Annotated in this window: 238 protein-coding genes, 3 tRNA genes and 1 pseudogene (2 of these 242 only partly in view); 149 read left to right on the top strand and 93 right to left on the bottom strand. The window is 69.3% G+C overall.

All coding sequences use genetic code 11. The annotated features are described in order from the left end of the window. From HNR40_RS04045 to lipB, 3 genes are all read left to right on the top strand, one after another. Window positions 1–464, top strand: the 3' portion of a protein-coding gene (locus tag HNR40_RS04045; protein ID WP_184958428.1) for an HAD domain-containing protein. It extends 43 nt beyond the left edge of the window; only the last 464 of its 507 coding nucleotides appear in the window; its start codon lies off the left edge, out of view; its stop codon occupies window positions 462–464. Window positions 465–527: 63 nt separating this feature from the next. Then, entirely contained in the window at window positions 528–716 is a 189-nt protein-coding gene (locus HNR40_RS04040) for a PspC domain-containing protein (RefSeq protein WP_184958427.1), read from the top strand. A 1-nt stretch (window position 717) separates the two neighbouring features. After that, a complete protein-coding gene (lipB, locus tag HNR40_RS04035; protein WP_184958426.1) occupies window positions 718–1356 on the top strand; it encodes a lipoyl(octanoyl) transferase LipB in 639 nt (212 codons plus the stop codon). On the opposite strand, the gene HNR40_RS04030 is transcribed toward lipB, so the two are convergent. After that, window positions 1353–2879 carry an amino acid permease gene (locus tag HNR40_RS04030; protein ID WP_184958425.1) on the bottom strand — a complete coding sequence of 509 codons (1527 nt, stop codon included), beginning with the start codon at window positions 2877–2879 and terminating at the stop codon, window positions 1353–1355. The genes lipB and HNR40_RS04030 overlap by 4 nt on opposite strands. A 632-nt stretch (window positions 2880–3511) precedes the next feature. Continuing rightward, window positions 3512–4036 (bottom strand): hypothetical protein, encoded by a 525-nt coding sequence (locus HNR40_RS04025; protein WP_184958424.1) that lies wholly within the window; start codon window positions 4034–4036, stop codon window positions 3512–3514. 57 nt (window positions 4037–4093) lie between these two features. Here HNR40_RS04025 and HNR40_RS04020 point away from each other — a divergent pair, with 57 nt between their 5' ends. Then, window positions 4094–4636 (top strand): P-loop nucleotide/nucleoside kinase family protein, encoded by a 543-nt coding sequence (locus tag HNR40_RS04020; protein ID WP_184958423.1) that lies wholly within the window; start codon window positions 4094–4096, stop codon window positions 4634–4636. Here HNR40_RS04020 and HNR40_RS04015 read toward each other — a convergent pair. From HNR40_RS04015 to HNR40_RS04005, 3 genes are all read right to left on the bottom strand, one after another. Next, on the bottom strand, window positions 4629–5168 hold the full coding sequence (locus HNR40_RS04015; RefSeq protein ID WP_184958422.1) for a type 1 glutamine amidotransferase domain-containing protein: 540 nt from the start codon (window positions 5166–5168) through the stop codon (window positions 4629–4631). The genes HNR40_RS04020 and HNR40_RS04015 overlap by 8 nt on opposite strands. Beyond that, window positions 5131–5748, bottom strand: a complete 618-nt coding sequence (locus tag HNR40_RS04010) for a Pr6Pr family membrane protein (RefSeq protein WP_184958421.1) — start codon at window positions 5746–5748, stop codon at window positions 5131–5133. The genes HNR40_RS04015 and HNR40_RS04010 overlap by 38 nt, the downstream gene beginning before the upstream one ends. 141 nt (window positions 5749–5889) lie before the next feature. Then, the gene (locus HNR40_RS04005; RefSeq protein WP_184958420.1) at window positions 5890–6258 is read right to left on the bottom strand and encodes a ribosomal maturation YjgA family protein; all 369 of its coding nucleotides are present in this window, start codon (window positions 6256–6258) and stop codon (window positions 5890–5892) included. A 57-nt stretch (window positions 6259–6315) separates the two neighbouring features. On the opposite strand from HNR40_RS04005, the gene HNR40_RS04000 reads away from it, so the two are divergent. From HNR40_RS04000 to HNR40_RS03975, 6 genes are all read left to right on the top strand, one after another. Further along, window positions 6316–7950: an ABC-F family ATP-binding cassette domain-containing protein gene (locus HNR40_RS04000; RefSeq protein ID WP_184958419.1), complete on the top strand. Its 1635-nt coding sequence runs from the start codon at window positions 6316–6318 to the stop codon at window positions 7948–7950. A 113-nt stretch (window positions 7951–8063) separates the two neighbouring features. After that, window positions 8064–9878: an ABC transporter substrate-binding protein gene (locus tag HNR40_RS03995; protein ID WP_184958418.1), complete on the top strand. Its 1815-nt coding sequence runs from the start codon at window positions 8064–8066 to the stop codon at window positions 9876–9878. Then, complete coding sequence (locus HNR40_RS03990) at window positions 9875–10930, top strand: ABC transporter permease (RefSeq protein WP_184958417.1); 1056 nt, start codon at window positions 9875–9877, stop codon at window positions 10928–10930. Before HNR40_RS03995 ends, HNR40_RS03990 begins: the two co-directional genes overlap by 4 nt. Beyond that, a complete protein-coding gene (locus tag HNR40_RS03985) occupies window positions 10927–11799 on the top strand; it encodes an ABC transporter permease (protein WP_184958416.1) in 873 nt (290 codons plus the stop codon). The genes HNR40_RS03990 and HNR40_RS03985 overlap by 4 nt, the downstream gene beginning before the upstream one ends. Then, window positions 11796–12761, top strand: coding sequence for an ABC transporter ATP-binding protein (locus HNR40_RS03980; RefSeq protein ID WP_184958415.1), 966 nt, complete (start codon window positions 11796–11798; stop codon window positions 12759–12761). Before HNR40_RS03985 ends, HNR40_RS03980 begins: the two co-directional genes overlap by 4 nt. Then, the gene (locus HNR40_RS03975) at window positions 12758–13762 is read left to right on the top strand and encodes an ABC transporter ATP-binding protein (RefSeq protein WP_184958414.1); all 1005 of its coding nucleotides are present in this window, start codon (window positions 12758–12760) and stop codon (window positions 13760–13762) included. The genes HNR40_RS03980 and HNR40_RS03975 overlap by 4 nt, the downstream gene beginning before the upstream one ends. Here the strand turns inward: HNR40_RS03975 and HNR40_RS03970 are convergent, their stop codons facing one another. From HNR40_RS03970 to HNR40_RS03960, 3 genes are all read right to left on the bottom strand, one after another. Next, complete coding sequence (locus HNR40_RS03970; protein WP_184958413.1) at window positions 13763–13945, bottom strand: hypothetical protein; 183 nt, start codon at window positions 13943–13945, stop codon at window positions 13763–13765. A gap of 75 nt (window positions 13946–14020) precedes the next feature. After that, window positions 14021–14839: an NAD(P)H-binding protein gene (locus HNR40_RS03965; protein WP_184958412.1), complete on the bottom strand. Its 819-nt coding sequence runs from the start codon at window positions 14837–14839 to the stop codon at window positions 14021–14023. 65 nt (window positions 14840–14904) lie between these two features. Beyond that, window positions 14905–16038: an FAD-dependent monooxygenase gene (locus HNR40_RS03960; RefSeq protein WP_184958411.1), complete on the bottom strand. Its 1134-nt coding sequence runs from the start codon at window positions 16036–16038 to the stop codon at window positions 14905–14907. Window positions 16039–16098: 60 nt separating this feature from the next. On the opposite strand from HNR40_RS03960, the gene HNR40_RS03955 reads away from it, so the two are divergent. Next, entirely contained in the window at window positions 16099–16665 is a 567-nt protein-coding gene (locus HNR40_RS03955) for a TetR/AcrR family transcriptional regulator (RefSeq protein ID WP_184958410.1), read from the top strand. Here the strand turns inward: HNR40_RS03955 and HNR40_RS03950 are convergent. From HNR40_RS03950 to HNR40_RS03940, 3 genes are read right to left on the bottom strand one after another with little or no spacing between them, the layout of a single operon-like run. Then, window positions 16662–17297: a maleylpyruvate isomerase N-terminal domain-containing protein gene (locus HNR40_RS03950; protein ID WP_184958409.1), complete on the bottom strand. Its 636-nt coding sequence runs from the start codon at window positions 17295–17297 to the stop codon at window positions 16662–16664. The genes HNR40_RS03955 and HNR40_RS03950 overlap by 4 nt on opposite strands. A 20-nt stretch (window positions 17298–17317) precedes the next feature. Then, on the bottom strand, window positions 17318–17632 hold the full coding sequence (locus tag HNR40_RS03945; RefSeq protein ID WP_184958408.1) for a DMT family transporter: 315 nt from the start codon (window positions 17630–17632) through the stop codon (window positions 17318–17320). After that, window positions 17629–18255, bottom strand: a complete 627-nt coding sequence (locus tag HNR40_RS03940; RefSeq protein ID WP_184958407.1) for an FMN-dependent NADH-azoreductase — start codon at window positions 18253–18255, stop codon at window positions 17629–17631. The genes HNR40_RS03945 and HNR40_RS03940 overlap by 4 nt, the downstream gene beginning before the upstream one ends. Window positions 18256–18325: 70 nt before the next feature. Between HNR40_RS03940 and HNR40_RS03935 the strand changes: the two genes are divergently transcribed. Then, complete coding sequence (locus tag HNR40_RS03935) at window positions 18326–18871, top strand: TetR/AcrR family transcriptional regulator (RefSeq protein WP_184958406.1); 546 nt, start codon at window positions 18326–18328, stop codon at window positions 18869–18871. Here the strand turns inward: HNR40_RS03935 and HNR40_RS03930 are convergent. Next, the gene (locus HNR40_RS03930; RefSeq protein WP_184958405.1) at window positions 18868–19578 is read right to left on the bottom strand and encodes a nucleotidyltransferase domain-containing protein; all 711 of its coding nucleotides are present in this window, start codon (window positions 19576–19578) and stop codon (window positions 18868–18870) included. The genes HNR40_RS03935 and HNR40_RS03930 overlap by 4 nt on opposite strands. A gap of 1 nt (window position 19579) precedes the next feature. Beyond that, on the bottom strand, window positions 19580–20515 hold the full coding sequence (locus HNR40_RS03925) for a ribose-phosphate diphosphokinase (protein WP_184958404.1): 936 nt from the start codon (window positions 20513–20515) through the stop codon (window positions 19580–19582). Between the two features lie 68 nt (window positions 20516–20583). Between HNR40_RS03925 and HNR40_RS03920 the strand changes: the two genes are divergently transcribed. Further along, window positions 20584–21615 carry an AI-2E family transporter gene (locus tag HNR40_RS03920; RefSeq protein WP_184958403.1) on the top strand — a complete coding sequence of 344 codons (1032 nt, stop codon included), beginning with the start codon at window positions 20584–20586 and terminating at the stop codon, window positions 21613–21615. On the opposite strand, the gene HNR40_RS03915 is transcribed toward HNR40_RS03920, so the two are convergent. The 4 genes from HNR40_RS03915 to HNR40_RS03900 all read right to left on the bottom strand — a co-directional run bounded on the left by HNR40_RS03915 (window position 21599) and on the right by HNR40_RS03900 (window position 24334). Beyond that, window positions 21599–22021: an ester cyclase gene (locus HNR40_RS03915; protein ID WP_184958402.1), complete on the bottom strand. Its 423-nt coding sequence runs from the start codon at window positions 22019–22021 to the stop codon at window positions 21599–21601. The two genes, HNR40_RS03920 and HNR40_RS03915, sit on opposite strands and share 17 nt — an antisense overlap. Window positions 22022–22091: 70 nt before the next feature. Beyond that, the gene (locus tag HNR40_RS03910) at window positions 22092–22373 is read right to left on the bottom strand and encodes a GNAT family N-acetyltransferase (protein ID WP_184958401.1); all 282 of its coding nucleotides are present in this window, start codon (window positions 22371–22373) and stop codon (window positions 22092–22094) included. Between the two features lie 19 nt (window positions 22374–22392). Then, a complete protein-coding gene (locus HNR40_RS03905; protein WP_312896172.1) occupies window positions 22393–23037 on the bottom strand; it encodes an HAD family hydrolase in 645 nt (214 codons plus the stop codon). Between the two features lie 4 nt (window positions 23038–23041). After that, window positions 23042–24334 (bottom strand): alpha/beta hydrolase family protein, encoded by a 1293-nt coding sequence (locus HNR40_RS03900; protein ID WP_184958399.1) that lies wholly within the window; start codon window positions 24332–24334, stop codon window positions 23042–23044. A gap of 144 nt (window positions 24335–24478) precedes the next feature. Between HNR40_RS03900 and HNR40_RS03895 the strand changes: the two genes are divergently transcribed. Beyond that, on the top strand, window positions 24479–25588 hold the full coding sequence (locus tag HNR40_RS03895) for a sensor histidine kinase (protein WP_184958398.1): 1110 nt from the start codon (window positions 24479–24481) through the stop codon (window positions 25586–25588). Beyond that, window positions 25585–26253 carry a response regulator gene (locus HNR40_RS03890; RefSeq protein WP_184958396.1) on the top strand — a complete coding sequence of 223 codons (669 nt, stop codon included), beginning with the start codon at window positions 25585–25587 and terminating at the stop codon, window positions 26251–26253. Before HNR40_RS03895 ends, HNR40_RS03890 begins: the two co-directional genes overlap by 4 nt. Here HNR40_RS03890 and HNR40_RS03885 read toward each other — a convergent pair. Then, window positions 26239–26643 (bottom strand): DUF2000 family protein, encoded by a 405-nt coding sequence (locus tag HNR40_RS03885; protein ID WP_184958395.1) that lies wholly within the window; start codon window positions 26641–26643, stop codon window positions 26239–26241. The genes HNR40_RS03890 and HNR40_RS03885 overlap by 15 nt on opposite strands. A gap of 35 nt (window positions 26644–26678) precedes the next feature. Here HNR40_RS03885 and HNR40_RS03880 point away from each other — a divergent pair, with 35 nt between their 5' ends. The 3 genes from HNR40_RS03880 to HNR40_RS56065 all read left to right on the top strand — a co-directional run bounded on the left by HNR40_RS03880 (window position 26679) and on the right by HNR40_RS56065 (window position 32643). Further along, window positions 26679–27515, top strand: a complete 837-nt coding sequence (locus tag HNR40_RS03880) for an AraC family transcriptional regulator (RefSeq protein ID WP_246508326.1) — start codon at window positions 26679–26681, stop codon at window positions 27513–27515. Between the two features lie 193 nt (window positions 27516–27708). Next, on the top strand, window positions 27709–29082 hold the full coding sequence (locus tag HNR40_RS03875; protein WP_184958393.1) for a carbohydrate-binding protein: 1374 nt from the start codon (window positions 27709–27711) through the stop codon (window positions 29080–29082). 270 nt (window positions 29083–29352) lie between these two features. Continuing rightward, complete coding sequence (locus HNR40_RS56065) at window positions 29353–32643, top strand: S8 family serine peptidase (protein WP_312896171.1); 3291 nt, start codon at window positions 29353–29355, stop codon at window positions 32641–32643. A 12-nt stretch (window positions 32644–32655) separates the two neighbouring features. On the opposite strand, the gene HNR40_RS03865 is transcribed toward HNR40_RS56065, so the two are convergent. After that, window positions 32656–32889 (bottom strand): hypothetical protein, encoded by a 234-nt coding sequence (locus HNR40_RS03865; protein WP_184958389.1) that lies wholly within the window; start codon window positions 32887–32889, stop codon window positions 32656–32658. A 92-nt stretch (window positions 32890–32981) separates the two neighbouring features. Between HNR40_RS03865 and HNR40_RS03860 the strand changes: the two genes are divergently transcribed. Together HNR40_RS03860 and HNR40_RS03855 are read left to right on the top strand one after the other, a co-directional pair. Continuing rightward, entirely contained in the window at window positions 32982–33362 is a 381-nt protein-coding gene (locus tag HNR40_RS03860; RefSeq protein WP_184958388.1) for an SgcJ/EcaC family oxidoreductase, read from the top strand. A 263-nt stretch (window positions 33363–33625) separates the two neighbouring features. Then, entirely contained in the window at window positions 33626–33826 is a 201-nt protein-coding gene (locus tag HNR40_RS03855) for a DUF397 domain-containing protein (RefSeq protein WP_312896170.1), read from the top strand. 20 nt (window positions 33827–33846) lie between these two features. Here the strand turns inward: HNR40_RS03855 and HNR40_RS03850 are convergent, their stop codons facing one another. Beyond that, a complete protein-coding gene (locus HNR40_RS03850) occupies window positions 33847–34260 on the bottom strand; it encodes an HAD family hydrolase (protein ID WP_184958384.1) in 414 nt (137 codons plus the stop codon). 172 nt (window positions 34261–34432) lie between these two features. Here HNR40_RS03850 and HNR40_RS03845 point away from each other — a divergent pair, with 172 nt between their 5' ends. After that, on the top strand, window positions 34433–34804 hold the full coding sequence (locus HNR40_RS03845) for a hypothetical protein (RefSeq protein ID WP_221339909.1): 372 nt from the start codon (window positions 34433–34435) through the stop codon (window positions 34802–34804). 125 nt (window positions 34805–34929) lie between these two features. Here HNR40_RS03845 and HNR40_RS03840 read toward each other — a convergent pair whose 3' ends face one another. Further along, window positions 34930–36063, bottom strand: coding sequence for an acyl-CoA dehydrogenase family protein (locus tag HNR40_RS03840; RefSeq protein WP_184958382.1), 1134 nt, complete (start codon window positions 36061–36063; stop codon window positions 34930–34932). A 16-nt stretch (window positions 36064–36079) separates the two neighbouring features. Continuing rightward, complete coding sequence (locus tag HNR40_RS03835; protein WP_184958380.1) at window positions 36080–39304, bottom strand: indolepyruvate ferredoxin oxidoreductase family protein; 3225 nt, start codon at window positions 39302–39304, stop codon at window positions 36080–36082. A gap of 121 nt (window positions 39305–39425) precedes the next feature. Between HNR40_RS03835 and HNR40_RS03830 the strand changes: the two genes are divergently transcribed. After that, complete coding sequence (locus HNR40_RS03830) at window positions 39426–39890, top strand: Lrp/AsnC family transcriptional regulator (RefSeq protein ID WP_184958378.1); 465 nt, start codon at window positions 39426–39428, stop codon at window positions 39888–39890. On the opposite strand, the gene HNR40_RS03825 is transcribed toward HNR40_RS03830, so the two are convergent. Next, complete coding sequence (locus HNR40_RS03825) at window positions 39887–41305, bottom strand: WGR domain-containing protein (RefSeq protein WP_184958376.1); 1419 nt, start codon at window positions 41303–41305, stop codon at window positions 39887–39889. The genes HNR40_RS03830 and HNR40_RS03825 overlap by 4 nt on opposite strands. A gap of 303 nt (window positions 41306–41608) precedes the next feature. Here HNR40_RS03825 and HNR40_RS03820 point away from each other — a divergent pair, with 303 nt between their 5' ends. Beyond that, a complete protein-coding gene (locus HNR40_RS03820; protein WP_184958374.1) occupies window positions 41609–42655 on the top strand; it encodes a YaaC family protein in 1047 nt (348 codons plus the stop codon). Here HNR40_RS03820 and HNR40_RS03815 read toward each other — a convergent pair. Beyond that, a complete protein-coding gene (locus HNR40_RS03815; protein ID WP_246508324.1) occupies window positions 42652–43101 on the bottom strand; it encodes a GNAT family N-acetyltransferase in 450 nt (149 codons plus the stop codon). The two genes, HNR40_RS03820 and HNR40_RS03815, sit on opposite strands and share 4 nt — an antisense overlap. Next, window positions 43091–43591, bottom strand: coding sequence for a GNAT family N-acetyltransferase (locus tag HNR40_RS03810; RefSeq protein ID WP_184958372.1), 501 nt, complete (start codon window positions 43589–43591; stop codon window positions 43091–43093). Before HNR40_RS03810 ends, HNR40_RS03815 begins: the two co-directional genes overlap by 11 nt. A gap of 17 nt (window positions 43592–43608) precedes the next feature. Between HNR40_RS03810 and HNR40_RS03805 the strand changes: the two genes are divergently transcribed. Beyond that, a complete protein-coding gene (locus HNR40_RS03805; RefSeq protein ID WP_184958371.1) occupies window positions 43609–44112 on the top strand; it encodes a DEAD/DEAH box helicase family protein in 504 nt (167 codons plus the stop codon). On the opposite strand, the gene HNR40_RS03800 is transcribed toward HNR40_RS03805, so the two are convergent. Together HNR40_RS03800 and HNR40_RS03795 are read right to left on the bottom strand one after the other, a co-directional pair. Further along, complete coding sequence (locus tag HNR40_RS03800) at window positions 44109–45044, bottom strand: ornithine cyclodeaminase family protein (protein WP_184958369.1); 936 nt, start codon at window positions 45042–45044, stop codon at window positions 44109–44111. The genes HNR40_RS03805 and HNR40_RS03800 overlap by 4 nt on opposite strands. 5 nt (window positions 45045–45049) lie before the next feature. Then, entirely contained in the window at window positions 45050–45559 is a 510-nt protein-coding gene (locus tag HNR40_RS03795) for a DinB family protein (protein WP_184958367.1), read from the bottom strand. Window positions 45560–45655: 96 nt separating this feature from the next. On the opposite strand from HNR40_RS03795, the gene HNR40_RS03790 reads away from it, so the two are divergent. After that, complete coding sequence (locus tag HNR40_RS03790) at window positions 45656–47002, top strand: TRAP transporter large permease subunit (RefSeq protein WP_184958365.1); 1347 nt, start codon at window positions 45656–45658, stop codon at window positions 47000–47002. Window positions 47003–47014: 12 nt separating this feature from the next. Continuing rightward, complete coding sequence (locus HNR40_RS03785) at window positions 47015–47248, top strand: hypothetical protein (RefSeq protein WP_184958363.1); 234 nt, start codon at window positions 47015–47017, stop codon at window positions 47246–47248. On the opposite strand, the gene HNR40_RS03780 is transcribed toward HNR40_RS03785, so the two are convergent. Continuing rightward, window positions 47245–47928, bottom strand: coding sequence for a GntR family transcriptional regulator (locus HNR40_RS03780; protein WP_184958361.1), 684 nt, complete (start codon window positions 47926–47928; stop codon window positions 47245–47247). The two genes, HNR40_RS03785 and HNR40_RS03780, sit on opposite strands and share 4 nt — an antisense overlap. A gap of 88 nt (window positions 47929–48016) precedes the next feature. Between HNR40_RS03780 and HNR40_RS03775 the strand changes: the two genes are divergently transcribed. From HNR40_RS03775 to HNR40_RS03755, 5 genes are read left to right on the top strand one after another with little or no spacing between them, the layout of a single operon-like run. Then, window positions 48017–48961, top strand: coding sequence for a phosphoglycerate dehydrogenase (locus HNR40_RS03775; protein WP_221339908.1), 945 nt, complete (start codon window positions 48017–48019; stop codon window positions 48959–48961). 1 nt (window position 48962) lies between these two features. Continuing rightward, window positions 48963–49709, top strand: a complete 747-nt coding sequence (locus HNR40_RS03770; RefSeq protein ID WP_184958357.1) for a hydroxypyruvate isomerase family protein — start codon at window positions 48963–48965, stop codon at window positions 49707–49709. Then, entirely contained in the window at window positions 49706–50335 is a 630-nt protein-coding gene (locus HNR40_RS03765) for a hypothetical protein (RefSeq protein WP_184958356.1), read from the top strand. Before HNR40_RS03770 ends, HNR40_RS03765 begins: the two co-directional genes overlap by 4 nt. Next, a complete protein-coding gene (otnK, locus tag HNR40_RS57050) occupies window positions 50332–51642 on the top strand; it encodes a 3-oxo-tetronate kinase (protein ID WP_184958354.1) in 1311 nt (436 codons plus the stop codon). Before HNR40_RS03765 ends, otnK begins: the two co-directional genes overlap by 4 nt. Further along, a complete protein-coding gene (locus HNR40_RS03755) occupies window positions 51639–52313 on the top strand; it encodes a substrate-binding domain-containing protein (RefSeq protein ID WP_184958352.1) in 675 nt (224 codons plus the stop codon). Before otnK ends, HNR40_RS03755 begins: the two co-directional genes overlap by 4 nt. 4 nt (window positions 52314–52317) lie before the next feature. On the opposite strand, the gene HNR40_RS03750 is transcribed toward HNR40_RS03755, so the two are convergent. Next, entirely contained in the window at window positions 52318–53226 is a 909-nt protein-coding gene (locus HNR40_RS03750) for a hypothetical protein (protein WP_184958350.1), read from the bottom strand. 47 nt (window positions 53227–53273) lie between these two features. Next, the gene (locus HNR40_RS03745) at window positions 53274–56804 is read right to left on the bottom strand and encodes a galactose-binding domain-containing protein (protein ID WP_184958348.1); all 3531 of its coding nucleotides are present in this window, start codon (window positions 56802–56804) and stop codon (window positions 53274–53276) included. Between the two features lie 472 nt (window positions 56805–57276). Here HNR40_RS03745 and HNR40_RS03740 point away from each other — a divergent pair, with 472 nt between their 5' ends. Then, on the top strand, window positions 57277–57762 hold the full coding sequence (locus tag HNR40_RS03740; RefSeq protein WP_312896169.1) for a hypothetical protein: 486 nt from the start codon (window positions 57277–57279) through the stop codon (window positions 57760–57762). 1 nt (window position 57763) lies between these two features. Here the strand turns inward: HNR40_RS03740 and HNR40_RS03735 are convergent, their stop codons facing one another. Together HNR40_RS03735 and HNR40_RS03730 are read right to left on the bottom strand one after the other, a co-directional pair. Beyond that, a complete protein-coding gene (locus HNR40_RS03735; protein ID WP_246508322.1) occupies window positions 57764–57916 on the bottom strand; it encodes a hypothetical protein in 153 nt (50 codons plus the stop codon). A 399-nt stretch (window positions 57917–58315) separates the two neighbouring features. Continuing rightward, entirely contained in the window at window positions 58316–58597 is a 282-nt protein-coding gene (locus tag HNR40_RS03730) for a hypothetical protein (protein ID WP_184958343.1), read from the bottom strand. Window positions 58598–58660: 63 nt separating this feature from the next. Here HNR40_RS03730 and HNR40_RS03725 point away from each other — a divergent pair, with 63 nt between their 5' ends. From HNR40_RS03725 to HNR40_RS03710, 4 genes are all read left to right on the top strand, one after another. Then, a complete protein-coding gene (locus HNR40_RS03725; RefSeq protein WP_184958341.1) occupies window positions 58661–59500 on the top strand; it encodes an LLM class F420-dependent oxidoreductase in 840 nt (279 codons plus the stop codon). A 35-nt stretch (window positions 59501–59535) separates the two neighbouring features. Then, on the top strand, window positions 59536–60222 hold the full coding sequence (locus HNR40_RS03720) for a hypothetical protein (protein ID WP_184958339.1): 687 nt from the start codon (window positions 59536–59538) through the stop codon (window positions 60220–60222). Window positions 60223–60243: 21 nt separating this feature from the next. Next, window positions 60244–61038: an SDR family NAD(P)-dependent oxidoreductase gene (locus tag HNR40_RS03715; RefSeq protein WP_184958338.1), complete on the top strand. Its 795-nt coding sequence runs from the start codon at window positions 60244–60246 to the stop codon at window positions 61036–61038. A gap of 209 nt (window positions 61039–61247) precedes the next feature. Continuing rightward, window positions 61248–61643 (top strand): hypothetical protein, encoded by a 396-nt coding sequence (locus HNR40_RS03710; RefSeq protein WP_184958336.1) that lies wholly within the window; start codon window positions 61248–61250, stop codon window positions 61641–61643. Here HNR40_RS03710 and HNR40_RS03705 read toward each other — a convergent pair whose 3' ends face one another. Beyond that, entirely contained in the window at window positions 61644–64454 is a 2811-nt protein-coding gene (locus HNR40_RS03705) for an AfsR/SARP family transcriptional regulator (protein ID WP_184958334.1), read from the bottom strand. Window positions 64455–64778: 324 nt separating this feature from the next. Between HNR40_RS03705 and HNR40_RS03700 the strand changes: the two genes are divergently transcribed. Beyond that, window positions 64779–64934, top strand: a complete 156-nt coding sequence (locus HNR40_RS03700; protein WP_184958333.1) for a hypothetical protein — start codon at window positions 64779–64781, stop codon at window positions 64932–64934. A 262-nt stretch (window positions 64935–65196) separates the two neighbouring features. On the opposite strand, the gene HNR40_RS58165 is transcribed toward HNR40_RS03700, so the two are convergent. The 3 genes and pseudogenes from HNR40_RS58165 to HNR40_RS54165 all read right to left on the bottom strand — a co-directional run. Continuing rightward, window positions 65197–65589: a WapI family immunity protein gene (locus HNR40_RS58165; RefSeq protein ID WP_512699307.1), complete on the bottom strand. Its 393-nt coding sequence runs from the start codon at window positions 65587–65589 to the stop codon at window positions 65197–65199. A 133-nt stretch (window positions 65590–65722) separates the two neighbouring features. After that, complete coding sequence (locus tag HNR40_RS54170; protein WP_246508749.1) at window positions 65723–65980, bottom strand: hypothetical protein; 258 nt, start codon at window positions 65978–65980, stop codon at window positions 65723–65725. A 262-nt stretch (window positions 65981–66242) separates the two neighbouring features. Then, window positions 66243–66368 (bottom strand): annotated as a pseudogene (locus HNR40_RS54165) (hypothetical protein); the annotation flags it as partial. A 305-nt stretch (window positions 66369–66673) separates the two neighbouring features. Between HNR40_RS54165 and HNR40_RS03685 the strand changes: the two are divergent. Beyond that, entirely contained in the window at window positions 66674–66934 is a 261-nt protein-coding gene (locus tag HNR40_RS03685) for a hypothetical protein (RefSeq protein WP_184958327.1), read from the top strand. Between the two features lie 1016 nt (window positions 66935–67950). On the opposite strand, the gene HNR40_RS03680 is transcribed toward HNR40_RS03685, so the two are convergent. After that, window positions 67951–68418, bottom strand: coding sequence for a hypothetical protein (locus tag HNR40_RS03680; RefSeq protein ID WP_184958325.1), 468 nt, complete (start codon window positions 68416–68418; stop codon window positions 67951–67953). A 998-nt stretch (window positions 68419–69416) separates the two neighbouring features. Then, a tRNA-Gly gene (locus HNR40_RS03675) sits at window positions 69417–69490 on the bottom strand. Window positions 69491–69582: 92 nt separating this feature from the next. Here HNR40_RS03675 and dcd point away from each other — a divergent pair. Then, entirely contained in the window at window positions 69583–70158 is a 576-nt protein-coding gene (gene dcd / locus HNR40_RS03670; RefSeq protein ID WP_184958323.1) for a dCTP deaminase, read from the top strand. Here the strand turns inward: dcd and HNR40_RS03665 are convergent. Beyond that, entirely contained in the window at window positions 70130–71359 is a 1230-nt protein-coding gene (locus HNR40_RS03665; protein WP_184958321.1) for an MFS transporter, read from the bottom strand. The two genes, dcd and HNR40_RS03665, sit on opposite strands and share 29 nt — an antisense overlap. Before the next feature lie 198 nt (window positions 71360–71557). Here HNR40_RS03665 and HNR40_RS03660 point away from each other — a divergent pair, with 198 nt between their 5' ends. Both HNR40_RS03660 and HNR40_RS03655 read left to right on the top strand, forming a co-directional pair. Next, a complete protein-coding gene (locus HNR40_RS03660; RefSeq protein WP_184958320.1) occupies window positions 71558–72175 on the top strand; it encodes a DUF47 domain-containing protein in 618 nt (205 codons plus the stop codon). After that, window positions 72176–73180 carry an inorganic phosphate transporter gene (locus HNR40_RS03655; RefSeq protein ID WP_184958318.1) on the top strand — a complete coding sequence of 335 codons (1005 nt, stop codon included), beginning with the start codon at window positions 72176–72178 and terminating at the stop codon, window positions 73178–73180. Here the strand turns inward: HNR40_RS03655 and mshD are convergent. After that, window positions 73113–74078, bottom strand: a complete 966-nt coding sequence (mshD, locus tag HNR40_RS03650; RefSeq protein ID WP_184958316.1) for a mycothiol synthase — start codon at window positions 74076–74078, stop codon at window positions 73113–73115. The genes HNR40_RS03655 and mshD overlap by 68 nt on opposite strands. 108 nt (window positions 74079–74186) lie before the next feature. On the opposite strand from mshD, the gene HNR40_RS03645 reads away from it, so the two are divergent. Beyond that, the gene (locus HNR40_RS03645; RefSeq protein WP_184958314.1) at window positions 74187–75971 is read left to right on the top strand and encodes a bifunctional metallophosphatase/5'-nucleotidase; all 1785 of its coding nucleotides are present in this window, start codon (window positions 74187–74189) and stop codon (window positions 75969–75971) included. Window positions 75972–76472: 501 nt separating this feature from the next. Further along, window positions 76473–76988: a GNAT family N-acetyltransferase gene (locus tag HNR40_RS03640; protein WP_221339906.1), complete on the top strand. Its 516-nt coding sequence runs from the start codon at window positions 76473–76475 to the stop codon at window positions 76986–76988. 50 nt (window positions 76989–77038) lie between these two features. On the opposite strand, the gene HNR40_RS03635 is transcribed toward HNR40_RS03640, so the two are convergent. Together HNR40_RS03635 and HNR40_RS56045 are read right to left on the bottom strand one after the other, a co-directional pair. Further along, window positions 77039–77239, bottom strand: coding sequence for a hypothetical protein (locus HNR40_RS03635; RefSeq protein WP_184958312.1), 201 nt, complete (start codon window positions 77237–77239; stop codon window positions 77039–77041). Between the two features lie 977 nt (window positions 77240–78216). Further along, window positions 78217–78342, bottom strand: coding sequence for a hypothetical protein (locus tag HNR40_RS56045; RefSeq protein WP_281395036.1), 126 nt, complete (start codon window positions 78340–78342; stop codon window positions 78217–78219). A gap of 253 nt (window positions 78343–78595) precedes the next feature. Here HNR40_RS56045 and HNR40_RS03630 point away from each other — a divergent pair, with 253 nt between their 5' ends. The 3 genes from HNR40_RS03630 to HNR40_RS03620 all read left to right on the top strand — a co-directional run bounded on the left by HNR40_RS03630 (window position 78596) and on the right by HNR40_RS03620 (window position 81301). Next, a complete protein-coding gene (locus HNR40_RS03630) occupies window positions 78596–79330 on the top strand; it encodes an SDR family NAD(P)-dependent oxidoreductase (RefSeq protein WP_184958310.1) in 735 nt (244 codons plus the stop codon). Between the two features lie 187 nt (window positions 79331–79517). Further along, window positions 79518–79985, top strand: a complete 468-nt coding sequence (locus tag HNR40_RS03625; RefSeq protein WP_184958308.1) for an SRPBCC family protein — start codon at window positions 79518–79520, stop codon at window positions 79983–79985. A gap of 893 nt (window positions 79986–80878) precedes the next feature. Next, window positions 80879–81301, top strand: coding sequence for a hypothetical protein (locus HNR40_RS03620; RefSeq protein WP_184958306.1), 423 nt, complete (start codon window positions 80879–80881; stop codon window positions 81299–81301). Here the strand turns inward: HNR40_RS03620 and HNR40_RS03615 are convergent. Beyond that, complete coding sequence (locus HNR40_RS03615; protein WP_184958304.1) at window positions 81284–81979, bottom strand: winged helix-turn-helix transcriptional regulator; 696 nt, start codon at window positions 81977–81979, stop codon at window positions 81284–81286. The two genes, HNR40_RS03620 and HNR40_RS03615, sit on opposite strands and share 18 nt — an antisense overlap. A 167-nt stretch (window positions 81980–82146) precedes the next feature. Here HNR40_RS03615 and HNR40_RS03610 point away from each other — a divergent pair, with 167 nt between their 5' ends. The 11 genes from HNR40_RS03610 to HNR40_RS03565 all read left to right on the top strand — a co-directional run bounded on the left by HNR40_RS03610 (window position 82147) and on the right by HNR40_RS03565 (window position 88381). Continuing rightward, the gene (locus tag HNR40_RS03610) at window positions 82147–82398 is read left to right on the top strand and encodes a MoaD/ThiS family protein (RefSeq protein WP_184958302.1); all 252 of its coding nucleotides are present in this window, start codon (window positions 82147–82149) and stop codon (window positions 82396–82398) included. Window positions 82399–82459: 61 nt separating this feature from the next. After that, window positions 82460–83125, top strand: coding sequence for an LmeA family phospholipid-binding protein (locus HNR40_RS03605; protein WP_184958300.1), 666 nt, complete (start codon window positions 82460–82462; stop codon window positions 83123–83125). A gap of 181 nt (window positions 83126–83306) precedes the next feature. After that, entirely contained in the window at window positions 83307–83819 is a 513-nt protein-coding gene (locus HNR40_RS03600) for a sigma-70 family RNA polymerase sigma factor (protein WP_157254790.1), read from the top strand. A 2-nt stretch (window positions 83820–83821) separates the two neighbouring features. Beyond that, window positions 83822–84634: an anti-sigma factor family protein gene (locus HNR40_RS03595; RefSeq protein ID WP_246508546.1), complete on the top strand. Its 813-nt coding sequence runs from the start codon at window positions 83822–83824 to the stop codon at window positions 84632–84634. Window positions 84635–84752: 118 nt separating this feature from the next. Continuing rightward, window positions 84753–85109 (top strand): TlpA family protein disulfide reductase, encoded by a 357-nt coding sequence (locus tag HNR40_RS03590; RefSeq protein ID WP_246508544.1) that lies wholly within the window; start codon window positions 84753–84755, stop codon window positions 85107–85109. 3 nt (window positions 85110–85112) lie between these two features. Then, the gene (locus tag HNR40_RS57790) at window positions 85113–85226 is read left to right on the top strand and encodes a putative leader peptide (protein WP_376773436.1); all 114 of its coding nucleotides are present in this window, start codon (window positions 85113–85115) and stop codon (window positions 85224–85226) included. Window positions 85227–85285: 59 nt separating this feature from the next. Continuing rightward, complete coding sequence (locus tag HNR40_RS03585; RefSeq protein ID WP_184958294.1) at window positions 85286–85699, top strand: DUF4395 domain-containing protein; 414 nt, start codon at window positions 85286–85288, stop codon at window positions 85697–85699. Further along, complete coding sequence (locus tag HNR40_RS03580) at window positions 85696–86535, top strand: sulfurtransferase (protein WP_184958292.1); 840 nt, start codon at window positions 85696–85698, stop codon at window positions 86533–86535. Before HNR40_RS03585 ends, HNR40_RS03580 begins: the two co-directional genes overlap by 4 nt. Next, window positions 86535–86840, top strand: a complete 306-nt coding sequence (locus HNR40_RS03575; RefSeq protein ID WP_184958290.1) for a DUF1416 domain-containing protein — start codon at window positions 86535–86537, stop codon at window positions 86838–86840. The genes HNR40_RS03580 and HNR40_RS03575 overlap by 1 nt, the downstream gene beginning before the upstream one ends. Before the next feature lie 261 nt (window positions 86841–87101). Further along, the gene (locus HNR40_RS03570; protein WP_184958288.1) at window positions 87102–87653 is read left to right on the top strand and encodes an RNA polymerase sigma factor; all 552 of its coding nucleotides are present in this window, start codon (window positions 87102–87104) and stop codon (window positions 87651–87653) included. After that, complete coding sequence (locus HNR40_RS03565; RefSeq protein WP_184958286.1) at window positions 87650–88381, top strand: methylated-DNA--[protein]-cysteine S-methyltransferase; 732 nt, start codon at window positions 87650–87652, stop codon at window positions 88379–88381. The genes HNR40_RS03570 and HNR40_RS03565 overlap by 4 nt, the downstream gene beginning before the upstream one ends. Here the strand turns inward: HNR40_RS03565 and HNR40_RS03560 are convergent. Further along, window positions 88348–88911 (bottom strand): helix-turn-helix domain-containing protein, encoded by a 564-nt coding sequence (locus HNR40_RS03560; protein ID WP_184958284.1) that lies wholly within the window; start codon window positions 88909–88911, stop codon window positions 88348–88350. The two genes, HNR40_RS03565 and HNR40_RS03560, sit on opposite strands and share 34 nt — an antisense overlap. A gap of 47 nt (window positions 88912–88958) precedes the next feature. Between HNR40_RS03560 and HNR40_RS03555 the strand changes: the two genes are divergently transcribed. Continuing rightward, on the top strand, window positions 88959–90143 hold the full coding sequence (locus tag HNR40_RS03555; RefSeq protein WP_184958282.1) for a benzoate/H(+) symporter BenE family transporter: 1185 nt from the start codon (window positions 88959–88961) through the stop codon (window positions 90141–90143). On the opposite strand, the gene HNR40_RS03550 is transcribed toward HNR40_RS03555, so the two are convergent. After that, the gene (locus HNR40_RS03550) at window positions 90098–90466 is read right to left on the bottom strand and encodes a tetratricopeptide repeat protein (RefSeq protein ID WP_246508320.1); all 369 of its coding nucleotides are present in this window, start codon (window positions 90464–90466) and stop codon (window positions 90098–90100) included. The genes HNR40_RS03555 and HNR40_RS03550 overlap by 46 nt on opposite strands. A gap of 81 nt (window positions 90467–90547) precedes the next feature. Between HNR40_RS03550 and HNR40_RS03545 the strand changes: the two genes are divergently transcribed. Continuing rightward, a complete protein-coding gene (locus HNR40_RS03545) occupies window positions 90548–91867 on the top strand; it encodes a hypothetical protein (RefSeq protein WP_184958278.1) in 1320 nt (439 codons plus the stop codon). Here the strand turns inward: HNR40_RS03545 and HNR40_RS03540 are convergent. From HNR40_RS03540 to HNR40_RS03530, 3 genes are read right to left on the bottom strand one after another with little or no spacing between them, the layout of a single operon-like run. Further along, entirely contained in the window at window positions 91857–92723 is an 867-nt protein-coding gene (locus HNR40_RS03540; RefSeq protein ID WP_184958276.1) for a hypothetical protein, read from the bottom strand. The two genes, HNR40_RS03545 and HNR40_RS03540, sit on opposite strands and share 11 nt — an antisense overlap. Window positions 92724–92726: 3 nt before the next feature. Next, window positions 92727–93365, bottom strand: coding sequence for a hypothetical protein (locus HNR40_RS03535; protein ID WP_184958274.1), 639 nt, complete (start codon window positions 93363–93365; stop codon window positions 92727–92729). Next, window positions 93362–94024, bottom strand: a complete 663-nt coding sequence (locus HNR40_RS03530; protein ID WP_184958272.1) for a hypothetical protein — start codon at window positions 94022–94024, stop codon at window positions 93362–93364. Before HNR40_RS03530 ends, HNR40_RS03535 begins: the two co-directional genes overlap by 4 nt. Window positions 94025–94194: 170 nt before the next feature. Here HNR40_RS03530 and HNR40_RS03525 point away from each other — a divergent pair, with 170 nt between their 5' ends. From HNR40_RS03525 to HNR40_RS03495, 7 genes are all read left to right on the top strand, one after another. Further along, window positions 94195–96144 (top strand): hypothetical protein, encoded by a 1950-nt coding sequence (locus HNR40_RS03525; protein ID WP_184958270.1) that lies wholly within the window; start codon window positions 94195–94197, stop codon window positions 96142–96144. Between the two features lie 169 nt (window positions 96145–96313). Then, window positions 96314–99148 carry an ATP-binding protein gene (locus HNR40_RS03520; protein ID WP_312896168.1) on the top strand — a complete coding sequence of 945 codons (2835 nt, stop codon included), beginning with the start codon at window positions 96314–96316 and terminating at the stop codon, window positions 99146–99148. 10 nt (window positions 99149–99158) lie between these two features. Beyond that, window positions 99159–99752 carry a thermonuclease family protein gene (locus HNR40_RS03515; RefSeq protein WP_184958266.1) on the top strand — a complete coding sequence of 198 codons (594 nt, stop codon included), beginning with the start codon at window positions 99159–99161 and terminating at the stop codon, window positions 99750–99752. A gap of 15 nt (window positions 99753–99767) precedes the next feature. Continuing rightward, a complete protein-coding gene (locus HNR40_RS03510; RefSeq protein ID WP_184958264.1) occupies window positions 99768–100997 on the top strand; it encodes a MurT ligase domain-containing protein in 1230 nt (409 codons plus the stop codon). Next, window positions 100987–101700, top strand: coding sequence for a type 1 glutamine amidotransferase (locus HNR40_RS03505; protein ID WP_184958262.1), 714 nt, complete (start codon window positions 100987–100989; stop codon window positions 101698–101700). The genes HNR40_RS03510 and HNR40_RS03505 overlap by 11 nt, the downstream gene beginning before the upstream one ends. Continuing rightward, on the top strand, window positions 101697–102188 hold the full coding sequence (locus tag HNR40_RS03500) for a HEAT repeat domain-containing protein (protein WP_184958260.1): 492 nt from the start codon (window positions 101697–101699) through the stop codon (window positions 102186–102188). The genes HNR40_RS03505 and HNR40_RS03500 overlap by 4 nt, the downstream gene beginning before the upstream one ends. 15 nt (window positions 102189–102203) lie before the next feature. Then, window positions 102204–103358 carry a hypothetical protein gene (locus tag HNR40_RS03495; RefSeq protein WP_184958257.1) on the top strand — a complete coding sequence of 385 codons (1155 nt, stop codon included), beginning with the start codon at window positions 102204–102206 and terminating at the stop codon, window positions 103356–103358. Here the strand turns inward: HNR40_RS03495 and HNR40_RS03490 are convergent. Beyond that, on the bottom strand, window positions 103352–103714 hold the full coding sequence (locus HNR40_RS03490; RefSeq protein ID WP_184958256.1) for a DsrE family protein: 363 nt from the start codon (window positions 103712–103714) through the stop codon (window positions 103352–103354). The genes HNR40_RS03495 and HNR40_RS03490 overlap by 7 nt on opposite strands. Before the next feature lie 112 nt (window positions 103715–103826). On the opposite strand from HNR40_RS03490, the gene HNR40_RS03485 reads away from it, so the two are divergent. The 4 genes from HNR40_RS03485 (at window position 103827) to ygfZ (ending at window position 106264) form a co-directional block, all read left to right on the top strand. Beyond that, window positions 103827–104315, top strand: coding sequence for a heme-binding beta-barrel domain-containing protein (locus HNR40_RS03485; protein WP_184958255.1), 489 nt, complete (start codon window positions 103827–103829; stop codon window positions 104313–104315). Window positions 104316–104321: 6 nt separating this feature from the next. After that, entirely contained in the window at window positions 104322–104618 is a 297-nt protein-coding gene (locus HNR40_RS03480) for a DUF2470 domain-containing protein (RefSeq protein ID WP_184958253.1), read from the top strand. Between the two features lie 283 nt (window positions 104619–104901). Further along, window positions 104902–105315, top strand: coding sequence for a Fur family transcriptional regulator (locus HNR40_RS03475; protein WP_184958251.1), 414 nt, complete (start codon window positions 104902–104904; stop codon window positions 105313–105315). 10 nt (window positions 105316–105325) lie between these two features. After that, window positions 105326–106264 (top strand): CAF17-like 4Fe-4S cluster assembly/insertion protein YgfZ, encoded by a 939-nt coding sequence (gene ygfZ, locus HNR40_RS03470; RefSeq protein WP_184958249.1) that lies wholly within the window; start codon window positions 105326–105328, stop codon window positions 106262–106264. Between the two features lie 67 nt (window positions 106265–106331). Here ygfZ and HNR40_RS03465 read toward each other — a convergent pair whose 3' ends face one another. Further along, complete coding sequence (locus HNR40_RS03465) at window positions 106332–106745, bottom strand: hypothetical protein (RefSeq protein WP_184958247.1); 414 nt, start codon at window positions 106743–106745, stop codon at window positions 106332–106334. 76 nt (window positions 106746–106821) lie between these two features. Further along, window positions 106822–107247: a D-aminoacyl-tRNA deacylase gene (dtd, locus tag HNR40_RS03460; RefSeq protein WP_184958245.1), complete on the bottom strand. Its 426-nt coding sequence runs from the start codon at window positions 107245–107247 to the stop codon at window positions 106822–106824. A gap of 62 nt (window positions 107248–107309) precedes the next feature. Between dtd and HNR40_RS03455 the strand changes: the two genes are divergently transcribed. Continuing rightward, on the top strand, window positions 107310–108209 hold the full coding sequence (locus HNR40_RS03455; protein ID WP_312896167.1) for an asparaginase: 900 nt from the start codon (window positions 107310–107312) through the stop codon (window positions 108207–108209). A gap of 9 nt (window positions 108210–108218) precedes the next feature. Here the strand turns inward: HNR40_RS03455 and HNR40_RS03450 are convergent, their stop codons facing one another. Together HNR40_RS03450 and HNR40_RS03445 are read right to left on the bottom strand one after the other, a co-directional pair. Further along, the gene (locus HNR40_RS03450; RefSeq protein ID WP_312896166.1) at window positions 108219–108800 is read right to left on the bottom strand and encodes an ankyrin repeat domain-containing protein; all 582 of its coding nucleotides are present in this window, start codon (window positions 108798–108800) and stop codon (window positions 108219–108221) included. Window positions 108801–109030: 230 nt separating this feature from the next. Further along, window positions 109031–109537: a GlcG/HbpS family heme-binding protein gene (locus HNR40_RS03445; protein ID WP_184958239.1), complete on the bottom strand. Its 507-nt coding sequence runs from the start codon at window positions 109535–109537 to the stop codon at window positions 109031–109033. 178 nt (window positions 109538–109715) lie between these two features. Between HNR40_RS03445 and HNR40_RS03440 the strand changes: the two genes are divergently transcribed. Next, the gene (locus HNR40_RS03440) at window positions 109716–110756 is read left to right on the top strand and encodes a sensor histidine kinase (RefSeq protein ID WP_184958237.1); all 1041 of its coding nucleotides are present in this window, start codon (window positions 109716–109718) and stop codon (window positions 110754–110756) included. Further along, window positions 110753–111373, top strand: coding sequence for a response regulator (locus tag HNR40_RS03435; protein WP_184958235.1), 621 nt, complete (start codon window positions 110753–110755; stop codon window positions 111371–111373). The genes HNR40_RS03440 and HNR40_RS03435 overlap by 4 nt, the downstream gene beginning before the upstream one ends. On the opposite strand, the gene HNR40_RS03430 is transcribed toward HNR40_RS03435, so the two are convergent. Genes HNR40_RS03430 through HNR40_RS03420 form a run of 3 tightly spaced genes read right to left on the bottom strand, consistent with a single transcriptional unit; the run spans window position 111368 to window position 115006 of the window. Next, window positions 111368–112462, bottom strand: a complete 1095-nt coding sequence (locus HNR40_RS03430) for a serine hydrolase domain-containing protein (RefSeq protein WP_184958233.1) — start codon at window positions 112460–112462, stop codon at window positions 111368–111370. The genes HNR40_RS03435 and HNR40_RS03430 overlap by 6 nt on opposite strands. After that, window positions 112455–113399 (bottom strand): RNA polymerase subunit sigma-70, encoded by a 945-nt coding sequence (locus HNR40_RS03425; protein ID WP_312896165.1) that lies wholly within the window; start codon window positions 113397–113399, stop codon window positions 112455–112457. Before HNR40_RS03425 ends, HNR40_RS03430 begins: the two co-directional genes overlap by 8 nt. Beyond that, window positions 113396–115006, bottom strand: coding sequence for a DUF2207 domain-containing protein (locus HNR40_RS03420; protein ID WP_184958229.1), 1611 nt, complete (start codon window positions 115004–115006; stop codon window positions 113396–113398). The genes HNR40_RS03425 and HNR40_RS03420 overlap by 4 nt, the downstream gene beginning before the upstream one ends. 60 nt (window positions 115007–115066) lie before the next feature. On the opposite strand from HNR40_RS03420, the gene ligD reads away from it, so the two are divergent. Next, window positions 115067–115972: a non-homologous end-joining DNA ligase gene (gene ligD / locus HNR40_RS03415; protein ID WP_184958227.1), complete on the top strand. Its 906-nt coding sequence runs from the start codon at window positions 115067–115069 to the stop codon at window positions 115970–115972. On the opposite strand, the gene HNR40_RS03410 is transcribed toward ligD, so the two are convergent. Then, window positions 115962–117044, bottom strand: a complete 1083-nt coding sequence (locus HNR40_RS03410) for an FAD-dependent monooxygenase (RefSeq protein WP_312896164.1) — start codon at window positions 117042–117044, stop codon at window positions 115962–115964. The genes ligD and HNR40_RS03410 overlap by 11 nt on opposite strands. Before the next feature lie 112 nt (window positions 117045–117156). Between HNR40_RS03410 and HNR40_RS03405 the strand changes: the two genes are divergently transcribed. After that, on the top strand, window positions 117157–118062 hold the full coding sequence (locus HNR40_RS03405) for a TetR/AcrR family transcriptional regulator (RefSeq protein WP_184958225.1): 906 nt from the start codon (window positions 117157–117159) through the stop codon (window positions 118060–118062). A gap of 71 nt (window positions 118063–118133) precedes the next feature. On the opposite strand, the gene HNR40_RS03400 is transcribed toward HNR40_RS03405, so the two are convergent. Continuing rightward, window positions 118134–118868 carry an alanyl-tRNA editing protein gene (locus tag HNR40_RS03400; protein WP_184958223.1) on the bottom strand — a complete coding sequence of 245 codons (735 nt, stop codon included), beginning with the start codon at window positions 118866–118868 and terminating at the stop codon, window positions 118134–118136. 42 nt (window positions 118869–118910) lie between these two features. Between HNR40_RS03400 and HNR40_RS03395 the strand changes: the two genes are divergently transcribed. Continuing rightward, a complete protein-coding gene (locus tag HNR40_RS03395; protein ID WP_184958221.1) occupies window positions 118911–119600 on the top strand; it encodes an SGNH/GDSL hydrolase family protein in 690 nt (229 codons plus the stop codon). Here the strand turns inward: HNR40_RS03395 and HNR40_RS03390 are convergent. The 5 genes from HNR40_RS03390 to HNR40_RS03370 form a co-directional block, all read right to left on the bottom strand. Continuing rightward, window positions 119585–119953 carry a DUF2516 family protein gene (locus tag HNR40_RS03390; protein ID WP_184958219.1) on the bottom strand — a complete coding sequence of 123 codons (369 nt, stop codon included), beginning with the start codon at window positions 119951–119953 and terminating at the stop codon, window positions 119585–119587. The genes HNR40_RS03395 and HNR40_RS03390 overlap by 16 nt on opposite strands. 110 nt (window positions 119954–120063) lie before the next feature. Further along, window positions 120064–120483 (bottom strand): Tim44 domain-containing protein, encoded by a 420-nt coding sequence (locus HNR40_RS03385; RefSeq protein ID WP_184958217.1) that lies wholly within the window; start codon window positions 120481–120483, stop codon window positions 120064–120066. A gap of 3 nt (window positions 120484–120486) precedes the next feature. Next, complete coding sequence (locus HNR40_RS03380; RefSeq protein WP_184958215.1) at window positions 120487–120978, bottom strand: helix-turn-helix domain-containing protein; 492 nt, start codon at window positions 120976–120978, stop codon at window positions 120487–120489. A gap of 59 nt (window positions 120979–121037) precedes the next feature. After that, entirely contained in the window at window positions 121038–121946 is a 909-nt protein-coding gene (locus tag HNR40_RS03375) for a M56 family metallopeptidase (RefSeq protein ID WP_184958213.1), read from the bottom strand. Continuing rightward, window positions 121943–122299 (bottom strand): BlaI/MecI/CopY family transcriptional regulator, encoded by a 357-nt coding sequence (locus tag HNR40_RS03370; RefSeq protein WP_312896163.1) that lies wholly within the window; start codon window positions 122297–122299, stop codon window positions 121943–121945. Before HNR40_RS03370 ends, HNR40_RS03375 begins: the two co-directional genes overlap by 4 nt. A 54-nt stretch (window positions 122300–122353) precedes the next feature. Between HNR40_RS03370 and HNR40_RS03365 the strand changes: the two genes are divergently transcribed. After that, window positions 122354–122878 carry an O-acetyl-ADP-ribose deacetylase gene (locus HNR40_RS03365; protein WP_184958211.1) on the top strand — a complete coding sequence of 175 codons (525 nt, stop codon included), beginning with the start codon at window positions 122354–122356 and terminating at the stop codon, window positions 122876–122878. Window positions 122879–122917: 39 nt separating this feature from the next. Here the strand turns inward: HNR40_RS03365 and HNR40_RS03360 are convergent, their stop codons facing one another. Both HNR40_RS03360 and HNR40_RS03355 read right to left on the bottom strand, forming a co-directional pair. After that, a complete protein-coding gene (locus HNR40_RS03360) occupies window positions 122918–123703 on the bottom strand; it encodes an O-methyltransferase (protein ID WP_184958209.1) in 786 nt (261 codons plus the stop codon). Beyond that, complete coding sequence (locus HNR40_RS03355; RefSeq protein ID WP_184958207.1) at window positions 123696–124439, bottom strand: SDR family NAD(P)-dependent oxidoreductase; 744 nt, start codon at window positions 124437–124439, stop codon at window positions 123696–123698. Before HNR40_RS03355 ends, HNR40_RS03360 begins: the two co-directional genes overlap by 8 nt. Before the next feature lie 649 nt (window positions 124440–125088). Between HNR40_RS03355 and mshA the strand changes: the two genes are divergently transcribed. The 3 genes from mshA (at window position 125089) to HNR40_RS03340 (ending at window position 127701) form a co-directional block, all read left to right on the top strand. Further along, window positions 125089–126372, top strand: a complete 1284-nt coding sequence (gene mshA, locus HNR40_RS03350; RefSeq protein WP_184958205.1) for a D-inositol-3-phosphate glycosyltransferase — start codon at window positions 125089–125091, stop codon at window positions 126370–126372. Window positions 126373–126467: 95 nt separating this feature from the next. Continuing rightward, a complete protein-coding gene (locus HNR40_RS03345; protein ID WP_376773432.1) occupies window positions 126468–126953 on the top strand; it encodes a type III secretion system chaperone family protein in 486 nt (161 codons plus the stop codon). Between the two features lie 10 nt (window positions 126954–126963). Further along, entirely contained in the window at window positions 126964–127701 is a 738-nt protein-coding gene (locus HNR40_RS03340) for a phosphoglyceromutase (protein ID WP_184958201.1), read from the top strand. A gap of 50 nt (window positions 127702–127751) precedes the next feature. Here HNR40_RS03340 and phoU read toward each other — a convergent pair whose 3' ends face one another. Continuing rightward, window positions 127752–128396, bottom strand: a complete 645-nt coding sequence (gene phoU, locus HNR40_RS03335) for a phosphate signaling complex protein PhoU (RefSeq protein WP_184958199.1) — start codon at window positions 128394–128396, stop codon at window positions 127752–127754. Window positions 128397–128519: 123 nt separating this feature from the next. Between phoU and HNR40_RS03330 the strand changes: the two genes are divergently transcribed. Beyond that, on the top strand, window positions 128520–129698 hold the full coding sequence (locus HNR40_RS03330; protein ID WP_246508319.1) for a sensor histidine kinase: 1179 nt from the start codon (window positions 128520–128522) through the stop codon (window positions 129696–129698). Continuing rightward, window positions 129695–130387 (top strand): response regulator, encoded by a 693-nt coding sequence (locus tag HNR40_RS03325; protein WP_184958198.1) that lies wholly within the window; start codon window positions 129695–129697, stop codon window positions 130385–130387. Before HNR40_RS03330 ends, HNR40_RS03325 begins: the two co-directional genes overlap by 4 nt. A 76-nt stretch (window positions 130388–130463) precedes the next feature. Here the strand turns inward: HNR40_RS03325 and HNR40_RS03320 are convergent, their stop codons facing one another. Beyond that, window positions 130464–131036 (bottom strand): copper chaperone PCu(A)C, encoded by a 573-nt coding sequence (locus tag HNR40_RS03320; RefSeq protein WP_312896162.1) that lies wholly within the window; start codon window positions 131034–131036, stop codon window positions 130464–130466. Window positions 131037–131278: 242 nt separating this feature from the next. Here HNR40_RS03320 and HNR40_RS03315 point away from each other — a divergent pair, with 242 nt between their 5' ends. From HNR40_RS03315 to HNR40_RS03300, 4 genes are all read left to right on the top strand, one after another. After that, window positions 131279–131761, top strand: a complete 483-nt coding sequence (locus HNR40_RS03315) for a CarD family transcriptional regulator (RefSeq protein ID WP_030451583.1) — start codon at window positions 131279–131281, stop codon at window positions 131759–131761. Window positions 131762–131778: 17 nt separating this feature from the next. Continuing rightward, complete coding sequence (gene ispF, locus HNR40_RS03310) at window positions 131779–132240, top strand: 2-C-methyl-D-erythritol 2,4-cyclodiphosphate synthase (RefSeq protein WP_184958197.1); 462 nt, start codon at window positions 131779–131781, stop codon at window positions 132238–132240. Window positions 132241–132425: 185 nt separating this feature from the next. Further along, a complete protein-coding gene (locus HNR40_RS03305) occupies window positions 132426–132713 on the top strand; it encodes a GlsB/YeaQ/YmgE family stress response membrane protein (RefSeq protein WP_184958196.1) in 288 nt (95 codons plus the stop codon). Between the two features lie 73 nt (window positions 132714–132786). Beyond that, on the top strand, window positions 132787–133068 hold the full coding sequence (locus HNR40_RS03300) for a GlsB/YeaQ/YmgE family stress response membrane protein (RefSeq protein WP_184958194.1): 282 nt from the start codon (window positions 132787–132789) through the stop codon (window positions 133066–133068). Here HNR40_RS03300 and HNR40_RS03295 read toward each other — a convergent pair. Both HNR40_RS03295 and HNR40_RS03290 read right to left on the bottom strand, forming a co-directional pair. Then, a complete protein-coding gene (locus tag HNR40_RS03295; RefSeq protein ID WP_221340036.1) occupies window positions 133065–134243 on the bottom strand; it encodes a fumarylacetoacetate hydrolase family protein in 1179 nt (392 codons plus the stop codon). The two genes, HNR40_RS03300 and HNR40_RS03295, sit on opposite strands and share 4 nt — an antisense overlap. 63 nt (window positions 134244–134306) lie before the next feature. After that, window positions 134307–135149, bottom strand: coding sequence for a DUF2637 domain-containing protein (locus tag HNR40_RS03290; protein ID WP_184958190.1), 843 nt, complete (start codon window positions 135147–135149; stop codon window positions 134307–134309). Between the two features lie 55 nt (window positions 135150–135204). Between HNR40_RS03290 and HNR40_RS03285 the strand changes: the two genes are divergently transcribed. The 5 genes from HNR40_RS03285 to HNR40_RS03265 all read left to right on the top strand — a co-directional run bounded on the left by HNR40_RS03285 (window position 135205) and on the right by HNR40_RS03265 (window position 138891). Next, the gene (locus HNR40_RS03285; protein WP_184958188.1) at window positions 135205–135591 is read left to right on the top strand and encodes a PPOX class F420-dependent oxidoreductase; all 387 of its coding nucleotides are present in this window, start codon (window positions 135205–135207) and stop codon (window positions 135589–135591) included. Window positions 135592–135633: 42 nt separating this feature from the next. Beyond that, window positions 135634–137025, top strand: coding sequence for a cysteine--tRNA ligase (cysS, locus tag HNR40_RS03280; RefSeq protein ID WP_184958186.1), 1392 nt, complete (start codon window positions 135634–135636; stop codon window positions 137023–137025). Between the two features lie 23 nt (window positions 137026–137048). Continuing rightward, on the top strand, window positions 137049–138008 hold the full coding sequence (gene rlmB / locus HNR40_RS03275) for a 23S rRNA (guanosine(2251)-2'-O)-methyltransferase RlmB (protein WP_184958184.1): 960 nt from the start codon (window positions 137049–137051) through the stop codon (window positions 138006–138008). 21 nt (window positions 138009–138029) lie between these two features. Beyond that, window positions 138030–138102: transfer RNA gene (locus tag HNR40_RS03270), tRNA-Thr, on the top strand. A 129-nt stretch (window positions 138103–138231) separates the two neighbouring features. Further along, complete coding sequence (locus HNR40_RS03265; RefSeq protein ID WP_184958182.1) at window positions 138232–138891, top strand: DUF6461 domain-containing protein; 660 nt, start codon at window positions 138232–138234, stop codon at window positions 138889–138891. A 29-nt stretch (window positions 138892–138920) separates the two neighbouring features. Here the strand turns inward: HNR40_RS03265 and HNR40_RS57785 are convergent, their stop codons facing one another. Further along, window positions 138921–139256, bottom strand: coding sequence for a tyrosine-type recombinase/integrase (locus tag HNR40_RS57785; RefSeq protein ID WP_221339903.1), 336 nt, complete (start codon window positions 139254–139256; stop codon window positions 138921–138923). Window positions 139257–140297: 1041 nt separating this feature from the next. On the opposite strand from HNR40_RS57785, the gene HNR40_RS03255 reads away from it, so the two are divergent. Further along, on the top strand, window positions 140298–140987 hold the full coding sequence (locus HNR40_RS03255) for a GNAT family N-acetyltransferase (RefSeq protein ID WP_312896234.1): 690 nt from the start codon (window positions 140298–140300) through the stop codon (window positions 140985–140987). A 1318-nt stretch (window positions 140988–142305) separates the two neighbouring features. Here the strand turns inward: HNR40_RS03255 and HNR40_RS03250 are convergent. The 3 genes from HNR40_RS03250 to HNR40_RS03240 form a co-directional block, all read right to left on the bottom strand. After that, window positions 142306–143901: a GMC oxidoreductase gene (locus HNR40_RS03250; RefSeq protein ID WP_184958180.1), complete on the bottom strand. Its 1596-nt coding sequence runs from the start codon at window positions 143899–143901 to the stop codon at window positions 142306–142308. Between the two features lie 298 nt (window positions 143902–144199). Beyond that, a complete protein-coding gene (locus HNR40_RS03245; protein WP_184958178.1) occupies window positions 144200–144697 on the bottom strand; it encodes a carboxymuconolactone decarboxylase family protein in 498 nt (165 codons plus the stop codon). 60 nt (window positions 144698–144757) lie between these two features. Beyond that, a complete protein-coding gene (locus tag HNR40_RS03240; protein ID WP_184958176.1) occupies window positions 144758–145819 on the bottom strand; it encodes an NAD(P)H-dependent amine dehydrogenase family protein in 1062 nt (353 codons plus the stop codon). Window positions 145820–145886: 67 nt separating this feature from the next. Here HNR40_RS03240 and HNR40_RS03235 point away from each other — a divergent pair, with 67 nt between their 5' ends. Further along, entirely contained in the window at window positions 145887–146249 is a 363-nt protein-coding gene (locus HNR40_RS03235; RefSeq protein ID WP_184958175.1) for a MerR family transcriptional regulator, read from the top strand. A 517-nt stretch (window positions 146250–146766) separates the two neighbouring features. Then, entirely contained in the window at window positions 146767–147408 is a 642-nt protein-coding gene (locus HNR40_RS03230; RefSeq protein ID WP_184958174.1) for a CHRD domain-containing protein, read from the top strand. A gap of 345 nt (window positions 147409–147753) precedes the next feature. Here HNR40_RS03230 and HNR40_RS57780 read toward each other — a convergent pair whose 3' ends face one another. Both HNR40_RS57780 and HNR40_RS03220 read right to left on the bottom strand, forming a co-directional pair. Further along, window positions 147754–148122 carry a ClpX C4-type zinc finger protein gene (locus HNR40_RS57780; protein WP_184958173.1) on the bottom strand — a complete coding sequence of 123 codons (369 nt, stop codon included), beginning with the start codon at window positions 148120–148122 and terminating at the stop codon, window positions 147754–147756. A 17-nt stretch (window positions 148123–148139) separates the two neighbouring features. Beyond that, complete coding sequence (locus HNR40_RS03220) at window positions 148140–148478, bottom strand: hypothetical protein (RefSeq protein ID WP_184958171.1); 339 nt, start codon at window positions 148476–148478, stop codon at window positions 148140–148142. A 312-nt stretch (window positions 148479–148790) separates the two neighbouring features. On the opposite strand from HNR40_RS03220, the gene HNR40_RS03215 reads away from it, so the two are divergent. The 4 genes from HNR40_RS03215 (at window position 148791) to HNR40_RS03200 (ending at window position 153199) form a co-directional block, all read left to right on the top strand. Then, on the top strand, window positions 148791–150611 hold the full coding sequence (locus tag HNR40_RS03215; RefSeq protein WP_184958169.1) for a glycosyltransferase family 2 protein: 1821 nt from the start codon (window positions 148791–148793) through the stop codon (window positions 150609–150611). Between the two features lie 75 nt (window positions 150612–150686). Then, the gene (locus HNR40_RS57040; protein WP_184958167.1) at window positions 150687–151697 is read left to right on the top strand and encodes an energy-coupling factor ABC transporter permease; all 1011 of its coding nucleotides are present in this window, start codon (window positions 150687–150689) and stop codon (window positions 151695–151697) included. 3 nt (window positions 151698–151700) lie between these two features. Continuing rightward, window positions 151701–152459 carry a cobalt ECF transporter T component CbiQ gene (cbiQ, locus tag HNR40_RS03205; RefSeq protein ID WP_184958165.1) on the top strand — a complete coding sequence of 253 codons (759 nt, stop codon included), beginning with the start codon at window positions 151701–151703 and terminating at the stop codon, window positions 152457–152459. Beyond that, on the top strand, window positions 152456–153199 hold the full coding sequence (locus HNR40_RS03200; protein ID WP_184958162.1) for an energy-coupling factor ABC transporter ATP-binding protein: 744 nt from the start codon (window positions 152456–152458) through the stop codon (window positions 153197–153199). The genes cbiQ and HNR40_RS03200 overlap by 4 nt, the downstream gene beginning before the upstream one ends. Here HNR40_RS03200 and HNR40_RS03195 read toward each other — a convergent pair. Further along, window positions 153177–154193 carry a potassium channel family protein gene (locus HNR40_RS03195; protein ID WP_221339902.1) on the bottom strand — a complete coding sequence of 339 codons (1017 nt, stop codon included), beginning with the start codon at window positions 154191–154193 and terminating at the stop codon, window positions 153177–153179. The two genes, HNR40_RS03200 and HNR40_RS03195, sit on opposite strands and share 23 nt — an antisense overlap. 77 nt (window positions 154194–154270) lie before the next feature. Here HNR40_RS03195 and HNR40_RS03190 point away from each other — a divergent pair, with 77 nt between their 5' ends. The 4 genes from HNR40_RS03190 to HNR40_RS03175 all read left to right on the top strand — a co-directional run bounded on the left by HNR40_RS03190 (window position 154271) and on the right by HNR40_RS03175 (window position 156935). Then, window positions 154271–154609 carry an STAS domain-containing protein gene (locus HNR40_RS03190; protein ID WP_184958158.1) on the top strand — a complete coding sequence of 113 codons (339 nt, stop codon included), beginning with the start codon at window positions 154271–154273 and terminating at the stop codon, window positions 154607–154609. Window positions 154610–154668: 59 nt separating this feature from the next. After that, window positions 154669–155442 (top strand): SDR family oxidoreductase, encoded by a 774-nt coding sequence (locus HNR40_RS03185; RefSeq protein WP_184958156.1) that lies wholly within the window; start codon window positions 154669–154671, stop codon window positions 155440–155442. A gap of 6 nt (window positions 155443–155448) precedes the next feature. Then, the gene (locus tag HNR40_RS03180; protein WP_184958154.1) at window positions 155449–156216 is read left to right on the top strand and encodes a crotonase/enoyl-CoA hydratase family protein; all 768 of its coding nucleotides are present in this window, start codon (window positions 155449–155451) and stop codon (window positions 156214–156216) included. A 110-nt stretch (window positions 156217–156326) separates the two neighbouring features. Beyond that, window positions 156327–156935, top strand: a complete 609-nt coding sequence (locus HNR40_RS03175) for a rhomboid family intramembrane serine protease (protein WP_184958152.1) — start codon at window positions 156327–156329, stop codon at window positions 156933–156935. Here HNR40_RS03175 and HNR40_RS03170 read toward each other — a convergent pair. Next, window positions 156932–157492 carry a TIGR00645 family protein gene (locus HNR40_RS03170; protein ID WP_184958150.1) on the bottom strand — a complete coding sequence of 187 codons (561 nt, stop codon included), beginning with the start codon at window positions 157490–157492 and terminating at the stop codon, window positions 156932–156934. The genes HNR40_RS03175 and HNR40_RS03170 overlap by 4 nt on opposite strands. A gap of 140 nt (window positions 157493–157632) precedes the next feature. Here HNR40_RS03170 and HNR40_RS03165 point away from each other — a divergent pair, with 140 nt between their 5' ends. Next, complete coding sequence (locus HNR40_RS03165) at window positions 157633–158010, top strand: BlaI/MecI/CopY family transcriptional regulator (RefSeq protein WP_312896161.1); 378 nt, start codon at window positions 157633–157635, stop codon at window positions 158008–158010. Here the strand turns inward: HNR40_RS03165 and serC are convergent. Together serC and HNR40_RS03155 are read right to left on the bottom strand one after the other, a co-directional pair. Then, on the bottom strand, window positions 157989–159098 hold the full coding sequence (gene serC / locus HNR40_RS03160) for a phosphoserine transaminase (protein ID WP_184958146.1): 1110 nt from the start codon (window positions 159096–159098) through the stop codon (window positions 157989–157991). The two genes, HNR40_RS03165 and serC, sit on opposite strands and share 22 nt — an antisense overlap. Before the next feature lie 122 nt (window positions 159099–159220). Next, the gene (locus HNR40_RS03155; protein WP_184958144.1) at window positions 159221–160327 is read right to left on the bottom strand and encodes a citrate synthase 2; all 1107 of its coding nucleotides are present in this window, start codon (window positions 160325–160327) and stop codon (window positions 159221–159223) included. Between the two features lie 154 nt (window positions 160328–160481). Here HNR40_RS03155 and pdxH point away from each other — a divergent pair, with 154 nt between their 5' ends. From pdxH to HNR40_RS03120, 7 genes are all read left to right on the top strand, one after another. Continuing rightward, on the top strand, window positions 160482–161123 hold the full coding sequence (gene pdxH / locus HNR40_RS03150) for a pyridoxamine 5'-phosphate oxidase (protein ID WP_184958142.1): 642 nt from the start codon (window positions 160482–160484) through the stop codon (window positions 161121–161123). Between the two features lie 10 nt (window positions 161124–161133). Next, window positions 161134–162375: an MFS transporter gene (locus tag HNR40_RS03145; protein ID WP_184958141.1), complete on the top strand. Its 1242-nt coding sequence runs from the start codon at window positions 161134–161136 to the stop codon at window positions 162373–162375. 144 nt (window positions 162376–162519) lie between these two features. After that, window positions 162520–163224, top strand: coding sequence for an iron-dependent transcriptional repressor DtxR (locus HNR40_RS03140; RefSeq protein ID WP_184958140.1), 705 nt, complete (start codon window positions 162520–162522; stop codon window positions 163222–163224). Window positions 163225–163347: 123 nt separating this feature from the next. After that, on the top strand, window positions 163348–165567 hold the full coding sequence (locus HNR40_RS03135) for an ATP-binding SpoIIE family protein phosphatase (RefSeq protein WP_184958139.1): 2220 nt from the start codon (window positions 163348–163350) through the stop codon (window positions 165565–165567). Window positions 165568–165584: 17 nt separating this feature from the next. Beyond that, window positions 165585–166355: an alpha/beta fold hydrolase gene (locus HNR40_RS03130; RefSeq protein ID WP_184958138.1), complete on the top strand. Its 771-nt coding sequence runs from the start codon at window positions 165585–165587 to the stop codon at window positions 166353–166355. A gap of 94 nt (window positions 166356–166449) precedes the next feature. After that, the gene (locus HNR40_RS03125) at window positions 166450–168234 is read left to right on the top strand and encodes a hypothetical protein (protein ID WP_184958137.1); all 1785 of its coding nucleotides are present in this window, start codon (window positions 166450–166452) and stop codon (window positions 168232–168234) included. After that, the gene (locus HNR40_RS03120; protein WP_184958136.1) at window positions 168218–169654 is read left to right on the top strand and encodes a type 1 periplasmic-binding domain-containing protein; all 1437 of its coding nucleotides are present in this window, start codon (window positions 168218–168220) and stop codon (window positions 169652–169654) included. The genes HNR40_RS03125 and HNR40_RS03120 overlap by 17 nt, the downstream gene beginning before the upstream one ends. On the opposite strand, the gene HNR40_RS03115 is transcribed toward HNR40_RS03120, so the two are convergent. Both HNR40_RS03115 and HNR40_RS03110 read right to left on the bottom strand, forming a co-directional pair. Further along, entirely contained in the window at window positions 169620–169781 is a 162-nt protein-coding gene (locus tag HNR40_RS03115; protein ID WP_184958134.1) for a hypothetical protein, read from the bottom strand. The genes HNR40_RS03120 and HNR40_RS03115 overlap by 35 nt on opposite strands. Before the next feature lie 26 nt (window positions 169782–169807). Then, window positions 169808–170953, bottom strand: a complete 1146-nt coding sequence (locus HNR40_RS03110; RefSeq protein ID WP_184958132.1) for an acyl-CoA dehydrogenase family protein — start codon at window positions 170951–170953, stop codon at window positions 169808–169810. 113 nt (window positions 170954–171066) lie between these two features. On the opposite strand from HNR40_RS03110, the gene HNR40_RS03105 reads away from it, so the two are divergent. Further along, window positions 171067–173673 (top strand): AAA family ATPase, encoded by a 2607-nt coding sequence (locus tag HNR40_RS03105; RefSeq protein ID WP_184958131.1) that lies wholly within the window; start codon window positions 171067–171069, stop codon window positions 173671–173673. Here HNR40_RS03105 and HNR40_RS03100 read toward each other — a convergent pair. Continuing rightward, complete coding sequence (locus HNR40_RS03100) at window positions 173670–174638, bottom strand: nuclear transport factor 2 family protein (protein ID WP_184958130.1); 969 nt, start codon at window positions 174636–174638, stop codon at window positions 173670–173672. The genes HNR40_RS03105 and HNR40_RS03100 overlap by 4 nt on opposite strands. Before the next feature lie 205 nt (window positions 174639–174843). Between HNR40_RS03100 and HNR40_RS03095 the strand changes: the two genes are divergently transcribed. From HNR40_RS03095 to HNR40_RS03065, 7 genes are all read left to right on the top strand, one after another. Then, window positions 174844–176178, top strand: coding sequence for a hypothetical protein (locus HNR40_RS03095; protein WP_184958129.1), 1335 nt, complete (start codon window positions 174844–174846; stop codon window positions 176176–176178). Beyond that, window positions 176178–176981, top strand: coding sequence for a class F sortase (locus tag HNR40_RS03090; protein WP_184958128.1), 804 nt, complete (start codon window positions 176178–176180; stop codon window positions 176979–176981). The genes HNR40_RS03095 and HNR40_RS03090 overlap by 1 nt, the downstream gene beginning before the upstream one ends. A gap of 131 nt (window positions 176982–177112) precedes the next feature. Then, window positions 177113–178015, top strand: coding sequence for a hypothetical protein (locus HNR40_RS03085; protein WP_184958127.1), 903 nt, complete (start codon window positions 177113–177115; stop codon window positions 178013–178015). 44 nt (window positions 178016–178059) lie between these two features. Then, window positions 178060–178740 carry a class F sortase gene (locus HNR40_RS03080; protein ID WP_246508316.1) on the top strand — a complete coding sequence of 227 codons (681 nt, stop codon included), beginning with the start codon at window positions 178060–178062 and terminating at the stop codon, window positions 178738–178740. Between the two features lie 10 nt (window positions 178741–178750). Beyond that, on the top strand, window positions 178751–179407 hold the full coding sequence (locus tag HNR40_RS03075; protein ID WP_184958126.1) for a hypothetical protein: 657 nt from the start codon (window positions 178751–178753) through the stop codon (window positions 179405–179407). A gap of 61 nt (window positions 179408–179468) precedes the next feature. Further along, complete coding sequence (locus tag HNR40_RS03070) at window positions 179469–180614, top strand: acetyl-CoA C-acetyltransferase (protein WP_184958125.1); 1146 nt, start codon at window positions 179469–179471, stop codon at window positions 180612–180614. A gap of 123 nt (window positions 180615–180737) precedes the next feature. Next, window positions 180738–181913 carry a tyrosinase family protein gene (locus tag HNR40_RS03065; protein WP_221339899.1) on the top strand — a complete coding sequence of 392 codons (1176 nt, stop codon included), beginning with the start codon at window positions 180738–180740 and terminating at the stop codon, window positions 181911–181913. A 103-nt stretch (window positions 181914–182016) separates the two neighbouring features. Here the strand turns inward: HNR40_RS03065 and HNR40_RS03060 are convergent, their stop codons facing one another. Continuing rightward, window positions 182017–182970, bottom strand: coding sequence for a helix-turn-helix transcriptional regulator (locus HNR40_RS03060; RefSeq protein WP_312896160.1), 954 nt, complete (start codon window positions 182968–182970; stop codon window positions 182017–182019). 45 nt (window positions 182971–183015) lie between these two features. On the opposite strand from HNR40_RS03060, the gene HNR40_RS03055 reads away from it, so the two are divergent. Next, window positions 183016–184083 (top strand): epoxide hydrolase family protein, encoded by a 1068-nt coding sequence (locus tag HNR40_RS03055; RefSeq protein WP_184958124.1) that lies wholly within the window; start codon window positions 183016–183018, stop codon window positions 184081–184083. A 74-nt stretch (window positions 184084–184157) separates the two neighbouring features. On the opposite strand, the gene HNR40_RS03050 is transcribed toward HNR40_RS03055, so the two are convergent. The 5 genes from HNR40_RS03050 to HNR40_RS03030 all read right to left on the bottom strand — a co-directional run bounded on the left by HNR40_RS03050 (window position 184158) and on the right by HNR40_RS03030 (window position 189811). Next, window positions 184158–185036, bottom strand: a complete 879-nt coding sequence (locus tag HNR40_RS03050; protein ID WP_184959396.1) for a carbohydrate ABC transporter permease — start codon at window positions 185034–185036, stop codon at window positions 184158–184160. 6 nt (window positions 185037–185042) lie between these two features. After that, a complete protein-coding gene (locus HNR40_RS03045) occupies window positions 185043–185963 on the bottom strand; it encodes a carbohydrate ABC transporter permease (RefSeq protein ID WP_184958123.1) in 921 nt (306 codons plus the stop codon). Window positions 185964–186031: 68 nt separating this feature from the next. Beyond that, window positions 186032–187309, bottom strand: coding sequence for an extracellular solute-binding protein (locus tag HNR40_RS03040; protein ID WP_312896159.1), 1278 nt, complete (start codon window positions 187307–187309; stop codon window positions 186032–186034). A gap of 205 nt (window positions 187310–187514) precedes the next feature. Beyond that, window positions 187515–189377 (bottom strand): acyl-CoA dehydrogenase family protein, encoded by a 1863-nt coding sequence (locus HNR40_RS03035; RefSeq protein ID WP_184958122.1) that lies wholly within the window; start codon window positions 189375–189377, stop codon window positions 187515–187517. Window positions 189378–189430: 53 nt separating this feature from the next. Beyond that, window positions 189431–189811, bottom strand: a complete 381-nt coding sequence (locus tag HNR40_RS03030) for a VOC family protein (RefSeq protein ID WP_221339898.1) — start codon at window positions 189809–189811, stop codon at window positions 189431–189433. 67 nt (window positions 189812–189878) lie between these two features. Here HNR40_RS03030 and HNR40_RS03025 point away from each other — a divergent pair, with 67 nt between their 5' ends. Next, window positions 189879–190430: a cysteine hydrolase family protein gene (locus HNR40_RS03025; RefSeq protein WP_184958120.1), complete on the top strand. Its 552-nt coding sequence runs from the start codon at window positions 189879–189881 to the stop codon at window positions 190428–190430. A 1-nt stretch (window position 190431) separates the two neighbouring features. On the opposite strand, the gene HNR40_RS03020 is transcribed toward HNR40_RS03025, so the two are convergent. After that, a complete protein-coding gene (locus tag HNR40_RS03020; RefSeq protein ID WP_184958119.1) occupies window positions 190432–191169 on the bottom strand; it encodes a class I SAM-dependent methyltransferase in 738 nt (245 codons plus the stop codon). A 113-nt stretch (window positions 191170–191282) separates the two neighbouring features. On the opposite strand from HNR40_RS03020, the gene HNR40_RS03015 reads away from it, so the two are divergent. After that, entirely contained in the window at window positions 191283–191822 is a 540-nt protein-coding gene (locus tag HNR40_RS03015; RefSeq protein ID WP_184958118.1) for an RNA polymerase sigma factor, read from the top strand. Continuing rightward, window positions 191809–192750: a hypothetical protein gene (locus tag HNR40_RS03010; protein WP_184958116.1), complete on the top strand. Its 942-nt coding sequence runs from the start codon at window positions 191809–191811 to the stop codon at window positions 192748–192750. Before HNR40_RS03015 ends, HNR40_RS03010 begins: the two co-directional genes overlap by 14 nt. On the opposite strand, the gene HNR40_RS03005 is transcribed toward HNR40_RS03010, so the two are convergent. Next, complete coding sequence (locus HNR40_RS03005) at window positions 192739–193764, bottom strand: adenosine deaminase (protein WP_184958115.1); 1026 nt, start codon at window positions 193762–193764, stop codon at window positions 192739–192741. The two genes, HNR40_RS03010 and HNR40_RS03005, sit on opposite strands and share 12 nt — an antisense overlap. A gap of 68 nt (window positions 193765–193832) precedes the next feature. On the opposite strand from HNR40_RS03005, the gene HNR40_RS03000 reads away from it, so the two are divergent. Genes HNR40_RS03000 through HNR40_RS02985 form a run of 4 tightly spaced genes read left to right on the top strand, consistent with a single transcriptional unit; the run spans window position 193833 to window position 196290 of the window. Beyond that, complete coding sequence (locus HNR40_RS03000; RefSeq protein ID WP_184958114.1) at window positions 193833–194327, top strand: SigE family RNA polymerase sigma factor; 495 nt, start codon at window positions 193833–193835, stop codon at window positions 194325–194327. Continuing rightward, window positions 194324–195220 carry a PASTA domain-containing protein gene (locus HNR40_RS02995; protein ID WP_184958112.1) on the top strand — a complete coding sequence of 299 codons (897 nt, stop codon included), beginning with the start codon at window positions 194324–194326 and terminating at the stop codon, window positions 195218–195220. Before HNR40_RS03000 ends, HNR40_RS02995 begins: the two co-directional genes overlap by 4 nt. A gap of 30 nt (window positions 195221–195250) precedes the next feature. Beyond that, window positions 195251–195787 carry a hypothetical protein gene (locus HNR40_RS02990; protein ID WP_184958111.1) on the top strand — a complete coding sequence of 179 codons (537 nt, stop codon included), beginning with the start codon at window positions 195251–195253 and terminating at the stop codon, window positions 195785–195787. A 23-nt stretch (window positions 195788–195810) separates the two neighbouring features. Next, window positions 195811–196290 (top strand): hypothetical protein, encoded by a 480-nt coding sequence (locus tag HNR40_RS02985; protein WP_184958109.1) that lies wholly within the window; start codon window positions 195811–195813, stop codon window positions 196288–196290. A 128-nt stretch (window positions 196291–196418) separates the two neighbouring features. Here the strand turns inward: HNR40_RS02985 and HNR40_RS02980 are convergent, their stop codons facing one another. After that, window positions 196419–197621: a pyridoxal phosphate-dependent aminotransferase gene (locus HNR40_RS02980; RefSeq protein WP_184958107.1), complete on the bottom strand. Its 1203-nt coding sequence runs from the start codon at window positions 197619–197621 to the stop codon at window positions 196419–196421. 171 nt (window positions 197622–197792) lie between these two features. Between HNR40_RS02980 and HNR40_RS02975 the strand changes: the two genes are divergently transcribed. The 6 genes from HNR40_RS02975 to HNR40_RS02950 all read left to right on the top strand — a co-directional run bounded on the left by HNR40_RS02975 (window position 197793) and on the right by HNR40_RS02950 (window position 201006). Next, window positions 197793–197865 (top strand) — tRNA-Trp (locus tag HNR40_RS02975). Window positions 197866–197939: 74 nt separating this feature from the next. Beyond that, window positions 197940–198185, top strand: coding sequence for a preprotein translocase subunit SecE (secE, locus tag HNR40_RS02970; protein WP_184958106.1), 246 nt, complete (start codon window positions 197940–197942; stop codon window positions 198183–198185). A 39-nt stretch (window positions 198186–198224) separates the two neighbouring features. Then, on the top strand, window positions 198225–199079 hold the full coding sequence (gene nusG / locus HNR40_RS02965; RefSeq protein WP_184958105.1) for a transcription termination/antitermination protein NusG: 855 nt from the start codon (window positions 198225–198227) through the stop codon (window positions 199077–199079). Between the two features lie 109 nt (window positions 199080–199188). Then, window positions 199189–199620: a 50S ribosomal protein L11 gene (gene rplK / locus HNR40_RS02960; RefSeq protein WP_184958104.1), complete on the top strand. Its 432-nt coding sequence runs from the start codon at window positions 199189–199191 to the stop codon at window positions 199618–199620. Window positions 199621–199684: 64 nt separating this feature from the next. Next, a complete protein-coding gene (rplA, locus tag HNR40_RS02955) occupies window positions 199685–200404 on the top strand; it encodes a 50S ribosomal protein L1 (protein WP_184958103.1) in 720 nt (239 codons plus the stop codon). A gap of 185 nt (window positions 200405–200589) precedes the next feature. Beyond that, complete coding sequence (locus HNR40_RS02950) at window positions 200590–201006, top strand: DUF2690 domain-containing protein (RefSeq protein ID WP_184958102.1); 417 nt, start codon at window positions 200590–200592, stop codon at window positions 201004–201006. 3 nt (window positions 201007–201009) lie between these two features. Here HNR40_RS02950 and HNR40_RS02945 read toward each other — a convergent pair whose 3' ends face one another. Together HNR40_RS02945 and HNR40_RS02940 are read right to left on the bottom strand one after the other, a co-directional pair. After that, entirely contained in the window at window positions 201010–202269 is a 1260-nt protein-coding gene (locus HNR40_RS02945) for an ATP-binding protein (RefSeq protein ID WP_184958101.1), read from the bottom strand. A 182-nt stretch (window positions 202270–202451) separates the two neighbouring features. Continuing rightward, window positions 202452–202781, bottom strand: coding sequence for a cupin domain-containing protein (locus tag HNR40_RS02940; RefSeq protein WP_184958100.1), 330 nt, complete (start codon window positions 202779–202781; stop codon window positions 202452–202454). Window positions 202782–202852: 71 nt separating this feature from the next. Here HNR40_RS02940 and HNR40_RS02935 point away from each other — a divergent pair, with 71 nt between their 5' ends. The 17 genes from HNR40_RS02935 to rpoB form a co-directional block, all read left to right on the top strand. Then, on the top strand, window positions 202853–203788 hold the full coding sequence (locus tag HNR40_RS02935) for a helix-turn-helix domain-containing protein (RefSeq protein WP_184958099.1): 936 nt from the start codon (window positions 202853–202855) through the stop codon (window positions 203786–203788). Window positions 203789–203821: 33 nt separating this feature from the next. Continuing rightward, window positions 203822–204595, top strand: a complete 774-nt coding sequence (locus HNR40_RS02930) for a maleylpyruvate isomerase family mycothiol-dependent enzyme (protein ID WP_184958097.1) — start codon at window positions 203822–203824, stop codon at window positions 204593–204595. Between the two features lie 111 nt (window positions 204596–204706). Then, complete coding sequence (locus tag HNR40_RS02925; RefSeq protein ID WP_246508314.1) at window positions 204707–205552, top strand: SCO4651 family lipoprotein; 846 nt, start codon at window positions 204707–204709, stop codon at window positions 205550–205552. Between the two features lie 249 nt (window positions 205553–205801). Further along, window positions 205802–206326, top strand: a complete 525-nt coding sequence (gene rplJ, locus HNR40_RS02920; protein ID WP_184958095.1) for a 50S ribosomal protein L10 — start codon at window positions 205802–205804, stop codon at window positions 206324–206326. 67 nt (window positions 206327–206393) lie between these two features. Beyond that, complete coding sequence (gene rplL / locus HNR40_RS02915) at window positions 206394–206786, top strand: 50S ribosomal protein L7/L12 (RefSeq protein WP_184958093.1); 393 nt, start codon at window positions 206394–206396, stop codon at window positions 206784–206786. Window positions 206787–206913: 127 nt separating this feature from the next. Beyond that, window positions 206914–208743, top strand: coding sequence for an ArnT family glycosyltransferase (locus HNR40_RS02910; RefSeq protein ID WP_246508313.1), 1830 nt, complete (start codon window positions 206914–206916; stop codon window positions 208741–208743). Window positions 208744–208858: 115 nt separating this feature from the next. Continuing rightward, window positions 208859–209860, top strand: coding sequence for an ABC transporter ATP-binding protein (locus tag HNR40_RS02905; protein WP_184958091.1), 1002 nt, complete (start codon window positions 208859–208861; stop codon window positions 209858–209860). Between the two features lie 74 nt (window positions 209861–209934). Continuing rightward, on the top strand, window positions 209935–210663 hold the full coding sequence (locus HNR40_RS02900; RefSeq protein ID WP_184958090.1) for an MlaE family ABC transporter permease: 729 nt from the start codon (window positions 209935–209937) through the stop codon (window positions 210661–210663). Further along, the gene (locus HNR40_RS02895) at window positions 210663–211442 is read left to right on the top strand and encodes an MlaE family ABC transporter permease (RefSeq protein WP_184958089.1); all 780 of its coding nucleotides are present in this window, start codon (window positions 210663–210665) and stop codon (window positions 211440–211442) included. Before HNR40_RS02900 ends, HNR40_RS02895 begins: the two co-directional genes overlap by 1 nt. Continuing rightward, entirely contained in the window at window positions 211439–212497 is a 1059-nt protein-coding gene (locus tag HNR40_RS02890) for an MCE family protein (protein WP_184958088.1), read from the top strand. The genes HNR40_RS02895 and HNR40_RS02890 overlap by 4 nt, the downstream gene beginning before the upstream one ends. Next, window positions 212494–213486, top strand: a complete 993-nt coding sequence (locus HNR40_RS02885) for an MCE family protein (protein ID WP_184958087.1) — start codon at window positions 212494–212496, stop codon at window positions 213484–213486. The genes HNR40_RS02890 and HNR40_RS02885 overlap by 4 nt, the downstream gene beginning before the upstream one ends. Continuing rightward, window positions 213477–214466, top strand: coding sequence for an MCE family protein (locus HNR40_RS02880; protein WP_221339897.1), 990 nt, complete (start codon window positions 213477–213479; stop codon window positions 214464–214466). The genes HNR40_RS02885 and HNR40_RS02880 overlap by 10 nt, the downstream gene beginning before the upstream one ends. After that, window positions 214463–215443, top strand: coding sequence for an MCE family protein (locus HNR40_RS02875; protein ID WP_184958086.1), 981 nt, complete (start codon window positions 214463–214465; stop codon window positions 215441–215443). Before HNR40_RS02880 ends, HNR40_RS02875 begins: the two co-directional genes overlap by 4 nt. Further along, a complete protein-coding gene (locus tag HNR40_RS02870; RefSeq protein WP_184958085.1) occupies window positions 215440–216609 on the top strand; it encodes an MlaD family protein in 1170 nt (389 codons plus the stop codon). The genes HNR40_RS02875 and HNR40_RS02870 overlap by 4 nt, the downstream gene beginning before the upstream one ends. Continuing rightward, a complete protein-coding gene (locus HNR40_RS02865; RefSeq protein WP_184958084.1) occupies window positions 216606–217109 on the top strand; it encodes an Rv1363c family protein in 504 nt (167 codons plus the stop codon). The genes HNR40_RS02870 and HNR40_RS02865 overlap by 4 nt, the downstream gene beginning before the upstream one ends. Beyond that, complete coding sequence (locus HNR40_RS02860) at window positions 217106–217603, top strand: hypothetical protein (RefSeq protein ID WP_184958083.1); 498 nt, start codon at window positions 217106–217108, stop codon at window positions 217601–217603. Before HNR40_RS02865 ends, HNR40_RS02860 begins: the two co-directional genes overlap by 4 nt. Window positions 217604–218039: 436 nt before the next feature. Next, window positions 218040–220776: the 5' portion of a DNA-directed RNA polymerase subunit beta gene (gene rpoB / locus HNR40_RS02855; RefSeq protein WP_184958082.1), read on the top strand. It continues 731 nt past the right edge of the window; the window shows 2737 of its 3468 coding nt (coding positions 1–2737); the start codon lies at window positions 218040–218042; its stop codon lies beyond the right edge, outside the window.

The following is a 220776-nucleotide window of genomic DNA, read 5'->3' as shown; positions in this document are numbered from 1 at the left end:
CGCTCGGCCGGCCGTCCGCGGACTTCCGGCGCTACCGGTGCGTGCTCGAAGGCGAGACCTACACGGTCCACCTCAACCCGCGGCACGGCATCTGGCTGCTCGAACTGGCCGTGCGGGCCGGCGCCGAACTCGTGTGGGCGACCACCTGGGAACACCACGCCAACGAATGGATCGCCCCCCGCCTCGGGCTGCCCGCCCTGCCGGTCATCCGGGTGGCGCAGGATCGTCCCAGCGAGGTGGGCGAGATGTTCAAGACGCCGCACGTGGCCGAGTACGTGCGGGGGCGGCCGTTCGTGTGGTTCGACGACCTTCTGTTCTCCGCCGACGAGCGCTACCTCAGGGACCACCCGGACGTCGGCGACTTCTTCCTCGTCCAGATCGACCCTAAAACCGGACTGACCAGGCAACATTTCGACCTCGCCACCGAATGGCTCACCCTGTCAGGGTTTTCTCAGGGTCCATAGTGGAACGCGAATCACCTCGTTGTCCGTTTTACCAGGTGAGTTCGCAACCAATGAAGGAGCGAGATGTACCGCTCGAAGGAGCACAGGATTCTGGCCGGCGTCTGCGGCGGCATCGCGGACAAGCTCGGCTGGTCGCCCACTCTCGTGCGGGCGCTGTGGCTGCTGCTGTCGCTGCTGCCCGGCCCCATGTGGGTGCTTTACATCATTCTCTGGATCGTCCTGCCCAACGGCCCGCGGAGCTACGCTCACTAGTATGAAGTCGCGCCCGCTCACGCTCATCCAGGACGATCTCGTCGACTACGACCAGGCGATGGAACGCATGACCGACCTGGTCGGTCAGCGGCAGCGAGACGAGCGGGGCGACACGCTGTGGTTGCTGAGCCACCCGATGGTCTTCACCGTCGGGCGGCGCACGCCGCTGGAGCACCTGCCCGACCCCGCCCGCGGGGTCCCGGTCGTGGAGACCGGCCGGGGCGGCCAGCTGACCTACCACGGCCCCGGCCAGCTCGTCGGATACCTCATCGTCAAGCTCGCCGAGGACGAGGGCATCGTCGACTACGTCCGCGAGGTGGAGCTCCGCCTCGTCGAGGCGCTGGGCAAGCTCGGCGTGCCCGCCGAGCGCCGCGACACCCCGCCCGGCCACGAGCTCCTGACCGGCGTCTGGACCAGCGAGACCAGCCGCAAGATCGTCTCGATCGGGATGCGGCAGAGCCGCGGCGTCACCAGCCACGGCTTCGCGCTCAACGTCGACGGCGACCTCGAACCCTGGGACTGGGCGGTGGCGTGCGGCATGCCCGAGGTCGACATGACCTCGGTCAAGCGCGAGCTGGACGCCGCCACCATGACCGAGGTCCGCGAGACCGTCGCGACCGCCTTCGAGGCCGCCCCTTAGGGAGTGGGAACCTCGTCGACGTTACGGCGGGGCCCGGCAAACCAGTTCTTGGCCGACAGCGTCCACCACAGGGCGATGCCCGCCAGCACCACGCCCACCGCGAGCGGCGCGTAGTTGACCGCCGTCCAGGTGAACTCGGCGTTGCCCGGAACCCCCTTCGGCGAGACCGGCATGATGAAGTAGATCGAGATGACGATGATCTCGATGATCGCGATCCAGTTCAGGACCTTGTACTTCGAGCCCAGCGTCCACGGCCCCGGCACGAACGCGGCGCCCTGCTTCAGCCGCAGCCAGATCGGGATCAGGAAGGCCAGGTAGAGGCCGATGACCGCGATCGACACCACCGCGAGGAAAGCGACCGGCGCGGCCGTACCGGGAGGGGCCCACAGGGCCGGGAGCGTGATCAGCAGCGCCACGCCGCAGCCGGCGAGGATGGCGTTGACCGGGGTGCGGTTGACGTTCACCTTCGACCACAGCCGCCAGCCGGGCACCGCGCCGTCCCGCGAGAACGCGTAGGTCATCCGCGACATCGAGGTCACGCAGCTCATCCCGCAGAAGAACTGGCCGAGCGTCGAGATCGCCAGGATCAGCGTCGCCGGAGCCCAGTCGAGCGCGGTCGTGAAGATCGTCGCCACCGCGCCGCCGCTCTCGTTGATCGCGTTCACGTCCGTGGCCGCGAACAGGAACGCCAGCAGCACGATCCAGCCGCCGATCGCCGAGTAGAAGATCGACTTCCACAGGCCCTTGGCCGCCGACATGGCCGCGCCCTGCGTCTCCTCCGAGACGTGCGCGCACGCGTCGAACCCGGTGATCGTGTACTGCGTCAGCAGGAAGCCCAGCGGCAGCACGTAGAACCAGAACGGCAGGCCGCTCGTCCCGTCGCCGAAGCCCGAGTTGTTGATCGTCTCGGTGAACACGAACGAGACCGACTGGTGCTGCTGCGGCAGGAAGATCAGCAGCCCGACCACCACCGCGGCCCCCGCCACGTGCCACCAGACGGAGATGTTCTGCAGCACGGAGATCAGGCGGTGGCTGTAGATGTTGATCAGCGCGTGAAGGATGAGGATCACCGCGAAGAAGCCGAATACCCTGGCCAGGCTCGGCTCCCAGCTGGGGAAGAACTGGGTGAGCGTGAGGTCCAGGAAGGTGGCGCAGCCGTAGTCGACCGAGGCGGTGACCGCCACCAGGCCGACCAGGTTCAGCCAGCCGGTGAACCAGCCGTGGATCGGCTTGCCGAGCTTGGCCGCCCACCAGTAGATGCCGCCCGCCGTCGGATAGGCGGAGACGAGCTCGGACATGCAGAAGCCGATGATCAGGATGAAGATCGAGATCAGCGGCCAGCCCCAGGAGATGGCGACCGGGCCGCCGTTGTTCCAGGCTTGGTAGAAGGTGGTGAAGCAGCCGGCCAGGATGGAGATGATCGAGAAGGAGATGGCGAAGTTGGAGAAACCGCTCCAGGTTCGTGCGAGTTCCTGCTTGTAACCCAGCTCGGCGAGTCGTTTGGAATCCTCATCCACAGTCATGTGGTCTCCTCGGGGGGTTCTTTGGTCTACCTCTAGACCAATTCGATCCTCCGATCAAGCGGTTACACGAGAGTTTCAAGGTAGTAAGGGATCCTCTTGGTGTTTCGCCCCCAAGCGAGGCCCTTGCCCGATCCACACCCGATAAGCCCGCTACCCAGGCAAGGTGCTCCGCTTCGCTCCGCGCGTTTTGTCGGGCCCCACCCCTTGCCCGGCTAGGTGGTCAGCCAGTTGGAGCCCACCCGACAGGCGAGGTCTAGCTGTGGTGCGCGCTTCGCGCGATGGGGGCAAGGCTGTTGCTTCCAGTCGAGCCGAGGCTCGACCCCGTGTCGGGCCTCGCTCCGCTCGGGCTGTCTTCTGGGAGTCCCACCCCTTGCCCGGTTGGGTGGCTGGGCGGTTGGAGCCCACCCGACAGGCGCGGTCCAGCTGTGGTGCGCGCTTCGCGCGATGGGGCAAGGCCGAGCCAGAGCGCAACCAGGTGCCTGGATCCCCTGAACCGCCTGCCAAGAGGCGCGCACTAGGCCAAGCCACCCGCCCCTGCCGTAGCGCGTCGACGTACCGTCTGGCCCTGTCTGTGTTAAGGCCGCTCTCCCTGCCGACCTGGACGATCGCCTCCTGGCGTTGACCGTCGGCGATCAGGCGCAAGACCTGGGCGAAGGGGAGACGGACACGATCTCCCGAGTGACAAGCTCACCATCCAGAAGAGACGCCGGAGCGAGGACATCATCCTCATAGAAGCGCATGTGCAAGGAGAGATCGAACGCCGAGTCACGCACCCTCCGGTCAAGCCATCGGATGAATTGCGTCGGCACGTGGAACTCATCCGCGTGGATCTCCTGGCGTGATGTCAGCGCCCAGCCGGAGCGTCGTTCCTCAGGACCGCGACGCTCAAGTGCCGAGAACAGCACCCCGCGGATTCTGGCTGCCGCCCCACGCTGGGCCAGCGCCGGGTACCGCACCGCCGCCCAATAACCTTCCCCGCTCTCCACGACCCTGGGATCGTCCAGGTCGTCGATGAACTCCTCGGGAAAATCGGTCACGATGCTGAACTCCTCAGGCTCCGGCCCAAGCCCAAGGTGCCAGCGGAGCTCCGCCACTTCGGCTTCCGAAAGGTCATCGGGAAGATCAGCTGTCACCAGCAGTTCGTACAAGTCCGCCATGCCTGGACATCTTCACATAAGCGATCACGACGGGAGGTGGTGATCTAGCATCCGGGCATGCTCGTCGTCCTGGTGAACGGTCTGCCCGGCTCGGGGAAGACCACGTTGGCCCAAGCGCTGGCCCGCGACCTCGCGTTGCCCCTTCTCAGCAAGGATCGGGTGAAGGAGACGCTGGCCGACGTGCTCGGTGCCGTCCCGCCCGACGGTTCCACCCCGGTCGAGTGGAGTCGCAGGCTCGGTACGGCCGCCGGTGAGACCCTCTGGACCCTGCTGGCCGACGCGCGCGGCGGTGCCGTACTGGAAGGTCCTTGGTTGCGGGATCTGCGGCCGGTGGTTGTGGATGGGTTGCGGCGGGCGGGGGTGGCGGCTGCGCAGGAGGTCTGGTGTGACGTTCCTGCGGATCTTGCCCTGCGGAGATATCGGATGCGTTTGGGTAGGCATCCGATTCATCTGGACTCGCGGGTGGATGACGAGCTTTGGCGTCATTGGGTACGGCAGGCGGAACCGCTCGCGCTCGGGCCTGTGCATCGGGTGGACACGACGGGGCCGGTTGATGTCGCGGCGCTGGTTGAGCGGGTGGTGGGCGCCTCGGTCAGGTGATCGTGTCTGTCAGGGCTTGGCAGAACGCCTTCAGGTCGTCGGGTTTGCGGCTGGTGATCAACGTGCTTGGGGCTTCGGTGTCCACCACGAGTTCCTTGTCGACCCAGGTGGCGCCGGCGTTGCGGAGGTCTGTTTGCAGGCTGGGCCAAGAAGTCAGGGTGCGGTTTCGGACGACGTCGGCCTCTATGAGGGTCCAGGGTGCGTGGCAGATGGCCGCCACCGGCTTGCCGTTGTCGAAGAAGGCGCGGACGAAGCTGACTGCCTGCGGGATCGTGCGAAGGAGGTCGGGGTTGGCCACGCCGCCGGGGAGTACGAGGACGTCGAAGTCGGCGGCGCTCACCTCGTCCACGGTGGCGTCCACGGCGAAGACGTCGCCCTTGTCGAGGTGGTTGAAGCCTTGGATGGAGCCGGGGGCGGTGGAGATGAGGCGTGGTGTGCCTCCGGCTTGTTTGACGGCTTTCCAGGGTTCGAGCAGTTCGATCTGCTCTACGCCTTCAGGGGCCGCGAGGAATGCGATCGTCTTTGCCTGCATGGTGGTGTCTCCCTTTTTGGGCCCCCTTTCCGATTGATGTGGAGATATGCGTGAGGGCGATCAGGGCGTACCCGGCTATGAGGAACACGATGCTGAATCCCAGTGCTGCCAGGACATAGTCGATGAAACTGATCTCGGTCAGGTTCAGGTGGCGGCGGGCCATTCTGACTGGCAGATCCGGGGCGGTGAGCAACACCAGCACCGCGTATCCCAGAGGGAAGGCCAGCCACTTGAAGGGGTCGGTCCATCCTGGGCGGCGGGTGTGGGCGAAGGCGGTCCAGTCGATCAGGACCATCAACGGCGTTACGCAGTGGAGCAGCAGGTTGCGGGCGGATTGGGGCAACGGGAGGGCGAAGAAGGCGACTACTCCGGTCACCACCAGATAGAGGGTTACGGCGCCGCGGACCGACGGGCCGCCTTCGCGGCGGGCTGCCAGGAGCCACAGGTAGTAGGCGGCCAGCACGGTGTTGCTCTGCACGGTGAACGTCACCCACGGGTTGCGTAGTTCGACCAGTGCGAGTGCTACTCCGGTGAGCGCCGCCGCAACCAGGAGGATTCGCCATAAGGTGCGTATGATCATCTGCCCTAGCGTGCGCGATTCGGCGGGTTGGGACAACCGATGGCTACGGGGTCTCAGCGCCGTGTGGGTCAAAGGCGACGCGCTTTCTTTCTGAACCCGTGCCATCTGAGCGACATCGACGACTGGTTCCAGGCTTGGCGCTCACGCATCGGCCCTGCGTTCTGACGGCTGGCGACGGAGTATGACGTAGTGAACCGCTCCGGCCAGCGTGGCGCCGGCGGCGTACCAGAAGAGGTCGGGTGGGTTGAAGGTGCTGCCGAGCAGTGGGCGCAGGACGGTGGGGATGCCGGCGATCTGGGCGAACTCGATGGCCCAGCTCAGCCCGCAGGCCAGCAGGGCGGCGGTCCAGGGGCGCACGTGCGGGCGGATGAAGACGATCACCAGGTAGATCAGCACGGTGTAGAGGGCGTCGCCTGAGTATTTGGCGAAGGGGCCGGAGAGCAGCGCGCGTACGCCCAGGCCCGCGGCCACGGTGAGGACGGCGGCCAAGGCGATCGGACGGCGGGGCATCTCCAGAGACTAAATGGTTTCGACCGGGGTGCGCCCGGCTGGCTAGCATCAATGCACGTGAGCGCGACAATGGTGGTGAAGGACCTGGCGGCTGGGCACGGGGAGCGGGTGTTGTTCTCCGGGCTCGATCTGGTGGTGGGCCCGGGTGACGTGATCGGGCTGGTCGGCGCCAACGGCGCGGGCAAGTCGACGTTGCTGCGGATGCTCGTCGGGATCGACGCGCCCGAGGAGGGCGAGATACGGCTGAGCCCGGCCACGGCCGTCGTCGGCCACCTGCCGCAGGAGCCGGAGCGCCGGCCGGGGGAGACGGTCAGGGCGTTCCTGGCCAGGCGTACGGGCGTGACCAAGGCACAGAAGGATCTCGACGCGGCGACTCAGGCCATTGTCGAGCAGGCCCCGGGCGCCGACGACGACTACAGCGTCGCCCTGGAGCGCTGGTTGTCGCTGGGTGGCGCGGATCTGGACGAGCGGGCCGAAGAGGTTGCGGCCGAGCTGGGGCTGAAGATCGATCTGGATCAGCCTATGACGACGCTGTCCGGCGGGCAGGCGGCTCGGGCCGGGCTGGCGTCTCTGCTGCTCAGCCGGTATGACCTGTTCCTGCTCGACGAGCCCACCAACGACCTCGACCTCGACGGGCTCGACCGGCTGGAGGCGTTCGTGCGGGGGCTGCGGGCGGGCACCGTGGTGGTCTCGCACGACCGTGAGTTCCTGGCCAGGACCGTGACGAAGGTGCTGGAGCTGGACCTGGCCCAGCAGCAGGTCAACCTGTTCGGGGGCGGTTACCAGGCCTATCTGGACGAGCGGGAGGTGGCCCGCAGGCATGCGCGCGAGCAGTACGAGGAATATGCCGAGACCCGCGCCGGGCTGGAGGCCCGCGCGCGCACGCAGCGGGCGTGGATGGAGAAGGGCGTCAAGAACGCCCGCCGCAAGATGCCCGACAACGACAAGATCGGACGCAACGCCCGCATCGAGACCACCGAGAAGCAGGCGGCGAAGGCCAAGCAGACCGAGAAGATGATCGACCGTCTCGACGTCGTGGAGGAGCCGCGCAAGGAGTGGGAGCTGCGGATGGAGATCGCCGTGGCGCCGCGCGCGGGCGCCGTCGTGGCCACGGTACGCCAGGGCGTGGTCCGGCGAGGCGGCTTCATCCTGGGCCCGGTCGACCTGGAGATCGGCTGGGCGGAGCGGGTGGCGATCACCGGGGCCAACGGCTCGGGCAAGACGACGTTGCTCGGCGCGCTGCTCGGCCGGATTCCGCTGGACGAGGGGCACGCGGCGCTGGGTCCCGGCGTCGTGGTCGGTGAGGTGGACCAGGCCAGAGGGCTGTTCGTGGGCGAGGAGCCGCTGATCGACGCCTTCACCCGCGAGGCGGGGCTGGTTCCGGGTGAGGCGCGTACGCTGCTGGCCAAGTACGGGTTGCGGGCTGGGCATGTGCCGCGCGCCGCCGCGACGCTCTCACCCGGTGAGCGGACCCGTGCGGCGCTGGCGCTTCTGCAGGCCAGAGGGGTCAACCTGCTGGTGCTCGACGAGCCCACGAACCACCTCGACCTGCCGGCGATCGAGCAGCTGGAGTCGGCGCTGGCGAGCTACCCGGGCACGCTGCTGCTGGTGACCCATGACCGGCGAATGCTCGAGGCCGTGCAGGTGGATCGCCATCTCAAGGTCGACGCCGGGCAGGTCTTTGAAAATTAACACCGCTCCAGGAAACGAGAATGAAACAATTTTCCGCCACTCGTTGACACGCGACTACGGGATGGTGTGCCTTTCTCTACACAGGGAACCCCCCGCCTGAAGGTGAGGCACACATGAAAAAATGGCTCGCGCGCCTGTCGGCGCTGAGCGTGGCGCTTGTCATAGCAGGTCAGGGCCAGATGGCCCTTGCTCAGGAACCGGCGGCGGGGAAGAAGATCGTCCGCGTTGGCGCGACCCAGGCCGTCGACTCGATGAATCCCTTTCTCGCGGTCCGGCTGATCTCCACCTCGGTTCACCGCTGGATGTTCGGCTACCTCACGGTCCCCGACTCCAAGACCCTGAAGCCCAGCCCTGACCTCGCCGAATCGTGGACGTCGTCGCCGGACGGCCTCACCTGGACGTTCAAGATCCGGCAGGCGAAGTGGTCGGACGGCAAGCCGGTCACCGCCGACGACGCCGCCTGGACGTTCAACAAGATCATGACGGACGAGGCGGCCAAGACCGCCAACGGCCCGGCCGTCGAGAACTTCGAGAGCGTCACCGCCGCGGGCCAGGACCTCACCATCAAGCTCAAGGCCCCGCAGGCCTCGATGCTGGAGAACCCCATCCCGATCATGCCCAAGCATGTGTGGGAGGGCGTCACCGACATCGCCAAGTTCGAGGCGGAGCAGTATCCGGCCGTCAGCAGCGGGCCGTTCATCGCGACGGAACACAAGAAGGACCAGTACGTCAAGCTGAAGGCCAACCCCGACTACTGGCGCGGCAAGCCCAAGATCGACGAGCTGCAGGTCATCTTCTATGACAACCCGGCCGCCGCGATCATCGGGCTCAAGAAGGGCGACATCGACCTCATCGGCCGCCTCGCCCCCTCCGACTTCCAGGCGCTCGCCGGTGACGCCAACATCGAGCAGTGGAACAAGCAGGGCAGGCGCGCGGCGTACCTGCAGATCAACCACGGCGCCACCACCACCGACGACAAGCCCGTCGGTGACGGTCACCCGGCGCTGAAGGACCCGAAGGTCCGCACCGCGCTGCACCACGCGATCGACAAGGCCAAGCTCGTCGCCGAGGTGCAGAACGGCCTGGCCAAGCCGGCCGACGGCTCGATCGTGCCGCCGATGTACACGGACTTCTTCTGGGAGGCCGCCGGCGAGGAGAAGATCTCCTACGACCCGGCCGTCGCCAACAAGATCCTCGAAGAGGCCGGCTACAAGAAGGGCGCCGACGGCGTCCGCACGATGCCCGACGGCAAGAAGAAGCTCGAGTTCCGCTTCAGCATCCACACCGACACTCCCGTCGAGGACAAGCTGGCCGAGTACCTGACCGGCTTCTTCAAGGAAATCGGCATCACGCTGACCACGAACCGGCTGGACTCCAGCAAGTTCACCGAGGAGACCGGCGTCACCGGCCTGTTCGACATCGCGATCAGCGGCTGGTCGGTCAACCCCGACCCCGAAGAGGTCCTGGCCACGCACCTGTGCAGCCGGCGGCCGAACGCGGCCGGCGAGGGCGGCGGCACCGAGTCCTTCTACTGCAACCCCGACTTCGAGAAGCTCTACCAGGAGCAGCTGAAGGAGCTCGACCGCCCCAAGCGCGCCGAGATCATCAAGCAGATGCAGAAGAAGCTCTACACCGACGCCCCGGTGATCGCCATCTACTACCCGAACGACCTTGAGGGCTACCGCAAGGGCACGATCACCAGCGTCACCTCGATCCCCGAGGGCGACGGCATCATCTACGGCGGCAGCAGCTACTGGCCCTTCTACACGCTGGACGCCAAGGCCACCGCGGCAGGCGGCTCCGGTTCTGGCGCGGGCGGCTCCAACACCGGCCTGATCATCGGCATCGTGGCCGCGGTCGTCGTGGTCGGCGGCGTCGGATTCTTCCTGGTCAGGCGGCGCAAGGGCGTCGCGGACGAACGCGAATGACAGCACCGCTCGAAGCCATCGAGCCCGCCGCCGAGCAGGCGGCGGGCCCCGGTGACGAGCGCCCCGCCTACCGGGGCCCGCTGCGGTACGTAGCGGTCAAGGCGGGCGGGGCGGTGCTCAGCATCGGCATGGTGATCATCGGCACGTTCTTCCTGTTCCGCATGCTGCCCGGCGACCCGGTGCGGGCCCTGGCCCAGGGCAGGAACATGACACCGGCCCAGCTCGACCTCGAACGCCGCCGGCTCGGGCTCGACAAGCCGCTGTTCGACCAGTTCCTCGACTTCCTGACCGGCACGCTGCGGCTGGATCTGGGCACCTCCTACGAGTACAAGCGCCCGGTCCTCGACCTGATCGTGGATCGCCTGCCCGCGACGATCCTGCTCGCCGGGACGGCGCTCGTCGTCGCGGTCGGCCTCGGCGTCTGGCAGGGCACCAAGGCGGGCTGGCGGCGCGGCAGCCGCTTCGACCGCTTCTCCACCAGCACGTCGCTGATCTTCTGGTCGGTGCCGACGTTCTGGCTCGGGCTGCTGCTGATGATGGCGCTGGGCAACGGCATCGGCCCGATCCCGGGCATCTTCCCCACCCGCGGCATCGAGAGCGTGGACGCGCCCGACGGCTTCGCCTACGTCCTGGACGTCGGCATGCACATGGTCCTGCCCGTTCTCACGATGGTCGGCGTCGTCTACGCCCAGTATCTGCTGGTCATGCGCTCGTCGCTGCTGGACGAGGTCGGTCAGGACTACATCACCACCGCACGGGCCAAGGGCCTGCGCGACGATCAGGTACGGCGCCGCCACGCGGTGCCCAACGCCCTGCTCCCGACCGTGACGCTGGTCTTCATGCGCATCGGCTTCGTCGTGGGCGGCGCGGTCACGGTGGAGGCCATCTTCACCTGGCCGGGACTCGGGCAGCTGTTCTACCGGGCGATCAAGGTGCCGGACTTCACGCTGATGCAGGGCACGTTCATGCTGCTGTGCGTCTCGGTGATCCTCATGAACACGCTGGCCGACGTGGTCTACCACGTCCTCGACCCGAGGGTGAGGTCGGCATGACCACGGTGGCGTGGGCGCGCAGGAAGATGGCGTTCGGCCGGTTCTGGACCACGTTCCGCCGCCAGCCGGCCGGTGTCGTCGGGCTGGGCATCCTGGTGGTCGCGGTGGTGCTGGCGCTGATCGCGCCGCTGTTCATCGACGACAGCGTGACCAGCGTGGTCTCGGACACCGGGAAGAGCTTCGGCGCGCCCGGCACGGACAGCGCGCTGGGCAACGACGAGTCCGGGCGCTCCATCCTGGAACTGATCTGGTGGGGTTCGCGGACCTCGTTGCTCATCGGGTTCCTGGCCGCCGCGCTGGCCATGGTGATCGGCACCGTGATCGGGATCGCGTCAGGGCACTTCCGCGGCTGGATCGGCGCCGCCCTGATGCGGGTCACCGACTGGTTCCTGGTGCTGCCGTCGCTGGTGACCGCGCTGGTGCTGGCCGCCATCCTGGGCGGCAGCATGACCACGATCATCGTGGCGATCGGGGTCACGGCGTGGCCGTCCACGGCGCGGCTGATCAGGGCGCAGACGCTGGCGGTGGAGGCGCGGCCGTACATCGAGCGCTCGAAGGCGCTCGGCGCGGGGCACTGGCACGTCATGACCAAGCACGTGCTGCCGAACGTGGCACCGCTGCTGCTGGCCAGCACCACGCTGGAGGTGGCCAGCGCGATCGTCACCGAGTCCACGCTGGCCTTCCTCGGCGTGAGCTCCAACAAGACGTCGTGGGGGACCATGCTGCGCGGCTCCTACGACTGGAACGCCGCCTCCAACGGCGCCTGGTGGTACATCGTCATCCCCGGCCTGTGCATCGTCGCCGTCGTGATGGCGTTCACGCTGGTCGGCCGGGCCCTGGAAGCCGTGCTGAACCCGAGGTTGCGATGAGCCTGCTCGAACTGGACGACGTCTCCGTCACCTACCGGATCGCCTCCGGCGAGGTTCCGGCGGTACGCGGGGTCTCGCTGAAGCTGGCGGCGGGCGCGGCGCTGGGCGTCGCGGGCGAGTCGGGATCGGGCAAGTCGACGCTGGCCATGTCGCTGCTGCGGCTGCTGCCGGCCGACGCCCGGGTCACCGGCAAGATCCTGCTCGACGGCGAGGACGTGCTGACCATGAAGTGGGGCCGCCTGCGGGCGGTGCGCTGGGCGGAGGCGTCGATCGTCTTCCAGGGCGCGCAGCACGGCCTCAATCCGGTACGCCGCATCGGCGACCAGATCGCCGAACCGCTGCTGGTGCACGGCCTGGCCAAGCCGGAGGGCGCCCGCAAGCGGGTCGCAGAACTGCTCGACCAGGTGGGGCTGCCGTCCTGGCGGGCGCGCAGCTACCCGCACGAGCTGTCCGGCGGGCAGCGGCAGCGGGTCATGATCGCGATGGCGCTGGCGTGCGAGCCCCGGCTGATCATCGCCGACGAGCCGACGACCGCGCTGGACGTGATGGTCCAGGCTCAGGTGCTGACGTTGATCAAGGAGCTGGTGGCCTCCCAGGATATCTCCCTGATCATGATTTCTCACGATTTGTCGGTTCTGGCGGATGTGTGCGGGCAGCTGGCCGTCATGTACGCCGGCCGCATCGTCGAGAACGGCCCCTCCCACGAGGTCTTCCACGACGCCCGCCACCCCTACAGCAAGGCGCTGGCCGCCGCCTTCCCGACCGTCGGCGACCCGGTCTCCCGCATGGCGCCCAAGGGCCTCGGCGGCGACCCGCCCGATCCGATGCGGCTGCCCGGCGGCTGCTCGTTCCATCCCCGGTGCCCGGTGGCGGTCGAGGCCTGCCCGACCCTGGACGTCGAGCTCTGGTCCGCCGGCGCCGGCCGTACCGCTGCCTGCGTGCACGTGAAGGAGGCGTCATGACCGAGACCGAGACGCCCGTGGAGCATGCGGCCGCCACCCGCACCACGCTGCTGGAGGCGCAGGACCTGCACGTGGACTTCGCCTCGCGCGGGCGGCGCGCCCGCGCCGTCGACGGCGTGAACCTGGCCATCGGCGAGGGCGAGATCGTCGCGCTGGTCGGCGAGTCCGGCTGCGGCAAGACCACGCTCGCGCGCACGCTGCTCGGCCTGGAGCGCCCGAGCTCCGGCACCGTCCGGTACGGCGGCGCCCCCCTGTCCTACGACTCCCGCTCGCTCAAGGCCTACCGGCGCGAGGTGCAGCTCGTGCTGCAGGACCCGACCGGCTCGCTCAACCCCCGCCACACCGTGTACGAGGCGGTCGCCGAAGGTCCGCGCATCCACGGCCTGCCCGACGAGGAGAAGGTCGTCGCCGACGCGCTGTCACGCGCCGGGCTCCGGCCGCCGGAGCGCTTCTTCCTGCGCTACCCGCACGAGCTGTCCGGCGGCCAGCGCCAGCGCGTCGTCATCGCCGGGGCGCTCGCGCTCAACCCGCGCGTCCTGGTGGCCGACGAGCCGGTGGCCTCGCTGGACGCCTCGGTGCGCGGCGAGATCCTCGCTCTCATGCTCAAGCTCCGCGCCGACCTCGGCCTGTCGGCCCTGGTCGTCACCCACGACCTGGGCCTGGCGTGGAACATCGCCGACCGGGTCGCGGTCATGTACCTGGGGCGCATCGTCGAGTCCGGCCCGGTCGAGCAGGTCCTGACCGCGCCGCGGCACCCGTACACGCAGGCGCTGATGTCGGTGCTGCCCGAGTCGCCGGAACGCGTCATCCTGACCGGCGAGCCCCCGGACCCGACCCGCATCCCGGGCGGCTGCCGCTTCCACGCGCGTTGCCAGGTGCTGGCCTCGGGCAGGGCGGAGGAGGCCGGGGTGGCGGCCAGGTGCCGGACCGAGCCGCTGGAGATCCTGCCCGCCGTGCCCACCGCCCAGGAGGCCTGCCACTACGCGGCGCTGAACCCCTGATCAGCCCAGGTCGGCGTCGTGCACGAGGATGGCGGCCACGAGCGCGGCCCCGCCCAGGTAGGCGGCGACGTCACGGCCGCGCCGCAGGGTGGCGCCCGCGTAGTAGGAGGCCAGCATGATCGGCGGCCAGATCCCCAGCCCCGCGTACGCGGCCGCGCCCACGACGGCCAGCGGCCACCACACGCGCGGGGGGAAGACTCCGTGGTGAAGCGCTGGAAGTAGGTGAGCGGAGGCTCTCCGCGGAGAGCCCCCGATGGCTCAGAAAGCGGCCGCGTTCTCCTGCGCCCACTGGGCGAAGGAACGCGCCGGGCGGCCGGTGACGCGCTCGACGGTGTCGACTACCGTGTAGCCGATCTCGGGGGTGTTGCCGAGGGCGTCGACCAGGAACTCGATCAGCTCGGGGCCCATGCCCTTGGCGGCCCACATCTCGCGGGCCCCGGCCTCGGTCAGCTCCTCGAAGGCGACCTCCTTGCCGATCGCCGCGCCGAGCTGGCGGGCCTTCTCCTCGGTGGTGACCGCCTCGGGGCCGGTCAGGACGAGCTCCTGGCCGTCGTAACCGCCGTCGACGAGCACCTTGGCCACCACCGCGGCGATGTCGCGCTCGTGCACCATCGCGCTGAGCCGCCCGCCGAACGGCTCCTGGATGACCTCGCCGGCGCGGACCGTCTCGGCCCACCACTGCTTGGTGTTGGACATGAACTCGACCGGGCTGAGCAGCGTCCACTCCAGCTCGCTTCCGGTCAGCGCCTGCTCCAGGGGGCCGTCGGCGCGACCGCCGAGGACGGTGGCCCGCCGTACGCCGTGCTTCTCGGCCAGCTTGACGATCAGGTCGCCGTTCTCCAGCGGCTCGTAGTTGTCGCCGGCGAAGTTGATCAGGTGGACGGCGGTGACTCCGGCGAAGGCGGCGTCGAGGGTCTCGGGCTGCGCGAGGTCGCCGACGAAGACCTCGACGCCCTCGGGCAGACCAGCCTTCTCGGGGTTCCTGGTCAGCGCCCGCACCTGGTGGCCGGCCTCAAGCAGCTCGGCGACGATGTTGCGGCCGACGGTACCGGTGGCGCCGGTGACGAGGAAGGTCATGGGAAGCTCCTTCTGAAGAGTGCGGAACGGAACGTTCTGATATCACTCTAACAGAACGGAACGCTTTATTCCACATAATTCTTCAGCGAGATGGCGTTGGCGGCCCGGCCGATGCCGCCCGCGATGCGGTCGATCATCGCGTCCTTCCAGGGCAGGCGGGGGAGCAGCTTGATCATCTTGAGCTGGAACCAGATCATGCCGGCCGACGCCAGGACGATGCCCTTGATGTTCGTCGGGCCGAGCTTCTGGTTCTCCTCGACGAAGTGCCGCATCTCGCGCTCGTAGCCGTCCAGCGAGCCGCCGGCCAGCTCGCCCGCCAGGACGTACGCGCCGACCAGCGCCAGGCTGGTCCCCTGGCCGGAGGCGGGCGAGGCGCAGTAGCCGGCGTCGCCGACCAGCACCACGCGGCCCTTCGACCAGGAGTCCATGTGGATCTGGGTGAGCGTGTCGCGGTAGAAGTCGTCCGACTGGCGCACCGCCTCCAGCAGCTTGGGCACCTCCCAGCCGACCCCGGCGAACGCCTCGTGCACGTCCTGCTCGCCCGACCACATGAACAGCGCCTTGGCGTCGCCGTCCTGCTTGGTGCTGTAGACGTTGGCGGTACGGCCCGGCGCCAGGTGCACCGCCTCCTCGCGGTCCAGGCCCAGGTGGTTGGGCACGGTGGCGATCGCGATCTGGTAGCCGAGGTCGCGGGCGAACTGCTTCTCCTCGCCGAAGGCCAGCTTGCGGACGTTGGAGTGCACGCCGTCGGCGCCCACGACGTAGTCGAAGCGGCGCGGCGCGGAGCGCTCGAAGGTGACGGTCCCGTCCTCGCCGATGGCGGTGATGGAGTCGTCGAACACGTACTCCACCTCGTCGCGGGTCAGCTCGTAGAGCAGTTCGGTGAGGTCGCCGCGCATGATCTCGGCGTCGTCCTTGTGCCGGCCGCCGAACAGGTCGGCGTCCATGGTGGCCATGACCCGGCCGCGGGCGTCGTAGTTGGTCGCGATCGTCATCTCGGTGCTGTGCGCCCGCACGGCCCGCAGCAGCCCCATCCGCTCGATCACGGTGAGCGCGGCGCCCCGGATGTCGACCTTGTAGCCGCCCTTGCGGATCTCGGGGGCCCGCTCGACGACGGTGACGGTGAAGCCGTGGCGGCGCAGCCAGTAGGCGGTCGCGGTGCCGGCGACGCTGGCGCCGGAGATCAGGATGTTCGTCATGTCCTGAAAGGTACACCCGTCTTAGACGCTTGTGCAAGACGTTTGTGCTAATCTTCTGCCATGGGAAATCGCGAGGAACTACTGGCCGGTGCCAAGAGATGTCTGCTGGAGAAGGGCTACTCGCGCACGACGGCGCGCGACATCGCCAACGCCTCAGGGGTGAGCCTGGCCGCCATCGGCTACCACTTCGGCTCCAAGGACACGCTCATGAACGAGGCGCTGTTCGACGCCATGCGCGAATGGGGCGACGAACTGGGGGCGACGCTCACCGCCGACCTCAAGCCGGACGTCACCCCGCTCGAACGTTTCGAGAGCGCCTGGGACCGGGTTGTCGACTCGTTCGAGCGCATGCGGCCGCTCTGGGTCACGCAGTTCGACCTGCTCGGGCAGATCGACCATCTGCCGGAGGTCCGGGCGCAGCTCGTCGGCGTGATGGGCGAGGCGCGTACGGGGCTGGCGGAGTTGTTCCAGGGCATCGACCCGGCCGCCGAGCCGGAGCGCGCCCGCCTGGTCGGCACGTTCTACCAGGCCATGCTGACCGGGCTGCTGGGCCAGTGGCTGCTCGACCCGGCGAGCGCGATGAAGGGCCGCGACGTCGTCACGGCCCTTCGCTCGATCGTGTCCTAGAAGGCGCTGATGGTGGCGGGCGCCCGCTCGGCCCTGCTCAGCGTCCGGATGACCGCCGTGGCCCCATGCCGGTGTACGGCCAGCCGCGCCAGCAGGTCGACGACCGGATCGATCACCGCATCCGGCAGCTCGGGCGTCTCCAGGCCCACGCTGGCCGCCAGGTCGTCGGAGTGCACGACGATCTCCATGAGCCGCGTGAGCAGGAAGTCGTCCAGCCGCAGCGACCAGCCGTTCCAGTCGAGGTGCACGACCCGGTCGGCCGGCTCGGCGGGCAGCGCCGCGGTGAGGTGGGCGAGCACCTCGGCCATCCGGCCGGCCAGCACGCCGGGACCGCAGGCGGCGATCGACTCGCCGCCCTGCCGGATGGTCAGGTTGCTCTCGTGGTCGAGCCCGGCCTCGACCCAGGGCGAGCTGATGTAGTGCTCGATCAGCGCGATGGGCGGCTGAAGGCCCGGTCGTGGCAGCACCTCGTCCACCCTGACCAGTTGGTGACCCAGATGTCCGGCCAGCCCGCGGACGCTGAACTCGGTCAGCGCGCTCGGCTTCTCCCACGCGGCGGCGACCGCGGGGTGGCCGAGCAGCGCGACCGCCGAGCCGGCGGCGATCAGGTAGGACTCCCGAATCTCACCCATGCGCATGCCTTTCGGAGGGGTCAGGTCGTTACTCGCGCCAACACTATCCCGCCGACTATCAGCGCCAGCGCCGCCATCCTGCCCACGGACACCGGGTCGTCGTTGAGCACGATGCCGAGGACGATCGCGCCCACCGCGCCGATGCCGGTGAAGACCGCGTAGGCGGTGCCGACCGGCAGCGTGTTCATGGCCAGCGACAGCAGGAACACCGCAGCCGCCATCAGCAGCAGGCTGACCAGCGTGGGGATGGGCCGGGTGAAGTTCTGGGTGGGCTTGATGCTCTGCGACCAGGCCACTTCGACCAGTCCGGCCAGGGCGAGGATGAGCCAGTTCACTTGGACGCCTCCTTGAGTGCGGCACGGCGCGACTCCTCGTGCTGCTCGCGCAGGTGCGACAGCCGGGGGTCGATCAGGGCGTTGGCCAGTTCGGTGCTGATGAAGGTGACGTCCTCCACGTCGAAGTGGCCCTTGAAGAAGTCGCGCAGGTAGCGCTCCTGGTAGTCCATGGGCTCGCGGACCGTCCCCGGGCCGTAGGCGCCGCCGCGGGCGGAGGTCACCACGAAGCGGCGGCCGCGCAGCGACATCTTCGGGAAGGTGATCTGGTCGAGCCAGGCCTTCAGCGACGACGGGATCGAGTAGTTGTACATCGGGGTCCCGATCAGCACGACGTCGGCGGCGACCACCTCGTCGAGCAGCGGCTTGAGCGTCTGCCAGGCCTCGTTCTGGGCCGGGGTGGAGACGGCCTCGCCGTACCGGGAGATGTCGGTGATCTCGTGCCGGAGCACGTGGTCGCACAGCTCCGTCCAGGCCTCGGTGATGTGCGGGACCGGGTCGGCGGCCAGGTCGCGGTAGACGTAGCCCTCGCCGGGGTGGGCGGCGCGCCAGGCGTCGGCGTAGGCGCGGGACAGCTCACGCGAGAAGGAGGTACGGCGGGCGCTGGCGTCCAGGTGAAGCAGCATGGGTCTCTCCGGGGTTAAGTGGACGAACTGTCCGCTTAAACGGACGCACTGTCCGGATATATTCCTGGGTATGGAAAGAGCCGATGCCGCCCGCAACCGGGCCAAGATTCTGCGGGCGGCGGCGGAGTTGTTCGCCGGCCGGCCGCCGCAGGACGTCACCATGGAAGAGATCGCCAAGGCGGCCGGCGTCGGGCGGGGCACCCTCTACCGCCGCTATCCCGACCGGGCCGCCATCGCCGTCGCGCTGCTGGACGAGCACGAGCGCGCGCTGCAGGAACGGCTCATCCAGGGCCCGCCGCCGCTCGGCCCCGGAGCGTCGCCCGCCGAGCGGCTGGCCGCCTTCTACGCCGCGATGTGCGACCTGCTGGAGGACCACGCCCACCTGGTGCTGGGGACCGAGGTGGGCAGGCAGCGCTTCGAGACCGGGGCCTACGGCTTCTGGCGCGTGCACGTGCGCTCACTGCTGACCGCCGCCCGCACGCCGGGAGCCGACGCACTGGTGGACGTGCTGCTCGCGCCGCTGGCCCCGGAGGTGTACACGTACCAGCGGCGCGAGCGCGGCCTGACCAAGAAGCAGATCGCCGACGCCCTGTCCCGGCTGACCGCCGCCCTCTAGCTCAGGGCGCGGTGGATGGCGGCGCGGACGAACGAGCGGGCCAGCATCGCCCGGCGGGCGCGGCCGAGCTTGGGGCCGGGCGTGCCGTAGCGGCGGGCCCTGACGTCGGCCACCACCCGCTCCGGCGCGCCCAGCTCGGCGAGTACGTCGAACGCCTCTCGTTTGGTGATCAGGCGGTTCTCCCTGAGCGTGACCGTCGCCCTGGCCACCGTGATCAGGCCGAGGTCGACCCAGATGTCCTGCAGCCAGCGCTTGAAGCCGTCGGTCTTGAGCAGCCAGAAATCGGCCAGGTCGGCGCGGATGAACGCGTGCAGTTCGGCGTCGCTGACCTCGGGAAGCAGGTCAGGGACGGCGGTGCCGTACAGCTCGACGGGGCTGGAGTGCAGCTCGCGGCGGGTCACGGCCGTGACGGGGCGGTGGAACAGCTCGCCGTGCGCGGCGGTGAGGTGCTGCGCGGTCAGGTCGGGCAGTTTGTCGCGGACGATGTAGGAGCAGTGGAGCAGTTCGGGGAAGCCGCCGTGGATCTCCTCCAGGCGGGTCGGGTCGGCGACCGGGGACTCGACGACGGCGATCAGGTCGAGGTCGCTGCGGCCCGGCTGGTAGTCGCCGGCGCCGAGCGAACCGTGCGCCCACAGGGCGAGCAGCGGGACCTCCCGCCTGATCTCGCCGAGGAAGCGCGTGAGCAGCAGGTCTGTCTCGGTGTGCACGTCAGACGCCGAACAGGGCGCTGACCGACTCGCCCTCGTGGATGCGGCGCATCGCCTCGGCCAGGGCGGGTGCGATGGACAGGACGGTCAGCTTGCCGCCGGACTTGTGGCCGGGCACGGTGTTGGTGCAGACGATCTCCTCGACCTCGGGCCGGTCGCTGAGCCGTTCGATCGCGCCGCTGGAGAACAGGCCGTGGGTGCAGGCCACGCGGACGCTGGTGACGCCGCGCTCCCTGAGCCGGTCGAGCAGTTCGATCATCGTGGTGCCCTTGGCGATCTCGTCGTCGAGCACGATCACGTCCTTGCCCGCGACGTCGCCGATCACCGAGCTGATCACCACCCGGTCGTCGCTGAAGCGCTGCTTGGCGCCCATCGCGACGTCGGCGCCGAGCCGTCGGGCGAAGGCCGCCGCCTCCTTGGCGTTGCCCAGGTCGGGGGAGACCACGACGGTGTTGGACAGGTCATATTGCCGGAAGTGGACGGCCAGCTCCCGCAGCGCGTGCAGGTGGTCGACCGGCACGCTGAAGAAGCCGTGGACCTGCGGCGAGTGGAGCGTCATCGTCAGCACGCGGCCCGCTCCCGCGGCGACCATGAGGTCGGCCACGAGCCGGGCGCCGATGGAGATGCGCGGGGCGTCCTTCTTGTCGGAGCGGGCGTAGGCGTAGTGGGGGAGGACGACCGTGATCCTGGCTGCCGAGGCGCCGCGCGCGGCGTCCAGCATGAGCAACAGCTCCACCAGGTGTTCCTGCGTGGGCGGGACCAGGGGCTGGATCAGATACACGTCGCGCTCGCGGCAGTTGGCCTGCAACTGCACTTCCAGGACGTCGTTGGCGAACCGTTTCACGCTGACCGGGTGCAAGGGGGTGCCCAGATGGGCGCAGATCTCCTCGGCAAGCTCGGGGTGGGCACTTCCGCTGAAGACAGTGATGTCGCGCACGCCACGCAGGATAATGGTCGGCGAGTTGACCACGCTTCGCGGTCGTGAGCTGCCATAACGTAGCGGCCATGCAACTGTCCCGTGGCCTGCGCCTGCTGATCGGCACCGCCGCCGCCGTCGTCGCGCTCGCCGGGATCAAGCACATGAGCCAGATCATCGGGCCCGCCTTCCTCGCGCTCACGCTGACCATCGCGGTCAGCCCTCTGCGCAGGTGGCTGGCGCGCAAGGGCGCGCCCGGCTGGGTCACCGTGTTCGTGCCGCTGGCCACGGTCATCGTCGTCATGGGCGCCCTGGCGCTCTCGCTGGTGGTGGCGCTCGCCCAGCTCGCCACGCTGGTTCCCACCTACGCCGCCAAGTACCAGGAGCTGCTGGCGTCGCTGACGACCGAGCTGGGGCGGCTCGGGATCACCTCGGAGCAGGCCAAGGCGATCTTTAGCGGGCTGGACATGGGTCAGCTCGTCAAGGCCGCGCAGGGCATCCTGACCGGGCTGCTCGGTGTGATGTCGGCGGTCGTGCTGATCGTGCTGCTGTTGTTCGGGATGAGCCTGGACGCGAGGTTCGTGCACGGCGCGATCCAACGGCTGTCGCCGTCGCCGCTGGTCTCGGCGCTGGCCGGGTTCGCCAAGGGCACCTGCAACTACCTGGTCGTCTCGACGTTGTTCGGGCTGGTCGTGGCCGTGCTGGACACGGTGGCGCTGGCGATACTCGGGGTTCCGCTGCCGCTGCTGTGGGGACTGCTGGCCTTCATCACCAACTACATCCCCAACGTCGGCTTCATCATCGGGCTGGTGCCTCCGGCGCTGCTGGCGTTGCTGGCGTCGGGCCCGGCCACCATGCTGTGGGTCATCGCCGTCTACTGCGTGCTCAACTTCGTGATCCAGTCGGTCATCCAGCCCAAGTACGCCGGAGCCTCGGCCGGGCTGTCGACCACGCTGACCATGCTGTCGCTGCTGGTGTGGGCCTACGTGCTGGGCGCGCTGGGCGCGATCCTGGCGGTGCCGCTCAGCGCGTTCGTCCGGGCCGTGCTGCTCGACGCCGATCCGGCGACCCGGTGGGCCACGCCCCTGGTCGCCGGGCGGGAGATCACTCCCCGTCCATGAGCCCGAGCTGCTCCAGCAGGTCGGCCGGGTCCCAGTACTGACGGAAGTCGGCGATCTTGCCGTCCGTCAGCTCGGCGAAGATCGCGCCGCGCAGCTCCAGGCGGCGGCCGGTGGGCTCGATCTGCAGGTCGTCGTCGAGCTTGAGCGGGCCGGTGTGCAGGGCGGTCATCGTCCACTCCGCCACCACCGGGCCGCCGGGGAACTCGACCGGCACCGCCCGCACCTGAATCTCCGACAGGGCGTCGCTCCTGCCGACGGCCTCGGCGATGAGGTCCTCGATCGAGGCGATGTCCTCGCCCGCGCTCCAGCCGATCACGTTGGGCGAGTAGAACTTCCGGATCGCCGAGGCGTCGCCGGTGGCCGACGCGTTGAGCGCGCCGAGCAGGATATTCGTAGCTTGAGCCATAAGTGGGTTCTTATCCGGAAACGGGGCAAGGACCGCTCAAGTCCGGGTCATGGCATGACGTAATGGTGCATCACGGCCGGATGGCCGGTGTCACGAAGAGCCTGGCGACGGTCAGTGCCCGTGCGCTGCCGACGATCTCGGCCACGGCGGGGTCCAGATCCTCGGGCACCAGGCCCACGTGGCCGACGACCGCTCCTGGGTCCACGGCGATCCACGCCCGGTCCATGGACGGCGGAGCCAGCCAGCCACGCGGATCCGCAGGCCACGAGACCGGGTAGCCGTCGGCCTTCTGAACCTCGGCCAGCGCCTCGACACAGGCGTCCAAATCCGCCTCCAGCCTCGCCCTGATCATCCGTCCACCGCCGCGGGCGTCAAGACGTCACCGCGGCGGGTGTCAGGGCGTCCAGGTTTGGTAGCACCTTCCAGGCCAGGGCCAGCGCGTCGGCGGCGGGCGGGTAGACCGGGTGGGGGATGGCGAGCACCCGCATGCCGGCGGCGTGCGCCGAGCGCAGGCCGTTGCTGGAGTCCTCCACGGCCGCGCACCGCTCCGGCGCCACGCCCAGGGCGTGGGCGGCGGCCAGGTAGCCGTCGGGGGCCGGCTTGCCGCGCTCGACCTCCTCGGTGGAGACGGTCGCGGTGAAGTGCTCGCCCAGCCCGGTCTCCGCCAGCACCGTGTCGATCAGCGCGCGGGGCGAGGAACTGGCCAGGCCCAGCGGCACGGCCGCGGCCATCCGCGCCACCGCCTCGACGGCGCCGGGCAGCAGCGGGACGCCCTTGTCGTGGTAGCGGGCCTTCATCTGCTCGATCACGCCGCGCGCGATCTCGTCCGGCGGTAGGTGCACGCCGAGTTCGTGCAGGTAGGCGGCCCACTCGCCGGTGCTCATGCCCATCAGCCTGGACTGGGTGTCGGGTTGCCAGGCGCCGCCGTGCCCGGCGACGAAGGCGCGGCGTACCTCCTCCCAGACGGGTTCGGAGTCGACGAGCACGCCATCAAGGTCGAATACACAGGCTTCCACCACATCAGGGTACGAGCAGGCCCCAGTAGACCCCCCACGGGATGAAGACGAGGCCGGCGACGGCGGTCAGCCGTACCCGGAAGGAGGCGGCGCGCCACTGCGTGAGGCAGGTCAGCGCGGCGACGGCGGCCACGGCGGCGAACAGCTGGGCGGCGAGCCAGGACAGCGGGCGGCCCATGAGCAGCGGACCGGCCTGCACGCCGCGCGAGGTCGACGACATCAGCATCGAGACCAGCGTGTACGCGAACGCGACCAGCGAGAGCGACCCGGTGATGGCGACCAGGCGGGCGGCCCAGCTGCCCTGGCCGAGCGGCCGGATGGTGTAGGCGAGGTAGGCCAGCAACAGCAGGACCATGACGCCGATCTGCAGCTGCCACGACTCCCACCAGGCCGAGGGCGGCGTGTCGACGCTGCGCGGCTGGGCGGGCAGCGGCTCGTCGACGGCCGCCGGGACCTTGCCCGCGGCGACCTCGCGCACCCAGGAGCCCACGGCGTCGGCGTAGCCGGGAGTGAGCGTGCCCGAGCCCTGGTGCAGGGAGTGGCCGGCCCCGGCGAAGAACTTGACGGTGAGCCCGGCGGGGATGTTCGCCCGGAAACGTTCCGCGCTCTCGGCGGGCGGCACCTGGTTGTCTTCCGCGCCCCACAGCGCCAGCAGGGGCTGCTTGATGCGACGCAGCTCGGGGGCCGGGTCGTGATAGGCCGAGGCGAACAGTCCCGCGTCGGCGGCGAGGCGGTGGAAGGTCCGCGCGTACGAGCTGCGCAGCGAGCCCTTGATCCCGGCGCGGTCGAGCTTGTTGGCCGCGTTCCACGACTGGGTGCGCAGCGGGCTGAGCCCGGGGCCGCCCACGGTGACCAGGAAGTCCACGGATTGGCTCCGGTTGGCGGCGATCGGCGCGACCCAGCCGCCCTCGCTGATGCCCCACAGCCCGGCCCGGCCCACCGAGGGGTGCTTCTTCAGCACCGCGAAGGCGGCGAGGGCGTCGTCGGCCAGCGCGTAGTAGTCGCGGCGGGTCGTGCTGTAGCCCGCGCTGCGCTTGTCCGGGGCCAGGACCACCAGGCCCTGGCGGGCGAAGGCGTCCGCCTCCGCCTGGAGGTCGCGCCAGCTGTTGCCGCCGCCGGAGCCGTGCAGGAGCACCAGCCCCGGCCGCTTGCCCGCGGGCTCGGCGGGTTCGAAGACGCGGCCGCCGAGCTTCTGGCCGTCCTGCGTGGTGAAGGTGATGTCGGTGGTCTTCACCTCCGCCTGGGCGGCCGGGGTGTGCAGGGACAGGGCCAGCAAGGCCGTGGCGACGAGTTTCATGAGGGTCCTTCTCTCGGCGGAACGCCACCAAGTCTCGAAAAATCGGGCTTTGGGGGCATCGCCGGTGCGGGCGATCTGCGTACTGGGTCGCGCGGGGGATTTCGGCGCCCGCCCGCAAGGGGATACTGAGGCCTTGTGTCCGAAATGTTCCGTAGCTGGGAGCGGCGGGCCGCCGCCTGGCTACGCGGGCTGCCGCCCCTCGTCGTCGACTTCGCCATCGCCCTGCTGGTGCTGGTCGGGCAGAGCGTGCCCTTCTTCTACGCCACGCGCAGGCTCGGCCCGGAGCCGTGGAGCATGGTCGAGTACTGGCCGGTCCTGCTCGGGGTGGTGCCGCTGCTGGTGCGCCGCCGGTATCCGCTGACCGTGCTGACCCTGTGCGTCGCCTCCGCGGCCATCTACTCGCTGCGCGACCCCGACCTGCCGCCCCAGCCCATCTGGTACGGCTGGCTGGTCGCGCTCTACACCGTCGCCGCGCTCTCGCCCCGCTGGAAACGTTCCGTGGCGATCGTGCTCAGCATCACGCCGGCCTTCGGCGTCTCGCCGGTGACCTTCATCCGCGGCGTGCTCACCGCGCTCGGCGCCTACGCGCTGGGCCGGGCCACGGTGCACTACCGCGAGCGCGCGGCGCTGCTGGAGGAGCGGGCCGTCGAACGGGAGCGGGCCAGGATCGCCCGCGACATGCACGACATCCTGGCCCACGGGATCAGCATCATGATCGTGCAGGCCGAGGCGGGGCCGCTGGCCGTACGGGCCGCTCCGGAACGCGCGGAGAAGGCGTTCGAGGCGATCGGCGCGGCCGGGCGCGACGCGCAGGCGCAGTTGCGGCGGATGCTCAACCTCCTGAAGGAGGAGGAAGGCCCACGCGCCCCGCAGCCCACGCTCGACGGCCTGGCCGACCTGGTCGCGCGGGTCTCGGAAGCCGGCCCCACGGTACGGCTGGCCGTTACGGGCACCCCGTCCCCGCTCCCGGCCGACGCCGAGGTGGCCGTCTACCGGATCGTGCAGGAGGCGCTGACGAACATGGTCAAACACGCGCAGGCCACCAGCGGCGTGGTCCGGCTCGACTGGAAGGACGACGAACTGCTGATCACGGTGGCCGACGACGGCCGCGGCCAAGCGCCGGGGACGGGCGGCGGCCACGGGCTGATGGGCATGCGCGAGCGGGCCGCCGCGTACGGCGGCGCGGTGGCCGTGACACCGGATATTTCGGGATTTGAGGTTGTAGTGAGCTTGCCGATCGGAGACCAGCAGTGACCATCACCGTCGTCGTCGCGGACGACCAGGAGCTCGTCAGGAGCGGGTTCGCGCTCATCGTGGACTCCCAGCCCGACATGTCGGTGGTGGCGGAGGCGGCCAACGGCCGCGAGGCCGTCGAAGCCGTCCGCGCGCATGCCCCCGCCGTGGCCCTCCTCGACATCCGCATGCCCGAACTCGACGGGATCGCGGCCGCCCGGATCATCTGCGCCGAGACGCCGACGAAGGTCATCATGCTCACCACCTTCGACCAGGACGACTACGTCTACGACGCCCTCCAGGCGGGCGCGAGCGGCTTCCTGCTCAAGGACGTGCGCAGGGACGACCTGGTCCACGCCGTACGCGTGGCCGCCGGCGGCGACGCCCTGCTCGCGCCCGCCGTCACCCGCCGCCTCATCGACGACATGGTCCGGCGCAACGCCCGCCCCGGCCCGCCGCCGCGCTCACTCGACCCGCTCACCGACCGCGAACGCGAGACGCTCACCCTGCTCGGCCGCGGCCTGTCCAACGCCGAGATCGCCGCCACCCTCGTGGTCAGCGAGCACACCGTGAAGACGCACGTCAGCAACGTGCTGAGCAAGCTCGGCCTGCGCGACCGGGTCCAGGCCGTCATCGCCGCCTACGAGAGCGGACTGCTGCGCCCCGGCACGTCAGGGGTGCAGTGACAGGCCCTTGAGCAGCTTGTCCACCAGGTTGCGCGGGCCGTAGACGGCCAGCCCGACCAGCGCCAGGTCGTCGGCGGCGACGGCGCGGACCGCCGCCCGGTTGTCCGCGTCGTGCCCGGTCTTGAACATCTCCTCGATGAACACCGCCGTCCCCACCCCCTTGGCCACCGCCTTCTCCCTGACCGGCCGCAGGTCGTCGGCGGCGTAGACGAGCACCGGCTGGCGGAACAGGGGCAGGTATCCGTTGTCCGAAGCGTCCGCGTAGGGCTCGCCCATCGTCTCCGGGTACGCGCCCGCGACCGCCCCGGCCAGGAACGCGGTCACGTTGAGCTTCTGCCAGGTGGCCAGGTCGGGGCGGACCACGATGGCTATCTTTGTATCGAAACGCATGCTCGTCAGCATGGCCCCGCCGTACCGGAGACGTCTTGAAGGCTCGTGCGCAGGACTGGTCGAGCTACTGGCGCGCGCCCGATCGCCCGCTGGAGGCGATGCACGCGCACTTCGTCGAGCACGTCTACCACCGCCACAGCCACGACAGCTACTCCTTCGGCGTCACCGAGGACGGCGCGCAGTCCTTCAGCTGCCGCGGCGCCGCCCACACCAGCGCCGCCGGCATGATCATGGCGTTCAACCCCGACGAGCCCCACGACGGGCACTCCACCACGGACCTGGGCTTCACCTACCGCATGGTGCACATCGGGCCGAGCCTGGTCGAAGGCGCCCTTGCCGACCTCGCCGGAGGGCGCGCGGGACTGCCGCTGTTCGCGGCGCCGGTGGTCGCCGACCCCGTGCTCGCGGGCGCGCTGCGGCGCCTGCACACCGCGCTGCTCGACGACCGCGCGAGCGCCCTGCGCCGCGACGAGTTGCTCGCCGACACCCTCGCCGCCCTGGTACGGCGGGCCGCCACCACCGCCCCCCGCCTGATCGCCGCGGGCGCCGACGACCAGGTCGCCACGCTCGTCCGCGACCGCCTGCACGCGGCGTTCCTCGACGACGTGACCGCCGACGACCTGGCCGAGGCGGCCGGCCGCAGCCGGTTCGCCGTCTACCGCGCCTTCCACGCCAAGTACGGCATGGCGCCCAGCGACTACCAGCGCCAGCTGCGCCTGCGCGAGGCCCGCCGCCTCATCGCCGGCGGCCTGCCGATCAGCCATGCCGCGATCGCGGCCGGTTTCTCCGACCAGAGCCACCTGACCAGGTGGTTCACCCGCGTCTACGGGCTGACCCCGGGCGCGTACCAGCTGTCAAGCACTCTGGCATAACGTGATGCTGGGACCAGATGTTATGGTCCGGCCACCGCCGTTCACCGGATCTTCAATCATGCGCTTCACCTGCGGAAACGCTCATTCTCTCCTGCTGCCATAACGCGCCGTTCCTAACAGGTTGATATGCCCGGAAAGGCGACTTTCCCCTTTACGTTGACGGCGCGCCCCCCAATTCGAGGAGAGAAACCCCATGCTCCGCAGGCACGTCGTGGGGATGAGCGTCGCGCTCGCCCTCACCCTTGCAGTCGTCCCGGTGGTGGCCTTCGCCGCCTCGGCCGGCGAACCCCCCAACCCCTATGCGCAGGCGCTCGAACAGGCCGCCGTCGTCGCCAACCCCGACCCCAAGGTCGTCGCCGCCCTCCAGCGTGACCTCGGCCTGACCGCTGACCAGGCGCTGGCCCGGCTGGTCAACGAAGCCGCCGCCGCCCAGGTCGAAGCGGACTACTCCGCCCGGCTGGGCAAGAACTTCGGCGGTCTCTGGGTGACCGGGCCGACCGCCGAACTGGTCCTGGCCACCACCCAGTCCGCAGGCTTCTCGCAGATCACCGACCTGGGCGCCAAACCGGTGCTGGTGTCCCACTCGGTCAACGATCTGAAGGCCGTCACCGCCCGCTTCGACAAGCTGGCCCGCCGCATGCCCGCCGGCGTGCACGTCTGGTACGCCGACATCACCGCCAACAAGGTCGTGCTCCAGGCCAAGGACCTCGTCGCCGCGCAGAAGTTCGTCGACTCCAGCGGCGTCAACGCCGCGCTGGTCCAGTTGCAGAAGTCGGAAGAGCAGCCCAGGCCGTTCTACGACGTACGCGGCGGCGACGCCTACTACATCGGCAGCAGCAGCCGCTGCTCGGTGGGCTTCGCGGTAAACCGGCCGGGCAGCCAGGGCGGCTTCGTCACCGCCGGCCACTGCGGCAACACCGGCGCCACCACGACCGGCTTCAACCGCGTCGCGCAGGGCACCTTCCGCGGCTCGTCCTTCCCGGGCAACGACTACGCCTGGGTCGAGGTCAACAGCCAGTGGACGCCCACCAACCTGGTCAACGGCTACAGCCAGGGCAACATCACCATCACCGGATCGACGCAGGCCGCGGTCGGCGCCTCGATCTGCCGCTCCGGCTCGACCACCCAGTACCACTGCGGGACGATCGGCGCGCACAACACCAGCGTCACCTACCCGCAGGGCACCATCACCGGCGTCACCCGGACCTCGGTCTGCGCCGAGCCCGGCGACTCCGGCGGCTCCTTCTTCTCCGGCAACCAGGCGCAGGGCGTCACCTCCGGTGGCTCCGGCAACTGCTCCAGCGGCGGAACGACCTTCCACCAGCCGGTGAACGAGATTCTGCAGACGTACGGGCTCACGCTGCCCGGCGGCACCGGAACTCCGACCTCCACCCCGACCTCCACCCCCACCGGGACGCCTCCCGGCGGGACGTGGGCACCGTGGACCGCTTACGCGGCGGGCGCGACCGTCACCTATGACGGCGCCTCCTACCGCTGCCTGCAGTCCCACACCTCCCAGCCTGGCTGGACACCGCCGGCCGTCCCTGCCCTCTGGCAGCGGATCTAGTCCGGTAGGCGAGCGCCCCCGGAGCGGCGGCTCCTGGGGGCGCTCGGTCATTGTTTGGCCAGGGTGACAGTTGCCATGCTCACCCCGTCAGGGCTGGCAACTTCCCCATCTAGGCCATATCCCACCTGCGAAATAGGCTCCGCATTTGGCATGTCACCCGCGGGGCGGGGCGTCGAGGTGACACACCTCCCGGCGGGTACTCACGCAGCCCTTCAGGGAGGTTTCTCAGTGCCGAGCAATCCCCGCTTATCCGTCGCCGGACGCTTAGCCGTGGGCACCGCTGCCCTCGCACTCGTCCTTTCCGCGGCGCCGCCCGCCATCGCGGGCCCGACACCGGTGGACAAGTGGCGCGTCACGCCGCTCACCGGCGGCCAGCTCGTCGACGGCGACAAGTCCGCCACCGGCAAGCTCGCCAAGAACGACGCCGCGCTGCTCAGCGCCACCAGCGCCGGTGAAGTGAACGTGATGGTCAAGCTCGACTACGACGCGCTGGCCGCGTACCGAGGCGGGCTCAAGGGCCTGCCGGGCACCAGCCCGTCGGTCACCGGCAAGTCGCTCGACGTGCGCGGCACGGATGCCAAGAAGTACGAGTCGCACATCACGAAGATCGAGAACGACTTCCTCGCCGCCCTCGGCAAGGACGTCCCCGCAGCCAAGGCAGGACAGAAGCTCAGGGTCGTGTACGGCGGCATCGCCCTCCGTCTGCCCGCCAACCAGGCCAAGAACCTGGTCAAGCTGCCCGGCGTCGCCGCGGTACAGTCCGACGCGCCCGAGCAGTTGCTCACCGACTCCAGCCCCGCCTTCATCGGCGCGCCCACCATCTACAACAAGCTCGGCGGCGCGCCCAGCTCCGGCAAGGGCGTCAACGTCGGCATCCTCGACTCCGGCGCCTGGCCGGAACACCCGTCCTTCGCCGACCCCGGCACCCTGCCGGCGCCCGGCCCCACCAAGGACGGCACGCCGCGCATCTGCGACTTCGGCGACAACCCGCTCACGCCGACTCCCGACGTGTTCGCCTGCAACAACAAGCTGATCGGCGGCGGACCGTTCCTGGACACCTACAACGCCGTCATCGGCGGCGAGGTGTACGGCGACTCCGCGCGTGACTCCAACGGCCACGGCACCCACACCGCCACCACCTCGGCCGGCGGCCCCGTCGCCGACGCCAACCCGCTCGGCATCAGCCGCGGCCCCATCCACGGCATCGCGCCCGCCGCGCAGGTGTCGGTCTACAAGGTCTGCGGCGCCGAGGGCTGCTTCCCCTCCGACTCCGCGCAGGCCGTCGGCCGGGCCATCCTCGACGGCGTCCGGGTGATCAACTTCTCGATCTCCGGTGGCACCGACCCCTACAGCGACCCGGTCGAGCTGGCCTTCCTCGACGCGTACGCCGCCGGTGTGCTGGTGTCCGCCTCGGCCGGCAACGCCGGACCAGGCGCAGCCACGGTCAACCACGTCAGCCCGTGGGTGACCACCGTCGCCGCCTCCACGCAGACCCGGACGTTCCGTTCCACGGTCTCGCTCAAGGGCTCAGGCACCAACACCGCAACGGTCTCCGGGTCCACGGTCACCGCGGGTGTCACCACTCCGGCGCAGGTGGTGCTCGCTTCGGCGCCGCCGTACTCGAACGCGCAGTGCACCACGCCGGCCCCGGCAGGACTGTTCGCCGGGAAGATCGTCGCGTGTGAGCGCGGGCCGAACCGCGTGCTCAAGGGCTTCAACGTCAAGCAGGGCGGCGCCGTGGGCATGCTGCTCTACAATTCCACCCCGCTCGACATCATGACCGACAACCACTGGCTGCCGACCGTCCACCTGGACAAGCCCGACGGTGACGCGCTGCTGGCGTTCCTCGCGGCCAACCCCGGCACCACCGCCACGTTCGCGCAGGGCACGAAGACCACGTGGCAGGGCGACGCCATCACCACGTTCTCCTCGCGCGGCCCCGGCGGCGACTTCCTCAAGCCCGACGTCACCGCGCCCGGCCTGCACATCCTCGCCGGCACGACGCCGACGCCGGAGAGCCCGCTCGAAGGCCCGCCCGGCAACCTCTACCAGTCCATCGCGGGCACCTCGATGTCCTCGCCGCACGTGGCCGGCTCCGCCGCGCTCGTCTTCGCCCTCAACCCGACCTGGACGCCCGGCCAGGTCAAGTCGGCGCTGGAGAGCACCGCGACCACCAAGGTCACCAAGCAGGACCGGACCACCCCGGCCGACCCGTTCGACTTCGGCGGCGGGCGCATCGACCTCACCAAGGCCGGCGACCCCGGCCTGACCATGGACGAGAGCGCCGCCAACTTCGTGGCCGCCGAGACCGACACGCTCAACCGCATCGACCTCAACCTGCCGTCGGTGAACGCGCCCACCATGCCCGGTGTCATCACCGCCAAGCGCACGCTCACCAACGTCACCAACAAGACGCTCACCTTCACCGCCACCGGCACGACCGTGAACGGCGCGCACATCGCCGTCCTGCCGCCGCTCGTGGTGGTCAAGCCCGGCAAGAGCGCCAAGATCGAAGTCGTGATCGCCGCGCCCGAACTGCCCGACGGCCAGTACTTCGGCCAGGTCAACCTCAAGCAGGTCGGCGGCTCGCGCAACCTGCACCTGCCGGTCGCGTTCTTCCGCAAGGAAGGCGCCATCCCGATCGACCAGACCTGCGCCCCGGCCGCCATCCCGCGCAACACCGGCGAGTCGGTCTGCACGGTCTCCGTCCAGAACAACACCCTGCAGGACGCCGAGGTCACCGCGCTCAGCACGCTCGACAGCAAGCTGCGCCTGAACTCGGTCACCGGCGCCACCAAGGTCGGCAGCCAGATCGCCACCACCAAGCAGACCCTGGCCGCCCGTCAGCCCGACCGGCCCGGCATCGCCCCCGGCACCAGCCCGGCGGGCTACCTGCCGCTGTCCGACTTCGGCATCACGCCCATCGCCGTCGGCGATGAGCAGGCGCTCAACTTCACCGTCCCGCCGTACGTCTACGCGGGCAAGACGTACAATCGCATCGGCATCGTCTCCAACGGCTACAGCGTGGCCGGCGGCACGAACGGCAGCGAGGACATCTCCTTCACGCCGCAGACCCTGCCCGATCCGGCCCGTCCCAACAACGTCCTGGCCTCGTACTGGACCGACCTCGACGGCACCGGCGCCCCGGGCATCTACGCCGCGACCCTCACCGACGGCGTCAGCACGTGGCTGGTGCTCGAATGGCGGGTCAACCTTTTCGGCACCACGGCGCAGAAGGTCTTCCAGCAGTGGATCGGCGTCAACGGCACCGAGGACATCAGCTTCACCTACGACCCCGCCAACCTGCCCGGTAGCCCGCCGGCAGGCTTCGGCCTGACGGTCGGCGCGGAGAACGACGAGGGTACGGCCGGCGGCCAGATCGCCGGCCCGCCCACCACCGACCTGCGCGTCACCAGCACGCCCGGCGCGCCCGGCGGCACCCTCACCTACACCATGAAGGTGAAGGGTGTGGCCAACGGAGTGGGCTCGGTCACGACGGCCACGTCGACACCGCAGGTGAAGGGCATCACCGTGGAGGTGGACAAGATAACCGTCCAGTAATCCGTTAGTCCGTCATGAGGGGTCCGGCCGCGCGCCGGGCCCCTCATCCATGTGCCGGGGCTTGTCGGCCCGCACCCACATCACCCCCGGCAAGGCGCCGACCTCCACCCCGGGCCCGTCCGCCACCACGACCACCTGGCCGGGCCTGAGCTCCCTGAGCACCGTCAGCCCGGGAACCTCCGCGACGACCGCCCGGAACTCCCCCGGAGAGCAGTCGATCCCCACGACGTACGCGACTTTGGCCATCTCCCCACGCTACTTGCGGAGCGCTCCGCTCCGCTTTAGAGTGCTTATCGGAGCGATTCGCTCCGATAACTTGCTGGAAGGGATGCCCCGTCATGGAAGACACGATCCGTCAGCTGGTGGCCGACGCCTCCCGCCACCAGAGCGACCCCGAGCCGTTCCTCGCCCTGCACACCGACGACACGACCCTCGTGAACTTCGGCGGCCGCCGCGTGGTGGGCAAGGAAGCCCTGGAGGAGGCCATGAAGGCGGCGCTGGCGACGCCGCTGGCCAAGGTGGTGACGAGTGCGGAGGTGGCCGACATCCGGTTCGTACGCCCTGATGTGGCGATCGTCGGTGTCCTGAAGCGGGTCTCCGACGAACGGGACGGCGCCAACGACCCCCTGCACGCGACGGAGGGCTGGCTCACCTACGTGGTCGTGCGGAACGACGGCACCTGGCAGATCGCCTCCGCCCAAACCACCCCAATTCTGTAGGGCCCTTGGACGTCCCGGAAGGTTTACGATCCGTGAGCCGCGGGGGTTTCCATGAGCCGTCAGGGAAGACGGCGAGCCGCTCCTGACCCTTAGCGCGGATCGATACGAACGGACGAGATCAGCACGTACACCGTCGAGATCTGGAAGATCACCGCTATGGTCCCCTGAAGCAGGAGCGCGCCCCGGCGGCTCCTTCCCCGATGAACACGGATGGCGATGACGAGCAACGCCTGGTTGTGACGCTGAAACGAGAGGAGGCAGCAGTGAGCTCAGGGGAACATCATGCGAGCTGGCGCAAGAGCAGTTTCAGCGCGGCGAACGGGGCCTGCGTGGAGGTGGCGGGGCTGCCCGGTCGGCAGGTGGATGTCCGCGACTCCAAGAAACCGGCCGGAGATGTGCTGGTCGTCTCTGCGGACGAGTGGGGCAGGTTCGTGAGCTCCATCAAGGCCGAACCGGGCTGGTAAGCACGCGAGCAGCCGCTACGTCAGGGCAAGATCCTGAATGCATGGGTCATGTCGCCGACCACGTGATCCGCTTCGCGGCCGGCGTCGGGCAGGTTGTCGTGGTCCACCCAGATGGTCCGGAGTCCCGCTCCGCGGACGCCTTCGGCACCAGAAGCGGCGTAGGCGTCCACAGCGTCGGCCAGGCCGGTTCGGTGGATCTTTCCGAGTTGGTTGTCGGCCATGCCGTTGGTGACGATGCCGACCTTCCAACCCGACTCCCGAAGCGTCCTCAGGCCACGGAGCACCTCTGGGCAACATGTCACGAGGTACGGCATCCGCCGCCGGTAAGCCGCCCACAGCACCTCCACCGGATCGGCCAGGCCGAACCGCTCCCTCACGAGGTCGAAGAAGACGTTCCGGTGGGGATGGCTCTGCCGTTCGAGGGCGACCAGCACCTCGACGGCGTCCGCGCCGAGAGCCCGAGTTTCGGCGAACTCCTCGGCCCAGGCCCGGTCGGGCCACCTGGGAAATCTACTCGATCAAGCGTCCTAGCAGGGCATACGCTTGCTGCTGTCTCACGGCCTGCGACGGAACAACCGCGGAGCAGGGACATGATCGGAGGTGCGGGTGGCCATACCGAAGAAGGGCTCTCGGCTCATCACCGTCGATGATGTCGTCTACCGCTGGCGAATCCGTCACAAGCCCACCTACGGACAAGGCATCGGCGAAAGTCCTCTGAGGCTCGCCGTGCAACTGGCCGACGCACCAGGCAGAGTCCTTCTGGTCTCCCTGCGCTGCCACCGCCCCGACACCTGGCTCGGCGAAGAGGCGGCAATGGTGCGCCCGGCCCTCGTTGCCATGGCCATCACCAAAGCACTCCACTCGGGCTGGCTTCCCAGCCAGCGAGGCAGCCAGGTACGCCTCGACCTCTCACGCGATGATCTGGCTGGGTTGGCGGAGATCCGGCCCGCACTATCCTTCACGAGATTCCGGGCATGACCGCGATGGGTCTACCCAGCCAGTCCGACGTGTCCACCGCTTCGGCCAACCCTGTCCGCTGGATCTTGCCGGCAGGACACTGGATGAAGTCCGCGCTCCCCGGCCCGAATAGCGTTTCCACAGGTCTAGAGGTTGCGGGCGATCACCAGGCGTTGGATTTGGTTGGTGCCTTCGAAGATCTGCATGATCTTGGCTTCGCGCATGTAGCGCTCGACCGGGAAGTCGCGTGTGTACCCGTATCCGCCGAACACCTGCACGGCGTCTGTGGTGACCTTCATGGCGGCGTCCGTTGCCACCAGCTTGGCCACGGATGCCTGCCGGCTGTAGGGGAGGTCGGCGTCGCGGCGGCGGGCGGCGTCGAGGTAGGTGGCGCGGGCGGCGTCCACGGCGGCGGCCATGTCGGCCAGGACGAAGGCGAGACCCTGGTGGTCGATGATTTTGCGACCGAAGGTGGTGCGTTCTTTCGCGTACGCCACTGCCGCGTCCAACGCCGCCTGGGCCAGGCCTGTCGCGCACGCGGCGATGCCCAGCCTGCCTGAGTCCAGGGCGCTGAAGGCGATCTGCAGGCCCTGGCCTTCGGTGCCCAGGAGGCGGTCGGGTTCCAGGATGGCGCCGTCCCAGTGGGCTGTGGTGGTGGGGATGGCGTGCAGGCCCATCTTCTCCTCGGGGCGGCCGAAGGTCAGGCCGTCCACGGCGCCGGGGGCGAGGAAGCAGGAGATGCCTCGGTTGCCTTCGCCGGTGCGGGCGAAAAGGGCGTAGAAGTCGGCTATGCCGCCGTGGGTGATCCAGGCTTTGGTGCCGGTGATGCGGTAGCCGTTCTCGACCTTCTCGGCTTTGCAGGTCAGGGCTCCGGCGTCGGATCCGGCCTGGGGCTCGGACAGGCTGTAGCCGCCGATCTGGCGTCCGGCCAGCATGTCGGGCAGCCACCGGTCGATCTGTTCCGGCGTGCCGTACTGCTTGAGGGGGAAGCAGGCGAGCGTGTGGACGCTGACGGCGACCGCCACGGCGGCCCAGCGGGCAGCCAGCTCCTCGAGGACCTGCAGATAGACCTCGTACGGCTGGCCGCCACCACCCAGTTCCTCGGGATAGGCCAGCCCGAGCAGCCCTACTTCGCCCAACTTCGTGAACAGGCCGGTGGGGTAGGTCTCGGCCCGTTCGTGTTCCTCCACGCGGGTCGCGAGCTCCTTGTCGGCCAGCGTGCGCGTGAGGTCGAGCAGGTCGTGCGCGTCCTGGTTGGGGAGGAGGCGGGATACGGCCACGTGTCTGTCTCCGATCTCAGAGTCCGGCCAGGGCCTTGCGGGCGCGCTCGCGGAATTCCGCGACCCGGGCGAGCTTGATGTCCTCGTATCCGCGGATCATGTCAGGCAGCGCGGCGATCTCAGCGACCGCCTCTGCGCTCGTACCCGCTGAGAGGGCCTCGCGCACCAGGGTGCGGTATTCGTGGATGAGCTCGCGCTCCACTCGGCGCACGTGAGCGTAGCCGAAGGGGTCGAGCGCGGTGCCGCGCAGGAAGCGCGCGGCCCGCAGCGTGCGGAACACCGGCTTGGCGGTACGGCGCAGCTTGATCTTCCGCTTCATGCCCAGGGCGCGCAGGATCGGCGGGTGGAGCATGACGGCGACCTTGTCCTCGGGGGCGAACTCGGTTTCGAGGTGGAGCCGGGCGACCTCGTACTCGTCCTTGTAGGCCATGAGCTTGTACAGGCCCTTGGCGTAGGCGATGGCGACGCCCTCGTCGTCGGCGAGTTCGGCGATCTGCTGGACGTCGTCGGAGTAGGTGCGGGCGTAGTCGGCGTTCTGGTAGCCGGTGAGGTCGTCGGTCCTGATCGCGAGGATCTCGGCGAAGGACTGCGTCTTCTCCTCGCTCGGCTGCTGGAGCGCGGCGGCCCGGCCGTGGGCGAAGGCGGCGAGGTTCTTCTCGACGGCCGCGCCGTTCAGGCGGATCGCGCCCTCGATGGCCGTGGCGCTGATCGGCAGGCAGCCGTGCTGATAGGCGGCGCCGACGAGCAGCATGTTCGCCGGCATGTGGTCGCCGAACAGTTCTTCGGCCAGCGCCTGCGCGTCGAGGTAGAGGTTGGCCTCGGAGCGGGTGGCGGAGTCGACGCGTTCGACGGCGGCCTGCGCGCCGGGCACCACGGCCCGGCCGGTGACCATCTCGGCCGTCGGCACGACCGCTGTGTTGATCACGGCGACGGTGTGGTCCTTGGCGAGCACGCCCAGGTTGCCTTCGGCGGCTGCGCCGAGCAGGTCGAAGCCGATCAGGACGTCCGCCTTCGTGGCCTTGACCGAGCCGGTGATCGGCTCCGGCGAGACGCGTACGTCGCTGATGACCGGGCCGCCCTTCTGCGCCAGCCCGGTCTGCTCAAGACCGGCGGCGTGCAGGCCGTCGAGGTGCGCGGCCATCTGCAGGATCTGCGAGACGGTCACGACGCCGGTGCCGCCGATGCCGGGCATGCGCAGCGTGACCGCGCCGGTGAAGCGGGGCGTGGGCTCGGGCAGCCCGGCGGGCGGCGGCGGGAGCGGCTTGCTCTTGCGCGGGCCCGGCTCGACCAGCAGGAACGACGGGCAGTCGCCCTTCAGGCAGGTCAGGTCGGAGTTGCACGAAGGCTGGTGAATGCGGGTCTTGCGCCCGAACTCCGTCTCCACCGGCTGAACCGACAGGCAGGTGGACTTCTCCCCGCAGTCGCCGCAGCCTTCGCAGACCCGCTCGTTGATGACGACCAGTTCGGCCGGGGTGGGCAGTTTGCCGCGCTTGCGTAGCCGGCGTTCCTCGGCGGCGCAGCGGTCGTCGTGGATGAGCACGGTGACGCCGTCCACCTTGGCGAGCTCGCGTTCGGTGTCGGCGAAGTCGTCGCGGTGCCGTACCGTCGCGACCGGATCGAGCCGCACCCCGCGATAGGCGGAGGGGTCCGCGGTCGTGATCACCACGCGGCGCACGCCCTCGATGGCCAGCCACCGCGTGAGCTCGGGGATGGCGAGCCGGCCCTCGGCGCGCTGGCCGCCGGTCATGGCGACCGCGTCGTTGTAGAGCAGCTTGTACGTCATGGACACCCCGGCGGCCACCGCGGCCCTGATCGCCAGCGAGCCGGAGTGGTGGAAGGTGCCGTCTCCGAGGTTCTGCACGAAATGCCGGTCCTCGGTGAACGGCGCCAGCCCGATCCACTGCGCGCCCTCGCCGCCCATCTGGGTGAGCCCGAGCTGGGTGCCTCGGCCGTCGCCGTCCAGCGCGATCATGGCGTGGCAGCCGATGCCGACGCCGACCAGCGTGCTGTCGTCGGTGCGGGTGGAGAGGTTGTGCGGGCAGCCCGAGCAGAAGTACGGCGTGCGCGCGGCGACCACCGGCAGCATCCGCGACCGTCGAGCGCCCTTACCCGAAACGACGCCGAGTCCCAGCGCCTTGGCCACGTCGGCCGCGCCGACCGTCCCGCGCAGCGGCAGCAGCCCGCGGACCTTCGGCACGTGCGCGCTGCCGTAAAGCGCCGCCTTGAGGTGGTTCTCCAGGAACGGCACCTTGTCCTCGACGACCAGCACCTCCTCCAGGCCGTCGAGCATGCCGAGCAGGTCGTCGCGGTCCAGCGGGTACGGCATGCCGATCCGGATCAGCCGGATGCCCAGTTCCTCCAGGTCCGCCCCGGCGTCGGCCAGGGCGCGCTGGGCAGCGGCGAGAGCCGTACCGGAGGCGACGATTCCCAGTTTGGCCTGGCGGGCGCTGAACACCACGCGGTTGATTCCCGCGGCGCGCGCGTAGGCGCGGGCGAGGTCGAGGCGGCGGGTGAGCAGGTCGTACTCGGCGTCCAGCGCGGCCGGTCCGACCAGCGTGGGCGGCTTGGTCTCGGCGCGGTCGTGGGCGGGCAGTTCGGGGCGGAGCGCGTCCAGGTCGACGGTGGCGGAGGCGTCGGCCACGTCCGCGACGATCTTCAGCCCGACCCAGAGGCCGCTGGCCCGCGACATCGCCACCGCGTGCAGCCCGAACTCGACGATCTCCGCGACCGTTCCGGGCACCAGCAGCGGCATGCACATGCTCTGGCACATCGGCTCGCACGAACTGGGCACGGTCGAGGACTTGCAACCGGGGTCGTCGCCGATCCACGCGACCGCGCCGCCCTTGGCCGCGGTGCCGGCGATGTTCGCGTGCCGGATGGCGTCGGCGGCACGGTCGAGGCCGGGGTTCTTGCCGTACCAGAACCCGGTGATGCCGTCGTGCTTGCGCCCGGGTGCAAGGCCGAGAAGCTGGGTGCCGGCGACGGCCGTGGCCGCGAGCTCTTCGTTGAGCCCCGGCCTGAAGACGACGCCGGCAGGATCGAGGTGCCTGGCGGCGCGGGCCATCTCCAGGTCGACGCCGCCCAGGGGCGAGCCCTGGTAGCCGGAGACGAAGACGCGCGTGTCGAGCCCGCGTTCCTCGTCGATGCGGCGCTGTTCCAGCGTGAGCCGTACCAGAGCCTGGATGCCCGAGAGCAGCACGCGCCCGTCGAGGGCCGTGTACTTGTCTTCCAACGCCACCATGCGCCAAGTGGAGCAATCCCGGTGGTCCTTGCACAAGTATCAGGGTACATAATGCGATAAAGACGCAAATTGTTTGCGAGGCCTGGCTCTTCGCGTGGCCTGGTTTGCGTGAGGAGCGCGCGTGAGCGAGATCGACGAAATAGACCACCGGCTGCTACGGCTGCTACGCGAGGACGGCCGCCGGACCTTCTCCGAGATGGCCACCGAGGTGGGCCTTTCGGTCGCGGCCGTCAAGCGGCGGGTGGACCGCCTGCGCGAAGCCGGCGTGATCACCGGCTTCACCGTGCAGGTGGACTACGCCAAGCTCGGCTGGGGCATCGAGGCCTTCACCGAGGTCCGCTACTCCGGCGCCACCCCGGTCAGCGAGATCCTCCGCTCGACCACCGCCGTGCCGGAGATCCAGGCCGTCTTCACCATCGCCGGCGACCCCGACGCCCTCATCCACTTGCGGGTACGCGACCTGGACCACCTCCAGCAGATCATCGACGGCCTGCGCAGAACCGGCAACGTCACGGGCACCAAGACCCTGATGGTGCTCGGCTCCTGGACCCGCGACGCGGCCCGCGTCCCCCGCCGGGGCGCCTAAAGCAGCCGCCTGATCTCGCCGTAGGCCCGGTAGAAGCCGCCGCGGCCGGCCGAACGCACGCCGTCCACCACGTACCGGGCGCCCGCCTCGCGCACCGTCTTCGGGAACTGCACGTTCCACGACTCGTAGCCCGGCGTGACCACGCGCACCCGCAGCCGCTCGCCCTCCTTGACGCACTCCACGATGACGCCGTCGCCCGCACCGGTCTCCAGCACGGTCTCCAGCACCGCCGACGGCTCGACCACCTCCAGCGACGCCGCCGCCTTCACGTCCACCGGCTGCGGCACGTCACCCGCGCGGGCCGCCGCGATCGCCGCCTCGCTGGCGTCGATGCAGGCCAGCGAGCCGTCCGTGGTCACGATGTAGAGGCGGTCGTCCAGGAACTGCATCGAGAACGCCGAACCGCACCCGGTCGCCAGCTTCCACAACCGCTCACCGGAGGCGTCGAAACAGTAGACCGAGGAGTGGTTGTCACCGGCGAACACGTGGCGGCCGCCCGGCGAGGTGGCGCAGGAGTAGACCGCGCCGTCGCACTGGTAGACCGCCTCCACCCGGCCATCGCCCTTGGCCAGGCGGTGGACGGTGCGGCGGGCCGTACCCGCGTAGACCGAGTGCTCCTCCTGCCAGCCGAACAGCACGTGGCCGGCCACCGTGTTCTCCCAGACGAGCGTGCCGTCGGCGGTGTCGTAGCGGGCGACGCCGTTGGAGTGGCCGTGGTAGACGGCGTCCTCGTCACACCTGACCATCCAGGCGGAGTCGCCGCTGCCCGAGCGGGCCCACTGGAACTCGTCCTCGTAGTCGATCGTGGTGATCCGGCCCGCCCGGTCGGAGACGCCGAGCACGCCGTCGTTGATGTCCAGCCAGTAGATGTCCACGTCGGCGGCGATCTCGTAGGCCGATCTCGGCACCTTGCCGCTCAGGTCGTACACGCGGCCGTCGTCGCAGCCGGCGTAGATCCAGAAGTCGTCGGCCACGATGCACTTGACCCCGTCGGGCAGCCGGAACCGGCCGGTCACGGTGCCGGAGTGGGTGACGGTGTAGACGTCGCCGCGCTGGTTGCCGACCCAGCAGCGCTCGCCGTCCACGAAGATCCCGAACGCGGCCGCGCCGCTGTCGAACCGCCACAGCACCGGGGCCTGCTGGGCCGTCGAGCGGGTGCTGGCCATGGCCCTGCGCGTGATGGCCCGGCGCTGCCGCACTCCGCGTACGGCGGGGGCGTACCCCTTCCGGGTCTTCTCCCCGATCTTCTTGGCCGCGGCGGCCTGGGCCTTGGCTTCGCTGGGGAAGGCGGTGACCTTGGTCTGACCTGACTCGCCGATGCGCCCGTAGGTGATGGTGACCTGCGTGCCCGCGACGGTCACCTCGTAGTACTTGTGCGCTCCGCCGCCGTCTTCAGACAGCTCCAGGTAGGTCATGTGCGCTTCTCCAGTTTTGCCAGGACTTGATCCATTTGTCCCGGAGACTAGAGCAAACCGGCGACAGAATCGGCCAACTTGGGGCGGTGCGTCCGCACCTGGGCCGAGGATCCCAGCCCTGTGGCCACGGTGGTGTTCAGCTCCCCGGAAGACGATCACGCCTGTGCGGTGGCATCTCAGCGGGTCCTTGAGAGACCTTGGCGCACCGTTCAGACATGAGACGATGCCTTCCGGAACAGAGAACCTCACGTACTGCGAGTAAGCGGAGATATCCGCCTGCGGCGATATGGTTCCGCTGTGTCCTTGAACAACACCGACGCCGTATGGGAGAGCCTGCGAGCGACGCGCTGGGCGCCACCCGGCGGTGCGGTGGCAACTCCAGAGCGCCGAAGGACTTATACGTTCGCGCTGGAACAGGCCGAACAGATGTTTCGAGCTGCCGAAGGTGTCGGAACGGCCACACGGCCCTTGCTGGTCTTCTATGGATTGAGCCAGGCGGGTCGAGCGATCGCCGCTGCGGCGTCGGCGATCACAACTGCCGACGGCTGGCGGCTTGAAGGGCATGGCATCCGTACTGTTTCCAAGACCCTGAGCGGACCACTCCCCGATGTGCTGGTGGCCAGCGACAAGGGCGGAAGCAGGGGAAGTTTCGTTCGGCTGTCAGAGATCCTTGATTCGCCGCTGTTCGCGGACAAGGTGAATCCGCTCGCATTGAATGCTCTGTGGGATTGTCTGCCGGAGAATCGGGTGGCTCCGCTGCGGGACACAGGTACGTCACGGCGGACGCCACTGTACGTAGCCCACCTCTCCCTCAACAGGGAGCCGCATCCCCTGGCGAGTGCGCCAGTGGCCTACTTTCCTCCGTGGGTCGTGAGTTCACCCGAGGGCGGCCAGACTTTGGTTGATTATCTGGCCGCATTCTCTGATCAGGTGCGTGAGTTCCACTCTTTTGTGAGAGTCGGCCACGATCCCGATGCCGCTCCCGACTTCTCCAGTCATCACGATGGCTGGGGAGAACTGCGAATGAACTGGATTCTTCCGCATCAGAAATCCGGCACTTTCGCCGAGCGAGTCAAGCACCTGCGTAGCATCGGGCGAACCTACGACGGTGACATCTACTTCTTTCCGGCAGTGGGCGATGCCGGGCAAGGGCGCGGCCTGCATCCGCTGATGTCCTGGTGGGCGGTGCTGCACACGCTGTCCATGCTGGCCCGCTATCAGCCGGCCGAGTGGGCGGAGCAGATAGACGTGGACGGCAGTTCTTATGCCGCCCCGGTCGAGAGCCTGTTGAAGCGCGCGATGCAGGTCGTGCCGAGGCTAGTGCGGGAGACCATCGAGGAAGTGGCCTAGTTCCGCGAGGCTGTTCTGATCATCCAGAGGTCGGTGGGGTCTTGGGCGTAGGTGGTGAAGCCGTGGCGTTCGTAGAGGCGTTGGGCTGGGCTGTCGCGTAGGACGTTCAGGCGGAACACCCCTTCGTCCGTCAGCACCTTGTGGAGGATGGCGGTGCCCACGCCGCGTCCCTGTGTTGTCGGGGAGAGGTAGAAGTGTTCCAGCCACACCCCGTCCTCAGCCGGTCGCAGGGCGATGCTGCCGGCGAAGGCGCCGTTGACCTCGACGATCGAGGTGTGCTCGGGGAGGAAGGCGGTTTTGAAGCGCTGGCGGACCCGGGTGGGGTCGAAGAGGCCGAGGCGTTCCAGGTCGGGGCGGAGGACTATGGCGCGGAGTTCGGCGATGGGGTCGGCGTCGTCCGGTACGGCGGGGCGTAGCTTCCAGGTCAGGTCTGGCTCAGAGGTCAACGGAGAACTCCACCTGGATCAGCGGCCGGCCGTCGCCGAAGTCGTGGTCGCGCTCCGCGCCCGTCTCCGCGAAGCCGCTCTTGGTGTAGAAGCGCCGGGATTGCGGGGTGTCGCGCAGGGTCCACAGGTGGGCGCGGGTGAAGCCGTCGTTCTTCAGCTGGGCGAGGGTGGCGGTCATCAGGGCGGGGGCGACGCCGGTGCCCCAGCCGTCGGGGTGGGCGTAGAAGCCGTGGACCTCGGCGATGCCGTTCACCGTCTTGGAGGGGCCGAACCAGGACAGGGCCAGCGGGCGGCCGTCGCCCTCGGCGACCAAGATCGTGTCCTGGAGGGGGGAGAGCCGGGCGTGCCAGCGGGTACGGCGGCTGCTTACCTGACCTGCGGCGAAGGCCGGTTCGAAGAACGGCGCGTAGGCGACTCCCCAGGAGTCGGCATGGATTTCGCCGAGGACGTCCCCGTCTTCGATCGTCGCGTGTCTGATGGTGATGACCACTGTGCAACTCTAGCCAAATGCGGACAATTCTCATCACCGGCACCGTGGGTGCGGGCAAGACGTCGGCGGCTGAGGGGGTCGGCGAGTTGCTGGCGGCCGCCGGGACGCCGCACGGCGTCATCGATCTGGACGCGCTGTCGCAGGGGTGGCCGCCGCCCGAAGGAGACCCGTTCAACTTCGGGCTGACGGTGCGGAACCTGCGCAGCCTGGCGGCGAACTTCCGTGACGCCGGCGCCAAGTGGCTGGTGCTCGCGGGGGTGGCCGAGAACGGCGAGCAGCGCGGGAGGATCGCGGAGGCCGTGGGCGGCGAGCTCACGGTCTGCAGGTTGCGGGTCGATCTGGCCGTCGTCAGGGAACGGCTGGCCGGCCGGCACGTGGACGACCGGGAAGGGCTCGACTGGCACCTCAAGCGCTCCGGCGAACTCGACCGGATCCTGCGCGAGGCCCAGGTCGAGGATGTCGTCGTGGACGGCTCCGGCTCCGTGACCCAGGTGGCGGCGGAGATCCTGAGAACGATCTAGTCCCACAGCGGCAGGCGGGTGCCAGCGGACTTCTCCACCGCCGCGTGGTACAGGGCTTGAGCGGCGGCGACGTCCTGGATGGCGGTGCCGGTCGAGTCGAAGACGATGATCTCGTCGGCCGACACCCGGCCAGGCTTGGCGCCGGTGATCACTTCGCCGAGTTCGGCACGGACCGGGGTGTCCGGGCGGTGGTGGAGTTCGCCCACCTCGGCGCACTGGTGGGTGACGTCGGTGACGAGGGCGGCCCCGGCCAGCAGGTCGGCGTTGAGTTCGCGTTTGGCCGGAGCGTCGGAGCCGATCGCGGCCACGAGGCTGCCGGGCCGTACGTCTGCCAGGGAGAGGTAGGGCGTGGTCGACGGCGTCAGCGTGACGACGACGTCGGCGGCGCGGGCGGCGGCGCCGGGGGAGGGGGCGGCGGTGAGGTCGTGCGCGGCGGCGAACCGTGCGGTCTTGTCCGGGTCGCGGCCCCACACGAGCACGCGGGAGATGTCGCGGACGGCGCGGATGGCCGCGACGTGGCTGGCGGCCTGCGCGCCGGTGCCGAGCACGGCGAGCGTGGCGGCGTCGGGCCGGGCCAGATGGCGTACGGCCACAGCGGTTGCGGCGGCCGTGCGCAGCCGGGTGACGGTGGCCGATTCGAGGAAGAGGACGGGCTGCCCGGTGCCGCCGTCGAACAGCGCGATGACGCCGACGATGCTGGGCTGCCCCAGCGTGGCGGGCCGGTCGTAGAAGCAGGCGCCGATCTTCACGCCCACGACGCCGCCGTGCCCACTGGCCTTGATGTGGAACTCGCCCGGCGGGCTGTCCAGGTGGGCCAGCCGGCTGGGCAGGGTGCGGCCGAGGGCGTAGTCGGCGAAGGCGTTCTGCACGAGGTCGATGTAGTCGGCGGGCGCGAGCAGGCGCTCGACCTCCGACTGGGTGAGCATCAACATGGTCGTCAGGCCCCCACGGTGCCGTCGACCGCTTCGCGCAGGAAGTCGGCGTGGCCGTTGTGCCGGGCGTACTCGTGGATCAGGTGGAGCATCACCATGCGCAGCGACACGTCGGCCTCCCAGCGGGCGTTGTAGGCGGTCAGGTCCAGGGAATCGGCCGCGCGTTCGATCCGGCGGGCGTGCTCGACCTCGGCCTCCCAGGCGCCGAAGGCTTCCGCGCGGGTGGCGCCGGTGGCGTCGTAGGCGGTCTGGAAGTCCCACAACGTCGCCGACCACACCATCGGCAGGTCCTCGCCGCCGACCACCCGGCGGAACCAGTGCCGCTCGACCTCGGCCATGTGCCGCACGAGCGCCATCAGTGACAGCGTGGACGGCGGCATGGATTTACTGCGCAGCTGCTCGTCGGACAGGTCGTCGCACTTCAAGGCCAGGGTGGCGCGGTGATAGTCCAGATAGGACCGGAGCATCTCGCGTTCGTCGGCGATCAGCGGGGGTCCCACGCGCTCGGTCGTCATTCCGAGAGGCTACGAGGCCTTGACGCTGCGTGCCAAGCCGAGGAGACTCCACTACATGTCGCTATAGTATTTTATTTCGAGGAGCACCCCCATTCCATGAGCGCCATCCTCGCGCTGGCCGCGTTCATCGCCGTCATCGTCATCTGGAATCTCGCCTTCAAGCGCAACATCGCCGAGTCGATGTTCGTCGGCTTCCTGGCCTGCACCGCCTTCGCCGGCCTGGGCGCGCCCGCGCTCGCCTGGGAGAGCCTGATCGAGGGCATGAAGTCCGAGGTCACGTACGCCGCCCTGACCTTCGTCTTCGTCAGCGAACTGCTGACCAGGATCGGCCTGATCGGCCGGCTGATCGACATCCTCAGCTCGCTGCTCGGCCGGCACCGCGGCGGCGCGCTCTACGCGGCCACGGTCGGCTCGGGCGCGTTCGGCGCCGTGGCGCACAACGGCGCGGCCATCGCCGCCACCATCGGCTCCATCGCCATCCCGTGGATGAAGCGCTCGAAGACCAGCGGCGACACCGCCGCCCTGGTCATCTCCGGCAACGCGGGCGTCGGCGCCGTCTTCCCCTTCAGCGGCGCGTTCTTCCTGCTGCTCGCCGCCCCGACGGTCGCGCCGGTGCTGAACGCCGACCAGATGATCGTGCCGATGTTCGTGGTCGCCGCGTGGACCGTGGTGATGCGGCTGGGCATCGCGTACGTGATCGTCCGGCGGCGCGGCGTCGACCGCATGGACCCGAGCGACGTGCACCCGCTCGCCGAGACCCTGCGCGCAGGCTGGCCGTCGCTGCTGGTGCTGGCGGCGGTCGCGCTGCCCATCCTGGCCACCGCGGGCGCGGGCGCGCAGTGGGTCGTCAACCGGATCGGCGAGGACGCGGCCGACACCATCCCCGTGCTCTTCTGGCTGCCCATCTTCATGCTGGTCGTCGGGGTGATCGTGGGGTGGCGGAGGCTGCCGCGCCGTACCGGCGAATGGTGGGCGATGCTCGGCGAGATCAGCCCGAAGTTCGCGGTCGTGGGGCTGACCATGGTCTCGGCCTTCGCCGCGTCAGCGGCTCTGTCGACGCTCGGCCTGGGCGAGCAGCTCGCGCCGCTCATCCAGCGGATGCAGGGCGTGCCGGCGCCGATCGTGGTCGTGGTCGTCGGCCTGGTCGTCCTGCTGGTGTCCGGGCCGCTGAGCACGACGGCCACGATCGCGGCGGTGGGCTCGGTCGGGTTCCTGGCGCTGACCGGCGCCGGCATCGAGCCGCACCTCGCCTACGCCGCGCTCATCGTCTGGGCCAGCGCCGAAGGCTGCTCGCCACCCGGCGCCGCCCCGCTCTACGTCGCCGCCGGGATCGCCGGCAGCGACCCGGTGAAGATCTTCAGGCCGGTCATCGGCTACTACCTGGTCCCGTCCTTCGTGGCCGGGATCGTGGTCGCGCTGAGCCTGCTGTGGATCCCGTTCTAAAGGAGGAAGTCCATGTACGCGCTGCTGCTCACCGTCTTCAGGCTGCTGCTGATCACCTTCGTGCTCGGCGGCGTGGCCGTGACGTTCTTCCAGGTGGCGGGCATCCTGATCGCCAGCCCCGGTCTGACGTCGTTCTTCGGCGGCGACTTCGCCGACTGGACCTGCGTCGTGGCCGCGCTGGCGGGGATCGTCTCGTTCCTGCAGCTCTACACGAAGGACGCGAAGGACACGGAGGAGCTCGTCTAGCCGGCGGCCACGACGGGCGGCTGCTTTCGGCGCCGGTTGGCATTCTGCAGATGTTCGCGCATCCGGATCGAGGCGATCTCGGGGTTGCCCTCCACGAGGGCCTCGTAGATCGCGCGGTGCTCCCTGGCCGCGTGCTCGGCGCCGGTGTTGTGGAGCCGCGAGAAGAGGCGGAACCGCTGCACCTGGCCGTTGAGCGAGCGGTAGGCGGTCTCCAGGAAAGGGTTGTCGCACTGCTGGGCGATCAGGCCGTGGAAGCGGTCGTCGGCCGCCCAGTAGGAGCGGAAGGAGCTCGGCTCGGTGTCGGCCAGGCCCACCGAGCGGTCGAGCTCCTCGACCGCGTCCAGCAGTTCTTCCAGGAACTCCGGCGTGGTGCGCCGGCAGGTCTCGTAGGCCAGCGCCGGCTCCAGGACCAGCCGGGCGTCCATCAGCTTGCCGATCTCCCTGTCGGTGAACATCGGCGCGACCCGGTAGCCCTTGAGCGCCTCGCGGACCACCAGGCCTGTGTGCTCCAGCCGGGCGAGGGCCTCGCGCAGCGGGGTCTGGCTGACGTCGAGTTCGCGCGAGAGGGCGCCGATGTTCAGAGGGGAGCCGGGAGCCCGCTTTCCGGTCATGAACTGGTCGAGCAGCACCTCGTACATCTGGTCGGCAAGGGGCTGCTTCTTCTTGCGGGCCTCGGACATCACGTTCCTCTCGTCGAGCCGATTATCTCAGGCGATCGGCTCTAGAATTTATCGCTATAGTATAGTTTTGATGGAAAGGATCTTCCTCATGCGTGTCCTCGTGACCACTGCCTGGCTCCAGCCCGGCGACCATGTCGACCGGCTGCTCCAGGAGGAGGGCTTCGAGGTCGTCCACAAGCGCTCCGGCCGGCTCGTCGACCTCGTGCGGGAGGTGGACGGCGTGGTCGCCGGCACGGACGCCTTCACCGCCGAGGTCCTCGCCGCCGCCCCGAAGCTGAAGGTCATCGGACGCACCGGCGCCGGCTACGACAACATCGACACCGAGGCGGCCACCGAGCGCGGCATCGCCGTATGCCCGACTCCTGGCGTCAACCGGCGCGCGGTCGCCGAGCACACCCTCGCCCTGATGCTCAACTGCGCCCGGTCGCTGCCCCAGAACATCCTCTCGGTCAGGAGCGGCGGCTGGGAGCAGCCGAGCGGCCGCGAGCTGGCGGGGGCGACCCTGGGCATCGTGGGTCTCGGCGCCATCGGCAAGTCGGTGGCCGAGCTGGGCACCCTGCTCGGCATGGAGGTGCTCGCCTACGACCCCGACCTCGACCTCGACTTCGCCACCCGGACCGGCGTGCGCGCCGTCGCGCTGGACGAGCTGCTGCGCCGCGCCGACTTCGTCAGCCTCCACATCTTCCTCGACGACTCCACCCGCCACCTGATCGACGCCGCCGCGCTGGCCACGATGAAGCCCACCGCCTACCTGATCAACACCGCCCGCGGCGGCGTGGTCGACGAGGACGCGCTGGCCGACGCCCTCGAACGCGGCGAGCTGGCCGGCGCCGCGCTCGACGTGGTCGAGGTCGAGCCGCTGCCCGCGGCCAGCCGCCTGCGCGAGCACGACAACGTGATCGTCACCGCGCACGTCGGCGCCGCCACCACCGAGTCCCGCGCCCGCTCCGGCCGGATGGCCGCGCAGGCGGTCATCGACGTCCTGAACGGCCGCGCCCCCGCCTTCACCGTCAACCCCCAGAAGGGGTCCTGACATGCGCTTCGACGCGAACCTGAAGTGGTTGTTCACCGAGCTGCCGTTCGAGTCACGCTTCGACGCCGCGGCCGCGGCCGGTTTCGAGGGCGTCGAGTACCCGAACCCCTACGACCACGACCCCGCCGTCCTCGCCGGCCGCCTGCGCGAGGCCGGGCTCGAACAGGTGCTCATCAACACGCCGCCGGGCGCCGACGCCTGCCGCGCCGACGGCTTCCGCGAGGGCTTCGCCCAGGCGATGGAGTACGCGCTCGCGCTCGGCTCCGGCCTCGTCCACGTCCGGGCCGGCGCCCTGCCCGAGGGCGTCAGCCGCGAGCGGGCCGAGGCCCGCCTGGTCGCCAACCTCGCCTGGGCCGCCGGCCAGTCGCGCGGCAGCGGCGTACGCCTGGTGCTGGAGGCCCAGAACCACCGCGACAGCCCAGGCTGCGTGCTGCGAACCCAGGCACAGGCCGCCGCCGTGGCCGAGGCGCTCGACGCCGACCACGTGGGCGTGCTGTTCGACCTCTACCATGCCCAGGTCGACGAGGGCGATCTGGTCACCAAGGTGCGCGAGCTGCTGCCGTACACCTTCCACTACCAGGTCGCCGACCCGCCCGGCCGGCACGAGCCCGGCACCGGCGAGATCGGCTGGCGCGCGGTCTTCGGCGCCATCCGCGAGAGCGGCTACCGAGGCTGGATCGGCTGCGAATACGAGCCCCAGGGCCGCACCATCGACGGCCTCGGCTGGATCGAGGAGCTGGCCGGATGACCCGCGTCGCGCTGATCAGCGCCACCCCCGCCGCGATCGCCCCGGCCGTCGCGGGCCTGGCCGACGCGTTCCCCGAGGCCGAGCCGTGGAACCTGCTCGACGACAAGCTCCTCGCCGACGCCCGCGCGGGCGGGCCGAGCGCGCGCATGTCCGCCCTCATCGGCTACGCGGTCGACGCGGGCGCGCACGGGGTGCTGCTGACCTGCTCCCTGTACGGCGAAGCCGCCCGCTCGGCCGACCGAGGGGTCCCTGTCCTGGCCCCCGACGACGCCGCCTTCAAGGAGGTGGCCGAGTCCGGCTACCGCCGCGTCCTGACCGTGGCCAGCCTGGAAGAAGCGCTGGCCGACTCGGTCGCCCGGCTGACCGGGGCGGCGCCGGGCGTGGCCGTGGACGGCGTGGTCAGTCCCGCCGCCTTCCAGGTCACCGACGCACGGGCGCTGGCCCGAGCCCTCCACGACACCTGCGCCCCCTGCACGGACCGGGTGGAGGCGGTGGTGCTGGCCCAGTACTCGCTGGCCCCGGCCGCCGCCGAGCTGGCCCGGTCGCTCGGCCTCCCGGTGATCTCCGGCCCGCACACCGCCGCCGCCGCGCTCCGGCGCGCCGTCCTGGAGGGCGAGCGGCCGTGATCGGCGCCATCGCCGACGACGTCACCGGCGCCACCGACGTCGCGGTCGCGCTGCACCGGCACGGCCTGCGCACCCTGCTCTTCTTCGGCACCCCGCTCTCCTTCGGCACCCCCGACGCCGAGCCCGATCTTCCCCCGCACGACGCCGTCGTCATCGCGCTGAAGACGCGCACGGCCCCCCGCGAGCAGGCCGTCGAGCGGTCGCTGGCCGCGCTGGACTGGCTGCGCGCCCACGGCGTCGGCCAGGTCTACTTCAAGTACTGCTCCACCTTCGACTCCACCCCGGAAGGCAACATCGGCCCGGTGCTCGACGCCCTGGCCGACGCACTGGACGCGCCGCTGGTGCCGATGACCCCCAGCTCACCCGAACACGGCCGGACCCAGTACCTCGGCTACCTGTTCGTGGGCGAGCGGCTGCTGTCGGAGTCGCACATGCGCGACCACCCGCTCACCCCGATGACCGACTCCTACCTGCCGCGCGTCCTGGAGGCCCAGTCCGCGCACCGGGCGGGAGTGGTCCCGCTGGAGACGGTGCGCGGGGGACCGGCGGCCATCGCAAAACGACTGGCCCACCTGCGGAGCGAGGGCGTCCGGTACGCCCTGCTGGACGCGGTCGAGGACGGCGACCTGGCCTCGGCCGGGCAGGCGCTGGACGACCTTGCGTCGGCCGGGCAGGTGCTGGGCGGCCTGCGGCTGGTCGCGGGCGCGGCCGGGCTCGCCGCCGGGCTCGCCCTGGCCCACGAGGTCAGCAAGATCCACGAGGTCGCCGGGGACCCGCCCGCGCGCGTGCCGGCGGGGCGCGCGGCCGTACTGGCGGGGAGTTGTTCCGCGCGCACGCTCGAACAGGTCCGCGCGGTGATCGAGCACGGTCGGCCCGCCCACCGCCTGGACGCCCTCGCCGAGCCCGACCCCGACCCCGAGGCGCTCGCCGCGAACGCCCTGACCTGGTACGACGCGCAGCGGCCCGAGGACGGCGCCCCGCTGATCTACTCCAGCCTGCCCCCGGCCGAGCTGCACGAGGTCCAGCAGGCGCTGGGCCGCGAGCGGTCGGCCGAACTGCTGGAGTCCGCGCTGGGCAGGATCGCCGCCGGCCTGGTCGAGCGGGGTGTCACCCGGCTGGTCGCGGCCGGTGGCGAGACCTCCGGCGCGGTCGTGCGCGCGCTCGGCGTCACCGGCGGCGTGATCGGGCCCGAGGCGGCCCGCGGCGTCCCCTGGATCTTCACCCCGTCCCTCACCCTTCTGCTCAAGTCGGGCAACTTCGGCGAGCCCGGCCTGCTGCTCGACGCCACACGAACGGAGACCCCATGAAGTTGTTCAGCACCCTGGCCGTGAAGAAGGCCTTCGACGACGTGCTCCTCGGGGAGTTCACCGGCCGGACCGGCATCGCGGTCGACGGCGTCTACGATCCGACCACGCAGCTGATGGCCCGCATCCGGGCAGGTGAGCGCCCCGACGTGATGATCGCGGTCACCTCCGCCTTCGACGAGCTGAACGGCTCCGCCGTCCTCGACCTGTCCACGAAGACGGCGATCGCGAAGACCGGCGTGGGCCTGGCGGTGCCGCCGGGCGCGGAGCTCCCGGACGTCAGCACGCTCGACGCCTTCAAACGGGCCCTGCTCGACGCCCGCAGCGTGGCCTACTCGCGTACCGGCGCGAGCGGCATCTACTTCGCCCGCCTGATCGAGGAGCTCGGCATCGACAAGGAGGTCAACGCCCGCGCCACCGTGATCGACAAGGGCTTCATCGCGCACGCCGTGGTGGACGGCCGCGCTGACGTGGCGATCCAGCAGCTCAGCGAGCTGCGCTTCGTCCCGGATGCCCGGATCGCCGGGCCGTTCCCCGCCGAGGTGCAGCATTACAGCGAGTTCTCCGCCGTGGCCGCCACGGCGGCGGACGGCGACGCAGCCGCCTTCCTCGCCTTCCTCACCTCCGACGAGGCCCGGCGAGCCTACGAGCAGACCGGCCTGGAGCTGCCCTGACCGGTCACAACCAGCCGCGTTCCTTGGCCCGGGTGCCGATCTGGAAGCGGCTGGCCGCGCCGAGCCGTCCCATCAAATCGGCGACATAACCCCGGAAGGTGCGCACCGACACTCCCATCGCGCGCGCCGCCACCTCGTCCTTGCCGACCCGGTCGAGCAGCTCCAGCACCCGCCGCTCCAGCGAGGTCGGGTCGGCGTCGTCGGGTTCGAGGTCGGTGGCGCGCCGCCAGGTCTGCTCGAACAGGTCGATCAGCGTCACCACGATGCCGGGCGCGCGGATCATCAGCGCCCCGAAACCCGGATTGTCCGGCCGGATCGGCACGAACGCCGTCTGCCTGTCCATGATGACCAGTTGCTGGATCGGCTCGTCCACCACCCGGTGCCGGTCGCCCGCCCGGTGGATCTCGTGGAAGTACGCCGCCACCTCCGGGTTGTCCAGCGTGGCGCGGTGCACGATGGTGCGGTGCCGTACCCCTGAGCGCAGTTCGGCCAGGGTTCGCTCGCGCACGCGCGGATCGACCCCGCGCCGCTCGGGGTGCATGGCCAGCAGTTCCTGCGACTGCCGGGACATCCGCCAGATCCGCTCCTGCGTCTGCTCCAGGCCCTCGATGCGTTCGACGTGCTCGATGGGGCCGCCCGCCGCCTGCTCGGCCAGGAGCGCGGGCATCGCGGCCGTGACCCGGCGCAGTTCGCCGCCGACCTCGCCGAGGCGTTGCTCGATCAGCCGCTCCATGGCGGCGTGCGGCGCGGTGGCGGCGACGCCGCCGTCGGGGCCGATCTCCAGCAGGCGCAGGCCGACGAGGCGCTGAATGGCGGAAGCCTCGAAGCCTTCGGCGCCGGCGCCCGGATTTCTCAGGAAGAAGCGGTATACCAACTCGTCAGACGCCGAGACTCCGAGGGCGTCCAAGCTCATGGCGCCAAATCTAAGGGGTGCGGGCGCGTACGCCCGCACCCCCTTGTTCAGTTCACGTTGATGGTGAACGTCGAGGTCGTGTTGCGGATGTCGGTGTGGTTGTTGCTCAGGCGCAGCCCGTTGAACGTCACCGAGCCGACCGCCGGACCCTGGCCGGGCTCGGGCAGCTCGTTCGCCCACAGGCCGAAGCCCGACTTGGCGTCGAAGGCGTCACCGGACTTGCGTGCGCCGCTGATCGAGATGTCGGTGAGGACCGTGTCGGTGATCGGGTTCACCGGCTGGCCGCCCAGATACTGCGTCTGGAACATGATCCCCGAGTACGTCGGATCCACGATGTCCACGTCGCTGATCCTGATGCCCTGGAACACCTTCGACGCGGAGAACAACCAGATCGCCGGGAACGTCTGCTGTCCCCAGAAATGCCCGCCCGCCCGGACGATCGAGATGTTCTCGAACCGGGTCGGCGTCGGGCCGAAGCCCCGCATCTGGATGCCGAAGTCCAGCGAGCTGACCGTGATGCCGGAGTAGACGAGCGTGTCGGCGATGTAGATGTTCCTGAACACGTTGTTCTGCCCGCCGTACACGGCCACGCCGGCCGCCCGCCAGGTCAGGGTCGAGGTCAGGTTCTCGTAGACGTTGCCCGTCTGGTCGGCGTTGTTGATGTCGATCGCGGCGAACAGCGCGAAGCTGTCGTCGCCGGTGCCGCGCGCCTCCACGTTCCTGACCGTGTTGTCCGAACTGCCGTTGGTCAGGTTGATCGCGTCGGCGAACGTGTCACGCACCCGCGAGTTCGTCACGGTCAGGTTGCGCATGTTGGTGCCCCAGAGCATGCACATCTGGTGCTCGACCCAGACGTTGTCGATGGTGACGTTCGCGACGCCGTTGAGGTCCCAGACCTTGCCGGGGCCGTCGTTGCGGATCACGTAGTTACCGAACGAGGCGAACCCGCTGAACGACGAGCCGCCGGCCGAGCTCTGCACGTCGAACCCGACGTTCGTGTTCTCCTGCCCGGAGGGCGACAGGAACCGGGTGAACCACGGGCCGGCGCCGGTGACCTTGACGGCCTTGCCGTACACCTGGAACTTCTGCGCGGTCGCGTAGTCGCCCGCCGGCAGGTAGACGCCCACGAGCGCGGGGTCCTGGCGGGCGCGGTCGAGCGCGTTCTGCACGTCCTGGTGCGTGAATCCAGCCGGTACGGCATAGCGTGCCGGATCCGGGTTGCCCTGCGGCGTGGCCTGCTCCAGGTTGATGAAGTCGATCGCGAACGTGCCGCCGTTGGCCGCGTCCTTCTGCAGCTTGATCTTGCTGCCCTGCGGCACGGTGGTGCCGAGCGTCACGTTGGCCTCGTCGTAGATGTGGCGGGGCGGGCCGGCGCCGGGCGAGTTGCTCGGGTTGGCCTCGGGGCCGTAGAGCCACGCGTACTTCGAGGTCAGGTTGATCGCCTTGAGGAAGGTGCCGTTGACGTAGACGTTCAGGGTCGAGTTGGTGCCGTCGGGGATGGAGTAGCGGGTGACCAGCGTGTTCGCCGGCGCCCTGGTGGTGAACTCGACCGAGGAGCCGGTGGAGTTCAGCAGCACCGCGCGCCGTCCCGAGGCCTCGCCGGCCGGGTCGCCGATGGTGCGGTTCGGGCCGACGAGCTGCGCGCCGCCCGCGGGCACGCCGTCCTCGGCCTCGTACATGTCGTAGGGCAGGTTGGCGCCCCGGCCCACGAACAGGGTCTCGGTCGTGGTGTTGTTGGCCCGCTTGACCGGCAGCTCGTTGGCGTCGTCGGCGATGACGGTCTTGACGGTGTACTTGCCGTTGGCCGCGGTCCAGGTGCCGAGCGTGATCGGCGGGGCGGTGGCGCCGGCGTTGATGACGCCGGAGTGGGAGCCGGTCAGCGTGCGGATGACGGTGCCGGCCTCGTTGGCGACGGTCAGTGTGACCCCGTGCGCGCCACCGGCCGAGGCGAGGTTGCCCTGGTTCTTGATCGCGACGGAGAACGTGACCGTGTCACCGGCCGCCGGGTTGCCCGGCGACCAGCCGACCGGCGCGGCGATCAGGTCGGAGCTGTCCACGGGCCGGACGGTCAGCGGGGTCGGGTTGTTGTAGGTGTTGTTGCCCTCGTTCTGCTCGATGACGGCGTTGCCCTCGTCGACCTTCGCCGACAGCGGGTACGAGCCCGCGGGGCGGGTGCCGATGCCGGCCGACACCGTGGCCGAGGCCCCGGCGGCCAGCGCGGCAACGTTCGCGGTGCCCACCTTGGCGGTGCCGAGATACAGGTTGACGTCCGTGGCGCCGGAAGGCACGGTGCCGATGTTCCTGACGGTGGCCGACAGGCTGATGGCGTCGCTTTCCACCGGGCTCGCGGGGGAGGCGGACATGCCGGTGACGGTCAGGTCGGGGTTCGGCGCCGGGGTGCCGATCACCTGGAACTCGGCCACCTGGCCGTTCGGCGCCCCCGTGTTGGCGCTGAACGACAGCCGCACGCCGGCCAGGCGCGCGTTCAGGGGGATCGTCACCGTGTTGCCGGAGGCCGGGTTGAAGGTGTAAGCGGCGCTTTCCTTCCTGACGGTGTAGTTCGAGGTGCTCTGGTCGCGGCCGAGCACCTGGAGGGTCTGGGTGCGCGTGCCCCAGACGGCGTCGGGGTTGAGCTTGAGCACCACGGAGGAGACGTCGGCGTTGGAGCCCAGGTCGACGGTGAGCGTGTTGGGGTACCCGCCGCCGCCTTCCCAGTAGGTGGCGAGGTTGCCGTCGTTCGCGTTGGCCGGGACGTAGACCCAGGTGGAGCCGCTGGCGGTGATCGGCTTGTTCAGGGCGAGGTTGGTGCCGCCACCGCCGTCGCCCGACCGGGTGACCGTGTTGCTCTCGGGGGAGCGGTTGTTGGCCGCGTCCTTGGCTTGCACGTAGTAGGAGACGGTGGAGGTGGGCGGCTGATTATCCGTATACGTCAGGATGTTTCCGGCGACTGTGGCCCTTAGGGCGTTGTTCGCGTAGATCTCATACCCCGTCACGCCCACGTTGTCGGTGGAGGCCTGCCAGGTCAGCCTGATCTGGCCGCTCGTCGGCTCGGTGAAGGCCAGGTTGCCCGGGGCCGTCGGGGGCTGGGTGTCAGGCCCTGTCACCGGGCCGTACACCTCGAACTCCGAGATCTGACCCGCCGGCCAGCCGGTGTTCGCCGTGATCGACAGGCGCACGTAGCGGGTGCTGACCGCGGTGATGTCGATGGTCGCCGTCGGGCTGAACGTGCGGGTCGCCTGGGCGCCGATGGTGGTGAAGGTCGTCCCGTTGGTGCTGCCCTGCACGGTGATCGTCTGGGTACGGCTCGGCCAGCTGCTGGGCAGCTTGAGCACCAGCTGACTGACCGTGACCGCGGAGCCTAGATCGACCTGGATCCATTGGGGGAAGGCGTTGTTGGCCGACTCCCAATACGAGGCCTGGTCGCCGTCGGTGGCCTTGGAGGCGGGGTAGACGTCGGTGAAGCTGCTGGCCGTAGCGGGCTTGCCTAGAGCGAGGTTGGGGCCTGCCTGGGCTTGGGCAGGATGGGGCGTCAGAACGAAGGCTAAGGCGAGTGCGAGTAACGCAAGGATGCGTCTCATGGGTGGGCCCTTCGTGACGGGGGGTGGCCAAACCATAAGATGACGAACAAATGTCCGCAATATTTCGACTGGATTGCGCAAATTTTCGACAGGCGTGCGGGAGCGTTCCAAGGGGTGGTGGGCTGGCGCGATAGGCCGGGAAATCCCCAGATGTGTGCGCAAGGGCTTACGTCACAGCCCCGCAAGCCCACGCAAACCCATGACGTGCTTTTGCACCGGGTGTCATGCCCTGCGCTTGCGGACCCCTGCACCCCTGCCCGTGCTACTCCCGCGTCTGTGGGTTCCCGCCTACCCGGGTGCCTTTGTGGGCGGACTGGGGGACTGCGGGTTCCCGCCTACCGGGTGCCGTTGTGGGGCGGGTTGCGGGTCGCCGACATCTCGCCCGGATGGCGGGTTTGTAGGGCTGGATGGGCGCGAGGTGGGGTATGGGCTGCTTGTGCTTTATGTCTTTGGGTTTGAGCAGACCGGTGTAGTGCTGAGCGACCTCTACTTCATCGACCCGAAACCAGCCAAAGGCCAGGAAGGTCCCGAGCATGGCGTCCGCCTGGAGGTCAGAGAGCTCGAGCGGGGCGCGCTCAAAGGGACGATCTACTCGGCCCAGCCCATCGCCGTAGGGCGGCCCATCTGGCGGGTGGACCTGCTGGAGTCGGTGGATGGTACGCCGGGCAGCTTCGACCGGACCCACCACCATCCGGAGTTCACCGGATGGGACCCGAGCTCACGCGTCTTCGACCGGGCGCTCACCGCCGACCCCTTGGGTTGGCTGAGCGACCGGCTCACCGAGGCGGCCGGGCCGCTGGCCGTGCTCGACGAGGCGGATCGGGGCGCGCTTCGCCGGGCCGTACCGGAAATCGTGGAGGCTGCGGGGCGGCTGCTCGACGGTGTGCGCGCGGGCGCACTCGGCACCGCCCCCTCCTCCGGCGCGTCCCTGACGGACGCGCGGGCCGGTTGGCTGTAGCTCAGAGCTTGACGAGCTTGGCGTAGGGCACCGTGATGCGAAGGGTCTCCGTGCCGAAATCAACGACAACGGCGACATCCTTCTCCACCCGGATGACCGAGCCCAACCCGTATTTGTCATGGCTGACCAGGTCCTGCACCTCGAAGTCGGGCATCGGAGGCGCAGGGGCCTGAGGGACGTTGAAGGGACTTCCTGGCAAGGGACGCCGGACCGCGGCTGTTCTGGGTTTCATTACGATAAGTATGAGCCCATTTGACACGCGGCGGGGGATTTCTGGATATCAATCCGTACTCGGCGGCCCTCGCCAGCCCGTTTCCTCGCCCAGCGCCCGGCTGCGGCGGCAAAAATTTACCTGGCCAGAGCCTTGATCCAGCGGTAACCGACCAGGTCAGGCACACTTTCCGCCGCTCGCGGGCCGGCCGTTCCGCCGAGATCAGGTAGTCGCGGAACAACAGTGCGTAGCCAGTGGCGTTCGCGCAGGTACGACCACGAGCTTACGGCAGACAGCCCCGCCGGATACCCCAGAACCGTTCCGCCACTCCGATGGGCGTTTCTACGCGGTACGCCGCCGGTGGAGCAGGGCCTCGACCATCGACGTGAGCAGGAATCCCATGGCGACCAGCGCCAGACCGTGCTCGACCCACTGAGCGGCCAGCCCCCAGCTCAGCGACTCGGCCAACAGGCTCTGCGGCACCCCGGTGGCCAGGCCGATCACGTGGGTGAGGACCACCCAGCCCGCGACGGCGCCCATCGCCCCCACGGCCCACGGGGGGTATCGGTCCACGGACAGGGAGTTGCCGAGTCGGATCGCCGCCAGAGCGCGGTTAATGGCCATATGCTCCACTATGGCACTTCCCGGTTGACCTGACGCCGGTGTCAACGTTCTAGCCTCCTGGCCATGAAGTTCGGCATCAGCTACAGCACGCCCTACTACGGCGTCGACCCCCAGAAGATCGTGGCCTTCGCCCAACTGGCGGAGGAATGCGGCTTCGAGTCGATCTACCTGCCCGAGCACATCGTCCTGTATCCGGGGGCGAAGGTCGGGACGTTCGAGATACCGCCGGCGCTGCCGTACCTGGACCCGCTCGACTGCCTGTCCTTCATCGCCGCCGCCACCGAGCGCATCCTGCTCGGGACTGGGGTACTGCTGCTGCCGTACCACCACCCGGTGATCCTCGCCAAGCGCCTGGCCACGGTCGACGTACTGTCCGGCGGCCGCATGCGCCTGCTCACCGTCGGCCTGGGCGCGCTCCCCGGCGAGGCCGAGGCGATCGGCGTCGACTTCACCACCCGAGGCCGCCGCGCCGACGAAGCCATCGACGTCCTACGCCTGTTGTGGGCAGGCGGCGAAGAGGGCGTCAGCCACTCCGGCGAGTTCTTCTCCTTCACCGACCTGGTCAGCTTCCCCAAACCCCACCAGACCACCCGCCTCCCCATCCACGTAGGCGGCTCCAGCCGCCCCGCCGCCCGCCGCGCCGGCCGCCTGGGCGACGGCTACTTCCCCGGCGGCCGCCCAGACCCAGCCCAGTGGGACCTCGTCCGCGCGACAGCCGCAGAGTCCGGCCGCAACCCAGACACCCTCGACTACACCAGAACCGCCACCATCGACATGTCCCCAGAACACCTGGCCGACCTGACCCGCGAAGGCGTCACCCGAGTCGTCGTCAACACCCCGGCCACCTCACTGGAGCAGCAACGCAAGGACCTGACCGACTTCTCCCACCGCTTCGGCCTGTAGTTCGTTCTGTCGGTGACGGCTGCGATGATGCCGCTGTGTTCAAGGAGGACTCTTCCCGCACGGTCAGGCGTGCCCTGGCGGCCCGAAGCGACGCCCCGGACGTGCTACGCGCACTCGCCAGGGACCCAGACCGGAAGACCCGTCAGATCCTTGCCGAAAACCCCGCCTGCCCTCCGGACGTCCTGATCGCCCTGGTCGAAGATCCTCACCGGTCGGTCCGGTGGTCACTGCCGGATCACCCAAGCGCCGACGTCGAGCTCCGCCGTATCATCTGCCGATCCACCGACGAGGTCCTGCGCCGACTGCTCGCCGAGAGGCCAGGACTGGATGAGGAGACGAAAGCCACCCTGGTCAGGGACCACTCTCCAGACGTCCGAGCCGGCATGGCCGCGAACACCGACGACCCGGCTACCCTCGCCTTGCTGGCGGCCGACGCCGACCCCAAGGTCCGCGCCGGAGTGGCGCTGAACGCGCTCGCCACGACAGATCAACTGCGGCTTCTCGCGAACGACAAGTACGCGGTCGTCCGCGCAGTAGCGGTGAAGTCAGGAAACCTCCCCCACGACGAACTGCGACGCCTTGTCCACGATCGCTCGGTCAACGTGCGCTGGTGGCTGGCCACCGGGTCCACCACCCCGCGATCCATCCTGAGAATGCTCGCCGACGACCCTCATCCCGACGTGGAATCCCAAGCCCGAGCAATGCTCAGGGACGACGCCTGATTGGTGGGTATGTTGTGGATCATGCTCATTGATCTCATGGACAGAACGGCCCTGGTCACCGGCTCTACTCAAGGTATCGGGGCGGCGATCGCGGCGGGGCTGGCGCGGGCCGGTGCCCGGGTCGGGGTCAACGGGCGGGGGCGGGAGTCGACCGCGGCCGCGGCGGCCCGGCTGAGTGGCGAGGTGCCGGGTGCGCAGATCGTCCCGGTCGTGGCGGACCTGGCGACCGAGGAGGGCGCCGCGGCGGCTGTTGAGGCGTTGCCGGACGTCGACATTCTCGTCAACAACCTGGGGATCTTCGAGACGCGGCCCGCCCTGGAGATCGACGACGCCGAGTGGCGCCGCTACTTCGAGGTCAACGTCCTGGCGGGTGTACGGCTCACGCGGGCGTACCTGCCGGGCATGATGGAGCGCTCGTTCGGCCGGGTGCAGTTCATCGCCAGCGACTCGGCCGTCGCGATCCCCGCCGAGATGATCCACTACGGCATGAGCAAGACCGCGCTCCTGGCGATCTCCCGCGGCTTCGCCAAGGCCGCCGCCGGCACCGGCGTCACGGTCAACTCCGTGATCGCCGGCCCCACCCACACCGGCGGCGTCCAGGACTTCGTCTACCAGCTCGTCGACCGCGACCTGCCGTGGGACGAGGCGCAGCGCGCCTTCATGCGCGAGCACCGCCCGCAGTCGCTGCTGCAACGACTCATCGAGCCGGAGGAGATCGCCAACCTGGTCGTCTACCTCAGCTCGGAGCAGGCCTCGGCGACCACCGGCGGCGCCCTCCGCGTAGACGGCGGTTACGTCGACGCGATTCTCCCCTGACGAACAGGCCCGGCCGGTGGATACGTTCGCGTCCATGGGCGACAGAACAAGATCACTGACTCTGGCCGACGTATCCACCGCCTTGAACATGGCGCTCGACGCCGCGTACCCCGGGATGTCCTATCGCGTGTGCGGCAGGCGCCGCACTCCTGCAGGGCGTCCCGCTCCCCGCCGGCGACATCGACATCCTGTTCGCCGGCAGGGAAGACGTGGACACGTTCGCCGCGGCGCTCTCGGCCTTCCCCTGCCTGTACGCCGCCTCGTGGCTCCCCGAAACCGCGCAGTACTTCGCCAGGTTCGACGTGAACGGCGTCGACCTGGAGTTCAGCACGGTCGAACGGCCGGCCGACTCGGACGCCCTGGAATGCGTGGGCAGCGGCCCCTGGCAGCACCACGTCCTGATCACGTGCGGCTCTCACCAGGTGCCCGTCGTCCGCCTGGAACTCCGGCTGGCCACCGAACTTCTGCGCGACCGGCCGGACCGGTACGACCCGCTCCTGAACCACCTGAACACGCACGGATTCGACGCCGACCTGCTGGAACGCGCGATGGACGCCCACGCCATCCCCGCCCACCTCCGGCGGCTGGTCCAAGCCCGCCTGTAGCTACGGCACCAGCAGCAGGCGCACGTCCTCGGCCTCCGGCACGTCGAGCCGGTCGAAGATCGTCAACGCCTCGGTCAGGCAGGCCCGCGCCCGCCCCGGCTGCCCGAGTTCGCCAAGCGCCCGGCCGAGCACCGTGAGGGCCATGCCCTGCGCCCACTCGTCGTCCGCCTTGGTCAGCACCGCCAGCGCGTCCTCCGCATGCTCGACCGCGCGCTCGGAACTACCGACCAGGAGGTAGGTCTCGGCCATCCGGAACAGCGTCGCCCCCTCCCACCCCAGCTTCTTCAGCATGCGATGTTCGGCCAGCGCCTTCTCCAACTCGGCCAGCGACTGCTCTGGGTATCCCGCCTGCCGCAGGACGATGCCCAGCTGGTACGAGGCTCCCGCGTCCGGCCGGCCGTCGCCCACCTCCAGCATGATCTTCTCCGCCTCCCTGGCGGCGTCGAGCGCCTCGCCCATCCGCCCCAGATCAGCCAGCACGCGCGCGAGGTTCCCGAGCGTGATCGCCAGGTTGGCCAGGTCACCGAGCGATCGGAACACCTCGGCGGCCTGCTCGTACCAGCTCGCCGACTCCGCCGTCTCCCGCCTGCTCATCGCACTGCGGGCCAGCAGGTTGAGCGAGTCGGCGTACGTGTCCAGATCGCCGTGCTCCAGGCTGAGATCGCGCGCGGCCAGGCCGTCCTCCGTCGCGGCGTCGAGTCTGCGCCTGCTCACCCAGGTGAACCCGCGCACGCACCGGGCCTGCGCCTCCAGGACCCCGTCCGAACGGTCCGCCGCCGCGGCGACCAGCAGGTCGCACAGCCGCTCATAGCGGGCGGTGTCGGACTCATAGCCGATCACGTCGATGGTCATGTCGAGCAGGATGATGGCCTGGCGCAGCTCGCCGCCGGGGGTGCGCGCGGTCTGTTCTAGGCAGCTGAGCAGGCCTTGCTCCTCCTCGTCCGCCCAGTCGACGGCGGCGCTCTCGTCGGCGAAACGCAACCCGCCCGACCGCGTGACCACTTTGTCCGGCCGCAGGTCGCCCAGGAACGTCAACCGGAGCGCCCCGGCCACCGTGGCCAGGCAGAAGTCCAGCATCCTGGCGAGCGCGGCCTGCCGTACCCCCGAATCGTCAGGGCGTGACCTGGCGTAGATCTTGAGCAGATCGTGGAAACGGTAGCGGCCGGGCGAGGGCGACTCCAGCATGCTCAGGTTGACCAGCGCCTCACACACCTCCTCGGCGTCCGTCTCCGGCAGATCAAGCAGCGCCGCCGCCACCGGCAGCGAGATCATCGCGGCATCCGATACGGCCAGCAGCCGGAACGCCCGCGCGTGCGCCGCGTCGAGCTGGTCGTACCCCAGCGAGAACGTCGCCTCGACCGCCAGATCGCCCACCCTCAGCTCGGCCATCCTGCGCCGCTCGTCCGACAGCCGGTCGCGCATCGTGGCCAGGCTCCAACTCGGCCTGGCTGCCAGCCGCGCCGCCGCGATCCTGATCGCCAGCGGCAGGAACCCGCAGGCCGCGACCAGGTCCATCGCGGCCCCGCGCTCGGCGGAGACCCGCTCCTCCCCGACGATCCTCGCGAACATCAGCAGCGCCTCAGCCGGCCCCAGAACCTCAAGGTCCACCTGCCGCGCCCCGGACAGTCCGGTCAGCCGCGCCCTGCTAGTGACAATCACCCCGCACTGGGCCGACCCGGGCATCAGCGGCCGTACCTGACCAGCGTCAGACGCATTGTCGAGCACCACGAGCACCCTCCGGTCGGCCAGCGCCGTCCGATACTCAGCCGCCCGCTCGGCCAGATCCTCCGGCGGCTCCTCCTGCCCGAGCGCACGCAGAAACGCCCCGAGCGCCACCCCGGGCTCGACCGGCCGCGCACTGGATCCCCGCAGATCGACAAACAACTGCCCGTCGGGATAGTGCCCGGCCAACCGATGAGCAGCATGTACGGCCAGCGTCGTCTTGCCCACCCCGCCCGCCCCCGACACGGCCGAGACGACCAGAGCCGAAGCCTCACCGGAACGCAGCGCGGCCACCATGCCCTCCACCTCGCGCTCACGCCCGGTGAAGTCGGCCACGTCGGACGGCAACTGCCTGGGCACCTGCCGCGGCGTGACACGTTCGGCGGGGCGGCCGAGTGCCGCGTCCGCGCTGATGATCCGCTGATACAGCTCCGCCAGCTCCGGCGACGGGCTCACGCCCAGCTCCCGGTCCAGCAATTCGCGGGTGTCCGTGTAGACGCCGATCGCCTCGGCCTGCCTGCCCGCCAGGTAGAGCGCCAGCATCAGCAGCCCGCGCATCCGCTCATTGGTCGGGTGGTCGGCGCACAGCGCGGTGAGCTCCGGCACGATGTCCGCATACTTACCGCTATTCAGGTCGGCGTCCAAGCGGCACTCAAGCGCGGCCAGCCGCCGCTCCTTCAGCCGAGCACGCTGCGCCTCAGCGACAAAACCATCCAGACCGGCCAGCGGCTCTCCTTGCCAGAGGGCGAGCGCCTCGGTGTAGCGCCGCTCGCCGTACAGCCGCTCGAACTCGGCAACGTCGCGCTCACCGCCCAGCAGGACATAACCATGCCCAACGGACGACAGCACCTCCGCGCCGAGCACCCCGCGCAGCCGCGAGATGTAGGTCCGCAACGTGCTGAGCGCCGTGCGCGGCTGCTCCTCACCCCACACCGCGTCGATGAGCTGCTCCGGGCCCGCCGCCCTCCCCTCAGCCAGCAGCAGTACGGCCAGCACCATCCGTTGCTGCGGCGAGCCGAGCTTCAGTTCCTTGTCATCGCGCCAGGCGCGCACCGGGCCGAGCAGCGAGAACCGCAGGTCATCCGCCATCGTCCATCCTCCCGACTGGCCCCCTACTTCGGCTGGTTGAGGTAGCCGCAGGGGTCCGCCACTTCTGTGCCTCCCTCGGTACAGTCGTGGCCCCGATGGCCGCCGGAGGGTGATCTGGGTGCCGCAATCGTAGAGGACCCAGTTGCTTGCCTTCTCCGTCAGGAGCATCACCTTGTCCCGATCCTCCGTCAGACCCTCGCCATAGCCGCCTTGAACCCACGGCCCCCGCTCGGTTCTTGAATTCGGCCCTTCCCACGAACGCGTTGCCGTTCTTGTGGATGTCGTCTCTTACGGAGGTCGTCTGCGTTCCAGGCCGTTCCCAGGTTGAGAAGGACCGGCAGTTCGACGGCCAGCTCCTACTTCCCGGCCCTGCTGGCGTTGCTTCTCCGCGACATCCCGAACGGGACGAGCAGCCCGAAGATCGCGACCGCCGCCGCTCAGGTCCGCTCCCGATTCCGCGAACGGGTCTGGAGCGCTTAGTGAACATCTACCTGGCCTCGGGCGGCGCGGACGTCATGGTGCTGCTGCCCAACGTTGCCGCCAAGACTGCGACAGCGCGACTTCAGGAGGTCCTGACGGGTTCATAGCGCACCGACCTGAGACCTGCTGTCACTTGGGAACAGCGATGATCTGGACTTCACAACGCGCTTAGCTGGTCGAAACGCCGACCCTGAGCGACCGTGGTTGCCCCTCGTCACTTCTCCAACTGCACGACGGTCAGCCTATGGCCATGGAACGCCGATCACTCCTGGCCCAGGACCGGGAACAGCTCTGCCACGGCAAGTAGAGCATCAATGATCGCGGGGATGTCCGTTTGCTCCAAGCCGTCGATCTCGAACCGGAGGGTATTCAGCATTGAGGGATCGTCCGCAATCATCCGTGTGACGGTGAGTGAACCCGTTGGACGACATTCCACGATGAGCTCCACCCAGTGCTCCATCGACGACAGCACTGCGCGCCCCCGAACCCGTTGGTGGATGCTCTGTAGATCCACCCGCACCTCGCTCAGGAGACCAGCGGCGATCTTGGCTGTAAAAGCCGCCGACGTGTACAAGGACAGGAGAAGTGAGCCAGTTCCGTCCCAGAAGTCGGCGGTGACCGGGGTGCATGCGACCGACGACTCGGATCTCCACATAGTCGGCCCGCTTACTCCTACCAATGACGACCTCTGCGGAGCCCCATACGCTCATCCTGCGCTCACCCCGCAGAAGCGGGCGAGGCTGCGCTCACCTGCCTGATTGTCACGAGCCGGAGTGCCCGTCGGAGGCCTATTCCTTCTTGGGTTTGCTGCTCTGGTGCCAGGGGTGGTTCTTGTACCGGAGGGCGTCAATCAGAGTCCGGCTGTAGCCGCTGGCCTGCACTACCTCGTCTATCTTCTCGGCGCGCGCATGCGGCGGAAGAAGCTGCTGAATGAGGCCGGCAATCTGGGCGCGGGTCTTCTGGAGCTCGCCCGCCAGGTGACGCTCTTCTTCGCCCAGTCTGCGAAGTTCGGCGTACCGCCCGTCGGACGGTGTGCTCTCGGACATGTCGACACTGTAAGGCTTGGCGCCCGTGTCCTCCCGGCGCGCACTTCCTCGGGCGGGACCGGCCCCAGACCGCATGCCCGTGCAGGGAGGGCCGCGCTATGCGGTAGGCAGCCACCGCCCGATGTCTACAAGAACAATTCGGCAGCGCTGGGGCGATGTCTTGGGCTGCCTCCTGAGTTGCGTGCATGAGTTCGACGAAGTCGGCGATGAGTTTGGAGCTGGCTGCGACGGTGGCGAGGGCGTTCATGGTGTGAGGGCTGCCGTCGGTTTCGACGACGATGGCGCCTGCTTCTCTGGCGGTGAGGATGCCGGCGGCTGTGTCCCAGGGGTTGTTGCTGAGCCTGATGTAGGTGTCGCCTCTCGCGCAACGCGGGCACGCCGTGAGCATGCGCGTGGTCCAGTCCGCCTGATCGTCCCGTCCGCTGTAGACCGACCGCAGGAGAAGAGTGCCAGGACCGGAGGCGCCGGATGGAGCGCCCCACCGGACGAACGATCTTGTACCGTGGCTCAAGTTTGCCCGGAATGCGCCCGGTCGATCGTGGGCGGGATGATCAGACTTCCACCCCGGCCACCTACGGCCTTGGCCAGCGCAGGCCGATCATCCCTGGAGCTAGAGTGCCCCCGGTCGGAGGCGTTAGGTTGAAGCAGCACAGATCGAATGCTCGACTCGGCCACGGCGAAGGGGCGAATGCCATGGAGATTCGTCCGAAAGCCTGGGGTAAAGAGTCACGCAGCGACTTGCTTAAGTGGACTGCCTTTCTCGTGTTCTTCTTTCTGGCGATGCTGGTCAGCGACTACATCACCGGCGGGCCCGAAAGGATCACGGAGGCGTACCTTACAGTGCGTCCTCTCACGCTCGCCTTCTTCTGGTTGATCGGGGTGGTGTTTATATGGCGACGGGGCTATCTCCGCGATCTCAGACGCCAGTCCGATTCAAACGGAGTTAAGGAATAAGGCGTGAGCCAGTCTCGTAGACGGGTCGGCATCATGATGTTGAGGGCGGTCACCGTCGCTAGCGCGCCGCGCGCGTAGCGCTCCTCGTGCCGCCACATTCGCCGCTGCGAGCGGCTCACTGGATGGCGCAAGCTCTTCGAGGAACACGCGCAGCACCTTTGGATCAGGATGGGATCCAACTGCCTAACCGCTTGCTGAGCAAACGGGCGGTTCAAGAATGGCGCCCGACCGACGGAGGGCGCTTTCAGCGGGCGAGACTCCGGCTCGGCAGAAAGAACATCCTGAAGCCTATTTGTGCGCAGCGCTCCAGAAGTGAAGACCCTGGCCTTTGGTAGCCGGCGATAGGAATGGAACTGCGCTGTCAGCTTGGCAACGGCGCCTATTCACGGGCCTGGACCCTGAGTTCCCTGTTCAGCGGTGTCCTCGGGCTGGTCGTGAGTCACCGTGGTTGACCTCTGATCGCCAGGGCTAACGGCCCGAGGATCAGCCTGTTACCTGGGGGTTCATGCCTCGTACGGGTCAGATAGAGCCATGACCTGGCGCATAGGAATGCCCTTGCGGTCCGCTACTTGGAGACGCTCCCGGACTTGTCTAGGCGTCCGTGGCCGAAAGCCCGGACCCTTGCAACCGCACGAGTGGAAGTCCAAACCGGCATACAGGACGGCACTCAATGCTCGCCAAGCTCGACCATCACTCCGGGGCGGTGCCGCGAAGTCTCGCCCGGCGTCAATCATGGGTTCCTGGCAGCGATTGCAGAGGTGAGGTCGCGCTTCTGGGCGTCGCTTGGCAGTCGCACGGCAGGGCAGACACACGTAGTGGACCTTGTAGGTGTCCGCGCTATACCGGCACATGCCGCAAGGCTACGTGAGTGTCGGCGCACCACACATACCCCGCGCCTGATCATCCCGCCTGCCATCGTCCTGCCGAAGGGGACGCGGGCCAGGCAGGGCTACGGAGATAAGATGAAGCTGATTGCTGTGCGACTGGGCACGCCATCCGACATCCTTCCCCGAGCGCTATTCGACGAGCGTCCACCCCCGGTTCTGAGCCGTGATCAGCTCTCGTATGAGAGCGCGGGCGTTGGAGTCCTGTTCCGCGATCAACTGCAAGGTGCCAACGGCCTGCCCGACTCGCTCGACAATTGCCGTGATGACTTCGATCGTCTCTCCTTGCTGATCGGTATACGACTCATAGCCTGGTTCAGGTTGGAAACATCCCCACCAATCGAGCAGGACACATAGAGCCGCCTGCCTCGGAGATCCAGGACAATCGGTGATGATTTCGAGTAATACGTCGGTGCCGGCTACGGCTGCTGGATAGAGCGTCCCGGCGTGATCGTTTCCTACTGTGGACCGAATGCGGGCACCTTGGTCCGGGCCATTGTGAGCGCTCCTTTGCAAGGCGGCAAAGGCCTCCGCGACTGCTTCGGGCTGATACCACTTCGGCCCCGGAATCGCCGCCCAATCCACAATCTGAGGGCTCATGAGGGCAGCGTACGTCACGCCCTTTTGGCCCGTCTCTCGAGCACCAGAGCCTGTCAGCTTGGGAATTACAAGGATCACGGCTTGCGGGGACGCTGAGCGGAGCGTACGGCCGGACGTGAACGACCGTGGTTGACCGCTCGTCACCCTGTCCTATTGCACGACGATCATGCACAGATCTCTTGCTGTGCGGGTCCGGCCGTGGTGGGCTCCTGCCGTGAGTCACGATTGGTACCCCGGCGAGCTCGCGCTTCCTCTTGCCTTCCCGAACCGCCGCTTCCGCCTCTGGAGCTACGTGCCCATGCACAGTGGCCTTGTTGTGCGGACCGAGTTCGAGCCTGACCAGCCCCATGTCGAACTGCTCTTCCAGTCCGTCCACCTGATCAACCTTCCGCCAGGATGAACGGGCTCATGGTCGCTGTCGGGGAGAGCAGTGAAGGCTCGGTTGTCGGTGATAGATCCACGAAGTTCGTGGGCACGACCGCGGTAATGGGCCCTCGGAGAGTTGGTCACGCCGATCCTGCTGCTGATGACTTTAGGCCTGTCGATCCTTCATCCCCGACGATCGATCCTTTGCCGAGTGGGTGCTGATCAGCCCATGCTCTCGGGAGTCAGGATGCACGCAAGATGTTGGCGTCGATCTGGCTGACAGGTGCTGCCTAGGCTGGCTCTGGATGCCGTGTTCGCACCCGCCTTTCGGTCATGGCTTAGCTGATGGCGCCAGCTCTTTTAGAGGAATGTGCGGAGCGAAGCGGAGCACCTTTGGGTCAGGGTGGGATCCAACTGCCTGACCACTTAGGTGGGCAACGGGTGGGGCCTGAAAGGGCGCCCGGCCGAAGGGAGGACCTTCAGGGGTCGAGCCTGCGGCTCGACTGGAAGAACAGCCTGAGCCCTTTAGGCGCGAAGCCCGAGCAGTGGAGCGGGGTGTGGGGGCCGCGCCCCCACTGAACACAGCCTGAGCCAATTGGCGCGAAGCGCCTCAGGAGCGAAGACCTTGCTTTTGGAGCGGGTGACGGGAATCGAACCCGCGCTGTCAGCTTGGGAAGCTGATGTTCTGCCATTGAACTACACCCGCGTCGGCCGAACGCCGCGCCCCCCACTGTAGCGGAAACCAGCCGTCCCCAAGCAACCCCGCCCCACCCCCGCAACCACGATAGGTTGCTCTACGTGCTGCTTTCAGACCGCGACATCTTCGCCGAGATCGACTCGGGCCGGCTGAGCCTGGAGCCGTTCGATGAGGACATGATTCAGCCGTCCAGCATCGATGTCCGGCTTGATCGATTTTTCCGTGTCTTCGAAAACCATAAATATCCGCACATCGATCCCGCCGTCGAGCAGCCCGATCTCACCCGCCTCGTCGAGCCGGACGGCGACGAGCCGTTCATCCTGCACCCGGGCGAGTTCGTCCTGGCCTCGACGTACGAGGTCATCACCCTGCCCGACAACCTGGCCAGCCGCCTGGAAGGCAAGAGTTCGCTCGGCCGCCTGGGTCTCCTCACGCATTCGACGGCCGGTTTCATCGACCCGGGCTTCAGCGGCCACGTCACCCTTGAGCTGTCCAACGTCGCCACCCTCCCCATCAAGCTCTGGCCCGGCATGAAGATCGGCCAACTGTGCGTGTTCAGGCTGAGCTCGCCGGCCGAGCACCCGTACGGCGCCGAGAAGTACGGCTCCCGCTACCAGGGCCAGCGCGGCCCCACCCCGTCGCGCTCGTTCAAGAGTTTTCACCGGACCAAGATTTAGACCGCAGTTCCACGAGCCCGGGAATCACCAGCGCCACCAGCGGCAGCACCGCGGCGAGCGCGCTGACCAGCAAGACAGGCCTGGCCCCGACGGTGTCCACGAGCACACCGGTCGCGACCAGGCCGAACGGCGTCAGCCCGAGCACCGCCACCCATTCCAGCGAGGCCACCCGGGCCTGCCGCCCCGGCGGCACCTCGCGCAGCATGCCGATGACCCATTCGATGGCGGCGACCTCCAGCCCGACCCCGGCCAGCAGGAAGCAGGTGAACACCGGCCAAGGCGTCGTCGAGGTCAAAAGCGACAAGGGCACCAGCCCGTACGGCAGCAGCCCCAGCATGGCCGTGAGCCCAGGACGAGGCCCGGGCCGGAGGAGGGCGATGACGGCCCCGATGAGCCCGCCGAGTGAGAGCGCGGCCAGCGACAGCCCGTAGATGGCGTCGGCTTCGTGCAGCGGCAGGAAGTTCCACTGCAGTTTGGACGCGGTGGCCGGAAGCAGGACCTGGGCCGGGGCGACGATGAGCGTCTGGTGGAGGGCGAGCACCGCGATCACCGCGGCCATCCAGGGCCGGGACCAGACTTCGCGCATGCCTTGGCGGATCTCGTCCATGAGGGGGTGGCGCGGCTGGGCGGGCAGCACGGGTTCGCGCATGAGCCAGATGAGCCCGGCGCTGACGCCGAACCCGAGCGCGGCGGCGAGGAAGGCGGCCCATGGGCCCCACGCGACGACGATGGCCGATCCGGTGAACGCCCCGAGCAGTGATCCGCCGCGCAGGGAGACGCTGGTCATGGCGATTCCGGTACGGCGGTGCCGTTCAGGAAGAACGGTTGACAGGACGCCCTGCAACGCAGGGCGGAAGAACGCCTCGCACAGTCCGCCGAGGAAGACGGCGACCCCCATGAACGGCGCCAGCGGCCAGATCGCGACGACGAGCGCGATGACGACGAGGCCGAGTTGGGAGCAGGCCATGACGACGCGGCGGGGGAGCCGGTCCGCCCATACGCCGCCGAAGAGGGCGAAGCCCACCAGGGCGATCAGGCGTCCGGCCAGGACGAGGCCGATGGCGGCGGCGCCGTACCCACCCCGGACGAGTGAGATGACCACCGCTATGGGAAAGATGTAGTCAGCCGCCACAGATGCGGTGAGACTGCACCAAAGCAGACGGAAGGCGCGATCTCCCAACACTCCGGCGGCTGGCCGCATATGTCACCAGGATGAGCCATAACTCGCTCAAAAACCAGCAAAGCGGACGTCGGCAAAATGGTGATCAAGGTATCCGTAGGGCCGGTGTCCGGCAAGGGATGGAGGGTAGCCACACGATGAAGGGGACATGAAGTTCGCATTTTGCCTGGTAACCCGTACTCTCTTCCACGGACCATCCCCGCACATCTGGAGAACGACGTGCGCCTGCGTCTCACGCCTCGTGAGGACAGCTACTACGACCTGTTCGCCGACTCCGCGAACAACCTGGTCACGGCATCCCGGCTGCTGGTGGAGATCATCAGCGACGGCTCGGACCGGGAAGCCCTGGCCGAGAAGATGCGCGCTTGCGAACACGCCGGTGACGAACGCACTCATGCGATCATGAATCGGCTCAATGAGAGCTTCATCACCCCATTCGACCGCGAGGACATCTACCGCCTCGCCTCGAACCTCGACGACGTGATGGACTTCATGGAGGAGGCCTCCGACCTCATCGTCCTCTACCAGATCGACCACCTGCCCAAGGACGTCATCCGGCAGGTCGAGGTCCTGGAACGCGCGGCCGAGCTCACCGCCGAGGCGATGCCACGGCTGCGCTCGATGAAGAACCTGAACGAGTACTGGATCGAGGTCAACCGCCTGGAGAACCAGGGCGACCAGGTATATCGGCGCCTTCTGGCCAAGCTCTTCAGCGGTGAGTACGACGCGCTCACCGTCATGAAGATGAAGGAGGTCATCGACCGTCTCGAAGAGGCCGCCGACGCCTTCGAGCACGTGGCCAACACGATCGAGTCGATCGCGGTCAAGGAAAGCTAAGTGGACCTCACGCTCGCCCTCGTCATCGGCGTGGTCGTCGTGGCGTTGATCTTCGACTACACCAACGGCTTCCACGACGCGGCGAACGCCATCGCCACCTCGGTCTCCACCAGGGCCCTCACGCCAAGGGCAGCCCTGTTCATGGCGGCGGCGATGAACTTCATCGGCGCGCACCTGGGGACCCAGGTCGCGCAGACCGTCGGAAAAGGCATCATCGACGCCCCACAGGGTTCCCACGGTCTGGTGGTGGTCTGCGCCGGTCTCATCGGCGCGATCACCTGGAACATGGTCACCTGGTACTTCGGACTGCCCTCCTCCTCCAGCCACGCCCTCATCGGCGGCCTGATCGGCGCGGCGCTCGCCTCGGCCAGCGTCGTCCACTGGGACGGCGTCGTGGAGAAGGTCGTCATCCCCATGATCCTGTCGCCGATGGTGGGCTTCTCGCTCGCCGCCGCGATCATGATCGCAATCTATTGGATCTTCCGCAACGCGCAGCCCGGGAAAACCAACCGCGGCTTCCGTTACGCGCAGACCGTCTCCGCCGCCGCCATGGCGCTCGGGCACGGCCTGCAGGACGCGCAGAAGACGATGGGCGTGATCTTCCTCGCGCTCACCGTCGGCGGCTACGCCTCCCCGACGGACCCGATCCCGCAGTGGGTCATCCTGGCCGCCGCCGGGGCGATCTCACTCGGCACCTACGCGGGTGGCTGGCGCATCATGCGCACGTTGGGCCGGCGCATCATCGCGCTCGACCCACCGCAGGGCTTCGCGGCGGAATCCGCCGCTGCGACCGTCTTGTACGGCGCGGCCATCGGCTTCGGCGCCCCGATCTCCACCACCCACACCATCACCTCGGCCATCATGGGCGTCGGCGCCACCAAGCGCCTGTCGGCCGTGCGCTGGGGGGTGGCCGGCAACATCGTGACAGCCTGGATCCTCACGATTCCGGCTGCGGCTCTTGTCGCGGCTCTGTCGTACTTCGCGCTTCACTGGCTCGTGGAGTAGCGGCGTACATCACGTCGACGTCCCATCGGCTGAACCCGAGACCCGAGTAGAGCCTGATCGCGGCCGCGTTGGCCTCGTCCACATAAAGCATGACCTGGGCGAGGCCGCGCGAACGCAGATGGCGCAGGCCCGCGACGGTCAGCGCCTTGCCCAGGCCGGTGCCCTGCTGGGAGGGATCGACGCCGACGACGTACACCTCGCCGAGCGGCTCGTGCCCGTGCTCGTCGGAGCCGTGGACCTTGGTCCAGTGGAAGCCGACCAGCCGGTCGCCGCGGAAGGCCAGGAAGAATCCGGCCGGGTCGAACCACGACTCCGCCTCGCGCCGCAGCACGTCCTCCAGCGTCCACGCCCCCTGCTCGGGGTGATGGGCGAACGCCGCCGCGTTCACCTTGAGCCAGGCCTCCTCGTCGCGGCCGGGGACGAAGGCGCGCAGCCGTACCCCTGAGGGCATCTCAAAGGACGGCAGGGGCGCGAACAGCGACCGGCGCATCTGCCACAGAGAGCGAACCCTCTCAAACCCCATGGAAGCCGCCAGAGCCCCCGCACCGGCATGATCTCCGTGCGCCCACAGCCGCAACTGACCACCGGTGACGTTCAGGACCTCGCTGAGCAGCCGCTTGCCATGCCCTTTTTGGCGGTACGCCGGGTCGATCACCAGCTCGCCACTCGGACCCTCGACCTCGTCGGTGGGGTCCACATGGGCATACCCGGCCAGGGTGTCGTCGTCGTAAAGCAGGAGCGAACGGGCGCGGGCGTCGCCGCCGTAGCGCAGGTGGAGCATCACGTGCTCGTTCAAGGGGCGGACGCCGTCGGACTCGGTGGCCGCTTCCACGACACTCAGAACGTCGGCGATTTCCTGTTCAGCAAGTCGTTCCGCGACCTTCACATGCACGCTCATGCGTCGAACTCTAGGCGTCCGTATGGCAAACAACGCCAGGGGGCTGGCCGATGAATCGTTACCTTTGCGACATGGGTTGCATGGATTGCGGCCGTAACGTCTTGGTCCATGACGTCTCGATCCCTCCTCCGGCTTGCGCTGGCCGGAGCCATGGCCGCCGGCGGGTTCGCCTTGGCCATCACCCCCGCGGACGCCGGTAAGACCACCGCCAGAACGGTCCCCGTGCGCCTCCTAGCGCTGAACGACTTCCACGGCCACCTCGAGCCGCCCACCGGCTCCTCCGGCCGCATCGTCGACGAGAACGGCCAGACCGTCGACGCCGGTGGCGCCGCCTACGTCGCCGCCCACATGAAGCGCCTCGCCGACCGCAACACCATCGGCGTCGCCCAGGGCGACCTCATCGGCGCGACGCCGCTCATCTCGGCCGCCTACCACGACGAACCCTCCGTCGAGTTCCTCGGGAAGATCGGGGTGAAGGTCTCCGCGGTCGGCAACCACGAGTTCGACGAGGGGTACGCCGAGCTGCGCCGGATCATGAACGGCGGCTGCCACCCGGTCGACGGCTGCTCGCCCGCCGGCCAGTGGAAGGGCGCCCAGTTCGACTACGTCGGCGCCAACGTGCTGTTCAAGAACCGGAACGAGAAGTCCGACGCGCTGGCCGGGCTGTCCTCCACACCGCAGGCCAAGCAGCTGCTCAAGGACTGGGGCGTCCCCGCGCTGCCGCCGGTCAGCATCAAGTGGAAGAACGGCGTGCCGATCGGCTTCATCGGCCTGGTCACGCAGACCACCCCCGGGATCGTCACCGCCGAAGGCATCAAGGACCTCAAGTTCGTCGACGAGGTCAAGGCCGCCAACGTCGCCTCCAAGCTGCTCAAGCTCATCGGCATCAAGGCCCAGGTCGTGCTGGTGCACGAAGGCGACCAGGTGAACGCCGGGCAGTCGCCCGACGCCTGCAGCGCCGTACCCGGAGCGGGCAACCGCATCGCCACGCAGGTGGACGCCGAAGTCGACATGATCCTCAGCGGGCACTCGCACCAGGCGTACAAGTGCACCGTCAAGGACCCGGCGGGCAACGACCGTCTGTACTCGCAGGGCGGATCGTTCGGCCGCGTGATCACCCAGGTCGACTTCCAGGTGGACACCCGCAGCCGCGACATCCTCCGCAACACCGTCATCGCCGACAACCACATCGTGACCCGCGCCATCACCGCGGACCCCGAAATTTCCGCCTTCGTCCAGATGTGGAAGGACCGGGTCGCCCCCGTCGCCAACAAGCCCGTCGGCAAGATCACCGCGGACATCACCAACGCCGCCACCCCCACCGGCGAAACCCCGCTCGGCAACCTCATCGCCGACGCCCAGCTCGCCGCCACCAAGACCGGCGGCAACGCGCAGGTGGCGCTGATGAACCCGGGCGGCGTTCGGGCGCCCTTCACGTTCGCCGGATCGCCGGCGGGTGAAGGCGATGGCGTGGTGACGTATGGGGAGGCCTTCACCGTTCAGCCGTTCAACAACCTGATGCAGGTCGTCACGCTGACGGGGGCGCAGCTGAAGACGGTGCTGGAGCAGCAGTTCGTCGGTGGTCCCAACGGCCAGCCGTTCCAGAAGATCCTGCAGCCTTCGGCCAACCTGACCTACACCTACAGCCGGAGCGCTGCCTGGGGTTCCAAGATCCGCGACCTGAAGATCGACGGCGCGGCTGTTACCGACAGCCAGCAGGTCAGGGTGGCGGCGAACAACTTCCTCGTGGGTGGTGGCGACGCGTTCGCCGCCTTCAAGGACGGGACGGAGGTGTGGAGCGGGCCGCTCGACATCGACGCCCTGGTCACCTACCTCACCGCGAACCAGCCCATCGCGCCTCCGGCGCTGGGGCGTATCACGGCGGTCGACTAGCGGCGTGGGGTCGCGTCACCCGCAAGCCCGGTCATCTCAGGCTGAGTCTTGTGGGAACGCGGCCCCAAAAGCTCGGTCTTCGCAATGGGGCGCTTCGCGCATAGGGCTCAGGCTGTGTCTTGTGGGGCCCAAAGCTCGGTCTTCCCTGTGGGGCGCTTCGCGCCATGGGGCTCAGGCTGTGTCCAGTGGGGGCGCGGCCCCCACACCCCGCCCAAAAGCTCGGGCTTCGCCCCTGGGCGCTAGGCGCTTGAAAGGCTCAGGCTGTTCTGATTCCGATCGAGGGGCTGCCGCCCCTCGAGCACCCCGCCCCGTCGGCCGTCTGAACCGATCTCGCCAAGGCTGAACAAGCAACTTGGCTGAGAACCCCGCGTGGACCCAGGAGCTCGAAGTGGGTGGCGGCATGGTGCCAGCGGGACACCAGCACTTCGGACCGTTAATCCCTGATCTTGCGAGCCACCGGCGGCACGCTCCCCGTGGAGCCGGTTGTTATGGTCGCTGGTTGTGGCTGATGATCTGGGGCTTCCCATTCTCCCGACGTCCGTGCCTGGGCTTACCCTGCGCCCGCTTACGGTCGACGACGTGGAGGCGTACCACGAGTTGATCGTGCGCAATCGCGAGTACCTGACCCGCCACGGCGATTATGAGGAGATGAAGGTCGCGACGCGGGAGTCGGTTGCGCGGGATTTCGAGGGCCCACCCGACTGGAATCTGCGGTTTGGTCTTCGGCTTGAGGACCAGCTTGTCGGCAGAGCTGATATCAATCCGGTTGATCCGCCCCGGTACTCGATTGGTTACTGGCTTGATGAAGGGGCGACGGGCAGGGGATATATGACTGCCGCCTGCGCCGCGTTGATCGATTTTGCTCGGGTCAGGTTGGGGGCGACGGATGTGTTCGCCGGGGTGACGCATGGCAATGACCGCAGCGTGGCTGTTCTGGAGCGACTGGGGTTTTGCGCGGTGGCCGACTTTGAGCGCTACACCAGGTTCTATCTCTCGTTGCACGCGGACCAGGGGTGATCGAGGGTGAATGACTCTCATTAGGGGAGCAGCGAGGACGAGCCAGTGACTCAATGGCAGCGCATGTCGAGTCCGGGGTCGTGGAATCCGTCGAAGAACTGCACGATGACGGACTTGTAGTCGTCCTTCCACGATCTGCTCGGGTTGACGTACACAGTGCCGGATAGCTCGCGGCCCTCGACGCCCTCGACCGCGGCGGATTCGTAGTAGCGCGCGATTTCGGCATCGGGCAGCTTCGTGAGCACGGGCATGCGGACTAGGTAGTCGCAATGATTGCTGTTGCCCGATTGGAGGCCGACAGTGCCTTGAATGGTTGTCCCGATATCATGCTCCGTGTCGGGCGGGAGTGGGAACATACTCACCCGCTCCTCCAGCCGAGCCAGCTTCTCGTCGTTTCGCCACTCGGGGACCTTGAACACCAGGACGTAGGCGACTACGGGGGCGAGGAGCGCCAGGCACACGAAGAACGGCCATCTGCTCCGTTGTTCCGGTAACGACTTCGGGACTGTCCCAGTCAGCACCATGCAACCCTCCAGCGCACTCGCGAGTGATCACCATTCAACATCACGGACCAGTGTCGGAGCCGATGTGCGGACGGCGGAACTGTGCGGGTTTCGGGTTCTTCCGAAGTGCCATGAGCGTGGGCCGATCCAAGAGCCTTGGCTTGCTCTCTCCTGGCAGGCCGTGAATGGGGCCGTCACCGAACACAAGTCTTCACGCGAACACACGTGCCTTGCCGGACCGCTCGTTGGAGGTGAGCTTGGCGCTTATGGCCGCCGCTCTGTGGGTCGGAACCTGTATGGCAATCCGCCAGCCCGACAGCCCCACCACGGTGGAACGGGATATCCCAGCGTCATGCTGTCTGCCACTCGGCTTTGTGATTGCCTGCTGCAGGCTGAGCGGGTGTCACCTGAACCATCAGCATCGGCTGGATCCACGGTTTCGTGGACTGTCACCGGGGTTTCGAGGATCGGGGTTAACGCCGCCACGCCTGCCGAGTTCGATGTAGCCCAACGGAAGGGCGCGCTTTAAGCCCAGGCTGTTCTCATTTCGACCGAGGGGTTGCCGCCCCCGGATCACCCCGCCCCCGGATCGCCCCGCTCCGGGATCGCCCCGCTCCGGGATCGCCCCGCTCCGGGATCGCCCCGCTCCCGGATCACCGCCCCGTTGACCGCCTAAGGCGTCGACGAACCAACCCACCAAGAGTGGACAAGTAGATTGGCCAGCCTCAGACTTTCGGGCCCTCTCGCCTGTACCTCTCATGCCTGATCGCCAGCCGTACGGCCCAGTAGATGATCAAGAACAGCGCGATGGCCGGAATGATCCAGCTCGTCAGAAAGAAGACCTCGTTCACATTGTTCCCCTTCCAGGTGCGTGTTGTGAGTATGGCTAGGCGGCCAGGCACTCGGGTGATGATCACGACTTTCAGGGCAGAGCGCTGCGGACTGTCACCATTCGCGGCTTGAGAGCCATCCAACCTGTGGGACGTTGGCACCGACGACCCCAACCGGTCCACGACAATCAGATCGCCGTCGAGAGCGCGGCTCGGATCTCCAAGTGAAGGGACACAAGTGACCCCAGGTGACACGGGCGGGAGCCGTCGGCGTGTGGCGCTGGTGACAGGTAGTTCGCGCGGGCTGGGGAGTGCCATCGTGCGGCGGCTGGCCGGGGACGGCATGGCCGTCGTCGTCAACGGGCCGCCCGGCGACACCCAAGCCCACGATGTCGCCCGCACAGTCCGCGACAGCGGCGGCACCGCCGAAGCCTTTCTCGCCGATGTCACCGACGAGCGGCAGGTCGCCGAACTGGTCGCCGCCGTCACCACCACCCTGGGCCCCATGGAGGTGCTGGTGCTGAACGCCACCGGCCCCCAGCCCGAAGCTCCCCTGACCGACGTCACCTGGGCGGACCACCTCGCCCAGCTTGAGTTCTTCGTCAAGAGCCCAGTCCTTCTCGGCCGCCTGGTGATCGAACAGATGCGGGCCAGCGGCTTCGGCCGGATCATCCAGATCGACTCCGAAGTCGCCCACCGGCCACCCCCGGGCCGCTCGGCTTACGCGACCGCCAAGAACGCCCAGATCGGCCTGACCCTCAGCTGGGCCCGCGAACTGGCGCCCGACGGCATCACCGTGAACACCGTCGCGCCGGGTTTCATCCCGGTCGAGCGCCATGCCGACGTAACGGCCGACATCAGGAGCGCCTACCGGGCCTCGGTTCCCGCGGGCCGCATGGGCACCGCCGACGACGTCGCCCATGCTGTGAGCTTCCTGGCCTCGGAAGGCGCCGGTTTCATCACCGGCCAGCGCATCGTGGTCGACGGCGGCCGCAGCCTCGGAACCTGACCGCCGTCCGAGTCCTGACCCGCGCATCCCGGCGACGCCGCCCACCGAAACCCGAGCATCCCGTCGTCGCTGCATGTGTCACGTCGGCGGGACGCGGGCACGCGACACCGGCCCGGCCCGGTCCGGCCTCGTGAGACATGGCGAACCCGACGCAGAAGGCCTGAACGGCGCCGCATACGATCGGCCCATGCCGCGCTTCGAGGTCGTCACCCTCATCCACGCGCCTGTGGAGTTGGTCTTCGACACCTCGCTGTCGGTGGAGACCCACACGTCCTCGATGCGGGCTTCACAGGAACGAGCTGTCGCCGGAGTCACCTCGGGACAGCTGACTTTGGGCGATCAGGTGACATGGCAGGCCCGGCACTTCGGGATCGTCTGGCGGCTGACTTCGACGATCAGCGCCTTCACCAGGCCGTCGTTCTTCGTGGATGAGCAGGTGGCGGGGCCGTTCCACCGCTGGCATCACGCGCATCACTTCCAGGCGACCACCGATGGCACCGTCATGCGGGACATCATCGATTTCGCCGCCCCTTTTGGCCCGCTCGGCGTGCTCGCGGAATTCCTTGTCCTACGCCGTCACATGACCAAGCTGATCCTGCTCCGCAACCAGCACATCAAGGCGCTCACTGAGGCGGCGACCCACAACGCCGGTTGAATGTCCCGCCAGCCATGAGAAAAGGCGCCGAACCCGGCGCAATCACCTGATCAGTCGCGCACTGCTTTCGTCTGCGAGATCCCGTTGCCGGGCAACGCCCAGGCAGGGGTTAGAGGCGCGCTAGGGGTCTGTTTCGTGCGGCTGGGTTGTGATCTCGGGGGAGATTGCCGCGGGCCCGTGGCTGTGGGTCTGCGGGTAGTTCGGCGTGGGCCCCGACGGTGCACGGGGCTGAGTGGTGTGGGCTGTGCGCGAGTGGTGTGGCCAGGGCTGCGCGCGAGGTGATTCAAGAGGCCAAAGCGTGGGGGCCGACAAGATCGCTGCCAGAGCCATTTCGGGATATTGCCTGCTGTGTCCGGTTGGATGTTGGCCGGAGTCGCGGCCTGTTCGGGGTGGTTCAGGGGTGCGGCCTGTCCCGTGTGATTCGGGGTGCGGTGCGCGGTGATCTCGGCGATGCGGCTCCAGGCCGCCATTGTCTGTGGCGTTCGTGCTCTGCCGTTGCAATACCTACGGCTGCAGATCGACGGGAGTGCGGTGGCAGGTGCAGGCTGGCGCCGTGGCAGGGCAGGGATGGGGAAGGGGTGGCACGTGCCTGCCTGGTGCGGGGCCGCGCCAGAGCGTGTATCGCCGCTACCAGCGCCCAGACCTGGGGCCAGGGTCAGTGCGTTGAGGTGCAGGAGGAGGCGAGCGTCGGTGGTGTTGTCGGTGCTGTCTGGCAGGCTCCGCCCTACAAACGATCCGCCCTACAAAAGGGTCTGTCGTACACGGGATCAGCTCCACAAAGGGATCCGCCGTACATGGGATCCGCCATTCAGAAGGATCGGCCGTGCACAAAAACGGAGGACCGGGTGTTACGTAGGCGCAAAGCGGTCAGTGATGCCGAAACGGCTGATGTCATGCGGTGGCTGGCGGAGGTCTTCGTGGAGGAGACCCGCAAGGACGGCTACTCCTTCGACTGGGATCCGGCCCTCATCCACCACCTCGACAACTACCTGCTGGAGTTCGTGGCGTCCGATCCACCGTCAGACGTCAAGCACAGTGTGATCATGGGCGTGGGCGCCTACTTAGGGGAAATGATCGTCCGTCATGCAGGCTGGTCGTGGAGCTATGACAGGAAGGGCAGCGAGGCGACGGTCACGAGCCCGGACGGGCTGGTCGGGTACCCGCACAGCAAGGTGGCCAAGCGGATCGAGTTCGGCCCCGAGCACAACCTGGAGGCGTTCTTCACCTACGCGATAACCGGCGAGGCCCCGCATGGCTCGACGGCGCGGGTGTACAAACCGTCCTGGTGGAAGCGGCGGCTACGAGACCAGGGATGAGTCTCCGCGTTCTGGGACGAATCTGTAGCCGACGTTGCGGACGGTGCCGATCAGCGACTCGTATTCGGTGCCGAGTTTCGCGCGTAGTCGTCGCACGTGTACGTCTACCGTGCGGGTGCCGCCGAAGTAGTCGTAGCCCCACACCTCCTGCAGAAGCTGCGCGCGGGTGAAGACGCGGCCGGGGTGCTGGGCGAGGTACTTGAGGAGTTCGAACTCCTTGAAGGTCAGGTCGAGGACGCGGCCGCGCAGGCGGGCGGTGTAGGTGGCCTCGTCGATGGACAGCTCGCCGCTGCGGATCTCGTCGGGTACGTCCTCGGTGGAGGACAGGGACAGGCGGCCGGTGGACATGCGCAGGCGGGCCTCGACCTCGGCGGGGCCGGCGCTGTCGAGGAGGACGTCGTCTACGCCCCACTCGGCGGTCATGGCGGCTAGGCCGCCTTCTGTGACGATGACCAGCAGGGGGACGTCTATGCCTGTTGTCCTGATGAGGCGGCAGAGGCTCTTGGCGTGGGCGAGCTCTTTGCGGGCGTCGACGATCACGGCGTCGGAGGGTGGGGCGTCGATGAGGGCGGAGGCCTCGGCCGGCGCGACGCGTACCGAGTGGAGCAGCAGGCCGAGCGCCGGCAGCACCTCGGCCGACGGCTCCAGAGCGTTCGTCAGCAGGAGCAGGTTGCTCATAACGGCCTCCCCAAAACGCGCAAGGACCCGGGGGCTACGTCGCCCAGGTCCCATACGTGAGGATAACCCAAGGGAATCTCGCGTTCATTGTGCGTCCACCTGTTGAACAGTGAAACACGCGTGTTAACAGGGGCGCACAATGGACCGGACACGATTGTGAGGAGCCTATGGCCACGGGAAAGGTTCGATATTGGGCGGCGGCGAAGGACGCCGCGGGGGTCGCTGAGGAGCCGTTCGAGGCCGTCACTCTTGGTGAGCTCATGACGAAAATCACAGCCGGTCGCGACGATCTGGCCAGGGTGATGCGGCGTTCGTCGTTCCTGGTGGACGGCGATCCGGTGGGCCGGCGGGCGCATGACGACGTGGTGCTGGGCGAGGGGGTGACGGTGGAGGTTCTGCCGCCGTTCGCGGGCGGGTGATCTCCCGCTATTTCCGGGCACTGGTCGGTAAGCTCAATGTCCCCCGTGTCAAAGGAGCCCGATGCGCAAGCTGGTCATTTTCCTGATCGTGCTGATCGTTCTCCTTGTCGCCGTCGACCGGGTCGCGGTGGCCGGCGTCCAGCGTGACCTGGCCAACCGGATCGGGGCCGCCGCCGACCTCAGTGGCACGCCCACGGTGACGATCGCGGGCATCCCGTTCCTGACCCAGGCGTTCGCGGGCCGCTATCCCGAGGTCCGCTTCGACCTGGGGACGCTCACCTATAGCGGTGTGCCCATCCGGAACCTGCACGGGGTCGCCTACGGGGTCACCGCGCCGCTGTCCGACGTGATCCAGAACACCGCGGACGTCCGCGCCGAACGGCTGACCGTCAGCGGCACCGTGAACAGGGCGACGATCGACAAGTTCGCCCCGCCCGGCGTGAAGATCTCGGGCAACGGGCAGCGGCTGGTCGCCTCGGGTGAGGTGCCGTTCGGCGGGCAGAAGGTGAAGTTCAGTGCCGAGCTGAAGGTGGAGATGACCGACGGCGGCATCAAGCTCGTCGCCACGAAGATCCAGGGCGTGCCGAGCCAGCTCGCGCAGTTCGTCACCTACACGATCCCGTTCAAGGGCAAGCTGCCGTTCGACGTGAAGGTGACGGGCGTGAAGAGCGTGGCCGACGGGCTGGAGCTCTCGGCCGAGGGAAAGAACGTGCCGCTCCGTGGATGAGGACAAAGCCACCGGCGACGTGGGTGGGGACAAAGCTGGCGCGGTGGGTGGGGACAAAGCCGCGGGTGACGTGAGCGGGGACAAGACCGCCGGTGAACCACCTGGGGGCAAGGCCGCGGGTGAAGTGAGCGAGGACAAAGCTGCCGGTGAACCGGCTGGCCGTGCCGTACGTGATGAGGGCGTGAGTCCAGCTGGCACCGCCGACGAGGAGCTTGTACGCACCCTCTTCGACGAGCACGCCGGGCCGCTGTATGGCTACGTATTGCGACTTACCGGAGATTCCGGCCGGGCGGAGGATGTCGTGCAGGAGACGCTGCTGAGGGCTTGGCGGCATCCCGACGCGTTGTCCGGGCGTCCGATCCGCGCGTGGCTGTTCACGGTGGCACGCAATCTCGTCGTCGATCAGCACCGGGCGAGGAGGGCCAGGCCGCCCGAGACGGGTGACGAGGCGCTGGCCGTGATCCCCGCAGACGACGAGCTGGAGAAGGCCGTCGAGTCGTGGGCCGTGGCCGAGGCCCTCGCGGCGCTGCGGCCGGAGCACCGCGAGGTGCTCATGGAGGTCTACTACCGGGGGAAGTCCGTGAAGGAGGCATCGGCCACGCTCGGCATTCCGCCGGGCACGGTCAAGTCCCGCACCTACTACGCGTTGCGGGCGTTGAAGCTGGCGCTGGAAGAGCGGGGGTTGGCGCCGTGAGGATGACCTGTGAGGAGGTACGGCTGTCGCTGGGCGCCCACGCGCTCGGCGCGCTCGACCCCGAGGAGGCGCTGGAGATCGACACCCATCTCGCCACGTGCGAGGCGTGCGGCGCGGAGCTCATGGAGCTCGAAGGCGTGACCGCCTTTTTGGGCAAGGTCTCCGAGCGCGACGTGGAACTGGTCGCCAGCCCCCCGCGCCAGGTGCTTGACCGGCTGCTGAACGACCGGGCCAAGCGCAGCAGGCGCGGCCGTGTCCTGCTGGCCGTGGCCGCGTCCGCCGCGGTGATCGCCGTCGGCGGCACGATCTGGACGACCACGGTCGGCCGCGAGACCATCAGCTCGACGGCCGCGGGCCCGGAGCACGCCGAGCACGGCCAGGCGGCCGCCCCGGACAGCGACGTCCAGCGGGACAGCAGCGGCTTCGCCGCCAGCGCGAGCCCGGAGCCGCGGATCGCGGCGAGCAAGAGCGCGTCGGAGTCGCCCACCGCGGCGACGCTGAACGCCCCCGCCGGCAAGGAGTTCAAGGGCGCCAACGGCGCCAGGCAGGCCACGGTCATGGCGGTGCCCGCCGAGGGCGGCACCGAGCTCAACCTCACCGTCTCCGGCGTGGCGGTCGGCACCCAGTGCCGGGTGATCGTGCTCGGCGAGGGCGGCAAGCGGGAGACGCTGGACGGCTGGGAGGTCAGCCGGGAGAACTACGAGAAGCCGCCGGTCTTCCAGCTCAAGACGAAGCTGCCGCTGGACTCGATCCGGTTCATCAGGATCGTCGACCAGGACGGCAAGCTGCTGGTCCACACCAAGACCGAGGCGTAGGGAAGAACCACGGCCCGGCGATGGTTGGCCATGAGCGATGACGGGTTTGTGGGTGGCGCTCGGCACACTGGCGCTGGGCTTGGTGATCGGGGTGGTACGACTGCGCCGCGACGGAAGAATGCGCGAAACGGCCACGGACAAGCCGGCAGACGTGCTGACGGAAGGGCAGATCGGCGCGCCGCTGGGGGAGCGGGCGACGCTGGTGCAGTTCTCGACCGCGTTCTGCCAGCCGTGCCGCGCCACGCGCAGGATCCTGACCGAGGTGGCCGAGCTGGTGCCGGGCGTGGCGCACGTGGAGATCGACGCGGAGTCCCGGCTGGATCTGGTGCGGCAACTGGACATTCTGCGCACCCCGACGGTCCTCGTCCTGGATAGGTCGGGAAAAATCACAAAAACGGCGTCGGGGCAGCCCAGGAAGGCTGACGTGCTCGCGGCTTTGGGCACAGCGGTGTCTCAGGAGCCGGACGAGATGTGACAGATGGCGAGACGTCGATGTAGTCTCATCGACATGAACCCCACGACAGAGCTGCTGACGAAGCGGCGCGCGGTAGATTTCTGCCGCGTGGCCACCGCGCTCTGTCGCGCTGCCTGAGGACGGTCTCGCGGACATTCAGGTCCGCCCCAACCCGACCCCTTCAGGAGCATCCAGCGATGCGTGCCGACCCCAGAGCGCTGCGCTTCGGCGCCGCGATCACGACAATGGTCCTCGTCCTAGTCCTGGTGACCGAGAGCCCCTGGCTCCTGGCCGCCCAGGCGGTGGTTTTCGCACTCGGTACGGCGGGTCGCTCGCCGTACACCATGCTCTTCAAGACGCTCGTCAAGAGCGCTCCGAAGGAGACGGAAGACGCCCGCCCGCCACGCTTCGCGCAGGTGGTCGGGCTGGTCTTCGCGGGTGCCGGGCTGATCGGTTTCTTCACCGGGATCACGCCGCTCGCCCTGGTGGCGACGGCAGCGGCCCTCCTCGCCGCCCTCCTCAACGCAGCCTTCGGATTCTGTCTTGGCTGCGAGATGTATCTGCTGATTCGCCGTCTACTGCCCGCCGCCAAAATGGAGGTTCCCCAATGAGCCGCTCCGCCGTCCTGGTGGATGCCGACTGGGTCGAGGCCAACCTCGACACGCCCGGTGTCGTACTCGTCGAGGTCGACGAGGACACCAGCGCCTACGACAAGGGCCACATCCGTGGCGCCGTCAAGATCGACTGGAAGTCCGACCTGCAGGACCCGGTCCGCCGCGACTTCGTGGACAAGGCCGGGTTCGAGGCCCTGCTGTCCGAGCGCGGCATCTCCAACGACGACCAGGTCGTGCTCTACGGCGGCAACAACAACTGGTTCGCCGCCTACGCGTACTGGTACTTCAAGCTCTACGGGCACGAGAACGTCCGGCTGCTCGACGGCGGTCGCAAGAAGTGGGAGCTCGACTCCCGCGAGCTGGTCAAGGACGTGCCGGCCAAGGCCGCCACCACCTACGTCGCCCAGGACCAGAACAGCTCCATCCGCGCCTTCCGCGACGACGTCGTCAGCGCGATCGGCAAGCTCAACCTGGTCGACGTGCGCTCGCCCGACGAGTTCACCGGCAAGCTGCTGGCTCCCGCGCACCTCCCGCAGGAGCAGGCCCAGCGCGCCGGCCACGTGCCCACCGCCCGCAACATCCCGTGGTCGAAGTCGGCCAACGACGACGGCACCTTCAAGTCCGACGACGACCTGCGCACCCTCTACGGGGAGGCCGGCGTCGACTTCGGCAAGGACACCATCGCCTACTGCCGCATCGGCGAGCGCTCGGCGCACACGTGGTTCGTGCTGCACGAGATCCTCGACCAGGCCAACGTCAAGAACTACGACGGTTCATGGACCGAGTACGGCTCGCTCGTGGGCGTACCGATCGAGCTAGGAGAGGCCCGCTGATGTCTGTTGTATCTCAGGGTTGCGCGGCGCCGGAGCAGACCGCGACGCTGCCCGCCGGGATCGACCTGTCCACCCAGGCCGTCATCCAGGGCGTGGTGACCGGCGCGGGCACCGCCTACGCGCGACTGCTCGACCACTCGGGCGAGTTCACCGGCGAGGTCGTGGTGTCCGACGAGGGCATCTTCCGCTTCTTCGCCGCTCCCGGCGACTGGACGGTCCGCATCATCGCGGGCGGTGGCGTCACCCGTGACGTCCACGTCTCCGCCCGCCTCGGCGAGGTCTCGCAGCTCGCCGTCGCCGTCTGAGTCACCGTCCCCCTCCTGGCGGGCCCGCTCTATGCGGGCCCGCCTTTTTGTGCGGCGCGCGTTACGGCGGTTCTCTGCGTTCGGGCGGTTCTATGCGTTACGGCTACCGCCCCCCTACCCGCCCCGCCGACGTCGGCGGGCGCCCGTCGAGCGCCGGTCGTGAGGGCTCACGGGTAGCTCGCCGTTACGCCGCGTGGTGGGCCGGAGCGCGGCGAGTGCAACCTCCGCGTAGGCGATGGTGTTCTATGGAATGTGATTGACATGGAATGCCGTGATCCGGTGCGCAAAGCGCTGCTCGACGACCTCGACGAGGGGTTCGGCGAGCTCTTCAACGCTTACCGGGGTCTGGTGTTCTCGACCGCGCTCCGCCTGACGGGCAAGTGGGCCGATGCGGAGGACCTGACGGCCGAGGCGTTCCTGCGTGCCTACCGCGCGCTCGCGGACTACGACCAGGACCGCATCTCCGAGCTGCAGCCGCGCGCCTGGATCGTCACGATCGTGATGAACGTCTGGCGCAACTGCGCCCGGCACAAGTCCCGCAAGCCGCCACCGCATCTGTTCGACGAGCCGGTCGAGACGCTGGATCCGGGCGAGGGTGTGGAGGAGGCGGCCCTGCGCCACGAGACCGGCGACGAGCTGGCCGATCTGCTGGTCCAGCTGCCGAGCGACCAGCGGGCGGCCGTGGTGCTGCGGCACGTCGTGGACCTGCCGGTCAGCGAGATCGCGACGGTCATGCGGATCCCGCAGGGCACCGTCAAATCGCATATCTCACGAGGCCTGAAGCGGCTGCGCACACTGGGAGGTGCCCGATGACCCACGACCCGATCATCACCGGACTCGCGGCACTGGCCGCGGAGCCGCCGCACGATCTCTACGACCGGATCGCCGCCCGCTGGACCCTTGTGCCGGGCCCGATCGGCGAGCTGTCGGTGGCCTTCACCGATCGCGGCATCGCCTACGTGCACCACGGCGACGGCTTCGCCGAGACGTTCCGCCGGCGGTTCGGCCGTCCGCTGGTGCGGGCCGAGCGTCCGCCCGCCGGGCTGGTGCCGGCGCTGCGCACGGGCCAGGCGTCCGGGCTTGAGGTGGACCTGCGCGGGATCAGCGACTTCCAGCGCGACGTGCTGCTGGCGGCGCGGACGATCCCGCGCGGCGAGGTACGCCCGTACGCGTGGATCGCCGCCAGGATCGGCCGGCCCAAGGCGGTCAGGGCGGTGGGCACCGCGCTGGGCAACAATCCGGTGCCGCTGCTGATCCCCTGCCACCGGGTGACCCGCTCGGACGGCGTCCCCGGCGAGTACGTCTTCGGCGCGAGCGCGAAGGAGGAGGTGCTGGCGGGCGAGGGCGTGGACCTGGCGCGGATGCGTGAGCTGGCCGGTTCCCACGTCTTCTACCTGGGCAGCGACACCACGGGTGTGGTCTGCTTCCCGACCTGCCACAACGCCCGCCGGATCACGCCGCCGCACCGGGTCGGCTTCCGCACGCTGGCCCAGGCCGAGCGGGAGGGCTACCGGCCCTGCAAGGTCTGCCGTCCGGGGTAGCGGATGAGCAGGCTGGCCTGCACGACGTCGGGGCCCTGCGCCCGGTAGGTGTGCGGCCCGTCGGAGGTCCAGCTGATGTGGTCGCCGGGTCCCGCCGTCAGCGGCGCGGACGCCGGCCCGGCGACCAGGGTGCCGTGGAAGACGGTGAGGTGTTCGGTGACGCCCTCGTGGTGGGCGGGCGAGGACTGGGTGGTTCCCGGCGGGACGCGCAGCCGGTAGAGCTCGTAGGTGACCTCCTGGTCCTCGAACACCTCCAGCAGGGTGGCCTCGACGGCGGCGCCGTACATGACCTGGGGTTCCGCTGGGGTGTCGAGGATAGCGGCGATGGGGACGCCGAGCTGCGCGGTGATCGCCCAGAGTGTTTCCAGGGTGGGGTTGCGCTGGCCGGTCTCGACGCCGGAGAGTGTGGCCTTGCCGATGCCGGCCCGTCTGGCCAGCTCCGACAGGGAGACGCCGCGGGCCTCCCGTAGCCTGCGTACGCGCTGGCCCACCTCGCGCGGGTCGCCGTCGAGCGCCGGCCGGGATTCCATGCCGCCCATCTTGCCCTCTCGCCGTCGAGTTCACTACTGTTCCATAAATGGAACGAACCATCCTGAGGCCGGTCATCGCCGGCATCGTGACCGCGGTGGTGGGCTTCGCCAGTTCGTTCACCGTCGTGCTGGCCGGGCTGCGCGCCGTCGGCGCCGACTCCCGCCAGGCCGCCTCCGGCCTGCTCGCCCTCTGCGTGGCCGTGGGCGTCACGACCATCGTCCTGTCTGTACGGCACCGCATGCCGATCACCGCCGCCTGGTCCACCCCCGGGGCGGCGCTGCTGCTGTCCACCGGCCCCGTGGACGGCGGCTACGCCGCGGCGATCGGCGCGTTCCTGGTCTGCGGACTGGCCATCATGGTCACCGGGCTGTTCCCCGCGCTCGGCCGCCTGATCGCCCGCATCCCGCAGCCGATCGCCGGCGCGATGCTGGCCGGCATCCTGCTCAAGCTGTGCCTGGCGCCGGTGGCCGCGGTCGCGCAGGTGCCGCTCATGGCGATCCCGGTGATCGTGATCTGGGCGCTGCTCTACCGGTTCGCCCGCATGTGGGCGGTGCCGGGCGCGCTGGCCGCCGCCGTCGTGGCGATCGTGGTGACAGAGTTGTCGATGCCCTCACTCACCTTCGACGCGGCGCCCGTGGTGGCGCCGGCCGTACCGGCCTTCACCGGCGCCGCCATGGTCGGCATCGCGCTGCCGCTCTTCCTGGTGACGATGGCCTCCCAGAACGTGCCGGGCATGGCCGTCCTGTCCGGGTACGGCTACCGCCCGCCGTTCGGCGAGGTGCTGCTGACCACCGGGGCAGGCACCGCCGCAGGGGCTTTCCTCGGCGGCCACGCGATCAACCTGGCCGCCATCTCGGCGGCGCTCGCCGCCGGGCCCGACGCCCACGAGGACCCGGCGCGCCGCTGGGTCGCCTCGCTGACCTCGGGCATCTCCATGGTCGTCCTGGGCCTCGGTTCTGGCCTGGCGGTCGCACTGGTCCTGCTGGCCCCGCCGGTGCTGATCGAGGCGGTGGCCGGTCTGGCGTTGCTCGGCGCGCTGGCCGCCTCGATCACGGCGGCGTTCAGGGCCGGGGTGGAGAGCGCCGCCGTCACCTTCGTGGTGACCGCCTCGGGAGTTTCCTTCTTCGGCGTCGGCTCGGCCTTCTGGGGCCTGCTCGCGGGCGGCGCGTTTCACCTGTTGATGAACTACAAGGACAGCTTCCGCTCGACTCGCGTCACCGAGTCGGCGTAGTCGGGCTCGGCGGCCATGGCCGCGGCCATCCGCAGGTGCGGCAGCGCCTGCTCGGGCTTGCTCGCCCGCTCCAGCGTGCGGCCCAGCAGGAACCGGGCATAGTGGTCGCTCGGGTCGCGTTCGACCAGCGTGCCCAGGGTCTTCTGGGCGCGGCCGAGCTGGGCGGAGTGGAAATAGGCGCGGGCGGCGAGCAGGAGCACGCCGGGGTCGTCGCCGTGCTCGTCGAGCAGCGGCTCCAGCATGTACAGGGCTCCGAGCGCGTCCCGCTGGCCAAGCAACCGCTCGGCGTAGCGGTAACGCTCGATCTCGTTGAGAAGCGTCATGGACGGTTGAACAATCAACTGATTGGCGGCATTCCGCGATGTGGATGCGCCCATCCATGACAGACCGCTACGATTCTGCAGATGTCCGGATCGTCTGGTGTGGTGGCACCCCCTCAACCCGGGCCGACACCGGCTCAGCGAGTGCCCTCGCCGTACTCGCTGCCCCTGCACACCCTGCGTCTGGCGGGCAAGTGCGCGTTGCCGCTGGTCCTGTGGTTCTCCGCGGGCGAGGCGGCCCGCTGGGCGCTCCTCTACATCGCGACCGAGATCTCCCACGGCGACTTCCGCCAGGCCCGCCTGGTGGCGACCATCACACTCATGACGATCATCGTCATGCTGGCGATGACCGTCATCACCGGGATGATGCTCTCCCTGCGCGCCGCCATGTGGGAGAGCGCCGCGCGCCGGGCCGACGGGGCCGAGGACGAGTCGTTCTGGTCGTCACTGAACCGGATCGCCCCCGCGTTCGCGGTCATCTATCTCGCCTGGGAGCTGTACAAGCCCGACGCCGCGGCCTTCCTGGCGATGGACTCGCTGCACAACCTGGACGACAACTTCTACAACATCATCCTTGGCAACATCGCCAACGGCACGGAGGAAGAGGTCACGTTCCGCGGCGGGCTGGTCGGTCTCGACTGGCGGGTGTCGCTGGCCGCCATGGCGGTGGCACTGGGGCTGCGGATGTTGTTCGAGCGGCGGGTCGAGCGCGGGGGCGGCAAGCTGGCCGGTGTCGCGACCGCCTTCGCCGAGTTCGCCTTCATGTTCTGCGGCCTGAACGCGGTCTTCACCTTCGGCGCGCTGCGTGCCGACTGGGCCGAGCACCGCGTCGTGGTCTCCGAGGCGGGGGACATCGTCGCCCAGGCCAAGGAGAGCGTCCCCGGCCTGGAGGCGTTCTGGGGCTGGCTGGGCGAGACGTGGCCCTTCATCGTGGACGCCCTGGTCATGCCGCTCACCTGGCTGGCCGTCGCCGTTCTGGTGTTCGGCGGCACGGTCGACGACACCCGGCGGGCAGTGCGTGGCACCCGGCTGGCGGGCGGCGTCGACAGGCTGGAGGGCTCGCACGAGGTCACCCAGCGGTCGGTCAACCGCATGGTCGGCGGATTCCAGGAGCGCTGGGTCCCGGTCGTGAACGCCTTCCGCGTCACGGTCAAGGGCGGTGCGACGCTCTTCGGGCTGATGTGCGTGCTGTTCGTGGGCATCCGCGTCGGCGCGGACTATCTGGACAGGGCGGTCAGCACGTTCATCGGCTCGCCCACGCCCTACATGTGGCTGTGGGTCAGCTGGCCCGTGGACTTCGTCAAGAACCTGCTGGTGACCGTGCTCACCTACTGCCTGCTGGCCGCCACCTTCGACATCGCGGCGACCAGGGCCAGGGCCCGCGGCGAGGACATCACCGCCTGAAGACGATCACATCGTTGCGGCGGTCCTTGTCCAGGTTCTCCTCGTCCGGGGCGAAGAGCTTCTCCGTCGGGGTGTCCATGCGGTAGGTGATGTTCGGCTCCAGGTTCAGCTGGACCTCCTTGCCGACCGCCGCCGGGACGACCGCCATGGCCAGGTAGCTGTACTCCTTGCCGACCTCGTGCTTCTCGGTCGGGGTGTTGTCCTCGTAGATCTCGGCCATCCACGTCCGCCCGCCGGCGTCCTTGAGCTTGAGTTCCGGCTTGGCGGTGAGCACGGCGCCGGTGTCGTCGGTGGCGGAACGGGTGACGGTGATCTTCAACCACTGCTTGTCGGGGGTGTTGTGCCTGCTGCCCGGAGGCGCGGTGGTCGGTTCGATCGCCGACTTCCAGGACACGTGCTCGTAGGTGAGCGTCTGGCCGGGCTCCGCCAGGTGCACGGTCGGGCTCGGGCGGCCGCTCTTGTAGAACAGGTACCGGTCGGCGGTCGGCGCGCCGAGGGCCACCACCAGGGCGACGACCGCCCCGACGCCGAGCAGGAGGCGGCGCGACCTGGGCGGCGGCGCGGCGGCGGGCGGCGTCTCCTCCGGAGGGGTCCACGGCGGCTGCGGCGGCCTCGGAGGCAACGGGCCCGCGCTCGGGATGGCCGGGATGGGCTGCGTCGAGCTGTCGGTCGGCTCGGCGGGAGCGGGCGGCCACACCTGCTGGTCGGCGTGGATCCCGGGCCGGGGGCGCGGTGGCGTCGGTGCGGTGGCCCGGCGCCCCGGACGCCGAATCGGAGCCGCCGGCGGCTGCGGACGTTGCGGGGGCTGGCCGGCGGGCGGGGCGAACCAGTCGCGCTCTGAATCGTTCGTGCTCATCGTCTACTTCTTCTCGCCCAGCGTGTACACGTCCTGAGGGGCGGCCGCGAACTGCTTGGCCGCAGCTTCGTCGATGCCCAGGTCGACCTCGGCCGCCGGCAACGTCGGCTCGCTGTAGAAGGCGTTCGTGGGCGCGACGAACGAGGCCTTGGCACCGGCCAGCGCGTCGGCGGGCACGTCGAACACGAACACGCCCGAGGTCCACCAGCCCGGCTGGCTCCACACGTTCGCCAGCGTCTTGCTCCTGTCGACCTTGTCCGTGGTGTCGAAGCGCCGACCGTCGTCGGCGACCAGAACGGGCGGCCGGATCTTCAAGGGCTCCTGCGGCACGGTCGCCGAGGTCTCGACCACCAGGAAGACATTGCCCGTGACGGCGGTCTTGTCCGCCACACGAATGGACTTGGCCGTCTTCACGCCGTCCACCCGGATGGTGAACCGCCCGGTGGCGACCTCCTCGCCCTTGTCTCCGGCGCTCACGAGCGGCATCGACATCTCGTCGGCGCTCAGGCCCAAGGTCTGGAGTCCGACGGCGCCCGCGGCCAGCGCGAGGCCCACGATGGCGCCGAGAACCTTGGAACCGCCCCCGCGGGCGGGCGCGCGGCGTCTGCGCGAGGCCGCCGGCCGCTGGTCGGTCGCGGTCACGGCGCCCCCTCCTGCTTCACCGGGGCCTTGATGGTGTAGAGCGCTTCGATGGTGCGCTTTCTGGTGAAGGGGTCTTCCTTTTCGACAGGCATCCAATTCGTCGTGCGGAAGAGGGGGTGCTCGGTCTTCTCCAGCTTGGACAGGCTCAGGGCCACCTCGGGCGGAGCCTGGGCCGCCTTGTCCAGCTCGTAGCGGACGGTCACGTTCGACGGGACCCCGGGATGCAGCTGGGAGCTCTTGCCGTCCTCACCCGAGGGGATGAAGGCCTGTGCGCCCCACTGCGACTTGATCTCGGGCGTCATCTTGATCAGCGTTCTGGCGAAGCCGGTGCCGGCGCCCGTCGAGCCGGCGCCCATGCCGGTCGGGATCGTCGTGTCGCTCTTGTTCGTGACCTTGAAGAGGATGTCGAGATACCGCCGGTCCTCCGCGAACTTGCTGGCGGCTCGCTGGACGGTGATCCTGGCCTCCACGAACTCGGTCTCGTACAGGCCCTGGTCGATCTTCTGGCCGGCGGCCATCTGGGGCGGCGGCTTGTCCGGCGTGGTGTCCAGACCGCCGAGCAGGGCGGTGACGCCGACGGCGGTGAGGATGACCAAACCGATCGCGGGCACCACAACCGGGCGTTTGGGGGTGCTTGGCGCGCCGGAGGGTTCCGTCATGGACAAGGATGGTAATAGGTCGCGCTTGTACCATCTGCCGCAATGGTCCCATCCCTGTGATGGATTTGGCGGGAACCCTGCCCGAATAGGGGTTCTAGCTCTTACGCTGTCACGAGCGGCCGACGACGAGGTCGCCGCGGGACAAGGACATATCGCAGCCGGAGGGTCACGTGACGGACGTGCATCCCGAGCATGCGCAGCTCCAGGCCGACCGGATCTACCTGGGCTGGCAGTACGTCCTGCTGCACCCCGACCCCGGCCCCCCGCCGAAGCGGCCTTCGCCCATCGGCGACACCGGCGATCCCGCCGACGCCGCGGAACAGGCCCGGGTCGACACTGAGCTGCTGCGGCGCGAGAAGCTCCAGGAGGATCTGCTCAACCGGCCGGTCCGGATCTTCCGCATCTTCATGATCTTTCTCACGTTGCTCATCTTCGCCCTCGCGCTGCTGGGCTACCTCGACTGGTCGTTCGCGCTGATCGGGTTCGTGGCCGCGGGCGGCGTCGCCGGAATCTGCAGCTACGCGCTGCTGCAGGGCGACCGGGCGGTGCGCTACCGGGTCCTGGAGCAACAGGCGCGCGACGACCGGGTGCGTCAGGAACGTGACAAGGAGTTGTTCCGCGCCCAGGAGGAGCACGCCCAGCGCTACCGCGAGTGGCAGGAGGTCAAGGACCGCCACGACCGGCAGGTCAACTGGTACGCGGTAGCCGTACCGGATGAGATCGACCGCATCGACGTGGCAGGCGGGACGTTGCCCGGATGGTCGGCGCTGATCACGCTGATCGGCGCCACCCGGCTCTACAGCGGCGGGCACCTGACCGTGCTCGACCTGTCCGAGGGCGCCATCGCCAAGGACCTCATCGAGCTGGCCAGGCGCGGCGGCGACGACCCGCTCGTCTGGGTGCTGCCCGTCGACCTGCCCCGGCTGGACCTGGGGGCGACGCTCAAGCCCGAGGCGTTCGCGGACGTGCTGGCCCACGTGGTCAGCGTCAGCGAGGAGCACCGCACCACCCGCGACCTCAGCTTCGACAACGCCATCCTGGAGCGGGTGCTGGAGGTCCTGGGCGAGAACGCCACGATCAGCCAGGTCACCGCGGCGCTGCGGGCGCTGGCCCAGGTGGGCGACCCGCGCGATGACCTGAGGTTCGGGCTGATCACCGCGACGCAGCTGGAGCGCATCGGCACGCTGTTCGGGCGCGGCGTCAGCGACCGCGTGGTGATCGAGCGGGCGTGGGCGCTGGAGTCACAGCTGCGCAAGCTCGAAACCCTCGGCACCCAGGCCGTACGGCTGCCGCCCGCGCGCCTGCGCGTGGTCAGCATGGACCGCCAGGCGGGCGTGTTCGGCAACCGGGTCCTCGGCACGTACGTGGCCACGGCGCTGACCCACATCCTGCGCCAGTCGCCCGCCTCCGAGCGGCCCTGGTACCACACGATCATCGTCGCGGGCGCTGACAAGCTCCGCGGCGACGTGCTCGACCGGCTCATGGACGCCTGCGAGACCTCCCGCACCGGCCTCGTGCTGACCTACCGCTCGCTGACCCCCACCGTCAGGGAGCGGCTCGGGCGCGGGCACGCGGCGGTGGCGTTCATGCGGCTGGGCAACGCCGAGGACGCGCGGGTGGCCAGCGAGCACGTCGGCACCGAGCACCGGCTGGAGCTGGCCCAGCTCACCGAGACGATCAGCGCCTCGGTGCCGGGGCTCGACGGCGGCTACACCTCGACGATCTCCCAGGTGGAGGAGTCGACGGAGGAGCGCGACGACAACCGCACCGACCTGGCCGGGGACATCACCGAGTCGACCGAGTGGGGCAGGACCGCGACCAAGATCGGCGAGAAGGAGCGGGTGCTGCAGCGCTCGCGGGAGTTCCTGGTCGAGCCGCACCAGTTGCAGCAGCTGCCGACGACCTCCGTGATCGTCACCGACGCCACCGCGGAGGGCCGCCGGGTCCGCCTGGCCGACGCCAATCCCGCGATACTGACCTTCCCCAAAACCACGCTTGGCGAGCTGGAGGACGTCCGCGACGCCGTACTGGCGCAGAACGGCAACGAGGACCCCGGCGAAGAGCCGCCCCCGAACCTCGGCCCGCCCCCGCCCCGTCTGGACTGGCGCAAGGAGAGGTAAGGACCTTCCCAAATGACCGGTCCACACGCCGAATGGAGGCGGACTTTACTAAGAACCATCTGTGGGGGATGAGATGCAACTAAGCGGACCCTGGTACAGAATCCAGTCGATCGCCGCACCCTCGCGAAGTTCATCGGCGGAGTGGGACTTCGTCTCCATCCTGCCGGCCGTGCTCTCGGCGGCCCAGCGGCAGCGGCCGTTCGTCATCGGCTGGCTCTCGCGCGGCTCCGGCGCGCCGCTTGAGCTGATCACCAACGCCGGGCCGCTGTCGCCGCCCCGTCAGCCGCGCCGCGCCCCGGGGCCAGAGGGTGCGCGCGGACCGCAGCCGCTGCTGTTCCCCGGCGGGGCCAGGGGCGTGCAGCTGGGCGATGAGTGCCTGGCCGACCTGTCCGACCTGGTGTGGATGCCCTGCCCGGGACGCCAGGCGCCGCCGCTGAACGCGCGCAGGGAGTACGACCCCGACGAGCTGAAGCGGCCCACGTTGTTCGAGTCGACGCTGGTCACGCTCATGTCGCGGCCGTTCGCCTGGCTGCTGGTGGCCGAGCCGACCGACATGCTCGACGCGGAGGTAGCCCACCTGCGCACCCAGCTCAACGTCCTCAGGCAGTACGGCGACGCCTCCGAGCGCTCCAGGTTCGACGCCGAGCGCGCCGAGAGGCGGATGCAGGAGCTCGACGCCTTCCGCGAGGCCGGGCTGTGGAACGTCAGGGCGCTGGCCGGAGCCGCCACCGCCGACGAGCTGCGCCAGCTCGCACCCGTCCTGGTCGGCTCGGTCGAGATCGGCCACCACCCTTACCGGCTGCGCAGCGCCGCCGGCGCCGTCTACGCGCTGCCCGAGGCACTCAGCCTGAACCTGCAGGACCCGGGCGACGGCGCCGCCGCGCCGTTCGCGGCCACCGCGGGCGCGCTGGCGGCGCTCGCCGGGTTGCCCAGGCGGGAGGTGCCCGGCCTGCGCGTGCTGGACGCCGGATTCTTCGACGTCACCTCGGAAGCCTCCGAGGCGGGCGAGCTCGACCTGGGCGAGATCCTCGACGGCCAGGACCGCGGCGTGGGCGCGTTCCGGGTGCCGCTGGCCACGCTCAACCGGCACGCCTTCGTCACCGGCGCGACCGGCTCCGGCAAGTCGCAGACCGTCCGGCACCTGCTCGAACAGCTCAGCGCCACCAGAATCCCCTGGCTGGCCATCGAACCGGCCAAGTCGGAGTACCAGGCCATGGCCGGGCGGATCGACACCCCGGTCACCGTGATCAACCCGTCGGCGCCGGACAGCGTGCCGTTCAGCGTGAACCCGCTGGAGCCCGAGCCCGGTTACCCGGTGCAGGCGCACATCGACATGATCCGGGCGTTGTTCATGGCCGCCTTCGACGCCGAGGAGCCGTTCCCGCAGATCATGTCGCTGGCGTTGCAGCGGGTCTACGAGGCGACCGGCTGGGACGTCGTCACCGGCGGCGCGGTGCCAGGCTCGAAGGTCCCGCCCAGCGTGCCGACGCTGGAGCAGCTGCAGCAGCACGCCATGGACGTCATCCAGGAGATCGGCTACGGCCGCGAGGTCCAGGCCGACGTCGAGGGCTTCATCTCGCTGCGGCTGCGCTCGCTGCGCGTCGGCTCGGCCGGGCGCTTCTTCGAGGGCGGCCACCCGGCGGACATCGGCGGCCTGCTCGAACGCAACGTCGTCCTGGCCATCGAGGACGTGGCCAACGACGAGGACAAGGCGTTCCTCATGGGCACGCTGATCATCCGGATCGTGGAGCACCTGCGGATGCGCGCCCGAGGCGAGAAGTCCGGCGGGCTGCGGCACGTGATCGTGATCGAGGAAGCGCACCGGCTGCTGCGCGACCGCGGCGCGGGCCGCGCCTCCACCCACGCCGTCGAACTGCTCGCCGGAATGCTCGCCGAGATCCGCGCGTACGGCGAGGGCATCGTCGTGGCCGAGCAGATCCCGACCAAGCTCGTCTCCGACGTCGTCAAGAACACCGCGCTCAAGGTCGTGCACCGGCTGCCGGCCGAGGACGACAGGCAGCTCGTCGGCGCCGCCATGAACCTCAGCGACGAGCAGTCCCGCCAGGTCGTCTCGCTGCAGCCGGGCGCGGCCGCGGTGTTCGCCGACGGGATGGACCGGCCGCTGCGGATCATGGTGCCGCTCGGGGAGTCGCGGGAGAAGGTGCTGCCGGGACCGCCGCCGCCGATCCGGGGGCGGCGCTCGGCGGCCTGCGGGGCGGCGTGCCGTACCGGACAGGCCTGCACGCTCGTGGAGCTGCGGGAGGCGGACGTGCTCGCGGGCGCGCCCGAGTGGGCGTGGTTGCGCATCTGGTGCGACACCGTCGTGCTGGCCTTCGTCGGCAACCGGCCGCTGCCCGGGGTGCCGCGCGCGCTGGCCGGGGTCTGGGCCGAGGTGCCGGCCAGGCGGCGCGAGTGCCTGCTGGCCACCCTGGTCGAGCGGGCGGTCAGCAGGCGGGCGTGGGCGCTGCGGAGCTGGTTCGACCCGGCGCTTCTGGTGGAGAACGCGGCGGAGACGGCGGCCAAGCTGCTCAACGCGGCCGAGAGCGGCGGCGAGCGGCCGGGGCCGTCGTGGGTGATCCCGCAGGTGCGGTGGCTGCACGAGGTGGACAGGCTCTTCCCGTTCGGGCATCCGGCGCCCGACCTGCGCGCGCCCGCGCCGCCGCTGGAATACGCGCTGTTCGGCACCGGAGCCTCCACCGAACTCGTGCGCAGCGAGCTGCTCGGCCACCGGGCCAAGGCGCTGCGCCACCACCCGCTGTCGATGGAGATCGACCACAACCGGGCGCTGGCGTGGCGGGTCATCCTGGGCGACGACGAGAACGAGGCCGTGCAGCGCGACATCCTGACCGTCGCGATCGGGATCGAGACCGCCGCGCGGCTGCGGCACGTCGGGCAGATGATGGGCGCGGGGTGGCTGGAGAGCGTGCTGTCGTGGCCGCGCCGGTTCGTGCTGCCGTTCGAGAATGGCGGCGCGCCCGAGATCACCTTCGCCGAGTCTGGGTAGGTCTGCCCGTGTGCGACTGACCGTGATCGGAATATTGCTGGTTGTGGCCGCGCTGGGCGCGGTGTGGGTGCTGGCCGACACCTTCGTCAGGCCGCCCATTTCCGGGCTGGTGCCCGCGAGCCCGCCGCCGGTCGAGAGCGCGCGGGTCGTGTGGGTGAGCGACGGCGACACGATGGTGGTCTCGCCGGTCGACGGGCAGTACGCGGGGCGTGAGCAGCGTGTCCGGCTGATCGGGATCGACGCGCCCGAGATGCACCCGTCGCCGCAGTGCTGGGCCAAGAAGTCGACGGACGCGTTGCTGAAGCTGGCGCCCCGGGGGTCGATCGTCACCATCGCCTTCGACGAGCGGAAGTTCGACGACTACCGGCGGCAGCTGCGTTATGTGTGGAATGCCCGGGGTGTGCTGGTGAACGAGAGCCAGCTGGCCGAGGGGAACGCCTTCTTTCTTCGCGTGTGGCCGAATGTGGCGTACGAGAAGGAGTTCCGGCAGCAGGCGGAGCTGGCGCGTACCGGCAAAAAGGGCTTGTGGGGCGGTTGTCCCGATCCCCGGCCGCCCGTCCACGGCGGGAATCCGGCGGTGACGCCGAGGACCGGCCAGCCTTGACTAGGATCCATAACCATGACCCAGCTTCCCCTGCGGGCTCAGCTCGCGAGTGCCCTGGGGCGCAGTGCCGCCACCTTGTCCAGGATGACCGGACGTGGCGACGGTTCGGTGATCGGCGGCCGCGTGGGCCTCATGCTGGAGCCCGATCTGCTGCGCCAGCTGGCGCGCGACCGCAGGCTGGCCCTCATCAGCGCCACCAACGGCAAGACCACCACCACCCGGCTGATCACCTCCGCGCTGCTGGAGATGGGCGAGGTGGCCACCAACGCCTACGGCGCCAACATGCCCGCCGGGCACGTCTCCGCGCTGTCGCAGCACAAGGACGCGCCCTACGGTGTGCTGGAGGTCGACGAGAAGTACCTGCCCGAGGTGCTCGACACCACCGGCGCGGGCGTCGTCTGCCTCATGAACCTCAGCCGCGACCAGATGGACCGCGCCGCCGAGATCTGGCTGCTGGCCCAGAAGTGGCGGCGGGCCCTGTCCGGCAAACCCACCCACGTCATCGCCAACTGCGACGACCCCCTCGTCACCTGGGGCGCCTCCACCGCCGCCAAGGTCACCTGGGTCTCCGGCGGCCAGCGCTGGAAGGAGGACAGCTGGTGCTGTCCCGAGTGCGGCGGGCCGCTCGATCGTAAAGACAGGCACTGGGCCTGCCGCGAGTGCACCTTCCACCGGCCCGAGCCGCAGTGGATCCTCGACGACGACGCCGTGATCGACCCGCGCGGCCAGCGCTGGGTGCTCGACATCCAGCTGCCCGGCGCCGCCAACCGCTCCAACGCCGCGATGGCCCTGGCCGTCGCCGAGGCGTTCGGGCTGCCGGTCGAGCGCGCCCTGCCGAGGCTGCGCGAGGTCACCTCCGTGGCCGGCCGCTACACCACCGTCGAGCGCGACGGCCGCCACGCCCGCCTGCTCCTGGCCAAGAACCCGGCAGGCTGGCTGGAGGCCTTCGACGTTTCCGACCCGGCGCTGCCGATCATCCTGTCGGTCAACGCCCAGGGCCCCGACGGCCGCGACACCTCCTGGCTCTGGGACGTCGACTACCGCATCCTGCGCGGGCGGCCGGTGTTCGTCACCGGTGAGCGCCGGCTCGACCTGGCGCTGCGGCTCGACGTCGCCGACGTGCCGTTCGTGCTGGCCGACACCTTCTCCGAGGCCCTCGCCGCGCAGCCGCCCGGCCGGGTCGACGTGATCGCCAACTACACCGCCTTCCAGCAGATCCGATCGGAGTTCGGCCGTGCCGTCTGACAGCACCCTGCGCATCGTCTGGATCTACCCCGACCTGCTCAGCACCTACGGCGACCAGGGCAACGCGCTGGTGCTGGAGCAGCGTGCCCGCCGCCGGGGCATCGACGCCGAGGTCGTCCACGTACGCTCGGCCGACCCCGTGCCGGAGACCGGCGACATCTACCTCATCGGCGGCGGCGAGGACCGCCCCCAGATCCTCGCCGCTGAACGGCTGCGCCGCGACGGCGGCCTGCACCGCGCCATCGCCCGAGGGGCGGCCATGCTGGCCGTCTGCGCCGGCTACCAGATCATGGGATCCACCTTCGGCGGCGAGGAGGGCCAGCCGGTCGACGGCATCGGCGTCCTCGACATCAGCAGCACCCGGGGCCCCGCCCGCGCCGTGGGCGAACTCGTCGCCGAGGTCGACAGCGCGCTCAACCTGCCCACGCTGACCGGCTTCGAGAACCACATGGGCGTCACCCAGCTTGGCCCCGGCGTCAAGCCGCTGTCCCAGGTCGTCACCGGCGTGGGCAACGGCAACGGCTTCGAGGGCTGCTACGCCGGCCACGTCGTCGGCACCTACCTGCACGGCCCCGCCCTCGCCCGCAACCCGGCCCTGGCCGACCTCCTGCTGACCTGGTCGGCCGGCGACCTCCCGCCGCTGGACGACCGCTGGTACGAGGCCCTGCGCACCGAACGCCTCTCCGCCGTCCTGCCCCGTTGACCGGTGCGGAGGCCCCGCGGCTCGACGTGTGGGACCTGTGGCGCAAGTGCTTCACCGGCCACTCCTCTAAGGAGGTCCGGGAATATGCCGGCCGGCTGGTGCCCTACCTCATGGAGCAGCTCGCGATCCCGGGGCTGCCGCGCCGGGCGCTGATCCTCAGGCTCCTGGCCGAGGTGGCCGACGGCACCGGCGCCCTGGACGACTTCCGCGACCCTGATCTGCCGCCGGAGCCCGACCACGCGGCAGTGGCGCGGGCGGGCATGCTGGCGGCTCTGGAGACGCCGATCCGGCTGCTGGACGACCCGAAGCGGAAGGTCGCCATCAGGGCCGCGTACCTGCTGAGCCGGCTGCCCGACGGCGCCGCCCGGAGCGTCGGCCCGTTGAAGGCGCGTGCCTCCACAGGACACCTGGACGTGCGGGCCGCGGCGGTGCTGGCCGTCGGGATGCTCGCCGCCCGCGAGAACGTGGAGTGGTTCCGGTCCCTGTAGCACCCCGTCTTACGCGTGGCGGCCGCCGCGGGACTGGCCAGGGCGGACGTGTCCGAGCCCGATCCCGAGGCCGTGCGGGTCGCGGCCGTCGGCGACCCCGTCTTCAAGCGGCTGCCGCCGGAGCTGCGGCTGTGGGACGCCTTCCAGGAGTCCGAGAAGTGGCACCGCGCGCTGGCGGTCGAGCTGGCCACCAGGGAGCGGCTCAAGGGCTGGGGCCAGATAGAGGTCAAGGACGCGGTGCTGCGCTGGCGTACGGCCGCGCGAGAACTTGTCCCCATCCTTGTGGACAGAGCGCCCGAGACCTATCCCGGCGACTTCCCCGGCCTGGTCGAGATCGTCGCCGAGGCGGGCGAGGTGTCGGCGGAACAGGCCGACTTCCTGGCCGAGGCGGTCCGGGCGATGGCCCCGCACGCGGACCGGCTGCTGACGGGCCTGGACGCCTTCCTGCGCGGTCCCGAACTGAGGGGGAACCGCGGCTTCGATCTGGTCGAGGTCATCTACGCCCTGGTGGACTGGGGCGAGGCGGCGGCGCCGTTGCTCCCGGCGTTGACGACGAAGTTCCCGCGCTACGGGTATTCGATCATCGTGCTGCCGCTTCTGGGGGCGATCGGGCCTGCCGCCGCGGAGGCGGTGCCGCACGTCAGGGGAGTGCTGGACGACGAGTCGGAGCGGCCGGACGCGGCGTGGGCGCTCTGGCGGATCACCGGCGATCCCGGCGACGTGGTCGCGATCATCACGGCACGCCTGGCGGAAAGCGGTCACAGCGCACGTGATCTGGCGCCGCTGCTGGAAGACCTCGGGCCGGTGGCGGCGGGCGCGGCGCCGCGTCTGCGGGCCTTGCTGGACGACGAGGTCGACGGCTTCCGGTGGGACCGGGTGGGCATCGCGCGGGCGCTGTGGGCGATCACCGGTGATGCCGACGGGCTCGTCGAGCCGCTTCTGGCCGCCGTCACGGTCCGGCCGCTGCCCGATGACACCATCACCTACCCGAGCGAGGGCTTGCGGGCGGTCGAGGCGCTGGGGTGGCTGGGGAAGGCGGCGGCCGAGGCGGTGCCCGCGCTCCAAACCATCGCCTCCGGCCCCGCCCGGGTGACCCACTGGGACGCGCACCTGGACGACCGCTACCGGCGGGCGGCGGCCGAGGCGCTGGGGCGGATCGAAGGTCAGTAGATCAGCGCCTGAGCGCCCTCCGCCACCGCTTCCTCGACGAAGGCGGGGGCTCCGGCGATGCGCACGCCGTCGATGAGGTCGTCCACCGTGATCTCGCGGCGGGCGGCGCACTGGGTGCAGACCGTGACGCGGCCGGCGGCCAGGACCACGTCCAGCAGGTCGGTCAGGGGGGCGGCGTGGGGGAGGCTGAACTCCTTGGCCCTGCCCGGCAACGCGAACCAGGAGGCCTCGCCGGTCAGCCAGAGGGATACGGAAACACCGCTGGCCAGGGCGGCCGCGGCGACGGTGAAGGCCTGGTTGCACCGCTCGGGGGCGTCGGCCCCCGCGGTCACTTTGATCACCAGTGATCGTGCCATGCAGGCCACCCTACGCCTCCTCCGCCGGCCCTCAGAACCGCACCCACGGGCGGGGTGCGAGGGCATGCCGTACCCCGGGAACGGCGGGCGACGGAGAGTAATGTTGGGCGGCATGGAAACCCCTGAGGCACACCCCGATCTTGAGCACATCTCCTTCCTGCTGGGCAGGTGGGAAGGCGCCGGAGTGGGCGGATATCCCACGATCGAGAGCTTCAACTTCGGGCAGGAGATCGAGTTCGGGCACAACGGCAAGCCGTTCCTGGAGTACGTGAGCCGGACCTGGCTGCTCGACGAGGACGGTAACCGGGTGCGGCCGCTGGCCACCGAGTCGGGCTACTGGCGGGCGCGGCCCGAGCGGCAGCTTGAGGTGGTGCTGGCGCATCCCACGGGCATCGTGGAGATCTACCTGGGCGAGGTCGTCTTCCACAAGATCGAGCTGCGCACCGACGTGGTGGCGCGGACGGAGTCGGCCAAGGAATACACGGCGGGGCAAAGGATCTACGGGCTGGTCAACGGGAACCTCATGTGGGCCTATGACATGGCCGCCGCCGGACACCCGCTGACGTCCCATATGTCGGCGGAGCTGAAGAAGGTAGCTTGAGCGGATATGACTACCCCTTTCACCCCTGATGTCGTCGAGGCGATCAAGCGCCACATGAACGACGACCACACCGACGACGCGCTCATCATCGTGCGCGGGCTGGGCGGGCGGCCCGAGGCCACCGAGGCGGTCACGAGTGACGTGACGGCGGAGGCGATCGAGTTCACGATCGACGGGGGCGAGAAGCTCAACGTGCCGTGGGGGGAGACGCTGACCGAGCGTCCCCAGGTGCGCAAGGCGGTCGTGACGCTCTACCGCGAGTCCTGCGAGAAGCTCGGCATCCCCTGGCGGAGCGAGCACTAGGAGAGAAAAGGCGAAAGGGCCCCGGGCAGGCTCCGCCCGCTCGAGCGGGCGGGCTGGATGGGCCATGGGTCGGGATGGACCTCCCGCCCCCCAGCAGCCGCGGGGCCCCGGTGGTTGCCTCGAATTTCGCCGAAACGACGCGAGACAATGGAGTCCGCTTCGTTAGCGGACAACCACCTCGCTAGCCCAACTATGAATCACCATTGTTTGGACCACCTCCTTTCCGCGTGCTGACGACGCTATGCGAGGCTCCCGAACCCGGGCAAGCGATTATTCTCAGGGCATGACGGAGACGCAGTGGCACGAGGAACTCCGCGCCAAGGGCTACCGGGTCACGCCGCAGCGGCAGCTGGTGCTGGAAGCGGTCAAGGACCTTGAGCACGCCACCCCGGAGGAGATCTGTGTCAAGGTCCGGGAGACGGCGCGCGGGGTGAACATCTCCACTGTCTACCGGACCCTGGAACTCCTCGAAGAGCTGGGCATGGTCACCCACACCCACCTCGGCCACGGCGCGCCCACCTACCACCTGGCCGCCGACGCCGACCACGTGCACCTGGTCTGCCGGGGCTGCGGCGAAGTCGGGGAGGTCGGGCCCGAAATGGCGGAAGGCCTGGTCAAAGGGCTGGACGACCAGCTCGGGTTCGTCGCCGACGTCCATCACCTGACCGTCTTCGGGCTGTGCCGCAACTGCAGATAGCCTGGAAGGCATGCGTAGCCCTCTGCTCGATCTCCCCGGCGCGGTCGCGGCCGAAGCCCCCGACGCCGACGTGGCGGCGCACTACGGCGACCTGTTCGCCGAACAGCGCGCGCTGATCAAGGGAGAGGCGGTCGTCGACCGCAGCAATCGCGAGATCGTCCGCGTCTCCGGGGCAGACCGGCTGAAATGGCTCAACGATCTGACCTCCAACAAGCTCGACACCCTCAAGCCGGGGGAGTGGACCCAGACCCTCATCCTCGACCTGCAGGGCCGCGTCGAGCACCACCTCACGCTGGTCGACGACGGCGAGGCCGTGCTCGCCCACGTGGAGCCCGGCGCCTCCGAAGCGCTGATCGACTACCTCGACAAGATGCGGTTCATGCTGCGCGTCGAGGTCTCCAGCGCCGACGCCGAACTGGCCGTGATCTCCACCGCCGACGGCGACCGCTACATCCCGCGCGCCGAGCTCGGCGCGGGTCTGGGCCGCATGGCCGGGATCTGGGCGTACGAGGCGCTGCGCATCGAGCGTCACCAGCCGCGCCTCGGGCTCGACACCGACCACAAGACCATTCCCCACGAGGTGGGCTGGATCGGCGAGGCCGTACACCTGACCAAGGGTTGCTACCGCGGGCAGGAGACGGTCGCGCGCGTGCACAACCTCGGCCACCCGCCCCGGCGTCTGGTCTTCCTGCACCTCGACGGCAGTGTCGACACGTTGCCGCCGCACGGCGCGCCGGTCATCTTCGAGAGCCAGGAGGTGGGCGCGGTCGGTTCGTCGGTCCGTCATCACGAGCTGGGGCCGATCGCGCTGGCCATGGTCAAGCGGACGGTCCCGGTCGACGCCACGCTGCTGGCCGGCGGCGTCGCGGCCACGCAGGAGATCATCGTGCCGCCGGACGCGGGCCGCAACGTCAGCATCGACCCGGCCATGCGCCGCCGCATCCGCTAGCCCATCCGGTTCCGCCAGTCCATCCGCTACGGCAGGCCGCGAAGGCCATCCGGCGCGGCGGGGCAGCTCACTCCTCCGCGCAGGTCACCTTCGCGGCGCAGGTGAGCCCTCTGGCCGCGCCGGTGACCGTGATCCGGGTCGACTCGGGCACGGTCAGCACGTAGTCGGCCGCGCACCCGTCGTCGCACGCGTAGGCGATGCGCAGGTGCTGGGCGTCCTCCCAGGACTCCTCGTGGCGGCGCCCGCCGGTCCAGCTGAGTTCCCGCTTGATGGCCACCCGCTGCCGTCCTCCGGCCACGACGGTGAGCCGTACGGGCCCGTCGGCCTCGATGGTCAGGTCGGTCCCCGGGAGCTCGTGGTAGCCGAACGTCGTCTCCGCCTGCGGCACGGGCGCCGGGCCCGGCTCGCGGCCGAAGGCGTGGACGGTCAGCGCGGCGACGACGAGCGCGGCCCCGGCCAGCACCCAGAGGATCTTTCGCATACCAGAACGATAGGAAGCGCCGCCTGCCTGGGGACATGGCGGTGGATGGCCGGTTTTGGGTGGGGCCAGCCCCACCCTAGACGTCGATCACCAGCGTGATGGGGCCGTCGTTGACCAGCGAGACCTTCATGTCGGCCGCGAAGCGTCCGGTCTCGACGTGCGCGCCGAGCGCCCGCAGTTCGGACACCACGGCCTCCACGAGCGGCTCGGCCACCGGTCCCGGGGCGGCCGCCTGCCAGGTGGGGCGGCGGCCCTTCCTGGTGTCGGCATAAAGGGTGAACTGGCTGACGACCAGCATCGGCGCGCCGATGTCCGAGCAGGACTTCTCGCCGTCCAGGATGCGCAGCCCCCAGAGCTTGGCGGCCAGCTTGCGCGCCTGCTCCGCCGCGTCCGTGTGGGTAACGCCCACGAGCACGAGCAGGCCCGGCTCGTCGATCGCGCCCACCGTCTGACCGTCCACGACCACCGAGGCCGTACTCACTCGCTGCACCACCGCCCGCATGGGAACACATTCTCGCCCATCCGTAGACTCCTGATGAAAGGGGGCGAGGAATGTCGCTCGTTGTGGAAGTTGTCCGATCCGGGTTCGTGGAGTCCACGCATCTGGCGCGGGTGCTCACCATGGACGCGGACGGGACGCCGGTCGACGCGCACGGCGCGGTCCACGTGCCCGCCTCGCCGCGCTCGTCCATGAAGCCGATCCAGGCGCTCGGCATGCTCCGCGACGGGCTCTCGCTGGAGGGTGAACTGCTCGCGCTGGCCTGCGCCTCGCACGCGGGCGAGCCGTACCATGTGGACGGGGTGCGCAAGATCCTGGCCGGGGCCGGGCTGGACGAGTCGGCTCTGCGGTGTCCCGAGGACTATCCCGAGGACCGGACGGTCACCGATCGGGCCCGCGTGTACATGAACTGCTCGGGCAAGCACGCCGCCATGCTCGCGACCTGCGTGCTCAACGACTGGCCGCTGGACACCTACCTGGAGCCCCGGCATCCGCTGCAGCGGGCGGTGCGGGCGACGGTCGAGGAGCTGACCGGCGAGCGCGTGGCCGCCTCCGGGGTGGACGGGTGCGGGGCGCCGTTGTTCTTCGTGTCCATGGTGGGGGTGACCAGGGCGTTCCGTGCCCTGCCGCTCGGTGGTCCCGGCAGCCACGAGCGGCGGGTCTTCGACGCCATGCGCGCCTATCCGCAGTGGACGTCCGGCACGCACCGGGACGAGGCCAGGCTCATGCGGGCCGTACCGGGACTGATGCTCAAGTCCGGGGCCGAGGCGTTCGACGCTTTCGTCTTCGAGGACGGGCGGGCCGGCACCGTCAAGATCGAGGACGGCTCGTCGCGCGCCCGCACGCCCGTCACGGTCGCCGCCCTGCGCCGCCTCGGTCTGTCCGGCCCCGACCTGGACGTCCTCGCCACGGGTGTCCTGTACGGCGGCGGCCGCCCGGTCGGCGAGATCCGGGTGCGCCCATAAGGCACCCGGTCAGCCGCGCAGGATGTCGGCGACCTCCCGCTGGCCCTTCTTCACCGCGTGCTGCAACGAGGTGACTCCATCACGGTCGGCCAGCTCGCGGTCGGCGCCCGCGGCCAGCAGCAGGCGGACGATCTCCTGGTACTTGGCCGAGCCGTCGCCCAGGATCACCGCCTCCAGCAGGCCGGTCCAGCCGAGGTCGTTGACGTGGTTGACGTCGATGCCGGTCTTCAGCACCTCGCGGACATAGTCCACGTGACCGCGTTCGCACGCCGGGATCAGGGAGACGCCGCCGTAGCGGTTCCTGATCGTCAGGTCCGGCTTGGCGGGCAGCAGCACACGCAACATCGCCACGCTGCCGGTCACACCCGTCACCAGCCACGGGGTGTCGTGCTGGGCGTCCAGCGCGTTCGGGTCGGCGCCGGCGGCCACCAGGATCTGCGCGACCTCCACGTGGTCGGCGGCCGAGGCCAGCAGCAGAGCGGTACGCCGGCGGCCGTCACGGGCCTCGAGATCGGCCCCTTCGGTCACCGCCTCGCGCACCGCGGCGGCTTCACCTGCGGCGGCGGCGGTAAGCAGTTGTTCGTCAAGCACGTCTGATCCTTTCACGGCTGTTGGGGAGGTAACGCCCGGAGCGGTCGATACCGCCGCCCGGTCACCACCTCCGCCACAGGCCGCCGCCACGAGCCCTAGTCCCGCGAGCAGCAGCCCGCGCCTGCCAACCCCACTCACGCCCCCATCCTCTCTCCCTTTCCCACCTTTTTGGACAGAACGGGATATATCACTCAAAAGGGTTGCCGTCGGATGGGGGGCGTCCGCGGGCATCAGCCGAGTCGGCCCTGGACGGCCTTCAGGCCGGCCTGGGCGATGGCCTCGTCGATGTCGCCGCTGGGCGCGCCGCCCACGCCGATCCCGGCGATCGGCGCGCCGCCCGACGCGACCGGGACGCCGCCGGCCAGCAGCAGGGTGCCGGGGATGGCGGCCAGCGCCTGGTTCTTGGACAGGGCGCTGGTCGGCTGACCGAAGGACACCGCGGTGAACGCCTTGCGCTTGGCCGACTCCTCCGTCTGCGGCCCGGCGCCGTCGCCCTTGAGGATGAGGCGGGTGGCGCCGGAGCGGTCCACGATGGCCACGGTCACGCGCTGCTTCTGCTTGGCCGCCTCCTTCTGCACCGCGTCGGCGATCTTGAGGGCGGCGTCGGCCGACAGCACGTTGGTCTGGACGACCGCGGGCGCGTCCGGCGCGGCGGCCTGCGCGGCGGTGCTGGTGGCGCCACCGGCGACGGCGAGGGCGGCGAGCGAGGCGGCGGCGAGGCGGGTGCGGAGCTTCATGGTGTTCCTCCAGGTCAGTGGTCGGTTCGACGAGTTCCAGACTGCCGGGGGCAAGCGGCCGCGCCATCGGGAGAGCGGTCGATGCGTGGGAGAGAATCGGTCGAGGGGCGGGTCAATCGATCGGTTGATGCGGGCGCCGGGGGCGCCGCCTACGCTCGCAGCACGGCGAGGGGGTGAGATGGAGCGGATCTGGCTCAACCGGGCGATGCACGCCGGCTTCTTCCTGTTGCTGGCCGCCTCCGCCTCCCGCCTGGTGGTACGCCACGCGATGGACCTCACGACCATCGCGGCCCTGGCCGACGCCGGCCTGCTGGCACTCGTGTACGCGGGCGGCGTCCTGCTGTGGGAGCGGCTGGGCCGCAGGGGACGGCTGATCTGGCTGGCGGTGGTGCTCGGGTGCTGGCTGGTGCTGGTGGAACTGGCGCCGTCGTTCGCCTGGTGCGCGATCCCGCTGCTTTACCTGTGCCTGCGGCTGCTGTCGCTGCGGATGACGCTGGTCGCCGCGGCCGTGCTGACCGTCGCGGTGATCGTGGCGCAGATCAGCCTGTCCGACCGGTTCGACCCGAGCCTGGTGCTGGCGCCGATCGCCGTGGCGGCCATGACCATCGTGATCTTCTGGGAGCTGAGGAAGGCGGGAATCATGCAGGAGCGCGAGCGCCTCTCGCGGGAGATCCACGACACCCTCGCCCAGGGGCTGACCAGCCAGCGCATGCTGCTGCAGGCGGCCGAGCGGGTCTGGGAGTCCGACCCGGATCAGGCCCGTTCCTACGTCAGGACGGCGATCGAGGCGGCCGGGGAGAACCTCGACGAGGCCCGCCGGTTCGTCCGCGACCTCGGGCCGGCGCCGCTGGCCGTGCGCTCGCTGCCGGAGGCGCTGACGGCGCTGGGTGCGGAGTTCCGGCTGGAGGGCACGGAGTTCCCGCTGGCCGACGGGACGCAGGCCGTACTGCTGAGAGTGGCTCAGGGAGCGGTGGCGAACGCGCGTGAGCACGCCCGCGCGAGCCGGGTGATCGTGACGCTCGCCTATCTCGACGACGAGGTGACGCTGGACGTGTACGACGACGGGGTGGGCTTCGACCAGACCATGGCGGTGACCCGCCCGGGGCGCGGCTACGGCCTGCGGGCGATGCGCGACCGGGTCGCCGAGGTGGGCGGCACGCTGACGGTGGAGAGCGCGCCGGGGGAGGGCACGGCGGTGGCTGCGAGGATTCCGGTATGAAGCTGTTCCTGGTCGACGACCACCCGGTGGTCAGGGCGGGCATCGCGGCGCTGGTCGGCGGCGAGGCCGACATGGAGATCGTGGGCGAGGCGGAGAACGCCGACGACGCCCTCCGGCTGATCGCGCTGCGCCGTCCCGACGTGGTGCTCATGGACCTGCAGCTCGGCGACGGCCCCGACGGCGTCGCGGCGACCAGGAAGGTGCGCGCGCTCGACGACGCGCCGCAGGTGCTGGTCCTGACGACCTACGAGACCGACGCCGACATCGTGCGCGCCATCGACGCGGGCGCCACCGGCTACGTGCTCAAGGCCTGCCCGCCGGACGAGCTGTTCCAGGCGATCAGGGCCGCCGCCAGGGGCGAGACGGCCCTCTCGCCCAGGGTGGCGACCCGCATGATGCGCCGCATGCGCGACCCCGGCCCGGCGCTCACCACCCGCGAGATCGAGATCCTGGAACTCCTGGCCCGCGGGGCGGGCAACAAGGAGATCGCGAAGGCCCTGTTCATCACCGAGGCGACGGTCAAGACCCACCTCAATCACGTGTACGGCAAGCTCGGCGTCGACACCAGGACCGCGGCCGTCAGCAAGGCCGTCGAGCTCGGCCACATCCGTCTATAGGATCACCTGCCCGATCCTGTCCACCGTCTCGAACGGGTCACCGGCGCCGATCCGGTTCTTGGTGATCCCGATCGCGAGCCCGGTGGCCCGGTCGGCGAAGGCCGCGGTGCCGCCGCTGCCGCCCATGCCGAAGTACGTGGGCCGGTCGAGCACCTGGGTCAGCCCGACGGAGTACCCGAGCCCCCAGGTCGCCTGCATGCCGACGACCTCGTCGGTCCCGGTGGCGTGCACCGAGGTGACCTCGGCCAGCCGCGCGGCCGGGATCAGGCCGTTGAGCAGGGCGTCGTACATGCGGGCCAGGCCCCTGGCGGTGGCCGTGGCGCCGGCGTCGCTGGTCAGGACGTCGGGCCGGTTGCTGAACGCGGCGTCGGGCAGGGCCGCCATCGGTGCGGCGGTGTAGCCGTCCACCACGCGGAAGAACGGGATCTGCGCCGTCATCTCCGGTGTCAGTTCCATCGGCGGGCCCTCGGGCTCCTCGATGACGGCCAGGCGCGGCAGTTCGGCGGCGGGCACGGCCAGGTAGAGCTCGTCGGCGACGCCCAGCGGCAGCGCGACCTGCTCGCGCAGGACCTGGGAGACGGTCCTGCCGGACGCCCGGCGGACGATCTCCCCCATGATGTACATCCAGGACTGCGGGTGGTAGCCGATCGTGGTGCCCGGCTCCCACCAGGGCTTCTCGTCGGCGATGGCCGCGCACATCTTGTCCCAGTTCGCGATGTCCGCCGCTGTGGTGTCCACGGGCACGCCGGGCACGCCCGCCCGGTAGCTGAGGGCATGCCGTACGGTGGCCCGCTCCTTGCCATGGGCGGCGAACTCGGGCCAGTACTCCGCGATCGGCGTGTCGTAGGCGAGGACGCCCTGCTCGGCCAGCAGGTGCACGACCGTGGCGATCATGCCCTTGCCGGTGGAGGTCACGTAGACCGGGGTGTCGGAGGTCATCGGGCGGCCGGTGGCGGGGTCGGCGAGACCGGCGACCGCGTCCACCACGAGCTCGCCCCCTCGGTACACGGCGACCTGGACACCGCGCTCCACACCGGTCTCCACGAGCTCGTCGATCGTGGCCTGTACGTTCTTCTGCAGATCAGTCATGCCCATATGACGAGGCATCGCCGGAAAAGGAATCGGGCAGTCCCATCTCCGGGAAAAGTTCGTTGCCGAAGGTGGTGATCTCGCTGATCAGCGGCCCTTCCATGCGGAAGACGCCGAGCCAGAACGCCGAGAAGAGCTCCTCGCCCGGCCGGCGCAGGTACGCGGCGATCGCGGGCTGGCGGTTGACCCGGGCGGGCAGCACCCGCCAGTCGCCCCACGAGCCCTCGCCGGACATCTGCGGGCCCCACGAGGAGACGAACGCGTCGCGGCCGAGGATCCACCCCGGGGTGGGCGGCATGGTCTGCCAGACGTCCGACTTGAGCAGTGCGGGCAGGACCGACGGATCGCCCTGTTCGAGCGCGTGGATGTACGTGCGCACCACGGCCAGCTCGTCGGCGCTGCCCGAGCTCATCCGCTGGGTCGGCAGGTGCTCGCGCAGCACCGGCCTGGCCCGCTGCAGGGCGCTCTTGACCGCGGTGACCGTCGTGTCCAGCGCCTCGGCGGTCTCCGGCGCGGACCAGCCGAGCACGTCGCGCAGGATGACGACGGCCCGCTGCTTGGCGGGCAGGTGCTGGATCGCCACGAGGAAGGCCAGCTCGATCGTCTCGCGCTCGATGACCGAGTCGAGGAGGCCGTCCGGGTAGGGGCTGATCCAGGGCACGTGGGTGGAGACCGGCCACGGCATCCCCGCGTCGGCCGCCATGGGCGTTTCGAGCGGCTCCGGGCGCCGGGGGTGGGCGCGCAGGAAGTCGAGGCAGGCGTTCGTGGCGATCTTGTACAGCCAGGCCTTCAGGTTGTCCGGCGGCGCCTCGCGCTTGCGCCAGGCGCGCAGGAACGTCTCCTGGACCAGGTCCTCCGCCTCATGGTAGGAGCCGAGCATCCGGTAGCAGTGAACGTGCAACTCCCTGCGGTGGCGCTCCAGCTCCTCCGCGTTCACAGCGAGCGCAGCTGCCGGGTGGCGGAGATCGCGCCGGAGGTGGTGGTGGTGAAGGTACGCATCGAGCCGGCGAACTTGGACAGGTCCCATTCGGCTGGCCCGTGGTACCAGTACAGGTTGTCGGCCTGGTGGCCGTTGCCGGTGACCGAGGCCACCACCCGCGACCAATGCTCCACGCCATCAAAAATCACGGCGTAGGGCAAGTATCGCGAAAAAAGCTCGACTCGGTGCTGTTCGGGGACATTGGCCAGTTCGCCGGAGAACAGGTATTGCCGGAAGCTCAGCGTGTGCGCCAGCGCGGCCGAGCCCTTGGCGGTCTTGGCCGGCATGAACTGCCCGCCCACCGCCAGGGCCGCCCCCGCGATGATCAGGGCCAGGCCCAGCAGCCCGTAGGTGGTGAACCAGGCCAGCCCCACCGTGGCCAGGATGCCCGCGCCGATGAGGACGAAGCCGATCGTGGTCCAGCGGGTCCGCTCGGTGTCGGGCCGCCGGGCGAACCACCCCTGCCGCACGACATCCGCATACAACTCATCCCGCACTTTCCCGAGATTTTTCGCGAAAGATCCGGACAACTCGGAGAGCAGGACGGCGTCCCGGCCCTCGAACACCGCGTCGTACAACGCCTTCTCGTACGGCAGCAACGCCTCGACCGGCGCGGTCGGCAGCCTGACCAGCGTCCAGTCCGGCGCGTCGTAGGCCTGCCTGGGCCGCTCGTCGATCCGCAGGTACCCGCGCACCGCCAGGTCCACGATCGTCGCGGTCACGTCGACCACGTCGGCCTGTTCGTCCACGAGCGTGCCGATCTGGCCGGGCCGTACCCCGTCAGGCGGCGAGAAGTGCCCGTTCTGCACGGGGTCGATGGAGTTGTCCTGACCGGCGATCCGCGCGTCCCGCCCCCGCGTCCAGTACAGGAGCCCGATCCCGCCCAGCATCAGCACCAGCAGCGCGGCCAGGGCGCCGCCGGTGATCCCGTTGAGCGTGAACGCGCCGGCCAGCGAGAAGCGGCGCTCCAGGATGGGCGTGCCGGAGCTGGTGCCCTTGGGATAGCCGACCACGACGGTGAGGGCCTCGCCGGGCGCGAGGTTCTCCTGCTCGAAGTCGGCCTGGGTGGCGCCGTGGTCCATGGAGGCGCTGGTGCAGCCGATGGCCGAGGTCAGCTCCCCGGCGAAGCACGACAGGTTCTGCACCATGCCGGCTCCGGTGACCTTCACCGTGGCCTTGGAGACCGGGACGTTCCAGCCGTTGACCGCGAACCAGCGCAGCTCCTCCACGCCGCCGGACGGCGTGACCGTGCCCTTCACCTCGTAGGTGACGGTGGCGGGGGCCTTCACGGTGAGCACGTCACCGGCGAGCTGGCCGCCCTTGACGTTGGCGATCTGGTAGACGCGGTCGTTGCCGTCGTCGTAGCGGGTCCTGGTGAGGAAGGTCCGCTTGACCTCGCCCGTGCCGCCGATCTTCTCGCTGACCTGGAGCACGCCGTCCTTGCGCAGCTCCAGGCTGACCTGGTCGGTGATCGGTGCGGCGGCCGCGCTCGCGTGCGCGGGAACCGCGGTCAGCGTCAGGGCGGCGGCGCCCAGCAAGGCCAGCGTCAGCCTGATTCCGGTCATGGCGGCAAATCGTATCGGTTCGCCCTATGTCTGGCAGGGGTATGCCTCTGACCAGGGGGAATGATGCTGATCAGGCCGATGCTGGCGGTCAGCGGGGAGCTGCCCATCGCGTCGCAGGAGGCGGCGTGGGCCGCCGAGTTCAAGTGGGACGGGGTACGCGCCGTCGCCTACCTGCTCGGCGGTGAGGTACGCCTGCTCTCGCGCAACGACCGCGAGGTGACCGGCGCCTATCCGGAGCTCCTCGCGGACCTGGCCGGTGCGCGGAACATGGTGCTCGACGGCGAGGTCGTCGCGCTCGACTCGTCGGGGGCGCCGGACTTCGGGCGGCTCCAGTCGCGCATGCACGTCCGGTCGCCGAGCCGGTCGCTGCTGGCCACGGTGCCGGTCCTGTACCACGCGTTCGACGTGCTGCACCTGGACGGGCGGTCGACGTTGCGCATGCCGTACGAGCGGAGGCGGGCGCTGCTGGAGGAGCTGGCCCTGGACCGGGGGCGGGTGCGGGTGCCGCCGTCGTTCCCCGGCAGCGCCGGCGTGGTCATGGACGTGGCCCGCGAGCACGGCCTGGAGGGCGTCGTCTGCAAGCGGCTCGACTCGCCCTACCTGCCGGGACGGCGCAGCGAGCTGTGGGTCAAGGTCAAGAACACGCTGATGCTGGACGTGCTGGTCGGGGGCTGGAAGCCGGGTGAGGGCCGCCGGTCGGGGACGATCGGGTCGTTGCTGGTGGGCGTGCCCGACGCCGGCGGGCTGCGGTACGTGGGTCACGTGGGCACCGGGTTCACCGAGCACATGCTGCGCGACCTCTCGGCCCGGATGGCGCCGCTGGTCCGCCCGGCCTCGCCGTTCGCGGGGGTGGCGCCCGAGCCGGCCCACTGGGTGGAGCCCCGGCTGGCCGGCGAGGTGGAGTACGCCGGCTGGACCAGGGACGGCGTCCTGCGCCACCCCACGTGGCGCGGGCTCAAAGAGTGATCGCGTCGGCCGCGCGCCGCACGCTCTCCTCGGAGGCGGGCCCGACCGGGTTCTCCTTGGCCAGCGCCTGGTTGAGCTCGACGTACTCGCGCATCCGCTCCTGGTAGCGCCCGAACCCGCCGCCCGCCGCCATCTCCTCGGCCAGCACGTACGCGCCGACCATCGCCAGGCTGGTCCCCTGGCCCGACTTCGGCGAGGCGCAGAAGGCGGCGTCACCCACCAGCGCGACCCTGCCCCTGTGCCATTCGGGCAGGTGGATCTGCGCCATCACGTCGAAGTAGAAGTCGCCGGCCGCCCACATCGCCTCCAGCAGCTTGGGCGTGACCCAGCGCAGGTCCGCGCAGGCCGCCGCGAGCAGCCGCTTCTGCTGCTCGGTGTCGCGGTGGTCGTAGGCGATCGGCTCTGACTCGAAGCCCAGGTTCACGACCAGCTCGCCGTTGCCCCTGGCCGGGTAGAGGCCGAAGCCGGCCGTGCCCTCGCGGTGCCAGACCTGCCAGCGGTCGAGGTCGAGGAAGTTCTCGGCGCGGAACAGCCCCAGGTAGGTGCCGAGATGCTCCACGAACTGCCCCTCCTCGCCGAAGACGAGCGCGCGGGTGTTGGAGTGCAGGCCGTCCGCGCCGACCACCATGTCGAAGGCGCGCGGCGCGTTCCTCTCGAATCTCACCTGTACGGCGGAGCCGTCGTCGTCGAGCGAGTCGATCGAGTCGCCCCACAGGATCTCCACACCCTCCACCGCGCCCAGGAGCAGCCCCATCAGGTCCTCGCGCATGATCTCGATGTCCGGGCTGTCCAGGCGGCCGCCGCTGAAGGTCGACTCCTCCGAGCGCATGACCTCGTTGCCGTCGCCGTCCATCACCGACATGCCGAGCATCTCGGTCTTGAGCGCCCTGGCCGCCTCCAGGACCCCCATGCGCTCGGCCACGGTCAGCGCCGCGCCGCGGATGTCGATGGCCTGCCCGCCGCCGCGCGGCGCCGGGGCTCGCTCGACGAGCGTGACCTGGGCGCCGCGCTCGCGCAGCCAGTAGGCCAGGACCGTGCCGCCGATGCTGGCGCCGGAGATGAGGACGTTCACGATGGTTCTCCCGTTCAGTCGTTGACGCTGTACGCAGACTGACTGTACACAGTACGCACAGGCCGTGCAACAGGCATTTCTGCTACCTTCTGTACTAGAACAGGAGGCTCCCATGACCCCGCCCTACATCCGGATCGTGGCCGACATCAAGCGGCGCGTCGCAGAAGGCGAGCTGAAGCCGGGCGACAAGGTCCCGTCCACCCGCGGCCTGGCCCGCGACTGGAACGTCGCGCTGGCCACGGCGGCCAAGGCGCTGACGCTCCTGGCCCAGGAGGGCGTGATCACCTCCGAGCCCCGCGTCGGCAGCACGGTCGCCGGCGGGCCCGCTCGCGACCGCACCCCCACGCCCTCCGACCTCACCCGCGAGCGGATCGTCAGGATCGCCATCGAGATCGCCGACGCCGAGGGCCTGGCCGCGCTGTCCATGCGCGGCATCGCCGCCAAGACCGGCGCCGCCACCATGTCCCTCTACCGCCACGTGGGCGGCAAGGAGGACCTGGTGCGGCTGATGGCCGACGCCGCCTACGGTGAGTTCGACTACCCGCTGCCGCTGCCCGAGGGCTGGCGGGCCCGGTTCGAGCTGTCGGCGCGCGGCCTGTGGGCGCTTTACCGCCGCCATCCCTGGCTGCCGCACGTCACCGCGCTGACCAGGCCGCTGATCGTGCCCAACCTGATGCGGCACGCCGAGTACGCCCTGGCCTCGCTGGACGGCTATGGGCTCGACGCCCTGACCAGGCAGAACATCCACGTGCTTGTCTACAACTACGTGCAGGGCGTGGCCGTACACCTGGAGCGGGAAGCCCAGCAGGACGCGGCCACGGGCATGGGCGACGACGAGTGGATGGACGCGCAGGGGCCCGGACTGGCGGCCCTGGAGGCCTCCGGCGCCTACCCGCACTTCGCCGCCGTCGTCGCCGGGCTTGGCGACGACTACGACCTCGACCTGGACGCCTTCTTCGAGTTCGGCCTGACCCCGCTCCTGAACGGCCTGGCCACCCTCATCGAACCCTCGACATGATCAACGTCGAGGCCGCCAGCTGACATGCCGATCACCGTCGTCGCCCTGTCGTAACCGCCGGAGGTGTGAGGTCAGTCGGAGATCGCGATGCGCAGGCGGCGGAAGCCCTTGCCCTTGCTCTCGATCTTGGTGACCTTGATCCGGCCGATCTGGGCGGTGGAGCCCACGTGGGTGCCGCCGTCGGCCTGGGTGTCGAGGCCCACGATGTCCACGATGCGCACTTCCTCGACCTCTTCGGGGACGAGGTTGGTGGCGGTGCGGATGATGTCGGGGATGTCGAACGCCTCCTTGCGCGGCAGCACCCGGATGTCGATGCGCCGGTCGGCGGTGACCTCGGCGTTGCAGGCGTCCTCGACCGCCTCCTTGAAGCCCGGCGGGACCTCGGGGAGGTTGAAGTCCATGCGGGCGGTGAACGGCTCCATGTTCCCGCCGGTGACCAGTGAGCCGTAGTCGCGGAAGACCACCCCGCACAGGACGTGCAGCCCCGAGTGCGTGCGCATCAGCGCCGAACGCCGCTCGTCGGCCACCGCGGCGCGCACCACCGTGCCCACCGGGGGCACCGGATCGCCCTCGGCCGGGATCAGGTGGAGATCGTCGCCTTTGCGTACCCCGGCGATCCGGGTTTCCACGCCCAGCCAGAGCAGAACTCCGTGATCGGCCGGCTGACCGCCGCCGCCTGGGTAGAATGCCGACCTGCTCAAGACGATCCCGTCGGGCGTCGAGTCCAGCACGACAGCCTCGAATTCGCGCAGGTTCTGGTCGGACAGCTCGAGACGCTCAGTGCGCCCGTAGAGGTCGGAGCTCATGTCCGGCAGCTTAGAGCTCATGAGGTGGTCATGCGCGGCCTGATGCATCGACAGCTGATCGCACCGGCCGCCCTGATGATGGCGTTTTGTTCCGGATGCGGCAGTGCGGCGGGCGAGACGGCGGGCCTGGACCCGACCCCGGTCCCGCAGAAGTCCACGCCGGTGCTCATGTTCGTCGGCGACAGCTTCACCGTCGGCTCCGGCCCCGTCCCCACCTGGAGCTCCTACGCCGCCGAGACCGCCCGCCTGCTCGGCTGGCAGCCCGTGATCGCCGGCGCGGGCGGCACCGGTTACATCAACAAGGGCCGCGTCGGCCGCAGCTTCCAGGACTCCTTCGACGCCGAGCTCTCCTGGCGCCCCGCCCCCGACCTGCTCGTCATCTCCGGCGGCCACAACGACCGCCGCTGGCCCACCCTGGGTGTACGGCGGGCCGCCGCCAGACTCCTCTGGACCGCCCGCGCCCGCTGGCCGGAGACCCGCGTCGTCATGGTCGGCCCGATCTGGCTGGCCGACGCCCCGCCCAAGGCCTACGCCGTGCGCGACGCCCTGGCCGAGGTCGCCGCCCGCGAGGGTGTCACGTTCCTGGATCCGCTGAAGCAGCGCTGGGTCACCGGCCGCCGCTCCGAGGTGTTGCTCCCGGACGGCGTCCACCCGACCTTCACCGGCCACGCCCGCCTGGCTCAGTGGCTGTCGGCGGCGCTAGGCCCGGCGGCGGTTCACCAGGGGCCGTAGGGGCCGTTGTTGCCGCCCCGGCCGCCCATGCCCTTCACGGCGGGCTTGACGTCCACGATGTAAACCGTGGCCGCGATCACCGCGAGGATCGAGAAGAGGCCCAGGCCGATGCCGATGAACGCGGCCCCGCCGACCACCATGAACGCGTTGAAGTAGGACCAGGCGCCGGCGGCCGAGAACAGGGTGGCCAGGCCGAGGATCAGCAGCCACAGGTTCTTCTTCAGCTTGCCCGCCGAGACGAAGGCGTTCGGCGTCACCCGCACCGCGTGGATCAGCGCATAAACCGACATGCCGAAGATGCCCGTGGCCAGCACCAGGAAAAGGATGTTGAGAACGCCATTGATCATGCTCATGTTGGCTCCGCCCCAGGCTGCGTTGTCGCGCCCAGCCTAGTGCGCAACTCGGGCATGCGGGCAACGAAAGAGCCCGCCCCGGACCGGGACGGGCTCCTCGTGACGCACGCTCAGGCTTTTGCCTTGGGGGTGCGGGTGGTCTTCTTGGCGGGAGTGATGGGGGTGGCGGTAGCCGGCTCGGCGGCCTCGGAGACCTCCTCCAGCTCCAGCGCGGCCTCGCCGCTGACCTTGCTGACGACCTTGCGGCCGCGGCTGGCGAACTCCTCGTAGACCTCGGTGGCCTTGTGACCGAGCTCACCGGCGTAGGCGCGGGCCTTCTCCGGAAAGTCCTTCGCGAAGCCCTCGGCCTTGCCGGTGAGCTCACGGGCCCGCTCCGGCAGGTCCTTGGCGATCTCGCCGCGGCGGGCCTGCAGCTTCTGCAGCTGCTCGGGCAGCTCGCGCAGCTTCTCCACCGCGAAGTCGCCGGCGCCGGCGACCGCGTAGAACGGCTTGGACTCGGTCAGCTTCTTGACCTCGGTTGCAAGCGTCATGGGTTAACCTTCCTTGGTTTCCTGGGTGACGGTGCTGTTGCCGGGGTTCGCCGCGAAGGGTTCGAGAGCGGCGAGAAGATCCTCGGGCAGCGTTACGTCGTCCGATTCCGGGTCGCGCTGGGGATGGGCATTCTGGGAGGTCTGCCCCTCCTCGGCGCGGTTCTCCTTGCGGAACGATTCATAGATATCAATGAGCACCTGGCGTTGCCGCCCGGTGATGTGCGTGTCGGCCCGGATCGCCGCTTCGACGTCGCTCGGCGGCTCTTTGTCCTCGATGAGGCCCGCCTGGACGTAGAGCGCCTGCGCCGAGATGTGGAGACCCTTCGCGATCTGGTTGAGGATCTCCGCGCTCGGCTTGCGCAGCCCGCGCTCGATCTGGCTGAGGTAGGGGTTGGAGACCCCCGCCGCGGCGGCAAGCTGGCGCAGCGAGATCTTCGCCTGCTGCCGCTGCTCGCGGATGTACTCGCCGATCGAGCCGACCTTGGGTAGTGCCATGCCCGTAGTCTACCCAAAGTGCTTGCAATTGCAAACGCTGAGCTAGCAGATGCAAGCACTCAGAGCGGGATCACCCAGAGGCTGGCGGCGGAGACCAGCAGCGCGGCCGACAGGCCGAGGTAGCCGTAGCGGAAGTGGGGCTGCAGCTCGGGATCGGGCTTGACCAGGCGGTTCACCCGGGCCATGACGTTGGCTGCGGTCACGCTGCCCAGCATTCCGTGCGGGGTGGGCATGGCGCCGGCCGTACCAAAACGCAGGAGGGCGGTGGCGAGGCGCCGGGGTGAGCAGTAGCGGCGGGCACGGTCGTCGGCGGCCATCTCCACCAGCAGCTCGACCTGCGCCTGAGCGTCGCGCACGACCTTCGACCAGGGCAGCACGCGGCGCAGCGCGCCGAACGGCAGCAGCACCAGGTCGTGACGCTCGCGCACGTGCGCGGCCTCGTGGGCGAGCACGGCGGTCAGCTCGTCGTCGGACAGCAGCTCCATCGCGCCCGCGCTGATCACGACCTGCGAACGCAGGCCGGGCACGCAGTAGGCGGCGGCGCCCGGATGGTCGAGCACGCGCACGCCGGGCACGAACGGGTCGTCGCGGGCGATGAGCGCCAGCAGCGTGCGGTGGCGGCGGCGGGCGCGCAGGGTCTGCGCGGCCGCGGTCAGGGTCACGGCCACGAGTACGGCCAGCGCGGTCAGCCCCGCGACCAGCGCGAACAGATGCGGCCCGTCCCAAGGCGACACCGGCTCGCGGCCCTGCGCGACGGCGATCAGCCCGTGCAGGAGCCCGCGGTCATAGGGCTGGACGGCATAAGCCAGCATCGACCCGGTGGTCGCCAGCCCCCAGGCCAGCCCGAGCGCCTGCCACAGAACGATGGCCACGCGGGGCGCGCGGTAGGTCCAGCAAGCGGAGGTGAAACGCCAAGCACCGAGCGCGCACGCGGTCGCGAGCGCAGCCAGCGCGGTGGCGGTGATCACTCGTCCTCCAGCTCCGTAAGGGCCTTGCGCAGGATCTCCGCCTCGGAGGCGGGGACCGCCTGGGCGAAGCGGGTCAGGGCGGCCGAACGGTCGCCCGTCATTTCCAGAGCCTCCAGCATAAGCTCGGCGATGTACGAGTCGCGGCTTTCCGCCGGTTCGTATCGCCACGCGCGGCCGTCGCGGATGCGCTTGAGGAAGCCCTTGCGGGTAAGACGGTCGAGAACGGTCATGACCGTGGTGGGGGCGAGGTCGCGTTCGGCGATGAGCCGGCCGACCTCGCGGGCTGTCAGCGGGCTGCTCTGCGCCCAGAGGATGTCCATGATGCTGCGCTCAAGCTCGCCAAGACCCTTCACACGCTCCAGCGTAGTACTACAGGTTGTCGAGCAGCCATTCGGGAGGTCGGTGAGATGGACATCACTCTGGTACAGGGAGATATCACCACGCAGGAGGTCGACGCGGTGGTGAACGCCGCGAACTCCTCGCTCTTGGGCGGCGCGGGGGTGGACGGCGCCATCCACGGGCGAGGTGGTCCCGAGATCCTGGAGGAGTGCCGGCGGCTGCGCGCCTCCTCCCACAGGGGCGGGCTGCCCACCGGCCAGGCCGTCGCCACGACCGCCGGACGGCTGCCGGCCCGCTGGGTCATCCACACGGTCGGGCCCGTGTACGCGCCGGGGGAGGACCGCTCGGCGCTGCTGGCCTCGTGCCACCGCGAGTCGCTGCGGGTGGCCGACGAGCTCGGCGCGCGTACGGTCGCGTTCCCGGCGATCTCCACGGGCATCTTCGGATGGCCGATGGCCGACGCCGCGAGGATCGCCCTGGAAACCGTCTCGGCTGCGGAAACGTCGGTGGTGGAGGTGCGGTTCGTGCTCTTCGACGCCACCGCTTACGGCACCTTCAACGACTTGATTATGAAATTTGCCAGGAAATCGTGACATCTCACGACTTGTCGTGTGAGGAGGGGCTGAGGAAGATCAGCCAGTGGCGGACCAGGGGATGGTCAGCTCCCCGAGCCGCCACCTGGTCCGTCCGCCCAGAGGCGCATGCTGGGGGACGGGCCAGGTGGCTCCCAGCGTCTCCACCGCCGCCAGCCAGCGCTGACGCAGGCCGTGCGCGCCATAGGGGGCGCTGACCGCCCAGGCGTGGTCCCAGTCCTTGAGGAAGGCGTGGATGCGCTCACCGGGCACGTTGCGGTGGATGAGCGTCTTGGGCAGCCGGTCGGCCAGATCGGACGGCCGCTCGAAGGCGTCGAACCTGGCCGAGAACGTCAGCGTCCGCGGGCCGTTCCTGTCCAGGCCCACCCAGACCGCCCGGTGCCCCACCTCCGAACACGTGCCCTCCACCAGCACGCCGCCGGTCGCGAGCTTGGCGCACAGCTCCTGCCAGTAGTGCCACGCGTCGGCCTCGCCGTACTGGCGAAGGACGTTGAAGGCGCGCACCACGTCCGGCGGGCGCGGGACCGGCAGCTCGAAGCCGCCCAGCCGGAAGGACAACCCCTCGCGCTCGTACGGCCGCGCCAGCGCCACCCGCGCCGGATCGATCTCGATGCCGATCACCTCGACGTCGGGACGGATCCTGCGCAACCGGGTGAACAGCTCCAGCGTGGTCGTGTGCGAAGCCCCATAGCCGAGATCGACCACCAGCGGGCGGGCGGCGGCGCGCAGGACGTTGCCGTGCACGGCGGCCAGCCAGCGATCGGCCCTGCGCAGCCGGTTGAACCCGGTCGTCCCCCTGGTGATCTCCCCGACCGGCCTACGCACTTACGCGGTGCACCTTGTGCTGGGCCGCCTGGGCGCGGGGGCGGATGACGAGGCGGTCGACGTTCACGTGCGCGGGGCGGGTGACGCACCAGGCGATCGCGTCGGCCACGTCGTCGGAGGAAAGCGGGTCGGGCACACCGGCATAGACGCGGGCCGCGGCCTCCGAGTCGCCACGGAACCTGGTCACCGCGAACCCCTCCGACCGCACCATCCCCGGCGCGATCTCGACGACGCGCACCGGGCTGCCGACCAGCTCCAGGCGGAGGGTCTCGACCATGGCCGTCTGGGCGTGCTTGGCCGCGCAGTAGCCGCCGCCGCCCTCGTAGGAGACCAGCCCTGCGGTGGAGGTCAGCATCACCAGCACGCCGTCGCCGGACTCGACCAGCTTCGGCAGGATCGCCTGCGTCACCCGGAGCGAACCGAGGACGTTGGTGTCGTACATGCTCTGCCAGTCCTCCAGCCGCGCCTCGGCCACGGTCTCCGTCCCGAGCGCGCCGCCCGCGTTGTTGACCAGCACGTCGCACCGCTCCAGCCCGGCCACGAAGGCGTCCACGGACTCACTGGAGGTGACATCGAGCTCCACCGCCCGGATGCCGGGGACCTCGGCGGCCAGCTTCTCCAGCCGGTCCAGCCGCCTGGCGCCCGCCACGACCTCGTACCCCTCCGCGGCCAGCCGCCGCGCGGTCGCCGCCCCGATGCCGCTGCTCGCACCGGTCACCACTGCCGTCTTCGTCATGCCACCCATCCTTCCACGCACCCCCAACCCCCACCCGTCCCCAGAACCCCCACCCTGCCCCGCCTCCCGTGCCCCGGATTAGCCCCGGCGTCGGCCGGGAGGCCCACCTCGGACCTCCGGATTGGCCCCGGGCGTTGCCTGGGAGGCCCACCCCCCGCCCTCGGAGTTGCGGCTGGGCATCACCAGGAAGGCACACCCGGACCTCCGGAGCAGCCCCCAGCCGTCTAGGAGGCCCACCCTGGACCGCCGGAGTAGGCCCTGAGCGACGCCCGGAGGCGGAGCCCGTGCCCTGGGCCTCCGGGGAGGTGGACGGCCCGGAATGCGGCGTCTCGGGGAAGTGGTCGGCCCGGGGTGCGGCAAGCGGTGCCATGAGCCGCGTGCCACGGGCGGCCGTGGGTTGCTCGCCATGTGGCCTTCCCGGGGTGGGACCGCTCGCCGGGAGGTGTCGTGGTGGGCCAAGCGGTGGGTTTGGGGGCTGGCCGGGGGAGGTGGGAGCGGGTGGGTCGGGGGTGGGTGGGTTTGGTGGGGTTTGGGGGTGGGGTTCGTCAAGGGGTGTAGGGGTGCCCCTGGGTTTGGTCTGGATGTTGGGTTGTCGGTGTTTGTCGGGAATGCGGCTTAGGTCCGCCTGGTTGTAGCCAGGTTGGAGGTGGTGACGGTGAGGCGTCGACGGGTCAACCGCGTGGCGACCATCAGCATGCACACATCCCCCCTGGACCAGCCGGGCACCGGCGATGCGGGTGGGATGAACGTGTACATCGTCGAATCCGCCAAACGACTGGCAGAACTGGGCGTCGAGGTGGAGATCTTCACCCGGCAGACCGGCAGCGCCCTGCCTCCGGTGGCGGAGATCGCGCCGGGCGTCTCGGTCAGGCACGTGACGGCCGGGCCGTACGAGGAATTGGATCGCGCCGACATGCCCGGCCAGCTGTGCGCGTTCCTGTCGGGCGTGCTGCGGACCGAGGCCATGTACGACCCGGGCCGCTACGACGTCATCCACTCCCACTACTGGCTGTCCGGCCAGGTCGGCTGGCTGGCCAAGGAACGCTGGGGCGTGCCGCTGGTCCACACCATGCACACCATGGCCAAGGTCAAGAACCTCCTGCTGGCCGCCGGCGACCGCCCGGAGCCGCCCGCCCGCGTGCTCGGCGAGGAGCAGGTCGTCGAGGTCGCCGACCGCCTGGTCGCCAACACCTCCGACGAGGCGCGCGAGCTCAAGGACCTGTACGGCGCGCCCGACGACCGCGTGGCCGTCGTCAACCCGGGCGTCAACCTCACTGTCTTCCAGCCCGCCTCCCAGGGCGCCGCCCGGCGCAGGCTGGGGGTGCGGCAGGATGCGCACCTGCTGCTGTTCGTGGGCAGGATCCAGCCGCTCAAGGCCCCCGACGTGCTCCTGCGCGCCGCGGCCCGGATGTTGATCGAGGACCCGTCGCTGCGTTCGCGCCTCGTGGTCGCCTGTGTCGGCGGCCCGTCGGGCAACGGCCTGGCCCGCCCCGACGTCCTCGTCGACCTGGCCGCCGAGCTGGGCATCGCGGACGTGGTCCGGCTCGTGCCGCCGGCGCCGCAGGAGGAGCTGGCCGACTGGTACCGCGCGGCCGACGTGACCGTGGTGCCCTCCTACAGCGAGTCGTTCGGCCTCGTCGCCCTGGAGTCCCAGGCTTGCGGCACCCCGGTGGCCGCGGCCTCGGTGGGCGGGTTGCGCACCGCCGTACGCGATGGAGTGTCTGGACTGCTCGTCGACGGCCACGACCCGCAGGACTGGGCGCTGGCGCTGCGGCGCTTCGTCACCGCGCCGCGCTGGCGCGACGGCCTCGCGTCCGGCGCGCGCGCCCACGCCGCCGCCTTCGGCTGGCAGTCCACCGCGTCACGCCTCATGGAGGTGTACGCGGGCGCGCTGGCCCACCTCCACCGGATGCCGGTCGCCGTCAACTCGTAGGGTGTGGGGGCGGGAGCGAACCCGACGCAGTGAGCGAAGCGGCCCGCGACCGGAGGGAGCGGTCCGCGTAGCGAATGAGGAGGGTGAGTGACCCGGTGAACACGCGCGAGGTTGTGGAGGCGGCGCTGAAGGCCGCCGAGGTGCCCTTCGAGGAGGAACGGCCGGGCGCGTTCGTGGTCACCCTGCCCGGCAAGCGCAAGCTCGCCACCGTGACCTGGCTGGTCATCGGCGACCAGGCCATGCTGGTGGAGGCGTTCTTCTGCCGCCAGCCCGACGAGAACCACGCCCAGTTCTACCGCTTCCTGCTGTCCAAGAACGGCGGCATGTACGGCGTGCACTTCGCCCTCGACCCCGTCGGCGACGTCTACCTCGTCGGCCGGATCCCCCTGGACGCCATCAGCGAGCAGGAGATCGACCGCCTGCTCGGCTGCGTCCTGACCTACTCCGACGACTGGTTCAACAGGGCACTCGAGCTCGGCTTCGCCTCCACCATCAAGCGCGAGTGGGAATGGCGGGTCAAACGGGGCGAGTCACTCAAGAACCTCCAGGCGTTCGCCCACTTCGCCGACCCCGGCTCCTAAGATTGTCGCCATGGCGACTTTGGTGCTGCTAAGGCATGGCGAGAGCGATTGGAACGCCAAGGGGCTGTTCACCGGCTGGGTGGACGTGAGCCTTTCGGCCAAGGGCGAGGAGGAGGCCAGGCGCGGCGGACGCCTCCTGACCGAGGCCGGCGTGCTGCCGGACGTGGTCCACACCAGCCTGCTGGTGCGGGCCATCCAGACGGCGCAGCTCGCGCTGGGCACGGCCGGGCTGGCGTGGCTGCCGGTCAAGCGTTCCTGGCGGCTGAACGAGCGCCACTACGGCGCGCTGCAGGGCAAGAACAAGGCGCAGACGCGCGAGGAGTTCGGCGAGGAGCAGTTCATGCTGTGGCGCCGCTCCTACGACACTCCGCCGCCGCCGATCGCCGACGACGACGAGTTCTCGCAGGCCGGCGACGCCCGCTACGCCTGGCTGCCCGACGAGCTGCAGCCGCGGACCGAGTGCCTGAAGGACGTGGTCGACCGCATGCTGCCGTACTGGTACGACGAGATCGTGCCGGACCTGGCGGCGGGCCGTACCGTGCTGGTGGCCGCGCACGGCAACTCGCTGCGCGCGCTGGTCAAGCACCTCGACGGCATCTCCGACGCGGACATCGCGGGGCTGAACATCCCGACCGGCATCCCGCTGGTCTACGACCTGGACGCCGACTACAAGCCGGTCAAGAGCACCTATCTCGACCCCGACGCCGCGAAGGCGGCCATCGAGGCCGTGGCCAACCAGGGCCGCTGAAAACCCATGCAGGGGCTACCCACCGATCCGGGTAGCCCCGATCTGGTTTCCTAGCCGGGCCGGGAGCCGGTGACGAGGTAGACGACGTCGCGGGCGACCCGTACCGAATGGTCGGCATAGCGCTCGTAGTAGCGGCCGATCAACGTTATGTCGATCGCGGGCTCCACGCCGTGCGCCCAGTCCTTGGACAGGATCCTGCGGAACAGCCGCCGGTGCAGCTTGTCCATCGCGTCGTCGTCCTGCTCGAGCTCCAGCGCCGACTCCACGTCGCGCGAGGCGACGGAGCTGCCGGCCTTGGTGATGAGGTTCTCGGCGATCTGGCCCATCTCCAGTATGGTCGCGCGCATCTCCGGCGGGATGGCCGAGTCCGGGTGGCGCAGGCGCGCGACCTTGGCCACGTGCCCGGCCAGGTCGCCCATGCGTTCCAGGTCGGTTCCCATGCGCAGAGCGGTGATCACCATGCGGAGGTCGACGGCGACGGGCTGCTGCCGTGCCATCAGCTCGAAGATGGTGGTCTCGATCTCCGCGAAGAGCCTGTTCACCTCCTCGTCACGGGAGATGACGCTCTCGGCCAGCTGTAGGTCGGCGTCGAGGAGGGCGGTGGTGGCCCGCGAAATGGCGGACCGGACAAGCCTGGTCATTTCCACCAGTTTGTCCGTGAGGGAGTCAAGTTCTTCATGGTACGCGTCGCGCATGTCGTCACGGTACGTGTAGATCTGTGAACGAACCCCGACCGCAAGGTGAACTTTCCGGGAAAGGACCGTTCATGCGCAGGTAGAGGGTCTGTTACGGCTCACGGGCCACCTACCATCGAAGACATGAGTGAGATGGCCCTGAGCTTCGCGGCCCTGGCCGGCTTCGTTGTGGGAGCCGTGGCCGTCCTCTTCTATCGCAACCAGATCGAGACGCGCGCCAGAGACGAGAACACCGACGACACCGAGACCGGTGCCCTGCCGCAGGGCGTCGCCTCGGTCCTCGCGGTGCTGCCCTCCTCGGCCGTCGTCCTCGACGCCCACGACCGCGTCCTGCGCGCCAGCTCGGCCGCCCGCGCGTTCGGGCTGGTCAAGGGCGACCGTCTCATGGCCGCCGAGCTCCTCGCGCTGGCCCGGCAGGTCCGCCGCGACGGCGAGATCCGGGAGAGCGAGATCGACGTGGCCGGCCACAAGTTCGGCCAGGAGACCACCTGCTTCGCGGTACGCGTGGCGCCGCTGGGCTCCCACGGACAGGTCCTGGTGCTGGCCGAGGACCAGACGGAACGCCGGCGGGTCGAGGCGGTCCGCCGCGACTTCGTCGCCAACGTCAGCCACGAGCTCAAGACCCCCGTCGGCGCGCTCAGCCTGCTGGCCGAGACCATCCAGGACGCCGCCGACGACCCCGAGGCCGTCACCCGCTTCTCCGGCCGCATGCAGCACGAGGCGGCCCGGCTCACCTACCTCGTCCAGGACCTGATCACGCTCAGCAGGATCCAGGGCGCCGAACCCATCCCCACCCCCGGCCAGGTCGCCATCGACGAGGCCGTCAACGACGCCATCGACCACTGCAACACCAAGGCCGTCGCCAAGGACATCACCCTCGTCTCCGGCGGCACGGAAGGGCTGCGCATCTGGGGCGACGACGAGCTCCTCGTCACCGCCCTGCGCAACCTCATCTCCAACGCCATCGCCTACAGCCCCGAGCACACCAGGGTCGTCGTCAGCGTCAGGCCGGCCGGCGACTCCGTCGAGATCAGCGTGAGCGACCAGGGCATCGGCATCCCGGAAGAGGCATTGGAGCGCATCTTCGAGCGCTTCTTCCGCGTCGACGCCGCCCGCTCACGCGCGACCGGCGGCACCGGCCTGGGCCTGGCCATCGTCAAGCACGTCGCCGTCGCCCACGCGGGCGAGGTGTCCGTGTGGAGCAAGGAAGGCTCCGGCTCGACCTTCACCCTCCGCCTGCCCGCGTTCGGCGGGACGGCGGTTGCTGTACCACCTTCGATTCCCCTGGAGGCAGTCCAATGACGCGCGTTCTCGTAGTGGAGGACGAGGAGTCGTTCTCCGACGCCCTTTCGTACATGCTCCGCAAGGAGGGCTTCGAGGTCTCCGTCGCCGCGACCGGCCCCGAAGCACTGGACACCTTCGACCGCAACGGCGCCGACCTGGTCCTGCTCGACCTGATGCTCCCCGGACTGCCCGGCACCGAAGTCTGCCGCTCGCTGCGCCAGCGCTCCAAGGTCCCGGTCATCATGCTGACCGCCAAGGACAGTGAGATCGACAAGGTGGTGGGTCTTGAGCTGGGCGCCGACGACTACGTCACCAAGCCCTTTTCGTCCCGCGAGCTCGTCGCCCGCATCCGCGCGGTGCTGCGCCGCCAGGGTGACGTCGTGGAGGAGCTGGAGAGCGCCGTCCTGGCCGTCGGCCCGGTCCGCATGGACGTCGACCGGCACGTGGTCGCGGTCCGCGGCGAGCAGGTCCAGTTGCCGCTGAAGGAGTTCGAGCTGCTCGAGGTGCTGCTCCGCAACGCCGGTCGCGTGCTGACGCGCGGCCAGCTCATCGACCGGGTCTGGGGCGCCGACTACGTGGGCGACACCAAGACGCTCGACGTGCACGTGAAGCGGCTGCGCGCCAAGATCGAGGCCGATCCGTCCAACCCCCGCTGCATCCTGACGGTGCGCGGTCTGGGCTACAAGTTCGACGCCGTGGAGGAGTGACCGCCCAGGGCTCGCGCCCTGGGCGTCGTGCTTTCTCCGGTACGGCGGGCCGCCCGGCGTACCGGAGAGAAGGCTTTTAGTGCCCGCCCGTCGTGGCCGAGTGGCTGGCGGAGGGCGAGGGGGACGGCGCGGGGGTGGCGCCGGGGGCCGCGGGGTAGGCGGCGAACTCGCGGCTGCGGGTGACCACGGGCACGTGCAGGTCGACCTGGCCCGCCTTGGCGAACTGGACGGACAGGCGCACGCTCTCGCCGCCGTGCAGCGGCTTGGACAGGCCCTGGATGATGATCTGGGGCGCCGGCTTGCCGGTGCTGGTGAGCACGCCGGCCGGGATCGTGACGGGCGCCGTCAGCTTGGCCGCGCCGACGTCGGAGCTGACGGCCTGGATGGAGTCACCGGCGGGGCTGATCACGTTGAGGTAGACGGGGGCCTGGCCGCCCTGGGCGAGCTGTGCGCCCGCGTCGGGGCCGAGGATGAACGCCTGGGGGATCTGGACGCCGCGGGCGCCGTACGCGCCGTTCTCGATAAGGGCACCGGCTTCGACGGGTGCGTACGGTTTGTTGGTGTTGGCGTCGAACCCAGCGGCACAGCCGGCCAGCACGGGGGCCGCGAGGAACGCGGCGGCGGCGACAATCCAGCGACGGCTGGTCACGGGGGTAACTCCTAGGTCTCGCGCGTGCGTGTGAGTGGGCAGCGCCCACCATATCCGGCCTATTCCATGGTCATATCCGCGCCCCTGCAGGTCATTCGGTATGTCAGCATTTGTGATTCACAGAGTTGAAGGGATGTCAACCCCTAATATGCGGCTTTGACCTGCAGTTATGGTGATTTCACTGTTCCGGGAGGCTGTGGATGCGTGGTACCCTGGAGTACAGCGGAAGGGGTACTTGTCACATGACTTTCCAGGTCGGCGACACTGTCGTCTACCCCCACCATGGGGCTGCTCGGATCGAAGCAATCACGACCCGAACCATCAAGGGTGAGGAAAAGACCTACCTGGTGCTCAAGGTCGACAAGGGCGACCTAACCGTCCAGGTGCCAGCAGAAAACGCAGAACTTGTCGGCGTACGTGATGTTGTCGGCCAGGAAGGCCTCGAGCGGGTTTTCGACGTTCTTCGGATGCCGCACACCGAGGAGCCGACCAACTGGTCTCGCCGTTACAAGGCCAATCTAGAGAAGCTCGCTTCCGGCGATGTCAACAAGGTCGCCGAAGTGGTTCGGGACCTGTGGCGGAGGGACCGCGAGCGCGGCCTGTCCGCGGGTGAGAAGCGCATGCTCGCCAAGGCCAGGCAGATTCTCGTGAGCGAGCTCGCACTCGCCGAGAAGACCAATGAGGACAAGGCCGAGGCCCTGCTCGACGAGGTCCTCAACTCCTGAACGCGCAACTTCCCCGGGTGGGCGTCGGTATCGACGTCCACCCGTTCGCATCTGGGCGCGAACTGTATCTCGCGGGCCTGCACTGGCCGGGCGAGACCGGGCTCGACGGCCATTCCGACGCGGACGCGGTCGCTCACGCGGCCTGCAACGCGCTGTTGTCGGCGGCCGGCATGGGCGACCTCGGCGCCGTCTTCGGCACCTCCGACCCCCGCTGGGCGGGCGCGTCCGGCGCGGTGCTGCTGGAGGAGACCGTACGCCTCGTGCGCGAGGCCGGATTCCAGATCGGCAACGTGGCCGTCCAGGTGGTCGGAAACCGGCCCAAGCTGGCCCCGCGGCGCGCGGAGGCGGAAAAGGTCCTGAGCGCGATCGTGGGCGCTCCGGTGAGCGTCTCGGCGGCGACGACCGACGGGCTCGGGTTCACCGGCAGGGGCGAGGGAATCGGCGCCATCGCCACGGCTCTCGTGGTGAACCTCGCGTAGCCGTTAAGCGTCTTATGTCGGGATGCGTTGAGGTATCCCGGCGGGTGGCGCCATTGCCCGCCGACTCAGGGGTGCGGCGGTCCGTCACTGGCGCGGTACGGACCGCCGCGCTTCCCATGCGTAGCTCTCCGTGATGTCGGGTAAACCCTTTGTGAAGCGGCAAGTGGATCTGGGGGGACCTTGTCATGATCGGAGCCATCGTCTCGGCGATCGTCATCGGTGCCATCGTCGGCGCGCTCGGCCGGCTGCTGGTGCCGGGCAAGCAGAACATGTCCATCGGCCTGACGCTCATCGTCGGCATCGTGGCCGCGCTGCTCGGCACGCTGATCGCCCAGGTGTTCGGCTGGGCCGACACCCGCGGCATCGACTGGCTGGAGCACATTCTCCAGCTCGTGCTCGCGGTGGCCGGCGTCTGGTTGGTGGCCCGCATGCAGGCCACGCGAGGCTCGGGAACGTCAGGTCCCGCCGCGTAGGCATATTCACGGACGACGGGGTAGACCTCAGGCTGTGGGTGTGAAGGTCTCACACTCACCGGGAGGTGCCCACATGACCATCCAGTCCATCCTCGGCGCCATCGTGATCGGCGCGGTGATCGGCGCAATCGGCCGGCTGCTGATTCCCGGCAGGCAGGCCATCGGGTGGATCCTCACCATCGTCGTAGGAATCGTCGCGGCCCTGGTCGGCACGCTCATCGCCCAGGCGATCGGCGTGGAGAACACCTCGGGCCCCGACTGGATCGAACTCGTCCTTCAGGTCGTCCTGGCAGTCGTCGGCGTCGGCCTCGTGGCGGGACTGCGCCGCAGCCGCAGCCGCGGCGGCAAGATCTAGACGGCGGGATAGACGGTCCCCGCGACCCCGCCGAACCCCAGGCGCGAACCATCGGCCGCGGGGACGGAGGCGGAGACGCGCACCATGTCGCCGTCGCGCAGGAAGACCCGCTCGGAGCCGTCAGGCATCCCGAGCGGGTCCCTGCCGTTCCAGGTGAGGTCCAGGAGCGTGCCGGCGCCCCCGATCGGCCCCGTGGTCAGGAGATCGCCCGTGCGCACCGGAGAGCCCGTCACAGAGGCGTGCGCGAGCATCTGCGCGCCGGTCCAGTACTGCCCTTGGTACTCGGGCTTGGCGACCGTCAGGCCGTTCAGCCGGATGTCCAGCTCGGCCCTGATGGCCACGTCGTCCTTGATCGCCAGATAGTCGGCCGGCTCGGGGTCCTGGACCGGCTGGGCCGTACGCGCGTGGTTGAGCGCCGACAGCGGCACCACCCACGGCGAGATCGTCACCATGAACGCCTGCCCCAGGAACGGCCCCATCGGCCGCGCCTCCCACGCCATCAGGTCCCAGGCCCGCCAGGCGTTGACCAGCACGGCGCCGAAGACGTGGGCGGGAAATTCCGAGGTGCTCAAGGGGTACGGCGGCGCCGACGGCACGCCGACCACGTATCCCAGCTCGGCCGACAGGTCCAGCTTGGCCGTCGGGCCCACCTGGCCGCGTCTCAGCTGGCCGCTCGGGCGCACGACCGGCGCCCCGGACACGGTGACGGCGGCGGCTCTGCCGTACTGGCCGACGGGCATGTGCCGCCACGTGCGGGGCAGCGGGTCGCGCTCGGGCGGCAGGAACATGCGGCCCACGTTCGTGGCGTGCTCCAGCGACGTCTGGAACAGCAGCAGGTCCGCCACGTTGAACGGCAGGTGCAGCCGCACCTCCTTGATCGGCGTCAGCGCCGGGAGGACGTGCGGCCTGCGGCTCTCGTCGGTGAGCAGCTCCAGCAGGTCGGCGCGGACGTTGTGCCACACCCTCGGACCCGCGGCGAGGAAGGAGTTGAGCGTGCCGCTGGCGAACCAGTACGCGGGCGGCAGCGCGCCCTGCGTCGTGAGCAGGTGCATGTCGAGGACGTATTCGCCGATCGCCACCCCCACGCGCGGCAGCTCCCCGCGGCGCGAGAACACACCGAAAGGGAGGTTGAGCAGAGGGAAGTCGCTTCCCTCGGGGACCGGCACCCACGACATGATCGCCACGGCTGGCTGATTCCCTCACCCGGGTCAGGGGGCCGTGGGCGTACGGTCAAACTTTCATTCCTCAGGCGGTAACGGGGTGCTGCGCAGGCGTCCCGAGGGCGCCTGGGCCCCGTCACGCTCGCTGTCGTCGGCCTGCTCGGGGCCGTGGCCGGGGTCGGCGACCTGTGCCTCTTCGGTTTCCACTTCCGCTTCCACGAACACCCTCACCGGCTGGGTGTCGGCGTCCCGGTCGGTGACCTCGGGCGTCCTGGGGTGCACGAGCACGTCGGTCGGCTTGACGCGGTCGCCCCAGCGCACGGGCTCAGCCTCTTCTGTCTCAGGCTCTTTTTCCGGCTCGGGTTCCGGTTCCGGTTCTGGGGCCGACCAGCGGGTGACCCGCTCCGACAGTGGCGGCTGCTCCTCCGTCTTCGGTGGTTCTGGCCGATGGAAGGGCACGATGTCCGGCTCGGGCTCCGCCTCCTCTGGTACGGCCGCGCGTCCCGCCTGCACGTGCTTGATCAGGAGCAGCCACAACCACAGCGCCACGGCCAGCATGATCCATGGGGCGAGGGCCGCGCCCAGGGCGGCCTGCCGTACATCGAAGGAGAAACGCAGCGCCGTCGCCACGTTGACCGCCGCGGCCGCGACGATCAGCAGCACGAGCGCCGCCGCGGCCTGGGCGCGCACCAGCGGCCGGGCCGCGCGCAGCAGCAGGACGCCGGTCAGCGCGACCACGAGCACCGCGTCGAACGCGGCCGGATAGAGGAACGCGAGGTCAGACCGGGCCTCGCCGAGGATGGCCAGCTCACGCAGGTCGTCGAAGGATAGGGCGCAGGCGGCGCCGGTCAGGGCGGCCACCGCGAGTCCGGCAAGGGCGAGGCCCAGGCGGCGCAGCGTGGAGGGGGGAGTCACTTCCATGGCGATTTCGAGACTACAGAAGAATGGGTGACAGCAAGCGATCAAGGGAGATTCCATGGCAGAGCTCTCCGACGAGGTGCGGAGGCTGTTCGACGGCCCCAACTACGCGACGGTGACCAGCATCAATCCGGACGGCGGGCCGCAGTCGACGGTGATCTGGGTGCGCCTGGACGGCGACGACATCCTGTTCTCGACCGTCAAGGGCCGGCGCAAACCGCGCAACTACGAGCGGGACCCGCGCACCAGCATCGTCGTCATCGACCCCGACAACCCCTTCCGCTACGCCGAGGTACGCGGCGTTGTCACCCTGGAAGACGACCCGGCCGGCGACCTCATCCAGGAGCTGTCACGCAAGTACACCGGTGGGGCCTGGGAGGAGCATGCGGGGGCGGAAAGGCTGATCGTCCGGGTACGTCCGGAGAAGGTCTTTCTCAAGGGGTGATTGTCGGCATGCGACGCCACCCGAGGCGTTAGCCTTTCTTCCGTGAGCCTGCACCTTTACGACACCAGCACGCGCGCCATCCGTGAATTCGTTCCGGTCGAAGCCGGCCGGGCGTCGATTTACCTGTGTGGGGCCACCGTGCAGGCGCCCCCGCACATCGGGCACATCCGCTCGGGCGTCAACTTCGACGTGCTCAGGCGCTGGCTGACGCGCTCCGGCTACGACGTGACCTTCTGCCGCAACGTCACCGACATCGATGACAAGATCATCAGGGTGTCGGCCGAGGAAGGCGTGCCCTGGTTCGTCGTGGCCGAGCGCAACCAGCGCGCCTTCACCTGGGCCTACGACACGCTGGGCTGCCTTCCGCCCACCGTCGAGCCGCGCGCCACCGGCCACGTGCCCGAGATGATCACGCTGATGGAGCGGCTGATCGAGCGCGGCCACGCCTACGCCTCGGGCGGCGACGTCTACTTCGACGTGCGCTCGTACGCCGACCGCTACGGCTCGCTGTCCAACCAGCGGCTGGAGAACATGCGGCCCGCCTTCGACTGCGACGACGACTCCCACAAGCGCGACCCGCGCGACTTCGCGCTGTGGAAGGGCGAGAAGCCGGGCGAGCCGACCTGGCCGACGCCGTTCGGCCCCGGGCGGCCCGGCTGGCACCTGGAGTGCTCGGCCATGGTCACCAAATACCTGGGCCCCACCTTCGACATCCACGGCGGCGGGCTCGACCTGATCTTCCCGCACCACGAGAACGAGATCGCCCAGTCGCAGGCCGCCGGCGACGGCTTCGCCCGCTACTGGATGCACAACGGCATGCTCAAGATCGGCGCCGAGAAGATGAGCAAGTCGCTGGGCAACTCGCTGCTCATCCCCGACCTGGTGAAGAAGGTGCGGCCGGTCGAGCTGCGCTACTACCTGGCCGTGCCGCACTACCGCTCCTCCATCGAATACTCGGAGGAGGCGCTGCTTGAGGCGGCAGCGGCGTACCAGCGCATCGAGGGCTTCGTGACCAGGGCCGCCGAGGTCATCCACGACGTGGACGCCGACGCGCCCCTTCCCCAGGCCTTCGTCGACGCCCTCGACGACGACCTCGGCACCCCACAGGCCGTGGCCGTCATCCACGAGGTCGTCAGAGAGGGCAACGTCGCGCTGTCCAAGGGCGACAAGGAGGCGGTGGCCCGCCTGCTGGCCGAGACCCAGAACATGCTCGACGTCCTCGGCCTCGACCCCCGCTCGCCCCAGTGGCGCACCGGCGGCTCCGACCTCAAGCCCGTCGTCGACGCGCTGGTGGCGGTGGCGCTGGAGCAGCGCAAGGCCGCCAGGGAGCGCAAGGACTATGCCGCCGCCGACGCCATCCGCGACCAGCTGACCGCCCTCGGCATCGTCGTCGAGGACACCCCGCACGGTCCGCGCTGGGAACTGGCGCGCTGAATTTCGCCGGTACCCTTGGTCCCATGGCAGCAGGTGGTAGGGCGTCCGGTCGACCGGCGAAGAAGAAGGGCCCGGCCAAGGGCACCGGTGGGCAGAAGCGGCGCAGCCTTGAGGGCAAGGGCGCGACGCCGCCCGCCCACATGCGCCACTGGTTCAAGGACAAGTCCCGCGAGGAACGCATAGCCCGCGAGGCCAAAGGCGGCGCCGGCCGGCAACCGGCTCGCCAGCGCCGCTCCGAGGACGCCCCCGAATACATCGGCGGCCGCAACCCGGTCCTGGAGGCCATGCTGGCAGGCGTCCCCGCCAGCGCCCTCTACGTCGCCCAGCGCCTGGAGAACGACGACCGGGTCCGCGACTCCATCAAAATCGCCGCAGAGCAGGGCATCGCCCTGCTGGAAGTAAGCCGCGACAAACTCGACCGCCTGACCGAAGGCGCCGTCCACCAGGGCATCGCCCTGCAGATCCCCGCCTACGACTACGCCCACCCCGACGAACTCGTCACCCTGGCCGCAGACGCCGCCGAAGTCCCGCTGATCGTGGCCCTGGACGGCGTCACCGACCCCCGCAACCTCGGCGCCATCGCCCGCTCCGCCACCGCCTTCGGCGCCCACGGCATGCTCATCCCCTCCCGCCGCTCCGCCGGGGTCACCGGCGGCGCCTGGAAGACCTCCGCCGGCACCCTCGCCAACCTCCGCGTCGCCCGCGCCGCCAACCTCACCGCGGCGCTGCGCGAGTACCGGGAAGCCGGGCTCTTCGTCGTGGGGCTTGACGGGGAAGGGGACGTGGAGATCGGCGACGTCTCCCTCTTCACCGAGCCCCTCGTTGTCGTGGTCGGGTCGGAAGGGAAGGGGTTGTCCCGGTTGGTGCGGGAGCAGTGTGATGCGCTGGCCAGGATTCCCATGCAGGCCGCGGCCGAGTCGTTGAATGCTGGGGTGGCTGCTGGGGTTACCTTGTACGAGGTGGCTCGTCATCGGCGCGGGTGACCGTCTACACTGGTGGGCCGTGCCGACGTAGCTCAATCGGCAGAGCATCTGTCTTGTAAACAGAAGGTCAGGGGTTCGATTCCCCTCGTCGGCTCTGCACTTCGAAGGCCCTTCGGGAAGATCTCGAAGGGCCTTTGTGATCTCCACAGTGCAACCTCTCCGACTTCTGCCAGCCCTTCCTGCGATGATCCTTCCTTCTCGTCATGGCCGATGGAGGTCAAGCATGGTTGATGAGGTGGCGCAGCAGACATATCTGCACTACAGGCAACTGCTCGACGGCAGTTGGTTGGGAGAGGCCCTCTGCTGGACGGTCTTCGTGCCTCACGACGGGTCTGCGTTGAGTCTCGCGGAGACTGGTGAACGGGTGAGTGAGGCAGGACACTACGAGGTCTATGAGACGGACACCTTCGAGCATGAGGAGGTGTTCCTCGACCTGTCGGATGACGCGCCTTGGGCGATGCTCGTCGATCGCTCGGATCGGTACGTGGCACTTTTCGAGTACAACGGATTTCAAGGCGTCTACCCGCCGGTTCTTCCCCGGCTGAGCGCGGGAGGGCGAGCCTACAGCGCCTACTGGAACGTCAATGCCACCAATTCGGTTGGCTTTGCCGTTGACGGCGAGATGGTGCTCTCGTTCAACGCCATGTACGCCGAGGAAGCAACGGGGCTGCCAGAGTGGGATCAGTGGCCGCAGGTGCAGGCCGTCCTTCCCTATTTCGATTGGCAGAAGGGGGAAAGCTGGCGAGCGGCCGCTCTAACCGCCATCGAACTCGCCACAGGAGCGAGGCTGAGTGAGGAGTGGCTTAGCGAAGCGCCGTCCTTTCTAATGGGCCGATCGAACGAGCAGGCCCCCCGGTTAGGTCCTGCTGGTGATGTGTCATGAGTTGGGCTGGTTCTTATCGAGGCTGGCGTTCAGTCGGTCAAAGGCCTTGCGGGTCTCCGGGGATCTGGGTGTAGACGTTCATGGTCACGGAGATCTGCGTGCCTGAGGATGTGCATCGCCACCCGTGGATGGACGTCGAGCGCGGCCAGGAGTGAGGCGCAGGTGTGCCGGGTGTCGTGGACGCGGATGCGTGGCACTCCGGCGCTATTGCAGTGGGCGTCGAAGGCCCGGCTGAGGTTGCGTGGTTCGATGGGCGTGCCCCACTTGGTGGTGAAGACAAGGCCGGAGTCTGTCCACTTGTCTCCCGCCGCGTCGCTGGCTTCCTCCTGGATCTTCTGGCGGCTGCGCAGGGCGGCGATGCACATTCCGAGGAGGGACCGCGAGTCCGCGGAGCGGTCGGTCTTGGTGGTCTCCCGGTGCAGGAGCTGGCCGCCCACGCGGGTGGGCGGCGGGCGATGTGCACCTCCTCGCCGTCGAAGTCGACGCAGTCCCAGGACAGGCTGAGCACCTCACCACGTCGGAGGCCGAGGAGGAGGATGAGGACGTAGGCCGCGTAGATCGGATCGCCCTGGGCGTGCTCTAGGAAGCGCCGGGGCTCCGTCGACGCTCCAAACGATCTTTTGGCGGGACTTCTTCGTCTTGTCCGCGATCGGGGTCTCGGTCAGGGCCGCGACGTTCTTCGTGATCAGCTCTTCGCGAATCGCCTGGTTCAGCGCGGCCCTCAAGGTGCGGCGCAGGCCGATGATGCTGGGCCGGGCTGGGTAGCTCTCGCAGTACTCGCCGACGGCACAGCAGCGGCGCTTGGATGCCGGGCGGCTGTGATCCTTCTTCTTGCGTGAGGAAGCCCACCCCGGCTTTTGCGCAGCATTTCTGCTTTGCCATAGCGCGTTCGTGGTCTTTCTTCTGTGCGCGGTAGGTGCAGAGCTTGGGCAGCATGTTGATCCAGAGCTGAACGTCGCGGACGCCCCCTTCCTGGTCTTCTGGCCGTCCGGGGGTGGTCACCTAGACGTAGTCGGCCGAGCCGCCCATGTAGTGGGAAGACCGAACCCTCGTTGTTGGGCTCGAGTACCACGGTGCTTGGGGCTCTTCCGGCGTTGCGAGAACGGTTTGGTTGGCATCACGCAGCTTCCTTCGCTCGTATGACGGCTCACGAGGTCATGCGTGCTCTCCGCGCGAAAGGTGCCATCTACACCGTCTGGGGCTTGGGCGGCTTCGTCAGCCGGCCCAGCGACGGCGAAGGCTCAGATCAACTCTGTAGCGGCGAGGCGTTCGCGCGTCCAGTAGATCACTAGGTTGTCGTAGACCTGCCCTGGGAGATGCTTGACGCCTATGACCGGTGGTTTCGGCTATGCCGTTGCGGGGCGGTTGTGGGCTTGCCGTTCTGCGGGAGGCGGGGGTTGGCGCTGGTGGATTTTCTGTTGGGTAGGCGTTTCCTTCTGATGGTGGCCGCCGATCTGCCCGAAGCGCCGTCGCGCGATAGCGTTTCGTCCGTGATGGAAAACGGCGAGATCGAACGGGGCGAGCAGACTGCAGTGGCGCCTGATGTTGACCTGGGGTGTTCTTCTCGCGTGGTCTTGCGGCGTATCACCATGCACGATCAAGACGAGTTTCTTGAACGAGTTCGTGCCAGCGTCAAGCTGAACCTGCCGGCGACTCCAGACGCGTTCCAGGCGTTCCTCAGTCGCTTTGACGAGGGACGATCCGCCGAAGGGTTGCTGGTCTGTCTCGTTGAGACTGGTGCCATCGCGGGCAATGTCAATATCAACAGCATCATTCGTGGATGCTTCCAGAGTGGCTCGCTGGGGTACGCCACCTTCACGCCCTACGCGGGTCGCGGGTACATGTCAGAAGGTCTTGGCCTGGTGCTACGGCATGCGTTCGAGGAGCTACGGCTGCATCGGCTGGAAGCGCAGATTCGGCCCGATAACCGGGCTTCCATCAAACTGGTCCAGCGCTACGACTTTCGTTACGAAGGTTACTCGCCCGATCTTCTGTTCATCGATGGTGAGTGGCGTGGTCATGGCCGATGGGCCCTCACCAACGACATGCATGGTGTCGTGCCCATCGCTCCGCATCCGACACTGCCCAACCACTGACGCTGCTCGCTGGTGAGGTCGTCTCGACTTGCGTAAACCGGGCCCAATCGAAATGCGGCTTTCGGTGAACTGGATTATGCTTCAGGGTTTCCGGGCGGCTGAACGCCGCTTATTTAATGTCAGTGATGGATGCCTGCGGCGATCAAAAGCGCACCGCCGAAGACATATGCGAGTCGCGTCAGCTGGGCTCGACTCTCGCCTTTCCTTGTGGCCCGGCGAAGAGGAGTTACTCCCGGCCCGGAGGGGCCCTGGTAAGGGGTCTGCTTCCGGCTGTGGGGCGGCGCTTTGGTGGTGGGAATGGGTGGCCTCACTCCTCCTTTTTCAAGGGGTGGGGGTTAGCAGTAGGCGATGCCTGCCACTGCGAAGGGGCTGTTGTGGTACGGCGTGTATTCCGATCGCTGCCCGGGGGTGACGCAGGGGCTGACCTCGCTCCAGGAGCCGATTTGGGGGGTGGGTTGGGTGACGTGGATTCGGACGCCGTAGCCGCCGGTGCCGTATGCCCAGGCGGTCTTGATGCCCTCGTGGCCGGCCGTACAGCTGGCTGGGTGGCTTGGGCGGGGGTGGCGATGATGGCGAGGGTGGCTGCGGCGAGGAGGGTCGCTGTGGATAGGGCTGTGGGCTTTCTCAAGCGCATGTGGTGACTTCAGGGGTGCACTTTTTGGAAAGCTTCCTAATAGAAAGTGGGCGTGCTTCGCCTGGAGTCAAGGCTGTGTGCCGCTGTTGGTCGCTTTCGGGGTGATCTTGGGGGTGGGGCTTCACTTTGAGGGCTCGCCCGGCTGTTGGGGATTTGGGTGGGTGAGGTCGGCTGTGGTCGGCGTTGCGGGTGGTGCGCGGGGGAAATGCCAAGGAAGATGTACGGCGGGCAGACCTTGCACCGGCTCTGACGTGCGAAAATGGTCAAATGGGGGATAGGGAAGAAATCTATCTTCGGGTAGACCCAAACGATTCGCTGCGTGACGCGTACGACGACCTGTTCGTCAGGACCCAGCCAGGGGCACTGGAGCATCGGGAGTACCTCGCGGGCCGCTACTGGATCATCTTTCGGGATACCGGGCAGACCCGAGACGGGACGGATGGGAACATTGTTCGCATCTTCGAGCTCACGACGAAGGTCGTGCGCACAGCGCACTAGCTGAAAAGTGGCCGCGCCACGTCTTTCTGGGCAGATGGCACATGTAGGCGCATCTTGCCATTCACCTGCGGACTCGTGGGGCGGGTGGGAAAGATGAGGGCATCCGCTGACCCGGTCAAGGCGAAGCGGACACCCCCGGCTCAGGAGATCTTGCAGATTCATACCCTGGGCCGGGGGTGGCGGTGATCAGAGGTCAGTGGCGATGATGGTGTCGATGTTGCGTTCGGCCAGTGCGGTGATGGTGACGAACGGGTTCACGCTGGTGTTGCCTGGGATCAGCGCGCCGTCGATGACGTAGAGGCCGGGGTAGGCGGTCAGGCGGCCGTAGTTGTCGGTGGCTTTGTTGAGTACGGCGCCGCCGAGCGGGTGGTACGTGAGATGATCGCCCCAGATCTTGTAGATGCCGAACAGGTCGGTCCGGTAGATCGTGCCCTCTTTCGCGTTGATCTTGTCGAAGATCGTTTTGGCCATGTCGATGGACGGTTGTTTCCACGCTGTCTGCCAGTTCAGGTCCACCGAGCTCGTCGCGGAGTTCCAGGTGAAGGCGGCTCTGTTCGGATTCTTGGTGATCGAGAGATAGAACGAGGCGAACGTTTCGATTCCGGTCGGCAGCGGGGCCACCTCGGCGAAGGCGCCGCCGGCTGACCAGTTGTCTATGCCGGAGCAGGGGATCGTCGACTGGAGTTTGCCGGTCGGGTCCCAGAGGTGGTTGGCGCGGCCGCACATGACATTGCCGTTGTCGCCCCAGCCCTTGCCGATCTCGTTGTTCAGGTTGGGTAGCGCGCCGGTGGCCTTCAGCTTCACCAGGAGCTTGCTGGTGCCGACGCTGCCCGCCGCGAAGAAGACGCGGTCGGCGGTGACGGTCTTGGTGGCGGTGGTGGCGCCGCTGGTGTTGAGCTGGTCGATGACGACGGTGTAGCCGCCGCCGGACGCGGGGGTGACAGAGGTGACCTTGTGGAGAGCGGAGATGGTGACCCTGCCGGTCGCCCTGGCGCGGGCTAGGTAGGTCTGTTGCAGGGATTTCTTGCCGTGGTTGTTGCCGTAAAGGATCTCTCCGGCCAGGGCTGACTTGGTGGCCGTTCCGGCGGCCTCCCGCTTCATGTAGTCCCAGTCGTAGACGTCGGGAACGAAGACGAACGGGAATCCGGAGCGCTGCGCGTGCTTACGGCCGACGCGCGAGTACTGGTAGCAGGCGGTGGTGTCGAACCACGCGGGATCGATGAGGCCGACGCCCAGACCGGCGTTGGCGCGGGGGTAGTAGGTGGCGTACATCTCGTCGGCGTTCACCGAGGGAAGCACCGTGGCGAAGTTCTCGCGCTTGGGCGTCACGGCCATGCCGCCGTTCACCAGTGAGCCGCCGCCGACGCCGCGGCCCTGGTAGACGGTGATGCCGCTGAACTCCTCCGCGTCGAGGATGCCCGTGTAGCGAGGAATGTCGCGGTCGATGGGGAAGCCGAGGAAGTAGTTGAGGGGGGCCTTGGTGCGCGTACGCAACCAATAGGAGCGCTGGTCGGGGGCGAGCGTGCTGCAGAAGATCTTGCCATCGGGGCCTGGCGTGTCCCACGCCATCCCCATTTCCACCATGTGTACGGCCACGCCCGCCTCTGCCAGGCGAAGGGCGGCGACGGCTCCGCCGTACCCGGTGCCGATCACCAGGGCGGGCACGCGCTCGCCCGAGGTGATGACGGCGGCGCGTGCCGCGGGGGCGCGACCGGCCAGGACCGCGGCGCCCAGGAGAGAACCGGTTCCAGCGATGAAGCCACGACGGGAGACACCCGACATGTATCACTCCTCACTCTCGACGGATTCGCGCCTTGACATCACTTGGTGCGGGCGGGGTCGCCCCGGGTCGGCTCCGTGGTCTCACGCTGGGCCGATTCGGTGGGCGGGGGCTCGCACGGGATTCACTCGGGTTCGAGCGTGGTGGGCTCGGGCTTGTTCGGCTTGGTGGTGGGCTTCGGCCCGTGCGGCTTCGGCCCTGTGGTGGGCTTGGGCTGGTGTGGCTTTGAGCCTGTGGTCGGGTTGTGTGGCTTCGGAGCTGTGGTGGGCGTTGGGCCGCTTGCGGTGGCGGCTTTGGCGCTCACTTTCTGGCGGGCGAGGCTCCGCTGGGCAGCTTGCATACGGTGTCGAGGCCGAGCACGCGGTTGAGGCGGCCGAACGCCAGCCAGGAGCCGATGCTCATGCTCAGTTCGACGATTTCGAGCTGGGAGTACTGGGCCGTCATCCGGTCCCAGAACTCCTCGTCCAGGGCGTGGTGGTCGAGGGCGTAGCGTTCGGCGTACTCGGCGGCCAGACGGGTGCGCTCGTCGAAGGCGTCGGTCGTGCGCCAGTCGGTCACGGCGTCGGCGAAGGTGTCCTCGACCTTCTGCCCGTCGCGCTCGGTCCGCCAGTCGAGGCAGAAGACACAGCCGTTGATCTGCGCGATCCGCAGCCGGGCCGCCTCGAACTCGCGCAGCCCGAGCGTGGTGTGGGCGTACACCGACAGCGAGAAGTGCGAGGCGGCGGGGCCGATTCCGGGCACCATCTCGCCCCAGACGTACTCGATGGCGTCCTTGCCCTCGGGAATGTCGATCCTCATGTCAGCCTCCCCGGGCCCGCGAGCGCGGCGGCGACGCGGCGTCGCCGGGAATGTCGGTTGTCATGTCAGCCTTCCGGGCCTCAGGGGCACGTCGAGGGCGTCGTACAGGCCGGGTTCGGCGGCCAGGAGCCAGTCGATGGCGCCGATCAGCCTGCCGACGGCGGTGGCGTTGCCGCCGGCGGAGCGGTTCCCGTCCTCGTCGGTGGCCTCGACCGTGACCTCGATCCGAGGGCGGCCCTCGATGACCACCCGGTGCGCGCCGACGCCGTCCGGCGGTGTCGGCCAGTCGGGGGCGCAGGAGGCGTGGATGCGGGTGACGTGCTCGATGACGATGCGGGGCGCGCCGCCGATGACGCCCTGGACCTCGAAGCGGACCGCGCCCTGGGTGCCGGCGTCGAACTTGCCCATCGTCACCGTGCTCACCGTCGCGTCGAGCGCCCGCCGGTCGACGGTCTCGCGGATCTCGTCGAGCTCAACGCCGAGGGCGTGGGCCATGAGCCGTATCTGCCCGCCCCAGACCATGGACGGGATTGTCGGCGCGAGCATGGGCGGCTCGTAGTCCATCGGCTGGCCCATGCCGACCAGGTAGCGGACGGAGTCCTCCTGGTCGTAGGTGGAGTAGTCGAAGATCTCCTGGCAGCGGATGACGTCCACGACGGAGCCGAGCCCGCTGATCAGCAGCGGCAGCACGTCGTTGCCCCAGCCGGGGTCGACGCCGGAGACGAACAGCGAGCCGCCGCCCTCGGCGATGGCCGACAGCACGGGCTCACGGAGTTCGGGCGGGGCGTTGCGCTGGTCGTAGAGGGCGTAGAGGGAGGGGGTGACGACGACGGCGCCGGCCCTGATGGCCTTGACGATGTCGGCGAGCGCCTCGTCGGGGCGGATTTCGCCGGAGGCGGCGTACACGACGGCGTCCGGGCGGGCCGACAACGCCGCTTCGGCGTCGGTGCTCGCGGTGACGCCGAGGTCGCGGCCGAGGCCGGCGAGCTCTCCTGCGTCGTGGCCGACCTTGTCGGGATTGTGGACGATCACTGCGGCGAGTTCCAGATCCGGGTTGGCCTCGACGGCGCGGATGGCCGCGCGGCCGACATTGCCGGTACCCCAGACCATCGTGGAGACCATGGGCGGAGCGTAGCAAGCGCTTGGTTCGGTGTACAGGGCCTAACATCGGGGTCGGAGGGGGATGGAGATGAAGATCGGCGAGCTGGCCAGGCGGGCCGGTGTGAGCGAGCGGTCGCTGCGTTACTACGAGCAGCAGGGCCTGCTGGTGGCCGGCCGTACGCCCGGCGGGCACCGCGACTTCCCCGAGAGCGCTGTCGACCGGGTCATCCGGATTCAGGAGCTGTTCGCCGCGGGGCTGCACAGTCGGAAGATCGCTCGGGTGCTGCCCTGTATGCGCGACTCCGACGGGGGCCCTGCCGCCATCGCCACTCCTGCGCTGGTGGACGAGCTCACGCTGGAACGTGACCGGATCGACGGGATGATCGCCGACCTGGTCCGCTCCCGGGAGGTCCTCAACGACGTGATCGCCGCGGCCGCAGGCGGCGACTGACGGGTTCGCCACGGCTAGTTCCTTTGGCGTCCGGTGAGGTGGTCGCTGGGGTGCCCCGTGGGGGTGTTCGGGGGGCTTTGGCGGGCGTCCGGCGAGGTGGCGGGTCAGGCGCGCAGTGGGGTGGCGGCGGGTGATCGGCACGGTGGCCCAGTGAGGTGTTCGGTGGGGCGGTGGCCCGGTGGGGTGGCGGGTGCGATGTTCGGCAGGGGTGGCCTGGGTGGGTGTCCGGTCGGGCGTGCGGTGGGGTGGTGGTCCGGTGGGGTGAGCGGTCGGGCGTGAGGCGTTTGGCGGGGTGGTCGGTGAGGGTGTCTGGCGGGGGTGGTTGGTAAGGCGGGTGGGTGGTGAGGCGGGTGGGTGGAGGCGGTCTGATGGGTGGTTGGTAGGGCCGTTGGGTGGGGGTGTGGCTGGGTGGGGAAAGGTGGCTTACCGTTTGGGTGCTTCCTTGTTGCTGGGCGAACCCGGCGGCCGGGCGATCCGTGCTGGGAGTGTCCCGTAGTCGGATGGGAGGAACGTTCCCATGCGCAAGCACCTGGCAGTCGTCGGCCTCACGGCGGCTGCCGCCCTACTGGGCGGCTCCATCCCGGCGGCCGCCACCGCCCCACCGGCAGCCGTCTTCACCCCAACGGCAGCTGTCTCCACCACAACGGTTGCCACTACAACGGAAGCGGCCGCCCCAACGGTCGCCGGCCCAACGGCAGCGGCCGCCTCGACGGTCGCCACTACAGCGGCGTCCGCCGCCACCACATCCGCCTCCACCACATCGGCGGCTGATTATCGGGCGAGGAGGGTCAGGCTTAGCGGCAAGCAGGAAGTCCCGGGTCCTGGTGACCGGAATGGGTCGGGCGCCTTCTTCTGGCGGGTTCACGGGAAGCGCCTGTGCTACGTCCTGACCGTGAGGAAGATCCACCCGGCCACCGCCGCCCACATCCACCGCGGCGCCAGGGGCGTGGCCGGTGACATCACCGTCACGCTCAGGACGCCGTCCGACGGGTCGACGAAGGGCTGCGTCAGGGCGGTCAAGCGGCAGAACGCCGCCAACGCCGCCACCACGCTCACCTGGAGCGAGCTGCGCGCCATCACGAGGTGGCCGCACCGCTACTACGTGAACGTCCACAACAAGAGGTTCCCGATGGGCGCGGTACGCGGCCAGCTCCGCTGACCGCTTGCTCCAGTTCCCTGGGTCGGTTAGGGGGCTGGCCCCTGCTCCAGTTCCCTGGGTCGGTTAGGGGGCTGGCCCCTGCTCCAGTTCCCTGAGTCGGTTAGAGCTGACCACGTGCTCCAGCCCCCAGGGACGACTGAGGAGCTGGTCCCCTGCTCCAGCTCCCCGGGGCGGCCGGGGAGCTGGAGCCCGTTCACTCGGCGGCGAGTCGTTCTGCCTCTTCGTGCAGCACCGCGATCAGCGTCAACTCCAGCTGCAGGTCGCTGAGCTCCGGTGCCGCGAGGCCGTCAAGCAGGCGCATGCGGGCCTCCCTTTGCTGGGAGACGCCTCAGCAGTCACAGAGGTTTACCCGGAAGGCTCTTTGAATCTTTCCCAGGCGGACTGCTTGGTCATGCTGAGCGAGGCGCCGATGCGTTCCCAGCTGACGTTTCGGCCTCGCAGATGCGATACCCAGTCCCGCATGTTGTCGTTGATCTGGGCCTGGACGGCGGCGATCTTCGGCAGGTGGTCGAGGATCTGGTCGTCGCTCATCGTCTCCCACATGGGCAGCCGCGGCTCGGTGCTCTCGGCCAGTTTCTCCTCTTCGAGGATCTGGTCGCACAGGGCCACGCACGAGTCGCAGATGTGGACTCCGGGGCCGGCGATGAGCTTGGCCACCTCGGTGCTCTTCTTGTGACAGAAGGAGCAGTGCAGCTTGTCTTTCCAGTCAGGCATGGCCTGACGTTAACCCGTCAGGCTACTCCTGACAAGCCATCGTCGAGGAGGGCTTTCTGCTCCTCGTGGATGCGGCAGCAAAGGGTGACGTAGGCGTCGAGCACCTTGTCGTAGGCGGCGCGTGCCTGGTCGACCTGGGCGCTGAGCGCGACGATCCGCTCGGGGTCGCCGTGGCGCTCGGCCTCCGCGAGCATCATGCGCGCCTCCAGCACGATGTCCTCAGCCCTGGTCCTGGTACGGCGGAGCAGTTCCGAACATTCGTAGAGCTCCTTCAGCCGCGCTGAAGCGAGGATGTCCTCGGCCGCGTAAAGCACCTTGGCCTGGGCCACGAGCTGCTTGTAGAGACTGTTTCCCATAACCTGCCACCTCCCGGTCAAGGTTGCCTGAGTGTAGACGCGCGAGCCTTGAGCGCGGATCACGGCCGTGGCCAGGGGGTAGGGCACTGTTCCCTTCGGGGTTGTTCTTATCCCCCGGGTGGAAGAAGTGCTTCCCCTGAACGGAATTCGATGCTCCACATAGCCGCTGATAAGGCGATTTAGCCGGAAATTTCGACAGGTGCGGCGGAGGAAAACGGCACACCAAGAGGCCCGATCGCCCACGCGAGAGCCGTTCCTCGTCACATACTGAAACGGAGTACAAGCAGATTGTGACGGCTGAGGGGCGCGGCTGTGGCTGATACGACGACGGGGTGCGACGAGGATGCGGCGGACGTCAGCGTCATCATCCCGGCCCACAACTGCAGGACCTACCTCGACCGATGTCTGACCTCCGCGCTCATCCAGCGCGTGAAGAAGGAGATCGTCGTCATCGACGACGGCTCCGACGACGGCAGCGCCGAGCTGCTCGACCTCTACGCGACCTACCACCGCAGCATCGTCAAGGTCGTCCACCAGCCCTGCTCGGGCGGCGCGGGAAAGCCGCGCAACGTCGGCCTGGAGCACGCCACAGGCCGCTATGTGTTCTTCTGCGACGCAGACGACTACCTCGGTGCCGAGGCGCTGGAGCGCATGGTCGCGATGGCGGACCGCAACGGCTCCGACATCGTCCTCGGCCGCATCGTCGGCCATGGCAGGCGCGCGCCGGTGTCGATGTTCCAGCGCAGCGCCGACCGGGTGGAGCTGGGCGAGAGCGCCGTTTACAACAGCCTGAGCTGCTTCAAGCTGTTCCGCAGGGAGATGCTGGAGCGCCACACGATCCGCTTCGCCGAGGACCAGCTCATCGGCGAGGACATCCAGTTCTCCGTGCATGCCTACTGCCACGCCGAGACGATCTCCGTGGTCGCCGACTACGACTGCTACCACCTCACCGCCCGCCCCGACGGCAGCAGCATCATGCAGCAGCCCGGCAGCCGCGACCCGATCTCCTGGCTGACCATGATCCGGGCCCCGATCGAGCTCATGACCAGGCACATCGAGCCGGGCCCGCTGCGCGACCATCTGCTCAGGCGGCACTTCAGGCTCGACGCCTTCGCCCAGCTCGGCGCGCCGTTCCTGGAGGCCGACGACGTCCGGCGCAAGGACATCGCGGCCGAGGTGGCGGCGCTCTGCGACGAGTACCTGACGCCGGGCGTGGCCGAGCGGCTCAACAGCACCGACCGCCAGCGCCTGGCGGCACTGGGCGACATCGAGCGGCTGCTGCGCCTGGCCGACATCGAGAGCGCGACCGTGCTGCGGCGGCTGACCGGGCTGCGCTGGGAGGCCGAGCGGCTGCTGGTGACCGGTACGGCCCGGCTCGAAGGCATGCGCGACAACGACGGCGTCTCGGTCATCCTGCGGGCCAGGCACGACCCGGCCGGTGAGCTGGTGGTGCCGGCCGAGTGCGAGGGCGGCGAGTTCACCGTGCGCATCGACCCGGCCCAGCTCGCCTCGGGTGTGTGGGACGCGTATGTCGCGGTCGAGCTGGAGGGCGTGACCCGGCTGGGCAGGCTGGGCGCCAACCGCGAGGGCGGGCTGGCCAGGCCGTCGCCCCGGCTGATCGGCAACGTGGTGGCGCTGCCGTACTTCACGAGGGACAACGGGAACCTCAGCCTGGACGTCGGCGGGCACGTGCTGGCGGTGCCCGGCAGCGTGCGCATCACCAGGACGCGCTGGGGGCTGGGGCATCGGCTGCTGCTCGACGGCGAGATCACGGTCGGCGGGTCGGCGGTGGAGGCGGGAGCCGTACGCGGGCTGGTGTGGAAGGAGCGGCGCACGGGCAGCGAGCGGACCGAGCGCGTGACCGCGCTGCCCGGCGGGGCCTTCGCGGCGCGGCCCGCGGTGGGCCGGTTCGCGCCCGGCACCTGGGACGCCTATCTGGAGCTGGAGCTCGGCGGGCCGCCCGCGCGCTTCCGGATCGAGACCGGCGCGGTGGGGGTGCCGGCGGCGCGGCGCTGGTGGCGGGGCGCGGTGCTGCGGAGTGTGCGGCCGTATGCGACTTCGGGGCGTGGACGGCTGAGCACGGTCGTGCGGAAGCTGACGCCGAGAGCGATTCTCCGGAGAATTCTTCGCTAAATGCCATCTATGTGCAGGTGCAAGGCGATGCCTTATCGTAAGGACGTTATCCCCCCTTACTGAGAGGCAGGAGTCGTGCACGTTCCCGATGGCTTCTTCAACGCGGCGGTGTCCATCTCCGCCGGGGTCGTCGCGGCAGCGGGGGTCGCGGTCTGCCTGCGCGGCGCCCGGCGCGAGCTCGACGACCGGACGGCGCCCATGGCGGGCCTGGTGGCGGCGTTCATCTTCGCCGTCCAGATGCTCAACTTCCCGGTGGCCGCCGGCACCAGCGGTCACCTGCTCGGCGGCGCGCTGGCCGCGATACTCGTCGGTCCGTACACAGGTGTCCTGTGCGTGGCCGTGGTGCTCCTGGTCCAAGGACTGTTCTTCGCCGACGGCGGACTGACCGCACTGGGCGTCAACATCACCATCATGGGCATCGTGACCGTCCTGGTCGGCTGGGGCGTCTTCCGGCTGATCACCCGCTTCGCCGCGGGCAAGGGCGCGATCACGGTCGCCGCCTTCCTGGCCGCGCTCATCTCGGTGCCGGCCTCGGCGCTGGCGTTCACCGCCCTGTTCGCGATCGGCGGCACCGCGCCGATCGAGGTCGGCGCGGTGGCCGCCGCGATGGGCGGCGTGCACGTCCTGATCGGCATCGGCGAGGGGCTGATCACCGCGGTGACCGTCGGCGCCGTCCTGGCGGTCCGCCCCGATCTCGTGTACGGCGCCGCCGGCCTGGCCAAGCCGCTCGTGCTCCGCGGCGCCGACGGCTCGATCACGGAGGCCCCCGGAAGGCCGGACACCACCGAAAAGGCCGGGGTGCGACCGTTCGTGCTGGGCGGGCTCGGCGTGACGCTGATCCTGGCGGGCGTCGTCTCCTTCTTCGCCTCCTCCTCGCCCGACGGGCTGGAGCGGGTGGCCGAGGACAAGGGGTTCATCGACCAGACCACCGACCATCTGTTCGGCACGTGGGCGCTGGCCGACTACGGCGACGTGGGCGGCATCCCGGTGGGTGTCGCGGGCATCATCGGCGTCGGCCTGACGCTGCTGGTGGCGGCCGGCATCGCGTACGCGGTGCGCGGCCGTAAGGTCAGGGCCGAGGCGTAGGCCATGGGCGCGGGCCATCACCACCAGCTCTACCGGCCGGGGGCCTCGCTCGTGCACCGGCTGCCGCCGCAGTGCAAGCTGCTCGCGGTGCTGGCCTTCGCCATCGTGGTGGTGGCCACGCCCCGCGAGGCGTTCTGGGCGTTCGGATGCTACGCGCTGCTGCTCGGGGCGGTGGCGGCTTTGGCGCGGGTGCCGCTGACGTTCATCGCCCGGCGGATGGTGATCGAGTTGCCGTTCGTCCTGTTCGCCTTCCTCATCCCGGTCATCGGGATGGGGGAGCGGACCACCGTGCTCGGGCTCTCGCTGAGCGTGCCCGGCCTCTGGGCGGCCTGGAACATCCTGGCCAAGGCCTCCCTCGGCGTGGTCGCCTCGATCCTGCTGGCCGCCACGACCGAGCCGCGGGCGGTCCTCATGGGCGCGCAGCGGCTGCGGGTGCCGTCGCTGCTGGTGCAGATCGCCATGTTCATGCTGCGCTACATGGACGTGATCGTGGACGAGATGCGCAGGATGAAGGTCGCCAGGGAGTCGCGCGGGTTCGAGGCGCGCAACATGCGGCACATCCCGGTGATCGCGCGTTCGGCCGGGGCCCTGTTCATCCGCTCCTACGAACGGGGTGAGAGAGTGCATCTGGCGATGCTGAGCCGGGGCTACGACGGCCGGATGCCGGTCGTGCAGGAGTTCTCGGCGAGCGTGCGGCAATGGGTGATCGCGCTGGCGCTGCCCGGCGGGGCGCTGGCCGTACTGGGGATGATGGCGTGGTGAACTACTCGCTGGAGGTCAAGGACCTCGCCTACGCCTACCCCGACGGGACGCAGGCGTTGTTCGGGGTGGGCCTGGCCGTCGGGCGCGGCGAGCGGGTCGCGCTGCTGGGGCCCAACGGTGCCGGCAAGACGACGCTCGTCATGCATCTCAACGGCATCCTCACCGCCGGGCACGGCACTGTCACCGTCGCGGGCACCCCGGTGCGCAAGGACACGCTCAAGGAGATCCGGCAGCGCGTCGGCCTGGTGTTCCAGGATCCCGACGATCAGTTGTTCATGCCGACGGTCCGCGACGACGTCGCCTTCGGCCCCGCCAACGCGGGCGTGCGCGGCGAGGAGCTCGAACGCCGGGTCAAGAACGCGCTCGACCGGGTCGGCATGCTGGAGTTCGCCGACCGGCCGCCGCACCACCTGTCCTTCGGCCAGCGGCGGCGGGTGGCGGTCGCGACCGTGCTGGTCATGGAGCCGGAGATCCTCGTGCTGGACGAGCCGTCGTCCAACCTGGATCCGGCCGCGCGCAGGGAACTGGCCGAGATCCTGCGTTCGCTGGAGGTGACCGTGTTCATGGTGACGCACGACCTGCCGTACGCGCTGGAGCTGTGCGAGCGCTCGCTCATCCTGTCGGGCGGCGTGATCGCCGCCGACGGGCCCACGCGCACGCTGCTCGCCGACCCCGACCTGCTCGCCGCGCACCGCCTTGAGCTGCCGTACGGCTTCGCTATACCCGCGGAACGTGGATGACGATGAGCCGGTCACCGGCCCGCAGGGTCTGGGCCTGAGGGTCGGCGTAGGTCAGCAGGTCGCCGCCACGGGCCACCGCGATGACCATGCCGTCGCACTCGGCCGGCGACTTGCCCACCTCGTCGGCGGTGACGTCGCGCTCGTACAGGTCAAGGCCCTTGCCGAAGACGAGGAAGTCCTCGATGAGCGCGCTGATCGCCGGGCTCTGCGTGGCCACGCCCAGCATCCGGCCGGCGGCCTCGGACGAGGTGATGACCACGTCGGCGCCGCTCTGCCTGACCAGCGGGTCGTTCTCGGCCTCCCGCACCGCCGCGACGATGGTCGCCGACGGGTTGAGGCTGCGCGCCGTGAGCGTCACCAGGGCCGCGGTGTCGTCGCGCTGGACGGCGATGATGACCTGGGCGGCCGTCCTGATGCCGGCGCGGTTGAGCACCTCGCTGCGGGTGGCGTCGCCCTGCACGCCCACGAAGCCGTCCTCCGTCGCCTCCTCGACCAGCGCGCGGACCGGGTCGATCACCACGATCGACTCCTTGGCGCGTTCGTTCTCCAGCAGCGTGCGGATCGCCGAGCGGCCCTTGGTGCCGTAGCCGATGATCAGTGTGTGGTCGTGCAACCTGGACCTCCAGCGTCTGATCCGGAAAACGTCGCGGGTGCGTTTGGTGAGCACCTCAAGGGTGGTGCCGACCAGGATGATCAGGAAGGCCACGCGCAGCGGGGTCACCGCGACGATGTTGACGATCCGGGCGGTGTCGGTGACCGGGGTGATGTCGCCGTATCCGGTGGTGGAGAGCGAGACGGTCACGTAGTAGAGGGCGTCGAGCAGCGAGACGGTGCCGTCGGCGTTGTCGCGGTAGCCGTCCAGATCGACCGCCACCAGCAGGAACACGGCGCCGAGCACGCCCAGGGCCAGCGCCATGCGCCGCAGGACCGCGCGCAGCGGGCTCATCGGCGCGGACGGCAGCTGAACGCCCGGCTCCGCCTCATCCTCCCGCATAGGGGCTGATCGTAGTTTGTGCATGCCCGCTTATCGGGGATGTCCAAGTACAGTGGCTCATCGAGGAGGGGCCGAACATGAAGCTGCGGCTTGCGCGACACTCGATGGGCGACGCCGTGGTGGTGGCCGTCGAGGGTGAGCTCGATCTGTTCACCGCGCCCTTCCTGCGCGACGAGGTGCGCGATGCCATCAAGCAGGACAGCGCGCGGCTGGTGCTCGACCTGCAGCAGCTCTCGTTCATGGACTCCAGCGGGCTGTCGGTGCTGATCGAGGCGTGGCGGCTGGCCACCGGCGAGGGCGGCGGCGTGTCCCTGGCCGCCCCGCAGGCGCCCGTGGCCCGCATCCTGCGCACCACCGGCCTTGACCGGCGGATCAAGGTCTACTCCGACGTCGACAGCGCCGTCGGCGGCATGTGACCGTGAATTAACCCACCCCGAGTAGAACTTCATTCGGTTGTCGGGTTAGGGTCCGGGATATGGACGTCAACGGATCTGCAGCAATCATCTCCGGCGGTGCCAGCGGCCTCGGTGAGGCCACCGCCCGTGAGCTGGCCGCCCACGGCGCGACCGTGGTCATCGCCGACCTCAACGAGGAGCGCGGCAAGGCCATCGCCGACGAGCTCGGCGGAGTCTTCGTCAAGACCGACGTGTCGGACGAGGAGCAGGTGCAGGCGGCGGTGGACGCCGCCGTGGCGACCGGCAAGCCGGTCCGTGTGATCGTGAACAGCGCCGGAATCGGCTGGGCCGAGCGGACCGTCAACCGTGACGGCGCGCCGCACAGCCTCGGCAGCTACCGCAAGGTCATCGAGGTCAACCTGATCGGCACGTTCAACCTCATGCGCGTCGGCGCGGCCGCCATCGCCAAAACCGAGCCCGTCTCCGAGGACGGCCACCGCGGCGTCGTCATCAACACCGCCTCCGTGGCCGCGCTGGAGGGCCAGACGGGACAGCTCGCCTACTCCGCCTCCAAGGGCGGCATCGTGGGCATGACGGTCCCGGCCGCGCGTGACCTGGCGGCGATCGGCGTACGCGTGAACACGGTCTGCCCCGGCATCATCGACACCCCGATCTACGGCTTCTCGCCGAACTCGGAGGAGTTCAAGGCCAAGCTGGTGGCTCCGGTGGTCTTCCCGAAGCGCATGGGCCGTCCCGACGAGTTCGCCCACCTGGTCCGCTCGCTGATCGAGAACGACTACATGAACGCCGAAGTCGTCCGCTTCGACGGCGGCATCCGTTTCCAGCCCAAGTGAGGTCGCGTGTCTGACTCTGAGGTTCTCGTCGAGGAATCCGGCAACGTCGCCGTCATCACGATCAACCGTCCGCGGGCCCGTAACGCCGTCAACGGCGCGGTGGCCCGGGGCATCGCCGCGGCCCTGGACGAGCTCGACGCCCGCTCCGACATCTCGGCATACGTCCTGACCGGGGCGGGCGGCACCTTCTGCGCGGGCATGGACCTCAAGGGCTTCCTGTCCGGCGACTTCCCGGTGGTCGAGGGCCGCGGCTTCGGCGGCCTGGCCGAGGCGCCGCCGAAGAAGCCGCTGGTCGCGGCCGTCGAGGGGTACGCGCTGGCCGGCGGGTTCGAGCTGGCGCTGTCCTGCGACGTGATCGTCGCCTCCGAGGAGGCCAAGTTCGGCCTGCCCGAGCCCAAGCGCGGCCTGGTGGCGGGCGCCGGCGGCGTCATGCGGCTGCCCCGCCGCATCCCCTACCACGTGGCCATGGAGATCGCCCTGACCGGCGACCACTACCCGGCCGCCCGCCTGTACGAGCTGGGCCTGGTCAACCGGATCACCCCGGCCGGCGGCGCCCTTGAGGCGGCGCTGGAACTGGCCAGGAAGATCGCCGCGAACGCACCGCTGGCTCTGGCGGCGACCAAGAAGGTGATCATCGAGTCGCAGGACTGGTCCCTGGAGGAGATGTTCACCAAGCAGGGCGCGATCGTCGGGCCGGTGTTCGGCTCCAAGGACGCGATGGAGGGCGCCGCGGCCTTCGCCGAGAAGCGCGCCCCCAACTGGAAGGGCGAGTAGAAGCCTCCTGAGGGCCCTCTCCGCGAGAAATGCGAAGAGGGCCCTCAGCGCGCGCATGAGAATTCCTGCGTACGGTAAAAGAGAAGTCAGTCGACCCCGCAGGAGCGCGCATGAACGGCCAGCCCGAAGGACGGTCCCGCTTCCGTGGCATGCTCGCCGAAGCGGCGGGCGCCGTGATCTTGCTTGTCGTGGCGGTCGCCGCCATGTGGGCCATCGAGGTCGTGGACTACGTCCTGCCGGCCAACCTGGACGACTACGGCATCGCCGGCTGGCAGCCCTCGGGCCTGATCGGCATCGTGTTCGCGCCGTTCCTGCACGTGGGCTTCGGCCATCTGATGGCCAACTCGCTGCCGCTGCTCATCCTGGGCTTCCTGGCGGCGGTGCGCGGGCTGGGCCGGTTCGTGGCGGCCACCCTGCTGATCATCCTCGTGGGCGGGCTGGGCACCTGGCTGACCACCCCGCTCGGGACGGTCGCGGTGGGCGCCAGCGGTCTCATCTTCGGCTACTTCGGCTACGTGGTGGCCCGCGGCATCTTCGACCGCAGCATTCTCGACATCGTGATCGCGGTGGGCGTGGCGATCGCCTACTACTCGATGCTGCTCGGCGTGTTGCCGAACCAGCCCGGCATCTCCTGGCAGGGCCACCTGTTCGGGCTCATCGCCGGCGTGGTGTCGGCGTGGGTGCTGCGCCGGCGCCGGAGCTCGCTCACCGCCTACTAGTGCACCAGTTCCTTGGTCCGCTCGGCGGGGGAGTGTGACAGCAGCCGGTCGATCCACGCCAGCCCGATCGCCGAGGCGACGAAGGCCAGGTGGATGAACGTCTGCCACATGATCTTGTTGTCCGGAATCCAGCGCGCCTGGATGAACGTCTGCAGCAGGTGCACCGACGAGATGCCGATGATCGCGGTGCCCAGCTTGACCTTGAGCACGTTGGCGTTGACGTGGGAGAGCCACTCGGGCTCGTCGGGGTGCCCGTTGAGGTTGATCCGTGAGACGAACGTCTCATAACCGCCGACGATGACCATGATGAGCAGGTTGGAGATCATCACGACGTCGATCAGCGCGAGCACGGAGAGCATGACGATGACGTCCATGCTCGGTGTCTCGCCCGTGGTCAGCCTGGTGAAGCTCGCCGCGACCGGTGAATGGCCAGGGTCGCCGGTGACGACCGTCTGGATCAGGTGCCACAACTCAACCAGGAACTGCCACACGTAGACGCCCTGCGCCACGATCAGCCCCAGGTAGAGCGGCAGCTGGAGCCAGCGGCTGGCAAACATCAGGTACCCCAGGCCCAACGGCCGTCTGGGATGGGACGTCACTCCGGTCAACCCCCGTCACGTGCGTGCGTTCTCGCACAACTTTACGGAATATCGACATCACTGGATGCCGCGGGGGTTTTCCGGCAAGAATGTTTCCTGTGGCAACCCTGGGATCCCTGGAACGCGCGATCATGGACGTGTTGTGGGACGCCCGCAAACCGCTGCTCGTCAGGGAAGTCCTGGCCAGGCTGAACAAGGACAGGGCGCTGGCCTACACCACGGTTCAGACCGTGGCCGAGCGGTTGCTGAAGAAAGGGCTGCTGGTGCGCACGCCGTACCGGAACGCCTTCAGGTACGCGGCGGTGCACAGCAGGGACGAGCACGTCACCAGGCTGATGCTCGAAGCACTCTCGGCCAGCACCGACAGGCTGCCGGTGCTGGCGCGCTTCGCGCAGAGCGTCGAGGACGCCGACGCGCTCGCCCTGCTGGAGGAACTCCAGGCCAGGCGGACGGGTCAGAGGCGCTCGACCACGTAGTCGACGCAGGTCGTCAGCGCCTCGACGTCGGCCGGGTCGATGGCCGGGAACATCGCCACGCGCAGCTGGTTGCGGCCGAGCTTGCGGTAGGGCTCGGTGTCGACGATGCCGTTGGCGCGCAGCGTCTTGGCGACCTCGGCGGCGTCGACGTCGTCGTTGAAGTCGATGGTGCCGACGACCTGCGAGCGGAACTCCGGCGCGGCGAACGGCGTCGCGAAAGCGGACTTCTCCGCCCACGCGTAGAGGCGCTGGGAGGAGTCGGCGGTGCGGGCGGTGGTCCACGCCAGGCCGCCGTTGGAGTTCATCCACTCGATCTGGTCGGCCAGCAGGAACAGCGTGGCCACCGACGGGGTGTTGTAGGTCTGGTCCTTCGCGGAGTTGTCGATCGCGACCGGCAGGCTGAAGAACTCGGGCACGTAGCGGCCGGAGGCGGCGATCTCCTCGACCCGGGCCAGCGCGCGCGGCGACATGATCGCGATCCACAGGCCGCCGTCGGAGGCGAAGCTCTTCTGCGGGGCGAAGTAATAGACGTCGGTCTCGGCGATGTCGACGGGCAGCCCGCCGGCGCCGGAGGTGGCGTCGACCAGCACCAGCGAGTCGTCGGAGCCGACCCGCCCGATCGGCATCGCGACGCCGGTCGAGGTCTCGTTGTGCGTCAGGGCGTAGACGTCGACGCCCTCTTCGAGCACGGCCGCCGGGTGGGTGCCGACCTCGGACTTGATGATCGTCGGGTCGCCGAGCCAGGGCGCCTTGCTGACGACGGCGCCGAACTTGGAGGAGAACTCGCCGAACGACAGGTGCTGCGACCTCTCGCGCACCAGCCCGAAGGCGGCGATGTCCCAGAACGCGGTGGTGCCGCCGTTGCCCAGCACGACCTGGTAGCCCTCGGGCAGCGAGAACAGGTCCGCGAGGCCGGAGCGCACGCGGCCGACCAGGCTCTTGACCGGCTTCTGGCGATGGGAGGTCCCCATGACGCTCGCTCCGGCGGAGGCGAGCGCGGCCAGCTGCTCGGGTCGGACCTTCGAGGGCCCGCAGCCGAAGCGGCCGTCTGCGGGCTTGATGTCAGCGGGAATCACGATGTCAGCCACCTGCCCAAGCGTACTGAGCCGCGACGGATGGCTTGGCCCGGGTCCGGGATTTGAGACGTGTCTGAAGTGCCGTGACCTGACGTACGGCTGCCACGCGCCGCGGCAGCCGTACGAAGCAGGCTTCAGATGAGGCCGGCGACCTCGGCGGCTCCGGGCACGTCGCTCAGGGGGCGGGTTGCCGGGCCGGTGTAGTTCGCGCTGGGGCGGACGAGCCTGCCCGTGCGCTTCTGCTCCAGGATGTGCGCGGCCCAACCGGCCGTGCGGGCGCAGGTGAACATGGAGGTGAACATGTGCGAGGGCACCTCGGCGAAGTCGAGGACGACAGCGGCCCAGTACTCCACGTTGGTGGCCAGAACCCGGTCGGGCTTGCGGGCGTGCAGCTCTTCGAGCGCCGCGGTCTCCAGCGCCTGCGCGACCTCGTAGCGGGGCGCGTCGAGCTCCTTGGCGGTACGGCGCAGCACGCGCGCACGCGGGTCCTCGGCGCGGTAGACGCGGTGACCGAAGCCCATGAGGCGGTTGCCCTTGTCCAGCTCGCTCTGGACGTACTTCTTGGCGTCGCCGAGCTGCTCGACGCCTTCGATCATGTGCAGCACGCGGGCGGGGGCGCCACCGTGCAGGGGACCGGACATGGCGCCCACGGCACCGGAGAGCGCGGCGGCCACGTCGGCGCCCGTGGAGGCGATGACGCGGGCGGTGAACGTGGAGGCGTTCATGCCGTGCTCGGCGGCGGAGGTCCAGTAGGCGTCGATGGCCTTGACGTGCTTGGGATCAGGTTCGCCGCGCCAGCGGACCATGAACCGTTCGACGATGGTCTTCGCCTCGTCGACGCGGCTCTGCGGCACCATCGGCAGGCCGAGGCCACGCGCCGACTGCGCCACGAAGGAGAGGGCCATGACGGAGGCGCGGGCGAGGTCGTCGCGTGCCTGCTCGTCGTCGATGTCGAGCAGCGCCTTGAAGCCATAGGCGGGAGCCAGCATGGCCAGGGCGCTCTGTACGTCTACGCGGATGTCACCGGAGTGAACGGGGATCGGGTACGGCTCCGCCGGGGGAAGGCCCGGCTGGAACTTGTTGTCGACCAGCAGGCCCCAAACGTGCCCGAACGGGACACGGCCGACCAGCTCCTCGATGTCGACGCCCCGGTATCGAAGGGCGCCCCCCTCTTTGTCCGGTTCCGCGATCTCGGTCTCGAAGGCTACTACGCCTTCGAGGCCGGGTTTGAAGTCGGACATTCTCGGCCGCCTCCCTTTCTTGATGTCGAGATACCGGCGCGTCAATTTAACCCCCTGCCATCGGGTGCTTCGTCTTCGGGCACGCCGAAACGCAATCACCGCTGGTGGGGGCGGTTGTGTGGGATCGCCACCAAGCGCGCAAGAATACCGTCTCGTGGATGCCACCTCGCTGTCAGGGCTGCGCCGCTCGTACGAAGGCGAGCCCCTGCTCGAAGCCAACGTCGCCGCCGACCCCATCGCCCAGTTCGCCGTCTGGTTCCAGGAGGCGCTCGACGCCGGCCTGCCCGAGCCCAACGCCATGGTCGTCGCCACCGCCTCGGCGGGCGGCCGGCCCAGTGCCCGAACGGTCCTGCTCAAGGGCTACGACGAGGACGGTTTCGTCTTCTTCACCAACTACGAGTCCCGCAAGGGCCGCGACCTGGCCGAGAACCCGCGCGCGTCGCTGCTGTTCCCCTGGCACCCGATCCGCCGCCAGGTCCGGGTCGAGGGCTCCGTCGTACGGCTGTCGCACGAGCGCTCGGCCGAATACTTCAACTCCCGCCCGTACGGCTCCCGCATCGGCGCCTGGGCCTCCAGGCAGTCGGCCGTGGTCCGTTCCAGGGAGGACCTGGACCGGCGCTACGACGAACTGGCCGCCCGCTGGCCGGAGGATCCGCCGGTGCCCGACTTCTGGGGCGGTTATCTGGTGGTGCCCGGCGAGATGGAGTTCTGGCAGGGCCAGCTGGACCGTCTGCACGACCGGCTCCGCTACCGGCGCGCGCACCCCGGCTGGGAGCTGGAGAGACTTGCCCCTTAATGTGCCTTAGGTGGCAATCGGGGATTTGATCAAAAGGTACCTAGTAGACACCCGGCCACTGCAGGTGCCCGCCTACCGGCGGCTTTGGATCGGCCAGACCGTCTCCCACGTCGGCCTGGGCGTGACCGTGGTCGCCGCCAGCCAGCAGGTGTGGGTGCTCACCCACTCATCCCTGTGGGTCGGCTTCCTCAGCCTCGCCAACCTCATCCCCCTCGTCGTCTTCGGTCTGTGGGGCGGCGCCGTCGCCGACGCCATGGACCGGCGAAAGCTGCTGCTGATCGGCTCGCTCATCGCCTGGGCGAGCACCCTGCTCATCCTCCTGCAGGCCCTGCTGGACCTGCGCAACGTCTACCTGCTCCTGGGCCTGATGGCGGTCAACGCGACGGGCTTCGCCATCACCTCGCCCACCAGGGGCGCCATCATCCCGAGGATCCTGCCGCCGGAGCGCGTGCCGGCGGCCAACGCCCTGCAGTCGCTCGTCTTCAGCGTGGGCGCGGTCGCCGGTCCGATGCTCGCCGGGGCGGTGATGGCCGTCTCCGGGTTCGCGGCCGCGTACGCGATCGACGCAGTCTTGTTCAGCGCCGGGCTCTACGCCGCGTTCAAGCTGCCGCCGCTGCCGCCCGTCGGCGAGGTCACCCGGCCGGGCGCGCGGGCCGTCCTGGACGGGCTGCGCTACATCCTGGTCACGCCGGTGCTGCTCATGTCGTTCGTCGTGGACATCATCGCGATGGTGTTCGCGCTGCCCAGGGCCTTGTTCCCCGAGCTGGCCGCCACCCGGTTCGGCGGCTCGGAGCTGGCGCTCGGCTGGCTCAACGCGGCTATGGCGCTCGGGTCGTTCACCGGCGCGCTGTTCTCCGGCTGGGTCGGCCGGGTCAGCAGGCAGGGGCTGGCGCTCGTCCTCGTTATCGCCCTGTGGGGCCTGTCGGTCGCGGCCGCCGGGCTGGCGCAGTCGCTCTGGCTGGTGGTGGTGTTCCTGGCGCTGGGCGGGGCGGCCGACGTGGTGTCGTCGGTGTGGCGGCAGTCGATCCTGCAGCTCTACGCGCCCGACGAGATGCGCGGCAGGCTGCAGGGCGTCTTCATGGTGGTGGTCGCCGGCGGGCCGCGGCTGGGGGACGTGCGCGCCGGGGCCACCGCGACGGTGTTCGGGCTGGCCGGGGCCTGGATCGGCGGCGGGCTCGCGTGCGCTGTGGCGGTGTTGCTGGTGGGGCTGGCGGTGCCGGGGTTCAGGAACTACCGGGCGCAGCGGCGGTGATCGGGAAGGAACCGGGCCGCACTATTGTTCCCGTCCTTTGCCATCGTCGGTCGTTCTCCCAATAGGGTTCCCTTTGACCTCTGTGCCCGCCGCGGACGGGCTCAGTCCCCGCCGGACCGGCGTAGCATCAAGATGGGAGGAGCCTTGACCGCACACGGCCTGATCGACACCACGGAGATGTATCTCCGCACGATCTACGAACTCGAAGAGGAGGGCATCGTCCCTCTTCGCGCCCGCATCGCCGAGCGGCTCCAGCAGAGCGGCCCGACTGTGAGCCAGACCGTCGCCCGTATGGAACGTGACGGCCTGGTGAAAGTCGAAGGCGATCGCCACCTCGCCATGACCGACCTCGGCCGCACCCTGGCCACGCGCGTCATGCGCAAGCACCGTCTCGCCGAGTGTCTGCTGACCCAGGTCATCGGGCTGCCGTGGGAGGAGGTGCACATCGAGGCCTGCCGCTGGGAACACGTCATGTCGGAGTCGGTGGAGAGCCGCCTGGTCACGCTGCTCGACAACCCCACGGTCTGCCCGCACGGCAACCCCATCCCGGGGCTGGCCGAGCTGGGCGCGCACGAAGCGGATGAAGCAGCAGATAAGCCTCTGGAGGCCATGGCCGATCTTGCCGGACCCCGCGATATGGCGGTTGTCGTGCGGCGAATTAGCGAACAAGTGCAAAGCGATCCCGCTGTGATGCTTAAACTCAAGCAAGTTGGGATACAACCCGGACGCGAGGTGACGCTCGCGGCGAGCGACGACGGTGTGCGGGTGACAGGTGACGGAGACGCGAACGGAACTCCCGCGGAACTTCCGCGTGAGGTTGCCGCGCACGTTTTCGTCTCCAGGCGCTGACGCGCGAGCTTCTGCTTGGTTGAATCCCTCAAGGGAGAACCCTCCACTCCCCCCGGCCATGACTGTTGCAGGAGCGCCCGTGGTTCGCTTTTCGCATAAGCCTCCCCGAGGAGTGGTCTCCGGATGAAACGATGGGGGGATCTGTCACCGGACGCGGCTGATCATTTGGCAGCCGGGTCGGTGCTGGATCACGCGGAGATGGCCGTCGTCGTGACGGACAGGTTCAGTAACCTGCTCTACTGGAACCCCTTCGCGGAGAAGTTGTTCGGCCGCCCCGGCAAGTCGTCGAGCAGGGAGACGTCCGTCCTGTCCCTCGGGATCATGGAGAAGGACCACCCGCTGGCGATCGAGCTGGCCAAGCACGTGCTCAAGGGCGGCGTGTGGGAGGGCACCTTCGACGTACGGCGCGGCGACGGCACCATCATCTACGTCCGGGCGCAGGCGGTGCCGCTGCGCCACCCGTCCGGCTCGGTGACCGGCATCGTCATCACCGCCCGCGAGGCCCTGCGCAGCAACGAACGCGAGAAGGACCGCTTCGGCCTGCTGGAGCGCATCGGCGAACGGCTGGCCGGCTCCCTCTACGTCGAGGAGACGCTGAAGCGGGTCGCCGAGATGCTGGTCCCGCAGTTCGCCGACCACTGCTTCATCGAGCTGATGGAGGGCGAGCGCCTGGTGCGCCGCGTCTCCCAGCACGTGCAGGGCTGGACCCCTCCGCCGGGCACCTGGAAGCCGGTCGGCGCGGAGATCCGCTACCCCTCCGGCCACTACGCCGACACCGCGATGCGCCGCCAGGAGACGATCTTGGTCGAGGACTTCGCCACCAGCAGCTTCCCGGCCCCCCACGAGGGCAGCGCCCAGCTGTGCGGCGAGGTCGGCATGACCTCAGCCATCGTCGCCCCGCTGTGCGTGCGCGGGGAGACGCTCGGCCTGATGTACCTCGGGCTGTCCAACCTCACCGACCGCCGCAGCCCCCACTACGACGCCTTCGACCGCGACTTCGTGGGGGCCATCGCCACCCGCGTCGCGCTCGCGATCGACAACGCGCTGCTGTTCGAGGAGGAGCGGCACACCGCCGAGTCCTTCCAGAAGCACCTGCTGCCACGCGCGCTGCCGCAGCTCGACGGCCTGGAGATCGCCGTCCGCTATTATCCGGCGGCCCCGCTGGCCTCCCACGGCCAGGGCATCCAGACCCAGGTGGGCGGCGACTGGTACGACGTGATCCCGCTGTCGGCGGGCCGGGTCGGCATCGTCATCGGCGACGTCGAGGGCCGGGGCGCCAAGGCCGCGGCCATCATGGGCCAGCTTCGCGCCGCGCTGCGCGCCTTCGCCCAGGACGACAAGTCGCCCGCCGACATCCTGGCCAGGCTCGACGAGTGGACCCGCATCATCGCCACCCCCGAGCAGGACGACAACGGCACCGAGGTGAGCATCCCGCCGATCGTCACCTGCCAGTACCTCGTCTACGACGCGTGGTCGCGGCAGCTCTCGTTCGCCAACGCCGGCCATGCGCCGCCGTTGCTGCTGGTCGACGGCCAGTGCCTGGAGATGGACATCGAGGAGGTCGGCCAGCCGCTCGGAGTGCGGGCCAAGAACCTGCACGCCGACCTGGTCTACAAGGAAGAGACCCGCACGTTGCCGCCCGGCGCCGCGCTGCTGCTCTACACCGACGGGCTGGTCGATCGTCGTCCCACCCGCGACGGCCGCGTCCCGACCGACGAGGAGACGCTGGGGATCCTCTGCGAGAAGCTGGCCAAGGCCACCGGCGACGACGTCGAACGGGTCGCCGACGCCGCCACGGTCGCGGTGCCCGGCGAGATCGACGACGACATGGCGATCCTGGTGCTGCGCTCCAGCGACATCGATCTGGACGTCGAGGAACGCACTTTCCCCGCGCAGCCGATCATGGTCGGCGAGGCCCGCCGGATGGCCGCCGAGGCCTTCACCGGCTGGAACGTGCCGGAAGAGCGCGCCGAGCTGGCCTGCCTGCTCGTCTCCGAAGTCGTCACCAACGTGGTGCTGCACGCCGCCACCGCGAGCGTGCCGCGCCGGGAGCTGGTGGTCGAGGGGCCGCCGCTGCCGTTCGAGGAGTCCTGGGACATCCCGTTCGAGGACGAGGTCATGGGCGACAAGGAGTTCACGCTCCGGCTGCGCAGGGGCGAGGAGTCGGTCTGGGTCGAGGTGTTCGACCAGGATCTGCGCCTGCCGCGCATCCGCAGCGCGGGCGAGAACGACGAGGGCGGGCGCGGCCTCTACCTGGTCGACCAGCTCGCCAAGCGGTGGGGCTCGCGCCCGACCAGGGAAGGCAAAGCCGTCTGGTTCGAGATTCCCACGCGCAGCCGCTGAGTGGTTGACTCGTCGGCATGGAGCTGGCCTTCGAACGTCGTGGCACGGGCGCGCCGCTGATCCTCATCCACGGCATCGGGCACCATTGGCAGGCCTGGTTGCCGGTGCTCGACCGGCTCGCCTCCGGCCGCGACGTGATCGCGATCGACCTGCCGGGCTTCGGGGTCTCGCCGGGGTTGCCGGACGGCACGCCGTACACCGCGGAGTCGCTCGCGGACGCGGTGGAGAGCTTCTGCGCGCTGATGGGGGTGCGCGAGCCGCACGTCGCGGGCAACTCGCTCGGGGGCTACATCGCGCTGGAGCTGGCCTCCCGCGGAGTCGTCCGTACGGCTACCGCCCTCTCGCCGGCCGGTTTCTGGTCGCGTTCGGAGCTGGTGTGGTGCCAGACGGCGCTGCGCGCGCTGCGTTCGTCGGCCCGGTCGCTGCCCTATGAGCAGGCGGCCAGGGCGGCGGAGAACCCGCTCGGCCGGGCGGTGTCGGCGGGCCTGCTGGTCGCCCACCCGTCGCGGCTGACGCCGACCGCGCTGATGGCGGCCACCCAGGCGCTGGCCGGGGCGGCCGGGTTCGACGAGACGCTGGAGTCGTTCGCCGGCCTGATGCCGCCGGCTCCGCCCAAGTCGCCGATCACGATCGCGTGGGGTGAGCACGACCGGTTGCTGCCGCGCAGGCAGGCGGTGCGCGCGGCCAAGTGGTCGGGGCAGCGGGTGAAGCTGCTCAAGGGCTGCGGGCATTTGCCGATGAGCGACGACCCCGAGCTGGTGGCCCGCGTCATCCTCGAGTCCAGCTGAAAACAAGCGCGCTTTCCTGACCTGGCTCGTAAACTGTGGGTGATCACTCGAGGACGCACGCCTGACGAGCCGGCAGGACGCGATGGCGCACTTCGTGGACGATTCCTGGCAGCACCTGGTCATGGACGGCTGCCTGCTGCGCGAAGGCGGACAGGAGCTGCCGATCATCGTGCTGCTCGGTCCAGCGGGCACGGGCAAGGGCGCGCTGGTCAGGCACGTCCGCGACCGGGTGGTGACCGAGCCCGCCTCACCCGCCGCCCTGGTGAGCCTGCGCGATCAGGACGACGAGCAGCTCCCGGTGTCGCGGATCGTCGCGCGCGTGGCCCACGGGCTGATGCTGAGCTCCCGCGTGAAGCTGCCCAGGGTCGTGTTCACCCTGCACGTGCTGGCGCTGCGGCCGGGCAGGCGCAGTGACCAGGCGGTGCTGAAAGAGCTCGACGGGCTGGTGGACGGCACGGCGCCGAACCCGCCGGAGTTCCTGGACCCGCTGCGCGAGCTGCTCGGGATGGTGCCGCAGATCGGGCAGTTCCTGGCGGGCGGAGTGTCGCTGCTCCGGCTGGCGCTGCTCCGCAAGCGGATCGCCGTCAGGCTGCTCAACCGCAAGGGCAGGACGTGGCTGACCGCGGAACTGCACGAGGGCAACCTGGTGACGCTGGCCAAGCGAAACCAGCAGGGTGGCGCCGACCTCGCGGAGGATTCTCCCGCGGTGATCCTGTGCAAGGCGCTCGTCGCCGACCTGCGTGAGGAATACACCAAGCCGGGCCGCCATCCGCGCAACTGCCTGCTGATGCTGGAGGGCGCCGAGACCGAGCGCGGCCAGGTGTTCCTCAAGGCGCTCAAGCTCGCCAAGGGCGACGACCCGCTGGTGGTCGTGGCGACCTCGCGATCCTGGGTGCCGGTGGGCGGCGCCTGGGCGCGACCCGGCCTTGGCGCGCCCGACCGGCCGCAACCGCCGACGCTGTCCGAGGCCGCTCACTCCGACTGGCTCGCCCACCGGAGTGCGGACGAGGACCGGTGGTGGTATCCGGTGCGGATGCCGCCACTGCTCACGTCCGGCAGCGAGCGCCGCCACGCCGCCGCGATCGACCGGCTGACCGGCGGATACCGGCAGGCCGCCCTGGAACTGCTCGGCGTGGCCGGGTCCGCGCCCGACGACGACGCCTTCCGCTCGGCCCTGCACCGAAAGGACGTGCTGCGCTGGCCGGAACGGCTGCACCTGCCCAACCTCGGCCACCTGTCCGGCTGGGCGGCCGCGCGGCACGTGGAGGACGCGGAGAACGCGCTCGGCGGCCCGCCGAACCTGCGTGACCTGCTGGGCGACGCGCTCTGGCTGAGGCACGACGGCGAGCTGGGCACGGTCATCCACCCCTGGTTGAAGCGGCTGCTGCTACACCGGCTCAGCGAGGAGCAGTGGGACCGCACGCACGAACTGCTGGAGTCCTTCTGCCACGACCGGGAGGGCGAGGTCTACTACCACGCCCTGGCCCGCGTACGGCCCGGCGACGCCGGAGGGCACCTGGCCCGCGTGACCGCCTGGCTGGACCGGCGGTTCGATGAGCTCGACGCACGACGCGCGCTGCCGGAGTGGATCGCCCAGTTCAACCTGGTGACCACGGCCCCGAGCCGGCTGCCGCTGGATCAGGGTCTGGAGGACCTGCACGACTCGCTGGTGACGGGCGCGGAGGAGGGGCCGGACGACTGGAGGGCCCGGATCAGGACCCTGGTCGTGGACCGCTGGTTCTGGAACGACCCCCTCCTCGACCCCTCGGGACGGCGGCGCGAGGACATCTGGCACGGCCTGATGAACCTGCGCGAGCACTCGAAGGCGAGCAGATCCGTGCTGAAGCGGGAGGCGGACCGGTATGTCGCGCAGGACTGACGGATTGCCGGTCAAGGATTCCTTCCGCCGCGGGCGGCGCCGCCGGCGGATCGCCCTGGGGGCCTCTCTCGTGGTGCTGGCGCTGGTGGCGGCCGTGGTGGCGGTCATCACGTTGCGGAGCGTGCCGCTGACCGACGACCCCACGGCCTTCGGCGACGACCTGACCGAGGTGATGGAGCGCATCCGGCGGGAGAACGCGGAGGTCGAGAGGAAGCATCCGGACGCGCACGTCACGATCGTCGCGCTGCTGCCCATGTCGGGCGAGGTGTCGGAGATCTCGATGTCGCGCCAGACCATCCGGCACGGGTTGCAGGGCATCTATCTGGCCCAGCTCTGGCGTAACCGGCTGGAGCAGGCGCCGCCGTACATCAGGGTGCTGGTGGGGAGCAACGGGCCGGGCGACTGGGCGGCGACCTTCGCCGACCTCGAACGGCGGGCGGCGGGTGAGCGCATCGTGGCCGTGACCGGGCTGGGCGCGAGCACGGAGAGCACCCGCAGGTCGGTCGCCGACCTGAGCGAGCGCTACTACGGGATGTCGGCGGCGGTGATCACCTCCGACGAGTTCGGGCCGTTCAAGGGCCTGGCCAGGGTCGCGCCGCTCAACAGCGACCAGGCCAAGGCGGTGCTGCGGCTGGCCAGGCACATCAACCCGAAGCTCAGGGCGACCGTGGTCAAGGACAGGAACCGGGACGACAGCTACAGCAAGACGCTCGGCGACCACTTCACCCGGGAGCTGACGGACAAGGAGGTCGAGGAGACGCTCACGTTCGACGCGGGGGCGGGCTCGCCGGGGACGGTGCTGGGGCTCAACGCGGAGCGCATCTGCACCTCGGAGGCCAACACGGTCCTGTACGCGGGGCGCGCGGACCATCTGCCGGCGCTGATGGCGGGGCTGAGCCGGCACGCGGAGTGCGCCGACCGCGGCATCACGGTGATCAGCGGTGACGACGTGGCCGAGCTGGCCCGGCCGGTCAAGCAGCCGATGTGGGGTGACCAGGCGATCCGGCTCTTCTTCACCGCGCTGGCGCACTCCGAGGGAGTCACGCAGACGGGCGGGCCGGTCATCGCGGACATGAAGAAACGCTTCGACGATGTCACCCCGAACGCCTACAACGTCCTCTACCCGAAGGAGCCGCTGGACGACGGCATGGCCATCGTGCACCACGACGCCATGTACCTGGCGATCAGGGCGGTGGAGAAGTTCGCCGGGGAACTGCCGACCGGGCGCGACATCGCCAGCGTGCTGACCAGCGGCACGCTGACCGTGGCCGGCGCCAGCGGGCCGTTCACGATCGGCGACGGCGGCGACCCGGTGGGCAAGAACATCCCGGTGCTGCAGCTCGGGCCCGACGGCAGCGCGACGTTCTACCAGTGGGCGCAGACGGCTAGCGCATCGTCTGTCCCCAGACCAGGAGCATGACGAGGATGAAGACCAGCATGATGCCGAGGTAGCCGACGGGGCCCAGGCGTAAGGCCCGCCGGACACGGTTGAGACCCCAGGCGAACAGCAACGCCAGGAAAACCAGGAGGATCAGACCGCCGTCCATAGGGCCAGTATGGCCAATTTTTCGGTCTAAAAGCCGAAAGAGCGGCCGATGATCTCCTTCATGATTTCGGTGGTTCCGCCGTAGATCGTCTGCACCCGGCTGTCCAGCCACGCCTTGGCCACCGGGTACTCCATCATGTAGCCGTAACCGCCGTGCAACTGCAGGCAGCGGTCGATGACCTTGTTCTGCAGCTCGGTCGTCCACCACTTGGCCTTGGCCGCGTCGACGACCGACAGCTCCTTCTTGTTGAGCGCCACCACGCACTTGTCCACGTAGTGGCGGGCGATCTCGACCTCGGTGGCCAGCTCGGCCAGCACGAACCGGGTGTTCTGGAACTTGCCGATGTTGCGGCCGAACGCCTGCCGGTTCTTGCAGTATTCGATCGTCATCTCCAGTACGGCTTCCGCCGCTCCCACCGCCACCACCGCGATCGACAGGCGCTCCTGCGGCAGGTTGTTCATCAGCTGGAAGAAGCCCTCGCCCTCGTTCGGGCCCAGCCGGTTGGAGACCGGCACCCGGACGTTGTCGAAGAACAGCTCGGCGGTGTCCTGCGCCTTGAGCCCGACCTTCTCCAGGTTGCGGCCGCGGCTGAAGCCGTCCATGCCGCGTTCGACGACGAGCAGCGTGGTGCCGCGCGCGCCCTCGTCCGGGTCGGTCTTGGCGACGATCACGACCAGGTCGGAGTTGATGCCGTTGGTGATGAACGTCTTCTGGCCGTTGACGACGTAGTGGTCGCCGTCGCGGATCGCGGTCGTGCGGATGCCCTGCAGGTCGCTGCCGGCGCCCGGCTCGGTCATGGCGATCGCGGTGATCAGCTCGCCGCTGACGAAGCCGGGCAGCCAGCGCTGCTTCTGCTCCTCGTTGGTCAGCTCGACCAGGTAGGGCGCCACGACGTCGTTGTGCAGGCCCCAGCCGAGGCCGGACGCGCCGGTCCTGATGATCTCCTCGGTGATGATCGCGTTGTAGCGGAAGTCGGTGATGCCGGCGCCGCCGTACTCCTCGGGGACGGCGAAGCCGAACATGCCGATCTCCCCGGCCTTCTTCCAGACCTCCCGGGGGACGATGCCGTCCTTCTCCCACTGGTCGTGGTGGGGGAGGACCTCGCGGGTCATGAACTCGCGGACGGTCTCCTGGAAGAGCAGGTGCTCGTCGTCGAAGAGGTCTCGCTGCATCTGTTCGCCTCCAACTCGGATGGATGGGCAACAGAATACGATTCTGTTACTCGGAGGTATACCCGCTTTCCCACCGTACGGGGCGGCAATGGCCCCCCGGTAGATTCATCCGCATGTTGCATGGTCGGGGGGATGAGCAGACGGCCGTCGAGCGACTGCTGGACGCGGCCCGCGCCGGTGACAGCGGGATTCTGGTGATCCGAGGGGAGCCCGGGGCCGGCAAGTCCGCCCTCCTGCGGCATGCCGCCGAGCGGGCCGGCGACCTGCGGACCCTGCGCGGGGCCGGGGTGGAGTCCGAGGCCGAGCTGCCGTTCGCCGCACTCCACCTGCTGTTGCGCGGCGAGCTCGGCCGCCTGGACGCGCTGCCCGAAGCTCAGGCCGAGGCGCTGCGGGGTGCGCTGGGGCTCGGCGCGCTCGCCCCCGAGAACCGTTTCCTCGTCGGGCTGGCCGTGCTCAGCCTGCTCGCCGAGATCGCCGGGGACGGCTCGCTGCTCTGCGTCGTCGACGACGCGCAGTGGGTCGACCAGGCTTCACTCGACGCGCTCGTCTTCGCCGCCCGGCGGCTCGACGCCGAGGGCATCGCGCTGATCTTCGCCACCCGGGACGCCGCCGAGCCCGCCGGGCTGCCCGAACTCGTGCTGCGCGGCGTCGACCGCGCCGCCGCCACGGCGCTCCTGCCCGCCGACCTCGCCCCCGCCGTGCGCGAGCGCATCCTCGACGAGGCCGACGGCAACCCGCTGGCCCTGCTCGAACTGCCCGCCGTCCTCACCCCCGAGCAGCGGGCCGGGCGGCTGGCCCCCTACACCAAGATCCCGGTCACCAGCCGGGTGCGGCAGGCGTTCCTCGGACAGATCACCGCGCTGCCGGAGGCCGCCCAGCTCGTGCTGGCCGTGCTCGCCGCCGACGACACCGGCTCGCTGGGCGTGGTGTTGCGCGCCTGTGAGGAGTTCGGGGTTGGGGTCGGGGATCTGGAGAGCGCGCGGCGGGCCCGGCTGGTCGAGGTCGCCGGGCAGGAGGTGAGCTTCCGTCATCCGCTGATCCGGCCCACGGCGTATCAGAACGTGCCGCTGACGACGGCGCTGGCCGTACACCGGGCTCTGGCGGGTGCGCTCGACGGGCGCGAGCACGCCGACCGGCGGGCGTGGCACCTCGCCGCCGCGACTGCCGCGCCCGACGAGGACGTGGCCGCCGAACTGGTGCGGGTCGCCGAGCGCGCGCAGACGCGCGCGGGTTATGCCGCCATGGCCGCCGCCTACGAGCGCGCCGCCGAGCTCACTCCCGACCCCGACCTCCGTTCGGTACGGCTGGCCGCCGCGGCCGTGGCCGCCAGCGACGGCGGCCGGTTCGAGCACGCCGCCCGGCTGGCCGACCGGGCCAGCGACATCGGCGACCCGCTCGCGCTGGCCCACCTGCTCCAGGTACGCGCGCACGTGCACGTGGACAAGGGCGCCTACGCCGAAGCGGCCCGGGTGATCGTCGAGGGAGCCGGGCCGATCGCGCTGCTCGCCCCCGAACGTGCCGCTTACCTCTACCTGGAGGCGATCCGGTGCGCGTGGTTCGGCGCCGCGGCCGGGCCGGCGCTGCGGGCCGCGGAGCTGATGCCGCCGGTGGACGTGCCGCTGGTGGGCGGGGCGCTCGGGCTGGCGGAGATGATGGGCGGGGAGGCGCCGAAGGCGGTGGCGTCCATGGGCCGCCTGCTCACCGATCCCGATATTTCAGGACTGGGGATCCCGGGGCGGCTCTTCCTCGCCCATGTGGCGCTGGCGTCCGGACGGCCCTCGCTGGCCGACGAGGTCGCCGCGCGGGCCGTCGCCGACTGCCGGGCGCGGGGGATGGACGGCTGGCTGATCGTCGGGCTGGCCGCGCGGATGCAGGCCCTGGCCTGTCTCGGGCGTTATCAGGACATGATCGAGGCGCGGGAGGACGGCACGCCGCTGGTCGGCGACCCCGCGCTGCTGGACGGGCCGCTCGCGTTCGCCCACGCCGAGCTCGGGGACGAGGAACGCGGGCGGGGCGGTGGTGGAGCCTTGGGGGCGTGGGCTCTGGGTCGGCTGGAGCTGGCGCTCGGCCGGCCGGAGGCGGCGCTGAAGGCGATGGAACCGGTGGCCGGTGCGGCTTATGCGCCGTTCTCGCTCTTCATGTTGCCGGACCGGGTCGAGGCCGCGCTCCGGGTCCGGGACACGTCGGCGGCCGAGGCGCTGGCGGGACGGTACGCGGAGTGGGCCGAAGCCGTGGGGCTGCCGTCCGCGCTGGCCGTCGCCGCCCGGTGCGCCGCGCTGGTCGCCGATGACGAGGAGCGGTTCGCGCTGGCCGTACAGCTGCATGAGGGGGGTGAGCAGCCGCAGGAGGAGGCGCGCACGCGGCTGCTCTACGGCGAGTGGCTGCGGCGGGCACGCCGGCGGGCGGAGGCGCGCACGCAGCTACGAGCGGCTTTGGCCACTTTCGACCGGCTGGGGATGAGCCTGTGGGCCGAGCGGGCGCGGGCCGAACTGCGGCTCACCGGCGATGTCCCCGCCGCGCCGCGTCGCGCCGACGATCCGCTGAGCGTCCTGACCGCCCAAGAGCGCCAGGTGGTACGGCTGGCCGCCACCGGCGCCTCCAACCGGGACATCGCCGCCCAGCTTTACCTGAGCCCCCGAACGGTCGGATACCACCTGTACAAGGCCTATCCGAAGCTGGGGATCGCCGCCAGGTCGGAGCTGGCGGCGCTGGTCGGCTAGGGCCTGAGCAGGCCGTAGAGGGAGTTGATCTTGGCCTGGTCGGCGATGAGCGGGAGCTGGTCGAAGCTGAGCTGCCAGTCCGTCGTGACGCCCCATCGGTCGTCGAGCCGTTCGATGATGCCGAAGCTCATCTTCTGGCCGTGCTTGGGGGTGACCGTGCCGTACCACTCCACGTACGTGGAATCGCCCGCTCTGACCGCCTGGCCGGGCTGGAGCTGGAGTTCGCCGACCTGGGCGAAGAACGCGTTCAGGTAGGCCAGCTTGCCCTGGGCCGTCCTGAGCGCGCGGCCCTCCAGTCCGGTGCCCTTGAGCGGCGCGCCGGTGAGCGGGGCGAGGAGGGCGGCTGCGTCCTTGCGGTTCCATGCCTGGCCGCGGGCGACGAGCGCGTCCGGGCTGATGGCGGGCCTGCGGCCGGACTCGGCCTGGCCGGTGTCGGCCACGGCGCCGAACAGGTTGCGGACGGCGGGGTCGAGCTTGGTGAACCACGTATACCGGTCGTAGTAGCGGCGGCCCTGGACCACCTTGCCGTCGTCGGCGATCAGGACGCGGTAGACGGCCGGGTAGGAGATCGTGTGGCCCTTGATCGTGACCTCGTTGGCCGCCTCGAACATCACCGCGGGGCCGTCCACGCCGATGCGGGTGCCGTGGAAGCGGAAGTCGGGGGCGAGGGTGAGCGTCCCGGTGATCGCCCTTTCGATCTCCGCCAGTCCCTTGGTCGGGGGGAGTTCGGCGGCGGCCGGCTCCCAGAGGGTGGCGTCCTTGTCCCAGATGTCCAGATAAAGCGGGACGCGCGATAGGGCGTCGGGCGCCTCCTTGCCGAACGCGACCTGCCGCTTGATGAAGCTGCAGGCGTTGGGAGAGACCCAGCCGGTGGCCTGGTCACAGACGCTGGTCTGGGCTTGGGCCGGTGCGCTCAGCAGCCCCACCGCCAGCATCGCTCCGGCCAGCATCGCCGTCTTCTTCATCGCCGTCTCCCTAAGTCGTTGCGCTGGGCCGTTCGCCCGTCGCTTGATCGAAATTACGGAGATCGGCGGAGGCCGGAATCTGTCATCGTGACGGTAGTGACACGGCTTCATTACAAGTCCTGCCCGGCACCACATATCGCCGCGTTGGCGGGCGTTCCGCCCCTAAGATCTACCGTTGGTATGCCTGGGTGATCGGAGTGACCCCGTGAGTCAGTGGCGCAAGGCAGTGGTTGCCTCTTCGGTCGGGTTAGCCGCGTCCGCGGCCTTCGTGGTCGGGCTGTCCGCGCCCAGCCAGGCCGACACGCTCGTGGCGACCTACCGGTGCACCGGTGGAGTGGCCGGTTCGATTCCGGTCGAGCTCGAAGCGGGCATCACCCCTAAGATCAACTCCGCGGGTCAGCTCGAGGTGGGCTGGTCACTCAAGTACCTGGGCGATCGCCGGTTCGGCTCCCCGGGCTACTTCGCCAAGGGCTCGCTGCTCAACCTGGAAGGCGTCGTCGACATCACCGGCGCCTGGGACGGCCAGCTCCGGCCCAAGGGCGGCAAGGAACAGGCCGCGCTCGTCCCCGGCGATCAGCTGGTCGTGCCGGAAGGCCTCTCCGACGCCGGCTCGGTGCAGCGCCCGGGGAAGGTCAGGGTCGTGCCGGGCGCGCTCGTGGTCAGGTTCACGCCCGCGCAGGGCGAGGTGATGGTCAACAACAACCGGCCGGCGATCGAGTACACCGGCGGCTGGTCGCGCATTTCCACCGAGGAAGAGTTCGGCGACCACCTCAACGACCTGCACACCACCACCGCGGTGAACGAGGTGGCGAAGCTGGCGTTCACCGGCACCCAGGTCGAGTACATCGGCCGCCGCGAACGGGACCTCAGCCCCATCCAGATCCGCGTCGACGGCCAGCCGATCACCGACCCGCTCGTCGAGCCCGGCAAGGACGTCAACGGCACCCCGATGACCGGCACCAAGGCCAAAGAGGTCCTCTGGAAGTCACCGGAGATGGCCTACAAGCAGCACACCATCGAGGTCGAGAACACCGCCGCCGGCCGTGCCTACCTCGACGCCTTCAAGGTGATCACCGGCGCGCTGCCGTCGCCGCCCAAACACCACGAGGCGACCTGCGCCCTCGTGAGCGGCGGAGGGGGCATCGACGTGGTCGTCCCGGGCGCCCCGAGCAGCCCGCCCCCGACCACGCCCACACCGACCAGCACCCCCACCGGCACGAACAGCCCCACCAACACCCCGACGACCACGCCGCCGAACAACAACGGCGACAACCGGGACCCGTGGCACGTCGGCGTGGTGCCCGGCGCCGTGAACACCGCGACGACCCGCGCCTCCGCCACACCGACCACGACCCGCTTCATCAAGGCCCAGGTGGTCAAGACCCCCAAGGGCGGGGTGGACACCGGTGAAGCGCCTGCGGAGGCGACGGGCGGGCCGTACGGGCTGATCGCGGGTGGTTCGGCCCTGCTGCTGGTCAGCGCGACGGGCGGCTTGCTGGTACGGCGGCGCCGCGCCGAGCACGCCGGAGGAGCGAAGTGATGAGTGAGCAGAAGAAAGCCATGAACCGGGCACTACCGGGTCTGCTGGTCGCCGGCTCACTGGCCGGAGTGGTCGCGGTGACGGTAGGCGTCCTCCAACTGGCCCCGAGGGTGGAAGGCGGCCCCAGCGGCGTCCTGGCCGGAGCCGCAGAACCCCGCCAGGCCGAGAACGGCGAGCAGCCGACCCCGATCGAGATCCAGAACGCCGGCGCCTTCATGCTCTCCCCGACCGTGGGCCCGGGCGGCAAGGACGTCCCGCTGACCCCGGCCAAGCTGGAGGCCCCGCCGCCGCTGGCCGCCGTCCCGACCGTGGCCCCGATTCCCCCAGCGAAGAAAGCGGCGAAGAAGGCCCGCCCAACACGCATCAAGATCCCCAAAATCAAGGTGAACGCCCCCATCGCCGGCGTAACCCTGGATGCGAAGGGCGCCCTGGGCGTCCCACCCCTGACGAAGCCGAACCTGACCGGCTGGTACCGCAACAGCCCCATCCCCGGCGGCATCGGCCCGTCGATCATCAACGGCCACGTCAACACCCGCAAGGGCCCCGCGGTCTTCAACCGCCTGGCAGAGCTGTCGAAGGGCGACCCGATCTACGTGTACCGCTCGGACGGCAAGGTCACCCGCTTCACGGTGAGCGGCATCGAGCAGGTCAGCAAGTCCACGTTCCCCACGAACCGCGTATACGGCAACACCACGGACGCCCAGCTTCGGTTGGTCACCTGCGGCGGCGTGTACAACAAGTCCGCCCATCACTACGCGGACAACGTCATCGTGTATGCCACCCTGTCCAAGAAGAAGGGTTGACCAACGCTTGGGTCCGGTTTTCAGGTTTACAGGAGATTTACAGGGTCAGTTCGTACGATCTCAACCTAACCGTGACCAATCGCTGGAATCCTGGTACGCCTGTTGAACCTGCGCTGAAACGGAGATAGACAGTGCTGACGTCCAAGGCGCGGCGCCGCCTCGCCATCAAGACATCCGCCATAGCCGTTCTCGGTGCAGGAATCTTCGTGGGCGTTCCCGCCCTGGCCAGTTCGATGGTGCCCAAGCCCGTCACCTACATGTGCAAGAACGTGTTGAACGCTGCCGCGCAGCCAACCGAGGTCAAGTTCCAGATGGACCTGGCCGGCCCATTGACCGCGGTGTCGCCCAGCGCGACGGCGGTGGTCACCTGGAAGATGACACTGCCCACTCCGTCGTTGCCGGCTCCGTCCGCGATCGCCGCGACCGAGCGTGTCGTCGTAGACGCCGATGTCGTCGTCACTGGGACGCCCAATCCCCTTCCGACCGAGACCCGCACTGTAGGGGCGTCGAGCACGCCCGGTGCTGTGGCGTCGGGTGCGCCGATGCCGTTGCCGACCATCCTGGTGTCGCTCACTCCGACCGCTCGGGGAACCATGGCGGTGATCCCTCAGGACTTCGCGCTGCTGGTCGGGCCGACCAGCGCCGCCGGGTCCGAGCTGGACTGGTACACCTGTGACATCGCGCCGGGGAAGGAGGCCGAGGCCACGGCGGCCGCGGCCCTGGTAACTGTCGCGACCGGCACGCCCACCTCGACCAACACCTCGACGGGCTCAACCACGCCGACTCCGACGTCCACTCCCACCACCACGCCCACTACCCCCAAGCCCACCAAGACCACGACGAAGTTCGTCACCGAGACGCCCAAGGACAACAACGGGAAGGTCACCAAGACTCCCAAGGCTGGGGCGGACACCGGTGGTGGTGGGGACATGGGGCCTGATGGGCGGATGTTCATTCTTACTGGGTCTCTGCTCATCTTGGCCGCGGGTGCCGGTGGGTTGATGATCCGGCGGCGCGGGCTCAATCGGGGCTGAGGGTGGCCGGGCAGGGTTCTCAGGGTGGCGGGTTGCGGATCACGTTGATCCTGGCGGCCATCGCCGGAGTGGTGACGGTCGTGGCCGGGCTGTTGATCGTCGCGGGGTCGCCGCAGGAGTACGGGCTGGCCCGGGACAGTCTTGATCTTGGGGCGCAGCCGGATGGGAAGAACACGGGGGCGCCGCAGCAGGCGTTGTTCAAGGCCGAGCCCACGGTGCCGCCGCCGCTTCCGCCGATCAATCCGGCGCCGGCCATGTTGCCGTCCACGCCCAAGAGGATTGTGATCAAGCGGCTGGGGATCAACGCGCCCATCTCGTCTATCGGACTCGATAAACGGGGGGCCATCCAGGTTCCGGCGATCGACAATCCGAACCTGGTGGGCTGGTACCGGCATGGGCCGACCGCGGGTGAGGCGGGGCCGTCGGTGATGCTGGGGCACAAGGACACGCGGCGCGGCACCGCCGTGTTCAGCCGCTTGTACGAGATCCGCAACGGCGACACCATCGAGGTCAAGCGGCAGGATGGCGTGACGGCGGTGTTCACCGTGGGCGGTGTGGAGCAGGCGGCCAAGACGACCTTCCCCACCCAGCGCGTCTACGGCGACCAGGGCGACAACGCCCAGCTCCACCTGATCACCTGTGGCGGCTTCTACAACCGCAACATCGGTCACTACACCGACAACATCATCGTCTACGCGACAATGACGAGCTCCTACAGAAGCTGAGGACACGCGCATGGGCTGGATGGCGAAGCGGCGACTGCGTACTGGCCCTACGGCGGCGGTGTCCGCCAAGCCGGATCCGGCCGAGCTGCTGCGGATCGTGCAACTGGCCGACCCGGACGCCCGTGCGGACGGCGGCGACATTCTGGCCGCGGACACGAGGATCCACGCCGCGGTCGAGGCGGAGCCTGAGCTCGTGGGCGGGGAGCTGGAGACGGTCTGGGCGCTGCGGGTGGCCGCTGAAGGGCCGTTGCCTTTCGACTACTTCGATCGCTACCTGGCCGAGGGGATCGCGTTCCGGCTGGGTGGGCTGGCGGTGTGCCGCGGTGAGGTGAGCGATCCGTCCGACGAGGACGTGCAGCGCGGCGCCGCGGTCATCCTCCCGGTACGGCCGGCCGACGAGGAACTGGCCGAGCTGCTCGAAGCCGAGCCCGGTGAGGACGACGCCTTCGAGGGCGCCGGGTTCCGCGCGGTGGTGGTGCCCCTGAAGACGCGGCCGCCGGCCGTACGGGATCTGCTGCCTTTCGCGACGGAGCTGACCGCGGTGGAGCTGCGCGGCGACGACCTGGAGAAGGTCGGCGCGCTGGCGCTGTCGCTGGCGGAGGGGCTGCAGGGCATCGCGGTGGACCGGTGGTGCTTCCGTATCGACGCCCCAGGGGACCTCCTGTAGAGCATCGTTCTGTTGTAGTCTGCCCAGTAACCGAATATTGCTCGGTTTCATGGAGGGCACTGTGGCAGAGGCGTACATCGTCGGGGCGGTCCGGACCCCGGTCGGCAAGAAGAAGGGCGGGCTTTCCACCGTCCACCCCACTGACCTGGCCGCGCAGACGCTGAAGGCGCTCATCGACCGCACCGGCGTCGACCCAGCCGCGGTCGAGGACGTCATCATGGGCTGCGTCATGCAGTTCGGCCCGCAGAGCATGGACATCGCGCGCAACGCCTGGCTCAGCGCGGGACTGCCGGAGACCACGGCCGGTGTCACGATCGACCGGCAGTGCGGCTCCTCGCAGCAGTCGATCCACTTCGCCGCGCAGGGTGTCCTGTCCGGCACCCAGGACCTCGTGGTCGCCGCCGGTGTGGAGTCGATGAGCGTCGTGCCGATGGGCTCGTCGATCACGGCGGCGTTGGAGAAGGGCATGCCGTTCCCCTTCGGCGAGATGTGGGTCGAGCGGTACGGCAAGCAGGAGATCTCCCAGTTCCGCGGCGCGGAGCTGATGTGCCAGAAGTGGGGTTTCACCCGCGAGCAGCTGGAGCAGTTCGCCTACGAGTCGCACCAGCGCGCGGCCAAGGCCATCGCCAACGGCCACTTCAAGGACCAGATCGTCCCGGTCAACGGCGTGCACGACGACGAGGGCCCCCGCCCCGACTCGACGCTGGAGAAGATGGCGGGCCTGAAGACGCTGAAGGAGGACGGCGTGATCACCGCCGCCACCTCCTCGCAGATCTCCGACGGTTCCGGCGCGCTGCTCATCGCCTCGGAGCAGGCGGTCAGGGACCATGGTCTGACCCCGCGCGCCCGTATCCACCAACTCGCGCTGACCGGTGACGACCCGGTGTACATGCTGACCGCGCCGATCCCGGCCACTCAGAAGGCGTTGAAGAAGGCGGGCATGTCGATCGACCAGATCGACGTCACCGAGATCAACGAGGCGTTCGCGCCGGTCCCGCTGGCGTGGATCAAGGAGTTGGGCGCCGACCCGGCCACCGTCAACCCGAACGGCGGCGCCATCGCCCTGGGCCACCCGCTGGGCGGCACCGGCGCGATCCTGATGACCAAGCTGCTGCACGAGCTGGAGCGCACCGGCGGCCGGTACGGCCTGCAGACGATGTGCGAGGGCGGCGGCCAGGCCAACGTCACGATCATCGAGCGCCTGTAGAGCACCGCGGGACGCCGCCCCGGGGCACCGACCCGGGGCGGCGAACTCCTGGAATGATCTTGCGCATACTCAGCCCAGTTCTAGAGGGATCTCCGGGTAGCAAGATCGCGAAGGAGGTGCCTCATGTTCGGTGCGAGCAGGCGGCAGGTATTGATGGCGATGGGGGCGGTGCCGTTCCTGGCCGGTCCGCCCATCGACGGGTGTGTCGAGCTCACCCACAAGGGCCGCAAGATCAAGATCTGCCCGTCGGGGCACGAGATGCACGGCCTGCTCAGCAGGTCGGTGTTCGTCGACGGCGTCGCGCTGGAGTTGATGGAGCAGGGCGGCCGGTTCATCAGCGAGCTCAACATGTACTCCGGCCACCGCACGCTCAAGGGCGCGGCGCTTGAGGCGGTCGAGCTGCTGCGCGGCGCCAAGCTGGTCGACCGGCCGCCGGCGCCGAAGGTGAAGCTGGAACAGCCCGATTCCGGCGGCCGCCGCCGGGCGACCCGACTGCGCAAGAACGCCGCCGCGCTGAGCTCCGCCGAGAAGTCCGCGCTGGTGGACGCCTTCCTGCGGCTCAAGCGCAGCGGCGCCTACGACTACTTCGTCGACCTGCACCGCCGGGCCTTCGGCGAGCACGGCTGGAACGCCCACATGCACGCCGGCTTCCTGCCCTGGCACCGGGCGATGCTGGCGCACTTCGAGACGCAGCTGGGGGTGGCGCTGCCGTACTGGGACTGGACGGTGCAGCAGAGCGCCGGGGCGGCGCCGTTCACCCCGGACTTCCTCGGCGGCAACGGACGTCCGGGGGACCAGCAGGTGATGGAGGGGCCGTTCGCCTTCCGCAACGGGCAGTGGCCGCTCAACGTCCGCGAGGACAACAGGGAGTTCCTGCGCAGGGAGTTCGGCGCCGGGGCCGACCGGCCGTCCGGGGCCGGGCTGGTCGGCCAGGCGCTGGCCACCTCGCTTTACGACCAGGCGCCGTACGACTCCTCGGCGAGCGGCGGCTTCCGCAACCTCGTCGAGGGCTGGCCGGGCGGCCCGGTCATGCACAACCGGGCCCACGTGTGGATGGGCGGCAGCATGCTGCCCGCCTCGGCGCCGAACGACCCGGCGTTCTTCCTCAACCACTGCTTCGTGGACAAGCTCTGGGCCGACTGGCAGGCCAGGCACGGCTCGGTCGCCCACTTCCTGCCGGCCGAGCTGATCGACGTGCCGGTGGAACCGTTCGCAAGCGAGGTCGGCTGGACGATCACGCCGCGCCAGCTCCTCGACCACAGCCAGTGGTACACCTACGACGGCGCCCCGGCCCTGTGACAAGCAGGACCGGGGCGCCGGCGGTGTTCGCGCCCATGGCGTGGAGGCGCTTCAACTACCCATCCAGGTAGTGGCTCTTGGTGCTCCGACAGTAGGGGAGCGATCATTGAGGGCGCAACGGGTTATCGGCCGACGCCCGGAGTCTCTCTCCCAGCGTGCGGATGTGGTCGACGAGTTCGGGCGGCTCGTGCGTCTCGAAGCGGAAGCCGAGCAGCCCCACCCACAGCGCCAGTTCGTCCAGCGAGTCCGAGCCGGTGCTGACCATGCAGGTGTGCTCGTCGATCGGCTCGATCGCGCCTGAGGTCGCGGTCATGCGCTCGCTCACGGCGCTGGCGGGTCCGTGGACGGTGAAGCGGCCCTGGTAGCGGTAGGGGGCGCTGGCGATCCGCCGCGAGGTGTAGCCGGCCAGGTCGTCGGCGGGCAGGGGGCGGGGCTGGAAGCGCGGGCCGTTCGGGCTGAGCAGGGTGAGCCGGTCGACGCGGTAGGTGCGCCAGTCGCGCCGCTCGACGTCCCATCCGACCAGGTACCAGCGCCGTCCCGAGTGCACCAGCCGGTACGGCTCCGCCGTACGCCTGCTCGGTGTGCCGTCGTGCGCGCGGTAGTCGAACCGCAGGCATTCCCGCGCCCACGCGGCGGCCGCGATCGCGGACAGCACGCCGGGATCCACCGCCGGACCGCCCAGCGGCATCGGCACCGTCACCGTCTTGAGCGCGTCGACCCGATGCCGCAGGTGGGAGGGCAGCACCTGCTCCAGCTTGGCCAGCGCCCGCACGCAGACCTCCTCCAGCCCGGCCACGGTGCCCCCGGCGCCGGTACGCAGCCCGATCGCCACCGCGACCGCCTCGTCGTCGTCGAGCAGCAGCGGCGGCAGCCGCGACCCGGCCCCCAGCCGGTACCCCGGCGCGCCCGCGGTGGCGTTGACCGGGTAACCGAGCTCGCGCAGCCGGTCCACGTCGCGCCGGACGGTACGCATGGACACGCCGAGCCGCTCGGCCAGCTCGGCCCCCGACCAGTCCCGGTGGGTCTGCAGGAGACCCAGCAAAGAAAGCAGCCTCACAACCTAGGACGTTACCTGACCTAGGCGGTTCCTAGAGTTGTGCCCATGAAGCCCTTCCACATCGACATCCCCGACGCCGACCTCGCCGACCTGCGCGAACGCCTGGCCCGCACCCGCTGGCCCGACGAACTACCCGGGACCGGCTGGTCCTACGGCGTCCCGCTCTCCTACGCCCGCGAGCTCGCCGCCTACTGGGCCGACGGCTTCGACTGGCGGGCCCAGGAAGCCGCGTTGAACGCCCTCCCGCAGTTCACCACCGAGATCGACGGGCAGAACATCCACTTCGTCCACGTCCGCTCCGCCAACCCGGACGCCCTGCCGCTGATCATCACCCACGGCTGGCCCGGCTCGTTCGTGGAGTTCATGCGGCTCATCGAACCGCTGGCGCAGGACTTCCACGTCGTCGCGCCGTCGATCCCGGGCTTCGGCTTCTCCGGCCCGACCCGCGAGAAGGGCTGGGACCTCAAGCGGGTGGCCAGGGCGTGGGCGGTGCTCATGGAGCGCCTCGGCTACGAGCGCTACGGCGCGCACGGCACCGACACCGGCTCGGTCATCGCACCGGAACTGGGCCGGGTGGCGCCGGACAAGGTGGTCGGCGTGCACGTCAACGGCGGCCTCGGCTTCCCGACGGGCGACCCGGCCGAGCTGGAGGGCCTGACGGAGGCCGAAAGCGTACGGCTGGCGACATATCCGGACACGGAGGCCCTCGGCTACGCCATGATCCAGTCGACCCGTCCCCAGACCCTCGCCTACGGCCTGCACGACTCCCCGGCCGGCCAGCTCACCTGGATCGCCGAGAAGTTCCACGAGTGGGCCGGCGTCGAAGTGGACCGCGACCAGCTTCTCACCAACATCAGCGTCTACTGGTTCACCGGTACGGCAGGCTCGGCCGCCCGCATCTACAAGGAGGGCGCGGCGGCCTGGGGCGGGCGCAGCCCGTACTCCGGAGTGCCCCACGGCGTCGCCGTCTTCCCCGGCGACCCCGGCGTGCGGCGCGTCGCCGAACGCGAGCACAAGGTCGTGCACTGGGCCGAGTACGACCGAGGCGGGCACTTTCCCGCCATGGAGGTGCCCGAGGTGCTGGTCGCCGACCTGCGCACGTTCTTCCTGTGAGAAAACACTTCGGCCGCCGCGGATCGCGCGGCGGCCGAAGGGCGGGCGGGAGGAGGTCGCCCGCTGAGGGTGGCCTACTTGATCGAGCCGGCGGTGAGACCGCCGACCACCTTCCGCTCGATGAGCGCGAACAGGATGATGACCGGGATCGTGGCGATCACCGACCCGGCGAACAGTCCCTGCCAGTCCACCGAGTACTGGCCCATGTAGGAGTGCAGCGCCACGGGCAGCGGCTGGTTCTCCGGGCTCGTGGTCAGGGTCAGCGCGACGACGAACTCGTTCCACGCGGCGATGAACGTGAAGATCAGCGCCGTGATCACGCCCGGCATGGCCAGCGGGAGCGTGATGCGGAACAGCGCGCCCATCCGCCCGTTGCCGTCGATGAAGGCTGCTTCCTCCAGCTCACGGGGGATGCTGGAGAAGTACGCGTTGAGGATCCACACCGCGAAGGCCAGGTTGAACCCGCCGTTGACCAGGATCAGCGACCACACCGAGTCCACCAGCCCGAACTGGAAGAACTCCCGGTAGATGCCCACGACCATCGAGGTCGGCTGGAACATCTGCGTGACCAGCACCAGGATCAGGAAGAACGTGCGCCCCCTGAAGTTGTGCCGCGCGGTGTAGTAGGCGGCCGGCAGCGCCACGATCAGCACCAGCAACGTCGAGCCGATCGCGACCTGCAACGAGACCAGCAGGTTGTCGGCCAGCCCGCCCCGCCAGAACCCGCCGATCGCCGACAGGTCCCAGGTGTCGGGGAACCACTGGGCCGTGCGCAGCTCGCTCTGCGGCCGCAGCGCGATCAGCACCATGACCAGGTACGGGAAGAGGAAGACGAACCCGATCAGATAGGCGAGCCCGGCGATGAGCGTCGTCTTGAGCCGCGGCATCGAACGCGAACGGCGCGGGCGCTGGTGGTGGTGCCGCCGGCTCAGCGGGGCGGGAGCGGTCTGCATGCTCACCTACGCCACCTCCTTGTTCCAGCGGGAGACCCGCAGGAAGATGATGGTCAGCACGATGACCATGCCGAAGTTCACCACCGACATCGCCGCGGACGCCCCGATGTCGGAGCCCTTCAGGATGTACATGAAGATCGTGGACGTCGCGGTGTCGTAACCCGGCTGGCCCTTCGTCATCGCCCAGATGATCGGGAAGCTGTTGAAGACGTTCATGACGTTGATCAGCGCCGCGACGGTCAGCGCGGGCCGCAGCAGCGGCAGCGTGATCGACCAGTAGGTGCGGAACTTCGAGGCGCCGTCCATCCTGGCCGCCTCGTAGATGTCGGCCGGGATCGTGGCCAGGCCCGCCAGCAGCGCGTACGTCGTGAACGGCACCGACACGAACACCGCCACGAAGACCAGCCACGGCATCGCGGTGGAGGCCTGGCCGAGCTGGTCGGCTGAGGTGCCGCCCATCGCGCCGAGCAGCCCGAGCGAGCTCGGCTCGATGCCGAAGGTGTTGTTCAGGAAGACGCCCAGGTCACGCCGGATCAGGTTGATGACGCCGACCTCGGGGTCGAGCATCCACTTGAACACGATCGCGGTCATCAGCACCGACGCCGCCCACGGCGCGATCAGCGCCCAGCGGGCCAGCTTGCGTCCCGGGAACTTCTGGTTGAACAGCTGCGCCAGCAGCAGGGAGATCAGCACGGTGAGCGCGACGACCGCGATCACCCAGATCACGCTGCGGACCATGATGTCGCCGAAGTCCTTCGAGGTGAAGACCTTCGTGTAGTTGTCGGGGAAGTTGCCCTCCCGGACCACGCCGAACCGGCTGATCTGCAGGAACGACGAGCGGATCATCTCGATCACCGGCCAGATGACCACCCCGGCGATCAGCAAGACCGCGGGCCCGACCCAGGCGAGCGGCTCCAGCTTCTTCATGCGAACCCTTTCATGGAGGTACGGCAGGCGCCCGGCACCGAGCCGCCTGCCGTACACACCTCGACCGGTCAGCCGGTCTCGGCGACCTTCTGGAGCTCACCGAGCGTCTTGGCCGGGTCCTTCACGGCGCCGCCCATGGTCTGCTTGATCTGGGTGTTCAGCTCAGACCACTTGGGGTCCTGGAACGGGTAGAAGCTGGCGTTGGGCAGGCCGTCGAGGAACGGCTTGAGCTTCTCGTCGCCGGAAAGCTTCGTGATGCCGCCGTTGGTCACGGGCAGCAGCTTGTAGAGGTCCACGATCTTCTCGGCGGCCGGGCCGGTGTAGAAGAAGTCGAAGAACTTCTTGATCTCGTCCGGGTGCTTGTTCTGGTTGAACGCCATGATCCAGTCCATGACGCCCAGGGTCGTGTTGAGTGGGCCGGTCTTGCCGGGGATCGCCACGACGCCGTACTTGTCCTTCACGGCGCCCTTGTCGAAGATCGGGATGGACATGGGGCCGCCGTTGGCCATGCCGACCTTGCCGGCCGCGAAGTCCTCCCAGACCGTCTTGCGGTCCTTGGTGCCGGGGTTCGGGCTGGTCAGGCCGGCGTCGACGAGGCCCTTGACGTAGGTGAAGGTCTCGACGTTCGCGGGGGAGTTGATCGCCCACTTGCCGGCGGCGTCCTTGTAGCCGCCGCCGTTGCCCAGCATCCACAGGAACGCCTCGGCCTGCGCCTCCTCCTGGCCCAGGGGCAGGCCGAAGGGCTGGCTGACGCCGGACTTCTTCAGCTTCTCGGCCGCGGCCTTGAGCTCGTCCCAGGTCTTCGGCGGCTCGGCGATGCCGGCCTTCTCGAACAGTTCCTTGTTGTAGAACAGCGCGCGGGCGGAGGAGACGAACGGCAGGCCGTACGCGGCGCCGTCGACCTTGCCGAACTCGGCGAACTTGGCCAGCAGGTCCTGCTGGACGTTCGGGGAGACGATCTCCTCGACCTTGTGCAGCAGGCCGTCCTTGACGAAGCCGGAGTAGTCGCCGGTCTGCAGGATGTCGGGCGCCTGGCCGTTCTGGACCATGGTCGCGACCTGCTTGTCGATGTCATTCCAGTTGATGACGGTGACCTGGACCTTGATGTTCGGGTTGGCCTTCTCGAACTCGGCGACGACCTCCTTCCAGAAGTTGTCACCGGAGTTCGGCGCGCCGGGGCCGTCGCCGTAGTCGGCCGCGACCATCTTCAGCGTGACCGCGCCGCCGGCCGCGGCCGTGTTGCCGCCGTCGGCCGGCGTGCCCGAGCTTCCGCCACCGCCACAGCTGGACAGGACCAGCATGGTGGCCAGGCCGAGAGCGGCGCCGCCCACAAGCTTGATGTTCACCGTAGATACCGCCTTCTCGTCGGACGGGTCACGCTGGTCCGTACCAGCCCCGGACCCAGCCCACAGGGTTTGGGGGTGCGAGAGCCACAGCTCACCGCGTTTGCGTCAGAGTAAGCCTCTGTTCAGCAGCCGGTCTATACCGGTAGGTATCGGTTTGAAAACTTCCAAACGCACAAACCGGCATAACCGGTCTAGACCGGGTGTGTCAGGGGATCTTTCTCCGCACGTTCTCCCCGCCCTCGGGCGAACCGATCCACGGGCCCTCGACCGACGGGTCGAGGATGCCCTCTTCGAGGAAGGTGTAGCGGCCTTCCAGGACGTAACGCGCCAGCCGTACCTCCTGCGCGTCGTTGTTGTCCCAGAGTGTGGAGAAGAGTGTCTGGATACGGCGGCTGGCCTGCAGGCAGAACGTGTCGGCCAGCTCCTGCGGGCGCCGGCCCAGGTCGGCGGCGTCCTCCCTGGCCTTCACGCAGGCGGCCGTCATCGCGAACAGCTCGGCGCCGATGTCCACGATCCGGCCGAGGAAGGCCTGCTTGTGCTCCAGCCGTCCCTGCCAGCGCGACATGCCGTAGAAGAGCGAGCGCGCCAGCTTCCTGCTGGTCCGCTCCACGTAACGCAGGTGGCGGGCGAGCGGGCCGAAGTCGGGGTACGACGCGGGCAGCGAGCCGGAGCCCGCCACGAGCGTGGGCAGCCACTTGGCGTAGAAGGCGGTCGCCCGCCGGAGCGCCTGGGTCCGCTCCTGGCGGGAGGCGTCCGGGTTGATCAGCTCACCGGCGGCGCTCAGATGGGCGTCGACCGCCTCGCGGGTGATCAGCAGCTTCATGATCTCCGAGGAGCCCTCGAAGATCCGGTTGATCCGGGAGTCGCGCAGCATCTGCTCAGCGGGTACGCCCCGCTCGCCCCTGGCCACCAGCGAATCGGCGGTCTCGTAACCGCGTCCGCCCCTGATCTGGACCAGTTCGTCCAGGGCGGTGTAGGACAGCTCGGTGGCGTAGAGCTTGGCCAGCGCCGCCTCGATGCGGATGTCGGTGGCGGCCGAGTCGGCCATGCGCGCGGTCAGGTCGCAGACGGCCTCCAGCGCGTAGGCGGTGGCCGCGATGAACGCGATCTTCGTGGCCACGGCCTCGTGCTCGCCGACGCTGCGCCCCCACTGCACCCGTGCCGAACTCCACTCGCGGGCGATCTTCACCGCCCACTTGGCGTTGCCCGCGCAGGTGGCGGGCAGCGAGAGCCGTCCGGTGTTGAGCGTGGTCAGCGCGATCTTCAGCCCTTCGCCCTCGCGCCCGATCAGGTTGGCCGCGGGCACCCGCACGCCGGCGAACGTCGTGACCCCGTTCTCGATCCCGCGCAGCCCCATGAAGGTGTTGCGCCGCTGCACCGTGATCCCCGGCGAGTCGCCCTCGACCACGAAGGCACTGATCTTCTTCCCGGTACGCGCCATCACGACGAGCAGGTCGGCGACCACTCCGTTCGTGGTCCAGAGCTTTGTCCCGTCGAGGACGTAGTCGTCCCCGTCCTTGGTGGCGGTGGTGGCCAGCCGGGCAGGGTCCGACCCCACGTCCGGCTCAGTCAGAAGAAACGCCGATATTTCGCCCTTTGCGCAGCGTGGGAGGAATTTCCGCTTCTGCTCCTCGGTGCCGAACAGCTTCAGCGGCTGCGGCACCCCGATCGACTGATGCGCCGACAGCAGCGTCGCCAGCGCCGGGCAGTACGACCCGACCAGCATGAGCGCCCGGCAGTAGTAGAGGTACGGCAGGCCCAGCCCGCCATACTCCTCGGCGATCGTGATCCCGAAGGCCCCGAGCTCCCTGAACCCGTTGACCACCTCGTCGGGAACGACCCCCGTCCGCTCGATGACCGCCGGATCGACCCGCGTATCCAGGAATCTCCGGACGGCCCGGACGAAGTCCTCCCCCCGCTTGGCCGCGTCGTCGGGCACCGCCTGAACCGGATAGACCAGATCCAGCCGGAAATCCCCGAGGAACAGCTGCTTCGCGAAGCTCGGCCGGTTCCACTCCGTCTCACGGGCCTGCTCGCCGAGCTCTCGTGCCTTGGCATAGTCGCTCATCTGCGCCCTCCCGCCGACGTTACGCCCCCGTCGCGGATGTCGGAAGGCGCGGCCTAGTACGTGGAGACCTCGATGAGGTTGTTGTCGGGGTCGCGGAAGTAGACCGACGTCATCTCGCCCAGCGCGCCCGTACGCGGCGCCGGCCCCACCTCGATCGCCACCCCCGAGGCGCCCAGATGCGCGATGACCTCCTCGATCGGCACCGCGCTGACCAGGCACAGGTCAGCCGACCCGGCTGTGGGCCTGGCGGCCTTGGGATCGATCTCGTGCCCGGCGGCGTGCAGGTTGATCTTGTGCGGCCCGAAGCGCAGCGCCCTGCGGCCGCCGCCGAACACGACCGGCTCCATCCCCAGGACCTCGGTATAGAACGTGATGGTCCGGTCGACGTCGGCGACGGTCAGGACCAGGTGATCGAGACGCTCGATGCGGATCATCCGGCCACTCTATTTTGTCGGGACCACCGGCTACTGTGTGGCCGTCACTACGGACCCAGGGGGCTTCATGACCACTCTCGCCGACCGGCCCAACACCGCGCTGCTGGTCATCGACGTGCAGAACGGCGTCGTCACCGGCGCCCACGAGCGCGACGCGGTCGTCGCCAACATCGGCGACCTCGTGGACAAGGCCAGACGCGAGCAGGTGCCCGTCGTGTGGGTGCAGCACTCCGACGAGGACATGGCCCTGCGCAGTGACAGCTGGCAGATCGTGCCCGAACTGGTGCCCGACGCGGCCGAGCCGCTCGTGCACAAGCTCTACGGCGACTCCTTCGAGGACACCGACCTGGAGGACATCCTGTCCGGCCTCGGCATCGGCCATCTCGTGGTCGTGGGCGCGCAGACCGACGTCTGCGTCCGCTCCACGCTCCACGGCGCCATCGTCCGCGGCTACGACGCGACGCTGGTCAGCGACGCGCACACCACCGAAGACCAGTCCGCCTGGGGCGCGCCCGCGCCGGAGCAGGTCATCGCCCACACCAACCTCTACTGGCGCTACCAGACCGCGCCGGGGCGCAAGGGCGGCACCGTGGAGACCAAGGACGTGGCCTTCGGCTGAGTCAGGACTGGGGGACCCGGGCCACGCAGAAGACCGTCTGGCCGAAGGGCGGCCGGATGAAGCGCTCGATGAAGCGGGTCGTCGGCACCACCGTGCGGTCGTAGATCTTGACCAGACGCGGGTCCGGGTAACCCACGCCGCCCCGGCGGACCGCGGCCCACCAGGCGATGCCGCCGAGGAAGTTGATCGGCTTGCACACGTCGATGTCCAGCCCGGCGCGCATGACCGTCTGGGTCAGCGTCTTGGGCGTGTAGCGCTGCACGTGGCCGACCTTGCGGTCGAAGTCTCCATAAAGCTGCATGTAGCCGGGCACCCAGATGATGATCCGGCCGCCGGGCGCCGTGACCTTGGCCAGCGAGCGCAGGGCCTCGGCGTCTTCCTCGATGTGCTCCAGGACGTTCATGAGGACGACCGTGTCGACCTGGCCCTCCATCGGGACCGGGTCGGGCAGCGCGAAGTGCAGGACCTCGATGTCGGAGTTGTCGGCGAAGCGCTTGTTGAGCTGGTCGCAGCAGTAGGGGTCGAAGTCGCTTACCACCAGCCGGTCCAGCCGCGGCAGGAACTGCTCGGCGAAGTGCCCCAGCCCAGAGCCGATCTCCAGCATCGAGCGGCCGACATGCGGTGCGACCATGTCGAACTCGTACTGCCGGTAGTTCTTGGCCTCGTCGCCACCTAGGTGGTTCTCCAGGGCCTCGTCACCGGCCGCCGGTTGCACTACACGGTCATACCCAGAAGACATGAGTCCTTGTTTCCTTCAAGGGGCTACGGATCTGCCAGAGTCTAGTGCCCGCTTAACGATGAGGCTCACCTCTTCCGCTGCGGGGCCGCCATGCGGTGGAATCTGTCTCGTCCATGGACGACGACGAGGCGATCACCCGCGCGCTGTCCGGCGACCTGTCCGCCTACGAGGCGCTGGTCGCCCGCTACAGCGCGCTCGCGCACCGCACCGCCGCCATGCTCGGCGCCGGTGACGAGGCCGAGGACGTCGTGCAGGAGGCGTTCGTCAAGGCCTACCGCCACCTGGCCTCCTTCCGCCGCGACGCGCCCTTCCGGCCGTGGCTGCTGCGGATCGTCGCCAACGAGACGCACAACCTCACCCGCTCGCGCGGCCGCCGCACCGAGCTGGCGTTGCGGGCGAGCATGAGCGCCGACGCCGCCGCCCCCGACGACCCAGAGGGTACGGCTGTCGCCACCGACCGCCGGGCCCGGCTCCTGGAAGCGGTACGCCGGTTGCCTGATCGGGAACGTCAGGCCGTGGTCTGCCGGTACTTCTTACAGCTGTCGGAAGCGGAGACCGCCCAGGTGCTCGACTGGCCCCTGGGCACCGTCAAGTCCAGCACCCATCGTGGGCTGGCCAGGCTAAGGGAGGAGGTGGGCCGTGACCTCGCATGAGTCGTTCGACGATCTGGAAGCCGAACTTCTCGCGCTCGGCGACGCCGTCGACGTGCCCGCGCCGCCTCCCTCCGACGTGGCGGCAGCCGTACGCGCCCGCCTGGAGGCCGATGGCAGCACTTCCACCGACGACGCTTCCACCGAAACCGACCACGGCGCTTCCGGCGGGGCCGAGGGCGGCGATGCCGAGCAGGTGGGGCCGCCTGAGGAGCTTGCGCCGCGCGGCGGACCCAGCGCGCCCGAGGATGGCGCCGGGGCGGCTTCACCTGTGCCGGGCGAGCCGGGTTCTCGGGGGCGCCGTGGTGTTTTCCGGCGGCCGCCTGGGCGGGAGGATGGGGCGCGGCGCCCGGGCAGGCGGCGGCGGTTGGTGATCACGGCGGTTGTGGTCGCGGTCGTGGTGGCGATCACGGCGGGCACGCCGCAGGGCAGGGCGGCGGTCGCGCACATCCTGCGGCTGGCCGGGATCGAGCTGCGCATCAGCGACACCCCGCCGGTGGCCGTGACGCCGACACCGCTGCCGGGCGAGCGCACGGTCACCCCGGATCAGCTCGCCGGTCTGGTGAAGTTCCCGGTCAACCGGCCCAGTGTTCTGGGGGAGCCGGACGAGGTCAGGATCAGCGACAAGGGCCGCGTGGTGTCGATGTTCTGGGGCGGCGTCAGGCTGGACCAGTTCGACGGTGGGTTCAGCCCGGTCTTCCTCAAGGAGATGGGCGAGCCCTGGCCCGACAACGTCCCGCTCCGCTACGGCGAGGCGTGGTGGATCACCGGCACCCACCGGCTCAGCTATCTCAAGCGCGGCGACAACACCCCGCTCCCGCTGCGGCTGGCCGAGGAGACCCTGCTGTGGGAGCGGAGTGGCATCGGGTTCCGCCTCGAAGGGGTCAAGGACAAAAACCGGGCCGCGGAGATCGCGAACTCACTCCGCTGACGGCGCCGCCAGCCAGTCGTCCACGCCCTTGAGCATCTCCTTGCTCACCGACTCCGGGGCGGCCGACGACCTGATCGACTGCCTGGCCACCTCGGCGATCTCGGCGTCGCGGAAGCCGTACACCTCGCGAAGAAGCTCGTATTGGCGCAGCAGGCGCGCGCCGAACAGCAGCGGGTCGTCGGCGCCCAGCGCGATCGGCACCCCGGCCTCGAACAACCTCCGCACCGGCACGTCGGCCACCCGCTCGGCCACCCCGAGTCCGACGTTGGAGGTCGGGCAGACCTCGCAGCAGACCTGGCGGTCGGCGAGCCGTTCCATGAGCCGCTCCGACTCCGCCGCGCGCACGCCGTGGCCGACCCGGTCGGCGTCGAGGTCGTAGACGCACTGCTCGATGCTGCGCGGGCCGAGCAGTTCGCCGCCGTGGGGCAGTGACAGCAGGCCCGCGCGCTTGGCGATGCGGAAGGCGCGCTCGAACTCCCTGGCCGCGCCGCGCCGCTCGTCGTTGGACAGGCCGAAGCCGACGACCCCGCGGTCGACGTATTGGACGGCGAGCCTGGCCAGCGTGTTCGCGTCGAGCGGGTGGCGGGTCCTGTTGGCCGCGACGATCACCGCGACGCCGATCCCGGCGTGCGTGGCGGCCCGCGCGGCCGCGTCGAGCATCAGCTCCAGCGTCGCGGTCAGCCCGCCGAAGCGCTGCTGGAAGCCCGACGGGTCGACCTGGATCTCCAGCCAGCGCGAACCCTCGGCGGCCTCGTCCTCGGCGGCCTCGCGCAGCAGCCGGTAGACGTGCTCGGGCGTGGACAGCACGGACCTGGCGATGTCGTAGAGCCGCTGGAAGCGGAACCAGCCCCGCTCGTCGGTCGCGCGCAGCCGCGGCGGCCAGTCCTCCTCCAGCGCGTCCGGCAGATGCAGGCCCTGCGACCTGGCCAGATCGATCAGGGTCGAGTGGCGCATCGAGCCGGTGAAGTGCAGGTGCAGGTGGGCCTTGGGAAGCATGTGGAGCGGGCGGTGCATCTCCTTATTCTTCCACTCAACTTCCCGGCGGGTTCGCGTGTTGTGGAAGGCGAAAGGGGACCCCGCTGATGACGGATGAAGACGAGGCGGCCTTCGACGAGTTCGTCGCCGCCAGAAGCACCTCGCTGCTGCGGACCGCGGTACTGGTCTGCGGCGCGTCGGCGCACGACGCCGAAGACCTGGTCCAGGGCGCACTGGAGAAGGTCTACCGGCACTGGCCGAGGATCCGCCGCGACAACCCCGACGCGTACGCGCGCAAGGTCGTCGTGAACGCGGCCATCAACAAGGCCAGGCGCCGCCGGGTGCTGCAGGAGATCACCTTCGCCCGGCCGCCCGAGACCGCGGCCGGCTCGCCCGACGTGGATCTGCGCGACAGCCTCATCGAGGAGTTGCGCAGGCTGCCGCCCAGGATGCGGGCGGTCCTGGTCCTCCGCTACTGGGAGGACCAGTCGGAGAGCGCCACCGCGGCGCTGCTGGGCTGCTCGCTCGGCACCGTGAAGAGCCAGGCGGCCAGAGGACTGGCCAAGATGCGCGAGAGCGTCAAGGAAGGAGTGTTTCGATGAACGTCGAGGAAGAGCTCAGGGAGGCGATGGCCAGGCACGTCGCCGACGTCCACGCGCCGCCGACGCTGGGGAGCTCCGTGCGCCGCGCCCGCCGCCGCCACGCCATCAGATTTCGTACGGCGGGAGCCGCCCTGGTCACCGCGGCGGTGGCGGTGACGGTGCCCGCGGTCATCACCTCCAACGAGCCCAAACCGGTGACGGGCAACGAGACCGCCTCGGCCGTGGTCAAGACCAAGGTCACCGTGCCCGACGTGAACGGCCTCAAGCTGGATCAAGCGGTCAAGACGCTGAAAGCCGCCGGGCTACAGGTCGACGACATCGCCGAGATCCCCCAGTTCGTCACCGCGCAGAAGCCCGCCGCGGGAGAGGAAGTCGAGCCCGGCACCAAGGTGACGCTGACCTCCGCCCTGCAGGACCTCGGCGACCTGGGCGACGGGCGGGAGTTCGGCGGGATCCGGGTGGGATATCTCCCCGAGGGCCTGTCCTGGGGCAACTGGTCGGGCAAGGACGGCTTCGGGAAGAACTCCTACACCACCTCTTTCGACGAGCCCAACAAGGACGGCTTCTACTCCATCCAGATCGTCGTCTACGAGGGCGACGCGGCATCGTTCGTCGGGAAGCGGCTGGCGGACTTCCCCGGCCAGGGCGCGGAGACGGTGGAGGTCAAGGAGAAGAAGGCCTACCTGGCCAACGTGTCGGAGGGCGGTGAGGTGGCCAAGGTGGGCGCGTACACCGAACCTGAGGGCGGCACCCACACCATCGGCTGGAAGCTGCGCGACGGCCTCGCGGTCGAGGTCATGATGAGCCAGTTCCGCGTCAAGAGCATCGGCAAGGACAAGATCAAGGACGAGCTGGTCAAGATCGCGGAAGGAATTCATCCGATCTCCGAGTAAAGTGCGCCCGAAACTGGGGATCTACCGGGTATGCATTCGGGGCAGTGGTGGCGTGCCGCGTTCTCGGTCCTGGCCCTGGTGTCGTCGGTGGTGGCGCTCTCCCTGGTGTTCTCCGCAGATTTCGGACAACAACCGCGACCCGCGCCGCTGCCTCCCGCTCCTGCTCTGATCAAGCCCACCACGATCGCCGTCGTGTCCGACAACTTCTGGCTCACCTACCTTCCCGCGGGCCTGGAAAGGACCGGCGGCGGGGTGATCGCCCAGGAAGAGGGCGTCGACGGCGGCTGGGCCCGCTTCGGAACCGGCGAACACACGGTCGAAGCGCAGGTCGAACACGGTACTGTCGCTGCTGAGTGGGAGACCTACCGCAAGCGGGCCGACCTTGAGCGCGCCCGCGAGACCACAGTGCGCGGCAAGCCCGCCGTGGTCGGCGCCCATCCCGAAGGCGGCAAGATGATCGTCTGGCTGGAACGCGTCGGCACCGGGGCGTGGATCCGCGTCAGCGAGTCGCTGGCCAAGGAGCTGCTCGCTATCGCGGCCTCGGTGAAGGCTCCGGTGGGAGACTAGGCACCTTTTCCGGAAGGCGGACGATGCGGCGGTTGGCAGCGGTGGCGCTCGTGCTCGCTCTGGGCGGATGCGGCACCGCCGTACCTGAGAGCCGGGTCGTCCCCAGCCCCAGCCCGGAGCCCGTGCGGGCGACGGTGCTCGGGTGCGGCGAGCAGCGGATCACCTACACCGTGCCCGCCGGGCTCAAGCGCGGCGACACGGTCACCCGCATTCCCGGCCTGTCCAGCCGGTACGAGGCGCAGAGCGTCGCCTTCGGCAGCGGCGACGACACCCTGTGGATCGGGGTGGTGTGCGGGGTGCACTCGGCCCAGCGGTTCGTCACGCTGATCGGCGACTCGCGGCTGAGCACCCATGAGGGGCGGCCGGCGCTGCGCTGGAACACCCGGGGCAGCGTCCGGCACTTCATGTGGCTCGACCGGCCCGGCCTCGCGGTGTACATCGCGGCGACGCCCGACCTGGCCGACCAGATCGCCACGGTCGCGTCCACGATCGGCGCCGGATAGCACGCCCACTGGTACGGACCGCCCGGATGACCCTGATGGGCCTGATGGTCCGCCTCAGCGGCCCGCCTCAGCGGCCCGCCTTGGCGGCCCGCCTTGGCGGCCCGCCTTGGCGGCGGACCGTTGGTGGGTTAGTGGGCCTCTGACAGCAGCTTGGCGATGCGGCCCACGCCCTCGGCGAGGTCCTGGTCGCCGAGCGCGTAGGACAGGCGGAAGTAGCCGGGGGTGCCGAAGGCCTCGCCCGGGACCACCGCGACCTCGGCCTCCTCCAGGATCAGCTCCGCCAGTTCGGCGGAGGTCTGGGGGCGACGGCCGCGGATCTCCTTGCCGAGCACGCCCTTGACCGACGGATAGGCGTAGAAGGCGCCCTTCGGCTCCGGGCAGAACACGCCCGGGATGTCGTTGAGCAGGCGCACCATCGTCTGGCGGCGGCGGTCGAACGCCTCGCGCATCTCGGACACGGCCGACAGATCACCCTTGACCGCGGCCAGCGCGGCGACCTGGGCCACGTTGGAGACGTTCGAGGTGGCGTGCGACTGCAGGTTGGTGGCGGCCTTGACGACGTCCTTCGGGCCGATCATCCAGCCCACCCGCCAGCCGGTCATCGCGTAGGTCTTGGCCACGCCGTTGAGGATGACGACGTGGTCGGCAGGGACGTAGTGGGCGATGCTGGTGAACTCGGCGCCGCCGTACACAAGATGCTCATAGATCTCGTCGGTGACGACCCAGAGGCCGTGCTCGCTCGCCCAGCGGCCGATGGCCTCGACCTCGGCGCGGCTGTAGACCGCGCCGGTCGGGTTGGACGGCGAGACGAACAGCAGCACCTTCGTACGCTCGGTGCGCGCCGCCTCAAGCTGCTCCACCGAGGCCAGGTAGCCGGTGGACTCGTCGGTGACCACGTCGACCTGGACGCCCCCGGCCAGCTTGATCGCCTCGGGGTAGGTGGTCCAGTAAGGGGCGACGACCAGGACCTCGTCACCCGGGTCCAGCAGGGTCGCGAACGCCTGGTAAACGGCCTGCTTGCCGCCGTTGGTGACCAGGACCTGGGCGGCCTCGACCTGGAAGCCCGAGTCGCGCGCCGTCTTCTCGGCGATGGCCTGCTTCAGCTCGGGCAGGCCGCCGGCCGGGGTGTACTTGTGGTTCTTGGGGTCGCGCGCGGCCTCGACGGCCGCCTCGACGATGTAGCCGGGCGTGGAGAAGTCCGGCTCGCCGGCGCCGAAGCCGATGACCGGGCGGCCCGCGGCCTTCATCGCCTTGGCCTTGGCGTCGACGGCGAGGGTGGCGGACTCGGAGATCGCGGAGATTCGTGTGGAGATGCGGGGTCGGGTGGACATGGCTCCATGCTCCCACGATGCTGTTTCACGAGGGCTGTGACCTGGGCGATCGGATTCGGTTCGACGTAGCGGGGTATTGACCCGTAGACTCTCGCCTGGTCCTGCCGCCGCATGTCGAGCCGCGGTTCGGTCCGGGCAGTGAGCCGGCCGGGGTAGTCTGGTTGGCGACATAGGGCACTAGCGCAATTGGTAGCGCACCGGTCTCCAAAACCGGCGGTTGGGGGTTCGAGTCCCTCGTGCCCTGCGAGTGCGGTCCGCGCAGCTTGGCGTGAAAGCGCGCCGCAATCTGCGTTGGATACGACGGATCAGGTGAGGACTGTGGCGATCGACACGCGCGGCGAGACCGCAGGCAAGCCTAGTGGCGAGAAGAAGACCCGCACATCTCCTGCCCTTTTCTACCGGCAGGTGGTCAACGAGCTGCGTAAGGTCATCTGGCCGACACGCAAGGATCTCATCACCTACACCACGGTCGTTCTGATATTCGTTCTGATCATGGTTGGGATCGTCTACGGCCTCGACGCCGCCCTGGGCTGGGGAGTCATCCGCGTCTTCGGCGGGGAATAACCCTTCGCCACGCGATTCGACGAAAGAGGAAATGTCACCGTGTCCGAGTCTTCATTCCCGGCCGACGAGCCCCGCGAAGAGTGGGACGCCGAGCCGGAAGAGGCCGCTGACGAGGCTGCCGAGCCCGCCGACGACGATGTCGTCGCCGAGGCTCCTGCCGCCGATGAGGTCGATGAGGCCGAGGACGACGACGAGGTTTCCGCCGCCGTCGATGAGGTCGAGCTCGACGAAGACGAGACCGGTGACGACGCGGCCGGAGACGACGAGGCCGGGGAAGACGCCGAGGACGAGGACGCCGAGGAAGTCGACCCGGTCGAGGAGTTCAAGCAGTCGCTGCGTGGCCAGCTCGGCGAGTGGTATGTGATCCACTCCTACGCCGGCTACGAGAACCGGGTGAAGTCCAACATCGAGAGCCGCAACGTGTCGCTCAACATGGAGGACTACATCTTCCAGGTCGAGGTGCCCACGCACACCGTCCAGGAGTTCAAGAGCGGCAAGAAGGTCCCGGTCAAGGAGCGCGTGCTGCCCGGCTATGTCCTGGTGCGCATGGAGCTGACCGACGAGTCCTGGGCCGCCGTGCGTAACACGCCCGGTGTGACCGGCTTCGTCGGCCTGTCCAACAAGCCCTCTCCGCTCAGCCTCGACGAGGTCGCCAAGCTGCTGGCCCCCGAGCCGAGCGAAGAGGCCAAGCAGACCAAGACCAAGGCGGCCGCCGGCCCCACGGTCGAGTTCGAGATCGGCGAGTCGGTCACCGTCATGGACGGCCCGTTCGCCACTCTGCCCGCCTCGGTGAGCGAGATCAGCCCCGAGTCGCAGAAGCTCAAGGTGCTGGTCTCGATCTTCGGCCGCGAGACCCCGGTCGAGCTGTCGTTTAACCAGGTCTCCAAGATCTGACATACACTGAGTCGTTCGGCTGGCCGTCCCTCGCGAAGGGCGGCCTTCCGACATGTTCGGCCAGGTACCCGGCCGAACACATCACCTATCAGGACCCGGAGTAGGAAAAATGCCTCCGAAGAAGAAGATCGCGGCCTTGGTCAAGGTCCAGCTCCCCGCTGGCCAGGCCACCCCGGCCCCGCCCGTCGGTACCGCCCTCGGTCCCCACGGCGTCAACATCATGGACTTCGTCAAGCAGTACAACGCTGCGACGGAGGCTCAGCGGGGCAACATCATCCCCGTCGAGATCACCATTTTCGAAGACCGCAGCTTCACCTTCATCACGAAGACGCCCCCGGCGCCCGAGCTGATCAAGAAGGCCCTGGGCCTCGACAAGGGCAGCGCGGTCCCGCACAAGGAGAAGGTCGGCAAGCTCAGCCGCGAGCAGCTCCGCAGCATCGCCGAGACCAAGATGCCGGACCTCAACGCCAACGACGTCGAAGCAGCGGAGAAGATCATCGCCGGCACCGCCCGGTCGATGGGCATCACCGTCGCCGACTAACCTTCCGACCACCGTGGAAGGGCCGCGCTGGCCCGCACCACAGACTCCACCACAGGAGATTGCCATGCAGCGCAGCAAGGCGCACAAGGACGCGGCGGCCAAGGTCGACCGCGACAAGCTCTATTCTCCGGCCGAAGCCGCCAAGCTGGCCAAGGAGACCACCACCACCAAGTTCGACGCGACCGTCGAGGTCGCGCTCCGACTGGGCGTCGACCCTCGCAAGGCCGACCAGATCGTGCGCGGCACGGTCAACCTCCCGCACGGCACCGGTAAGACCGCCCGGGTCCTGGTCTTCGCGACCGGTGACCGTGCCGAGGCAGCCCGCGAGGCCGGAGCCGACATCGTCGGCGCCGACGAGCTCATCGACGAGATCTCCAAGGGCAACCGCCTCAACGAGTTCGACGCCGTCGTCGCCACCCCGGACCTCATGGGCAAGGTCGGCCGCCTGGGCCGCGTGCTCGGTCCCCGTGGCCTCATGCCCAACCCGAAGACCGGCACCGTGACGCCCGACGTCGCCAAGGCCGTGACGGAGATCAAGGGCGGCAAGATCGAGTTCCGCACCGACCGGCAGGCCAACCTGCACTTCATCATCGGCAAGACGTCGTTCCCCGAGCGCCAGCTCATCGAGAACTACGCCGCCGCGCTGGACGAGGTGCTCCGTCTCAAGCCGTCGGCCGCCAAGGGCCGTTACGTGAAGAAGGTCACCTTCTCCACCACCATGGGCCCCGGCGTCCCGGTCGACCCCAACGCCACCCGCGGGCTCACCGCGGAGCTGGACGGCTAGCCGTACCGGCTGCAACCGCTCAAGGCCCTGCCGTTCATACGGCGGGGCCTTCTGCTTTTCCGGGCTCGGTCCTCCGCGATTTCGTGAGGGCGCTTCGCGCCAGGACGGGTCCTTCGGGGAAGATCGTTATTGCTCTATGCTCCTGATTGGCAACACTGAGTGATCATCTCGTGTCTGGGGGAGTCATGAGCGTCAGGGACATCGCCACCGGTCTCGTCGTCGCCGCCCTGCTGTCCGGGCCGCACCCGGCGATGGCGGCCGCCGTAGAGGCGCCGCCGTGCACAGGGGCAGGATGCTTCAACAAGGACCCGCTCACCACCGGGTGCGACAAGGACGCCAGGCCGATCGCCGAGGTGTGGTTCCGCGACCGCCTGCTGCAGGGGTACTACAGCCCCTCCTGCAAGGCGAAGTGGGCCACCGTGATCGGCGCGCCGCTGGACCGCAGGATCTACGTCAGGACCAACAACGGCTCGCCGCTGTTCGAGAACATGGTCCACCACGTCGCGTGGACGAAGATGGTCGACGGCACACGTCCTGCGGAAGCCTGCTTCGAGAACACCTCCGTGTGCGCGAGGCCGACAGTGGGCCAGGCGCTCTTCTGACACTCAGGGCCGCGTCTGCCAGAGTGCGCCCACCGGTACGGCGAGCATCCGGTCTCCGAAGGAGAAGGTGTCGGCGCCGGTGTGCAGGACCAGGCCGGCGACGAAGTCGGGGCCGACGCGCTCGGCGACATGACGGAGCCCCTTGAAGTCCTCCGGTCGTACGGTGGACGCGGCCTTGACCTCGATGCCCACCACCTGGCCCTGGCGGGTCTCAAGGATGGCGTCCACCTCGACCTTGTCCTTGGTCCGGTAGTGGTAGAGCTCGGCCAAAGTGTCCGACCAGGTTGTCTGCCTGGCCAGCTCCATGAGGACGAAACCCTCCAGCAGTGGGCCGAACGCGGAACCTGGCCGAAGCAGGCCGCGGGCGTCGGCGCCGAGGAGGTTCGCGGCCACCCCTGAGTCCACGAAGGCGATCTTGGGGGTGTGGATGGCCCGGCTGCCAATGTTGCTCGACCAGGCGGGCACCCGCTTCACCAGGAAGACCTCTTCGAGGAGCGCGAGGAACCGTGCGGTCGTGCTGGCGGGCAGGCCGAGATCGCGGCTCAGGCTCTGGATGACGAGCAACTGGCCGGACCTGGCCGCCAGTAGCCTGATCAACGCACGCAGCTCTGCGGTGCGCTCGATCTCCGACAGCTGCATCACATCGCGGTTGATCAGGTCACCGATGTAGGAGTCGAAGAAGCGTTGCCGGCGACGGGGGTTGGTCCGGGTGACCGCCTCGGGGTAGCCGCCGCGTACCAGGCGTTCTGCGTAGTCCGCTCGGGAGACCTGGGAGTGGTGCCTCAGCGCGGGGCCATGGGTGAAGATCGCATCGATGAAGCTGTCGGGCTGTCCGTCGATCTCACCTTGGGCGAACGGCCAGAGCTCGATCGTCTCCATGCGGCCGGGCAGAGTGTCCGGTAGTCCGCGTAGTGCGAGGAGGCGTGACGAGCCGGTGAGCAGATACCTGCCGGGCCGCGGGTCCGCGTCTACCTGGGACTTGATGGCCAGGAGCAGTTCGGGGGCTCTCTGGATCTCGTCGATGACCATTCGCTCGGGAAAGTCGACGAACCCGCCGGGATCGCTCAGTGCGGCCTGCCGGGTCAAGGCGTCGTCCAGGTCACGCCACTCGGTGCTGCTTGACTTCGCCAGCTGTCGGACCAGTGTGCTCTTGCCCGTCTGCCGGGCGCCGTTGACCAGGACGACGCGGGTGTCGGCCAGCGCGTCCGTGACCGCCTGCTCGGCGTGGCGCCGTACCAGCTGTCCGTGTGGTGTCGTGACCATGGGTTCATGATGACACCCGTGGTGTGATGGTCGCCATGATCACGGTGGGATGGTCGCTGGGGTGGTGGTGAGATGGTCGCCGTTAGGCCCGCTTCGGCGGAGAGGGCGCTGGCCGGCTTGGGCTGCGGGCAAGCCGGGCCGGCCGGCCTCCTTGTGCCGCCGTAGAGCTGCGGTGGCAGGGGTCAGGTTGCGGGGGTGGGGTGGGGGAGGCTGAAGACGAGGATGCGGGTGCCGGTTCGGGTGCCGGGCTGGTGTACCGAGCCGGGGTGGTAGTGGAGGAACGACCCGGCGGGGAAGGTCTGGCCGTTGTCGAGGAGTTCGCCTTCGGCCACGTAGATGAGTTCGTCGGTGGCGTGGTGGTCGGGTTCCGGCCAGGTGGTGCCGGGGGCGAAGTCGAAGGCGCGGGCGGCCAGGGCGCCGCCGGGCAGGCCGCGGCGGACGATGCCGGGGGCGATGTCGCTGGTCTCCACGGTGTCGATGACCACGTGGGTGAGCTTCGGGATTTCTGGCATGGGGTCATCGTGACGGGTGGCGAAAAGGGCCGGACAGTGGCTGGAATGTCATCTCTGGGTATATTGCTGCCATGATCAGAGTGGTCGCGCTGGTACACCCTCCGCAGGCGCCGTTCGAGCTGGCGTGTGTCACGGAGGTGTTCGGACTGCGGCGGCCGGGGATGCCCGCCCGCTACGACTTCGGCATCTGCGCCCTCGAACCCGGCCAGGTGCCCACCCTCGGCGGCTACACGATCGGGGTAAACGACGGGCTGGAGGCGCTGGAGAGCGCGGACACCGTGGTGATTCCGGGCTGGCAGGTGGACGACGTTCCCGGGGAGATCATCGACGCGGTACGGCGGGCGCATCGCCGTGGGGCGCGGATCGTGTCCATTTGTTCGGCGGCGTTTCTGGTGGCCGAGGCCGGTCTGCTCAGTGGGCGGCGGGCCACGACGCACTGGCGGCGGACGGAGGAACTGGCGCGGCGGTATCCGGACGTGACGGTGGATCCCGACGTTCTCTATGTCGATCACGGTGATGTGGCGACTTCGGCGGGGACCGCCGCTGGGCTTGATCTCTGCCTGCACATCGTGCGGAACGACCACGGCGCCGCCTACGCCACGGAGATCGCCCAGCACATGGTGATGCCGCCGCGCAGGGAGGGCGGGCAGGCGCAGTTCGTGCGTCCGGCGCCGGCGGCCGAACGCGACGGGTCGCTGGGGGCGGTGCTCGACTGGGCGGCGGGGCGGCTCGACCAGCCCCTCACGGTCGGGGATCTGGCGCGGCGGGCCCGCCTGTCGCCGCGTACGTTCGCCCGCCGGTTCGCCGCCGATCTGGGTGTCAGTCCTGGTCAGTGGCTGCTCGCCCAGCGGGTGGACGCCGCTCGCGAGTTGCTGGAGCGGACGCCTCTGCCCGTTGAGACGATCGCCGCCCGGGTCGGGCTGTCGTCGGCGGTGAATCTGCGGCGCCATTTTCACGCCCGCCTCGGCACCACCCCGGCCGCGTACCGGAGGACATTCGGCACATAGAAAGGCTCGAAGGGGCGTGCGACAGTGGAGGGCATGGACTACGTCACTCATTTTCGTCGCGAGGTCCAGGCGTTCGAGGCCGCCGGTCGGCGGGTGGCCGGGCGGGAGGCGCCGCCCGTTCCGTCCTGTGCGGGGTGGACGATGTCCGACCTGGTGATGCACCTGTCGGGCGTGCACCGGGTGGTGGCGGTGGTCATCGAGGAACGGCTCGCGCAGCCGCCGGATCCCAGCGGGCTGGGGCACCTGCTGCCCGCCGACACCGAGGGGTGGCCGCTGTCGGAGCAGACGCCGAGCCTCGGGGTGTTGCCGGTCGGCTTGGTCGACTGGTTCGCGGAGGGCGCCGCCGTACTCGAAGCCGTGTTTTCCAGGACCGCGCCCGACGAGCGGGTGTGGACGTGGTCGGCGGAGCAGACGGCGGGGTTCTGGTTGCGGATGCAGACGATCGAGGCGGCCATCCATCGGTGGGACGCGGAGAACGCCCTGGGCGAGCCTGCGGACATGGACGCCGAGATGGCCGCGGACGCCGTGGCGCAGACGTTCGAGGTCATGGTTCCGGCCCGGCGGGCGTTGAAGCAGGCGCCGCCGGGGGCGGGGGAGACCTTCCGGTTCGTGTGCGACGAAGGGGCGTGGACGGTGCGGTTCGAGGGGGATGAGCTGCTCGACGGGGGTTCGCCGGACCTTGAGATCGCCGGTACGGCGTCGCAATTGATGTTGTTCCTGTGGCACCGGATCCCCGCCGAACGTCTGGCCGTCTCCGGAGACCCCAAGCTGGTCGACCGCTACTTCGAGCTGGCGCCGCCCGTGTGATCGCGGACAGATGTGGAGAGGCTGTGCAGATCTAGGGGATTCCCCCGAGGTTTCCCTGGGTTTGTGCGGGGAAGCCGCCAGATCGGTGATTCGCCACATAGGGTCGGAGGCATGGTGAAGCGTAGGTTTTCTCTCGCTGCCGCTGCGGCTGCTGCCGCACTGGTGGTAGCCGGGGTAGCAGGTTGTGGATCGACGGCGCAGCCCATCCAGGTCAACCTGGCCGCCTCGGAGGTGCTCACGCAGGCTGCGCAGAAGACCGAGCAGGTTTCCAGCTACACCGTTGACGCGGTGGTCAACGCGACGGACCCCAACGGGCAGAGCGGGAAGCTTCAGGGCCGGATGCTCTACCAGGGCAAGCCGACACTGGCGATCGACCTCACCGTCGACACGGCGGGATTCGGTGACCGCGAGCTGCCGGGCGGGGCCAGGGCGGTCCTGCAGGGCGACGTCGTCTACGTCAAGGTCGACGCGCTCAACAAGCTCGTCGGAGCCACCAAGCCGTGGATCAAGGTTTCGCTCAGCGAGGCCGACAGCCGCGGTGAGGTGCAGCAGTATCTGGCACAGGTCCAGCAGTTCGACCTGGCGGCGGTCACGAAGATGGTCACCGCCTCGAAGGACGTCAAGCAGGTCGGCACCGAGAGCGTGAACGGCGTCGACACGACCCACTTCAGCGGTACGTTCCCGGTCGAGGCGGCGGTTCTGCTGCTTCCGGCCGACGAGCAGCAGCGGGCCAAGGAGAACCTGGCCGAGCTGAAGGACGTCAAGTTCGACATCTGGGTCGATGGTCAGGGTCTCCCGGCGAAGCTCCAGCTCAACGGTGAGAAGCAGGGCGGCAAGCTCGACGCCACCCTGTTCTTCAAGGGCTTCAACCAGCCCGTCAACATCGAGACTCCGCCCGCGGACCAGGTCGGCGAAATGCCGTCGAACGTCCCCCAGCCGAGCCCGTCGAACTCGTAGCGACAACCCACAAGAGAACATCGATTTGGAAACTCGGCGACCAGCCCGTAGTCTGGTCGTTGCCGAAGACCGCCGGTTGTCACCTTGGCCAGTCCTGGTGACCGAAGGATCCGCTTCTTGCGGACGGCCCGCGCAGGTGTGATACGAGTTTCCGCACACGATGAGTGTGTGTGAAGCCCCGTGCGCCCTGCGCCCGGGGCTGTTCTCATTTCTGGGCCTTCTCCGGCGGAACATCCTGGAAGGAGGCCCATGGCGAGGCCGGATAAGGCGAGCGCGGTCGCCGAGCTCAAGAGCGAGTTCGTTGGAAGCAGCGCAGCCGTTCTGACCGAGTACCGCGGTCTCACCGTCGCCCAGCTCAAGGAGCTGCGCGTTGCACTCGGTGGGAATGCGAAGTTCGCCGTGGCGAAGAACACCCTCACCAAGATCGCTGCCAACGAGGCCGGTCTGACGGGCCTCGACGGCCTGCTCAGCGGCCCGACCGCGATCGCCTTCGTCAGCGGCGACGTCGTCGAGGCTGCCAAGGGTCTGCGTGACTTCGCCAAGGCCAATCCCCTCCTGGTGATCAAGGGCGGTGTCCTCGACGGCAAGACGCTGGACGCCACGGAGATCACCAAGCTCGCCGACCTGGAGTCGCGCGAGGTTCTCCTCGCGAAGCTGGCCGGTGCGATGAAGGCGAAGCAGTCCGCTGCTGCCGCCATGTTCGCCGCGCTGCCCACCAACATGGCTCAGCTGGCCGAAGCCCTGCGCGCCAAGCGCGCGGAGGCCGGCGAGTAGCTGGGGGTTGCCGCACTTAACCGCGGTCCCGATCCACCTTTAAAGCACATCCATTACGGAGGAAAACATGGCGAAGCTCAGCACCGACGAGCTGCTCGGCGCGTTCAAGGAGATGACTCTTCTCGAGCTCTCCGAGTTCGTGAAGGTCTTCGAGGAGACCTTCGACGTCAAGGCTGCCGCCCCGGTCGCCGTCGCCGCCGCTGCCGCCCCGGCCGCCGGTGGTGGCGAGGCCGCCGCTGAGGAGCAGGACGAGTTCGACGTCATCCTTGAGGGTGCCGGCGAGAAGAAGATCCAGGTCATCAAGGAGATCCGCGCGCTGACCTCCCTCGGCCTCAAGGAGGCCAAGGACCTGGTCGACGGCGCTCCGAAGTCGGTCTTCGACGGCAAGGTCAACAAGGAGCAGGCCGAGAAGGCCAAGGCCGCCCTTGAGGGCGCCGGCGCCAGCGTCACCGTGAAGTAACTTTCACGCTTCCGAAGAGGCGGCCACACCCAGGTGCCGGGTGTGCCGCCTCTTTCCGTTGTGGTTCGGCCCGTGAACTCAGGCGATTTTCATGGCCGTCTCAGGCGGGGTGCCTAGCGTCCGGTTCATGAACTGGAAGGTGATCGGGCTGCTCGGTGGCGCCGCCGTACTGTATGTGTGGGGTCTGGGGGCTTCCGGGTGGGCCAACCCGTACTACTCGGCCGCCGTGCAGGCGGGTGCCCAGAGCTGGAAGGCGTTCTTCTTCGGCTCCTCCGACGCGGCCAACGCGATCACCGTGGACAAGACGCCGGCCTCGCTGTGGCCGATGGTGTTGAGCGCGCGGGTGTTCGGGGTGAACGCGTGGAGCATCCTGGTGCCGCAGGCGCTCATGGGCGTGGCCTCGGTGGGCGTCGTTTACGCGAGTGTGCGGCGGCGGGCGCCGGAGTGGGCGGCGCTGCTGGCCGGGGCGGTCATGGCGGTGACGCCGGTGGCGGTGCTGATGTTCCGGTTCAACAATCCGGACGCGTCGCTGGTGCTGCTGCTGTGCCTGGCGGCGTACTGCCTGGTGCGGGCGCAGGAGGGCGCGGCCACGCGGTGGGTGGTGGCGGCGGGGGCGCTGGTCGGGTTCGCGTTTCTGGCGAAGATGTTGCAGGCGTTTCTGGTGCTGCCGGGGTTCGCGCTCGTTTACCTGATCTGGGCGCCTACGTCATTCGGGCGGCGGGTTTGGCAGCTTTTGCTGGCCGGTGGCGCCATGGTGGTGGCGGCCGGGTGGTGGGTGCTGGCGGTGGCGCTGGTGCCCGCGGGCGAACGGCCGTACATCGGCGGGTCGCAGGGTGACAGCGTGCTCGAACTCGCGCTCGGCTACAACGGCATCGGGCGGCTCAACGGCGACGACTACGGCGGGCTCGGCAACCTCAACCAGGAGGCCGGGTGGTTCCGGCTGTTCGACACCGAGGCGGGCGGGCAGGTCTCGTGGCTGCTTCCGGCGGCGCTGGTGCTGCTGGTGGCGGCGGTCTGGGTGACGCGGCGGGCCCGGCGCGACGACCCCGTGCGGGCCTCGCTGGCGATCTGGGGGAGCTGGCTGCTGGTGACCGGGCTGATCTTCAGCCTCATGCAGGGCATCTTCCACGCCTACTACACGGTGGCGCTGGCTCCCGCGATCGCGGCGCTGGTCGGGCTGGGCGCGGCGGTGCTGTGGGAGCGGCGGGCGTTCCCGGTGCTGGCCTCGGTGATCGCGGTGAGCGCGGTGTGGGGGTACGTGCTGCTTTCCCGGAGCTCGGAGTGGAACGCGTGGCTGGGGCCCGTGGTGCTGGTCGCCGGGCTGGCTGCGGCGCTCGGGCTGGCCGGGGCGGGCATGATCTCCGGGTATGGGGGCGCCAGGGATCGGATGATCTGGGCCGTGGGCGGCGTGGCCGTACTCGTGGTGCTGGCCGGACCGGCGGCGTACGCCATGGACACCGCGGCCACCCCGCACACGGGCGCGATCCCCTCGGCGGGCCCCTCCACAGGCGGCCAGGGCTTCAGAGCCCTGGGGAGACAAGGCAGGGGGCCGCAACCGGACGGAGGCAACCGGCCGATGGACGGTCGCCGCCCCGGCGGTGGGGGGCGGGGTGGGTTGCTGGGGGCCGTGACTCCCGGCGCGGAGCTCATCGCTCTGCTCAAGGCCGACGCCGCCCGCTACACCTGGGTGGCCGCCACCGTGGGCTCCAACAACGCGGCCGGACACCAGCTGGCCACCGGTCTGCCCGTGATGGCGGTGGGCGGGTTCAACGGCACCGACCCGGCCCCCACCCTCGCCCGCTTCCAGCAGTACGTGGCGGAAGGGCGTATCCACTACTTCCTGCCCAGCGGCCTCGGCAGCGGCCCGGCCGCCGAGATCGCCGCCTGGGTGGAGGAGACGTACGACTCCGCCACGGTGGCCGGTACGACGGTGTTCGACCTGACCAGACCCCGATAACCGGCCAGTAACAAGTTATTAGAATCTGTTCCAATTCCACGGAACACGGCTAACGTGATGGGAACTTGAAAGTAAAGTGTGCGTCACGTTACCCCATGCTCGCGGAAGGTGACCGGTGGGCGTCGAAGTCGTGGTCGAGGGGCTGACCAAATCGTTCGGTCGGCAGGTCATCTGGCAGGACGTCTCGCTGACGCTGCCCGCGGGCGAGATCTCGGTGCTGCTCGGCCCGTCCGGCACCGGCAAGTCCGTGTTCCTCAAGACGCTCGTCGGCCTGCTGCGTCCCGACCGCGGCCACATCTGGATCGACGGCTACGACCTGGCCAACTGCAGCGAGGACAAGCTCTACGAGCTGCGCCGGCTGTTCGGCGTGCTCTTCCAGGACGGCGCGCTGTTCGGCTCGCTGAGCCTGTTCGACAACATCGCCTTCCCGCTGCGTGAGCACACCAAGAAGAGCGAGAGCCAGATCCGCCAGATCGTCATGGAGAAGATGGAGCTCGTCGGCCTGCTCGGCGCGGAGTCCAAGCTGCCCGGTGAGATCTCCGGCGGCATGCGCAAGCGCGCGGGCCTGGCCAGGGCGCTGGTGCTCGATCCGGAGATCATCCTGGTCGACGAGCCGGACTCGGGGCTCGACCCGGTGCGCACCGCGTACCTCAATCAGCTCTTCGTCGATCTCAACACCGACTTCGAGGCCACGTTCCTCATCGTCACCCACGACATCAACACCGCCCGCACGGTGCCCGACGACATCGGGCTGCTGTTCCGCCGGGAGCTGGTGATGTTCGGCCCGCGCGAGATGCTGCTGTCGAGCGACGAGCCGGTCGTGCGGCAGTTCCTCAACGCGCGCCGCCACGGCCCGATCGGCATGTCGGAGGAGAAGGACGTCTCCGAGCTGGAGGCCGAGGCCCAGCTGGGCCACGACCCCGGCGCGCTGCCGCCGATCCCGCCGCAGCTCATGCCCACGGGCAACCGGGTACGTCGCGGTCAGCAGCCGCCCGGCGCCTGGCTGGCCGCCCACGGGGTGATCCCGCCGCAGGGCTCGTTCATCGACGACCGCGGGCGTAACTGGCTGGAGGAGTACCCTCGGCTGGTCAGCGCCCATCTCAACGGCGTCAGGTAACCCCCGCACATGGACGGACCGGCCTTTTTCGCGGTCCCGAACGACTACTCTCCGCACTCGAAAGGACGCGACACGTGATCAGGGCGAGCGGTGCTTTCGTGGCGCTCACGCTCGACACCCTGCGGGCCGTGCCCAGGCGGCCGTTCCACTGGCGGGAGTTCCTGCAGCAGGCCTGGTTCATCGTCAGCGTCAGCGCCCTGCCCACGGCGCTGGTGTCCATCCCGTTCGGCGCCGTGCTGGCGCTCCAGGCGGGCAACCTGATCCGCCAGTTCGGCGCCCAGTCGTTCACCGGCGCGACCGCCGTGCTCGGCATCGTCCGCGAGGCGAGCCCGGTCGTGACCGCGCTGATGATCTCGGGCGCGGCGGGCAGCGCCATCTGCGCCGACCTGGGCGCGCGCAAGATCCGGGAGGAGATCGACGCCCTTGAGGTGCTCGGCATCGACCCGCTCCACCGCCTCGTGGTGCCCAGGGTGGCGGCGTGCGCGGTCGTCGCACCCCTGCTCAACGGCCTGGTCACCACCGTGGGCCTGATCGCCAGCTACCTGTTCAACGTGATCGCCCAGGGCGGCTCGCCCGGCTCGTACCTGCAGTCGTTCAACGCGCTGGCGGAGCTGTCCGACCTGTGGATCTCCGCGGTCAAGGCGCTCGTCTTCGGCGCCACGGCCGGGATGATCGCCTGCTTCAAGGGGCTGAGCGCGGCCGGCGGGCCCAAGGGCGTCGGCGACGCCGTCAACCAGACGGTGGTCTTCGCGGCGATGGTCCTGTTCGCCGAGAACTTCCTCATCAGCGCGGCGGTGTGGTGATGTCACTCAACAAGCAGGGCGAGTTCTACACCAAGGCCTTCCTCCAACTGCCCCGCTCGCTCCGCTACCGCTCCGAGATCCTGCGGCTGCTGTCGGAGGTGAGCCTCGGCACCGGCGGCCTGGCCGTCATCGGCGGCACGATGGCGATCGTCGCGTTCATGACCTTCTTCGCCGGCACCGAGGTCGGCCTGCAGGGCTACACCGCCCTCGACCAGATCGGCACCTCCGCCTTCGCCGGGTTCCTGTCCAGCTACGTCAACACCCGTGAGATCGCCCCCATCGTGGCCGCCATCGGCCTGTCGGCCACCGTCGGCGCCGGCTTCACCGCCCAGCTCGGCGCGATGCGCATCAGCGACGAGATCGACGCGCTGGAGGTCATGGCGATCCCCTCGGTGCCGTTCCTGGTGGGCACCCGGCTGATCGCCGGCTTCGCCGCCATGCTGCCCCTTTACGTCCTCGGCCTGCTCGCCTCCTACGTCGCCACCCGCCTGATCACCACCGTCCTCTACGGCCAGTCGACCGGCACCTACGACCACTACTTCGACCTCTTCCTCGTGCCGTATGACGTGCTCTGGTCGCTGGGCAAGGTGGTGCTGTTCGCCGTGCTGGTGATCCTCGTGCACTGCTACTACGGCTTCCACGCCTCCGGCGGCCCCGCGGGCGTCGGCGTCGCGGTCGGGCGGGCGGTGCGCGCGGTGCTGGTCGCGGTGAACGTGGCCAACGTCCTGCTCGGCCTGGCCATCTGGGGCACCACGACCACGGTACGGCTGGCCGGATGAGGTACGGCGCCGCGTTGCTGGCCCTGATCGCCGCCTTCACGGCGGTGACCGCAGCCGCGTACCTCAAGGTGTTCTCCGGCGCGACCACCGTGACCCTGTCGGCCCCCAGAGCCGGTCTCCAGCTCGGCCCGCGCGCCGACGTCAAGATACGCGGCGTCCTGGTCGGCGAGGTCACCGCCCTGAAGGCCACGGCCGGAGGCGCCGAGCTCACCCTCGCCCTCGACCAGCCCGTCGACCGCGCCTCCACGGCCAGGCTCCTGCCGAAGACCGTCTTCGGCGAGAAGTACGTGGACCTCGTCCCGCCCGCGACCCCGACCTCCGAGCTGCGCGACGGCGACCGCCTGATCGCCCCCGCCGCCGCCGTCGAGGTGGCGCAGGTGCTCGACCGGCTGCTGCCGCTGCTGCGGAGCATCCACCCGGAACGCCTGGCCACCACGCTGACCGCGCTGGCCACCGCGCTGGAAGGCAGAGGCGCCAGAACCGGCGCCACCCTCGACAAGGCCGAGCACTACCTCACCCGGCTCACCCCCCACCTGCCGGCGATCCGGCGCGACATCACCGCCCTGGCCGACGTCACCGACCTGTACGGCCAGGCCGCCCCCGACCTCCTGCGCACCCTGGCCAACTCCGCCGCGCTGAGCAGAACGATCACCGGCAGGGAGGCCGAGATCGACCAGCTCGCCCGCGTGGTCACCAGGAGCGCGGGCAAAACCGACGCCCTGCTGACGGTCAACGAGACCGGTCTGGTCGGGCTCCAGCACGTGTCCAGGCCCGCTCTCGACCTCGCCGCCCGGTATTCGCCGACCGTGCCGTGCGTGTTCCAGGGCCTGGACCGCCTCCGGCCGCTGCTGGACGAGGCGTTCGGGGACGGGCGGGTGAAGGCGGTGCTGGAGCTGGTCAGGCCGGCGCCGCCGTACAGGGAAGGGGCCGACGCGCCCGCCTACCGCGACACCAGGGGCCCGCGCTGCTACGGCCTGCCCCGCCCGAAGGTGCCCTTCCCCGGGGTGCGGTTCGCCGACGGCACCCAGGACCTGGCGGAGCTGATGCTGAGATGACCACGCTGAAGGCGGCGATCAAGCTCGGGCTGTTCGGACTGGCCACGACCCTGTGCGTGGCCATGCTGGCGATCACGATCTCCGGGACGCAGTTCGCCGCGGCGAGCGTGTACCGCGCGGTGTTCACCGACGCCACCGGGCTGCGGCCGGGCGACGACGTGCGGGCAGCGGGCGTGCGCGTGGGCAGGGTGGAGGAGGTCTCGCTGGCCGGGACGCGCGCCGAGGTCTCCTTCACCGTCCTCGAACGCACCCGGCTGCCCCGCGGCGTCATCGCCGCGATCCGCTGGCGCAACCTGGTCGGCGACCGCTACCTCGCGCTGTCCACCGGCCGAGGCGGGCCCGGCGCGCTGCGGCCCGGCGAGCTGATCACCGACACCCGCCCGGCGCTCGACGTCACCGCGCTGTTCAACGGCTTCCGCCCGCTGCTCAAGGCCATCCGGCCCGAAGACGTCAACAAGCTGAGCTGGCAGATCGTCCAGGTGCTCCAGGGGGAGGGCGGCACCGTCGACAGCCTCCTCGGCCACGTCGCCTCGCTCACCGGCACACTCGCCGACCGCGACGCGGTCATCGGCCGGGTGATCGACAACCTCACCGCGGTGCTCGCCGAGATCGCCGGCCGCGAGGATGACTACAGCGAGCTCATCGCCGACCTGCGGTCGCTGGTCAGCGGCCTGGCCGGGGACCGCAAGGCCATCGGCGACTCCCTCGCCGCCCTCGACCGGCTCGCCGGCGTCACCGCGGGCTTCACCGAACGCGCCAGGCCCGACATCAAGGCCGGAATCCGGCACGCCGACAGCTTCCTCGCCGCGCTCAACGAGGAGCGGGCGCTGATCGACAAGACGATCAAGGACGTGCCGATCCGGCTCAACCAGCTCACCCGGGCCGTCTCCTACGGCTCGTGGTTCAACTTCTACCTCTGCTCCCTGGACGTCAGGGCGGGCGTGACCACCACGCCGAAGATCGTCAACGAGAGCCGCCGATGCCGCTGACCCCCTTCCGCCACCGCGACCCGCTCCCGCTCGGCATCGCCGGACTGGTCGCCGCCGCGGCGCTGGTGGCCGGTGCGCTGGCCGTACCCCAGTTGAAGACCGGCACCGTCTACACGGCCGCCTTCGCCGAGTCGGCGGGGCTGCGGCCGGGCGAGGACGTCATCGTGGCCGGGGTGAAGGTCGGCGAGGTGAGCGAGGTCGAACTGGAGGGCGCGCACGTCCGCGTCGGCCTGCGCCTGGAGCGGGAGGTGCCGCTGGGCTCGCAGACCCGCGCGCACATCCGGCTGGCGACGCTGCTCGGCTCCCACCACGTCCAGCTCGAACCCCACGGCCCCGGCCGCCTCGACCGCGCCATCCCGATCGAGCGGACCAGCGTGCCGTACGAGATCATGCCCGCCCTCGGCGACCTCGCCGACAGCGCCGCGCGCATCGACGCGGGCGCGCTCAAGAGTGCGCTCGACACGCTCGCCCAGACCCTGGACGGCTCCTCCGAGGAGATCCGCGCCTCCGTGCGCGGCCTCGGCCGCCTCTCGCGCACCGTCGCCTCCCGCGACGACAAACTCCACGATCTGGTACGGCACGCCGAAACCGTCACCGGCCTGGTGGCCGATCGCAACCAGGACCTTCGCGCCCTGATCAAGGACGGCGACCTCCTGCTGCGCGAGATCTCCGCCCGCCGCGCCGTCATCCACAGCCTGTTGACGAACACGCTGGAGTTGACCGCCGAGATCGACGGCCTGATCGCCGACAACCGGACCACGCTCAAGCCCGCTCTGCGGCAGTTGCGGGAGTTCGTCGGGCTGCTGCGGCGCAACGAGGAGAGCCTCGACCGCTCCCTGCGGCTGCTGGCCCCCTTCACCCGGCAGTTCACCGACGCGGTCGGCAACGGCCGCTGGTTCGACGCGATCGTGCAGAACCTCGTGCCGCTTCCCGCCTCCGTCCAACTGCCCGACCGCACCCTCGGAGGCCTGGCGCCGTGAAGACGCCCGTCGCGATCATGGCCCTGCTGCTGGCCGCCGGCTGCGGCTTCGAGGGCGTCCAGTCGCTCCCGCTGCCCGGCGGCGCCGACCTCGGGCACAATCCGCGCGAGGTGACGATCGAGTTCGCCGACGCGCTCGACCTCGTCCCGCACTCGCTGTGCAAGCTCAACGACGTCACCGTCGGCAAGGTCACCGCGATCGAACTGGCCGCCGGCTGGCGGGCCGAGGTCACCTGCACGGTCAGGGCCGACGCCGCGCTGCCCGCCGGGACCGGCGCCGCGATCTCCCAGACGAGCCTGCTCGGCGAGAAGTTCGTCAAGCTGGTCCCGGCCGGCGCCGGCAGCCTGAACGGCCGCATCCCGCTCAGCCGCACCACCCAGACCGCCGAGGTCGAGCAGGTGCTCGCCGCAGCCTCGCTGCTGGTCAACGGCGGCGGCCTGGAACAACTGGCCACCATCAACACCGAACTCGGCGCCATGCTCGACGGCCGCACCGGCACCGTCAGGAACCTCCTGCGCCGCCTCGACGCGTTCGCCGCCGCGCTCGACGGCTCCAAGGGCGACATCGTCCGCCTCATCGGCAACCTCGACCGGCTCACCGCCACCCTGGCAGCCCAGCGCCAGACCCTGCGCGCCGTCGCCACCGACATCGGCCCCGCCGTCAAGCAACTGCGCCGCCAGCGCGCCGACCTCACCCGCATGCTCACCGCCCTGGCCCGCCTCGGCCGCACCGCCACCCGCGTCGTCACCCGTTCCCAGGACGACACCCTCGCCAACCTCGCCCACCTGCGCGCCCTGCTCGCCGACCTCGACCGCGCCCGCCACGAACTCGCCGCCAACCTGGGCACCGCGCTCACCTTCCCCTTCCCGGGCTCGGCCACCGGCCTGCTGCGCGGCGACTACGGCAACGTCGACGTCACCGTGGACCTCACCCCGTCGACCACCCTGGACAACTTCCTCGGCAGGAGCCCGCGATGAGCCTGCGGATCAAGCTGGCCGCCTTCCTCGCCATCAGCCTCGTCGCCACCGCGTACACGCTGGTCCGCTACGCGCGGGTCGGCGCCGACCTGTTCGAGCCCGCCTACCGGGTCGGCGTCGAGCTGGCCGAGGCGGGCGGCCTGTTCGAACACGCCGAGGTCACCTACCGCGGCGTCCAGATCGGCCGCGTCGAGTCACTGTCCCTCACCGCCGGCGGGGTGCGCGCCGTGCTCCGCCTGCGGCCCGAGCCGCCGGTGCCCGCCGCGGGGCTGCTCGCCGTCGTCGCCAACCGCTCGGGCGTGGGCGAGCAATATCTCGACCTCCAGCCTTCTGGTACGGCGCGGCCGTACCTGGAGGAAGGCGACACGATCGCCAGGGAACGCACCGCGCTGCCGATCACCACCGCCCAGTTGCTCGGCGACGCCGAGCGGCTGCTGACGTCGGTGGACTCGCGCGACGCCGAGACCGTCGTGACCGAGCTCGAACAGGCCTTCGGCGGCAACGCCGCGCACCTGCGGCGGCTGCTGACGGCGGGCGAGGAGCTGACGGAGTCGGCCGTGGAGGTCCTGCCCGAGACGGTCACGCTGATCGAACAGGGGGAGAAGGTGCTGCGCACGCAGCGGGCCGAGGGCGGGCACCTGAAGGCGTTCGCGCGCGACCTCGCCTCGCTGACCGGCTCGCTGCGCGAGGGTTCCACGGACCTGGAGCGCACGATCGACGCCGCCACGCCCGCCGCGCGCTCGGCGGAGAAGCTCGTGGACGGACTCCAGCCGCACCTGCGGCCGCTGCTGGGCAACCTGATCGTCGGCGGGCGCACCGTCTCGGCCCGGGTCGCGGCGCTGCGTCAGCTGCTCATCGGCTTCCCGGCGGGCGTGGCCGGGGCCTTCACCGTGGTCGGCCGCGACGGGCTGCACTTCGGGCTCAACCTGAATCTCAACGTGCCGCCGCCGTGCACGCGCGGCTACGAGGACGTGCGCCGCCGCTATCCCCGGGACACCCGGGTGAAGACGGTCGACCCGCGCGCGACCTGCACCGAGCCGGACGGCTCGCCGACCGGTGTGCGCGGGGGTGCGGATGTGCCGCCGCCGGGCGTACCGCCGTCGATCCCGGGTCTGGAAGAGTGGCTCGCGGGTAATGATCCGGCGATCAGGAAGGAGCGGACATGACAGGCACCGCCTCTCGGTCCGCCGCTTGGCTGACGATCATCGTGCTCGGGGTGCTGGCGCTGCTGCTCGGCGGGCTGGCGCTGTGGGTCAGCGGCGAGCTCCGCGGTGAGCAGGCCACCGACGACGACCGGGCCGCCGCGCTCGACGCCGCGGGCACCCACGCTGTCAACCTGCTCTCGCTCAACTACAAGACCGTCGACGCCGACCTCGGGCGCATCCTGGCGACCTCGACCGGGGCCGCGCGGGCCGAATACTCCGCCAACGCCGCCCGGCTCAAGGAGACCACGATCACCAACAAGGTCGTCCAGCACGGCGTGCTGCGCGCCCGCGGGCTGGAGTCCATGACGGGCGGCATCGCCAAGGTCCTGGTGGTGGCCGACGTCGAGATCCGCTGGGAGGGCTCCAAGAACGCCCCTCAGGAGCGCTTCTACCGCTGGTCGATGGACGTGACCAAGGTCGGCGGGGTCTGGCTGGTGTCGAAGGCGGTGCAGGTGCTGTGAAGGCCGTGGCGATCGGGGTGCTGGCGGCGCTCGTACTGGGGCTGTCGGTGGCCCTCTGGGTGATGTGGACGGATCTGGGGCACCTGCGCGACGGGCAGTCCGCGGGCGTGGAGGCCATGGCCGCCGCCAAGGCCGTGGCGCCGGACCTGTTGTCGTACAACCACCGCACGATCGAGCAGGATCTGGCGCGGGCCGGCGAGCACACCACGGGCCAGCTGACCACCCACTACAAGGAGCTGGCCACCACCCTCGTGCCCACCGCCAAGGCCCAGAAGACCGTCCAGACGACCGCCGTCGCCGGGGCGGCCGTCGAGCGGGCGGAACCCGACCGGGTAGAGGTTCTCCTCTTCGTCAACACGGGTACGGTCAAGGAGCTGCCGGGCGAGGCCGAGCCCCAGCAACAGATCACCCAGAACCGCGCCAGGTTCGTCATGATCAGGACAGCCGGCCGGTGGCTCGTCGCCGACCTGTCGACGCTGCTGGGCACCGCCTGAGGCCCCGGGCGCGGCGCGTCCTTCAATTGTTATCAAAATTCAGGTTTAGCGAGTCCTTGCCCAGGGGTATCCCAGTCACTGCTACACCGGTTGTCGGCATGGGTTCGACCCTCGGTGTGACGGAGCGTTAGCCGTCCCCGTTCGCGGGTATCGTCTTGGGCCTGACGGTAGGCGCCCGATCACGCAGGGGAGAAATCCCAGCGTCCTGGCCCTGACCCGGCGGAAAGTCGGGGTTGTGGGCTTGACGTTTGCGTCCGAACGGGCGATGCTGCGACCAACGTGAAGCATGCAGCGAGAGCGAAGTGGACAGGCGTGTGCCGTTCGGCTACACTGCCCCTTTGCGCTGCCCTTTGACGACCCGCGATGCTTGCTCACGTTGCGAGGTTGTCTGGCGTGCGTGTAGTCAGTCCGCCGCGAGCCCTCGGAAGGACATCTGTTGGCAGCCTCGCGCAACGCCTCCGCCGTACCCGCTGGTCCCAATCGCGTTTCGTTTTCGCGTATCCAGGAGCCCCTCGAAGTTCCTGATCTTCTCGCCCTGCAAACCGAGTCCTTTGACTGGCTGCTGGGCAACGAGAAGTGGAAGGCCCGGGTTGAGGCGGCTCGTCAGGCCGGGCGCAAGGACGTCCCGACCCAGTCGGGCCTCGAAGAGATCTTCGAAGAGATCAGTCCCATTGAGGACTTCTCGGGGACCATGTCCTTGTCGTTCCGCGACCACCGGTTCGAGCCGCCCAAGTACTCAGTAGATGAGTGCAAAGACAAGGACATGACCTTCTCCGCCCCGATGTTCGTCACGGCGGAGTTCATCAATAACACCACTGGCGAGATCAAGAGCCAGACGGTGTTCATGGGCGATTTCCCGCTCATGACGCCGAAGGGCACCTTCATCATCAACGGCACCGAGCGTGTCGTCGTCTCCCAGCTGGTCCGGTCCCCGGGTGTCTACTTCGGCCGCAGTGTCGACAAGACCTCGGACAAGGACCTGTTCGACTGCCGTGTCATCCCCTCGCGGGGTGCCTGGCTGGAGTTCGAGATCGACAAGCGCGACAGCGTCGGTGTGCGCATCGACCGCAAGCGCAAGCAGGCCGTCACCGTGCTTCTCAAGGCACTGGGATGGACCACCGAACAGATCCTCGAGCGCTTCGGCCAGTACGAGTCGATGCGGGCCACCCTGGAGAAGGACCACACGGCCGGCCAGGATGACGCCCTGCTCGACATCTACCGCAAGCTCCGTCCGGGCGAGCCGCCGACCAAGGAGTCGGCGCAGACCCTGCTGGAGAACCTGTACTTCAACCCCAAGCGCTACGACCTCGCCAAGGTCGGCCGCTACAAGATCAACAAGAAGCTGGGGGTCGACAGCGAGATCACGCAGGGCACCCTCACCGAAGACGACATCGTCTCCACCATCGAATACATCGTCCGCCTGCACGCGGGCGAGGAGTCGATGCCGAGCGCCCAGGGCGACCGGATCGTCGAGACCGATGACATCGACCACTTCGGCAACCGCCGCCTGCGCAGTGTCGGCGAGCTCATCCAGAACCAGGTCCGCCTGGGCCTGGCCCGCATGGAGCGCGTCGTCCGCGAGCGGATGACCACCCAGGACGTCGAGGCGATCACGCCGCAGACCCTGATCAACATCCGCCCGGTCGTCGCCTCGATCCGGGAGTTCTTCGGCACCTCTCAGCTGTCGCAGTTCATGGACCAGACCAACCCGCTGGCCGGCCTGACGCACAAGCGGCGTCTGTCCGCGCTCGGCCCCGGTGGTCTGTCGCGTGAGCGGGCCGGCTTCGAGGTCCGAGACGTGCACCCGTCCCACTACGGCCGGATGTGCCCGATCGAGACGCCGGAAGGCCCGAACATCGGTCTGATCGGCTCGCTGGCCTCCTACGGCCGGATCAACGCCTTCGGCTTCGTCGAGACGCCTTACCGCAAGGTCGTCGACGGCAAGGTGATCGAGCAGGTCGACTACCTGACCGCCGACGAGGAAGACCGCTTCGTCAAGGCGCAGGCCAACACGGTGCTCAACCCTGACGGCACCTTCGCCGAGTCGCGCGTCCTGGTCCGCACCAAGGGCGGCGAGACCGAACTCGCCCGTGCCGAGGAAGTCGACTACATCGACGTGTCGCCGCGCCAGATGGTGTCGGTAGCCACGGCGATGATCCCCTTCCTGGAGCACGACGACGCCAACCGCGCGCTCATGGGCTCCAACATGCAGAGGCAGTCCGTGCCGCTGCTGAAGAGCGAGGCGCCGCTGGTCGGCACCGGCATGGAATACCGTGCCGCGACCGACGCGGGCGACGTCATCAGCGCCGAGAAGGCCGGCGTGGTGGAGGAGGTCTCCGCCGACTACGTCACCGTGATGAACGACGACGGCACCCGGACCACTTACCGTGTCGCCAAGTTCAAGCGTTCCAACCAGGGCACCTCGTTCAACCAGAAGCCCATCGTCGTCGAAGGCGACCGGGTCGAGGTCAACCAGGTGATCGCCGACGGTCCCTGCACCGACCAGGGCGAGATGGCCCTGGGCAAGAACCTGCTCGTGGCGTTCATGCCGTGGGAAGGCCACAACTACGAAGACGCGATCATCCTGTCGCAGCGTCTGGTGCAGGACGACGTCCTGTCCTCGATCCACATCGAGGAGCACGAGGTCGACGCCCGTGACACCAAGCTGGGCCCCGAGGAGATCACCCGGGACATCCCGAACGTCTCCGAAGAGGTCCTGGCCGACCTCGACGAGCGCGGCATCATCCGCATCGGCGCCGAGGTCGTACCCGGCGACATCCTCGTCGGCAAGGTCACGCCCAAGGGCGAGACCGAGCTGACCCCCGAGGAGCGGCTGCTGCGCGCGATCTTCGGCGAGAAGGCCCGCGAAGTGCGCGACACCTCGCTGAAGGTGCCGCACGGCGAGCAGGGCAAGGTCATCGGCGTCCGCGTGTTCTCCCGTGACGAGGGCGACGAGCTTCCCCCCGGTGTCAACGAGCTGGTCCGCGTTTACGTGGCCCAGAAGCGTAAGATCACCGACGGTGACAAGCTCGCCGGCCGTCACGGCAACAAGGGCGTCATCTCCAAGATCCTGCCCGTCGAGGACATGCCGTTCCTCGAGGACGGCACGCCGGTCGACATCATCCTCAACCCGCTGGGCGTGCCCGGCCGAATGAACATCGGGCAGGTGCTCG

This window comes from Nonomuraea endophytica (assembly GCF_014203235.1).
GTDB classification, from domain to species: Bacteria; Actinomycetota; Actinomycetes; order Streptosporangiales; family Streptosporangiaceae; genus Nonomuraea; species Nonomuraea endophytica.
The sequence above is the reverse complement of the archived record's forward strand: the minus strand, read 5'-3'. Positions and strand labels throughout refer to the sequence as shown.

Bases quoted from the DNA above. Each gene is read 5' to 3' on its own strand.
- HNR40_RS04040 (WP_184958427.1), top strand. From the start codon at position 528: ATGTACCGCTCGAAGGAGCACAGGATTCTGGCCGGCGTCTGCGGCGGC.
- lipB (WP_184958426.1), top strand. From the start codon at position 718: ATGAAGTCGCGCCCGCTCACGCTCATCCAGGACGATCTCGTCGACTAC.
- HNR40_RS04030 (WP_184958425.1), bottom strand. From the start codon at position 2,879: ATGACTGTGGATGAGGATTCCAAACGACTCGCCGAGCTGGGTTACAAG.
- HNR40_RS04025 (WP_184958424.1), bottom strand. From the start codon at position 4,036: ATGGCGGACTTGTACGAACTGCTGGTGACAGCTGATCTTCCCGATGAC.
- HNR40_RS04020 (WP_184958423.1), top strand. From the start codon at position 4,094: ATGCTCGTCGTCCTGGTGAACGGTCTGCCCGGCTCGGGGAAGACCACG.
- HNR40_RS04015 (WP_184958422.1), bottom strand. From the start codon at position 5,168: ATGCAGGCAAAGACGATCGCATTCCTCGCGGCCCCTGAAGGCGTAGAG.
- HNR40_RS04010 (WP_184958421.1), bottom strand. From the start codon at position 5,748: ATGATCATACGCACCTTATGGCGAATCCTCCTGGTTGCGGCGGCGCTC.
- HNR40_RS04005 (WP_184958420.1), bottom strand. From the start codon at position 6,258: ATGCCCCGCCGTCCGATCGCCTTGGCCGCCGTCCTCACCGTGGCCGCG.
- HNR40_RS03995 (WP_184958418.1), top strand. From the start codon at position 8,064: ATGAAAAAATGGCTCGCGCGCCTGTCGGCGCTGAGCGTGGCGCTTGTC.
- HNR40_RS03990 (WP_184958417.1), top strand. From the start codon at position 9,875: ATGACAGCACCGCTCGAAGCCATCGAGCCCGCCGCCGAGCAGGCGGCG.
- HNR40_RS03985 (WP_184958416.1), top strand. From the start codon at position 10,927: ATGACCACGGTGGCGTGGGCGCGCAGGAAGATGGCGTTCGGCCGGTTC.
- HNR40_RS03980 (WP_184958415.1), top strand. From the start codon at position 11,796: ATGAGCCTGCTCGAACTGGACGACGTCTCCGTCACCTACCGGATCGCC.
- HNR40_RS03975 (WP_184958414.1), top strand. From the start codon at position 12,758: ATGACCGAGACCGAGACGCCCGTGGAGCATGCGGCCGCCACCCGCACC.
- HNR40_RS03965 (WP_184958412.1), bottom strand. From the start codon at position 14,839: ATGACCTTCCTCGTCACCGGCGCCACCGGTACCGTCGGCCGCAACATC.
- HNR40_RS03960 (WP_184958411.1), bottom strand. From the start codon at position 16,038: ATGACGAACATCCTGATCTCCGGCGCCAGCGTCGCCGGCACCGCGACC.
- HNR40_RS03955 (WP_184958410.1), top strand. From the start codon at position 16,099: ATGGGAAATCGCGAGGAACTACTGGCCGGTGCCAAGAGATGTCTGCTG.
- HNR40_RS03950 (WP_184958409.1), bottom strand. From the start codon at position 17,297: ATGGGTGAGATTCGGGAGTCCTACCTGATCGCCGCCGGCTCGGCGGTC.
- HNR40_RS03940 (WP_184958407.1), bottom strand. From the start codon at position 18,255: ATGCTGCTTCACCTGGACGCCAGCGCCCGCCGTACCTCCTTCTCGCGT.
- HNR40_RS03935 (WP_184958406.1), top strand. From the start codon at position 18,326: ATGGAAAGAGCCGATGCCGCCCGCAACCGGGCCAAGATTCTGCGGGCG.
- HNR40_RS03920 (WP_184958403.1), top strand. From the start codon at position 20,584: ATGCAACTGTCCCGTGGCCTGCGCCTGCTGATCGGCACCGCCGCCGCC.
- HNR40_RS03915 (WP_184958402.1), bottom strand. From the start codon at position 22,021: ATGGCTCAAGCTACGAATATCCTGCTCGGCGCGCTCAACGCGTCGGCC.
- HNR40_RS03910 (WP_184958401.1), bottom strand. From the start codon at position 22,373: ATGATCAGGGCGAGGCTGGAGGCGGATTTGGACGCCTGTGTCGAGGCG.
- HNR40_RS03900 (WP_184958399.1), bottom strand. From the start codon at position 24,334: ATGAAACTCGTCGCCACGGCCTTGCTGGCCCTGTCCCTGCACACCCCG.
- HNR40_RS03895 (WP_184958398.1), top strand. From the start codon at position 24,479: ATGTTCCGTAGCTGGGAGCGGCGGGCCGCCGCCTGGCTACGCGGGCTG.
- HNR40_RS03885 (WP_184958395.1), bottom strand. From the start codon at position 26,643: ATGCGTTTCGATACAAAGATAGCCATCGTGGTCCGCCCCGACCTGGCC.
- HNR40_RS03875 (WP_184958393.1), top strand. From the start codon at position 27,709: ATGCTCCGCAGGCACGTCGTGGGGATGAGCGTCGCGCTCGCCCTCACC.
- HNR40_RS03865 (WP_184958389.1), bottom strand. From the start codon at position 32,889: ATGGCCAAAGTCGCGTACGTCGTGGGGATCGACTGCTCTCCGGGGGAG.
- HNR40_RS03860 (WP_184958388.1), top strand. From the start codon at position 32,982: ATGGAAGACACGATCCGTCAGCTGGTGGCCGACGCCTCCCGCCACCAG.
- HNR40_RS03835 (WP_184958380.1), bottom strand. From the start codon at position 39,304: ATGGTGGCGTTGGAAGACAAGTACACGGCCCTCGACGGGCGCGTGCTG.
- HNR40_RS03825 (WP_184958376.1), bottom strand. From the start codon at position 41,305: ATGACCTACCTGGAGCTGTCTGAAGACGGCGGCGGAGCGCACAAGTAC.
- HNR40_RS03805 (WP_184958371.1), top strand. From the start codon at position 43,609: ATGCGGACAATTCTCATCACCGGCACCGTGGGTGCGGGCAAGACGTCG.
- HNR40_RS03800 (WP_184958369.1), bottom strand. From the start codon at position 45,044: ATGTTGATGCTCACCCAGTCGGAGGTCGAGCGCCTGCTCGCGCCCGCC.
- HNR40_RS03795 (WP_184958367.1), bottom strand. From the start codon at position 45,559: ATGACGACCGAGCGCGTGGGACCCCCGCTGATCGCCGACGAACGCGAG.
- HNR40_RS03790 (WP_184958365.1), top strand. From the start codon at position 45,656: ATGAGCGCCATCCTCGCGCTGGCCGCGTTCATCGCCGTCATCGTCATC.
- HNR40_RS03785 (WP_184958363.1), top strand. From the start codon at position 47,015: ATGTACGCGCTGCTGCTCACCGTCTTCAGGCTGCTGCTGATCACCTTC.
- HNR40_RS03780 (WP_184958361.1), bottom strand. From the start codon at position 47,928: ATGTCCGAGGCCCGCAAGAAGAAGCAGCCCCTTGCCGACCAGATGTAC.
- HNR40_RS03775 (WP_221339908.1), top strand. From the start codon at position 48,017: ATGCGTGTCCTCGTGACCACTGCCTGGCTCCAGCCCGGCGACCATGTC.
- HNR40_RS03770 (WP_184958357.1), top strand. From the start codon at position 48,963: ATGCGCTTCGACGCGAACCTGAAGTGGTTGTTCACCGAGCTGCCGTTC.
- HNR40_RS03765 (WP_184958356.1), top strand. From the start codon at position 49,706: ATGACCCGCGTCGCGCTGATCAGCGCCACCCCCGCCGCGATCGCCCCG.
- HNR40_RS03755 (WP_184958352.1), top strand. From the start codon at position 51,639: ATGAAGTTGTTCAGCACCCTGGCCGTGAAGAAGGCCTTCGACGACGTG.
- HNR40_RS03750 (WP_184958350.1), bottom strand. From the start codon at position 53,226: ATGAGCTTGGACGCCCTCGGAGTCTCGGCGTCTGACGAGTTGGTATAC.
- HNR40_RS03745 (WP_184958348.1), bottom strand. From the start codon at position 56,804: ATGAGACGCATCCTTGCGTTACTCGCACTCGCCTTAGCCTTCGTTCTG.
- HNR40_RS03735 (WP_246508322.1), bottom strand. From the start codon at position 57,916: ATGCCCGACTTCGAGGTGCAGGACCTGGTCAGCCATGACAAATACGGG.
- HNR40_RS03730 (WP_184958343.1), bottom strand. From the start codon at position 58,597: ATGGCCATTAACCGCGCTCTGGCGGCGATCCGACTCGGCAACTCCCTG.
- HNR40_RS03725 (WP_184958341.1), top strand. From the start codon at position 58,661: ATGAAGTTCGGCATCAGCTACAGCACGCCCTACTACGGCGTCGACCCC.
- HNR40_RS03715 (WP_184958338.1), top strand. From the start codon at position 60,244: ATGCTCATTGATCTCATGGACAGAACGGCCCTGGTCACCGGCTCTACT.
- HNR40_RS03705 (WP_184958334.1), bottom strand. From the start codon at position 64,454: ATGGCGGATGACCTGCGGTTCTCGCTGCTCGGCCCGGTGCGCGCCTGG.
- HNR40_RS58165 (WP_512699307.1), bottom strand. From the start codon at position 65,589: ATGTGGAGATCCGAGTCGTCGGTCGCATGCACCCCGGTCACCGCCGAC.
- HNR40_RS54170 (WP_246508749.1), bottom strand. From the start codon at position 65,980: ATGTCCGAGAGCACACCGTCCGACGGGCGGTACGCCGAACTTCGCAGA.
- HNR40_RS03685 (WP_184958327.1), top strand. From the start codon at position 66,674: ATGGAGATTCGTCCGAAAGCCTGGGGTAAAGAGTCACGCAGCGACTTG.
- HNR40_RS03680 (WP_184958325.1), bottom strand. From the start codon at position 68,418: ATGAGCCCTCAGATTGTGGATTGGGCGGCGATTCCGGGGCCGAAGTGG.
- HNR40_RS03665 (WP_184958321.1), bottom strand. From the start codon at position 71,359: ATGCGGCCAGCCGCCGGAGTGTTGGGAGATCGCGCCTTCCGTCTGCTT.
- mshD (WP_184958316.1), bottom strand. From the start codon at position 74,078: ATGAGCGTGCATGTGAAGGTCGCGGAACGACTTGCTGAACAGGAAATC.
- HNR40_RS03645 (WP_184958314.1), top strand. From the start codon at position 74,187: ATGACGTCTCGATCCCTCCTCCGGCTTGCGCTGGCCGGAGCCATGGCC.
- HNR40_RS03635 (WP_184958312.1), bottom strand. From the start codon at position 77,239: ATGCCCGTGCTCACGAAGCTGCCCGATGCCGAAATCGCGCGCTACTAC.
- HNR40_RS03625 (WP_184958308.1), top strand. From the start codon at position 79,518: ATGCCGCGCTTCGAGGTCGTCACCCTCATCCACGCGCCTGTGGAGTTG.
- HNR40_RS03620 (WP_184958306.1), top strand. From the start codon at position 80,879: ATGCGGTGGCTGGCGGAGGTCTTCGTGGAGGAGACCCGCAAGGACGGC.
- HNR40_RS03615 (WP_184958304.1), bottom strand. From the start codon at position 81,979: ATGAGCAACCTGCTCCTGCTGACGAACGCTCTGGAGCCGTCGGCCGAG.
- HNR40_RS03610 (WP_184958302.1), top strand. From the start codon at position 82,147: ATGGCCACGGGAAAGGTTCGATATTGGGCGGCGGCGAAGGACGCCGCG.
- HNR40_RS03605 (WP_184958300.1), top strand. From the start codon at position 82,460: ATGCGCAAGCTGGTCATTTTCCTGATCGTGCTGATCGTTCTCCTTGTC.
- HNR40_RS03595 (WP_246508546.1), top strand. From the start codon at position 83,822: ATGACCTGTGAGGAGGTACGGCTGTCGCTGGGCGCCCACGCGCTCGGC.
- HNR40_RS03590 (WP_246508544.1), top strand. From the start codon at position 84,753: ATGCGCGAAACGGCCACGGACAAGCCGGCAGACGTGCTGACGGAAGGG.
- HNR40_RS57790 (WP_376773436.1), top strand. From the start codon at position 85,113: ATGGCGAGACGTCGATGTAGTCTCATCGACATGAACCCCACGACAGAG.
- HNR40_RS03585 (WP_184958294.1), top strand. From the start codon at position 85,286: ATGCGTGCCGACCCCAGAGCGCTGCGCTTCGGCGCCGCGATCACGACA.
- HNR40_RS03580 (WP_184958292.1), top strand. From the start codon at position 85,696: ATGAGCCGCTCCGCCGTCCTGGTGGATGCCGACTGGGTCGAGGCCAAC.
- HNR40_RS03575 (WP_184958290.1), top strand. From the start codon at position 86,535: ATGTCTGTTGTATCTCAGGGTTGCGCGGCGCCGGAGCAGACCGCGACG.
- HNR40_RS03570 (WP_184958288.1), top strand. From the start codon at position 87,102: ATGGAATGCCGTGATCCGGTGCGCAAAGCGCTGCTCGACGACCTCGAC.
- HNR40_RS03565 (WP_184958286.1), top strand. From the start codon at position 87,650: ATGACCCACGACCCGATCATCACCGGACTCGCGGCACTGGCCGCGGAG.
- HNR40_RS03560 (WP_184958284.1), bottom strand. From the start codon at position 88,911: ATGGAATCCCGGCCGGCGCTCGACGGCGACCCGCGCGAGGTGGGCCAG.
- HNR40_RS03555 (WP_184958282.1), top strand. From the start codon at position 88,959: ATGGAACGAACCATCCTGAGGCCGGTCATCGCCGGCATCGTGACCGCG.
- HNR40_RS03550 (WP_246508320.1), bottom strand. From the start codon at position 90,466: ATGACGCTTCTCAACGAGATCGAGCGTTACCGCTACGCCGAGCGGTTG.
- HNR40_RS03545 (WP_184958278.1), top strand. From the start codon at position 90,548: ATGTCCGGATCGTCTGGTGTGGTGGCACCCCCTCAACCCGGGCCGACA.
- HNR40_RS03540 (WP_184958276.1), bottom strand. From the start codon at position 92,723: ATGAGCACGAACGATTCAGAGCGCGACTGGTTCGCCCCGCCCGCCGGC.
- HNR40_RS03530 (WP_184958272.1), bottom strand. From the start codon at position 94,024: ATGACGGAACCCTCCGGCGCGCCAAGCACCCCCAAACGCCCGGTTGTG.
- HNR40_RS03510 (WP_184958264.1), top strand. From the start codon at position 99,768: ATGACCCAGCTTCCCCTGCGGGCTCAGCTCGCGAGTGCCCTGGGGCGC.
- HNR40_RS03490 (WP_184958256.1), bottom strand. From the start codon at position 103,714: ATGGCACGATCACTGGTGATCAAAGTGACCGCGGGGGCCGACGCCCCC.
- HNR40_RS03485 (WP_184958255.1), top strand. From the start codon at position 103,827: ATGGAAACCCCTGAGGCACACCCCGATCTTGAGCACATCTCCTTCCTG.
- HNR40_RS03480 (WP_184958253.1), top strand. From the start codon at position 104,322: ATGACTACCCCTTTCACCCCTGATGTCGTCGAGGCGATCAAGCGCCAC.
- HNR40_RS03475 (WP_184958251.1), top strand. From the start codon at position 104,902: ATGACGGAGACGCAGTGGCACGAGGAACTCCGCGCCAAGGGCTACCGG.
- ygfZ (WP_184958249.1), top strand. From the start codon at position 105,326: ATGCGTAGCCCTCTGCTCGATCTCCCCGGCGCGGTCGCGGCCGAAGCC.
- HNR40_RS03465 (WP_184958247.1), bottom strand. From the start codon at position 106,745: ATGCGAAAGATCCTCTGGGTGCTGGCCGGGGCCGCGCTCGTCGTCGCC.
- dtd (WP_184958245.1), bottom strand. From the start codon at position 107,247: ATGCGGGCGGTGGTGCAGCGAGTGAGTACGGCCTCGGTGGTCGTGGAC.
- HNR40_RS03445 (WP_184958239.1), bottom strand. From the start codon at position 109,537: ATGAAGCTCCGCACCCGCCTCGCCGCCGCCTCGCTCGCCGCCCTCGCC.
- HNR40_RS03440 (WP_184958237.1), top strand. From the start codon at position 109,716: ATGGAGCGGATCTGGCTCAACCGGGCGATGCACGCCGGCTTCTTCCTG.
- HNR40_RS03435 (WP_184958235.1), top strand. From the start codon at position 110,753: ATGAAGCTGTTCCTGGTCGACGACCACCCGGTGGTCAGGGCGGGCATC.
- HNR40_RS03430 (WP_184958233.1), bottom strand. From the start codon at position 112,462: ATGACTGATCTGCAGAAGAACGTACAGGCCACGATCGACGAGCTCGTG.
- HNR40_RS03420 (WP_184958229.1), bottom strand. From the start codon at position 115,006: ATGACCGGAATCAGGCTGACGCTGGCCTTGCTGGGCGCCGCCGCCCTG.
- ligD (WP_184958227.1), top strand. From the start codon at position 115,067: ATGATGCTGATCAGGCCGATGCTGGCGGTCAGCGGGGAGCTGCCCATC.
- HNR40_RS03405 (WP_184958225.1), top strand. From the start codon at position 117,157: ATGACCCCGCCCTACATCCGGATCGTGGCCGACATCAAGCGGCGCGTC.
- HNR40_RS03400 (WP_184958223.1), bottom strand. From the start codon at position 118,868: ATGAGCTCCGACCTCTACGGGCGCACTGAGCGTCTCGAGCTGTCCGAC.
- HNR40_RS03395 (WP_184958221.1), top strand. From the start codon at position 118,911: ATGCATCGACAGCTGATCGCACCGGCCGCCCTGATGATGGCGTTTTGT.
- HNR40_RS03390 (WP_184958219.1), bottom strand. From the start codon at position 119,953: ATGAGCATGATCAATGGCGTTCTCAACATCCTTTTCCTGGTGCTGGCC.
- HNR40_RS03385 (WP_184958217.1), bottom strand. From the start codon at position 120,483: ATGACGCTTGCAACCGAGGTCAAGAAGCTGACCGAGTCCAAGCCGTTC.
- HNR40_RS03380 (WP_184958215.1), bottom strand. From the start codon at position 120,978: ATGGCACTACCCAAGGTCGGCTCGATCGGCGAGTACATCCGCGAGCAG.
- HNR40_RS03365 (WP_184958211.1), top strand. From the start codon at position 122,354: ATGGACATCACTCTGGTACAGGGAGATATCACCACGCAGGAGGTCGAC.
- HNR40_RS03355 (WP_184958207.1), bottom strand. From the start codon at position 124,439: ATGACGAAGACGGCAGTGGTGACCGGTGCGAGCAGCGGCATCGGGGCG.
- HNR40_RS03340 (WP_184958201.1), top strand. From the start codon at position 126,964: ATGGCGACTTTGGTGCTGCTAAGGCATGGCGAGAGCGATTGGAACGCC.
- phoU (WP_184958199.1), bottom strand. From the start codon at position 128,396: ATGCGCGACGCGTACCATGAAGAACTTGACTCCCTCACGGACAAACTG.
- HNR40_RS03330 (WP_246508319.1), top strand. From the start codon at position 128,520: ATGAGTGAGATGGCCCTGAGCTTCGCGGCCCTGGCCGGCTTCGTTGTG.
- HNR40_RS03325 (WP_184958198.1), top strand. From the start codon at position 129,695: ATGACGCGCGTTCTCGTAGTGGAGGACGAGGAGTCGTTCTCCGACGCC.
- HNR40_RS03315 (WP_030451583.1), top strand. From the start codon at position 131,279: ATGACTTTCCAGGTCGGCGACACTGTCGTCTACCCCCACCATGGGGCT.
- HNR40_RS03305 (WP_184958196.1), top strand. From the start codon at position 132,426: ATGATCGGAGCCATCGTCTCGGCGATCGTCATCGGTGCCATCGTCGGC.
- HNR40_RS03300 (WP_184958194.1), top strand. From the start codon at position 132,787: ATGACCATCCAGTCCATCCTCGGCGCCATCGTGATCGGCGCGGTGATC.
- HNR40_RS03295 (WP_221340036.1), bottom strand. From the start codon at position 134,243: ATGTCGTGGGTGCCGGTCCCCGAGGGAAGCGACTTCCCTCTGCTCAAC.
- HNR40_RS03290 (WP_184958190.1), bottom strand. From the start codon at position 135,149: ATGGAAGTGACTCCCCCCTCCACGCTGCGCCGCCTGGGCCTCGCCCTT.
- HNR40_RS03285 (WP_184958188.1), top strand. From the start codon at position 135,205: ATGGCAGAGCTCTCCGACGAGGTGCGGAGGCTGTTCGACGGCCCCAAC.
- rlmB (WP_184958184.1), top strand. From the start codon at position 137,049: ATGGCAGCAGGTGGTAGGGCGTCCGGTCGACCGGCGAAGAAGAAGGGC.
- HNR40_RS03265 (WP_184958182.1), top strand. From the start codon at position 138,232: ATGGTTGATGAGGTGGCGCAGCAGACATATCTGCACTACAGGCAACTG.
- HNR40_RS57785 (WP_221339903.1), bottom strand. From the start codon at position 139,256: ATGTGCATCGCCGCCCTGCGCAGCCGCCAGAAGATCCAGGAGGAAGCC.
- HNR40_RS03250 (WP_184958180.1), bottom strand. From the start codon at position 143,901: ATGTCGGGTGTCTCCCGTCGTGGCTTCATCGCTGGAACCGGTTCTCTC.
- HNR40_RS03245 (WP_184958178.1), bottom strand. From the start codon at position 144,697: ATGAGGATCGACATTCCCGAGGGCAAGGACGCCATCGAGTACGTCTGG.
- HNR40_RS03240 (WP_184958176.1), bottom strand. From the start codon at position 145,819: ATGGTCTCCACGATGGTCTGGGGTACCGGCAATGTCGGCCGCGCGGCC.
- HNR40_RS03235 (WP_184958175.1), top strand. From the start codon at position 145,887: ATGAAGATCGGCGAGCTGGCCAGGCGGGCCGGTGTGAGCGAGCGGTCG.
- HNR40_RS03230 (WP_184958174.1), top strand. From the start codon at position 146,767: ATGCGCAAGCACCTGGCAGTCGTCGGCCTCACGGCGGCTGCCGCCCTA.
- HNR40_RS57780 (WP_184958173.1), bottom strand. From the start codon at position 148,122: ATGCCTGACTGGAAAGACAAGCTGCACTGCTCCTTCTGTCACAAGAAG.
- HNR40_RS03220 (WP_184958171.1), bottom strand. From the start codon at position 148,478: ATGGGAAACAGTCTCTACAAGCAGCTCGTGGCCCAGGCCAAGGTGCTT.
- cbiQ (WP_184958165.1), top strand. From the start codon at position 151,701: ATGGGCGCGGGCCATCACCACCAGCTCTACCGGCCGGGGGCCTCGCTC.
- HNR40_RS03195 (WP_221339902.1), bottom strand. From the start codon at position 154,193: ATGCGGGAGGATGAGGCGGAGCCGGGCGTTCAGCTGCCGTCCGCGCCG.
- HNR40_RS03190 (WP_184958158.1), top strand. From the start codon at position 154,271: ATGAAGCTGCGGCTTGCGCGACACTCGATGGGCGACGCCGTGGTGGTG.
- HNR40_RS03185 (WP_184958156.1), top strand. From the start codon at position 154,669: ATGGACGTCAACGGATCTGCAGCAATCATCTCCGGCGGTGCCAGCGGC.
- HNR40_RS03175 (WP_184958152.1), top strand. From the start codon at position 156,327: ATGAACGGCCAGCCCGAAGGACGGTCCCGCTTCCGTGGCATGCTCGCC.
- HNR40_RS03170 (WP_184958150.1), bottom strand. From the start codon at position 157,492: ATGTTTGCCAGCCGCTGGCTCCAGCTGCCGCTCTACCTGGGGCTGATC.
- HNR40_RS03155 (WP_184958144.1), bottom strand. From the start codon at position 160,327: ATGTCCGACTTCAAACCCGGCCTCGAAGGCGTAGTAGCCTTCGAGACC.
- HNR40_RS03135 (WP_184958139.1), top strand. From the start codon at position 163,348: ATGAAACGATGGGGGGATCTGTCACCGGACGCGGCTGATCATTTGGCA.
- HNR40_RS03130 (WP_184958138.1), top strand. From the start codon at position 165,585: ATGGAGCTGGCCTTCGAACGTCGTGGCACGGGCGCGCCGCTGATCCTC.
- HNR40_RS03120 (WP_184958136.1), top strand. From the start codon at position 168,218: ATGTCGCGCAGGACTGACGGATTGCCGGTCAAGGATTCCTTCCGCCGC.
- HNR40_RS03115 (WP_184958134.1), bottom strand. From the start codon at position 169,781: ATGGACGGCGGTCTGATCCTCCTGGTTTTCCTGGCGTTGCTGTTCGCC.
- HNR40_RS03110 (WP_184958132.1), bottom strand. From the start codon at position 170,953: ATGCAGCGAGACCTCTTCGACGACGAGCACCTGCTCTTCCAGGAGACC.
- HNR40_RS03105 (WP_184958131.1), top strand. From the start codon at position 171,067: ATGTTGCATGGTCGGGGGGATGAGCAGACGGCCGTCGAGCGACTGCTG.
- HNR40_RS03100 (WP_184958130.1), bottom strand. From the start codon at position 174,638: ATGAAGAAGACGGCGATGCTGGCCGGAGCGATGCTGGCGGTGGGGCTG.
- HNR40_RS03090 (WP_184958128.1), top strand. From the start codon at position 176,178: ATGAGTGAGCAGAAGAAAGCCATGAACCGGGCACTACCGGGTCTGCTG.
- HNR40_RS03075 (WP_184958126.1), top strand. From the start codon at position 178,751: ATGGGCTGGATGGCGAAGCGGCGACTGCGTACTGGCCCTACGGCGGCG.
- HNR40_RS03065 (WP_221339899.1), top strand. From the start codon at position 180,738: ATGTTCGGTGCGAGCAGGCGGCAGGTATTGATGGCGATGGGGGCGGTG.
- HNR40_RS03055 (WP_184958124.1), top strand. From the start codon at position 183,016: ATGAAGCCCTTCCACATCGACATCCCCGACGCCGACCTCGCCGACCTG.
- HNR40_RS03050 (WP_184959396.1), bottom strand. From the start codon at position 185,036: ATGCAGACCGCTCCCGCCCCGCTGAGCCGGCGGCACCACCACCAGCGC.
- HNR40_RS03045 (WP_184958123.1), bottom strand. From the start codon at position 185,963: ATGAAGAAGCTGGAGCCGCTCGCCTGGGTCGGGCCCGCGGTCTTGCTG.
- HNR40_RS03035 (WP_184958122.1), bottom strand. From the start codon at position 189,377: ATGAGCGACTATGCCAAGGCACGAGAGCTCGGCGAGCAGGCCCGTGAG.
- HNR40_RS03030 (WP_221339898.1), bottom strand. From the start codon at position 189,811: ATGATCCGCATCGAGCGTCTCGATCACCTGGTCCTGACCGTCGCCGAC.
- HNR40_RS03025 (WP_184958120.1), top strand. From the start codon at position 189,879: ATGACCACTCTCGCCGACCGGCCCAACACCGCGCTGCTGGTCATCGAC.
- HNR40_RS03020 (WP_184958119.1), bottom strand. From the start codon at position 191,169: ATGTCTTCTGGGTATGACCGTGTAGTGCAACCGGCGGCCGGTGACGAG.
- HNR40_RS03015 (WP_184958118.1), top strand. From the start codon at position 191,283: ATGGACGACGACGAGGCGATCACCCGCGCGCTGTCCGGCGACCTGTCC.
- HNR40_RS03005 (WP_184958115.1), bottom strand. From the start codon at position 193,764: ATGCACCGCCCGCTCCACATGCTTCCCAAGGCCCACCTGCACCTGCAC.
- HNR40_RS03000 (WP_184958114.1), top strand. From the start codon at position 193,833: ATGACGGATGAAGACGAGGCGGCCTTCGACGAGTTCGTCGCCGCCAGA.
- HNR40_RS02995 (WP_184958112.1), top strand. From the start codon at position 194,324: ATGAACGTCGAGGAAGAGCTCAGGGAGGCGATGGCCAGGCACGTCGCC.
- HNR40_RS02990 (WP_184958111.1), top strand. From the start codon at position 195,251: ATGCATTCGGGGCAGTGGTGGCGTGCCGCGTTCTCGGTCCTGGCCCTG.
- HNR40_RS02985 (WP_184958109.1), top strand. From the start codon at position 195,811: ATGCGGCGGTTGGCAGCGGTGGCGCTCGTGCTCGCTCTGGGCGGATGC.
- HNR40_RS02980 (WP_184958107.1), bottom strand. From the start codon at position 197,621: ATGTCCACCCGACCCCGCATCTCCACACGAATCTCCGCGATCTCCGAG.
- rplK (WP_184958104.1), top strand. From the start codon at position 199,189: ATGCCTCCGAAGAAGAAGATCGCGGCCTTGGTCAAGGTCCAGCTCCCC.
- rplA (WP_184958103.1), top strand. From the start codon at position 199,685: ATGCAGCGCAGCAAGGCGCACAAGGACGCGGCGGCCAAGGTCGACCGC.
- HNR40_RS02950 (WP_184958102.1), top strand. From the start codon at position 200,590: ATGAGCGTCAGGGACATCGCCACCGGTCTCGTCGTCGCCGCCCTGCTG.
- HNR40_RS02945 (WP_184958101.1), bottom strand. From the start codon at position 202,269: ATGGTCACGACACCACACGGACAGCTGGTACGGCGCCACGCCGAGCAG.
- HNR40_RS02940 (WP_184958100.1), bottom strand. From the start codon at position 202,781: ATGCCAGAAATCCCGAAGCTCACCCACGTGGTCATCGACACCGTGGAG.
- HNR40_RS02935 (WP_184958099.1), top strand. From the start codon at position 202,853: ATGATCAGAGTGGTCGCGCTGGTACACCCTCCGCAGGCGCCGTTCGAG.
- HNR40_RS02930 (WP_184958097.1), top strand. From the start codon at position 203,822: ATGGACTACGTCACTCATTTTCGTCGCGAGGTCCAGGCGTTCGAGGCC.
- HNR40_RS02925 (WP_246508314.1), top strand. From the start codon at position 204,707: ATGGTGAAGCGTAGGTTTTCTCTCGCTGCCGCTGCGGCTGCTGCCGCA.
- rplJ (WP_184958095.1), top strand. From the start codon at position 205,802: ATGGCGAGGCCGGATAAGGCGAGCGCGGTCGCCGAGCTCAAGAGCGAG.
- rplL (WP_184958093.1), top strand. From the start codon at position 206,394: ATGGCGAAGCTCAGCACCGACGAGCTGCTCGGCGCGTTCAAGGAGATG.
- HNR40_RS02910 (WP_246508313.1), top strand. From the start codon at position 206,914: ATGAACTGGAAGGTGATCGGGCTGCTCGGTGGCGCCGCCGTACTGTAT.
- HNR40_RS02895 (WP_184958089.1), top strand. From the start codon at position 210,663: ATGTCACTCAACAAGCAGGGCGAGTTCTACACCAAGGCCTTCCTCCAA.
- HNR40_RS02890 (WP_184958088.1), top strand. From the start codon at position 211,439: ATGAGGTACGGCGCCGCGTTGCTGGCCCTGATCGCCGCCTTCACGGCG.
- HNR40_RS02885 (WP_184958087.1), top strand. From the start codon at position 212,494: ATGACCACGCTGAAGGCGGCGATCAAGCTCGGGCTGTTCGGACTGGCC.
- HNR40_RS02880 (WP_221339897.1), top strand. From the start codon at position 213,477: ATGCCGCTGACCCCCTTCCGCCACCGCGACCCGCTCCCGCTCGGCATC.
- HNR40_RS02870 (WP_184958085.1), top strand. From the start codon at position 215,440: ATGAGCCTGCGGATCAAGCTGGCCGCCTTCCTCGCCATCAGCCTCGTC.
- HNR40_RS02865 (WP_184958084.1), top strand. From the start codon at position 216,606: ATGACAGGCACCGCCTCTCGGTCCGCCGCTTGGCTGACGATCATCGTG.